The sequence below is a fragment of the Chroococcidiopsis sp. TS-821 genome, from assembly GCF_002939305.1.
Classification (GTDB): domain Bacteria; phylum Cyanobacteriota; class Cyanobacteriia; order Cyanobacteriales; family Chroococcidiopsidaceae; genus Chroogloeocystis.
This window is the reverse complement of the sequence record NZ_MVDI01000001.1, coordinates 1-230686: the sequence shown is the minus strand read 5'-3', so window position 1 is coordinate 230686 and position 230686 is coordinate 1. Positions and strand designations below refer to the sequence as shown.

General features: G+C 43.0%; 211 protein-coding genes, 5 tRNA genes and 5 pseudogenes (1 of these 221 cut by a window edge). 89 read left to right on the top strand and 132 right to left on the bottom strand.

Features of this window, described 5'->3' with window-relative positions; all coding sequences use genetic code 11:
* The 4 genes from B1A85_RS01070 to B1A85_RS01055 form a co-directional block, all read right to left on the bottom strand.
* On the bottom strand, nt 1–560 hold the beginning of the coding sequence (locus B1A85_RS01070; protein WP_104545092.1) for a GTPase family protein. Its footprint begins 745 nt before the window's first position; 560 of the gene's 1305 nt are visible here — the first part of the coding sequence; the start codon lies at nt 558–560; its stop codon lies off the left edge, out of view.
* A 148-nt stretch (nt 561–708) separates the two neighbouring features.
* On the bottom strand, nt 709–1104 hold the full coding sequence (locus B1A85_RS01065; protein WP_104545091.1) for a hypothetical protein: 396 nt from the start codon (nt 1102–1104) through the stop codon (nt 709–711).
* Nucleotides 1105–1108: 4 nt separating this feature from the next.
* On the bottom strand, nt 1109–1822 hold the full coding sequence (locus B1A85_RS01060; protein ID WP_104545090.1) for a hypothetical protein: 714 nt from the start codon (nt 1820–1822) through the stop codon (nt 1109–1111).
* Between the two features lie 139 nt (nt 1823–1961).
* A tRNA-Thr gene (locus B1A85_RS01055) sits at nt 1962–2033 on the bottom strand.
* A gap of 251 nt (nt 2034–2284) precedes the next feature.
* Between B1A85_RS01055 and argF the strand changes: the two genes are divergently transcribed.
* The 4 genes from argF to dxr all read left to right on the top strand — a co-directional run bounded on the left by argF (nt 2285) and on the right by dxr (nt 7133).
* On the top strand, nt 2285–3202 hold the full coding sequence (gene argF, locus B1A85_RS01050; protein ID WP_104545089.1) for an ornithine carbamoyltransferase: 918 nt from the start codon (nt 2285–2287) through the stop codon (nt 3200–3202).
* 154 nt (nt 3203–3356) lie between these two features.
* Nucleotides 3357–3962: a transcriptional repressor LexA gene (lexA, locus tag B1A85_RS01045; protein WP_104545088.1), complete on the top strand. Its 606-nt coding sequence runs from the start codon at nt 3357–3359 to the stop codon at nt 3960–3962.
* 192 nt (nt 3963–4154) lie between these two features.
* On the top strand, nt 4155–5654 hold the full coding sequence (locus tag B1A85_RS01040; RefSeq protein ID WP_104545087.1) for a DNA phosphorothioation system restriction enzyme: 1500 nt from the start codon (nt 4155–4157) through the stop codon (nt 5652–5654).
* Between the two features lie 285 nt (nt 5655–5939).
* Nucleotides 5940–7133: a 1-deoxy-D-xylulose-5-phosphate reductoisomerase gene (gene dxr, locus B1A85_RS01035; protein WP_104545086.1), complete on the top strand. Its 1194-nt coding sequence runs from the start codon at nt 5940–5942 to the stop codon at nt 7131–7133.
* A gap of 289 nt (nt 7134–7422) precedes the next feature.
* Here the strand turns inward: dxr and B1A85_RS01030 are convergent, their stop codons facing one another.
* Together B1A85_RS01030 and B1A85_RS01025 are read right to left on the bottom strand one after the other, a co-directional pair.
* On the bottom strand, nt 7423–7992 hold the full coding sequence (locus B1A85_RS01030) for a Uma2 family endonuclease (RefSeq protein ID WP_104545085.1): 570 nt from the start codon (nt 7990–7992) through the stop codon (nt 7423–7425).
* Between the two features lie 202 nt (nt 7993–8194).
* On the bottom strand, nt 8195–8407 hold the full coding sequence (locus B1A85_RS01025) for a hypothetical protein (protein WP_104545084.1): 213 nt from the start codon (nt 8405–8407) through the stop codon (nt 8195–8197).
* Between the two features lie 267 nt (nt 8408–8674).
* Here B1A85_RS01025 and B1A85_RS01020 point away from each other — a divergent pair, with 267 nt between their 5' ends.
* Nucleotides 8675–9550 (top strand): tetratricopeptide repeat protein, encoded by an 876-nt coding sequence (locus B1A85_RS01020; RefSeq protein WP_104545083.1) that lies wholly within the window; start codon nt 8675–8677, stop codon nt 9548–9550.
* 143 nt (nt 9551–9693) lie between these two features.
* Here B1A85_RS01020 and B1A85_RS01015 read toward each other — a convergent pair whose 3' ends face one another.
* Nucleotides 9694–11028 (bottom strand): deoxyguanosinetriphosphate triphosphohydrolase, encoded by a 1335-nt coding sequence (locus tag B1A85_RS01015; RefSeq protein ID WP_168192363.1) that lies wholly within the window; start codon nt 11026–11028, stop codon nt 9694–9696.
* A gap of 129 nt (nt 11029–11157) precedes the next feature.
* On the opposite strand from B1A85_RS01015, the gene B1A85_RS01010 reads away from it, so the two are divergent.
* Complete coding sequence (locus tag B1A85_RS01010; RefSeq protein WP_210404112.1) at nt 11158–11400, top strand: hypothetical protein; 243 nt, start codon at nt 11158–11160, stop codon at nt 11398–11400.
* Here B1A85_RS01010 and B1A85_RS01005 read toward each other — a convergent pair.
* From B1A85_RS01005 to B1A85_RS00990, 4 genes are all read right to left on the bottom strand, one after another.
* A complete protein-coding gene (locus B1A85_RS01005) occupies nt 11397–12140 on the bottom strand; it encodes an energy-coupling factor ABC transporter ATP-binding protein (RefSeq protein ID WP_104545081.1) in 744 nt (247 codons plus the stop codon). The genes B1A85_RS01010 and B1A85_RS01005 overlap by 4 nt on opposite strands.
* A gap of 30 nt (nt 12141–12170) precedes the next feature.
* Entirely contained in the window at nt 12171–12668 is a 498-nt protein-coding gene (locus B1A85_RS01000; RefSeq protein WP_371681629.1) for a hypothetical protein, read from the bottom strand.
* Between the two features lie 310 nt (nt 12669–12978).
* The gene (locus B1A85_RS00995) at nt 12979–13959 is read right to left on the bottom strand and encodes a DUF362 domain-containing protein (RefSeq protein ID WP_104545079.1); all 981 of its coding nucleotides are present in this window, start codon (nt 13957–13959) and stop codon (nt 12979–12981) included.
* Complete coding sequence (locus tag B1A85_RS00990) at nt 13956–14945, bottom strand: GAF domain-containing protein (RefSeq protein WP_168192324.1); 990 nt, start codon at nt 14943–14945, stop codon at nt 13956–13958. Before B1A85_RS00990 ends, B1A85_RS00995 begins: the two co-directional genes overlap by 4 nt.
* Nucleotides 14946–15100: 155 nt before the next feature.
* Between B1A85_RS00990 and B1A85_RS00985 the strand changes: the two genes are divergently transcribed.
* Nucleotides 15101–16915, top strand: coding sequence for a PstS family phosphate ABC transporter substrate-binding protein (locus tag B1A85_RS00985; RefSeq protein WP_104545077.1), 1815 nt, complete (start codon nt 15101–15103; stop codon nt 16913–16915).
* 106 nt (nt 16916–17021) lie between these two features.
* Here B1A85_RS00985 and B1A85_RS00980 read toward each other — a convergent pair whose 3' ends face one another.
* Entirely contained in the window at nt 17022–17228 is a 207-nt protein-coding gene (locus B1A85_RS00980) for a hypothetical protein (RefSeq protein WP_104545076.1), read from the bottom strand.
* A gap of 95 nt (nt 17229–17323) precedes the next feature.
* Entirely contained in the window at nt 17324–18739 is a 1416-nt protein-coding gene (locus B1A85_RS00975; RefSeq protein WP_104545075.1) for an aspartate ammonia-lyase, read from the bottom strand.
* A 244-nt stretch (nt 18740–18983) separates the two neighbouring features.
* On the opposite strand from B1A85_RS00975, the gene B1A85_RS00970 reads away from it, so the two are divergent.
* Complete coding sequence (locus B1A85_RS00970) at nt 18984–19574, top strand: MarC family protein (protein ID WP_104545074.1); 591 nt, start codon at nt 18984–18986, stop codon at nt 19572–19574.
* Nucleotides 19575–19719: 145 nt separating this feature from the next.
* Here the strand turns inward: B1A85_RS00970 and cutA are convergent, their stop codons facing one another.
* The 3 genes from cutA to B1A85_RS00955 form a co-directional block, all read right to left on the bottom strand.
* On the bottom strand, nt 19720–20064 hold the full coding sequence (gene cutA / locus B1A85_RS00965) for a divalent-cation tolerance protein CutA (RefSeq protein ID WP_104545073.1): 345 nt from the start codon (nt 20062–20064) through the stop codon (nt 19720–19722).
* 23 nt (nt 20065–20087) lie between these two features.
* Nucleotides 20088–21668, bottom strand: coding sequence for an NAD(P)/FAD-dependent oxidoreductase (locus B1A85_RS00960; RefSeq protein WP_104545072.1), 1581 nt, complete (start codon nt 21666–21668; stop codon nt 20088–20090).
* A 251-nt stretch (nt 21669–21919) separates the two neighbouring features.
* Complete coding sequence (locus B1A85_RS00955; RefSeq protein WP_104545071.1) at nt 21920–22882, bottom strand: transposase; 963 nt, start codon at nt 22880–22882, stop codon at nt 21920–21922.
* A 469-nt stretch (nt 22883–23351) separates the two neighbouring features.
* Here B1A85_RS00955 and B1A85_RS00950 point away from each other — a divergent pair.
* Nucleotides 23352–23424, top strand: a tRNA-Arg gene (locus B1A85_RS00950).
* A 194-nt stretch (nt 23425–23618) separates the two neighbouring features.
* On the opposite strand, the gene B1A85_RS00945 is transcribed toward B1A85_RS00950, so the two are convergent.
* A complete protein-coding gene (locus tag B1A85_RS00945) occupies nt 23619–25211 on the bottom strand; it encodes a helix-turn-helix domain-containing protein (protein WP_104545070.1) in 1593 nt (530 codons plus the stop codon).
* 778 nt (nt 25212–25989) lie between these two features.
* On the opposite strand from B1A85_RS00945, the gene B1A85_RS24215 reads away from it, so the two are divergent.
* From B1A85_RS24215 to pflB, 10 genes are all read left to right on the top strand, one after another.
* A complete protein-coding gene (locus tag B1A85_RS24215; protein ID WP_104545069.1) occupies nt 25990–26322 on the top strand; it encodes a hypothetical protein in 333 nt (110 codons plus the stop codon).
* A complete protein-coding gene (coxB, locus tag B1A85_RS00935; protein WP_104545068.1) occupies nt 26319–27113 on the top strand; it encodes a cytochrome c oxidase subunit II in 795 nt (264 codons plus the stop codon). The genes B1A85_RS24215 and coxB overlap by 4 nt, the downstream gene beginning before the upstream one ends.
* A 56-nt stretch (nt 27114–27169) precedes the next feature.
* Nucleotides 27170–28822, top strand: a complete 1653-nt coding sequence (gene ctaD / locus B1A85_RS00930; RefSeq protein ID WP_104545067.1) for a cytochrome c oxidase subunit I — start codon at nt 27170–27172, stop codon at nt 28820–28822.
* Between the two features lie 11 nt (nt 28823–28833).
* Complete coding sequence (locus B1A85_RS00925; protein WP_256387433.1) at nt 28834–29478, top strand: heme-copper oxidase subunit III; 645 nt, start codon at nt 28834–28836, stop codon at nt 29476–29478.
* A 27-nt stretch (nt 29479–29505) separates the two neighbouring features.
* Entirely contained in the window at nt 29506–29778 is a 273-nt protein-coding gene (locus tag B1A85_RS00920; RefSeq protein ID WP_104545065.1) for a hypothetical protein, read from the top strand.
* Nucleotides 29759–30064: a hypothetical protein gene (locus tag B1A85_RS00915; RefSeq protein WP_104545064.1), complete on the top strand. Its 306-nt coding sequence runs from the start codon at nt 29759–29761 to the stop codon at nt 30062–30064. The genes B1A85_RS00920 and B1A85_RS00915 overlap by 20 nt, the downstream gene beginning before the upstream one ends.
* Nucleotides 30061–30405 carry a hypothetical protein gene (locus B1A85_RS00910; RefSeq protein WP_104545063.1) on the top strand — a complete coding sequence of 115 codons (345 nt, stop codon included), beginning with the start codon at nt 30061–30063 and terminating at the stop codon, nt 30403–30405. Before B1A85_RS00915 ends, B1A85_RS00910 begins: the two co-directional genes overlap by 4 nt.
* A 987-nt stretch (nt 30406–31392) precedes the next feature.
* On the top strand, nt 31393–33873 hold the full coding sequence (locus B1A85_RS00905) for a phosphoketolase (RefSeq protein ID WP_104545062.1): 2481 nt from the start codon (nt 31393–31395) through the stop codon (nt 33871–33873).
* Between the two features lie 307 nt (nt 33874–34180).
* The gene (locus tag B1A85_RS00900; protein ID WP_104545061.1) at nt 34181–36757 is read left to right on the top strand and encodes a glycogen/starch/alpha-glucan phosphorylase; all 2577 of its coding nucleotides are present in this window, start codon (nt 34181–34183) and stop codon (nt 36755–36757) included.
* Between the two features lie 565 nt (nt 36758–37322).
* Nucleotides 37323–39548 (top strand): formate C-acetyltransferase, encoded by a 2226-nt coding sequence (pflB, locus tag B1A85_RS00895; protein WP_104545060.1) that lies wholly within the window; start codon nt 37323–37325, stop codon nt 39546–39548.
* A 179-nt stretch (nt 39549–39727) separates the two neighbouring features.
* Here pflB and B1A85_RS00890 read toward each other — a convergent pair whose 3' ends face one another.
* The gene (locus B1A85_RS00890; protein WP_104546262.1) at nt 39728–40096 is read right to left on the bottom strand and encodes an endonuclease domain-containing protein; all 369 of its coding nucleotides are present in this window, start codon (nt 40094–40096) and stop codon (nt 39728–39730) included.
* Nucleotides 40097–40311: 215 nt separating this feature from the next.
* Here B1A85_RS00890 and pflA point away from each other — a divergent pair, with 215 nt between their 5' ends.
* The 3 genes from pflA to B1A85_RS00875 all read left to right on the top strand — a co-directional run bounded on the left by pflA (nt 40312) and on the right by B1A85_RS00875 (nt 46570).
* The gene (gene pflA / locus B1A85_RS00885) at nt 40312–41043 is read left to right on the top strand and encodes a pyruvate formate-lyase-activating protein (protein ID WP_104545059.1); all 732 of its coding nucleotides are present in this window, start codon (nt 40312–40314) and stop codon (nt 41041–41043) included.
* Nucleotides 41044–41061: 18 nt separating this feature from the next.
* Nucleotides 41062–43680: a bifunctional acetaldehyde-CoA/alcohol dehydrogenase gene (adhE, locus tag B1A85_RS00880; RefSeq protein ID WP_246841288.1), complete on the top strand. Its 2619-nt coding sequence runs from the start codon at nt 41062–41064 to the stop codon at nt 43678–43680.
* 115 nt (nt 43681–43795) lie between these two features.
* Nucleotides 43796–46570, top strand: coding sequence for a bifunctional acetate--CoA ligase family protein/GNAT family N-acetyltransferase (locus tag B1A85_RS00875; RefSeq protein ID WP_104545058.1), 2775 nt, complete (start codon nt 43796–43798; stop codon nt 46568–46570).
* Nucleotides 46571–46686: 116 nt separating this feature from the next.
* Here B1A85_RS00875 and B1A85_RS25875 read toward each other — a convergent pair.
* From B1A85_RS25875 to B1A85_RS00865, 3 genes and pseudogenes are all read right to left on the bottom strand, one after another.
* A pseudogene (locus B1A85_RS25875) lies at nt 46687–46791 on the bottom strand (toxin-antitoxin system HicB family antitoxin); the annotation flags it as partial.
* Nucleotides 46783–47178, bottom strand: a pseudogene (locus B1A85_RS00870) (putative toxin-antitoxin system toxin component, PIN family); the annotation flags it as partial. The pseudogenes B1A85_RS00870 and B1A85_RS25875, both read right to left, overlap by 9 nt.
* 370 nt (nt 47179–47548) lie before the next feature.
* Complete coding sequence (locus B1A85_RS00865) at nt 47549–48475, bottom strand: GIY-YIG nuclease family protein (protein ID WP_104545057.1); 927 nt, start codon at nt 48473–48475, stop codon at nt 47549–47551.
* A gap of 1036 nt (nt 48476–49511) precedes the next feature.
* Between B1A85_RS00865 and B1A85_RS00855 the strand changes: the two genes are divergently transcribed.
* Nucleotides 49512–49721, top strand: coding sequence for a molybdopterin-binding protein (locus tag B1A85_RS00855; protein WP_104545055.1), 210 nt, complete (start codon nt 49512–49514; stop codon nt 49719–49721).
* Here B1A85_RS00855 and B1A85_RS00850 read toward each other — a convergent pair.
* The 11 genes from B1A85_RS00850 to B1A85_RS00800 all read right to left on the bottom strand — a co-directional run bounded on the left by B1A85_RS00850 (nt 49695) and on the right by B1A85_RS00800 (nt 57121).
* Entirely contained in the window at nt 49695–50309 is a 615-nt protein-coding gene (locus B1A85_RS00850) for a class I SAM-dependent methyltransferase (protein ID WP_104545054.1), read from the bottom strand. The two genes, B1A85_RS00855 and B1A85_RS00850, sit on opposite strands and share 27 nt — an antisense overlap.
* 90 nt (nt 50310–50399) lie before the next feature.
* Entirely contained in the window at nt 50400–50696 is a 297-nt protein-coding gene (fdxB, locus tag B1A85_RS00845; protein WP_104545053.1) for a ferredoxin III, nif-specific, read from the bottom strand.
* Nucleotides 50697–50714: 18 nt separating this feature from the next.
* Nucleotides 50715–50966 (bottom strand): FeoA family protein, encoded by a 252-nt coding sequence (locus B1A85_RS00840; protein ID WP_104545052.1) that lies wholly within the window; start codon nt 50964–50966, stop codon nt 50715–50717.
* An 82-nt stretch (nt 50967–51048) separates the two neighbouring features.
* Entirely contained in the window at nt 51049–51348 is a 300-nt protein-coding gene (gene fdxH / locus B1A85_RS00835) for a ferredoxin FdxH (protein ID WP_104546260.1), read from the bottom strand.
* A 17-nt stretch (nt 51349–51365) separates the two neighbouring features.
* Nucleotides 51366–51731, bottom strand: a complete 366-nt coding sequence (locus B1A85_RS00830) for an iron-sulfur cluster assembly accessory protein (RefSeq protein WP_104545051.1) — start codon at nt 51729–51731, stop codon at nt 51366–51368.
* Between the two features lie 130 nt (nt 51732–51861).
* Nucleotides 51862–52650 (bottom strand): HesA/MoeB/ThiF family protein, encoded by a 789-nt coding sequence (locus B1A85_RS00825; protein ID WP_104545050.1) that lies wholly within the window; start codon nt 52648–52650, stop codon nt 51862–51864.
* A gap of 9 nt (nt 52651–52659) precedes the next feature.
* Nucleotides 52660–52977, bottom strand: a complete 318-nt coding sequence (nifW, locus tag B1A85_RS00820) for a nitrogenase-stabilizing/protective protein NifW (protein ID WP_104545049.1) — start codon at nt 52975–52977, stop codon at nt 52660–52662.
* Nucleotides 52974–53207: a CCE_0567 family metalloprotein gene (locus B1A85_RS00815; protein WP_104545048.1), complete on the bottom strand. Its 234-nt coding sequence runs from the start codon at nt 53205–53207 to the stop codon at nt 52974–52976. The genes nifW and B1A85_RS00815 overlap by 4 nt, the downstream gene beginning before the upstream one ends.
* A gap of 38 nt (nt 53208–53245) precedes the next feature.
* Nucleotides 53246–53710 (bottom strand): NifX-associated nitrogen fixation protein, encoded by a 465-nt coding sequence (locus B1A85_RS00810; RefSeq protein WP_104545047.1) that lies wholly within the window; start codon nt 53708–53710, stop codon nt 53246–53248.
* Complete coding sequence (nifX, locus tag B1A85_RS00805; protein WP_104545046.1) at nt 53707–54111, bottom strand: nitrogen fixation protein NifX; 405 nt, start codon at nt 54109–54111, stop codon at nt 53707–53709. Before nifX ends, B1A85_RS00810 begins: the two co-directional genes overlap by 4 nt.
* Before the next feature lie 271 nt (nt 54112–54382).
* A complete protein-coding gene (locus tag B1A85_RS00800; RefSeq protein WP_104545045.1) occupies nt 54383–57121 on the bottom strand; it encodes a bifunctional nitrogenase iron-molybdenum cofactor biosynthesis protein NifEN in 2739 nt (912 codons plus the stop codon).
* Nucleotides 57122–57193: 72 nt separating this feature from the next.
* Here B1A85_RS00800 and B1A85_RS00795 point away from each other — a divergent pair, with 72 nt between their 5' ends.
* Complete coding sequence (locus B1A85_RS00795) at nt 57194–57580, top strand: four helix bundle protein (RefSeq protein WP_104545044.1); 387 nt, start codon at nt 57194–57196, stop codon at nt 57578–57580.
* A 64-nt stretch (nt 57581–57644) separates the two neighbouring features.
* Here the strand turns inward: B1A85_RS00795 and nifK are convergent, their stop codons facing one another.
* The 7 genes from nifK to nifB form a co-directional block, all read right to left on the bottom strand.
* Nucleotides 57645–59183 (bottom strand): nitrogenase molybdenum-iron protein subunit beta, encoded by a 1539-nt coding sequence (nifK, locus tag B1A85_RS00790; RefSeq protein ID WP_104545043.1) that lies wholly within the window; start codon nt 59181–59183, stop codon nt 57645–57647.
* Nucleotides 59184–59345: 162 nt separating this feature from the next.
* On the bottom strand, nt 59346–60821 hold the full coding sequence (gene nifD / locus B1A85_RS00785; RefSeq protein WP_104545042.1) for a nitrogenase molybdenum-iron protein alpha chain: 1476 nt from the start codon (nt 60819–60821) through the stop codon (nt 59346–59348).
* Between the two features lie 143 nt (nt 60822–60964).
* Nucleotides 60965–61843 (bottom strand): nitrogenase iron protein, encoded by an 879-nt coding sequence (gene nifH / locus B1A85_RS00780; RefSeq protein WP_371681628.1) that lies wholly within the window; start codon nt 61841–61843, stop codon nt 60965–60967.
* A gap of 162 nt (nt 61844–62005) precedes the next feature.
* Nucleotides 62006–62887, bottom strand: a complete 882-nt coding sequence (gene nifU / locus B1A85_RS00775) for a Fe-S cluster assembly protein NifU (protein ID WP_104545040.1) — start codon at nt 62885–62887, stop codon at nt 62006–62008.
* A 53-nt stretch (nt 62888–62940) separates the two neighbouring features.
* Entirely contained in the window at nt 62941–64149 is a 1209-nt protein-coding gene (gene nifS, locus B1A85_RS00770) for a cysteine desulfurase NifS (RefSeq protein ID WP_104545039.1), read from the bottom strand.
* A 129-nt stretch (nt 64150–64278) separates the two neighbouring features.
* Entirely contained in the window at nt 64279–64644 is a 366-nt protein-coding gene (locus tag B1A85_RS00765) for a DUF362 domain-containing protein (RefSeq protein ID WP_104545038.1), read from the bottom strand.
* Nucleotides 64645–64646: 2 nt separating this feature from the next.
* Nucleotides 64647–66080: a nitrogenase cofactor biosynthesis protein NifB gene (nifB, locus tag B1A85_RS00760; RefSeq protein ID WP_104545037.1), complete on the bottom strand. Its 1434-nt coding sequence runs from the start codon at nt 66078–66080 to the stop codon at nt 64647–64649.
* Nucleotides 66081–67226: 1146 nt separating this feature from the next.
* On the opposite strand from nifB, the gene cysE reads away from it, so the two are divergent.
* The 8 genes from cysE (at nt 67227) to B1A85_RS00720 (ending at nt 71705) form a co-directional block, all read left to right on the top strand.
* On the top strand, nt 67227–67925 hold the full coding sequence (gene cysE / locus B1A85_RS00755; protein ID WP_104545036.1) for a serine O-acetyltransferase: 699 nt from the start codon (nt 67227–67229) through the stop codon (nt 67923–67925).
* A 175-nt stretch (nt 67926–68100) separates the two neighbouring features.
* Nucleotides 68101–68355, top strand: coding sequence for an Asr1405/Asl0597 family protein (locus tag B1A85_RS00750; protein WP_104545035.1), 255 nt, complete (start codon nt 68101–68103; stop codon nt 68353–68355).
* A 61-nt stretch (nt 68356–68416) separates the two neighbouring features.
* Nucleotides 68417–68980: a Dps family protein gene (locus B1A85_RS00745; protein ID WP_104545034.1), complete on the top strand. Its 564-nt coding sequence runs from the start codon at nt 68417–68419 to the stop codon at nt 68978–68980.
* A 36-nt stretch (nt 68981–69016) separates the two neighbouring features.
* Nucleotides 69017–69256 (top strand): DUF2949 domain-containing protein, encoded by a 240-nt coding sequence (locus tag B1A85_RS00740; protein WP_104545033.1) that lies wholly within the window; start codon nt 69017–69019, stop codon nt 69254–69256.
* A 229-nt stretch (nt 69257–69485) separates the two neighbouring features.
* Entirely contained in the window at nt 69486–70601 is a 1116-nt protein-coding gene (gene nifV / locus B1A85_RS00735) for a homocitrate synthase (RefSeq protein WP_104545032.1), read from the top strand.
* A 53-nt stretch (nt 70602–70654) separates the two neighbouring features.
* Nucleotides 70655–70921 (top strand): nitrogen fixation protein NifZ, encoded by a 267-nt coding sequence (locus tag B1A85_RS00730; RefSeq protein WP_104545031.1) that lies wholly within the window; start codon nt 70655–70657, stop codon nt 70919–70921.
* Entirely contained in the window at nt 70918–71121 is a 204-nt protein-coding gene (nifT, locus tag B1A85_RS00725) for a putative nitrogen fixation protein NifT (RefSeq protein WP_104545030.1), read from the top strand. Before B1A85_RS00730 ends, nifT begins: the two co-directional genes overlap by 4 nt.
* 14 nt (nt 71122–71135) lie before the next feature.
* Nucleotides 71136–71705: a (2Fe-2S) ferredoxin domain-containing protein gene (locus B1A85_RS00720; protein ID WP_104545029.1), complete on the top strand. Its 570-nt coding sequence runs from the start codon at nt 71136–71138 to the stop codon at nt 71703–71705.
* Nucleotides 71706–71752: 47 nt separating this feature from the next.
* On the opposite strand, the gene B1A85_RS00715 is transcribed toward B1A85_RS00720, so the two are convergent.
* From B1A85_RS00715 to rpsP, 9 genes are all read right to left on the bottom strand, one after another.
* Complete coding sequence (locus B1A85_RS00715) at nt 71753–72742, bottom strand: methyltransferase domain-containing protein (RefSeq protein ID WP_104545028.1); 990 nt, start codon at nt 72740–72742, stop codon at nt 71753–71755.
* 41 nt (nt 72743–72783) lie between these two features.
* Nucleotides 72784–72855 (bottom strand) — tRNA-Thr (locus tag B1A85_RS00710).
* 11 nt (nt 72856–72866) lie between these two features.
* Nucleotides 72867–72949, bottom strand: a tRNA-Tyr gene (locus B1A85_RS00705).
* Between the two features lie 158 nt (nt 72950–73107).
* A complete protein-coding gene (locus tag B1A85_RS00700) occupies nt 73108–74925 on the bottom strand; it encodes an ABC transporter ATP-binding protein (protein WP_104545027.1) in 1818 nt (605 codons plus the stop codon).
* A 76-nt stretch (nt 74926–75001) separates the two neighbouring features.
* The gene (locus tag B1A85_RS00695; RefSeq protein ID WP_246841286.1) at nt 75002–75790 is read right to left on the bottom strand and encodes a DUF6816 family protein; all 789 of its coding nucleotides are present in this window, start codon (nt 75788–75790) and stop codon (nt 75002–75004) included.
* Nucleotides 75791–75857: 67 nt separating this feature from the next.
* Nucleotides 75858–76286, bottom strand: coding sequence for a ChuX/HutX family heme-like substrate-binding protein (locus B1A85_RS00690; protein WP_339376909.1), 429 nt, complete (start codon nt 76284–76286; stop codon nt 75858–75860).
* A 20-nt stretch (nt 76287–76306) separates the two neighbouring features.
* Complete coding sequence (locus tag B1A85_RS00685; RefSeq protein ID WP_104545025.1) at nt 76307–77260, bottom strand: PhoH family protein; 954 nt, start codon at nt 77258–77260, stop codon at nt 76307–76309.
* A 96-nt stretch (nt 77261–77356) separates the two neighbouring features.
* The gene (locus B1A85_RS00680; RefSeq protein ID WP_104545024.1) at nt 77357–77764 is read right to left on the bottom strand and encodes a KH domain-containing protein; all 408 of its coding nucleotides are present in this window, start codon (nt 77762–77764) and stop codon (nt 77357–77359) included.
* Nucleotides 77727–77987: a 30S ribosomal protein S16 gene (rpsP, locus tag B1A85_RS00675; RefSeq protein WP_104545023.1), complete on the bottom strand. Its 261-nt coding sequence runs from the start codon at nt 77985–77987 to the stop codon at nt 77727–77729. The genes B1A85_RS00680 and rpsP overlap by 38 nt, the downstream gene beginning before the upstream one ends.
* A gap of 225 nt (nt 77988–78212) precedes the next feature.
* Between rpsP and B1A85_RS00670 the strand changes: the two genes are divergently transcribed.
* Entirely contained in the window at nt 78213–78830 is a 618-nt protein-coding gene (locus tag B1A85_RS00670) for a chorismate lyase (protein WP_104545022.1), read from the top strand.
* 73 nt (nt 78831–78903) lie between these two features.
* On the opposite strand, the gene purF is transcribed toward B1A85_RS00670, so the two are convergent.
* The 3 genes from purF to B1A85_RS00655 all read right to left on the bottom strand — a co-directional run bounded on the left by purF (nt 78904) and on the right by B1A85_RS00655 (nt 83588).
* Nucleotides 78904–80391: an amidophosphoribosyltransferase gene (gene purF, locus B1A85_RS00665; RefSeq protein ID WP_104545021.1), complete on the bottom strand. Its 1488-nt coding sequence runs from the start codon at nt 80389–80391 to the stop codon at nt 78904–78906.
* Nucleotides 80392–80557: 166 nt separating this feature from the next.
* Nucleotides 80558–82876, bottom strand: coding sequence for a phosphoribosylformylglycinamidine synthase subunit PurL (gene purL / locus B1A85_RS00660; protein ID WP_104545020.1), 2319 nt, complete (start codon nt 82874–82876; stop codon nt 80558–80560).
* Nucleotides 82877–82937: 61 nt separating this feature from the next.
* Nucleotides 82938–83588, bottom strand: coding sequence for a hypothetical protein (locus B1A85_RS00655; RefSeq protein ID WP_104545019.1), 651 nt, complete (start codon nt 83586–83588; stop codon nt 82938–82940).
* A 659-nt stretch (nt 83589–84247) separates the two neighbouring features.
* On the opposite strand from B1A85_RS00655, the gene B1A85_RS00650 reads away from it, so the two are divergent.
* The 3 genes from B1A85_RS00650 (at nt 84248) to B1A85_RS00640 (ending at nt 85370) form a co-directional block, all read left to right on the top strand.
* The gene (locus tag B1A85_RS00650) at nt 84248–84508 is read left to right on the top strand and encodes a hypothetical protein (protein ID WP_104545018.1); all 261 of its coding nucleotides are present in this window, start codon (nt 84248–84250) and stop codon (nt 84506–84508) included.
* Nucleotides 84509–84751: 243 nt separating this feature from the next.
* Nucleotides 84752–84892, top strand: a complete 141-nt coding sequence (locus B1A85_RS25050; protein ID WP_246841284.1) for a hypothetical protein — start codon at nt 84752–84754, stop codon at nt 84890–84892.
* A 133-nt stretch (nt 84893–85025) separates the two neighbouring features.
* Complete coding sequence (locus tag B1A85_RS00640) at nt 85026–85370, top strand: S-layer protein (RefSeq protein ID WP_104545017.1); 345 nt, start codon at nt 85026–85028, stop codon at nt 85368–85370.
* Here B1A85_RS00640 and B1A85_RS00635 read toward each other — a convergent pair.
* A complete protein-coding gene (locus B1A85_RS00635) occupies nt 85367–86110 on the bottom strand; it encodes a ferritin-like domain-containing protein (protein WP_104545016.1) in 744 nt (247 codons plus the stop codon). The genes B1A85_RS00640 and B1A85_RS00635 overlap by 4 nt on opposite strands.
* 189 nt (nt 86111–86299) lie before the next feature.
* Between B1A85_RS00635 and B1A85_RS00630 the strand changes: the two genes are divergently transcribed.
* Nucleotides 86300–86650 carry a hypothetical protein gene (locus B1A85_RS00630; protein WP_104545015.1) on the top strand — a complete coding sequence of 117 codons (351 nt, stop codon included), beginning with the start codon at nt 86300–86302 and terminating at the stop codon, nt 86648–86650.
* A gap of 131 nt (nt 86651–86781) precedes the next feature.
* Nucleotides 86782–87339, top strand: coding sequence for a thermonuclease family protein (locus tag B1A85_RS00625; RefSeq protein WP_210404111.1), 558 nt, complete (start codon nt 86782–86784; stop codon nt 87337–87339).
* Between the two features lie 248 nt (nt 87340–87587).
* Here B1A85_RS00625 and B1A85_RS00620 read toward each other — a convergent pair whose 3' ends face one another.
* The gene (locus B1A85_RS00620; RefSeq protein ID WP_104545014.1) at nt 87588–89123 is read right to left on the bottom strand and encodes an ABC transporter permease subunit; all 1536 of its coding nucleotides are present in this window, start codon (nt 89121–89123) and stop codon (nt 87588–87590) included.
* 144 nt (nt 89124–89267) lie between these two features.
* On the opposite strand from B1A85_RS00620, the gene B1A85_RS00615 reads away from it, so the two are divergent.
* Complete coding sequence (locus B1A85_RS00615) at nt 89268–90038, top strand: amino acid ABC transporter ATP-binding protein (protein WP_104545013.1); 771 nt, start codon at nt 89268–89270, stop codon at nt 90036–90038.
* Here B1A85_RS00615 and lipB read toward each other — a convergent pair.
* Nucleotides 90000–90722, bottom strand: coding sequence for a lipoyl(octanoyl) transferase LipB (lipB, locus tag B1A85_RS00610; RefSeq protein ID WP_104546257.1), 723 nt, complete (start codon nt 90720–90722; stop codon nt 90000–90002). The genes B1A85_RS00615 and lipB overlap by 39 nt on opposite strands.
* Before the next feature lie 561 nt (nt 90723–91283).
* On the opposite strand from lipB, the gene hpf reads away from it, so the two are divergent.
* A complete protein-coding gene (gene hpf / locus B1A85_RS00605) occupies nt 91284–91922 on the top strand; it encodes a ribosome hibernation-promoting factor, HPF/YfiA family (RefSeq protein WP_104545012.1) in 639 nt (212 codons plus the stop codon).
* 95 nt (nt 91923–92017) lie between these two features.
* Here hpf and B1A85_RS00600 read toward each other — a convergent pair whose 3' ends face one another.
* Nucleotides 92018–92485 (bottom strand): peroxiredoxin, encoded by a 468-nt coding sequence (locus tag B1A85_RS00600; protein WP_104545011.1) that lies wholly within the window; start codon nt 92483–92485, stop codon nt 92018–92020.
* Between the two features lie 157 nt (nt 92486–92642).
* On the opposite strand from B1A85_RS00600, the gene B1A85_RS00595 reads away from it, so the two are divergent.
* The gene (locus B1A85_RS00595; protein WP_104545010.1) at nt 92643–93248 is read left to right on the top strand and encodes a tetratricopeptide repeat protein; all 606 of its coding nucleotides are present in this window, start codon (nt 92643–92645) and stop codon (nt 93246–93248) included.
* A 40-nt stretch (nt 93249–93288) separates the two neighbouring features.
* Here the strand turns inward: B1A85_RS00595 and B1A85_RS00590 are convergent, their stop codons facing one another.
* Together B1A85_RS00590 and B1A85_RS00585 are read right to left on the bottom strand one after the other, a co-directional pair.
* Nucleotides 93289–94185: a metal ABC transporter permease gene (locus tag B1A85_RS00590; protein WP_104545009.1), complete on the bottom strand. Its 897-nt coding sequence runs from the start codon at nt 94183–94185 to the stop codon at nt 93289–93291.
* A gap of 198 nt (nt 94186–94383) precedes the next feature.
* Nucleotides 94384–95124, bottom strand: a complete 741-nt coding sequence (locus B1A85_RS00585) for a metal ABC transporter ATP-binding protein (RefSeq protein WP_104545008.1) — start codon at nt 95122–95124, stop codon at nt 94384–94386.
* 190 nt (nt 95125–95314) lie between these two features.
* On the opposite strand from B1A85_RS00585, the gene B1A85_RS00580 reads away from it, so the two are divergent.
* The gene (locus B1A85_RS00580; RefSeq protein ID WP_104545007.1) at nt 95315–96286 is read left to right on the top strand and encodes a metal ABC transporter substrate-binding protein; all 972 of its coding nucleotides are present in this window, start codon (nt 95315–95317) and stop codon (nt 96284–96286) included.
* Between the two features lies 1 nt (nt 96287).
* Here B1A85_RS00580 and B1A85_RS00575 read toward each other — a convergent pair whose 3' ends face one another.
* The 4 genes from B1A85_RS00575 to B1A85_RS00560 form a co-directional block, all read right to left on the bottom strand.
* A complete protein-coding gene (locus B1A85_RS00575; RefSeq protein ID WP_104545006.1) occupies nt 96288–97475 on the bottom strand; it encodes an LL-diaminopimelate aminotransferase in 1188 nt (395 codons plus the stop codon).
* Nucleotides 97476–97536: 61 nt separating this feature from the next.
* Nucleotides 97537–97863, bottom strand: a complete 327-nt coding sequence (trxA, locus tag B1A85_RS00570) for a thioredoxin (protein WP_104545005.1) — start codon at nt 97861–97863, stop codon at nt 97537–97539.
* Nucleotides 97864–98026: 163 nt separating this feature from the next.
* Nucleotides 98027–98803, bottom strand: a complete 777-nt coding sequence (locus B1A85_RS00565) for a PspA/IM30 family protein (RefSeq protein ID WP_104545004.1) — start codon at nt 98801–98803, stop codon at nt 98027–98029.
* Between the two features lie 151 nt (nt 98804–98954).
* Complete coding sequence (locus B1A85_RS00560) at nt 98955–99683, bottom strand: PspA/IM30 family protein (protein ID WP_104545003.1); 729 nt, start codon at nt 99681–99683, stop codon at nt 98955–98957.
* Between the two features lie 218 nt (nt 99684–99901).
* Between B1A85_RS00560 and B1A85_RS00555 the strand changes: the two genes are divergently transcribed.
* Nucleotides 99902–100450, top strand: a complete 549-nt coding sequence (locus B1A85_RS00555) for a DciA family protein (RefSeq protein ID WP_104545002.1) — start codon at nt 99902–99904, stop codon at nt 100448–100450.
* Nucleotides 100451–100892: 442 nt separating this feature from the next.
* Entirely contained in the window at nt 100893–101210 is a 318-nt protein-coding gene (locus B1A85_RS24210) for a hypothetical protein (protein ID WP_210404108.1), read from the top strand.
* Nucleotides 101211–101232: 22 nt separating this feature from the next.
* Here B1A85_RS24210 and menB read toward each other — a convergent pair whose 3' ends face one another.
* The gene (gene menB, locus B1A85_RS00545; protein ID WP_104545001.1) at nt 101233–102063 is read right to left on the bottom strand and encodes a 1,4-dihydroxy-2-naphthoyl-CoA synthase; all 831 of its coding nucleotides are present in this window, start codon (nt 102061–102063) and stop codon (nt 101233–101235) included.
* Between the two features lie 210 nt (nt 102064–102273).
* On the opposite strand from menB, the gene B1A85_RS00540 reads away from it, so the two are divergent.
* Together B1A85_RS00540 and B1A85_RS00535 are read left to right on the top strand one after the other, a co-directional pair.
* Complete coding sequence (locus tag B1A85_RS00540) at nt 102274–102723, top strand: CAP domain-containing protein (RefSeq protein WP_371681627.1); 450 nt, start codon at nt 102274–102276, stop codon at nt 102721–102723.
* 49 nt (nt 102724–102772) lie between these two features.
* A complete protein-coding gene (locus tag B1A85_RS00535) occupies nt 102773–103402 on the top strand; it encodes a ribonuclease H-like domain-containing protein (RefSeq protein ID WP_104545000.1) in 630 nt (209 codons plus the stop codon).
* A gap of 581 nt (nt 103403–103983) precedes the next feature.
* Here B1A85_RS00535 and B1A85_RS00530 read toward each other — a convergent pair.
* Complete coding sequence (locus B1A85_RS00530) at nt 103984–104943, bottom strand: FTR1 family protein (protein ID WP_104544999.1); 960 nt, start codon at nt 104941–104943, stop codon at nt 103984–103986.
* A 9-nt stretch (nt 104944–104952) separates the two neighbouring features.
* The gene (locus B1A85_RS00525) at nt 104953–105399 is read right to left on the bottom strand and encodes a bacterioferritin (protein WP_104544998.1); all 447 of its coding nucleotides are present in this window, start codon (nt 105397–105399) and stop codon (nt 104953–104955) included.
* A 247-nt stretch (nt 105400–105646) separates the two neighbouring features.
* Here B1A85_RS00525 and B1A85_RS00520 point away from each other — a divergent pair, with 247 nt between their 5' ends.
* Both B1A85_RS00520 and B1A85_RS00515 read left to right on the top strand, forming a co-directional pair.
* Entirely contained in the window at nt 105647–106765 is a 1119-nt protein-coding gene (locus tag B1A85_RS00520) for an imelysin family protein (RefSeq protein WP_104544997.1), read from the top strand.
* Nucleotides 106766–106780: 15 nt separating this feature from the next.
* A complete protein-coding gene (locus tag B1A85_RS00515) occupies nt 106781–108187 on the top strand; it encodes a di-heme oxidoredictase family protein (RefSeq protein WP_104544996.1) in 1407 nt (468 codons plus the stop codon).
* 140 nt (nt 108188–108327) lie between these two features.
* On the opposite strand, the gene dnaB is transcribed toward B1A85_RS00515, so the two are convergent.
* The 8 genes and pseudogenes from dnaB to B1A85_RS00475 all read right to left on the bottom strand — a co-directional run bounded on the left by dnaB (nt 108328) and on the right by B1A85_RS00475 (nt 116336).
* Nucleotides 108328–109683 carry a replicative DNA helicase gene (dnaB, locus tag B1A85_RS00510; protein WP_104544995.1) on the bottom strand — a complete coding sequence of 452 codons (1356 nt, stop codon included), beginning with the start codon at nt 109681–109683 and terminating at the stop codon, nt 108328–108330.
* A 305-nt stretch (nt 109684–109988) separates the two neighbouring features.
* Nucleotides 109989–110447 (bottom strand): 50S ribosomal protein L9, encoded by a 459-nt coding sequence (gene rplI, locus B1A85_RS00505; RefSeq protein WP_104544994.1) that lies wholly within the window; start codon nt 110445–110447, stop codon nt 109989–109991.
* Between the two features lie 192 nt (nt 110448–110639).
* Nucleotides 110640–111417 (bottom strand): annotated as a pseudogene (gloB, locus tag B1A85_RS00500) (hydroxyacylglutathione hydrolase).
* 344 nt (nt 111418–111761) lie between these two features.
* Nucleotides 111762–112577 carry a TlyA family RNA methyltransferase gene (locus B1A85_RS00495; RefSeq protein WP_104544993.1) on the bottom strand — a complete coding sequence of 272 codons (816 nt, stop codon included), beginning with the start codon at nt 112575–112577 and terminating at the stop codon, nt 111762–111764.
* Nucleotides 112578–112831: 254 nt separating this feature from the next.
* Nucleotides 112832–113038 (bottom strand): hypothetical protein, encoded by a 207-nt coding sequence (locus B1A85_RS00490; protein ID WP_146087121.1) that lies wholly within the window; start codon nt 113036–113038, stop codon nt 112832–112834.
* 202 nt (nt 113039–113240) lie between these two features.
* Nucleotides 113241–115079 carry an ABC transporter ATP-binding protein gene (locus B1A85_RS00485; RefSeq protein WP_104544991.1) on the bottom strand — a complete coding sequence of 613 codons (1839 nt, stop codon included), beginning with the start codon at nt 115077–115079 and terminating at the stop codon, nt 113241–113243.
* Nucleotides 115080–115126: 47 nt separating this feature from the next.
* Nucleotides 115127–115510 (bottom strand): hypothetical protein, encoded by a 384-nt coding sequence (locus B1A85_RS00480; RefSeq protein WP_104544990.1) that lies wholly within the window; start codon nt 115508–115510, stop codon nt 115127–115129.
* A gap of 169 nt (nt 115511–115679) precedes the next feature.
* On the bottom strand, nt 115680–116336 hold the full coding sequence (locus B1A85_RS00475; RefSeq protein ID WP_104544989.1) for a hypothetical protein: 657 nt from the start codon (nt 116334–116336) through the stop codon (nt 115680–115682).
* A gap of 110 nt (nt 116337–116446) precedes the next feature.
* On the opposite strand from B1A85_RS00475, the gene B1A85_RS00470 reads away from it, so the two are divergent.
* The 3 genes from B1A85_RS00470 (at nt 116447) to B1A85_RS23780 (ending at nt 117505) form a co-directional block, all read left to right on the top strand.
* Nucleotides 116447–117118 (top strand): SDR family oxidoreductase, encoded by a 672-nt coding sequence (locus B1A85_RS00470; protein WP_104546255.1) that lies wholly within the window; start codon nt 116447–116449, stop codon nt 117116–117118.
* Between the two features lie 118 nt (nt 117119–117236).
* Entirely contained in the window at nt 117237–117326 is a 90-nt protein-coding gene (petN, locus tag B1A85_RS00465) for a cytochrome b6-f complex subunit PetN (protein WP_104544988.1), read from the top strand.
* Between the two features lie 8 nt (nt 117327–117334).
* Nucleotides 117335–117505 carry a hypothetical protein gene (locus B1A85_RS23780; protein WP_168192323.1) on the top strand — a complete coding sequence of 57 codons (171 nt, stop codon included), beginning with the start codon at nt 117335–117337 and terminating at the stop codon, nt 117503–117505.
* Between the two features lie 175 nt (nt 117506–117680).
* Here the strand turns inward: B1A85_RS23780 and B1A85_RS00460 are convergent, their stop codons facing one another.
* The 5 genes from B1A85_RS00460 to B1A85_RS23775 all read right to left on the bottom strand — a co-directional run bounded on the left by B1A85_RS00460 (nt 117681) and on the right by B1A85_RS23775 (nt 123104).
* Nucleotides 117681–119255, bottom strand: coding sequence for an alkaline phosphatase (locus B1A85_RS00460; protein ID WP_104544987.1), 1575 nt, complete (start codon nt 119253–119255; stop codon nt 117681–117683).
* A gap of 269 nt (nt 119256–119524) precedes the next feature.
* Nucleotides 119525–120919 carry an NAD(P)(+) transhydrogenase (Re/Si-specific) subunit beta gene (locus tag B1A85_RS00455; RefSeq protein WP_104544986.1) on the bottom strand — a complete coding sequence of 465 codons (1395 nt, stop codon included), beginning with the start codon at nt 120917–120919 and terminating at the stop codon, nt 119525–119527.
* Nucleotides 120916–121209 (bottom strand): NAD(P) transhydrogenase subunit alpha, encoded by a 294-nt coding sequence (locus tag B1A85_RS00450; protein ID WP_104544985.1) that lies wholly within the window; start codon nt 121207–121209, stop codon nt 120916–120918. The genes B1A85_RS00455 and B1A85_RS00450 overlap by 4 nt, the downstream gene beginning before the upstream one ends.
* 52 nt (nt 121210–121261) lie before the next feature.
* A complete protein-coding gene (locus B1A85_RS00445; RefSeq protein ID WP_104544984.1) occupies nt 121262–122428 on the bottom strand; it encodes a Re/Si-specific NAD(P)(+) transhydrogenase subunit alpha in 1167 nt (388 codons plus the stop codon).
* A gap of 499 nt (nt 122429–122927) precedes the next feature.
* On the bottom strand, nt 122928–123104 hold the full coding sequence (locus B1A85_RS23775; RefSeq protein ID WP_168192322.1) for a hypothetical protein: 177 nt from the start codon (nt 123102–123104) through the stop codon (nt 122928–122930).
* A gap of 135 nt (nt 123105–123239) precedes the next feature.
* On the opposite strand from B1A85_RS23775, the gene B1A85_RS00440 reads away from it, so the two are divergent.
* The 8 genes from B1A85_RS00440 to B1A85_RS00405 all read left to right on the top strand — a co-directional run bounded on the left by B1A85_RS00440 (nt 123240) and on the right by B1A85_RS00405 (nt 129074).
* A complete protein-coding gene (locus tag B1A85_RS00440; RefSeq protein WP_104546254.1) occupies nt 123240–123752 on the top strand; it encodes a DUF2808 domain-containing protein in 513 nt (170 codons plus the stop codon).
* Nucleotides 123753–123886: 134 nt separating this feature from the next.
* Nucleotides 123887–124024 carry a 50S ribosomal protein L34 gene (gene rpmH / locus B1A85_RS00435; protein ID WP_210404230.1) on the top strand — a complete coding sequence of 46 codons (138 nt, stop codon included), beginning with the start codon at nt 123887–123889 and terminating at the stop codon, nt 124022–124024.
* 52 nt (nt 124025–124076) lie between these two features.
* A complete protein-coding gene (gene rnpA, locus B1A85_RS00430; RefSeq protein WP_104544982.1) occupies nt 124077–124490 on the top strand; it encodes a ribonuclease P protein component in 414 nt (137 codons plus the stop codon).
* Nucleotides 124477–124854 (top strand): PH domain-containing protein, encoded by a 378-nt coding sequence (locus B1A85_RS00425; protein WP_104544981.1) that lies wholly within the window; start codon nt 124477–124479, stop codon nt 124852–124854. Before rnpA ends, B1A85_RS00425 begins: the two co-directional genes overlap by 14 nt.
* Before the next feature lie 353 nt (nt 124855–125207).
* Nucleotides 125208–126353 carry a membrane protein insertase YidC gene (yidC, locus tag B1A85_RS00420; RefSeq protein WP_104544980.1) on the top strand — a complete coding sequence of 382 codons (1146 nt, stop codon included), beginning with the start codon at nt 125208–125210 and terminating at the stop codon, nt 126351–126353.
* Between the two features lie 2 nt (nt 126354–126355).
* Nucleotides 126356–126862, top strand: coding sequence for a R3H domain-containing nucleic acid-binding protein (locus B1A85_RS00415; protein ID WP_104544979.1), 507 nt, complete (start codon nt 126356–126358; stop codon nt 126860–126862).
* A gap of 147 nt (nt 126863–127009) precedes the next feature.
* A complete protein-coding gene (locus tag B1A85_RS00410) occupies nt 127010–127510 on the top strand; it encodes a DUF177 domain-containing protein (protein ID WP_104544978.1) in 501 nt (166 codons plus the stop codon).
* A 49-nt stretch (nt 127511–127559) separates the two neighbouring features.
* On the top strand, nt 127560–129074 hold the full coding sequence (locus B1A85_RS00405; RefSeq protein WP_104544977.1) for an AAA family ATPase: 1515 nt from the start codon (nt 127560–127562) through the stop codon (nt 129072–129074).
* A gap of 16 nt (nt 129075–129090) precedes the next feature.
* Here B1A85_RS00405 and B1A85_RS00400 read toward each other — a convergent pair whose 3' ends face one another.
* The 3 genes from B1A85_RS00400 to B1A85_RS00390 are packed head-to-tail and all read right to left on the bottom strand — an operon-like array spanning nt 129091 to nt 131700.
* A complete protein-coding gene (locus B1A85_RS00400) occupies nt 129091–129795 on the bottom strand; it encodes a hypothetical protein (protein ID WP_104544976.1) in 705 nt (234 codons plus the stop codon).
* Nucleotides 129792–130253, bottom strand: a complete 462-nt coding sequence (locus B1A85_RS00395; RefSeq protein ID WP_104544975.1) for a hypothetical protein — start codon at nt 130251–130253, stop codon at nt 129792–129794. Before B1A85_RS00395 ends, B1A85_RS00400 begins: the two co-directional genes overlap by 4 nt.
* Nucleotides 130246–131700 carry a MotA/TolQ/ExbB proton channel family protein gene (locus tag B1A85_RS00390; protein WP_104544974.1) on the bottom strand — a complete coding sequence of 485 codons (1455 nt, stop codon included), beginning with the start codon at nt 131698–131700 and terminating at the stop codon, nt 130246–130248. Before B1A85_RS00390 ends, B1A85_RS00395 begins: the two co-directional genes overlap by 8 nt.
* A 536-nt stretch (nt 131701–132236) precedes the next feature.
* Between B1A85_RS00390 and B1A85_RS00385 the strand changes: the two genes are divergently transcribed.
* Nucleotides 132237–132310, top strand: a tRNA-Pro gene (locus tag B1A85_RS00385).
* Between the two features lie 21 nt (nt 132311–132331).
* Here the strand turns inward: B1A85_RS00385 and B1A85_RS25465 are convergent.
* The 4 genes from B1A85_RS25465 to B1A85_RS00370 form a co-directional block, all read right to left on the bottom strand.
* Entirely contained in the window at nt 132332–132466 is a 135-nt protein-coding gene (locus B1A85_RS25465; protein WP_256387424.1) for a hypothetical protein, read from the bottom strand.
* Nucleotides 132467–132539: 73 nt separating this feature from the next.
* Nucleotides 132540–134234 (bottom strand): beta-carotene ketolase CrtO, encoded by a 1695-nt coding sequence (gene crtO / locus B1A85_RS00380; protein ID WP_104544973.1) that lies wholly within the window; start codon nt 134232–134234, stop codon nt 132540–132542.
* Between the two features lie 217 nt (nt 134235–134451).
* Complete coding sequence (locus tag B1A85_RS00375) at nt 134452–134988, bottom strand: DUF4383 domain-containing protein (RefSeq protein ID WP_104544972.1); 537 nt, start codon at nt 134986–134988, stop codon at nt 134452–134454.
* Between the two features lie 500 nt (nt 134989–135488).
* Nucleotides 135489–136583: an iron-containing redox enzyme family protein gene (locus B1A85_RS00370; RefSeq protein ID WP_104544971.1), complete on the bottom strand. Its 1095-nt coding sequence runs from the start codon at nt 136581–136583 to the stop codon at nt 135489–135491.
* Between the two features lie 1022 nt (nt 136584–137605).
* Between B1A85_RS00370 and B1A85_RS00365 the strand changes: the two genes are divergently transcribed.
* The 3 genes from B1A85_RS00365 (at nt 137606) to B1A85_RS00355 (ending at nt 143609) form a co-directional block, all read left to right on the top strand.
* Nucleotides 137606–138736: a helix-turn-helix domain-containing protein gene (locus B1A85_RS00365; protein WP_168192321.1), complete on the top strand. Its 1131-nt coding sequence runs from the start codon at nt 137606–137608 to the stop codon at nt 138734–138736.
* A gap of 712 nt (nt 138737–139448) precedes the next feature.
* Nucleotides 139449–143075, top strand: a complete 3627-nt coding sequence (locus tag B1A85_RS25045) for a PAS domain S-box protein (RefSeq protein ID WP_104544969.1) — start codon at nt 139449–139451, stop codon at nt 143073–143075.
* A 159-nt stretch (nt 143076–143234) separates the two neighbouring features.
* A complete protein-coding gene (locus B1A85_RS00355; protein ID WP_104546253.1) occupies nt 143235–143609 on the top strand; it encodes a PleD family two-component system response regulator in 375 nt (124 codons plus the stop codon).
* A gap of 309 nt (nt 143610–143918) precedes the next feature.
* Here the strand turns inward: B1A85_RS00355 and B1A85_RS00350 are convergent, their stop codons facing one another.
* Entirely contained in the window at nt 143919–145955 is a 2037-nt protein-coding gene (locus B1A85_RS00350) for a di-heme oxidoredictase family protein (RefSeq protein ID WP_104546252.1), read from the bottom strand.
* Between the two features lie 884 nt (nt 145956–146839).
* Here B1A85_RS00350 and B1A85_RS00345 point away from each other — a divergent pair.
* Nucleotides 146840–147718 carry an SGNH/GDSL hydrolase family protein gene (locus tag B1A85_RS00345; RefSeq protein ID WP_104544968.1) on the top strand — a complete coding sequence of 293 codons (879 nt, stop codon included), beginning with the start codon at nt 146840–146842 and terminating at the stop codon, nt 147716–147718.
* A gap of 171 nt (nt 147719–147889) precedes the next feature.
* Here B1A85_RS00345 and B1A85_RS00340 read toward each other — a convergent pair whose 3' ends face one another.
* Nucleotides 147890–148837, bottom strand: coding sequence for a DMT family transporter (locus B1A85_RS00340; protein WP_104544967.1), 948 nt, complete (start codon nt 148835–148837; stop codon nt 147890–147892).
* A gap of 181 nt (nt 148838–149018) precedes the next feature.
* On the opposite strand from B1A85_RS00340, the gene B1A85_RS23770 reads away from it, so the two are divergent.
* The gene (locus B1A85_RS23770; RefSeq protein WP_168192320.1) at nt 149019–149174 is read left to right on the top strand and encodes a hypothetical protein; all 156 of its coding nucleotides are present in this window, start codon (nt 149019–149021) and stop codon (nt 149172–149174) included.
* A 15-nt stretch (nt 149175–149189) separates the two neighbouring features.
* Here B1A85_RS23770 and B1A85_RS00335 read toward each other — a convergent pair whose 3' ends face one another.
* The 6 genes from B1A85_RS00335 to B1A85_RS00310 all read right to left on the bottom strand — a co-directional run bounded on the left by B1A85_RS00335 (nt 149190) and on the right by B1A85_RS00310 (nt 154002).
* Nucleotides 149190–149969, bottom strand: coding sequence for an ABC transporter permease (locus B1A85_RS00335; RefSeq protein ID WP_104544966.1), 780 nt, complete (start codon nt 149967–149969; stop codon nt 149190–149192).
* Between the two features lie 11 nt (nt 149970–149980).
* Entirely contained in the window at nt 149981–150808 is an 828-nt protein-coding gene (locus tag B1A85_RS00330) for an ABC transporter ATP-binding protein (protein WP_104544965.1), read from the bottom strand.
* A gap of 380 nt (nt 150809–151188) precedes the next feature.
* Complete coding sequence (locus tag B1A85_RS00325) at nt 151189–151527, bottom strand: nitrile hydratase accessory protein (RefSeq protein WP_104544964.1); 339 nt, start codon at nt 151525–151527, stop codon at nt 151189–151191.
* Nucleotides 151528–151548: 21 nt separating this feature from the next.
* Entirely contained in the window at nt 151549–152160 is a 612-nt protein-coding gene (gene nthA / locus B1A85_RS00320) for a nitrile hydratase subunit alpha (RefSeq protein WP_104544963.1), read from the bottom strand.
* A 30-nt stretch (nt 152161–152190) separates the two neighbouring features.
* Entirely contained in the window at nt 152191–152913 is a 723-nt protein-coding gene (gene nthB / locus B1A85_RS00315; RefSeq protein ID WP_104544962.1) for a nitrile hydratase subunit beta, read from the bottom strand.
* 120 nt (nt 152914–153033) lie between these two features.
* On the bottom strand, nt 153034–154002 hold the full coding sequence (locus B1A85_RS00310; protein ID WP_104544961.1) for a GTP-binding protein: 969 nt from the start codon (nt 154000–154002) through the stop codon (nt 153034–153036).
* A gap of 268 nt (nt 154003–154270) precedes the next feature.
* Here B1A85_RS00310 and B1A85_RS00305 point away from each other — a divergent pair, with 268 nt between their 5' ends.
* From B1A85_RS00305 to B1A85_RS00290, 4 genes are all read left to right on the top strand, one after another.
* Nucleotides 154271–155776: an amidase gene (locus B1A85_RS00305; RefSeq protein ID WP_104544960.1), complete on the top strand. Its 1506-nt coding sequence runs from the start codon at nt 154271–154273 to the stop codon at nt 155774–155776.
* A 14-nt stretch (nt 155777–155790) separates the two neighbouring features.
* A complete protein-coding gene (locus B1A85_RS00300) occupies nt 155791–156957 on the top strand; it encodes an acetamidase/formamidase family protein (RefSeq protein WP_104544959.1) in 1167 nt (388 codons plus the stop codon).
* A gap of 462 nt (nt 156958–157419) precedes the next feature.
* The gene (locus tag B1A85_RS00295; RefSeq protein ID WP_104546251.1) at nt 157420–157983 is read left to right on the top strand and encodes a 5-formyltetrahydrofolate cyclo-ligase; all 564 of its coding nucleotides are present in this window, start codon (nt 157420–157422) and stop codon (nt 157981–157983) included.
* Between the two features lie 411 nt (nt 157984–158394).
* Nucleotides 158395–159258: a carbohydrate ABC transporter permease gene (locus tag B1A85_RS00290; protein ID WP_104544958.1), complete on the top strand. Its 864-nt coding sequence runs from the start codon at nt 158395–158397 to the stop codon at nt 159256–159258.
* Here B1A85_RS00290 and B1A85_RS00285 read toward each other — a convergent pair whose 3' ends face one another.
* The 6 genes from B1A85_RS00285 to glyA all read right to left on the bottom strand — a co-directional run bounded on the left by B1A85_RS00285 (nt 159259) and on the right by glyA (nt 164878).
* Nucleotides 159259–160131: an ADP-ribosylglycohydrolase family protein gene (locus tag B1A85_RS00285; protein WP_104544957.1), complete on the bottom strand. Its 873-nt coding sequence runs from the start codon at nt 160129–160131 to the stop codon at nt 159259–159261.
* A complete protein-coding gene (aroQ, locus tag B1A85_RS00280; RefSeq protein ID WP_104544956.1) occupies nt 160132–160572 on the bottom strand; it encodes a type II 3-dehydroquinate dehydratase in 441 nt (146 codons plus the stop codon).
* Nucleotides 160573–160595: 23 nt separating this feature from the next.
* Nucleotides 160596–160730 carry a hypothetical protein gene (locus tag B1A85_RS25460; protein ID WP_015189307.1) on the bottom strand — a complete coding sequence of 45 codons (135 nt, stop codon included), beginning with the start codon at nt 160728–160730 and terminating at the stop codon, nt 160596–160598.
* Between the two features lie 279 nt (nt 160731–161009).
* On the bottom strand, nt 161010–162266 hold the full coding sequence (locus tag B1A85_RS00275; protein ID WP_104544955.1) for a competence/damage-inducible protein A: 1257 nt from the start codon (nt 162264–162266) through the stop codon (nt 161010–161012).
* Between the two features lie 55 nt (nt 162267–162321).
* Nucleotides 162322–163365, bottom strand: a complete 1044-nt coding sequence (locus B1A85_RS00270; protein ID WP_104544954.1) for a glycosyltransferase family 4 protein — start codon at nt 163363–163365, stop codon at nt 162322–162324.
* A gap of 229 nt (nt 163366–163594) precedes the next feature.
* Nucleotides 163595–164878 carry a serine hydroxymethyltransferase gene (glyA, locus tag B1A85_RS00265; protein ID WP_104544953.1) on the bottom strand — a complete coding sequence of 428 codons (1284 nt, stop codon included), beginning with the start codon at nt 164876–164878 and terminating at the stop codon, nt 163595–163597.
* Nucleotides 164879–165193: 315 nt separating this feature from the next.
* On the opposite strand from glyA, the gene B1A85_RS00260 reads away from it, so the two are divergent.
* Nucleotides 165194–165391, top strand: coding sequence for a hypothetical protein (locus B1A85_RS00260; protein WP_104544952.1), 198 nt, complete (start codon nt 165194–165196; stop codon nt 165389–165391).
* A 94-nt stretch (nt 165392–165485) separates the two neighbouring features.
* Nucleotides 165486–165980, top strand: a complete 495-nt coding sequence (locus B1A85_RS00255; RefSeq protein ID WP_104544951.1) for a Tic20 family protein — start codon at nt 165486–165488, stop codon at nt 165978–165980.
* On the opposite strand, the gene B1A85_RS00250 is transcribed toward B1A85_RS00255, so the two are convergent.
* The gene (locus B1A85_RS00250; protein WP_104544950.1) at nt 165977–166783 is read right to left on the bottom strand and encodes a fumarylacetoacetate hydrolase family protein; all 807 of its coding nucleotides are present in this window, start codon (nt 166781–166783) and stop codon (nt 165977–165979) included. The two genes, B1A85_RS00255 and B1A85_RS00250, sit on opposite strands and share 4 nt — an antisense overlap.
* A 283-nt stretch (nt 166784–167066) precedes the next feature.
* Between B1A85_RS00250 and rpsF the strand changes: the two genes are divergently transcribed.
* On the top strand, nt 167067–167411 hold the full coding sequence (gene rpsF / locus B1A85_RS00245; RefSeq protein ID WP_104544949.1) for a 30S ribosomal protein S6: 345 nt from the start codon (nt 167067–167069) through the stop codon (nt 167409–167411).
* A gap of 432 nt (nt 167412–167843) precedes the next feature.
* Here the strand turns inward: rpsF and B1A85_RS00240 are convergent, their stop codons facing one another.
* Nucleotides 167844–168194, bottom strand: coding sequence for an STAS domain-containing protein (locus B1A85_RS00240; protein ID WP_104544948.1), 351 nt, complete (start codon nt 168192–168194; stop codon nt 167844–167846).
* A 622-nt stretch (nt 168195–168816) separates the two neighbouring features.
* Here B1A85_RS00240 and B1A85_RS00230 point away from each other — a divergent pair.
* Nucleotides 168817–169449, top strand: a complete 633-nt coding sequence (locus tag B1A85_RS00230) for a DedA family protein (protein WP_104544946.1) — start codon at nt 168817–168819, stop codon at nt 169447–169449.
* Nucleotides 169450–169519: 70 nt separating this feature from the next.
* Here B1A85_RS00230 and B1A85_RS00225 read toward each other — a convergent pair whose 3' ends face one another.
* On the bottom strand, nt 169520–170722 hold the full coding sequence (locus B1A85_RS00225; protein WP_104544945.1) for an argininosuccinate synthase: 1203 nt from the start codon (nt 170720–170722) through the stop codon (nt 169520–169522).
* A 203-nt stretch (nt 170723–170925) separates the two neighbouring features.
* Here B1A85_RS00225 and B1A85_RS00220 point away from each other — a divergent pair, with 203 nt between their 5' ends.
* The 6 genes from B1A85_RS00220 (at nt 170926) to B1A85_RS00195 (ending at nt 177854) form a co-directional block, all read left to right on the top strand.
* Nucleotides 170926–171876, top strand: a complete 951-nt coding sequence (locus tag B1A85_RS00220) for a glycosyltransferase family 2 protein (protein ID WP_371681604.1) — start codon at nt 170926–170928, stop codon at nt 171874–171876.
* A gap of 116 nt (nt 171877–171992) precedes the next feature.
* Nucleotides 171993–172805 (top strand): 30S ribosomal protein S2, encoded by an 813-nt coding sequence (gene rpsB, locus B1A85_RS00215; RefSeq protein WP_104544943.1) that lies wholly within the window; start codon nt 171993–171995, stop codon nt 172803–172805.
* Nucleotides 172806–172866: 61 nt separating this feature from the next.
* Complete coding sequence (gene tsf / locus B1A85_RS00210) at nt 172867–173526, top strand: translation elongation factor Ts (protein ID WP_104544942.1); 660 nt, start codon at nt 172867–172869, stop codon at nt 173524–173526.
* A gap of 144 nt (nt 173527–173670) precedes the next feature.
* Nucleotides 173671–174519 (top strand): hypothetical protein, encoded by an 849-nt coding sequence (locus tag B1A85_RS00205; RefSeq protein ID WP_104544941.1) that lies wholly within the window; start codon nt 173671–173673, stop codon nt 174517–174519.
* Nucleotides 174520–174697: 178 nt separating this feature from the next.
* Nucleotides 174698–177199, top strand: a complete 2502-nt coding sequence (recG, locus tag B1A85_RS00200) for an ATP-dependent DNA helicase RecG (protein WP_104544940.1) — start codon at nt 174698–174700, stop codon at nt 177197–177199.
* Between the two features lie 238 nt (nt 177200–177437).
* Nucleotides 177438–177854: a hypothetical protein gene (locus tag B1A85_RS00195; protein ID WP_146087120.1), complete on the top strand. Its 417-nt coding sequence runs from the start codon at nt 177438–177440 to the stop codon at nt 177852–177854.
* Between the two features lie 86 nt (nt 177855–177940).
* Here B1A85_RS00195 and argB read toward each other — a convergent pair whose 3' ends face one another.
* A complete protein-coding gene (argB, locus tag B1A85_RS00190) occupies nt 177941–178834 on the bottom strand; it encodes an acetylglutamate kinase (protein WP_104544938.1) in 894 nt (297 codons plus the stop codon).
* Nucleotides 178835–178926: 92 nt separating this feature from the next.
* The gene (locus B1A85_RS00185; RefSeq protein ID WP_104544937.1) at nt 178927–179502 is read right to left on the bottom strand and encodes a shikimate kinase; all 576 of its coding nucleotides are present in this window, start codon (nt 179500–179502) and stop codon (nt 178927–178929) included.
* Nucleotides 179503–180697: 1195 nt separating this feature from the next.
* Between B1A85_RS00185 and B1A85_RS00180 the strand changes: the two genes are divergently transcribed.
* Entirely contained in the window at nt 180698–180910 is a 213-nt protein-coding gene (locus tag B1A85_RS00180; RefSeq protein ID WP_104546250.1) for a hypothetical protein, read from the top strand.
* Nucleotides 180911–181017: 107 nt separating this feature from the next.
* Here the strand turns inward: B1A85_RS00180 and B1A85_RS00175 are convergent, their stop codons facing one another.
* The 3 genes from B1A85_RS00175 to B1A85_RS00165 all read right to left on the bottom strand — a co-directional run bounded on the left by B1A85_RS00175 (nt 181018) and on the right by B1A85_RS00165 (nt 184961).
* Nucleotides 181018–181713, bottom strand: coding sequence for a LapA family protein (locus tag B1A85_RS00175; RefSeq protein ID WP_104544936.1), 696 nt, complete (start codon nt 181711–181713; stop codon nt 181018–181020).
* Nucleotides 181714–181936: 223 nt separating this feature from the next.
* Nucleotides 181937–182578, bottom strand: coding sequence for a flavin prenyltransferase UbiX (locus B1A85_RS00170; protein ID WP_371681626.1), 642 nt, complete (start codon nt 182576–182578; stop codon nt 181937–181939).
* Nucleotides 182568–184961: a ribonuclease R family protein gene (locus tag B1A85_RS00165; RefSeq protein ID WP_104544935.1), complete on the bottom strand. Its 2394-nt coding sequence runs from the start codon at nt 184959–184961 to the stop codon at nt 182568–182570. Before B1A85_RS00165 ends, B1A85_RS00170 begins: the two co-directional genes overlap by 11 nt.
* A gap of 657 nt (nt 184962–185618) precedes the next feature.
* On the opposite strand from B1A85_RS00165, the gene B1A85_RS00160 reads away from it, so the two are divergent.
* The gene (locus B1A85_RS00160; protein ID WP_104544934.1) at nt 185619–186431 is read left to right on the top strand and encodes a hypothetical protein; all 813 of its coding nucleotides are present in this window, start codon (nt 185619–185621) and stop codon (nt 186429–186431) included.
* Between the two features lies 1 nt (nt 186432).
* Here B1A85_RS00160 and clpP read toward each other — a convergent pair whose 3' ends face one another.
* The 4 genes from clpP to B1A85_RS00140 form a co-directional block, all read right to left on the bottom strand.
* A complete protein-coding gene (gene clpP, locus B1A85_RS00155) occupies nt 186433–187059 on the bottom strand; it encodes an ATP-dependent Clp endopeptidase proteolytic subunit ClpP (protein WP_256387432.1) in 627 nt (208 codons plus the stop codon).
* A 121-nt stretch (nt 187060–187180) separates the two neighbouring features.
* Nucleotides 187181–189247, bottom strand: a complete 2067-nt coding sequence (locus B1A85_RS00150) for a thioredoxin domain-containing protein (RefSeq protein ID WP_104544932.1) — start codon at nt 189245–189247, stop codon at nt 187181–187183.
* Nucleotides 189248–189368: 121 nt separating this feature from the next.
* On the bottom strand, nt 189369–191243 hold the full coding sequence (locus B1A85_RS00145; RefSeq protein ID WP_104544931.1) for a penicillin-binding protein 2: 1875 nt from the start codon (nt 191241–191243) through the stop codon (nt 189369–189371).
* Nucleotides 191244–191473: 230 nt separating this feature from the next.
* A complete protein-coding gene (locus tag B1A85_RS00140) occupies nt 191474–192019 on the bottom strand; it encodes a hypothetical protein (RefSeq protein ID WP_104544930.1) in 546 nt (181 codons plus the stop codon).
* Nucleotides 192020–192369: 350 nt separating this feature from the next.
* Between B1A85_RS00140 and B1A85_RS23765 the strand changes: the two genes are divergently transcribed.
* The 3 genes from B1A85_RS23765 (at nt 192370) to glgB (ending at nt 195669) form a co-directional block, all read left to right on the top strand.
* A complete protein-coding gene (locus B1A85_RS23765) occupies nt 192370–192540 on the top strand; it encodes a hypothetical protein (RefSeq protein WP_168192319.1) in 171 nt (56 codons plus the stop codon).
* Between the two features lie 360 nt (nt 192541–192900).
* Nucleotides 192901–193212: a hypothetical protein gene (locus tag B1A85_RS00135; RefSeq protein WP_104544929.1), complete on the top strand. Its 312-nt coding sequence runs from the start codon at nt 192901–192903 to the stop codon at nt 193210–193212.
* A 165-nt stretch (nt 193213–193377) separates the two neighbouring features.
* The gene (glgB, locus tag B1A85_RS00130; protein WP_104544928.1) at nt 193378–195669 is read left to right on the top strand and encodes a 1,4-alpha-glucan branching enzyme; all 2292 of its coding nucleotides are present in this window, start codon (nt 193378–193380) and stop codon (nt 195667–195669) included.
* Between the two features lie 211 nt (nt 195670–195880).
* Here the strand turns inward: glgB and B1A85_RS00125 are convergent, their stop codons facing one another.
* From B1A85_RS00125 to hpsA (B1A85_RS00100), 6 genes are all read right to left on the bottom strand, one after another.
* Nucleotides 195881–197068 (bottom strand): virulence factor, encoded by a 1188-nt coding sequence (locus tag B1A85_RS00125; protein WP_104544927.1) that lies wholly within the window; start codon nt 197066–197068, stop codon nt 195881–195883.
* A gap of 226 nt (nt 197069–197294) precedes the next feature.
* Nucleotides 197295–197552, bottom strand: a complete 258-nt coding sequence (locus tag B1A85_RS00120) for a TIGR03643 family protein (RefSeq protein WP_104544926.1) — start codon at nt 197550–197552, stop codon at nt 197295–197297.
* Nucleotides 197553–197689: 137 nt separating this feature from the next.
* A complete protein-coding gene (locus tag B1A85_RS00115; protein WP_104544925.1) occupies nt 197690–198283 on the bottom strand; it encodes a Tfp pilus assembly protein FimT/FimU in 594 nt (197 codons plus the stop codon).
* Between the two features lie 79 nt (nt 198284–198362).
* Nucleotides 198363–199325 (bottom strand): hormogonium polysaccharide secretion pseudopilin HpsC, encoded by a 963-nt coding sequence (gene hpsC / locus B1A85_RS00110; protein WP_210404103.1) that lies wholly within the window; start codon nt 199323–199325, stop codon nt 198363–198365.
* Nucleotides 199326–199361: 36 nt separating this feature from the next.
* A complete protein-coding gene (hpsB, locus tag B1A85_RS00105; RefSeq protein WP_104544923.1) occupies nt 199362–200051 on the bottom strand; it encodes a hormogonium polysaccharide secretion pseudopilin HpsB in 690 nt (229 codons plus the stop codon).
* Complete coding sequence (gene hpsA, locus B1A85_RS00100) at nt 200048–205252, bottom strand: hormogonium polysaccharide biosynthesis protein HpsA (RefSeq protein ID WP_104544922.1); 5205 nt, start codon at nt 205250–205252, stop codon at nt 200048–200050. Before hpsA (B1A85_RS00100) ends, hpsB begins: the two co-directional genes overlap by 4 nt.
* Nucleotides 205253–205595: 343 nt before the next feature.
* On the opposite strand from hpsA (B1A85_RS00100), the gene B1A85_RS24180 reads away from it, so the two are divergent.
* Nucleotides 205596–205748, top strand: a complete 153-nt coding sequence (locus B1A85_RS24180) for a hypothetical protein (protein ID WP_210404102.1) — start codon at nt 205596–205598, stop codon at nt 205746–205748.
* 12 nt (nt 205749–205760) lie between these two features.
* Nucleotides 205761–206243, top strand: a pseudogene (locus B1A85_RS00095) (Uma2 family endonuclease); the annotation flags it as partial.
* A 168-nt stretch (nt 206244–206411) separates the two neighbouring features.
* On the opposite strand, the gene B1A85_RS00090 reads toward B1A85_RS00095, so the two are convergent.
* The 5 genes from B1A85_RS00090 to B1A85_RS00070 all read right to left on the bottom strand — a co-directional run bounded on the left by B1A85_RS00090 (nt 206412) and on the right by B1A85_RS00070 (nt 214322).
* The gene (locus tag B1A85_RS00090) at nt 206412–206963 is read right to left on the bottom strand and encodes a Tfp pilus assembly protein FimT/FimU (RefSeq protein WP_104544921.1); all 552 of its coding nucleotides are present in this window, start codon (nt 206961–206963) and stop codon (nt 206412–206414) included.
* Between the two features lie 27 nt (nt 206964–206990).
* Nucleotides 206991–207995: a prepilin-type N-terminal cleavage/methylation domain-containing protein gene (locus B1A85_RS00085; protein ID WP_104544920.1), complete on the bottom strand. Its 1005-nt coding sequence runs from the start codon at nt 207993–207995 to the stop codon at nt 206991–206993.
* 32 nt (nt 207996–208027) lie between these two features.
* Nucleotides 208028–208747, bottom strand: coding sequence for a prepilin-type N-terminal cleavage/methylation domain-containing protein (locus B1A85_RS00080; protein WP_104544919.1), 720 nt, complete (start codon nt 208745–208747; stop codon nt 208028–208030).
* A gap of 38 nt (nt 208748–208785) precedes the next feature.
* Complete coding sequence (gene hpsA / locus B1A85_RS00075; RefSeq protein WP_104544918.1) at nt 208786–213393, bottom strand: hormogonium polysaccharide biosynthesis protein HpsA; 4608 nt, start codon at nt 213391–213393, stop codon at nt 208786–208788.
* Between the two features lie 371 nt (nt 213394–213764).
* The gene (locus B1A85_RS00070) at nt 213765–214322 is read right to left on the bottom strand and encodes a Uma2 family endonuclease (protein WP_104544917.1); all 558 of its coding nucleotides are present in this window, start codon (nt 214320–214322) and stop codon (nt 213765–213767) included.
* A gap of 117 nt (nt 214323–214439) precedes the next feature.
* Between B1A85_RS00070 and B1A85_RS00065 the strand changes: the two genes are divergently transcribed.
* Nucleotides 214440–215264: an Rpn family recombination-promoting nuclease/putative transposase gene (locus B1A85_RS00065; RefSeq protein WP_104544916.1), complete on the top strand. Its 825-nt coding sequence runs from the start codon at nt 214440–214442 to the stop codon at nt 215262–215264.
* 49 nt (nt 215265–215313) lie between these two features.
* Here B1A85_RS00065 and rpmB read toward each other — a convergent pair whose 3' ends face one another.
* Nucleotides 215314–215550, bottom strand: a complete 237-nt coding sequence (gene rpmB / locus B1A85_RS00060) for a 50S ribosomal protein L28 (protein WP_015189261.1) — start codon at nt 215548–215550, stop codon at nt 215314–215316.
* Nucleotides 215551–215575: 25 nt separating this feature from the next.
* On the opposite strand from rpmB, the gene B1A85_RS23760 reads away from it, so the two are divergent.
* A complete protein-coding gene (locus B1A85_RS23760) occupies nt 215576–215713 on the top strand; it encodes a hypothetical protein (protein ID WP_168192318.1) in 138 nt (45 codons plus the stop codon).
* 43 nt (nt 215714–215756) lie between these two features.
* Here B1A85_RS23760 and htpG read toward each other — a convergent pair whose 3' ends face one another.
* Complete coding sequence (gene htpG, locus B1A85_RS00055) at nt 215757–217730, bottom strand: molecular chaperone HtpG (RefSeq protein WP_104544915.1); 1974 nt, start codon at nt 217728–217730, stop codon at nt 215757–215759.
* A gap of 554 nt (nt 217731–218284) precedes the next feature.
* Between htpG and B1A85_RS00050 the strand changes: the two genes are divergently transcribed.
* Nucleotides 218285–219043 (top strand): WecB/TagA/CpsF family glycosyltransferase, encoded by a 759-nt coding sequence (locus B1A85_RS00050; RefSeq protein ID WP_104546248.1) that lies wholly within the window; start codon nt 218285–218287, stop codon nt 219041–219043.
* Nucleotides 219044–219170: 127 nt separating this feature from the next.
* Here B1A85_RS00050 and B1A85_RS25780 read toward each other — a convergent pair whose 3' ends face one another.
* From B1A85_RS25780 to B1A85_RS25870, 9 genes and pseudogenes are all read right to left on the bottom strand, one after another.
* Nucleotides 219171–219917: a DapH/DapD/GlmU-related protein gene (locus B1A85_RS25780; protein ID WP_305763997.1), complete on the bottom strand. Its 747-nt coding sequence runs from the start codon at nt 219915–219917 to the stop codon at nt 219171–219173.
* Nucleotides 219918–221014: 1097 nt separating this feature from the next.
* Nucleotides 221015–221860, bottom strand: a complete 846-nt coding sequence (locus B1A85_RS00040) for a glycosyltransferase family 2 protein (RefSeq protein ID WP_104544914.1) — start codon at nt 221858–221860, stop codon at nt 221015–221017.
* A 78-nt stretch (nt 221861–221938) separates the two neighbouring features.
* Nucleotides 221939–222871, bottom strand: coding sequence for a glycosyltransferase (locus B1A85_RS00035; protein WP_246841275.1), 933 nt, complete (start codon nt 222869–222871; stop codon nt 221939–221941).
* Nucleotides 222872–223037: 166 nt separating this feature from the next.
* Nucleotides 223038–224330, bottom strand: coding sequence for a lipopolysaccharide biosynthesis protein (locus B1A85_RS00030; RefSeq protein WP_104544912.1), 1293 nt, complete (start codon nt 224328–224330; stop codon nt 223038–223040).
* Nucleotides 224331–224694: 364 nt separating this feature from the next.
* Nucleotides 224695–225735 (bottom strand): glycosyltransferase family 2 protein, encoded by a 1041-nt coding sequence (locus tag B1A85_RS00025; RefSeq protein ID WP_104544911.1) that lies wholly within the window; start codon nt 225733–225735, stop codon nt 224695–224697.
* 41 nt (nt 225736–225776) lie between these two features.
* Complete coding sequence (locus B1A85_RS00020) at nt 225777–227075, bottom strand: O-antigen ligase (RefSeq protein WP_104544910.1); 1299 nt, start codon at nt 227073–227075, stop codon at nt 225777–225779.
* A gap of 58 nt (nt 227076–227133) precedes the next feature.
* Nucleotides 227134–228135, bottom strand: a complete 1002-nt coding sequence (locus B1A85_RS00015; RefSeq protein ID WP_104544909.1) for a glycoside hydrolase family 5 protein — start codon at nt 228133–228135, stop codon at nt 227134–227136.
* A gap of 153 nt (nt 228136–228288) precedes the next feature.
* Nucleotides 228289–229683: a hypothetical protein gene (locus tag B1A85_RS00010; RefSeq protein ID WP_210404100.1), complete on the bottom strand. Its 1395-nt coding sequence runs from the start codon at nt 229681–229683 to the stop codon at nt 228289–228291.
* Nucleotides 229684–230544: 861 nt separating this feature from the next.
* Nucleotides 230545–230686: pseudogene (locus B1A85_RS25870) on the bottom strand (NAD(P)-dependent oxidoreductase); the annotation flags it as partial.

Genomic DNA, 230686 nt, shown 5'->3' with positions numbered 1-230686 from the left:
TGACGCAGTTGTGTCGCAATTTCTCGCAACGTATTCGTGGCAAAGTCGTTAATTTTGACGGTGAGGATTAAAACTCGCGCGCGGTTACTTTCTTGCTGTAGGTTGATTAATTCTTCTACAATAGCTGGCGCATCTCGATTGACATCTCCTAATCCAACGGTATCGGTAAAAATCAGCAATGGTAAATCGTTTGAAGGATACGCATAGCGTTCGGTGTGTTGCGTATGCGGGCGAAATCCTTGACCGATAATTTCTGCTGAGACGCCGGTAAGTCCCCGCACAATTGAACTTTTTCCCGCTTGCGGTTTACCGATTAACAGCGCTTCCGTTGTTGGTAATTCAGCGCGGACTGTCGCTAGAATTTCTGCAATTTGCTCGTCACTAATACTAAACCATTTCGTTACAGTTTGTGCGGCTTGCTCGACGGGTAGAACTTGCTTGAAACGTGATGTTGTTCCACTCCAAAAATCCGAAATTCTATTTTTCCAGTCATGCTGCGTTGATTCACTAGGAGGTTGAGAATCTGCGGGTGGCAATTCGGTGTCGCGTTGTTCAGTCATTCGCGTTGCAACAGCAAATATAGAATAAACACTGTGAGGCTGTTACTTTAATTTTAATTTATTGGAATTGACGAATGAATTTGCCGCTAGATCGACAAAGTCCAGCTGCGCGGACTTGTTCATAAATATCGAAAGGTATCTATAATTTTTAGTTTAAATCGGCTTGCTGGGCAATTTTTCTGGCTCGTTCAACTTCGTCTTGTAAGCGATCGCCTTCATCTTGCATTTCCGCAGCCAAAGTTTCGAGATCGTCAGCAATTGATGTCATTGCTTGCTGCTTTTGTTTGAAAGTTGCTAACTCATTGTCATAGTCTCCCGCCACTTGGTCAATTTCTGCAAAGAGTTCTTTGTATTCGTCAGGTGGATTTTCTAACCAATGCTTAAATTCTTGCTGATGTTGCTGTACGATTACTAGCGCCTGTTTCCATGAAGCTTTACGGCGCATATCTAGCGATTTGAGAACCTCGTATTTTGTCTTGAGTTGCTTAATTGTCCTAACTGCGGCAATCTCATAGACTGTGGCTTTGAGTTTTTGCAGGTTCATATTTTTATCCGATTGTAGGTTCGGCTGCTAAGCTTTTTAATTTACGGAGAAATTGCTCGTTGGTTGCTCGCAGTTGCTCATTTTCTGCGGTTAAGCTCAAAATTTGGCGCTCTTTTTCGGCTAATAACGCTCTTGCTTCATCGCGTTCTCTCTTGTATCGTTGCGCGTGTGCAACTCTTCCTCCTAGACTTTGATTGTTTTTAGCAAGTTCGCGTCTGCGCTTTTCAACCGCATCGTACTGCTTTTTGAGTTGCTCTAATTCTTGATGTAGTTCTTCTGCGGCTTTTGTGCTTTCAAGTTCAGATCGTAGCGCCTCATTCTCGGCTGACAACGAAGTTATGCGTGTTTCCAGCTGTTGCAATTTTTGATCTTTACCGAAAAGTTTTTCTTGCAGGACTTTGATAAGACGTAGTAGCTGCGATCTGTGTTTACTTATTTCTTGATAAGAGTCTTCAATCTCTTGAGCGCGATCGCGCAGACAACCAGCCCGATATTGCAGAACTTGGGCGGTACACTCATATTTAATGATCGCAATCACGCGACTGCGTTCTGGTTCGTTTAGCTGTTGCACCTCGGCGCTTTGCCGTAGCAGGTCATAGTTAGTATGTTCGTGACGCAGTACTTGCGTTGGTATGTGTTGGGCTGCTGCGATTTTTTCGTGGTTTTTTAACTGAACTCTGTCGTGCCAATAATCGAATAACGCTTTATTATCTGACATAAAATAACTTTTGTGCTGTTGCCTCTAATGCCACAGTACAAAAAAGCTATGTACAAGCGTTTTATCTTGAAGCAGCTTCAAGAAATCTTTATCGAGTCATGCGAGTTTCCCCGAATATTTTTTATATTTGAGCTTTGAAAGCTGGTGACAAGATTTGAACTTGCGACCGGCTGATTACAAATCAGCTGCTCTACCACTGAGCTACACCAGCACAACCACTAAGTATAGCAAAAATGTGGCGATCGCATCAAGGCTTTTGTGAAAGCAAAGTAGGTGACCTTGCTAAGGTTGGTAATCGGTAATGGGTAATGGGAAGTTACTCAATGCTCTTACCAATTACCAACTTTATTTTTACCCACTTACTAATTGTTACAAAACGACTATCGATGCACTGGGCTAACTGAAAAAAATCTGGTACGGTTTATCTTTATCAGGTAAACGCAGGCAATATCCAGGATCGGCATGGCAGCATTCACAGGACGCGATTTATTAAGCTTGGCTGACTTAGACGCAGATGAAGTGAAACAATTGTTGCAACTTGCAGCAGAATTAAAAGCGGGAAAGCAGCTGCACTGTAACAAAGTCTTGGGATTGCTGTTTTATAAAGCTTCGACGCGCACGCGGGTAAGTTTTTCTGTGGCGATGTATCAACTCGGCGGACAAGTGATTGATTTAAATCCTGATGTCACGCAAGTCAGTCGTGGCGAACCTGTAGAAGATACTGCGCGGGTTTTAGATCGGTATTTGGATATTCTGGCAATTCGCACGTTTGAACAGCAGCAACTCGAAACTTTTGCACGCTATGCCAAAATTCCGGTCATTAATGCGTTAAGTGACTTAGAGCATCCTTGTCAAATATTAGCGGATTTATTGACCGTTCAAGAGTGTTTTGGTCATTTAGAGGGATTGACGTTGACGTATGTCGGTGATGGTAATAACGTAGCGCATTCGCTGATGTTGGGTTGTGCGTTAGTGGGAATGAATGTCCGCGTTGCAACGCCTGCGGAATTTGCACCCGATGCTAAAGTTGTAGAACAAGCAAAAGCGATCGCCCAAAATAAAACCGAAGTCACTGTCACGCAAGATCCGGAAGCGGCAGCAAAAGGGGCGGAGGTATTATATACTGACGTGTGGGCAAGTATGGGGCAAGAATCGCAAGCAACTTCTAGAATTCCTGTGTTTCAACCGTATCAGATTAACGAACAATTATTGAGTCTTGCTGATTCTAATGCGATCGTTTTGCACTGCTTACCCGCGCATCGCGGTGAAGAAATTACCGATGGTGTGATGGAAGGTTCTCAATCACGCGTGTGGGATCAAGCAGAAAATCGACTTCATGCCCAAAAGGCGCTACTTGCAAGTTTGCTAGGAGTGGCATGAGCAGCGAGTAATATTAAACTCAGTTACCTATTACCGACTACCAAATCATCATCTCAACAAAAAATTACTTTATTTGTAGTTTTTTTTGCTATTCGGGGCAATAATGTAGTACGAATGTTCTTATAGACCTTTGTATTTTGGCTTCCGAATTATGATGGAACCTCTCACCGAAGCGCAACAAGAATTATATGACTGGTTAGCCGAGTATATTCGCCAGCACCAGCATTCACCATCGATTCGCCAGATGATGCAGGCGATGAATTTGAAGTCTCCCGCGCCGATTCAAAGCCGTTTGGAACATTTACGCTTTAAAGGCTATATTGAATGGACAGAAGGTAAAGCAAGAACAATTCGCATACTTAACCGCGCGCAACAAAGTGTTCCTGTTTTGGGTGCGATCGCCGCCGGTGGTTTACTCGAACCTTTCACGGATACTGTCGAACAATTGGATTTTTCGCACTTATTTTTACCGCCGCATACGTATGCTTTGCGCGTAGTGGGTGACAGTATGATTGAAGATCTTATTACTGAGGGTGATTTGGTGATTATGCGCCCAGTATCCGAACCAGAAAAACTGCGAAATGGTACGATTGTCGCAGCGCGAGTAGATGGGTACGGTACAACTTTAAAACGATTTTACCGTCGCGGCGACCGCGTCACGCTTAAACCCGCCAATGCTAAGTATAAACCAATTGAAGTGGCGGCAGCACAAGTACAGGTACAAGGTCTTTTGGTTGGCGTTTGGCGCGATTATAACTAAGTAGAGGTCAGGGGTTGGGGGTCGGAAGTCAGGGTTGAAAACCCATTGCGGCAATAACTCTGTGCTTCCGCTCGACTGCTATGGCTGAATGCAGCATCTATATATTTGTGTTAATGAATACATTTTAATTAAGTGATATTGCTGTATGATTAGGAGAAAGTTGGAAGTCGCTGAGAGTTGGGGTTGCATCAGATGTATTTACAACAATCTCCTGAGAAAACCTATGCAAAGCGATATTTCGACTTTCTGCGCGATCGCAACCGACTGCGATTAGTCGTTGCAGAAAACAAAGACGAATATCAAATCAGTAAAGCACCGCGTGGGTGTCCAAGAGTACCAGCAACAATCCAGCTACGCCCGTATCAGCGTCAAGCTGTCGCAAGTTGGTTTGCGAATAATGGTCGAGGAACGCTGAAAATGGCAACAGGTAGCGGTAAGACGATTACAGCACTGTTTATCGCGGCGGAACTTTATCAAAAAATTGGGTTGCAAGTGTTGCTCGTTGTCTGTCCGTATCAGCATTTAGTGACACAATGGGCAAAAGAATGCGAGAAGTTTAACCTACAGCCAGTGTTAGCTTTTGAAAACTTACGTAGCTGGCATTCTACACTATCAACACAGTTATATAACGTGCGTTCTGGTAATCAACGGTTTTTGACTGCGATCGCAACAAATTCAACGCTCATCAGTGATGGTTTTCAATCGCAACTGCGCTATTTTCCTGAGAAAACATTAATTGTGGGAGACGAAGCGCATAACTTAGGCGCACCACGATTAGAAGAATGTTTACCGCGCAACATCGGTTTACGCCTAGCACTTTCTGCAACGCCGGAAAGGTACTTTGATGATGCGGGAACGCAGTCTTTATTTGATTATTTTGGTGCAGTTTTACAACCAGAGTTTACTTTAAAAGAGGCGATCGCCCGAGGTGCTTTGGTGCATTATCTCTACTATCCGATTTTGGTAGAACTAACTCATGCAGAAAGTCTAGCTTACGCGAAGTTAACGAAAAAGATTGGACGCGCATTATTATGGCAACAACGCGACAACGTTGCGCTAGAGAACTTCGATTACGAAGACTTAACACCATTACTCATGCAGCGCGCGAGGTTAATTGGTGCGGCGGAAAATAAGTTAAATGCTTTGCGCGATTTGATGAAGAGTCGGCGCGAAACGACGCATACGCTATTTTATTGCAGCGATGGTACGCAGGGTAGTCGGCGATCGGCGAACGATCAACTCGAAGCTGTCGTGCGAATCTTAGGCTTAGAACTTGGTTATCGAGTCAGTACCTACACCGCCCAAACACCCTTATCAGAACGCGAAAAGTTACGTCATCAGTTTGAGACTGGGGAGTTGCAAGGTTTAGTGGCGATTCGCTGCTTAGATGAAGGTGTGGATATTCCAGCAATTCAAACGGCGGTGATTTTGGCAAGTTCGGGAAATCCTCGACAGTTTATTCAGCGCCGAGGGCGAGTTTTGCGCCCGCATCCAGGCAAAGAACGTGCCACAATTTTTGACACGATCGTTTTACCGCCAGAGTTAGACCGCGAAACTTTAGAAGTTGAACGCAATCTCTTACGCAAAGAATTACGGCGGTTTGTCGAGTTTGCTGATTTGGCGGATAATGCAGGGGAAGCTCGGATGAAATTGTTAGGCTTGCAAAAAAGATATGGTTTGTTGGATTTTTAATTCATGAAGGCAGGAGGCTGAAGGAACTCAGGTTTAGAAACATGACATTGAAGCAAGGACAGCGTGTATTTCTGGCTGGTAGCGTGCATCTCAGGCAAAATTTTTTACTTTACTGCGCATGATACCCACAACGCACATTTTTGATGAAGCTCTTGAACCTTCTGCCTATTACCCTTTGCCTTCAGCCTTTCTTCGCAAAAAACAGACTACCGTAATTTTCAAGTTAATAGAACGCGTGTCCCCTTAGAATCTTATATTGGAGTTACTGCTGATTCTTAAATTGTTGTGAAAGCGATTACTCTTCTTGGCTCTACTGGCTCTATCGGTACGCAAACCCTTGATATTGTGGCGCAGTATCCCGATCAATTTCGAATTGTCGGTTTGGCGGCTGGGCGCAATGTAGAAATGCTTGCGGCTCAAATTCGACAGTTTCGACCAAGTATAGTGGCAATTTGTGTAGAAGACAAACTTCCTGAACTCAAAGAAGCGATCGCCGATCTCGATCCACAACCAATTTTGCTGGCGGGTGAAGCTGGAATCGTCGAAGTGGCGCGTTATGGCGATGCGGAAACAGTTGTGACAGGGATTGTTGGTTGTGCTGGCTTATTACCGACGATCGCAGCGATTGAAGCGGGTAAAGATATCGCTTTAGCTAACAAAGAAACGCTGATTGCTGGTGGTCCGGTTGTATTGCCGTTAATCGAGAAATACAATGTAAAACTATTACCAGCAGACTCCGAACATTCCGCAATTTTTCAATGTCTCCAAGGTGTACCGGATAAAGGATTGCGGCGGATTTTACTTACAGCTTCTGGTGGTGCTTTCCGCGATCTTCCTGTGGAAAAGTTAGCGCAAGTTAAAGTCGCAGATGCCTTAAAACATCCTAACTGGTCAATGGGTAAAAAAATCACGATTGACTCGGCGACGTTGATGAATAAGGGCTTGGAAGTTATTGAAGCGCATTTTCTCTTTGGGCTTGACTACGATCGCATCGATATTGTCATTCATCCGCAAAGCATTATTCACTCGTTGATTGAACTGCAAGATACTTCAGTGTTAGCGCAGTTGGGTTGGGCAGATATGCGTTTACCGTTGTTGTATGCTCTATCGTATCCCGAACGCCTTTATACCGATTGGGAACCTCTCGACTTGGTAAAAGCAGGAAATTTGACATTTAAAGCCCCCGATCATCAGAAATATCCTTGCATGCAACTTGCTTACGCAGCAGGTAAAGCCGGCGGATCAATGCCCGCAGTATTGAACGCAGCTAACGAACAAGCGGTAGCATTATTTTTAGAAGAGAAGATTCGCTTTTTAGATATTCCTCGGTGTATTGAACAAGTGTGCGATCGCCATACTGCAGATAATTGCGCCAATCCATCGTTAGAAGACATTGTGAACGCGGATCGTTGGGCGAGACAAGAAGCGATCGCTGTTTGTGAAGCGTTGGATAGTAAGATGGTTAGCCAGCTGCAATAGGCATTTTGCTTCATTAAATCTACGCTAGTTGCTACAAAGGGAGAAAGCCCCCTAAATTCACGCTGTAGCGGTCAGAGGCTAAGAAGGCGGTATGGATTATACTGTATGTGTTTTGTAGTATGAGTACACTATTAATATCACTTACACCAAGAGACAGCAGAATTATGCCTTGTTTTTGCTGCTTTTGACTGGGGATGGAATATATGCAATTGTGCATAAGACTTGTGAAAAGCTTGAGTTTAAAAATAAAATACGGATAGACTACCCATAAGCATAGGTATCTGGGGATTTACGCAAAACGCAACCAACCAAACAATTCAGCTGCGGGGAGTTGCCAATCTTTTAGCACATCCAAAACTGGTAAGATGTCTTGTGCTTCTTTCAATTCTGGTAGCTGGTTAGGTTGAAATACGGTGACAGATTCATCCTCAGGATCGATAAGCCAAGCTAACTTAGTTCCCTGCTTAAGACAAAGGCTGATTTTACGAATGACGCGATTGGGAGGTTGTTGAGGAGAAAGAATTTCGATTGTCCAATCTGGGTGAATTTCAAACTTATTCGCAATTCTGCCATTAGGAAGTAACGGTATGTGTTGCCATTCAAAAACGGCGATATCTGGTACGATTGAACCACCGCCAAAGGTGCAGCGTAATTCAGTAAAGGCGTAAGCTAGCTTCTGCGGTTTACCAACTCGATTAATTGCAGAGGTTAACTCGGTTTGAATTGTACTGTGTTCTCCTTGGGGCATAGGTTTTTGGTAAACTTGACCGTCGATATATTCACTTGCAGGTTTGGTCTCTGGTAATTGGAGAAACTCTTCTAAAGAAATTGTTGGTGTCGATTGAGTTGAAGTTACCATCGGTCATCCTCCAAGAAATAATCCCAAAGAACTAATTTTTCGGCTTCTTCACTTACGATACATAAGCGATCGCCCATGCGCAAAGCGACGACTCGTTCCGCTTCGCAGTTGACGACTTAGCGTATCAATCGCCGATTGTCGCAATGGGTAATGGTAAATATCATTAATTATGTTGGGTCACGCTCGACGTACGAGATATAACTTAGTTTGTAAAGCATGAGCCAAAAAAACTTAATCGTTTATTGTTTATTGAGGCGATCGCGACAACGCTTGGTAAACTTTGCATCTCAATCAGCAAACGATAAGCATTTTCACCACCCGCATACTGTTCAATTAAATAGCTAGCGCGGAAATCAGCCCGATAGGAAAGTTGTAGCGTTTCGCGCAGCGTTGGTAGCAGCAATAAATTGCGCACTGGCTATCCACGTGTGGGAGACTTTTAGTGATTGAGAACTTTTTTATCTCTTTTCACTCTTCCTCAAGTTTGGGACACAAGATTTGGTTTATGCAGGAGGTTTATCGGTCTCGGCGATCGCCCTTTTTAAAGATATTCCCTTTCTCTATCTATAAATTCACCAATGTTCTGGGAAATTTGATAAGTTATCACTGGGATTAGTTGTCTGTAGTGCCAGTGCAAAATAGCACCACAAATAAACAATAAACCTCATAATTACGTAAAGCTATGAACCGCCTGAAAACCAGTATTGCTATCTTAGGAATTGTCTACGTTTTGGTGAATACGCCAACGGTTGTTGAAGCAGAAACAACACAACCAGCAATCGAAACAAGTATCCAAAACTATTACAAACAAGGTATTAATCAGTACAATAAGGGTGATGTTCAAGGCGCGATCGCAAGTTTTACTGAAGTGATTCGTCTCGATCCTGCTAACGCAGCAGCTTACGAAAATCGTGGTAACGCTCGCGACGATTTGGGAGATCATCAAGGCGCGATCGCCGATTACAATCAAGCAATCAGCATCAATCCCAACAATGCAACAACTTACTACAATCGGGGAATTGCTTACGATAGGTTAGGAAACAATGAAGCCGCGATCGCTGATTACAATCGCGCGATCGCACTCAATCCGAAGTTTGCTTCAGCTTACAACAGTCGGGGAATTCTGCGGTTTGCGCTGGGTGACGAACTCAACGCAATGGCTGATTTTAACCAAGCGATTCAACTCGAACCAAATCGACCTGGATTTTATTACAATCGTGGCAATGCACGGCGACGTCGCGGTGACAATCGCGGTGCAATTCTCGACTACACTCAAGTCTTACAGTTAAATCCTAAAGATGCAGATGCGTATTTTAATCGCGGTATTGCGCGGTACAACGCAGGCGAACACCAAAGTGCGATCGCTGACTTTAACCAAGCCCTACAAATCAAGCCCAATTACGCAGAAGCATACTACAACCGCGCACTTTCCTACAGCGCTTTAGGGAACACTCAGCAAGCGTTGCAAGACTTCCAACAAGCAGCTAACCTCTATGAGCAACAACAAAAACCAGAGTATTATCAAGATGCTCAAGAACGCATTAGAGAACTGCAATGATAAGCAGAGGAAGCAGAGGTGCAGAGGAAGCAGAGGTGCAGAGGAAGCAGAGGTGCAGAGGAAGCAGAGGTGCAGAGGAAGCAGAGGTGCAGAGGAGAAATAGTGTTTGTTTACGTAACTCATCACTCACCACTCAACACTAACTACCTTCCACCACGCGGTAACGAAATTCCTTTAATTTTCTTAAACAGGGAAACTGCGTAGGAATCGGTCATTCCCGAAATATAATCGGTCACTTGTAAAACTTTGCTATACAGTTGTTCAGTATCTTTAAAATTAGGCAATAGTTTTTTTGTTAAATAACTTTTCGATAAGTTATTGTTAGTCACAGCGCTAACAAACTCTTCTAACAATCCTCCAAGCACTTGATAACCAGCAACTTTTACTTCGACAACTTCACAAGCTTCATAAACATTCTTACGTGTTAATTCGATAATCTCCTTTAATTTTAATCCTGATGCAATTTGCGAAGTTAATGGACTGTCAAAAGTACCAGATAAAAGTTGTTCTTCGCAGTCGAGAAAAACTTGTTTTACTTCAGTAATTAATTTATGAATTGCTTTAGCTCGTAGGTACTTAATCTGTTCTTTTTTATCATCAAATTGCTCAATTTTTTCTCCCTCTAGAATATCAATCAACCACATTTTAGCTTCTGCATAGTCAATGTATCCCATCGAGAAGCCATCTTCTAAATCTACGATGTGATAGCAAATATCATCAGCAGCTTCAACGAGAAAAACTAAAGGATGTCTGCACCACCAAGCAATATCTTTTTGGCGACGAATTAAACCAACTTCTTGGGCTATTTGCGCAAATAGTTCTTTTTCTTCTTGAAAAAAACCATGTTTTTTGGTACTCTTGTTATCAGAATTACTATTATATTTATTAAATGAGTTACTGTTAATCCCAGCTTCTCTAGGATATTTAGTAAATGTTGCTAAAGTTGCACAAGTAAACTGTAAACCTTGGCGATGTTGTGGTTTATCAAGTTTTGTGAGAATTCTAAAGCCTTGAGCGTTACCTTCAAAACACTTGAAATCGGCTTGTTGTCCAGGGGTTAATAGCGATAATACTGCTGCTGCGTTGGGCGATTTAAACCACTCTTGAATTGCGTCTTCTCCGGCATGACCAAAAGGTGGATTACCGATATCATGGGATAGACAAGCTGCCGCGACAATATCGCCAAAATCGCGTGCTGTATAGTCGTATAATTCTTTGGCGTGGCGTTTAACAATTTCTTGCCCGACAAGCGTTCCTAAAGTTCTTCCTACACAAGAAGCTTCTAAACTATGACTTAGACGGCTGCGAATATAATCATTATCTACTAAAGAAAAGACTTGTGTTTTATCTTTTAATCTTCTAAAATAAGAAGAGAAAATAATTTTATCGAAATCTTTCTCAAAAGCTGTTCTTCCAGAATCTTCAACATTCAGATTGTGAAATAATCGACTGCGAGATAGCAGTTTTCGCCATTGCATTGATGACATAGTTAATATCCTATCATTTGGAAACAATCAGCAGTTAAGAAATCAACATGCACTCCTCTTCCACTAAATGAGAACGAAAACTTAAGTTTTCTCCTGCTGATGATATGTATCACAGTTAAAATGAAACGATATGAGGCAATGCTTGTGCCAATAGATTTAATTATTTTAATTGCAGCTTTAATTGTAGCTTGGTTGGTATTCACTGCATTAATTAGAGTCGTCAAGACAACACTTAGCACCGCGCTGACAATTGCAGCGATCGTGCTGATTTTACAAATTGGTTTTGGGGTTCAACCACAACAACTTTGGCAGCAGCTCGTGCAGCTTCCGCAAATCATTCGAGAAGTGTTGAATAGAATTTAGCCCCATTCAGCAACTGTTTCTGCTTCAGCTTGTATGAGAGTTTGTTGTAGGTTAATCCAATCGACTTGAGTACTAGGTCGATCTTGAATTAGCTTACCCTGTTGTAAGTGTAAAACGCGCGTACAGAATAACTCTGCAATCTCTAATTGATGATTCACCATCAAAATGGTCGTTTGATGCGTTGTAGCTAAATCAGTTAAAACTTGTACTAGGTGTGACGATTTACCTGCATCTAATGCAGATGTAGGTTCATCGAATAGTAAAATTTTAGGTTGAATGACTAAAGCCCGCGCGATCGCAACTAACTGTCTTTGCCCTACCGAAAGTTGCAATTCATTGCGATCTAACCACTCTGCGGGAATATGCAAGGCTTCCAGACATTGGGAAACGCGTTGTTGAATTTGTCGTTTTGACAATTTGCGCAACACAAGAGGATAAGCGATCGCCTCTTGTACTGTCATTCCCAACAACTTTGACTCTTGGGGTACTAGTACGATTTGTTGACGTAGCTGCAACACAGGAATTTGGCGATAGTCTTGATTTTCAAACCAAATCATACCTGCTGTTGGTTCGCTTAAGCGATTCAATAGTCGTAACAGCGACGTTTTCCCTGCACCAGATGAACCGACAATCGCAATGCGATCGCCCTTTGAAACATCAAAAGAGATATCTTGTAGTAAAGACTGCGAACCAATCGCAGCCGATAAACTCACCTGCTGTAAGCGCAGTTGTGTTGGCACTCCACACCTATTCCTCGAATACAACTGTAATTAAGTTAAACTACCTTGCGATAGTGCAGTGATAATCGTCCAAGCATCTACTAAGAGTAGTAGCACCGTAAACGCTAGCAAAATTAAATACATCCACGGCTGTGCTAGAGGTTTGACATCTGTTGTATCAATACCTGTCTTCGCTTGTACGTACTCAACCAACCTCGCAAAACCTGCTACGCGCATCGGTAACAAGTAGCCTTTTCCTTCTTTACTTAAAAAATAGTATACTAAACCGCCTTGACCTGTCGTGCGTGGCTTTAAATCCTTGACCTCCGTCCAAGGTAACGCCCACCCTTTACGAAAAAACTTGGGTACCCAGCGCGGATAAGTTACTTGAATTTGTTGTTCATCGACAATAACTCGTTCGCACAACGCCGCGTATAACGCTACAGCGCCAATACTAATCCCTATCCACAACAACACTGGCGGTACAGGTGCTGCTGTCATACTTGATAAAAAAGGCAAAGGTACTGTTAAAGCCATGTATAAACTCATCAACGTCACCCGAATAATGGGCGAGATGCGAAACGTCGTATTTTGTTGAGTAGGCGCGTTAACAACCACGATTTAACCACAAGAGTATTTATCTTTTATTATTACCTTGCTGTTACTATTCTTATCGAATGTTGCTCAGCTTGCCTCATGCGTAAAAGCAGCTGGCGTGGATATAGAATGCCAAATTCACAATAAAAAACCGCCACTAGCTAGCTTGATGGCGGTTGCTTGAGCAATCGGAGGGTGTTAACAGCTTAATCTAAACTGATAGTGGCTCATCGTAGCATAGTTTACACTTAAGTAAATACGCTTACTTTCCCACAGCATTGGTATAAGCTCGCATTGGTTCTTGAATCCAGCGGATATAGAGATGTTTAAACGTAGACTGAATGATCCGCGGCATGCCAAAATCAATTGGCACAAGCGCATCGGGTAATTTCCAATCGTCTACCTGCAACGTGGTAGGTTGTAAAAGCGGAAAGTGAATTTGAGTTGTATCTGCACACAATCCAAGACGTGCTTGAGCCGCAATTGTAGGTACGCTTTGAGGTGTCACTTGCAATATATCGACGATCGCGCGATCGAGTGCAAAGACGTTTGTCGCTGCACCAAGTACGCCTAATTGTCGTGGTTCGCCTCCACTAGGACCATTGCCTTCATGACCGATAATGCCATCAATAATTGTTAAATCTGGGTTAATTGTCCGCGCAGTTTCGACAAGCATTTGGGCAAAGCGGTTAAGATCTTTTCCAGCTTCCATATGCCACCAAGCTTTCATCTTTCCTGGAACGCAGCCAAAGAGATTTTTCACGCCGAGGGTTAACGTAAGTTGGCTGTGCGATTTCACCTTGGGTAGATTAATGACGACATCCGCTTCCATTGCTTCTTTACACAGCAGCAAGTGGTTAAACTCTTGACTGACTGTTTGATAGCGTTGCCCGTGAAAGTCTACAATAGGCAAATTCAGTTCAGAAATTAACGGTTGATAGCCGTTGGCGATCGCCACACCTTTAGCACTCCCAAATGCAGGGCTATCGCCTAAAAATGGCTTACCCCCAAGATCCATCACCATCTGCGCTATGGTGTAAACTAACTCAGCACGCGTTGTGCATTCTTTATCAGGGCGCGAACCTGTGAGTAAATTCGGTTTGAGTAACACGCGATCGCCAGGTTTGATAAAACCCTTTAGCCCTCCCCAAGGCTGTAATAATTCTTCTACAGCAGCACGTAACAAGGTTCGCTCGTAAGACTGAGCTTGAATTAAACTAACGATTGGTTGCGAATTCTTCATGTTAGATCAATTTGATTAATAGCAAAACCGACTTGCGTTGCTAGACGCGAAAATAAGCTAATCTCATTTTGCTGCCAAATTCGCGGGCGATCGCACTGATGCGCAATCAGTAACCCAAATAACACGTCATTTTGCACGATGGGCGCGACTAAGTTTGCTTTGACGGCGAATTGTTCGAGTAGCTTGATGTAACAGTCGGTTAATTCGGGTTCGTGGTAGATATCGTTAATCGCGCGCACGTGCCCTTGTTGATACAATTCCACATGGCGATCGTGCAGGCACGGATCGCTGATTTTGACGTGTAAAGTTTGTGGCAATCCTGGGGCGACCGATTCGGCGACAATGTTTCCTTGCCACGTGTTGGTGTCGAGTTGATAAATCACCACGCGATCGCTGCGGATCGCGCGACGAATTGCTTTGACTGCGGTTTTGTATAAATCTTCCGCATCAAAGGCTTTTTGTAACTGTAATGTTACTTCTTTTATGAGTTCTGCTTGCGCGATCTCGTCTTGTATTGGCTCAGTCGTATTGGGAAGTAGCGGTGTTGTGGATCTTGGCGCTAAGGCTAGATTGTTTGTTTTGGATGATGTCGTGTTTTGAGGTTTGGTTGCCGTTGTTAGTGGCATTTGCGTGCGATTTGCTAAGTAAGCTGCGATCAGTCCGCACAACAGCAATATTCCTGCCCCAGTTTCTAGGACAAGATTTAATGGTACCTGTCTTCTTGGGACAAAAGCCATTTCTGGCGGATGCGTGATTCCTGCTTGTTCAGGTGTATTATTCTGGAAGGCGATCGCTTGACGATTTGAATTTTCAGCCCTTGCGCTTGTTGCTAATATTGGCAAGATAAAAAATGTAGTGAATAACACAATAATTTTTTGTGTACGCGGAAGTTGCTGTCTCCACATTTGGCGACGGGACGCGTGCATCGTAAATTTATGCCGCGCTTTTGCAGCATTACTGAAATTTTTAGTATTAATGACAAACATAAAATTTTTATAAATTGAAATTTTAGTAGTGTATTGCACAAAATTACAAAATTTTTCGTTATCTTTTTGCATATCTACTAAGTTTCATAGAATGGTTGCTTAAAGATCTTCCTCAAGATAGTATTGTTTAAATTTTTTTTTTTGCAAGTACGCTGATGGATTTACTCTTAAGACAACTCCACTACACTTATTTTGCTGGTAGAGGATTTCAACAGCTTGCAAGTCAGCAAGTACCACTAGCAGTACAGCAAGTCTTTAGCGATCGCATTATTTCCTACTACTGGGATATATTGAATCCTCCGAGTTTAGGATACCGTGCGGTTTACTTACACCAAATAACTTCATCCCAGACGTTATTTGGCTGGCTATATCATGAAGGAATCGACGAAAAATCGCAAAATGCTATTCCTTATTTCATCTGCTACTACTTAGAAGAAACACTCCTTAGCTTTCATTTAGAAACTATATTTACTTATCTACAAAAAGGACCATTAGTCGTCATTGACCGACACAATCCATCAATAATAGAAAAAAAAGTTATCCCTAATTTGTGGAATTATAAACCTGCACGCCCTGGAGTGCTGATATCGCCAGAAGTTTGTCAGCAGTGTCATACAGCCTTAAGTAAAGGAGAATTAATCAATTTATTTGTTCCACTCTCTGCACAAGAAACAGTTATCGTACCTAGCGAACAAACCTATGAGCAGCAAATTGCCAATCTATCAGTTTATCAACATTACATTATCGAGGGAATTATAGACGATTTAGAAAAGCTATCTCATTCCAATCATCAACAGCCGCAGCAATTGTCTTTAAGCAAAAGCAATACACAAACAAATTCAGTTTTATTAACTAAATTCAGCGAGAATTTAGCGATCGCCCTTGCGCCAAATAATGGTGTTGCTCCATCAGAAAAAAACTCTACACAAGATGAGCCACTTACACTAAATAGTATGCCTCTCGAGCGTAATAATATTCAATTTCTACTACGCATTGGAATTATTGCTACAGCACTAGCGGTCACACTTTCAATTTATAGATTAATTCAATTTAGCATTTCTAACCCAACCACTTCCGAAGTTAGTAGTAATAGTAGTATTTCTGTTTCATACAGAACCTTCGCCGAGGTTCCCAATGTTCCTAAAGGCATATTTAACTATGGTGGTTCGCCGACGTTTGCACCGTTACGTTCTCCAGCTATCCTATCTGCAATTAGTCAGTCGCAAAGACAGTTTCAGCTACGTTTTGTTGAACCTGTTGGTGTTCCTCAAAGTTCTAGCGAGGGCATACAAATGTTGCTTGATGGCGAATTAAGTTTCGCACTTTCATCGCGCCCTTTAAAAGAAAATGAATTAAACCAAGCAAAACTGCGTGGCTTTGCGCTTGAGCAAATCCCTGTTGCTATTGATGGTATTACTTTTTTTGTTAATCCTCGCAATCTTATTGTTGGTCTAAATCTATCGCAACTCCAAGATATTTTTTCAGGAGAAATCAATAACTGGAAAACTGTAGGAGGATCGGATCTTCCGATCGCCGCGTTTAGTTTTGATCCGCAAGTGAGTGGTACTGCTGATGTTGTGCAACAACGAGTTTTAGCTGGAAGAGAATTTGGTAATAATGTGCAAATTGTACGCACAGCTAGTGAAGCTATTCTGAAAGTCGCTGCTACTCCTGGCGGTATTAGTTATGCTTCTGCATCTGTTGTCGTCGGACAAAAAACTATCTACCCTCTACCGCTATCTAGAGCACCAGGAGAAATGTTTATTACTCCTTTTGTTGGTGTCAATGAAACCGTTTTGAATAAAACCGCGCTTGCTAACGCTTCATATCCATTAACTCGCCGACTGTTTGTGATTGTCAAGCGTGATGGTAGTCTTGATGAGCAAGCCGGAGTTGCTTATGCGAATTTGTTAGCAACTGATGAGGGGGAAAAATTAATAGACGAAGCTGGTTTTGTACCCATTCGTTGAATAGATATCTTGGTATTACTTGAAGGTAAGTTAAACGAACCGCAGAGGATGCAGGGAACACTGAGGAAAGGGCTAGAGAGGGACTGTATTACTAAAATATAAATACCTAGAACCAAGAACCGCAGATTGACTGTAAAACTGCCTCAGGTTGATTGCGGTTTTTCTCACGACAAATTAAAACCTCTGCTAAGCGACGTTCGGCATAAAATTGGTGAACAAACCAACCTAAAGGCGCGCCGACTAGCACGCCAATGATTAAACCTGTCAGCAAACTTTGAACAAGATTTTTTCGAGTGATCGCAGTAGTAGCCAACTCAAACTTTCTCCTATTTGTTAGTTTTTCAATGCATTATGTATTGTAAGAAAAAGTAGTTTTTCTTGGGTCTTACTTAATGCATAAAATAGTACCTATCTTTGAGTAGAACGCATTGCACTCATTTGCTCTAGGTCGAGTACTTTGGCTAACTCTTCTGCTGTCATTAATCCGCGTTCGAGAACAATTTGTCGCAGCGATTTACCTGTTTCTAAGGACTCTTTAGCAACAGCGGCGGCATTTAAGTAACCGATATATGGATTTAAGGCTGTAACTAGTGCTAAGCTACCTTCTGCGTATGCTAAACAGCGATCGCGATTTGCAGATATACCTTTAATACATTTTTCGGTTAACGCGGCTAAAGTGTTACCTAAAATTTCGATGCTATGAATCAGGTTGTAGGCAATAAGCGGCATCATGACGTTAAGTTCAAGTTGTCCGGCTTGTGCAGCAAGGGCGATCGCATTATCGTAACCCATGACTTGAAAACACACCATTGAAGTCATTTCTGCCATGACGGGGTTGTATTTTCCTGGCATAATCGAAGATCCAGGCTGTACGGGTGGTAGCTGAATTTCTTTCAAACCTGTTTTTGGTCCTGAATCCATTAATCGCAGATCGTGGGAGATTTTAACGCAATCTTGTGCTAAGTTGCGTAAAGCACCCGAAACATTGACAAATGGTGCCATACTTTGCATTGCTGCCATTAAATGCGGTGCAGGGCGTAACGGTTGGTCGATGAGTTCGGATAAAATTTGCGCAACGCGATCGCAATACTGCGGATGCGTGTTTAATCCTGTTCCCGCCGCGCTTCCTCCTAAACCAAGAATGGTAAGATCTTGGGCAGCCGTTTTGATTCTAGTTTCGTGATCGTGGAGAATTTGCGCCCAAGCGCGAAAATTTTCACCTAATCTTACCGGAACCGCATCTTGTAAATGCGTTCTCCCCGAACGGACAATATCTTGAAATTCTATAGCTTTGTTTTCTAAAGCAGCGATCGCACTTGTTAACGCTGGATAAAGCGTTCTTTTGAGTGCTAATAAACCTCCAATGCGAATTGCTGTCGGAATGACATCATTAGTAGATTGTCCGTAATTGACATGATCGTTTGGATTAACGCGCTTGTAGTTTCCCTTGGCGTCGCCTAAAATTTCCAAGGCTCGATTTGCCAAGACTTCGTTGACGTTCATGTGGTGCGAAGTTCCCGCGCCTGCTTGATAAATATCGACAACAAACTGATCGCGCAGTTTCCCCGATAACACCTCATCGGCTGCTGTCACAATTGCTTGACTAATTTCTTGCGATATGCATTCAAGTTCGCCGTTCGCGATCGCGGTGGCTTTTTTAATCAATACACACGCATCAACATACGTTGGTAAAGGCTTAATTCCACTGATCGGAAAATTCTCTGTTGCTCGTAAGGTTTGGATACCATAATAAACATGGTGGGGAATTTGTCGTTCTCCCATCGAGTCGCGTTCAATTCGTACTTGTGCGTCGTGTTGAGTCATGTTGATAATAAAAATAATTCACTCTCAGGTATGATGCCAGATTTATTGATTTGCTAAAACCTAGCAGTGAATAGCATTTTGCAGTTGGGGCGTTGTGCTCGATAGTTTATATCATCCCTAGCTAACGACTGAAAAATTGTTGATAGTAGATAATTGCTAATTTCCCATTACCGCGTTCCCCATTACCGACGCCCACAGATATCATAGGTGTTTAGACAGAATTAATTATTTAAGGATTGTCATTGTGGATATCTCTGTCCTAGTCAGAACCTTCGTTGCTGTATTTGTGCTTGCGGATGCTTTGGGTAATGCACCGATATTTTTAGTTTTGACGAAAGGGATGGAACCACAGCAGCGTGACCGAGTTGTTGATAAAGCTAGTATAGTTGCGATCGCCGTATTATTAAGCTTTGCCTTTGGCGGTCGATTTATTCTCGATTACTTGCACATCAGTATTGCATCCTTACGCGTAGCCGGAGGGTTGTTACTGCTATTAACTGCGTTAAAAATGCTTGAAGGTGAGTTAGATACACCAATTATTGAACAAGGGCGCGATATTGCAATTACTCCTTTAGCGTTGCCTTTACTCGCTGGACCTGCAACGATTACTACCGTGATGCTGTTGATGTCCGAGTCGCCTAATGCGCATTTCAGTGTTGTTGTAGGTACGATTGCCGCAATGGTGGTGACGTGGTTTATTGTGCGCCAGGCAGGGCGGATTGACAAGTGGATTGGTGCCGAAGGCGCAGTAATTGTCACCCAACTTTTAGGATTTTTGCTTGCAGCATTAGCAATTGAAATTGGTAGTGAAGGAATCAAGGAATTGTTTTTTTAACGTCGCTACACGATTTTGGCATACGCGCGCTGCACTCATTACAGCAAGTTGTACGCTCAATGGAAATCAATCCAATTACCCATTACCCATTACCAACCTTAACGTTCGCAATAATGCAACAACATAATCTATTAAAGCCCACCATCTAATCTTTAACTCTTTGTAATTGCCCAGACATCCAATTGAGATAAGTTGTCGAACCAGCAACAATTGGTAGTGCAATAATTTCTGGAACTTCGTAAGAGTGTAGTTCTTGGATTTTTGCGGATAAAGCCGAAAACTGATTTAAATCTGTTTTAATCAGCAATTGCCATTCGGGTTCTTGACAAAGTTCGCCTTGCCAAGTGTATACCGAAGTAATTGGTACGATGTTAACGCAAGCAGCTAACTGCGATTTGACCAACGAAATGGCGATCGCCTCTGCTTCTTGCTGCGAAGCGGCAGTTACCAGTACCACACCGTATTGAGTTACATCAGAAGCACTGTCCATATTGATTCTATGTCACTCCTGACTTATTGTAAGCCGACACGACTTGTTGTGTGAGGTTTTAAATCTCTCAAAATTTCCCGCGCCGCAGCTTCACCTGTTTCACAGCCTCCTTCCATATATCCTTGATAGTTTAAAGAGCAATGTTCGCCAGCAAACAAGAGGTTTCCGACGCGTTCTCCTTCTCTACCATAAAACTGCGACCACTGTCCTACTAAATACGTAGCATAAGAACCTGCACTGTATTGCTCTCCAGTCCAGTATGCTCGAATAGGTTCGCCTGTACGTTGACTTTCAAGCCCAGGAAAAATTTTTTCTATCTGTGCGTGAAATTTCTGTGCTTGGGCTTCTACAGTTCCTCTTCCGATTTCAAAGCCATAACGTCCGCCGCTATAGTTAGTAAGCAATCCACTTTTTCCTGTAGCGTAGCGCGTTGCTTCCCAAGTGTTTTGAAAACCTAAATCGGTAAAAACTGAGCCAGCTGAGTTATAGCGATCGCGCCAAATTCTTTCCTGATATGCAACGATTAGTTTTGAATTTGTACCATAACACAATTGATTAATCACTTGACGTTTAGCGGGTGGTAAATCAACGGCAAGGCGTACGGTGCGTAATACACTAAAAGGAATTGTCAACAAAACACGTTCGTAGTTACGCTCAAAAGTACTTGTTCCAGCGCGGAAACTAGCACGATAACGACCATCGGGTAGACTATGGAGGGCTTCTAACTCTGTTCCAGTTTCAATAAAATTTGCTAGCGGCTGTGCTAAGCGCTCGATGAGTTGTTGATTACCGCCAATAATCTGATAGCGCTCGTCACTGTAGCCATATATTCTAAAATTTTGAGGATCTGTACCAATCAGATAAATCAAATTCAAACTGGATTGTTCGGCGGCTTCGCGTCCGTATTCAGAAGTGTAAGCGATCGCGATTAGTTCGCGTAAAGTTGGGCTGATGGGTTTATCTGCTAAGTACTGTGTAATGGAAGTTCGGTCTAATTGAATTGCAGCAGGAGAGTTTAGATTGGTGGCGATCGCTGCGTCTTTTTCAATGATGGGCGCTAGCGGTATGAAATCTTGTGCAATTTGTTCTAAAGCAATTTTTCTGCCATCAAAGTACCATACGTCCGGTTCTAATCCGCGATCTGCTGCGCGTAAATCAGCTAAGGTTAAGCCAAGTTCAGCGATCAGCGTTTGAATATTCTTATGTCCTGAATCAATAAACTCGCCGCCTATTTCTACGGTTGTTGAGGTTCCAGCGGCGTTAGCCAGACTGCGGATTCTACCACCAAGATGATTTCTAGCTTCAACGATTTCAACGCCTACTCCAGCTTGATGCAATCGATAAGCAGCAGTTAATCCTGCAATACCTGCACCAACAATTAAAACTTTAGCGTTTGCAGCGACGGCAACGCTACGCCGTGCTTGACTTAAAGAAACTCCAGCGAGCGCACCTGTAGTAAATAATCCTGCTTGTAACAAGCGGCGGCGTGAAGTCTTTGTTTGTAAGATTTCAATCAATTCATCAGTTGGAATTGTACTTTTACGCGACAATTGGGCAATCTGGTAAGCACGCTGCAATGCATTGATTAAGGCAAATCTAGCCATCGGTTTGATGTCATTTCAAGTACGATTGATAGCCTTGCCATTGAGGTTTCAGAAAGTCGTCTCAAGTGCGATCGCTGCACTTTGTTATCTGCAACACAATCGCTGTTGATGTATTCACCTCAAGTTAGCTATACACAATGCAGAATTACAAACATCAAACTACCGCTACCTTAGCGTATGTGTCTATTCGAGAATTTACTGAGACTTTCCTCGAACAACGCCAGTACAGTCTTTAAAATGAATGATAAATACTAAGTTGGGGACAGCGAATAAACTTGACCGTCAACAAGGAGTCGGGTAATTCCCTTTGCTTGAAGATGCGATCGCGTTTTTTGTAACAACCGGCTATCTGGAATTTTGATAACTTTGTCGCGTTTTGTCGAAAAACGACGGGCGACGCGATGATTGTCAAAGACAGGTAAAGTTCTTTGCTGAGTTTCGCCAGTGGGAATTTGTCCTAAATCGCCAAAGTCGCGTAGTGGGCGCGTAATTAGCTCTGATGCGCGATCGATGACTAAATAGCAAGTTTTCGGCAAAGATGCTTCGGATAGTGGTAAAACTTGGACAGCAACTCGACTACCTTTGATTGCTCGCGTAATGGGGAAGGGTTCTTCATCTTCTAAGTCGAGATCGTCGATATCCTCATCATCTAAATCTTCTTCCAAGTCCTCTAGATCGTCTTCTTCATCAATTAAATCTTCCCCAAGTATTTCAGTGATCGTGTCGGTGTCGTCTTCGACATCTTCTACGATCGCTTGTGGAGTAGTTTCATCAGTAAACTGAGGTACTTCGCGTTCTTCTAACGGCGTTGGCGTCGCAGTGCGATCGTCTGTATCTGTACTTAATGTGTCGAGGAGTTGCAGTTGTTGCGCCGCGGGTCTCACTAATTTTGGTTGTTCCTTTGCTGCTGTACGTCGTCTTCTAAGGCTAGGAACAGGACTTGATTCTGGTTCGACTTGCTCTAACTGTGGCTGTGCTAATTCCTCTGGCGTACTTGGCACGTTTTTAGCATCTGAGTGCAAAGTCCGCGCCGCGCGTTTTAAAGCAATCAGCGATTCGTACTCGTCTTCTGGTAAGGTAACTTTGAGTAGACGGCTAATTGTCGAATTACTGACTCCATAGCGCTCCGCCAACGTGGAGGTTGTTTCTCCAGTTTCCCGATATAGTTTGAGAATTTCGTCCTTGTCAGTACTCGATAGTTTTTTCACGGTCATACCACAGTTTTTTCCTTAGCCCGCTGTTGCTTACCATATGTTCGCAGCAAAGTCGGATTAGTACTTTATGTTATATAGCAGCGCTCAGCAACAGACAATACTGTATCAGAAATAGAAACAACTTCATCAAACTGCGCTTGTAACTTGCAATTTTACTGGTGTATTTAGATTAGCCTAGTTACAAAGTCATGCTAGATCGCTGCTATCAATATTCTTTGCCAAAGCTAGGCACAACCTCCACCATTCAACACCACTAATTACTATTATTGTAGCGATTATTTTGACGGTTGCAGAGGTCGCGGACGATTCGCGGGTGGAGTTACTGTCTGTGCTGTTATTCCGTTTTCTCTTCCTCGCCGACTGTCTGATAGACACAGCTAAAATTTTGATACTATGAGTAAGGCTTGTAAAAATTAAGAAAACACCACACTAGGGTGTCTTGCTGCTAAGATAGCAAAGTAGTTTTCATCCTGCCGTGGCCGAGTGGATGAGGCAACAACCTTCTAAGTTGTATCACGGGGGTTCGAATCCCTCCGGCAGGGCTTAATAAATAGAGTAAATGAGACGGTAAAGTCACGGAATGAGTCCGAAAAACTGAACAACACTGTTTCAGCGATCGCACTCAAGCTAAACTCGACAAGCGCCGGACACAATAAAGGCAATATATCCAAATTTTTATGTTAAACAGCCTCCGCAAAGGGGGCTTCCTATTTTCCAAGGAAGTTTGCATCAAAGACTAATTCATCCCTAAAACTCTTCGCAACAGCAGCTGGTCTTCTAACTTAGCTTGAAAACGCCCATTTTCAATATCGCGAATCCAACTTTGACTTTTACCGGTTAGCTGTGCCAAATCTCTTTGGCTTAATCCGAGTTTTTTTCTTGCCTCAAGAATGTATTCTGTAGACAGCGTGGTAGCAGGTTTTAACTGTGTTTTGCGATTCGTACTGCGCGGCTTTTTCTTCGACTGGGCGAGTGATTCCCAAGCAGGTGGTAGTTCAAAATATAAGATGCGGGCATTCATTAATCGATTCCACTTGCCACGTGGAGCTGCATCGGTTAAACGCGTATTGTTACTGCCATCATCGATCCAAAATTCTAACGCGGCGTCTGCATCTTCGGGAATATCACTCAGTTTCGCCCACAACGGTTGAATTTCTGGTGGATAGGTAACTGGATCGAATACTGGTTTAAGTCCATAGTGATTGAGTACCTCTAAATCGCTTTCAAATATTCTCAGCAGGCGTTGGCGATTTTCTGGTTGTAAAGCTGCTTGATTGAGTTTGCGATCGCCGTAGGCGACTCGCATGAGTGTGGGAACTGTCACGCGCTGTTCTCTACCCATTTTGGTTTTAAACAACAACCACAGCATCATTCGCGCCGCCCCCTCATGTTGCTGCCAAATACTCATGACGTTGCTCAGTAAAGCTTTAGGTAGAGTACCATATTGATAAAATGCAGTTCGTTCTTTGCAACCTTGCCGGTTTAGAAAATATTTTGCCCATTGACCTGCTTTAATTTTGAAAGTTAGCCCGACAAGATGTTTGCATCCAAGTTCGTCTTCTTGAAAGTGGTGTTCGATATCCAACAAATGCCATAAGCGGCTTTTTTCAAGGTTAACTGGTTTAATTTTTCCTTGTTGGGGTAACCTCAGACACGCAATGAATTTACAAGGTTGTTGTGCAAGTTCTTTAATTAAAGATAGCTTAGTTAATTTGCCCAAATCTTTGCGCTTATCTAGTCCTAGATATTCCTCTATTTGGCGATCGCTAATGATAAACTCTTCTTCCCAAGGTTTGTCTAGATTGGTAACATAAGCAGCATAGATCAAGTGCAGACATGCCGCTCTAATATCAAACGTTTCCATTACTGATAAAGCCTGTTCGCCTTTGAGGGCGACTGATGATTCGGATGCGATCGTGTCTGTTACGCGGAAAGCGATCGCTCCCTTACCGCCGTTAATTTGCCGTTGATAGTACAGTTCACCCGCAGCATCCGTTTCCCAACGCAGCGATTGTCGCTGTGCAAGAATGTTGCATAATTCCCAAATTGCGATCGCAGAAGCAAAAGGATGGCTCTTCCCGTCAGGAAATAGATTTGGACTAGGAACCGTTCTTGCATCTACCTTGCATCTACCTTTTTTTGCTTGCCAAGGTACTGGCGAATCAACCGGACAAGATACTACACATTGTGGTGCAACGTAACCTTGACAATTGTTGCATAAACTAGGGTCGATCCAGTAGTCGCCTTCCATAACTTTGATCGCACCTGTCGGACACTGAGGAAGACAGTTGTCGCACTGAATACAGCGCTTAGTAATGGCGTAGGGCATAGGCTTGGTTGGTGTTCAAATTGAAATACTAACCTCAGCTGCATAGATGTATGATGTTCAGCTAAAGATGGATTCCTCACACTACTTGTAGCGCTTCTGAAATAACTCGATACTGCCAAGTGACGCGATCGCAAGAGAGTATAGAAAAAGCGCGATCGCTACAGATTTCCTAGTTGCAATTTGATCTTAGTTCTAACCGAGAAAATCTAAAATTTTTGTTCACCTTGAGCCATTCAAGAAAATCTTAATATTTCCATAACCTGCTTGGCTTAAATAACAAATTTTTCTTCAATTTATCGACTTTTAAGTCATGAGATTTTGATACTTTGGCAAGCATTGCAGCTTGATATTGTAAAACGCTGAGCTATCTAAAAACTAAAAATCCAATAATTCGGCTGAGCTGATATACTGCCGGATTACTGAGCTTTTGTTGGATTGCAAAACTATTATTTTTCTGTGCGCAAATATACAAAGCTCCCTAAAAATATTAAGGATATCTGACAAAAATGCTATTGAACATAGGGTTTAGTCGCGAGTACAAAAACACTAGTTCCCCTATCGATAAATACTCATACCCTAGTTGATAAATACTAGAACCCCCACCCTCAAAAAAAAGTTAATTTCTTAGGCTGCAGGACTTTAAGTAGCTGAGTACAAGCTTAATTAATTTAATTAATTTGAGCGTTAATCAAGCAACTACTAGAGACGCAGTAGCTGATATAAAACTGTTTAGACAAAAGTCAATATTTTCAATAAAGCTGAACTAATTATTCCCAAGATGAAACACAAGCAGAACACTCTATCAGTTTGTTTACTAGCATTATTAGTAACTTTACCCTCATTAATAGTAATAAGTATTGTTTGGCAGAAACATCTTGATTTTGTTGAGACTCAGTATTTGCTATCTAGTCATCAATCAAATCAGAATGAGGTGAATTACATCATTAATTTGTTTTTATCATTAATAGTTTTGACTCCTCTTATTCTTGGTTTAGGAATTTATTTATACGAAAGGTATGTTATGTATCGTGCGGCTGTGTTGCAAAGAAAAATTGAAATGTTGGAAAGATTGTGGCAGCAAAAAGCCTATTCGGAGGAAATTATTTTATGAAACAAATTCCAATTAGTATTTTAACTTTAATCGCTGGGATCTTAGTAACTTTGATTAGCTTATGGGTAGGGCAAAATAACTCTCTTTTACCCGAACAGGCTTCTATCCAAGCACCTTTAGTAGATAATTTCTTCAATGTTATGGTAGCAATTGGTACTGCTTTGTTTTTAGTAGTCCAAGGGGCGATCCTTGTTTCTATTATTCAGTTTCGCCATCGTCGCGGAGATAGCGGTGATGGACAGTGGATAGAAGGTAACTTTCCGCTAGAGATTTTGTGGACAGTTATTCCAGGAATTATTGTCATTGGTTTAGGAATTTACAGCGTAGACGTTTACACCGAAATGGGAGGAATTGCCACAACGCATCACGCAGTTCAAGCAATGCCCGTACAACGCGATAGTTCAATTGGAATTAATTCTTTACCCACAAATGCGGGCGAACCAGCATCACTTGTTGTGGATGTGAGTGGAATGCAGTATGCATGGTTGTTCAACTATCGCGATCGCAATATTGTTGCAGGCGAATTGCACGTTGCTGTAGGTCAAGATGTACTCCTCAACATCTCTGCCAACGATGTGATTCACTCGTTTTGGGTTCCGCAGTTTCGATTAAAGCAAGACGCGATTCCAGGACAAACAACGCATTTGCGGTTCGTCGCGACAAAAACTGGCACTTATCCGATCATTTGCACCGAACTTTGTGGCGGCTATCACGGTAGTATGCGTTCTTCAGTAGTAGTGCACGCTCCCGAAGAGTTCGATCGCTGGCTGGAAGAAAACCAGGTTGCATAGCAGGAAATAATTCGTAGTTCAGAATTTTACGTCATAGTCCTTAACTTTTAACTCTTATGACACAGTTAGAAACTCCGCAAGTCACCGATAGTGCGACTGATCGCAACTTACCAAAAGTATGGAAATGGTACGACTACTTCACCTTCAATACCGATCACAAAGTTATTGGTATTCAATATCTGGTAACAGCGTTTGCGTTTTATCTCATTGGCGGATTGATGGCGGTCGCCATGCGCGCCGAGTTATATACACCTGATGCAGATTTGCTCGATCCTAATTTTTATAACGCTTTGATGACCAATCACGGTACGTTGATGATCTTTTTATGGATTGTACCAGCTGCGATCGGTGGATTTGGCAACTTTCTTGTGCCGTTACTAATTGGGGCGCGCGATATGGCGTTTCCCAAGTTAAATGCGATCGCTTTTTGGCTCAATCCGCCGGCGGGTGCATTGTTGCTAGCTAGTTTCTTGTTTGGTGGTGCGCAAAGCGGTTGGACTGCCTATCCACCTTTGAGTTTAACGACAGCAAATACAGCCCAGTCAATGTGGATTCTCAGCATTGTTTTGGTGGGAACTTCCTCAATTTTAGGAGCGCTTAACTTTGTTGTCACCATCTTAAAGATGAAAGTTCCGAGCATGAAGTGGACGCAATTGCCGTTATTTTGCTGGGCAATTTTAGCAACATCAGTGCTAGCGCTACTTTCTACCCCAGTCCTTGCAGCAGGATTGGTACTGTTGTTATTTGATATCAACTTTGGCACTTCTTTCTTTAAACCCGATGCAGGGGGAAATGTCGTCCTTTATCAGCATCTATTCTGGTTTTATTCGCATCCTGCAGTTTATCTCATGATTTTGCCAATTTTTGGCATTATGTCTGAAGTGATTCCGGTGCACGCCCGCAAGCCAATTTTTGGCTATAAAGCGATCGCCTACTCTAGCTTGGCAATCTGCATTGTTGGTTTATTTGTCTGGGTACATCATATGTTTACTAGCGGTACGCCAGCTTGGATGCGGATGTTCTTTACCATTTCTACGCTGATTGTTGCGGTTCCTACCGGAGTCAAGATTTTTGGTTGGGTTGCGACGCTTTGGGGAGGAAAAATCCGCTTTACAAGTGCCATGCTGTTTGCCATTGGTTTGCTGTCGATGTTTGTCGTTGGCGGTTTAGGTGGCGTGACGTTGGGCACAGCGCCTTTTGATTTGCACGTCCACGATACTTATTATGTTGTAGGTCACTTCCACTACGTCTTGTTTGGTGGTTCGGTCTTCGGGATCTATGCCGGAATTTATCACTGGTTTCCCAAAATCACCGGACGAATGATGAGTGAAATGTGGGGAAAAATTCACTTTGCGCTGACTTTTATCGGTACGCACCTCACTTTCCTACCGATGCATCTGCTGGGATTGCAAGGAATGCCGCGACGAGTTGCGATGTATGACCCGCAGTTTGCTCCTATTAATCATCTTTGCACCTTTGGTGCCATTGTTTTAGGAATATCTGCGATCCCGTTTTTCCTCAATGCTGTTTGGAGTTGGCACTACGGTGTTAAAGCTTCTGATAACCCCTGGGATGCGTTGACTTTAGAGTGGACGACGAGTTCTCCACCTCCAATTGAAAACTGGGTAGAATTACCCGTCGTGACTTGTGGTCCCTATGATTACGGCAGTCGCGATCGCAATATTGCAGAAATCCCGCAAACCGCGTAGCAGTATTACCTATTCTCCTCTGCTTTGGTTTTATATCAACTCTACTCTCAAACTGCCATATGCAAGAAGATTCAACTTTTAATTCATCCGAGGTTATATCTCACGCAGAACATCCAGACTTTCGCGTATTTGGGCTGTTGACGTTTCTGGTTTCTGAATCGTTGATGTTTGCTGGTTTTTTTGCAACTTACTTATTTTTGCGCGAGACTGCCAAAATTTGGCCTCCTGAAGGGACAGAAGTCGAGTTACTCGTACCTACAATCAACACGGTGATTCTTGTCTCTAGCAGTTTTGTGATTCACTGGGGCGATACTGCGATTAAAAAGAACAATGTTGCTGCAATGCGGTTGTGGTACGCCATAACTGCTGTGATGGGAACTATTTTCCTTGCTGGTCAAATTTATGAGTATCTAACGTTGGGATACGGGTTAACAACGAACGTCTTTGCCAACTGTTTTTACTTAATGACAGGCTTTCACGGTTTGCATGTATTTGTAGGATTGTTATTGATTTTGGGTGTTTTGTGGCGATCGCGTCGTTTAGGTCATTACTCTGCGACTAAACATACAGGCATTACCATGGCGGAAATCTATTGGCACTTTGTAGACATTATCTGGATCGTTTTATTTACCCTGCTGTACGTCCTAACTCGATAGTTAAATCCTCATTCCTCAAAAACAACTATGACAGGACAACACCAAGACTATCTTCATCTCATCGATCAGCTACTTCGCTGTCCCAACGGTGCGGAACCTGAAATTTTAGACGCCCAGCCAAACTTACTCGATGCAGATTTGGTAAAAACAATGATGCAGGTAGCAACACTCATGGCACACGAAGGCAATCAAGATGCTGCCAAATTTTTAATTCATATTGCGCGTGAATTAGCTAAGTATTTAGGACTTTATCCTCAATTCGATACATCAGGAGCTTGCGATGGCAATCACACTAACTGAAGCAGAACAACAAGCCTTTGCTTTTCTTATGCAAGATCTAGAAATCTTCCCTGATTGCCAACAATGGTTTGCGATTCTATCTTCTCGCTTCATCAAAGATTGGTATGTTGTCGAAATCGGCGTTGTCGGATTACCCGATAAGTGGATCGTTCAAGTTTACGACTCTGGAGAGTGCGATCCTAATTATACCTTTAGCTCTCCTCTATTTGTTGAAGATACTGTCGCCTTACCGCAGCAGATTGCGGATCTATTAACATTAGAGCGCCGCACTGGAGGGTTGCGATGATTTCTGACGAATACTTAGCGAGAGAATTTACAACTGTCGTCAGTCGCGTTTACCCAAAAACTGGAGAATTACTCCGCCACTGCTATGTGAAAGTTATCAACTCGTATTGGGGAAAACCTCCTCGGCGTTTGCAATACGTGGGGATTTATTGCTCTGAGAGGATGATTAAGGCTGTACAAACCCAAAAAGACGTACTTACAGAAGTCGCAAAAGACATGGGACTTGTTGAAGTTGTTTGTTTGAATGCTACGCGGCTACTGCGCGATCCCATGTCAAAGCTGAAGCGCACTGCACCGCGCTTTTGGTTGGAATTGTACTGGGTTGCTACGCAAGATCCGTAATTCTGTCTTGTTGGATCGTTTTTACTAAACAGAAATTAAATTGTTGTAATTACTACCATCGTTTGGAAATTTAATATTCTGCTGCTTAAAGTATTTGTTATATAAATTTACTTTCTCCATGTTTTTAAAAACTAAAATACAGTTTCTACAAAAAAAAACTTATCGCTACCATAAGTAAAAGTTTATTCACAAGCAGAAAACAAAGTGATTTGATATACAATTGCTCGCAGCGAACGCGAGAAATATTAAAATAAACTTAAAAACTTACGGCATTTATTGAAAATAAGTTTCCCTAAGAGAGGAGTTGTCCAACAAACTCAAGTTCTGAGTCGAAGTAGTTAACGATACAAAAGAGTGAAAAAGGTAGATATTATATAAGCTTTAGTAAACACAACTACTTTTTCGCAAGTCATCATATGACAAAGTAACGAAAGAAAGCCTAAACAATTAATTAAACAACCGAAAGCTTAACAGCAGATGAAAATCTTAAAAACCTGAGAAAGTCTCTACAAAAGTTAACATCTTACAGCTATAGTTGATGACCAATTTAAAACTCTGCTAAACTGCAAAGACTGAGCAGTCTCTGAAGAGAAAGTAATATTGATAAATAGATTGCTAAAGTAACTTAACTTAAATAGTCAATTAAATTGCTAGAGAAAAAATAGGCAGAAAGTTAAAAGACTAGCGATTTATAATAAATTATTGGTTGTCAACTTAGAATCAGATTTTTTATAAAAGGATTCTATCTTTAGAGCATCTCGGTCATCAACTTAAGTGAGGTGATACGTTAATCCAGAGTTAGAAAAATAAATAGCAATCCGTCGAGTTTATCTAGATTCAGTAATGAGAAAACATGCTTTTCCATGCGTTCCCTACTTATATATCTACCTTAGAGTCAGTTTTTTCAGCTCAGCGTTTTGTTAAGCATGAAATAAAAGGCAATTGATGTAAATTCGTAAAACTTGAAAGGAAGGAAGGCATATCAGTATGGTTCAAGCGATCGCTTCTACACTTCAAGCAGGTCCTTTGTCCGCCGAGGAACTCCGCAAGATGAATGCCTACTGGCGGGCAGCAAATTATCTGTCGGTGGGTCAAATTTATTTACTCGATAATCCGCTGCTGCGCGAACCACTGAAAATAGAACACGTCAAGCCAAGACTCTTAGGGCACTGGGGGACAACACCAGGACTCAATTTTATTTACGTTCATCTCAATCGCGTTATCAAGAAATACGACCTAAACACCATATATATTACAGGACCTGGTCATGGCGGTCCTGGGTTAGTCGCCAATACTTATTTAGAAGGAACGTATAGCGAATATTACCCAAACATTACCCAAGATGCTGAAGGAATGAAGAAACTCTTCAAGCAGTTTTCCTTTCCTGGAGGTGTTCCTAGTCACGTTGCCCCAGAAACGCCTGGTTCGATTCATGAAGGCGGTGAGTTAGGGTACGCGCTTTCACACGCCTATGGTGCTGCCTTTGACAACCCCGATCTACTTGTTGCTTGCGTAGTGGGTGATGGCGAAGCAGAGACGGGACCTTTAGCAACAAGTTGGCACAGCAACAAATTTCTCAATCCAGTTCGCGATGGCGCCGTGTTACCGATATTGCACCTCAACGGCTACAAAATTGCAAATCCGACAGTATTAGCGCGGCTTTCGCACGAAGAGTTGCAAAGCTTATTTGTTGGCTATGGCTACAAGCCTTATTTTGTGGAAGGGTCTGAGCCAGAAACGATGCATCAGCTCATGGCGGCGACGTTGGATACCGCGATCGCAGAAATTCAAGAAATTCAGAACGAGGCGCGCACTCATGGATTCACAAAACGTCCGCAATGGCCCATGATTATTCTGCGATCCCCAAAAGGCTGGACAGGACCTAAAGAAGTTGATGGCAAGAAAACTGAAGATTACTGGCGATCGCACCAAGTTCCCTTGGCAAACATGGCAAGCCAGCCAGAACACGTCAAACTGCTAGAAGCGTGGATGAAGAGCTATAAACCCGAAGAACTCTTCGACGAGAACGGTAAGTTTGTCTCTGAATTAGCAGAACTAGCACCGCAAGGACAGCGACGCATGGGTGATAATCCGCATGCTAACGGTGGCATTTTGCTCAAAGATTTAAAAATGCCCGATTTTCGCGACTATGCGGTAGAAGTGCCCCAACCAGCAATAGTAGAAGCAGAAGCAACGCGCGTTATGGGAACATTCCTGCGCGACGTGATGAAATTGAACTTAGAAAAGCGCAACTTTCGTCTTTTCGGTCCTGATGAAACCGCATCAAATCGACTCAACAATGTATTTGAGGCAACAGATAGAACTTGGGTAGCCGAAGTCTTGCCAGAAGACGAGCAACTCTCTCCAGATGGTCGCGTGATGGAAATTCTTAGCGAACATACTTGCCAAGGTTGGTTAGAAGGATATCTCCTAACAGGTCGTCACGGCTTATTCTCGTGTTATGAAGCGTTTATTCACATCATCGATTCAATGTTCAACCAACACGCCAAATGGTTGAAGACAACGCGTCATATTCCTTGGCGCAGACCAATTGCTTCACTTAACTACTTGCTCACTTCGCACGTTTGGCGACAAGATCATAATGGCTTCTCGCACCAAGATCCTGGTTTTCTCGACCATGTCGTCAATAAAAAAGCCGAGATCATCCGCGTTTATCTACCCCCTGATGCAAATACACTCCTTTCAGTCACCGACCACTGCTTAAGAAGTCGCCACTATGTCAACGTGATTGTTGCAGGGAAACAACCCGCGTTGCAATACCTCGATATGAATGCAGCGATCGCGCATTGCACTAAAGGGATCGGTATCTGGGAATGGGCAAGTAACGATCGCGGCGGCGAACCTGATGTCGTCATGGCGTGTGCTGGTGACATCCCCACTCTTGAAACTTTAGCCGCAACAGACCTTTTACGGCATCACTTCCCCGATCTCAAAGTCCGCGTTGTCAATATTGTTGATTTGATGACATTGCAGCCAGAAACCGAACATCCGCACGGTTTAAGCGATAAAGATTTCGACAGTATCTTCACCACCGACAAACCAATTATCTTTGCGTTTCATGGCTATCCTTGGTTAATTCACCGCCTAACGTATCGCCGGACAAATCATAAAAACTTGCACGTGCGCGGTTACAAAGAAGAAGGAACCACAACTACACCGTTTGATATGGTTGTCCTCAACGATCTCGACCGCTTCCATCTAGCAATCGATGTCATCGATCGCGTACCGAAACTCGGCTATACCGCAGCCTATGTTAAACAAATGCTCTACGACAAATTAATCGAACACAAGCATTACGTCCATAAGCACGGCGAAGATATGCCAGAAATTCGCGACTGGAAGTGGCGATACTACGGTGCTGATGGCGATCAAACACCGCCGCAACGCATTGATAGTGGTACTAATCCATCTCAGGAAGGCGCTGAAGGTGCAGCAACGCGGGCTTAATAGAAGCAGAGGAAGCAGTATCTGTTTCCTCTACCCACAACTTTAGGGGGGCTTATGAATCAACTACTTAAAGTCCCCTACTTGTGGGGGATTTAGCTGAGGTCTTGTACCGTTCTCAATTAACCCGACAGTCCACCTGGGAATTAATTCCCACGCTCATAGCTCAAGCTTACTCTAAGTGGGCTAAAAGGCTGATTTAGTCTGATTCATCAGATGGTTGTTAGCGGTGAGAGAGTGGGTAATAGATGAAATTGGTGCAAGGTATCAGTTTAGGAAACTTCTAGACAATAATCTATACGCTAAAGCTATGAGTGAATCGTTCGAGCATGATTACCGCAGATTGGCAAGCGAAGATATGCAACTCAAAACAGAAAGCACCAATCTGAGTAAGGAAGCGCTTAAACGTGCTTTTGCAGAAAATCTGTATCGCGTTCAAGGTAAAGATGAATATTTCGCGACACTCCACGATTACTATATGGCTGTGGCGCATAGTATCCGCGATCGCTTGACGCAACGCCGCATTCAAACCGCAAAAACTTACGTTCAACAAGATGCTAAAACTGTCTATTACCTCTCAGCAGAATTTTTGATGGGTCGCCACTTAGGTAATAGCCTAATCAACTTGGGTCTTTACGAACAAGTCCGCCAGATTTTACACGAGTCTGGGCTAGAGTTGGACGATCTATTAGAACGCGAACGCGAACCAGGGTTAGGAAATGGTGGCTTAGGGCGGCTAGCCGCTTGTTTTCTCGATTCCTTAGCAACACTAGAAATTCCCGCAGTCGGCTATGGCATTCGCTACGAGTTTGGTATTTTTGAGCAAGCCATTCAAAATGGTTGGCAACGAGAAATTCCTGATAAATGGCTAAATTTTGGCAATCCTTGGGAAATTCCCCGCCCTGATTATCGCGTTGCTGTTAAACTCGGCGGTTATACCGAACACTATACCGACGAACACGGTCATTATCGCGTGCGCTGGATTAATGAGCAAACTGTTTTAGGAATTCCTTACGATACGCCTGTTCCTGGTTACGACACTAATACGGTTAATACCCTACGTCTGTGGAAAGCTGAGGCGAGTGAAGAGTTTAACTTTCAAGCGTTTGATGCGGGAGACTATTTCGGCGCAGTCGCCAATAAGATGTTTTCCGAAAATATCTCGAAGGTTCTTTACCCTAACGACAATACCATCCAAGGACGCGAACTACGCCTAGAACAGCAATATTTCTTTGTGTCTTGTTCGTTGCAAGATATCATCCGCTTGCATTTACGCACGCACGATAGTTTAGAGAACCTACACGAAAAAGCCGCACTGCAACTTAACGACACTCACCCGGCGATCGCAATTGCGGAATTGATGCGCTTGTTAATCGACGAACATCAAATGACTTGGGAGCAAGCTTGGCATATTACGCAAAATGCTTTTGCTTACACCAATCATACTTTGTTACCAGAAGCTTTAGAGCGGTGGTCTGTGAGTCTCTTTGGTCGCATCTTACCGCGACATCTCGAAATCATTTATGAAATTAACTACCGCTTTCTTAATTACGTCTATACCCGTTATCCTGGTGAGTTCGATCGGATCGCGCGTTTATCGCTCATTGAAGAAGGTCAAGAAAAGCAAGTCCGCATGGCACATCTGGCGTGTGTGGGAAGTCATGCAATCAATGGTGTTGCTGCGTTGCATACCGAATTACTGAAAAACGAACTATTACGGGATTTCTACGAACTATTTCCCGAAAAGTTTAGTAACAAAACGAATGGCGTGACACCGCGTCGTTGGCTATTGCTAGCTAACCCTCGACTAGCTAACTTGATTACCGAAAAGATTGGTAAAAACTGGGTTAAAAACCTGGAAGACCTCCAGCAACTCGAAGCGTTTGTCGATGATATCGATTTTCGCGATCGCTGGTGGCAAATTAAACTTGCTAACAAGCAAGATTTAGCCAATTATATTCAACAGCATTACGGTATCGCCGTCGATATCAACTCGCTGTTTGATATTCAAGTCAAGCGCATGCACGAATACAAGCGGCAGTTATTAAACGTATTACACATCATTACACTCTACAACCGCATCAAACGCCATCCGCAAATCGAGATTTTTCCCCGAACTTTCATCTTTGGAGGTAAAGCCGCGCCTGGTTATTACATGGCAAAGCTAATTATTAAATTGATTAATTCTGTCGCCGATGTCGTCAACCGCGATCCCGATGTCGCAGGTCGTTTGAAGGTTATCTTTTTGGCAAACTACAGCGTATCGCTCGGTCAACGAGTTTACGCTGCTGCGGATCTTTCCGAACAAATCTCAACTGCGGGGAAAGAAGCTTCTGGCACTGGTAATATGAAATTTGCCATGAACGGTGCACTCACAATTGGTACTCTTGACGGTGCGAATGTCGAAATTCGTCAGGAAGTCGGCGCAGACAATTTCTTTCTCTTTGGTTTAACTGTTGATGAAGTTTCTGCATTAAAAGCATCAGGATATCACCCACAGCACTACTACAAAACGAATCGCGAACTGCAGGAAGTATTGCAATACATTGCACGCGGCTACTTTTCGCCTGAAGATCCTAATTTATTTAGACCAATTGTCAACTCACTGCTGCATCACGACGAATATCTGCTGATGGCAGATTATCAATCTTACATCGACTGTCAAGAACAAGTTAGTCAAGCTTACCGCGATCGCGATCGTTGGATACGAATGTCTATTCTCAATACCGCACGCACGGGAAAATTTTCGTCAGATCGCACAATTAAGGAATACTGTGAAGAAATTTGGCGAGTCAAATCCGTCAAGGTCGATATGGATGCTTATGAACGTGCAGATTTACAAGTACAACCATCTGCATTTCTATTGAGCGATCGTATGTATAGATGAGCAGAGGAAGCTTCAGGTGCAGAGGAGATGTAAACTTATGTCATTATCTATTGCCAAAGTCTTATTGTTTCTCAATTCTAATTTTAATCTTTTTTGGTGTTGATGCTAATAAAAAAAATAAACTCATTTTTTACTTAATTCTTCACACTTTTCTAATTAAGTTAGAATATTTATATAAGATGGCACATCATAATTATACTTGATTATTCAGATATCCATTTGTTGAGTCATGCTCGAACTAATGTAAGATTGATTGCCAAGATGCAGTATATTAAAATTTATCGCAAGCTAGTGAAAATAGCTTGGTAACTGGCTTTCAGGTTTTGCTTCTAGGTTAATTTCTTACTTGCAACTTTCTTGTGACAGTAGATAAAGCGAAGAGCAAATTTAGTTAAAAAATAATAAATTAATTGTTTTATAAAAATATATAAATTTATATTTACAAATTATCAAATGAGTCTTTTATTAGCGAAAACAGCCATAAAATAGAGGTGGCTATAAAGAATAGAGAGTTAACCGAAGAAACGACTGATTTACTGTTAGTAAATTGAGGATGGTTAAGTCTATGACGCAATGGCAAGGTTTTATACCAGGCGAATGGATGGAAACAATTAATGTTCGCGATTTCATCCAAAAAAACTACAAACCCTATGAAGGTGACGAAGCTTTTTTAGCATCTGCTACAGATCGAACTCAAGCGCTGTGGAATAAAGTAAAAGCGCTGATGAGTGAAGAAAGAAAACAGGGAATTTTAGATACAGATACCAAAGTTGTATCTAGCATCACTTCGCACAGTCCTGGTTACATCGATCGCAATTTAGAACAAATTGTTGGTTTGCAAACGGATAAACCTTTAAAACGAGCAATTATGCCGTTTGGTGGGATTAGAACAGTCAAAGCATCGCTAGAAGCTTATGGCTACAAGTTAGATCCGCAAACCGAAGAAATCTTCAAAAAGTATCGCAAAACGCATAACGATGGTGTGTTCGACGCATATACTAAAGAAATGCGCTTAGCACGCCACTCTGGCATTATTACAGGTTTACCCGATGCTTACGGTCGCGGTCGGATTATTGGCGACTATCGACGCGTTCCACTTTACGGAGTTGATTTTTTAATTAGCGACAAAAAGCAACAACTCGAATCTTTAGACGTCGATTGCATCGATGCGTGTATCATCCGACGTCGCGAAGAAATTTCCGAGCAAATTCGCGCCTTGTTTGAACTCAAAGAGATGGCGGCTAGCTACGGATTTGATATCAGTCAACCAGCAGCTAATGCACAAGAAGCAGTACAGTGGCTGTATTTTGCGTATCTCGGTGCAGTCAAAGAACAAAACGGCGCGGCGATGTCTTTAGGGCGAGTTTCGACGTTTTTAGACATCTATTTTGAGCGCGACTTGCAAAATGGTACGGCAACTGAAACGCAACTGCAAGAATTAATCGATCATTTCGTAATGAAGTTGCGAATGGTGCGTTTCTTACGAACTCCTGATTACAACGAACTATTCTCTGGCGATCCGACTTGGGTAACAGAAGCGATCGCAGGTATGGGCGAAGATGGCAGAACTTTGGTAACAAAAACAAGTTTCCGCTTTTTGCACACGCTGTACAACTTAGAAGCAGCACCCGAACCTAATTTAACCGTTTTGTGGTCAGAACAACTACCAGCGAACTTCAAGCGCTTCTGTGCCAAGGTTTCTGTAGATACTAGCTCAATTCAATACGAAAACGACGATTTGATGCGTCCGTACTACGGCGACGATTATGCGATCGCTTGCTGTGTTAGCGCCATGCGTGTTGGTAAACAAATGCAATTTTTTGGGGCGCGGGCGAATCTTGCTAAGGCACTACTTTACGCCATTAACGGCGGTAAAGACGAGAAAACTGGCGAACAAATTGCACCGCAATTCGAGCCGATAACTGCTGATTACTTAGATTACGACGAAGTGATGGCGAAGTTCAACCAGATGATGGACTGGTTAGCCAAGCTATACATCAACACTTTAAACGTCATTCACTACATGCACGATAAATATTGCTACGAACGCCTAGAAATGGCGTTACACGATCGCGATGTTTATCGCACAATGGCGTGTGGAGTCGCAGGGTTATCGGTAGTAGCTGATGCATTATCTGCAATTAAATACGCCAAAGTTAAAGTGTTGCGCAATGAAAGTGGTTTAGCGGTTGATTACGAAATTGAAGGCGATTATCCTAAGTTTGGTAACAACGACGATCGCGTCGATCGAATTGCCACAGATTTAGTCACAACGTTCATGAATAAACTGCGGGCGTGTAAAACGTACCGCGATGCTGTACCCACGCAATCAATTTTGACGATTACCTCAAACGTTGTGTATGGCAAGAAAACGGGAAATACCCCCGATGGGCGTAAAGCAGGAGAACCCTTTGCACCAGGCGCAAACCCCATGCACGGAAGAGATACCAAAGGTGCGATCGCAAGCCTCGCTTCTGTTGCCAAACTTCCCTACGAACACGCACAAGATGGCATTTCTTACACCTTCTCAATTGTGCCACAGGCGTTAGGAAAAACTTCCGAAGCTCAAGTTAACAATTTAGTCGGAATGTTAGATGGTTACTTCCACGATGGCGGTCATCATGTTAACATCAACGTGCTGCAACGCGAAACCTTGCTAGAAGCAATGGAGCATCCTGAAAAGTATCCGCAATTAACAATTAGGGTATCAGGATATGCAGTCAATTTTATCAAGTTAACTCGCGAACAGCAGCTAGATGTGATTAAGCGAACCTTCCACAATTGCCTTTGAGTTTGCGCCCTCGCCTTCTAAACTTCCTATATGTGGGGGACTTTGAGAGTAGAATCGTTAGTTTTTTCATCAAAGGCTATGGTATACAAAAGTGCTGAGGTTGGTGTTTGAGGTTTTCGCGCCCCCTAAAGTCTCCAATTCTAGGGAACTTTGAGAGTAGAGAACTGTGTGTGGAATCGCTAAATTTGTTCGCGACTGGCTTTAAGAATCTGTTGGAGAACTTTATCTAAGTTGGTCATAACTTCTTGATTGCGAAATCTTATGACTCGTAAGCCAAATTGCTGAAGTTTTGTAGTACGGGCAGTATCATAGTCAACACGTTGCTCGTGAATCTCGCCATCAACTTCAACAGCTAACCGACACTCAGCACAGTAGAAATCAACAACAAATGAACCAACAGCGTGTTGACAGCGAAACCTTAAGCCATCCAGTTGTCGATTTCTCAAAGCTTCCCACAAAATCTTTTCCGCAGATGTAAGGTTCTGTCGCAGTCGTCTTGCCGCAGCAATAATACCAGGAGTAGTGCCTCGAATGCGCTTAGATTTCATCGCTAAAAGTTCGTCATATCCCCTTATTAAAGTACCCAAAACGCTCACTAATACTTCTTCAAAGTCCCCCAAACTTGGGGATTTAGGGGGCAAAAACCTCGGTATCTACCAGCAATACTTCAAAGTCTCCCACACATGGGTGAGCCTCTCCCCGTTGTAGCAACTGGCGTGGACTTAGGCGACGCAAATCTCAACCTTAAACACAACGTACTCGTATGACTACCATCGGCAAAATTCATTCCATCGAAAGCTGCGGTACAACTGATGGACCTGGTATTCGCTTTGTTATTTTCACCCAAGGTTGTCCGCTGCGCTGTCTTTATTGCCACAATCCTGATTGTCGAAGTATCACAGATGGCAAGCCAGTTAGTGTTGATGAATTAATTGCCGAAATCAAAAAATACACTTCCTATATTCGCTTTTCTGGTGGAGGTGTCACTATAAGTGGCGGCGAACCATTAATGCAGCCGCAATTTGTTAAAGAAATCTGTAAACGCTGTCAAGAAATTGGGCTTCATACCGCGCTAGATACTTCCGGTTTTGTTGATTTGGATACTGCAAAAGATGTATTAAAATTTGTAGACTTAGTTTTATTAGATATCAAGTCTTTCGATCCCGAAATTTATCGAAAGGTAACGAGTGTTTCTCTGGAACCTACTTTAAAATTAGCCCGTTATCTGAGCGAAATTCATAAACCTACATGGATTCGCTTTGTCTTAGTTCCTAATCTAACTGATGCTCGTCATAACGTTACAGAATTAGCTCATTTTGTCTCAAGCTTAAGTAACGTAGAAAAAGTAGAAGTCCTCCCCTTTCATAAAATGGGAGAATACAAATGGGAACAATTAGGGTATGAATACCAACTCAAAGATACGCCACCACCATCACCAGAGTTAGTACGAAATACAATCGACATTTTCAGAAGCTACGGTCTTAACGTCAACTGAAGAATGAGGAAGAGTATAATGGCTACAAATTTTCAAGAACTAGAAGAACTCATTCAAAGAGTAAAAGCAGCACAGATAGAATACGCACATTTTACTCAAGAACAAGTTGACAATATATTTAAAAAAGCTGCGCTTGCTGCCAACGCAGAACGAATTCCTTTAGCAAAAATGGCAGTAGCCGAAACAGGTATGGGAATTGTGGAAGATAAGGTGATTAAAAATCACTTTGCTTCTGAATACATTTACAACAAATACAAGCACGAACGAACTTGCGGCATTATCGAAGAAGATCGGACTTTTGGCATTCAAAAAATTGCCGAACCAGTCGGAATCTTAGCAGGAATTGTTCCAACAACAAACCCTACATCGACGGTCATTTTTAAAGCTTTACTAGCACTGAAAACACGTAATGCAATTGTCTTTTCTCCGCATCCCCGTGCAAAAAAATGTACGATTGAAGCCGCACAAATTATCTTAGATGCTGCTATGGCTGCTGGTGCTCCTGCGGATATTATCGGTTGGATTGATGAGCCGACAGTACCACTATCACAAGCTTTGATGCAGCATCCAGATATTAAGCTGATTTTGGCGACAGGTGGTCCAGGAATGGTGAAAGCCGCCTATTCGTCAGGTCATCCTTCATTAGGCGTGGGTGCGGGTAATACTCCGGCGGTGATTGATGAAACTGCGGATATTAAAACAGCAGTCAGTTCAATTTTAATTAGTAAAACTTTCGACAACGGAATGATTTGTGCGTCTGAACAATCCGTTATTGTTGTTGATGAAGTTTATGAAAGCGTCAAACAAGAATTTCGCGATCGCGGCGCGTATTTCCTCACTCCAGAAGATAAAGAAAAACTAGGAAATAAAATTCTTATTGACGGTCGTATTAATCCAGAAATTGTTGGGCAATCAGTTGAAAAAATTGCGCAAATTGCTGATTTAAAAATTCCAAAAGCAAAAGTTTTAATTGGCGAAGTAGAAGACATAAGTAAAAATGAGCCGTTTGCCTATGAAAAGCTATCGCCAATTTTAGCAATGTACCGTGCTGAAAGTTTTCAAAAAGCAGTAGATAAAGCTGTTCAATTAATTGACTTTGGCGGACGCGGTCATACTTCGGTTCTCTACACAGATCCAGCAAATAAAGAACATATTGACTACTTTGAGTCAATGGTAGAGACCGCCCGCGTTTTGATTAATACGCCTTCTTCCCAAGGTGCAATTGGTGACTTGTACAACTTTAAACTCGACCCCTCGCTGACTTTAGGATGTGGTTCTTGGGGAGATAACTCAGTATCAGGAAACGTCGGCGTACACCATTTATTAAATATTAAAACTGTGTCAGAAAGACGCGAAAATATGCTATGGTTTCGCGTTCCGCCAAAGATCTATTTCAAATATGGTTGTTTGCCGATTGCCTTACGCGAATTAGAAAGTAAAAAACGCGCGTTCATTATTACTGATAAACCTCTATTCGACTTAGGAATTACAAAAAAAATTACCAACATTCTAGATGAAATTGGGGTAGATTATTCAATGTTCTACGAAGTTGAACCTGACCCCACACTTTCAAATGTCAACAAAGGTTTATCACTACTGCGGAACTATCAACCGGATGTGATTATCGCCGTTGGTGGTGGTTCGCCAATGGATGCGGCTAAAGTAATGTGGTTAATGTACGAACAGCCAGAAATTGAATTCGAAGGTTTGGCAATGCGGTTTATGGATATCCGCAAGCGCGTTTATGAACTGCCAGCGTTAGGTAAAAAAGCGACGATGGTTGCGATTCCTACAACTTCAGGAACGGGATCGGAAGTGACACCATTTGCAGTCGTTACTGACGACTCAGTAGGCATTAAGTATCCACTAGCAGATTATGCACTCACACCAAACATGGCAATCGTTGACCCCGAATTAGTGTTAACAATGCCTAAAAAACTCACAGCTTATGGAGGAATTGACGCTTTAACTCATGCACTCGAAGCTTATGTTTCAGTTCTAGCGACAGAATTTACTGAAGGACTAGCATTAGAAGCGATCGCACTCTTATTTAAATACCTACCGCGTTCTTACAAAAATGGCGCAAACGATCCCGAAGCCCGCGAAAAAGTCCACTATGCCGCAACGATCGCTGGAATGGCTTTTGCCAATGCCTTTTTAGGAATTTGTCACTCGATGGCACATAAACTCGGTTCAACGTTCCACGTACCGCACGGTTTAGCCAACGCGCTGCTGATTTCGCACGTCATTCGTTACAATGCTACCGATGTTCCCTTCAAGCAAGCAATATTTCCCCAATATAAATATCCTAATGCAAAAGAACGATACGCACAAATTGCCGATCATTTGCGCTTAGGCGGTAATACACCTGATGAAAAAGTAGAGAAACTCGTCGAAGCCGTAGAAGACTTAAAACGCTCCTTAGACATCCCCGCTACAATCAAAGAAGCCTTACCAGAAGACGAGCAAGAATTCTACGCACATCTTGAAGAATTAGCAGATCGCGCCTTCGACGATCAATGCACAGGTGCAAACCCCCGCTATCCCCTCATCCGCGACTTAAAAGAACTCTACGTTTTAGCTTACCGAGGATGTCGAGTCGATGCTGCTTTATATCATCCAGAAGTGGTGGGATAAAGTGCAGAGGAAGCAGAGGAAGCAGAGGAAGCAGAGGAAGCAGAGGAAGCAGAGGAAGCAGAGGTGCAGAGGTGCAGAGGAGAGAATGGTTGTGTTGCTTATTTAGTGAAACATTATGCAAAAATTTATGTCATCCACGATCGCAGTAGGTACGGATCTTAGGCAACGCCATCCTCTTGATGCCATCTTTGCACCAAAAACCGTTGCTGTCATCGGTGCGACGGAAAAACCAGACAGCGTTGGACGAACGGTTTTATGGAACTTAATTAGCAATCCCTTCGGAGGAACAGTATTCCCAGTTAATCCCAAACGAGCTAGCGTTCTGGGAATTAAAGCTTATCCTCATATCGCCGCCGTTCCCGAACCTGTCGACCTTGCTATTGTTGTCACTCCTGCGGCAACTGTACCTGGTATCATTCGTGAATGTGCAGCGACGGGAGTTAAAGGTGCAATTATCATCTCCGCTGGGTTCAAAGAAACGGGTGCAACAGGAATTGAACTCGAACAGCAAATTTTAGCAGCACAAGCATCATCAGGGATGCGCATTATAGGTCCTAACTGCTTGGGTGTGATGAGTCCCATAACCGGATTAAATGCTACTTTTGCCCCACACGCGGCGCTTCCTGGTAGTGTAGGATTCATCAGCCAAAGTGGTGCTTTATGTACATCCATTCTTGATTGGAGTCGTCGCGAAAATGTCGGGTTTAGCGCTTTCATTTCGATTGGTTCGATGCTGGATGTGAATTGGGGCGACCTAATTGATTACCTCGGTGACGACCCTCACACTAAAAGTATTGTGATTTACATGGAATCGATTGGCGATGCGCGTTCTTTCCTCTCAGCAGCAAGAGAAGTCGCGTTGACTAAACCCATTATCGTGATTAAAGCAGGTCGAACAACCGCAGCAGCTCAAGCAGCAGCCTCGCACACTGGTGCTTTAAGTAGTAGTGACGAAGTTTTTGATGCAGCATTCCGTCGTTGTGGTGTCTTGCGCGTTAATAGCATCGATGATTTATTCAGCATGGCAGAAGTTCTTGCCAAACAACCACGTCCCAAAGGAAAACGACTGACAATTCTCACCAATGCTGGCGGTCCTGGCGTGATCGCCACTGATGCTTTAATTACCCAAGGTGGCGAACTTGCAGAACTCGCACCAGACACGATCGCCGCACTCGATCGAATACTACCACCGCAATGGAGCCATCATAACCCCATTGATATCTTAGGCGATGCTGACCCCGATCGCTATGCCAAAGCCATAGAAATCGCGGCACAAAACCCCAACAGTGATGGATTATTGGTTATCTTAACACCTCAAGCGATGACCGATCCCACGCAAACCGCCGAGCGATTAAAGTCTTATATTGAAAACAATCAGCAGGCGATCGCATCTAAAATTGGAATGCCGATTCTTGCTAGCTGGATGGGCGGTGCAGATGTAGCAACGGGAGAAAAAATTCTCAATTGCGCCCGCGTTTCGACTTTTGCTTTTCCTGATACGGCTGCGCGTGTATTTAACTATATGTGGCAGTACAGCTACAACTTACGCGGATTATACGAAACACCAACCTTACTCACAGGCGATTCAGGAATTTTACACCGCGCTGGTGCGGAAGAGATTATTCATAAAGCACGTCAACAAAATCGGACTATCTTAACAGAATGGGAATCGAAACAACTGCTTGCTACTTACGGTATCCCAACGGTAGAAACTTATGTCGCAACCACCGTAGAAGAAGCTGTTAGTCTTGCAGAGGCGATCGCGTATCCTGTTGTACTTAAGTTATTTAGTGAGACGATTACGCACAAAACTGATGTCGGTGGCGTGCAGTTAAATTTACAAAATGCAGACGCGGTACGAGTTGCTTATCAAAAGATTCAATCATCTGTGCGAGAAAAAGTCGGTATTGAGCATTTTATGGGCGTTACCGTTCAACCCATGATTACCCTTGATGGTTACGAACTCATCATTGGTAGCAGCATCGACCCGCAATTTGGTCCAGTATTACTATTTGGTACTGGCGGACAACTTGTCGAAGTCTTTCAAGATCGAGCGCTAGCATTACCACCGCTGAATAGCACTTTAGCACGGCGGATGATGGAACAAACGCAAATTTATCGAGCACTCCAAGGCGTACGCGGTCTTCCAAGTGTTGATTTAGCTGGTTTAGAGCAACTTTTAGTTCGCTTTAGTCAACTCGTAATAGAACAGCGTTGGATCAAAGAAATTGACATTAACCCGTTGTTAGCTAAGCCAGGACAAAATAATGGTTTAATCGCCCTTGATGCGCGAGTAGTTCTACACGAACCAACAATCGCAGAAGACAAACTACCAAAACTCGCGATTCGCCCTTATCCGACGCAATACGTTTCAACTTGGCAACTTAGAGATGGAACAAACGTTACCATCCGCCCGATTCGTCCAGAAGATGAACCGTTGATGATTCAGTTTCATCAATCACTTTCCGAAGAAAGCGTTTACTTACGCTATGCTCACGTGACAAAGTTAAGTTATCGCACTTCGCACGAACGATTAACGCGCATTTGCTTTATCGACTACGATCGCGAAATTGCTTTAGTCGCCGAATACGAAGATCCGCAAACACAAGTCCGACAAATTATCGGCGTGGGACGATTAAGTAAACTACACCAATCGAACGAAGCCGAGTTTGCTTTAGTCGTAAGCGATCGCTACCAAAATCAAGGATTAGGTACGCATTTACTGCAACAGTTATTACAAATTGGTCGAGATGAAAAACTTAGCCGCATGACTGCTGATATTCTCCCCGACAATCTAGCAATGCAGCATTTGTGTAAAAAACTCGGTTTGCACGTCTTTCGCGACTCGCAAGCAGCAATGATCAAAGCAGAAATTGAACTTCTTGGTTAAATTGTTACCCCGATCGTAAACTTAAGAGATTAATTATCTGTTGGTCTTCAAAGTACTGCAAGGTTTAAAATGTACATTTCTCTACCTAGCTATTTGTGTAACTGATTTCACTACCATAGCTCGAAAGTCGAGAGTTCTTCGACTAGCTTGTTAACACTAATATTTCTTCTTTTTGCCAATTCTTTTAATCGTTCGTGTTTCTCGTCAGGTAAGCGAATCATCTCTTCAGGTTTGAGAATTGACAATTCGGGAAAAGAAAGTTCTGCTTGCTTAAAGTCCTGAGTATTGTGAGTAACAATAATGCTTGCATTACCAGCAATCAAATTAGGTCGCCACAAGTAGTAAATGTGCATCCACTCACAGATATTCATAAATGAAGCCAAAAGCATTTCTATTTCTTCAACTGATAAAGGACACAAGCGTAGAATCTCATCTCTACTCGTAACTTGTTCGTACTCAGCAAATAACGCATTGCCCATTAATGGTTGATACTTCAATAACAAGCATTGCCTTAAAAGCTCTCGGCTTGCTCCTTGCGAACTAATCAACGCGCTAATAAACACGCTTGTATCGACCACTACGTCCCATAAAAAATAGTAATAGCATATGTGCTATCAATTAAACCTAGATATGCGAAAAAGTTCCTTGAGTTATGGCAACTGTAAGTTGGCGCGATCGCCTTTCAACTAAGTTGTGAGTAATAGACAAGTATCTCGCGACTCACTATCAATCAACCGAAATTGATCTAGGAACGCGAATTCTGGTGGATTTAGCAGCGGAATGGGCATTTAAACTATAAAAAATCAATATCAATCAGTGTTTCAAAATTGAGTTGTTTGCTAATGATGCGACAGCCTCAGAGAAAGACACTAGGTAAACAGTTATACTTAGTTAATAAATACACTTATTTAGTAACCGAATTAGATACTTTAGATGCCACTATCAAGGACGTAACAACCAGGAAATAACACAAAAGACTCACCAAATAATTTTCTCATCCAGAGCGAAGTCAGCAGGTAAAGGCTGCAAGTTGGTACAAACGTTACGAAGATAATCTTGTGCTGATTGATTCTCGTCTGTTTGTAGGGTTTGCACAACTGCCTCTAGGTAACTCTTGTGAGACAACTTCCTCATTTTTACACTGGCAATTTGGCACTCTATAAGATGGGGATAAACTTGCTCAAATAAATGACTCCCTAGAGTAAAAAACTCTACAAATTCAAAAACTACTTGTCTAGCATCGAATTGCCATATTGGTCCGTGCAGCCAAGCATAACGCGCTGCACCAGGAATTTTCCAAACCTCTTGATCCTGAATGTAAAAGCGCCTTTTGGTTTTATGAGTAGAACTGTTGTATAAGATCTCACCCATATTTTGTTGACAGACAATGACGATATAGCAAAGATTGTCAGCAGTATAAGTACCCGCAACAAAACCACGAAACAAATGCCAAGGGGGTCTTGGTATGGTATTTCCTTGTAGGTCGGTTGTGAACTTGCAAGAAGGGAAAAGTGGGCTATTTGCTAGCTTCAGTAAGCGTTGCAGTTCGCTAAGACGCGGACTCTTTTTCGGCAGATACTTTTTAACCTTGCCATTGTTGAGTAATGGTTTAAGTACTTCAATGTACTGACGCTCTAAACTATCTAGTTCTGTAACTGGAGCTAAAACATAACTGATGATAATCTTATCTAATCCTTTCCTAGCAAGCTGCTTATAGCGATGATGTCCGTTTCCCGCCCAACGATTCTGTAAGTTTGTCGCTTTACCAATATAAAGTAAGTAATTGCGTTCGTTAGTGACAAAATAAATGCCAGGAGCACTAGGAAGCAAAGCGCGTTGGCGTAACGTATATTGTCCTGCTAAAACTCTTAAAGCAAGAATATCGTCAAAACTATTTATTACCATTAATTTAGTATTAAATAATACTGTTGAAATACTTTTGTACTGAGCTGGGAGATATTTCCTAACTGCTCGAATATAACCATCCACTAGACTGAGTTACTTTTTGAACGCACTCAGTAACTGTTGCTGTAACCGTCACAGGTAGCAGCCTTTACTAATGGGAAACACTGTCACCTTCTTGCACAGAAACTTGTTTTGCGTACAGTCTTACTGTGAAAGTCTCGATTAGCCTGTCCTGCCTGTCATTATCTATTTGAGCTAGTTCACCACTGATAAGCTTAGCCAACTCTATTGGAAGTCCCCGCATTTGAAGTAGTGCTGCAAAGGTGTTGTAGTGCTGAGCGTTGTATGACATTGTTTTTAGGTTTGAAGATAAAATGCTGTGTAAAAATTATAACCTATGGTTTTCGTACAATCCACATGAATTACTTCTTGCTATCACGTCTTAGCTAGTTGAGTATAAATCTTAACGGCTGTAAGAGCGATCGCGTTTGTCCCAATCTGGGTTTGGGTTCAAAAGTAACTCAGAAACCTGTAAAACTAATTCATACCAGTTTCATCACAAGCGGCTAAAGCTTCAAATACTTAATGCACAAAAATTCAACAGTTGCGCGTGACTTTCAAGTCAGTTGAATTGATAAAACCGATATCCGTCAAAATTCACAACAATGCTTCAAACAATCACGCATCGGTATCAATGTTGACGATATCTATAAGGGTAAATCTTTGATAATTCGTAATGAACTAGGGCAGGGATCAGAGTTAAATGCTATATAAAGCAATGGTTGGTGTTATGTGCAAAAGTTTCATTGTACATCAAAATTAACTGTAAGGGATCTAGAAAGACGTCCTAGAGAAAGGGACACTCTTAGATGTTTTCCCATTTTTTAAATCTTTCGTTTTCTGAAAAAGAATTGTATTTCAAAATTGAAATTACTAAACAATTCTTAATTTTTAAAAAGTATCTTGATTAACACTTAGAAAAATATTTTTGTGCAATGATTTAAATACTAAAAAAGTAACAAATAAGGATTAAAGTATGAAAATTAGCGCGCGTAATACTCTAAAAGCAACTGTGAAAAAAATTGTACCAGGAGTTGTTAATACTGAAGTGACGTTAGAAATTGCACCTGGAGTAGAAGTTGTTGCAGTTATTACAAAATCCTCGGCTGAAAATCTAGGACTTGCAGAAGGTAAAGAAGCTTACGCAGTTGTGAAATCATCAGATGTCATGGTTGCTGTTGATTGATTCTTTGCAAGCAACAATGTGAAAGATATGCCAGTACTTCTGTTCGCCTAAAGCTGTTGTCCCAGGGTGTTCTTCTTCTTGCAGTACTTCAACAGTAAATGGTTGCAATAATTCTTCGACTTGCGATCGCGTGTGATGACTCATATTTGGATACGTCGCCCACGAATCGCGATCGCCAAAAAGTTGACCGCAAAATCGCCCCCCGACTCGTAACGCTGCAACAATCTTATTCCACAACTCAGAAAAATGCTCTGGCGGACAGAAGGGTAGACAAAAGCTAGCATTAACTAAATCCACCGTTGGTAATACCAAGTTTTCAAAGCGCATCACGCGAGTTTCTAGGCGATTGAAATCGATATTCGGGCGACTTTGGAGGCGGGCGATCGCTTCAGCTTCACCATCAATTCCAAGAACCCGCCAACCTCGCTTTAGTAGTTCTACTGTATCTCTTCCATCTCCACAACCTAAGTCTATTGCAAATTGAGGGACTTCAAACTTTGCTAGCGCCATCAATAGCGTTTCACGCGGCGGACGCCCTTCTACTGCTTGATAGTAGTCAGACCACTTGCGTTCAAAAATCTGGTTCATTAGTTGTTTATAGGGCTGAACAATTCAAGCTTAGTGACTAAAGTCGCAGCTAATCAAACGATACGACATGAATTGTAATGGTTTTCCAGTTTAGTTTTGTTCAAACGGGCTATGAGTGTAACAATTTTTGGGACAAACTCTAGCGCAAGCTTGACAACCAATACAGTATTCTGGATGGATAATTGACATAACTTTACGCTCGATTTCTTCTGCTTCCTCATCTTCGACAAACTCCCCATCTTCATTGAGTGCTTGCAGTAGTAGTACATTACGACCACACGCCTTAAAGCATCTACCACAGCCAATGCATTTATCTTGGTTAATGTCTTGCACAAACTGGGGTGTCCAAACATTACCCCCTAAAGTTAAACCAGTTAGCGTTGCCATAGTGTTATCCTCGATCGACTAATTGCACAAACGAACATAAATTGCGTTAGCGGTTTTTTGGCAAAGATTCCAGCGATCGCCACTCAGTACGATGGTGTAAACAGGCGATCGCTGTTCTAGAGTCACAGTTGCGCCACACACAACGCCCATTGCATGGAGGTTTTGTACTGTAGTTGCATCTACGCTCTCGATTCTCGTCACTACGCCGCGTTCTCCAGGTTGGAGTAAACTGAGAGAAGAGCCAAACACCGTAAACTTTTCTATAAACATTGCAACCGCAACCTTTACAAGTAATTCCTAATTCCTCTCCCTCTGCACCTGAAGCTTCCTCTGCCCCGCTACACTTTTACTATTAAACTAAATAAGCCTCCTGATGCGTGCGAATCGTACAATCAGAACGGGGATAAGCGACACAAAGAAGTACAAAGCCTTTAGCAACTTGATCCTCATCCAGAAATACTTGATCCGATTGATCGATGTCACCTTCAACAACTTTACCGACGCAACTCGAACAAGAACCAGAATGACAGGAAAAAGGTAAATCGAGTCCTTCGTTTTCTGCTGCATCAAGAATCGTGGTATTTTCGTCAACAGGAATTGTGACGTCAAGCGATCGCTTTTTATTAATTAAATGAACTTGATAAGTTGTCATTGTCATATCCTCTAAAATCAGCTACAAGGTACGCCAGCAGGAGTGCAATCACCTGCTTGAAACGATTTCCCACAGCCACAAGTATCAGTAGCATTAGGATTGCTAAACTTAAAGCCACTCTCCAGCAAGCCATCGACAAAATCGATTACAACACCTTCGAGTAATGGGGCGCTTTGCGCGTCGATGTAAATCTGTAACTTTCCTTGCTGCATCACAATGTCATCTGCCTGCGGCGCACTGGTAATATTTAAGGAATACTGGTAGCCACTGCAACCACCATCATTAACCGCAACACGAATACCCCATTGACTAGCATCTTTGCTAGAAGCTTGAAGAAAGGTACGAAGCCGAAATTCTGCTGCTTCGGTTAAGGTTAAAGTCATAAGATCTCCTTTTTGGGAACTTTATTAAGCCCTGGTGTAATACTGTTTCACTTTGAAGTTGCTACAAATCGGTAGCAGAGGGGCTTCAGGAGAAATTAGTAGTTCTTACTCAGTAAAATCGTGTAAATATCTAATGAGTAGCGATCGCAACACGATCTACTGGTAACGAGGTAGAATAATGCGAACCACCACAAACTGGACAATTAGGATCGCGATAAGAACGACGTTTTGCAAACATCAGTTGGTTCAAATCCATCGTCAATAGTTGCGATAAAAGCGGCTGACTAAATCCAGTAATCAGCTTAATAGCTTCTAACGCCGTCAGACACCCCAGCGTACCAGAAACCGCACCTAGTACCGAAAAGCCACGTCGATCCCATTCTGGTTTTTCGGGAAATAGGCAAGATAAACATGGTGTCACGCCAGGGATAATTGTCGTTAGGTAAGCTTCCATTCCATCCATTGCGGCTTCTACCATTGGTTTATGCCAACGCACGCAAGCTGCATTCAACAAGTCACGTTCCAAAAAGTTGTGCGCGCAGTCGAGAGCAATATCCGCAGATTGAACTAACAAGTCTGCATTATCAGAAGTAACATAATCAAATACAGCGTCAACTTCAACATCAGGGTTGATACTCTGTAGCGTTTCTTTCGCTTTAAATACGCGCGGCTTACCCACCCAATCGTCACTCATCAGAATCTGTCGATTCATATCATCTCGCCGCAACTCACCACCACGAACCAGAATCAGCCGCCCCACACCAGCTACCGCTAAATACAGCGCTGCTGTACCGCCTAATCCTCCTACACCTGTCACGAGTACTGTTGCTGATTTGAGTTGCTGCTGCGCCTCCTCACCAAAACCAGGGAGCATAATTTGGCGACGGTAGCGTTCTAATTCGATCGCTGTGAGTACCATTGTTTTCTCCTAATTTGTCGCAATTTCTGTTAACATGACAATGTTTTTAGGCTTCTCGTTAAATACTTTGAACAACTTTTGTTCGAGAGGTGTTGACTTGAGGAAAACTTCATAAGCTTGTTCGAGGGCTTGACGATACAAACTCAGTTTTTCTGTTTGATTCAGTTCTGGATTATTTGCATCAATTTCACGAATATATTGCGAAAATAACTTCAAAATATGGAGGCGATTTACTTGCACAACTCGAGCATCATAAGGTAGTCGAAAAAACTCAAAATACTCTTCTGTATTGACAAGTGAATTAAACGTATCAACATCCCATTTCATCGTCTTTTCTCCCAATCTTTTAACTGAGACTTTAGCTCGTGTAACTGACGATAAATTTCATATGTTTGGGCTGCTAACGTCGTCAGTTTTTGGTAATCTTTGGGCAAACCTTCAGCTAAATCGTGAAGATCCATCTTCATTTGTCCAGCTTTACTATTAAGTCGCTTGATTTGCAGTTTGAGCTCTTCAATCGTTTGCTCAGTAAGCTCAGTTTCTGTTGCTTGTACCATAAACGAGTAGATAGTAGTTAGCGATCAGTGAAAATTGGTTATGCTTTAGCAACTTCAGTGTATTTCTGTGCTAATTCAATGCCTTTTTGGGTCATCTTTTCTCCCTCAGCTAACAGTTTTTCTAAGGAATCAAAGCCAAAACGTTGAGCATCGCGTAAAGTTCTCGCAACGAGTAACAGACGACCAGAAAAAATCAGCGCCCAGCCAAAACCTTCATGACTCAGGTCAATTACAACTTGCGAAATTAAGCCTGTTTCTTGCTCAATTTGGGCAGCGATCGCCCGATAAAACGACATAATTCGAGCTTTTGTAACAGGATCGACATCGCCCTCGACAGAAATTTTGCGTTTAGCTTCTTTACTGACAACATAAGGTTTGAGCATCAATTCATTCGACCAATTGCGATAAAATCCATACGAATCTTGAGCGCGAATTTGTCTGATTAACTCTTGCAAAAATGGAGAGTTGAGAGTTTCTTTAGAATTAATAGTTTCCGTGCTCATACAGTTACTTCCTCTTCTAAAAAGTTTGATGATTTTTGTTGCAAAGCTTTTCTTAACCAAGGCGGAGGACTACCTTTCAATGTTTGAACTAATCTTTCCAAAACATCAGTAATTTCGTCATCCTCAGACCTTGCCTTAATTGGTGTAATGCGTTTTTTAATTAATCGAGCTGCTGCACTTCCACCAATAGCTGATACATAAACAATCGTACAATCAGCTAATGCTTCAATTTTTGGTACTAATTTATCTTCATTACCATCTTCTTTCAGATCGCCATCAAATCGCAGAGTTTTGACAAACTTATATTCATCCGGCGATACTTCATAAATATCAATCTTTCTCGCCCAACCAAAATGAGCATTAATATGAACTTGGTCATTTGTTGTGAAGGCAATCTTCATAATTATCCTCCAGTAAATAAGTAATTGGTAATTGGTAACTGGTAATTGGTAATTGGTAATTGCTCCTCTGCTTCCTCTGCTCCTCTACTCCCTTGCTTCTTCTGCTTCCTCTACCCCTCTGCCCCTCTGCTTCTTCTGCTTCCTCTACCCCTCTGCCCCTCTGCTTCCTCTGCTTCCTCTACCCCTCTGCCCCTCTGCTTCCTCTGCTTCCTCTGCTTCCTCTGCTTCCTCTGCCCCTCTACTCCCCTGCTTCCTCTGCACCTCTGCACCTCTACTCCCTTGCTTCTTCTACTTCCAAAAACAAGTTGCCGATATCAAACAACAGTTGCATAGTTCCTCGATAGCCGACAGTACAACGCTGTCCGTTACCTAATCGATCAAAGATAGGAAAACCAAGGCGATAGAAAGGAGTATGCAAACGATGGGCGATCGCTTTTCCATGAGAATTCGCAATCAACAAGTCAGAACCGACTGCAAGTTGCTCAAAATCTTCCAAATCGCCAACTGTGACGCTTTCAACAGGAAGTTGCTCTAAAAGCGGTGATTTTGTCGTTGTCACAGCCGCGTGAATTTCAGCACCCATCGACTGCAAAAACCAAGATATCGACCACAGTAAATCGGGTTCAAGGGCTAACGATACTCGCTTGCGCCCGAAGTAAAAGTGAGTATCAAGCATCGCATCTTGCAGCTGGCGGCGTTGGTGACAGTACTTTTCTGGTACTGAATTACCACTGAGATCGATTAATCCTTGCAAAAAGTCATCGACTGCGGCTAATCCTGTTAGTTGCCCAAACACCTCATAAGGTATGCCAAACTGTTTTTGCAAGCTTTCTGCTGCACCACGCATGCTTTCACCGAGTGCAAGGGTAAACACCGAACTACCCATTTGTCGTAGTTCTGCCAAAGTTGTTCCACCACCTGTCACTGCACTGTAAGAATCATCCAAGTGACCGTCAAGTGAGGTAGATAAATCCGGTACAACAATCGGCTTTAGTCCAAACGCAGACACGATCTCTTTAATCTCGTGTATATCCCCTGGAGTAAACGCCGAACTCGCTAAAACGTTGATTTGGTCTAACTTAATTTCTCCAGGCTGCGGCAACTCTTTAACAATACTTTCAATCGCGGCGGCAAAACCATCTTGCAATGCACCTTTAAAATCAGGCGTAGCCGCAAAGACAATTGGTAAATCGTATAATTCAGGGTGACGGTTGCGGATACTTCTGAGGATACCCTCCATATCATCACCTCTAGTTTCTGTAAGTCCAGTCGTACACAAACCAAGAATTTCTGGCTTTGATTTCTCCATTAGCGTAAGAATTGCTTGTTCAATGTTGTCCTCACCACCCAAGATTGTGCTCACTTCAGTCATTGCTGTAGTTGATAGGGGAATCGCTTCGCGAAAATGCCGCACTAACATCACTTTGGCGAAAGCAGTACACCCTTGAGAACCATGAAACAGCGGCATCACGCCTTTTAATCCTAGAAATGCTAGGGCTGCACCCAAAGGTTGGCTTTGTTTTAAAGGGTTAACCGCAACTGATTTTTTAGAATTTTGGACTTTGGATTGGTAGTTGGTAACAGGTAATTGGTCATTGCTCCCCTGCCCCTCTGCGCCTCTGCTCCCCTGCTCCTCTGCTTCCTCTTCCCAAGGTGCAGATTTACGTATTTGTGCCCAAACAGGGCTATAAAGGGCTTCATCGAGTTCTCGTGCCATTTCAATCATGCCTACATATCCGGCGTAAGGATGGTGGCGTTCTTGATTGATATCTAAAAACGGGATACGAGCTTTGAGTGCGGTGTATTGATTGCGACCGCCAGCGATTAACATATCGGCTTTGGTGTGGGCGATCGTCCGCAGAAGTTCTTGGGCATTGCCTTTTTCAAGCATGATGCCATCTTTACCGAGTAACTCTTTAATGCGGGCTTTGTCTTCCTCGGTGCTTTTTTTCGTGCTAGTGGCGACGACTTCCATCCCCAAGTCTTTAGCCGCAGAAATAATTGACCAACTTTTCACGCCTCCGGTATAAAGGACAACACGCTTACCTTTGAGTCGAGCGCGATAGGGAGCTAAAGCAATATCTAAAGCTGCGGTTTCTTCAGCAATTAATTGTTCTACTCGCGAATTAATCGTAGCATCGCCCAGTTTTGCTGCAATATTTCGCAAACAGCGATTCATATCATCTACGCCATAGAAAGATTCTTCGATATACGGAATGCCGTAATTTTCCTCCATCTTTCTTGCCACATTAATTAGGGCTTTGGAGCAGATCATCACATTCAGCTTGGCGCGGTGAGCATAGCAAACTTCGTTGTATTTGGCATCACCTGTAATCTTGGCAAGAACGCGAATCCCGACTTTTTCGAGTAAGGGTAAAACTCCCCACAATTCTCCGGCGATGTTGTACTCGCCAATTAGGTTGATGTCATAAGGAGTTGTATATTCCGGTTCAGCGCTGCCAATAACATATTCGAGTAAAGCTTCCCCACCCACGCGATTGCCCAGATTTTTACTGCCAATAAACCCTGGAGAATTGACAGGAATCACAGGTATACCTGTTTTCTGAGCAGCGGCTTCACAGACTGCGTTTAAATCATCGCCAATCAAGGCTGTAACGCAGGTAGAGTACACAAACACTGCCGCAGGTTGATAGCGTCGCTGCACTTCTAAAATGGCATTGTACAGCTTTTTCTCGCCGCCGAAAATGATATCGTTCTCACTCAAGTCAGTCGTAAAACCCATTTTGTAGAGCTGAGAACCAGACGAGAGACTACCACGACTTCCCCAAGAGTTTCCCGCACAAGCGATCGGTCCGTGGACTAAATGCGCTGCATCAGTAATCGGGACAAGAGCGATCGATGCTCCATCAAAAGCACAACCTCCTTGAGCCGCCCCTGGCTGTGCTTGTTGTTGACAAGACTTATTTTTCTTTTGCCCGTGCTTGTGGTGATTGTGCTCGCAACCTGGCTCGCTGAGCAGTTCGTTAATTTTGCCTTGGGTGATTTTCATGACTCGACGGGTGATATTGTGTAGTGTTGGAAACTCAGGTGAAGTCAGCAGAGGGGCAGAGGGGCAGAGGGGATGGAGAAGGAGCCAATTAAAAGCCATAAAGACTTGAAGGTTTATCAAATGGCATTCGATGCTGCCATGCAAATCTTTGAATTTTCTAAAAAGTTTCCCGTTGAAGAGCGTTATTCATTAACCGATCAGATTCGTCGTTCGTCACGCTCTGTTTGTGCAAATCTCGCAGAGGCTTGGAGAAAGCGTCGCTATGAAGCAGCATTTGTCGCTAAACTCAATGATTGTGAGGCTGAAGCAGCAGAAACTCAAACTTGGATTGAATTTGCTGTTAAGTGCAACTATCTAAACATTGAATCAGGTAGAGAAATATATGGAATCTACAACCAAATTTTAGGTGGTTTAGTAAGTATGATTGCTAACCCTTCGCCTTGGTTAATGAAACGCTAATATTATCTCCTCTGCACCTGAAGCTTCCTCTGCGCCCTCTGCGCCCTCTGCCCCTCTACTATATCTACCGAATCAAGTCGTACGAAATATCTGTCTTCGCTGGAACAATTGTGTTGCGATCGAGTTCGTCAAGCAGCGTGTTGACAATCCAGTTGAGGAGATTGATTGCACCTTGATAGCCAAATGTCGCGTAACGATGCAAGTGATGGCGGTCAAAAATTGGATAGCCGATGCGTACGAGGGGAGTGTGCGTGTCGCGCCACAAGTACTTACCGTATGAGTTACCGATGAGCAAGTCTACAGGTTCGGTAAACAGAAGCGATCGCATATGCCACAAATCCCTACCACCCCAAATCTTGGCAGTACTACCAAAGGGACTCGCATCTAAAATCGCCTGCAACTCTTGCTCAAATATCTCATTACTGTTCGTTACAACTATATGTACAGGTTCCGCGCCAACTTCGAGTAAGAATTGCACCAGTCCAATTACTAGATCGGGATCGCCATACAGTGCGACGCGCTTGCCATGCAACCATGCTTGTGAATCTGTGAATGCATCCACCGCCCGTCCGCGTTCGTCTTCGAGTTCTTTAGGAATCGGCTGTCCGGTGAGTTCTGAGAGTTTCATCAAAAACTCATCTGTACCTCGGATACCGACAGGGCGACAGACAAAGGTTTTTTGTTTCCACTCTGCTGCAATATACTCCCGTGTCTTGGTCGTAGAGTAGGCTTGAAAGGCGATCGTTGCTTCAGCGTTAATTGAATCAGCTGCATCTTCTAAAGTTGTCCCGCCCTGATACATCCGAAACTCACCATCATTAGGCGAATCGAGGTAATCAGAGTTATCTGCAAGTAGCGTGTAATTCACACCCATCAACGAGGCTAACCGCTTTACTTCCCGCAAGTTGCCAATATAAGTTTCAAAACCAGGGATAAAATTAATCTTGCCGTTGGTTGTTGCTTGCTTCTTGCCTTCAGTCAAATTCGATAGAATCCCCTTCATCATATTGTCGTAGCCCGTAATATGCGAGCCGACAAAGCTAGGAGTATGGGCGTATGGTACAGGAAAATCTTCAGGCACCGAACCTTTCTCTTTAGATGTCTTGATAAAAGCACCCAAATCATCACCAATAACCTCCGCCATGCAAGTAGTACATAGCGCAATCATTTTGGGCTTGTAGAGGTTGTAGCTATTCGCCAAGCCATCGATCATGTTATTGAGTCCGCCAAACACTGCTGCATCCTCAGTCATCGAAGAAGAAACCGCCGAGAATGGTTCTTTAAAATGACGGGTAAAGTGCGTGCGGAAGTAAGCAACGCAGCCTTGCGAACCGTGAACAAAAGGCAAAGTCCCTTCAAACCCAACAGCAGCAAGAATTGCACCCAAAGGTTGACAAGCCTTAGCAGGATTAACCGTTAAAGCTTCACGGGCAAAATTCTTTTCGCGGTACTCCCAAGTTTTCGTCCACTCAGCAATGCGAGCAACCTCTTCGGGGCTATGCCCGCCTTCAAACTCTTTCTTCGCCTGAAATAACTCTTGATACTCGTCTTGATGGAATAGCGTCGCGTGGTCTTGAATATTGTCTACGTTATTTTGAGCCATGACTGTTCTCCAATATTAAAAGTTGAGAATAAGGAATTAGAGATCAATACTTTTCAGTTAGGAGCAGATCGAGTTTTCAAATGATAGGGGCTTCAGGAGAAGATTACTTTTAATTTCTCCTCTGCTCCCTCTGCACCTCTGCTCCCCTGCCCCCTCTGCTTTCTAGCTCTTCTTCCACGGTGCGCCAATTAAACTCCAAGTAGGGCTATTCAGTGCTAAATCCATATCTCTAGCAAAGATGGCAAAACCGTCATAGCCGTGGTAAGGACCAGAGTAATCCCAGGAGTGCATCTGACGGAAAGGCAATGCCATTTTCTGGAAGACGTATTTTTCTTTGATCCCAGAAGCAATCAAATCCGGCTTTAATTCTTTCACAAACTGCTCAAATTCATAAGCAGAAACGTCATCATAAATCAACGTACCGTTTTCGATGTAGTGAGTAGTACGCTTGTAGTCATCATTGTGACCAAATTCATAGCCTGTACTGACCAACTTCATACCCAAATCGTGGAAAGCAGGAACAACGTGGCGCGGACGCAAACCACCAACCATGAGGGCTACAGTTTTACCTTCTAAGCGCGGGCGATATTTTTCAATAACGGCATCGCATTGTGCCTGATATTTGGCAATAACTGCTTCTGCCTTTTGTTGAATTGTTTCGTCAAATCTAGATGCAATCTCCCGTAAGGATTCAGCAATCTTCGTTGGACCAAAGAAGTTATACTCCAACCAAGGAATACCATATGCTTCTTCCATATGGCGGCTGATGTAGTTCATCGAGCGATAGCAGTGAACTAAATTCAGCTTCACGGTCGGAGTCAGCATCATCTCGTTGAGAGTACCGTCTCCAGACCATTGAGCAACTACGCGCAAGCCAATTTCTTCTAATAAGATGCGGCTAGACCAAGCATCACCGCCAATGTTGTAGTCTCCAATAATTGCGACATCGTAAGGTGAGCCTTCAATACCCAATTCTTTTTTCTTCTTGTCAGCTTGCGGAAAAACCCAGTCACGGATCGAGTCATTAGCGATGTGGTGTCCGAGCGATTGCGACACACCTCGAAAGCCTTCGCAGCGTACAGGTACAACAGTTTTACCAATTTCTTTTGTTGCTTTCTTGGCCACGGCTTCAATATCATCACCGATTAAACCAATAGGACATTCAGACTGAATCGAAATGCCTCGGTTGAGTGGAAAGAGTTCTTCGAGTTCGGCAATCAGCTTGGCGAGTTTTTTATCACCGCCAAAAACGATATCGCGTTCTTGGAAGTCGGAAGTAAACTGCATTGTCCCGAAGGTGTCAATTCCTGTCGTACCAATGTAGTAGTTGCGACGACCAGACCACGAGTAATAACCGCAACCTACAGGACCGTGACTAATGTGGATCATGTCTTTAATCGGACCCCAGACCACACCCTTAGAACCTGCATAGGCACAGCCACGAGTCGTCATGGAACCAGGAACGGACTTAATATTTGATTTAACGCCGCAGTCAGATTTGCCTTCTTCGTAGACGTTGAGGTGTTTTTCCCGTTTTTTCTTCGCTTTGTCTGGGTAAACTTCTAAGACTTCTTTGATGAGTGCTTTCTTGTCAACAGTGGTCGTTGTTTGTTCTAAAGTGTCTTCTGGAGGTGTCATATTCTGCCTCTCTTTGTTAAGAATGGGGAATCGGAGGAAAAGAGCAGAGGAAGCAAGGGAGCAGAGGGGCTTCAGGAGCGAATAATTCAAAACTAACCACTAGTCACTAGCTACTCTCTGACTCACCCCTCACCCCTGTTGAATTACACAACGGCAACTTCTTCCGCTGTCTTGCCGATGAGATGTTCGTATTCTTTGTCGTCGCCGAGGATACCGAATTCAACGAGTAGCTCTTCTAATTCGTCCATTGAAATTGGGGTAGGAATCGTGAGCTTTTCGTTTTCCTTGATTTTCTTGGCAAGGGCGCGATACTCGTCGGCTTGACTGCAGTTCGGTGCATACTCAATGACGGTCATGCGGCGGAGTTCTGCGTGTTGCACGACGTTGTCGCGTGGTACGAAGTGAATCATCTGGGTGTTGAGCTTCTCTGCTAATGCCTCGATCAATTCGACTTCGCGGTCAACTTTACGGCTATTGCAAATTAGCCCTCCCAAGCGTACGCCACCCGAGTGAGCATACTTGAGAATGCCTCGTGCAATATTATTGGCAGCATACATCGCCATCATTTCACCAGAGCATACGATGTAGATTTCTTGAGCTTTACCTTCACGGATGGGCATGGCGAAACCACCGCAAACGACGTCACCTAATACGTCGTAGGAAACAAAGTCAATATCTTCGTAAGCACCATTTTCTTCTAGGAAGTTGATCGCGGTGATGATTCCCCGTCCTGCACAACCTACTCCAGGTTCGGGACCGCCTGACTCAACACACTTGACACCTTTGTAGCCTGTGAGTAGAACTTCTTCTAACTCTAGATCTTCAACTGCACCGCGTTCGGCAGCTAAGTGTAGAATAGTTGTTTGGGCTTTGCTGTGCAGCATCAAGCGGGTGGAGTCAGCTTTGGGGTCGCAGCCTACGATCATGATGCGTTCGCCCATTTCTGCCAAACCGGCAATTGTATTTTGGGAAGTGGTGGATTTACCGATACCACCTTTACCGTAAAATGCAATCTGTCTAATATCGTCACTCATGGTTGTTTCTCCTGAAATTAATGAATCGTTTGGGTGTTATCGATGCGATCGCTCAACAGCAAACTTACGGGTGGCGATCGCTCAACGGCTAATACATGAGGTCGGAAAGAAAAATTATGCATATTGCTTATTACCTGTAGTGCCCAAAGGCTAAACTGCTTCTACTAGCAACTTTTGGCTAACACGTGCTTGCAACTTGGCTTCGATTGCAACTTTGAGCGTTGCTGTACTGCTAGAACACGAACCGCAAGCACCTTGCAATGTCACCTGGACGAGATCGCCTGCTACGTCGTACAATTCAACATCTCCCCCATCAGCAATCAGTAGCGGTCTCACTTCTTCATCTAAAACTTTTTGAATCAAGGCAATTTTCTGTACAGTAGTCAGCGGACGTTGCGATTGTTCCTGCGCTGTTGCAATATTTGTGGCGATGTTTAAGGCAGATTCCTTAGTCACCGCAGCAATTAAGTCATCAATATCTGCAAGACACGAACCGCACCCACCACCCGCCTTTACATAGTTTGTTACTTGTTCAGCAGTTGTGAGGTTGTTTTCTTGAATGACACGGCGAATCTTGGACTCGCTGATTCCAAAGCAACTACAGATTAATGCTCCTTCATCTTCTTCATGCGCGTCTATTGGAATACCTCGGTACTTGAAAATTGCGGCTTCTAGCGCTTCTTGTCCCATGACTGAACAGTGCATCTTGGCTTCTGGTAGTCCGCCAAGGTATTCTGCAATATCTTTATTGGTGACTTTGAGTGCTTCATCTAAAGTCAAACCTTTGATTAACTCAGTTAATGCTGAAGAAGAAGCGATCGCACTCGTGCAACCAAAAGTTTGAAACCGCGCATCTAGAATTTGATCTTTAGCTATGTCTATTTTGAGGTGCAGTCTTAGGGCATCTCCGCAAGCGATACTACCGACTTCACCAAAGACAACTGCGATTCCTGGTTCTTGATTGTCTTCTATCAATCCCTGGTTTTTCGGATTGTAGAAGAGTTCCATGACTTTATCTGTATAGTCCCACATAATACTTCTTAGTAATTGGTAATTGGTGATTGGCAATTTTAATGACTTACCTGTTACACATTTCCCACTGCTAGTGACTCTTCCCGTCCTTGTAGCCAGTCGGCTCGATCGTTGTTGAAGGGAGAAAGGGCGCGGAGGCGTTCGACAATTAAAGGCATAACTTCTATAACGCGATCGATCTCGGTGGCGGTTGTGTAACGCGACAAACTAAACCGAATTGAACCGTGCAAAGTCGTGTAAGGTAAGCCCATTGCCCGTAGAACATGAGAGGGTTCTAAAGAACCAGAAGTGCAAGCAGAACCCGATGACGCACAAATACCGTATTGATTGAGGGATAGTAAAATCGCTTCGCCTTCGATGTATTTAAAACCGATGTTGGTGGTGTTTGGCAATCTGTTTTTGCGATCGCCGTTAACTTCACAATCTGGAATTGTCTCTAGTAAAGTTTTTTCTAAGCGATCGCGCAGTTGTTTTTCGTGTTTGACATCTTTGATATATGTCTGCGCTAATTCTGCGGCTTTGCCCAAGGCAATAATACCAGGAACATTCTCTGTGCCCGCCCTGCGCCCTCGTTCTTGATGTCCTCCTACTAAGAGAGGACGGAACCTCACACCACGCCGCACATACAAAGCACCAATTCCCTTGGGTGCGTGTAACTTGTGACCTGACAACGTTAATAAATCAACGGTGCTAGTCTTCATATTTAAAGGTACTTTCCCTACTGCTTGTACCGCATCGACGTGGAAGAGCGCGCCAAACTCTTTTACTCGCAACCCAATTTGTTCGATAGGAAATACCACGCCTGTTTCGTTGTTGGCATACATAATCGTCACTAACGCCGTGTTACCTGTCATTGATGCTTCTAGTTCATCAAGATCGATTTGTCCTTGGCGATTGACTGAAAGATAGGTAACGCTATACCCCTGCGTTTCCAACTGCTTGCAGACATTCAACACTGCGGGGTGTTCTACTTGCGTTGTCACAATGTGTCGCTTTTCTGGCTGAGCTTGCAATGCGGCGCGAATTGCGGCGTTGTCTCCTTCTGTACCGCAACTTGTGAAGACAATTTCCGAATCATCTGCACCAATTAAGGCTGCAACTTGTTGTCGTGCTTGTTTTACTGCTTTGCCGACTTGCCCACCAAAGGTATGCATACTCGAAGGATTACCGTAATATTGAGTTAGGTAAGGCAGCATTGCCTCTACAACTTCGGGGTCTACTTTTGTGGTGGCATTGTTGTCGAGATAAATGCAAGTTTGCATGGTGAGTTCCTACAAATTTAGTGCAAGGACTTGTCGTTAGGGGAGCAGAGGAAGCAGAGGGGCAGAGGAAGCAGAGGGGTAGGGGAGAAAGAGGTTTTAAGGTTGTCTGCACGGATTTGGGGAGGGGATTTAATTAGCCGGAGTTGATGTTAAGGTTAAGTTGCGATCGCGTTGAGATTGCAACACTCCAGCGAATTTTTGCGAGTAAGTATCAAACCAACGTTCCCAGTAATCTTGTTTTTTAGTTAACTTGCCAACTAAGCGGTTGTAGGTCATAAACCACGACTCCCAGTAATCGCTAGGTTGTTCGATACATCCGTCATAAGTGGGACAACCTGCAACACATTGAGGAACGCTGTAAGTGCTACCAACACAGTTTGTACAAAGCGTAGAATCAATCCAGTGTTTGCCGTCGGTTACTTTAATCGCGTTGGTAGGACAAACTGAAAGACAGCGATCGCAGGAAATACATTGGCTAGTAATTGTGTAAGCCATGACTATTCTCCTTGCTGAGTTTGCAAATACTGTGCGTAAAATTCACTGGCAACTTTTTCAATCACGTCGTAAGCTTCAACTGTTTGAATTCCAGCTTTGTGCAATTCTTCTTGCGGACAGTGACCAATCTTAGAAACTAAAACTGCTTTGCAATCGGCGATCGCTTTGATAATGTGTTCTAGCGTTGCTGCTTCGCCGTATCCGCTTTGGCAATAGTGGTCAATTTTACGATGTCCGACAAATTTAGCTTCGTTCGCATCAACTTCAAATACTTGAAATTCCTTCGCGTGACCAAAGTGCTGGTTCACCAACCCACCGCCTTTGGTAGCGACTGCAACTAAGATTTTTGGACTGTTAGCAGTTTTCTTAGCGGTTTTTGTTTGTTCTTTGACAGCTTTGATTCGTTCCTTCGACTTTTCTATCTCTGCATGAACTTCTTGACGTTGCTCTAAGTTGTATTCTGGAGTCATTTCCATGAATTTCTCTTTGGTAAATTCTTGACTCCGGTCTTCGCCTAACAATCCCACCGCATCGGCGCGACACTGACGACAATGGCGCATCATTTTCATGTTGCCAGAACACTTATCTTGCAGCGCTTTAAGTTCTTTGGGTGTAGGACCGCGTTGACCTGTTAAACCAAAATGCGTACCGTGTTCGGGTGCAGAAATCAGCGGCATAATATTGTGCAGAAATGCACCTTTAGCGCGAATGACTTCGTCTACTTCGACTAAGTGTTCGTCATTAATTCCTGGAATCATTACCGAGTTGACTTTGCACAAAATGTCAGCTTCTTTAAGGGCTTGTAATCCCTCCATCTGCTTTTCGTGCAAAATTTTTACTCCTTCAATACCTCTGTAGCGCTTGCGGCGATAGTGAACCCAAGGATAAATCTTTGCTCCAATTTCAGGGTCTACCATATTAATCGTGATCGTGACGTGATCGACGTTGAGTTGTTTAATGCGGTCGACGTAATCGGGAAGCATCAATCCGTTGGTAGATAGGCAAAGTTTAATATCGGGGGCTTTTTCTGCAATCAACTCAAACGTGCGAAAAGTCTTTTCTGGATTCGCTAAAGGATCTCCAGGTCCCGCAATTCCCAATACTGTCATTTGGGGAATTTTGCCTGCAATCACTAACACTTTGTGTGCTGCTTCTTCTGGTGTTAACAATTCGCTGACAACACCAGGACGACTTTCGTTTGCACAGTCATACTTGCGGTTGCAATAGTTGCATTGAATATTGCAAGCTGGTGCTACGGCAACGTGCATTCTTGCATAGTGATGATGTGCTTCTTCGCTATAACAAGGATGTTTCTCAATCCGCGCTTTGGTTTTTTCGTCTAAATCAGTTGCGGTGTTGGTACTGCTGCAACCACAACTGTTGGATTTAGTAGTTTTTGCCGTAGGGGCAGTTAAAAGTCCTGTAGGTGGTGTCATTGAATTTCGCTACTAAGGTTGAGGGCTAGTATTTGAGAAGATACTCTAGTACATCAAAAAGAATTAAAATGGCGTTGTCTTTGCTGAACCTGCCTGCGCTGGTTATGTAACCCTTTTGGGTGAGTGTGCTGACAACTGCGACTTCGTTTCCTTTAAGAGTAGGAGGGGTACTGTCGCATCTTTAACCGTTTATCGCTTCGACCTTTGATTACCTACTAAGCTTTTTGTTAGTGCATTAGGTGTTTAGCGATATGTGTTTTATATCAGGTGTCTCGAGAGCGAATGGTGCAAGTGTTTAGGATAGAATTTATTGAATTGATTAAACTTGCACTCAAAAACTGAAGCGTAGAGCAATCGAAGTTTGAGTAGCTTCTGAAAAAAGTTTTTGGGTAGGGGTGCTAGTATTTTTTTGACAGGGGACGAGTATTTATGATGAAGGGGTTCAAGTATTTCTGTACTCGCCTTGAACTGTATCCTAGTAAAGGTTTGAAGTAATTTAAGGTGTTTTTTGAGTTTTTCTATTCTGTACTCAAATTACGTTAAATAGTTGCCCAAAGTTGTGTAGTACTTGAGCTTTTGAGAGATAAGAACTGGAGTAGCTAACTAAGAACTACCCCAGTTGCTTAGCGAAATTCAATTCTGTATCTAAAATATCACTTTTTTGCTGAAATAGCTAACTTAATTTTATTTTAATTATTTAGAGGGGGTTAAAGTTAGGCGACAGAAGTTGCTACTTCATAAACGTAGTTCGCCTATGCGAACTTGAAAAATAAAATAATAAACTGTACTTTGATATACAGAAATATTTTTTATAAAATTGCTATGTGAGGGCAAACGAGTACAAATTAATATAGCTAAGGAACTACCATAAAAATACTTGGAAGTCCTTACAGAATAAAAGTTTAGGCGTGAGTACATAAATACTCGCTCCCTTCTGAATAAATGCTAGTACCCTGAGTTGAAAAATACTAGTACCCTATCCTGAAAAAAGTTTTTTCAAGTTGTAAATTGTAATTAATATCGTAGTTTAGAAGAATTGAGTACACATTTAATCAATTCAATAAATCCAACAAACATTGGCGGTATGAGTGTCGTTAGAGTTGCCTGATATAAGCAGATAGTACACAGATTCAGTCATCTACTCCGATGCAACACTCCAACGTCTTTACTGCACAAAAAACTGATAAGCAATTTAGCTTATCATTTTTACAACCATTATTGACAGATTTTCAGATTATTTTTGAACGCGATCCAGCAGCACGTAATTGGTTAGAAGTGCTTTGTTGTTATCCTGGGTTTCATGCGATCGCACTACATCGCTTTGCGCATTGGTTGCATTGTCGTAAAGTTGCATTCATTCCCCGTTTGATTTCTCACCTGGGGCGATTTTTGACAGGAGTGGAAATTCATCCAGGGGCGCAGATCGGGAAAGGTGTATTTATCGATCACGGTATGGGTGTTGTGATTGGTGAAACTGCGATCGTTGGAGATTACGCGCTGATTTATCAAGGTGTTACGCTTGGCGGAACAGGAAAAGAAAGTGGTAAACGCCATCCTACGTTAGGTAAAAACGTTGTTGTCGGTGCGGGTGCGAAAGTCTTGGGGAATATTCAAGTTGGCGATCGCGTTCGTATTGGTGCAGGTTCAATTATTTTACGCGATGTCCCTGCCGATTGCACTGCTGTAGGAGTTCCTGGGCGCAATATTTGCCATAAAGGAGTACGCGACTGTCCTTTAGATCACGGAAAACTCCCTGATGTAGAAGCAAAAATTATTCGTTCCTTAATCGAACGCATCGAGAAACTCGAACAACAATTGCAACTACACAATATAGAAATTCATTAGCGGTTCTTAAATTTTCACTTATCAAAATCACAGATTATCCAATCTATATTTTTCATTTATAAACTACACAAAAACTCTCTATATTTCTTTGTGACCTTTGTGTTCTTTGTGGTTCATTATTCAGATTTTTTTAACACTTAATAATTGACAAAAACTTTCAAAAGGATTGCAACCCATGTCTCAACACACCAACTCCAAATTTAAGACTCAAATTGTCGAGATACCGACAAGCGATCGCTGGCGAATTCATCACCGCTTACAAGAATTAATGATTCCTTCTTGGTGTCCTGCGGATGGTTCTTTAGTCGTCGAAATTGATAGTGCGATCGCCGCAATTCTCGTACGCAGTACCGTACAACAATTTGTCGCCACTCGTCAAGAATTACTCAATTGGTTAGAACGCTGTTGGACAGCAGAAGTTATTTCTTAATAGGTCATTTGTAAGTTACCTATTACCAATTACCCATCACCCAAATAAAAGGAGAAAAGTAATGACACAAGCAACTATATTACGTAACTTTGGGGAAGTTTTAGATAACCCCATCGGTTTAGGACAAGAAGTTACTGTTCCCGTTTGTGAAGGATTAAATATTGTTCTCGCAAGTTTTCAAGCGCTTTATTTGCAATATCAAAAACATCACTTTGTTGTGGAAGGTGCAGAATTTTATATGTTGCACCAGTATTTCAACGAAAGCTACGAACAAGTTCAAGAACACGTTCATGAAGTAGGCGAACGCTTAGATGGATTAGGTGGGGTTCCTGTCGCTAGCTTCAGTAAACTTGCAGAATTGTGTTGTTTTACGCCAGAAGCAGACGGAGTTTTTTCATGTCGCCAAATGGTAGAAAATGATTTGCAAGCCGAACAAGCAGTAGTTGATTTGATTCGACGTCAAGCATCGCAAGCAGAAAGTTTAGGCGATCGCGCTACTCGTTATTTGTACGAGCAGATTTTATTAAAGACTGAAGAACGCGCGTTTCATCTAGCGCACTTTTTAGCAGAAGATAGCCTAACTTTGGCTTTTGTTCCATCTTTTAATGGCAGGAGTAATGCATAATTCAATCGAATAATTCATAGGAAGGGAGCTAGAAGAATGAACAAGCGATACAGTCACACAGAATTTATCAATTTTTTGCAAACTGAGTTAGCAATTTCACCAGCGGATATTGGTGTTATGTTGCGCCATCGCGAGTCAGAGTCTGCTCCCTTACCTATGATTCTTTGGCAGTACGGGCTAGTTTCCTTAGAGCAACTCACGCAAATCTTTGATTGGATAGAGAACAAAAACTATGTTGGTCTTTATTCATGGGTAATCGAAAAAGAGATTCCTTAGTCAACTGCTATTTTGTATAAGCTATTCATCACAAAAAAGAAGGAAAATATCATGTTCGCAGTAGTTATTGCCGGAATTAGTTTGCTAGTTATTCCCGCGGTTATCAATGTCTATTTTGCTTATTTCTTACTACGAGCCAAAAGATAAATTGCTTGCCTGACTTTGGGCAACATACTCAACAACAAAACTAACTCAAAAAGACTAAAGTGTGACAAAAGGTGTTGTGGATATGAGCGGAATTACGATCAATGACACTACGCTACGGGATGGAGAACAAGCAGCAGGTGTTGCCTTTAATATTGAGGAGAAAGTTGCGATCGCCCAATTTTTAGACGCAATTGGTGTCGATGAATTAGAAGTCGGTATTCCTGCTATGGGTGAAGTGGAAACCCGCGCGATCGCCGCAATTTCTAACTTAAATTTGCAAGCGCAACTTTTAGGCTGGAACCGCGCAAACATCTTTGATATTCAAGCTTCGATTGATTGTGGTTTGCAGCGCGTACATATCTCCGTTCCTGTTTCTGAGGTTCAAATTGCTGCTAAATATCACGGACAATGGCGCGTGATGTTGCAAAAACTCAAAGAAACGATGAGCTTTGCGCGCGATCGCGGACTTTGGGTAGCAGTGGGTGGCGAAGACTCTTCTAGAGCCGATGCAAACTTCCTTATCGATGTCGCGCTTTATGCTCAAGAGTGGGGCGCGTCAAGATTTCGATTTTGCGACACGGTAGGAATTCTCGATCCGTTTACGACATACACCAGAGTTAAACAATTGGTGATGTATTTAGCGATTCCCGTAGAAATGCACACGCACAATGACTTTGGTTTAGCAACCGCAAATGCTTTAGCAGGATTGCAAGCTGGTGCTTTATCAGTAAATACCACCGTTAATGGATTAGGGGAAAGGGCGGGTAACGCTGCTTTAGAAGAAGTAGTGATGGCGCTCAAACGCCTGCATGGAATTGACTTAGGAATTGATACAACGCGGTTATTAGAACTATCGCGACTCGTAGCAGCTGCATCCGGTTGCAAAGTTCCGCCTTGGAAGGCGATCGTTGGTGAAAATACGTTTGCGCACGAGTCTGGTATTCACGCGCATGGCGTTTTGCAAAATCCTGTAACTTACGAACCGTTTGCACCCGAAGAAGTCGGTTGGGAAAGGCGCTTCGTTGCGGGTAAGCACTCAGGGCGACACTTAGTAGCGAATCTATTACAGCAACAAGGAATTAATGTCAATTTCGATGAAACTCAATCGCTCTTAGATGCAGTACGACAACAGTCGATCCAGAATAAGCGCAGTCTTGATATGCAAGAACTTTTGAGTTTATACCATTGCACTAAATAATCTCTCGTCTGCTTTCTGTAAATACAAACCTTTAAGTAAAACGATAGGATTCTATGCAATCAGATGAATTAGAACTTGATTTACCTCCAGCGTTTGACATTGGTACAAAAGTTAGAACGCGCAAATTGATCCGTAATGATGGTACTTATCCTGGGCAAGAAATTGGTGCAACTCTCGCGAAAAAAGGAGAAATTGGCTACGTCATCAGTATTGGTACGTTTTTGCAAAATTCCTATATCTATGCAGTGCATTTTATCGAGAAAGGTTTCATTGTTGGTTGTCGTAAAAAAGAACTCGAAGCTGTTGAGGAAATCAAATGAAAGTCATGCTACGTCAGAATGCTGCGGGACATTTAGTTGTTTATGTTGCTAAAAAAGACCTTGAAGAAGAAGTCGTCAATCAAGTTGATGGCGACCAAGGTAAAATTTTCACCTTAGCAAACGGTTGGGAACTCGCAATTCCAGATTTACCTGAACCTTTACGATTACCACAGACGATTGAAGCTAAAAGACTAGCTTAAAGGAAGTAGAACATATGAGTGACGGTCAGCGCGACCTGCGATCGCCCTTTCGCCTCGAAGGAAAATTTTCAGGCTTTATCACTGATGGATATGGGATACCTAAATACTTGCAACTCGAAATTGCAACAGGAAACCTGACTATTAAACTAGCAAAACGGTCGCGTCTTCAGCTTGGTTTAAGTTTACAACCCAACGACTGGATTGAAGTTTTTGGCGAAAAGAAGCTGAAATACAAAACAGGTGAATTACGTTGGAAAGCCGACTGCGTTAACAAGCTGACAGCATCAAATAGTCATAACGTAGAAAATAAAATCAAAATTGTTGCTTGTTATAAATCAGGTTGTCTGAAAAAAGGTGGTAGCAAGTTGTTGTCAGATTTAGAAAGGACATTGCACGAGCGGGGTTTGAGCGATCGCGTTGTCATTCAAACAACCGGCTGTTTAAAACGCTGTTCCCAAGCGCCCAATCTCCTCCTCAAGCCAGGAAACGTTCGCTTAAATGGCATGACACCTGATGCGATCGCCGTTATGTTACTCGATAAGATGAGGACAACAATAACATATGTCGGAGGCAGTAATGGGTAAGCAACAATGACCAATTACCAGCCCTACAGCGCGATCGCATTCACATTTTAATGAGTAACTGCCTTCATATCGACCGCCGCTTGCAACTCATTCGCTGTCACCTGATGGTTGCGCACAGCGCGAAACATTCCAAATCGGCAAAGTCCTGTGCCAAATGCTAACCGCATCAGAAGTAGAGTCGGAACTTCGCGCAGCGACTTGAGGATTCCTGGTAAACCAAACCGCACCAAACCTTCAGGTCGAACCACACCTTGCCAAATCGAATCTAGCCAAGATGGTAGCGTTGGTTCTGTCCAATCAGCAGTAACAACCTCGCCTTCCACAAATCCCGTTGCTGCCAAAAGTTCAGCAAATTCTTCAATGCTGGCAAATTCAGGATGCGACCACTGATCTAAAAGTTGCCGCATCACGGGTTTTTCCCAAAAATTGAGCGGCTTTTGACGCGCATCGCGCTGATTCCAATCCGCAACAACTAGCACGCCCCCTGGCTTGAGTACTCGCATCAATTCTTTAGCAAAGATGGCTTTATCAGGCATATGCGGACCTGCCTCAATTGACCAAACAACATCAAAACTCGCATCAGGAAACGACATCGCCATCGCATCATCTACCTGAAATTGCACATTCAGTTCTGCGGGCGTAAGTTGCTTGGCGCGGAGTACTTGTTGAGGGCTAATCGTAATTCCAGTGACCGCAAATCCGTAATCTCGTGCCAAAATGCGGCTGCTTCCGCCAATTCCACAGCCAACGTCTAAGACAGTCGTACCAGGGGGAAACTTGTCTAACCCGCCCCAGCGTACCATTTCATGAACAAAGTCAGATTTCGCAACGAGAAAATCCTTGCGTCGCGGTGGCGAACCATAATGCCCTAAGTGAATGTGTTCGCCCCAATAAAACTCTAAAATTCCGTCTTCCGTCCATTGGTCGTACGAGTTAGCAACCGACTCAGACGATTGATAGCGACGAGCGGTAAGTAGGTATGCGATCGCTGCTATCAATAAAACAGAAAAGATTGCCAAAACAATTAATAAACGCATGGAGATGAAGTTTGATTCAATGCTTCTATCATGCTAACTAAAGCCCGTGACGAGGATTGAACTCGTGACCTCACCCTTACCAAGGGTGTGCTCTACCACTGAGCTACACGGGCAAAAATTGAGGTGGGCCGAGCTGGATTTGAACCAGCGTAGGTATAAACCAGCGGATTTACAGTCCGCCCCCATTAACCACTCGGGCATCGACCCTTTTTATCCACGATTTATTATAATAGCGCAAGCTTTGGAAAAGTGGAAGTAGTGTTTGACAATTATTTGCTTTCACAGTGAAATGTTTAGTGATGAGTCATTGGTAACTTGAAAGAAAACCCATTACCTAAAAAAGTAGTACTTCTAAACGCAGTGACTTAGTTCAAAAGTTCTCCCGTTTCTTGTAGTGAGTGTAGACGGCGGTAAATACCTTGTTGGCGAAGTAATTCATCATGACTTCCGACTTCGACGATTCTACCTTGGTCGAGAACGACAATTTTATCAGCTTCGCGGACAGTACTGAGACGGTGCGCAATGACGATCGTAGTCCGCGTCCCTAAAATTGAGCGCATAGCAAGTTGAATCGAACGTTCCGATTCGTAATCAAGACTTGACGTTGCTTCATCAAAGATCAAAACATCAGGATCGACTAACAGCGATCGCGCGATTCCGAGTCTTTGTCTTTGTCCGCCAGATAACCGCAAGCCTCTTTCACCAACTACGGTATTGTACCCTTGCGGCATTTGTTGAATCACTTCATCTAACCTGGCAATGCGGCAAGCTTCCTCAACTTGTGCAAAACTCACGTGCGGATTACCATAGGTCAAATTATCAAGCAAAGTGCCATTAAAAACATCAACTTCTTGATGCACAATCGCCAAGCGGCGACGATATCCAGCAATGTCTAAATCGCGAATATCTTGACCGTCGATGAGAATTTGACCTTGATTCGGTTCAAAATAGCGAAACAGTAGCTTCACCAAAGTCGATTTACCCGAACCCGATCGCCCGACAAGTGCGACAGTTTGATACGGTTCGATTAATAAATTAATATCCTTTAAAACCGGACGATTCGGGTCGTAACCAAAAGATACGCGAGAAAACTCAACTTTACCTGTAAAGTCATACATCGCGGTATTTGCGGATGTATTCACTAAACTTGCCGCATCTTTGCCAGTGGGTTGCTGCATAAATTCATGAAAGCGCAGCATCGACGCATAACGACGCGCAAAAATCTCTGCTAAGGTGCTGATTGGTTCAAGTTCAGCATATGCCATGCTAGAAATCGTTAAGGTTGTAACAAAGTGTCCCAGCGAGATTTGTCCGCCCAAGGTAGCTGCAAGTGCTAAACCTAATACACCAAAAACACAAAACTGAACGACAGTTCTTTGCCAAGTCGATAACTTGATGTAACCCAAGTGAATGCGATAAATGACGACGCGTAGTTCGCGATCTAAGCGTTGTCGTTGGCGTTTTAACTCAACAGCTTCAGTTGCAAAAGCTTTGACGGTTTTGATATTGGTAATAATCTCTGACGTGCGGCTTTGCGTATTTTCCATATACTTATCTAACCGTCGTTCTTGATCCATCAACCGCTTTAAGTCTTTGAGACTAAAGCTGAGAATGAATATGAAAGAGACAAGAAACAACAACGCAATCCGCCACTCAATAAACCAAATAATCAGGAATATTCCCAAAACGCGGAACAACTTCGGAATTAATTGTCCGGCAATTTCTGGATAAGTCCAAGTATGGTTTTCGAGTCCTCGCGCGACGCGTCCTGCAATTCGCCCAGGATTATTTTCGTCATAAAATTCTAGTGGTAGCGTGAGGATTTTCTCTAGCGTTTTTTGCGCGTGATCGCGACGGGTACGTAAAGCAATATCCCAGTGAAACCACCAGCTTAACCAAACTTGTAGTGGTGCGCGAATCACAGTCACTACGAACACTAAACCTAGTAGAACCGCCAGCGAAAACGATCGATTGACAGGCGATCGCGTTAGCTGAGATAGTGCAACTACCATGCTTTGTACTATCCCGTCTACAGGTTGATTCGATAGGACATTCAAAATTTGTCCGATCGCATACGGCACAACCAGATCGATAATTTCAAATACGCTCGCCGCCGCAATACTAAAAATTGCGATCGCTCTGTAGTTTTTGTAGTAATTGAGGATATCGCGCAAATCTGCCATATTGCTGTCCCGATTTCTGCATCGCTGCGATCGCAGCTAGTAATACATCATAATACAAATACTACAAAAAGAGAGGTCAGAGTTCCGAGGAAGATCTTGAACCCCGATCTTCAGTAGAGGTAAATTCTAATCGATAGCGATACAGCGCGACAGGTCGAGAAGCCGCCGCAAAGTAATCGGGATCTTGGGGAGATAAATAGACCGCAGTCACCTGGTCAGCTGTAATTGTCGGTTGAGATTGGGGAAAATAGTGATAAGCAGTCGTCGATTCCACTTCGTTGAAATAAGGACGCGAATCTTGAGTGCGAAAGAACTGCTGAAATACTTCAGTTGTGATAAATTGATTTTCTCCTGGCGTTTCTGTAGCGCGACCTGAGACAATCGAAACCAGCTGGCGATCGCCTTTGAGTAAAGTAATCTGACGATTCGGAGACTGAGGATCGACTTTTACCGCAATGACTGCATCACCTAAATAAGCTTTTGCCAAACTCAACCCATTAAAAGCGCGATCGGCAACTACCCCAGACTGTATTGTAGTTGGAGTAAAAGACCGAGATTGAAACAATTTCTTTTCCTCAAACCGGACAGGAAAACTAATTGGCTGCTGTAAAGTTTGACGATTACTCTCAAACCCAGGAGACACAATCTCAGGCGCTAACGGTGCAACCGCATCAACCAGCGTACTTGTCACGTTCCAACTACCAGCCATCCAATCAGGATAAACTAAATCCCCCTGCGCCACCTGCACGACAAGTTTATGCCAATGCGGAAAACTTGCCAATCGTTCAGCTAATTGCCCAGCTACAGCCTCGCTACCGCCCAAGAACAAAGCAATAACAAGACACAAACCCCAAAAAACTCTCACTACTCTAATCTTTGTGTTCTTTGTGTCTACCCTGCAAGAAGGCGACGCCAATGTGGTTCAATTCTTACTACAAACTATCCACCAAAGCCGGTTCCCAAACTTCCCCGTATTGCGCGCGCAAAGCTTGCCAAGCCTCAACTTGTCCTGGTTCATACTCTCCAGGTTTACCCCATTGCAAAAACGCACTCAGCGCCGGTTTTCCCTCTTTATCCAAAAATCGAATAGCGTACGTTGTAAAATTACCGCGTTTCGCTTCACCCGTTTCAAACTTCACTTGCTGAATTTCATCCATATTGAGATGAAACTCAAAACCCTCGGCGTGCATATTCGCATATTTGCCCTTCGGCAACTCGGCATAAAATATCTTCTCCAGTTTGCCACGCACTTCTAAAACCGCTGCACTACTCGTTACAATCAAGCGCAGGGTAGATAAGGACTCACAAGCTTCCAGAAATTCTTTTAATGTCGCACTCATAAGAGATCGGTAATTGGTAATGGGTAACTGGTAATAGGGACTTATTTTTCGTATTGTTCGTAAGCTTCGACGATTCTTTGAACGAGAGGATGGCGCACAACGTCTTTTTGCGAAAATTCGCAGAAGCCAATACCTTCAACATGGCGTAAGATATTGAGCGCAACGGCTAGTCCTGATTCTTGGTGTCCAGGTAAGTCAGTTTGCGTCATATCTCCAGTTACGACCATACGCGAACGAAAACCAAGGCGCGTTAGCACCATTTTCATCTGCGCTGGTGTCGTATTTTGAGCTTCGTCAACAATCACAAAAGCTTTATTTAAGGTACGCCCGCGCATGTAAGCTAAAGGAGCAACTTCAATCACGCCGCGTTCCATCAAGCTGGGCATTTTTTCAGGGTCGATGAATTCATGCAACGCATCGTAAAGCGGGCGCAGGAAAGGATTGACTTTTTGCTGCAAGTCTCCTGGTAAAAAGCCGAGTTTTTCGCCTGCTTCAACGGCTGGGCGCGTGAGAATGAGCCTTTCGTACTGATTCGCTAAAAGTGCTTGCGCCGCAATCACAACGGCAAGAAAGGTTTTGCCTGTACCAGCAGGTCCTGTGCAAAAAGTCAAGTCATTTTTATAGATTGCTTGGACGTACTGACGCTGTTTAAATGTCTTCGCTCGAATTTCTTCGCCTTGACGGGTTCGTGCTAGAACACTGCGCTGTAAGTCTTGCAGATCGTTTTCGCGGTGCGTATCTAAGGCTTGACGGGCGGTGAGAATATCGGCGACCGCAATACTGTTACCTTTGAGCCACAGATCCGATAGCGATCGCACGAGTTTTTGCGCGAGTTCGATTTGCTTTTCAGTTCCTGAAATATGGAGCTCTTGCCCGCGCAGTACAATATTTGCGCCAGTTTGTCGCGATAGAGTTTTTAAGTTTTCTTCATGCTCTCCAGAAAGCGCGATCGCACTTTCTCTACTCGGCAGCTGAATCGTTGATGCCTCTGCCATAAAATTTGATTCTTAATTAAGATTTAATGATTAAATTTCAGGGGTTAGTTCTAGCAACTGAACCAACCCCTAACTTGTAACTTCGTGCTGCTGTCATCAATTAACGCTCGATCGCGATCGCTGTCTAACGTTAGGCTTAGTTGTTTTGCGCTTTTCTAAAGATGAGGTCACGTCGACTCGTTCTCTAGTTACAACAGTTGGTTCATCCCGTTCTTGAGCTTCTCCACCATAGATATCTAGGTAAACTGATTGCTCTGCTATTGCCCCTGCTGCTGCAATTACAGTTCTAATTGCCTGAATATTCCGCCCGCCTCGACCGTAAACTCTACCTTTATCATCACCTTCAAAAGCTACGCGTATCCAAACTTTCTTGGTACTACGAGACACTTCACAGTCTACGCTTAAGGAATTGGGATTTTCTAAAAATGGCTGAATTAGAAATTTGACTAATTCAGTATATTGGGGGCTACTGGTTTGCTGAGGCACTGACTTGTTCAAAGACATTTGCTTTTTCAAGGATGCGACGCACGGTATCGGTGGGTTGAGCACCCTGTTGAAGTCTTCTCACGATTCCTGGAACATCCAACCGTGTTTCATCAGTTCTTGGATTATAAAATCCCAATTCTTCTAAGGGGCGACCGTCACGACGAGAGCGGCTGTTAATGACAACAATCCGGTAACTCGCTTCCCGTTTTTTACCGAATCTCTTTAATCGCAGTTTGATCATGTTAGAAATTAATTTCTCCTGTTCCTAGAAATCAGCTACCAGTTTGTACTTTGTGATTGACTGAATAAATTATAATACCACTTCCTCAGCTTTAGCTTCAAGCAAATGATCGCGATCGGGGTTAGGTAGTGCCTTATCTCTGACCTCTGACCTTTGATCCCTATCGATAGCGCAGCAGAATTGTTTATAATCTGATGCATAAGGTATGAAGTTTTGTAAAAAACATTGACTGCAACTTATAGATCAGCCGACAACGTAAGAGCGACAACTTGGCACCGTCTAACACCACTGTGGCAAGGAGGAGAAGAATTTGTACAGCAAGGCTTACCACATACTCAGCTAGCGCCTGCTTGGCAGTTGCTGTTGTTGGGGGATGGTTCTCCGACAAGACACCTGCAACTGTTGACAGGGGAACCGACTGAAGTTGACGTAATCGATATGTCTGCGATCGGCATGAACTTGGATGGCGCGCCAGCGCAAATTCAAGCTGTTCCTGGACCTCGTTTGCGGCGTCAAGTTTGGCTGCGGACTGCTTCGGGACAAAGACTCGCGTATGCGACTTCTTGGTGGGAAGCAAGTCACGTAGATGAGTACTTACAAAACCGCAATCTACCCATCTGGGCTAGTTTAACTCGCTTGCGTACCGAATTGTATCGCGATGTCCAAGGGCTTTACTACGGTCACTCAGAAGCTTTAGAGTCGGCTTTTTCTGAGTCGGGTCCATTTTGGGGTCGCCATTACCTATTTTGGCATCACGGACAGCCGCTAACGCTCATCTATGAGGTTTTCTCGCCTTACCTGACGAAGTACCTCGGCGCAACGCGTATAGATTGTGGCAACTAGAGTCACAGCTTAATCAACGAGTACCACATCAACTGATCTATTCTATCTACAACCAGCAGCCAAAGGAATTAAGTTAAACGACGACTTTCTCGAGCATAAGTTTAGAACGCTTCACGTTCTCAGGTACGGGAATGGGGTATTCGCCGTTGAAGCAAGCTGTACAGAAAGTATTTGTATCTTCCTGAGTGACTTTGAGCATTCCTTCTTGAGTGAGGTATGCAAGCGAATCGACTTCGATTTGTGCGGCAATTTCGGCAACAGATTTAGTTGCGGCAATTAATTGATCTTGACTGTCTGTGTCAATACCATAGAAACAAGGATGCGTAACTGGGGGTGAAGAAACGCGCATATGCACTTCTATTGCCCCTGCATCGCGGAGTGTGCGGACGAGTTTGCGACTGGTTGTCCCGCGTACAATCGAGTCGTCTACAATCACAATTTTTTTGCCTGCGAGGACATCTTTGAGGGGATTGAGTTTCATTCGCAAACCTGATTCGCGCATTGTTTGCGTTGGTTGAATAAAGGTGCGTCCGACATAACGGTTTTTAATTAGCCCCTCAGCATAAGGAATTCCCGATGCTTGCGCAAAACCAATCGCCGCCGGAATCCCTGAATCAGGAACACCAATGACAATATCTGCTTGAGCAGGAGATTCTTCTGCTAGTTGTCTTCCTAAACGCAGGCGATAGGTATACAAACTCTCATCGTGCATGACGCTATCAGGTCGCGCAAAGTAGATCATTTCAAAGATACACAGCTTGCGTTGTGGCTGTTGTGCCCAGTGAAAGGAAGCAAGTCCTGCTTCGGTAATCCAAACGAGTTCTCCTGGTTCAACATCGCGGAGATAATCTGCACCAATAATGTCTAAACCACAAGTTTCAGAGGCTAGCACGTAGCGTTGCGGACGATCGCCCAGAGTGCCAATCACGAGAGGACGAATTCCATTAGGATCGCGAGCACCTATCACGCCCGCTGGAGTACCGATGACTAAGCTAAATGCGCCTTGACAGCGTTGAAAAGCCGCGATCGCACCCTCTAACCAAGCTTTACCGCTGTTGACTTCATCGGCGATCGCTAAGGCAATTAGTTCTGAATCGGTCGTGGTTACTAAGTTACAGTGCGCTTTTTGTAGTTCTTCACGCAATTGAACCGTATTGACTAAATTGCCGTTATGTGCTAAAGCAAGCGAACCTAAACGCGTGGGGACGACCGCAGGCTGGGCGTTAACAACGCGGCTCGAGCCTGTAGTGGAATAGCGGGTATGTCCTACGGCAATATCACCTGGTAATTCTTGTAAAATTGATTCGTTAAAGACTTGGGAAACAAGCCCCATTTCTTTATGTAAGTAGACTCGATCCCCGACAAAGGTCGCAATTCCTGCTGATTCTTGACCGCGATGCTGTAGCGCATACAATCCGAAGTAAGCAAGTTTGGCAACATCTTCCCCTGGTGCATAAACACCAAAAACGCCACAGGCTTCTTCAGGTTTATCAGGACGCGCGATGCGATCGCTATCTATTGCTTCAGTGTCAGCCAATAAATGGGAATGGTTGGGAATCATGCTGCTGCTTTGCTCCTGAGCGGGGTGTTGATTCAGTAGAGTCGATCTATAACCGAAATTTCAGAATGTTTAACTGAGCTTAATAAATCGTTAACTATTCCTCTTACCACAGTAGCGTAAGAATGCTCATTGTAGAAGAGGTCAGGGTTATTGTCTCGGACTTGAGCTAGACATTTAGACGTCTAGGAATCGCATTGCAGTAGCGATCGCGCATCAGTTCGATTGTAACTTCGATTAATAGCCGATCGGATGTAGAAATCCGTAAGAATGTATCGGATTCGACCAAGCCAATTTTTTGCCAATGCGCAACCGAGTGCTGTTGTAAATAAGATTCCCATTGCGTTTGTTGTTCTGGCGAGATAGACACGAGTATTCGTGCACCACCTTCACCAAACAGAATCTCATCCCAGCGCAATTCGGTGTCGGGAACGAGTGTTATGTTTGCGCCTAAGTTACCGCTAATACAACCTTCAGCAAGGGCGATCGCTATTCCACCTTCTGCACAATCATGCGCTGAATTGATCCAACCTTGACGAATTCCTTCGCGACAAGCCGCTTGTACTTGACGTTCTAAATCAAAATCAACTTGCGGTGGTATTCCAGCAACCATGTCGTGAATTGTGGCAAGATACTCAGAACCACCCAAAGTAATGTGCGATTTTGAAGATGAGCCGAGAAGATAAATAATATCGCCTGGTGTTTTCCAGCCTTGAGAGCAAATTTTTGTCAAATCAGGAATTAACCCTACCATTCCTACAACAGGAGTCGGGTAAATTGGTTGTGGATTACCAAAAGAATCGAGCGTTTCATTGTAAAGTGACACATTACCACCTGTAACAGGTGTTTGCAATTCTCGGCAAGCGTCTGCTAACCCGCGACAAGCTTCTGCTAATTGCCAGTAACCTATAGGTTTTTCTGGACTACCAAAATTTAAATTGTCCGTGACGGCTAAAGGTTCTGCACCGACACAGCTAAGATTTCGCGCGGCTTCAGCAACAACGGCTTTTGCTCCTTCATAAGGATGAAGATATACGTAACGCGGGTTACAATCGACTGTAGCGGCTACTGCTGAGTTTGCAGGCGTCGATTGTTCTTGAGGGCGCAAGCGGATAACCGCTGCATCAGCCCCCCCAGGAAGTATGACAGTATTATTTTGGACTTGATGGTCGTACTGGCGATATACCCAACGTTTTGAGGCGATGGTTGGCGTATCTAGTAGTGCAAGTAAAATCTCACTCCAAGCGTGATTGTCTTGAATTTCAATACCCGATGCACTACATGGCGGGAGGCGATCGCTTGTCCATTCCCACGCTTGACGCGCATATTCTGGCGGTTCTTTGAGTAATTCGCGGTGATAAATCGGTGTATTTTCAGCTAAAGCCGTTGCGGGAATTTCGGCGGCGACTTTACCTTGAAAGAGAATGCGCACGATTGGTTCGCTAATCACTGTACCAGCAACAACTGCGTGTAGTCCCCAACGGTGGAAAATATTTATTAATTCTTGTTCTCTACCTTTTTCGGCAACAAATAGCATTCTCTCTTGCGATTCGGAAAGTAGATATTCATAAGGAACCATTCCAGTTTCGCGTACCGGAATTTTATCTAAATCAAGTTCAATTCCTACTCCACCTTTCGCCGCCATTTCTGACGTCGAACACGTAATTCCCGCTGCGCCCATATCCTGCGCTGCTACGACTGCACCTGTTTTAAACGCTTCTAAACAAGCTTCAATCAACGATTTTTCTAAAAAAGGATCGCCAACTTGCACTGCGGGACGATCTTTTTCCGATTCATCGCTGAGTTCTGCACTTGCAAAACTTGCACCGCCCATCCCATCGCGTCCTGTGGTAGAACCAACATACAGCACTGGATTTCCTAAACCTGACGCACCAGACTTGACGATTTCCTCAGTTTCCATGAGTCCTAATGCCATGACGTTGACTAAGGGATTTCCTGAGTACGCCGGATCGAAATAAACTTCGCCGCCAACGGTGGGAACACCTACGCAATTACCATAGTGGCTAATACCTGCAACGACACCTGTGAATAAACGTCGTGTTTTAGCGTCTTCTAGCGAACCGAACCGCAACGAGTTAAGTAAGGCGATCGGACGCGCCCCCATTGTAAAAATATCGCGGAGAATACCGCCAACGCCTGTCGCCGCCCCTTGAAATGGCTCAACCGCTGAAGGATGATTGTGCGATTCAATTTTGAACGCAAGTTGCAGTCCGCCACCCAAATCTACGACACCCGCATTTTCTCCAGGACCCACGAGAATACGCGAGCCTGTTGTGGGAAACTGTTTGAGGAGCGATCGCGAATTTTTATAGCAGCAATGTTCTGACCACATGACGCCAAACATCCCTAACTCAGCTTTGTTCGGATGGCGTCCTAGTCGTCGCACAATTTCTTCGTATTCTTCAGGCTTTAAACCTTCGTTGGCGATTTCTTCAAGCGAAAAAGGTGCAGAAGAGAGGACGGACATAACTATTAATTAGGAGACGGCATAAAAAATTATTCTATCGATTTGAGTATATCCCTTAATGTCAGTTTCGCCTTGAGTTTGATGGGTTGATGTTTGCGTTTTGCAGAATGATGTTAGCTCTGGGTACAAATCCATCTCCGTATTCTACTGGGTAATGTGTTACAACATAGAACGCGTTTCCAGCAAGTTCTCCAAGATATACGCTACCTGTTATATTTTTTTCAGGTTGCTGAAAAACAATTTCTTCTCTAGCCCAGGGATACGTAGCTTCTGGCAAAACCTCGATGATGCGCCAGCCATTCGAGGCAAGTAAACCGTTTTCTCCTTCAATCCAACTTTGTTTCAACTGGTTGAGCGTATTAGCATAGCCAGGAAAGAAAAATTGAACATATGCGGTTTCGTTTTTTGTACCACCAAAGTTACTATCAAATCGAATTGCAGTGCCTTCACCAGAACTAACCGATTCAGGAATAAAATCTTGGTTGGGGAAGTAGGTCGTTAAAAGTGGGTGACTGTACTCTTGTAAAGAAACGGTTGTTTTTTCTCCTTCAATATTAATAGTGGCTGTCTTTGTCAATGGATTTTGCGTAGGCTCAACTTGATTCCAATTTTTTGAGTTGTTGTCTACGCTTTCTGTACTAGCAAGAGAACAAGCTGTTGCGATTAATAAAAATAAGCAACTTGTTAAAGAAGTAATTCGATGCAGATTCATGAAATTTTTGGATATTCTTAGCTGAAAGAAATAAATAGTTTGGTATTTGTATCAATATAAGCGATCGCCTAATTCAGTAAATTGTTCCCTCCCTCAATTGTTCGGGATAAGAAATTGAACACTTTATCATATCTCATTGATTTAATTTGTGAATTGTATTGCGCATATTAAGTATCTGACAAAAGTATTATTTATGTCTATATCAATATTTTTTGAAAATATAAATTAGTATTCCTAATAAAATTGTTATTTTCATAACTTGAAGGAGAAAATACTCATCTAAATTACAGAATTGTTAACAACACGCGCTTGAATTGTGCATAATTTATTCAATAAAAGTGCTGAGTGTCTCAAATCTATGATTTTGACCTCCCAGAAAACCCCGAAGATAAATTGTCCATCAACAAAAAAACCGTGATTATACGGGAGATTATCTGAGAACACAGGACTTACAATCAATTTAGTTAACGCGATTCCTCTCCTGCTTCTAGACTCACCGCCAGCTATCCTGCACTGGCGGATTTTTCGTTGATAAAGTAGTTTTGAATTTATTGTAAGTTATCGAGTAAGGTAAAGGGTAATAAAGTGAGAGTGACTGAATGTTATGAAAGCTCTCGTTAGTAGTGGTAGAAGTTAAATTTGTTAGTAGTTAATCAAAATTGCGTTCGTTTATAGTTGGGTATCTGACTTTACCTGCGGCTTTTTGCAATTCAATTACAGGCGGTGCTTTACTCGTTGCAGCATATAAACTTTTTCGCACGCATCACACAATTACTGCAAAGTCTCAAGCAATTGGGCTACTTGCTGCACTGATCTGCGGGAGTATCCCCTGCATTTATCCTTGTCAACTCAGCTGCTGGATGACTCAGACAGCTGTCACACGCCGCACTATTACCTGCAAGCACAACAGTGCAAATTGACAACAGCTCCTATCGATATTATGAGTGATTGCCAGACTAAAACTGCTGTTTTCACGGTAGCGATCGCGCTTTATTTAATGTAGAAAGGATATACACTAGACTAAAAAAAGCAACTGATCAAAGATTGAATTTTGATTAAGCGTTAAGTAGATGACAGTAACAATTGAAAAAGATTTAAAAGAAATTCTAACTAAAATTCACTAGCAACTAGATAACTTACAAAAAGATATTGTTGATTTGAAAGTGGGTCAAAGAGAACTCAAAGGAGAAATTAAAACTTTAAGTGAAAAAATTAATAACTTAGATGAACGAGTGAAAAACCGATTAATTTTAGCTATCCTTGGTAGTTTAGCTAAGTTGTTTGGTTTTGTTGGTAATACGTAAGACCGCATAAGCGCAGAAATTTTAGCGTGCTACGCACACTTTGTCTATGTAGCCGCAACTTCAGTTGCAGGCAATCTGCAATTCATGCAGGAGGTTTACTAGACTAGAAGAAAGCCGCGTATGAAAAGTCTTTATGAACTTACGAATTTTAGCAACAACGGTATTCTTATCTACGGCTAGCCTTGTTGCTCCCGTAAAAGCCCAAACACCAGCAACTCAATCGCCAACTGCACCGACAACAAACCCAGTTGCGAATGCTTGTATTCAAAACCAAGCTGAGACCTTACCCATACCTTTTAGCGATGTCTCGCCAGATCACTGGGCTTTCAAAGCTGTAATGACGATGTATTATTGTGGTGCCTTCCGTCAAGCTGCACCACCGTCTTTGTTTCAGCAAGCAATACCGACACAAAGTCAGCAGTCTAGCCCCACAGAAGGTACCATTGAGTTTACTGCACCAGTTACACCTAACAGTTAAGCCGCAGTTAGTTCTTCAGATACGTCTGCGGGTGCAGCATCTTGTACCAGTGATGGCATTTGTCCGCTACGTTGTAGAAAACTATTAGCCATTGCTAATAACGCGTTAACTTTGCGGGTGCGCCATTCATCTACGAGTTGTTGCACTTCAATCATTGACATTCTACGGGTCATTGCTTCATATAAGTATGCGGCATGACCTGTTTCATCTTGGGCAATACTCAGCATTCCTTTTTTGAGGTTTCGCGCTGTTGCGTCATCGTCTGGTAACACTTTTGCCATCCGCGCAAAATCTTTGCTGGCGTCTAGCTCTAAAGTGTAGGTGCTAGCCATGAAGACTTTCCAGTCGATATTGTCTGGTTTAAGTTGTTCGGGAGAATATCCTTCAAAGTAAGCTGCGAAGAAAGGACTCCGCTGCTCATTCGGCTTATCATCAGACGGTTTGGGTAAATTTTTGAAGTCAATGACTTGTTTGTCGAGTTGTTTTAAGGCGTGAGCAAAAATATGCCCGTGTCGGTTTTCGTCAGCAGCGTGTTTTGTGAGTTTTTCTGCAAGCCAAGTATCGCCTTCTGCTGCTGCGCGTTTACTCAGTGCTTCTAAAAAGGGAACGGAACCTGATTCTGCAAGTTGGAATCCAGCTAGAACGTTAGGACGTGTTAAAGGATCGCGAATTTGCCGCGCTGTCATATAGGCTATAGCACTTGAACCAGCTAAGTGTAGAACGTATGTGAGAAAGTTCATGATCTACTTGCTGTATGAGGAGGTTACATCATTGATCCTAATCGCTAATTTCTGATTAGGGTGGCTAGCTCTGATACATCAGTAAATTATATTTGGCAGTATTTTAAATATTGTGCAAAATTAAGAACAATCTGGCTATTTACACAACGCTAGATTAATTCAACAGTTGTCTTTCTACCGCAGAACACCATGAAACCAAGTTACCTTTTTACTCTTGTCTCGGTTGCGGCGATCGCACTTCCTACTTTCGTTACTTCTCATCCGGTTCAAGCATGTCCCTTTAGTTCTAAACTGACTTCGGCTAATTCTGCAACTCAGTCACCACCAAGCATGAATCCGACAACAACGAATAATTCCAACTTAGCAGGATTCGCGCTCCTTTCAGGTTTACTCGCAGTCGGTGGTGTTTATTGGTCGCGCCGTTCGCGTCAATCCGATCCTGCTATCGATCGCGCTGAGTACGAAGCACTAGAAATGGTTGATACTCCGGTGGTTGAGCAAGTAGTAGAAGAACGCGAATTAGTTGGTAGCCGGAAGTAAGCAGAGGAAGCAGGGGAGTTAAGAAAATTCTCTTAACTCATTACTCCTTACTCAATGCTCAACACTAGCCACTAGCTCCTTGCTTCTCGCATTTGCTAATATCGCACGGGTAGCAATTTGGGTATGAGTTTGTGAAACTACCTGTGCGATCGCTTCTTTTGATCTGCGCGATTATTCTTTTATTAGGGTTGAGTGCGTGGCAATTTCTAATTCCACACGCAAAGTATACGGTACTAAAAGTCAGTGATGGCGATACGATTACTGTGACCAATAATCAAGGAGCTAAAATTCACGTCCGCTTCGCCTGTATCGATGCTCCAGAAATCCCGCATTCTAACCAGGAAAAGTATACGAAAAGTAGAATTGCGCGTAACCAATTTCACTGGGGAATGAAAGCGCAACAACGCGTGCAGCAACTGATCGATCGAGGTGGCGATCGCGTTAGTTTAAAGATTACAGATAGCGATCGCTACGGTCGTCAAATTGCTGAAGTACGTCTTGCTGATGGAACTTTGATTCAGGAAGTTCTAGCCCGTGAAGGACTTGCGCTCGTGTATCGTCCTTATCTCAAAAATTGTCCGAGTGCTACTGCTGTTGAACGTGCCGAAGCTAGTGCTAAAAGTCAACGGATAGGTGTATGGAGTGATTCGCACTTTGTTGAGCCTTGGCAGTACCGCAGTCGAAAATGATAGATATATGCAGGGGTCAGGGTTAATAAACTTCCTTCTGGGAAGACTACGAGCTTCTATGAAGAAGAAGATAGGTAGCGATGCTACTTGCTTTTCAACGTTTTTTTCGATATTATATTCTTTATAATGGAAATATTAAAGCAAAAATATTTTTGTGACAGATTTCTATTATGAAATAAATCGTATCATGAATTTGGACAAAAGTGCAAGGCAACTGAAAAATCTTTGATGCTTCTGCCTTAATAATATTAAGCACGAGCTTTGTGACGCGATCGCATTGTAGGATTCATCCAGCGTTCGAAGTAGCTGAAGACTTGCGACGATAGTAGAGTGAGACACAGATAAATGATAGCGACAGTCGCATAAATTTCAAACGAGCGATAATTTTCGGCAACAATCAGTTGACCTTGGCGGAACAGTTCTTCAAAGCCAATTACCGCAACCAAACTGGTATCTTTTAGTAAACTAATAAACTCATTGCCCAAAGCGGGTAGCATTCGGCGGAAAGCTTGGGGAAAGATGATATAACGCATTGTTTGCACCGAACTCATCCCCAGTGATTGCGAAGCTTCCGATTGTCCAGACTCAATCGATTGAATGCCACCACGAACGATTTCTGCAATGTATGCGGCGCTGTTGAGACTTAACGCGAGAACTGCGGCGGCGAGGCGATTGAGATTAAAAGTAAAACCGAGTTCTTGGGCGATCGCAGGAATACCAAAGTAGATCATAAAAATCTGTACGAGTAAAGGCGTACCGCGAAAGAAATCGATATATGCTCTAGCAGCCCAACGAATTGGCAAAATTTTAGAAAGGCGGATAATTCCAATTAGCGAACCTGCAATCATGCCTAAAACGACAGAAAAAGCGGTTAGTTGCAGTGTGATTAAAGCACCACGAAGTAAAGAAGGTAATGCACGCACAATGACATTAACTGCGGTTAAGATCAACGGTGCGCCGCCTGTTGCGGTTTCTTCTTGGAAAGGCAGTCTTTCGGGTAAGGGAGGCGGTTCTACACCAAACCATTTTTGATAAATTTGGTTATACGTGCCGTTTTCGAGGAGAGTTGTTAATCCTCGGTTGATTACCGCTAAGTTTGGCGAACCTTTTGGGGTAGGAATACCAAAATATTCTTCAGTTAAAAGATCGCCAACAACTCGGACTCCTTGGACGTTTCCGGTTTGGATGGCGTACAAGATGACAGGTTGGTCGTGGAGTACTGCGTCAACATTCCCGTTGAGTAATTCGCGTAAAGTTGTCGGCGCGTCATCAAAGCTGCGTATTTGTGCGCCAGGAACTTTTGCGGCTTCTAGCGCCCCAGTTGTCCCAATTTGAACGGCAATGCGTCGATTTTGCAGCGACTCAAAACTGGTAATATCTTGATTGTTTGCACTAGTTGCGATCGCCAGACCTGATTTGAAATAAGGACGCGAGAAAGAAACGGTTTTGGCACGTTCTTCGGTAATCGTCATCGCCGCGATCGCCGCATCGATTGTTCGCGCTTGTAGTGCTGGAATCATCCCTGCAAATGGTAGATTTTGATAGCGAATTGTAAAGCCTTCTTCTTGGGCGATCGCATTCATCAAGTCAACATCAAAACCTTGTAACTCGCCATCAGGCGACTGAAACTCAAATGGCGGGTACGTTCCTTCCACAGCAACAGTGAGGGTTCTACCAGCAGCAGGGGAATCAGAATTGTTTTGACAACCTGCAAATAGCAGTAAACAACACAATCCCACCACCACACTCAGACGCAGCCAGTGCTTCGCCAATCCCGCTATCATTGCCTTGCTCCTCGATATTCTCTGCGCCTGATACTCAATCTAAATTCAATCCCAAGTTAGTTGACTCGGATGTAGACAAGATTACAATCAACTGAGGTGCATCTGAAAGAATTTCTACAAAACTTCGCCTTGTGAGACAGGGATATGGTTAACTCCACCGCTGCAATTGCGTTTGAGAATATCGAAAAAAACTTTGGTTCGCTGCGGGTTCTGCGCGGAATCAGCGGCGAAATTCATCGTGGAGAAGTTGTGGCAATCATCGGTTCATCAGGTTGTGGCAAAAGTACGCTATTGCGTTGCTTTAATCGCCTAGAGTCGATTGATAGCGGACGTTTGGTTGTCAATGGAGTGGATTTATCCAAACCCAAGTTAAATTATCGCCAACTGCGCCAATTGCGATCGCAAGTGGGAATGGTCTTTCAGCAATTTAATTTGTTTCCACACCTGAGTGTATTAGAGAATCTCACGATCGCGCAGCGTAAGGTATTAGGTAGATCGCCCAAAGAAAGCGCGCAACTGGCGGGATTTTATTTAGAAAAAGTCGGGTTGTTTGACAAAGCCAGCGCTTACCCCGAACAACTTTCCGGAGGACAAAAGCAACGGGTGGCGATCGCGCGGAGTTTATGTATGAATCCGCAGGTCATGCTATTTGACGAACCTACTAGCGCGTTAGATCCTGAACTAGTTTCGGAAGTGTTGCAAGTCATGCAACAACTGGCTGCGGATGGAATGACAATGGTTGTTGTGACTCATGAAATGCAGTTCGCACGAGAAGTTGCTAATCGGGTCATGTTTTTAAATCAAGGTCAAGTTGAGGAACAAGGTCCAGCGCGAGAAGTGTTGACGTATCCAAAAAGCGATCGCTTGCGGGCGTTTTTAAGTCGGTTGAATGAAGGGGTGAGGAGCGAAGGATGAGGAACGAGGGGCACGAAGATCTACATTAGAATAGACTTCAATCGGGTTGAGGTGAAAGACTGTGGCGAAAGCTTGAGTAACGTGCGGGATGACTTGCTCTACGGTAATATTAGGAATCCATTGCGCGAGACTGCTAACCGGCTTATCGGCGATACCACAAGGAATAATGCGTTCAAAGCCTGTCATGTCAGGACATACATTTAGCGCAAAACCGTGCATTGTCACCCAGCGACTCACCTTAATTCCAATCGCTGCAACTTTGTAGCCTTCTAACCACACACCTGTTAACCCTGGAAAACGTTCTCCCTGCAATCCGTAAACGGCTAAGACGCGAATTAATACTTCTTCTAATTGGCGCAGATACCAATGCAAGTCTTTACAATGATATTGCAGATTTAAAATCGGGTAGCCAACAAGTTGACCGGGACAATGATACGTCACTTCGCCGCCGCGCTCGACGCGATGCACGTCATATATACTATTGTCAATATCAAATTTAATAAAGTTAGGGTCAGCACCTTGTCCTAAAGTATACACTGGCGGGTGTTCGAGCAAAATTAAGACATCGGCGAGCGAAAAATCCTCAATTCGCTGTTGCACAAGCGATCGCTGCCATTCCCACGCTGTTTTATAGGACACGGTTCCTGGCTTATATAGCAAACATTGGCGACTTGGGCTCACAATGGAAGTATCAAATAATGACTTTTTTCTCAAGCAACATAGCAGAATTTAAGCTGAACGATCAACACAGTTCATTTCATTTTCAAACTGTGAAATCAAGAAATGTCAAAAGTTGCAAAGGTTCTTAAAGAGAGCATCCAAGGGTTATGTTGGGCAGAATACAAAGTGTTAAGGTAAATATATAACCTCAACTAGATATGGAGGAAACAGCTTCTGACAAAACCACGCCTGCGAGAAATGATATGCAAACCATTGACATTGATAGTGGAAGTTAATGCATAATAGAAAACCTTCTAATAAGATGGTTTATGCATGAGACAACAAAGCAAGCAAATCCTTACAGGGAGAATATCATTCTCGTCACGACCGTAAGATTTGATCGTCTTATGTAGTCAAAAGTGTGGTAGAAGTAGCAACGAATTTTGAGTTTATGCTTGAAGACAAAGAAGTGAAACTTGCGCTTTAATACTAAGTAATTCAAGTCGCAATTTGTTGTCACAAAAAGAGTTGTTTCCTCTTACATTTTGTTTCATTTTAGACAGTACGTCAGCCGGAGAATTGAATATGAAGCTAGTCATCCACGGCAAAAACATTGAAATTACTGATGGAATTCGCGAATACGTACATCAGAAAATTGAAAAGGCAGTAAATCACTTTCAAAATTTAACGAATGAAGTGGACGTGCATTTATCAGTTGCACGCAATCCGCGAATTAATGACAAGCAAGCCGCAGAAGTGACGATTTACGCCAACGGAAGTGTGATTCGTGCCGAGGAGAGTAGTGAGAACTTATACGCTAGTATCGACATGGTAGCGGATAAAATTGCACGCAAACTCCGGAAATACAAAGAGAAACGCCACGACAAGAAAACACAAGTTCCTGAAAAAACGAGTATTGCAGTACAATCGCCACCGGTAGTCGAAGATTTGATTGGCGATCGCACGCCAGAACTTCCAGAAGAAGTTGTGCGAACCAAATACTTTGCTATGCCACCGATGACAATTAATGAAGCGTTGGAACAGTTACAATTAGTTGACCACGACTTTTATATGTTCCGCAACGCCGAAACCGGAGAAATTAACGTCATCTACGAACGCAATCATGGTGGTTATGGCGTGATTCAACCGCGCAATAGTAATGGCAATACCAAAAACGGTAACAACGCTGAAAGTGCATCCTCAGCGGAGAAAGCACATCATTAGCTGTAGCTTTAGAGAATTTTAGTGCAGATGGGCAGAGGAAGCAGAAAAGCAGAGGTGCAGAAAAGTTAAGAAAATTATATTAACTCAATAACCACTCACCCCTCACTCCTCGCCCCGATCTGTTGCAAAGTCTTCAAAGCTTCGTCTACATGACCTTGAAAGTTAAACTGGGAGTTGAAAATATGCTGTACAACTCCCTGTCGATCGATTACATATGTCACTCTTCCTGGTAGAAAACCAAGAGTAGCGGGAACACCGTATAATTTTCTGACTTGATTGCCAGTATCACTTAAAAGCGTAAAAGGTAATTGGTATTTAGCCGCAAACCGTTGATGCGATTCGGGAGAGTCAGCACTAACACCAATGACTTCTGCGCCAGCCTTTTGAAAAACTTCGTATTGATCGCGAAAAGCACACGATTCTTTAGTGCATCCTGGCGTGTCGTCTTTGGGGTAAAAGAACAAAACAACCGATTTTCCCCGAAAATCGCTGAGTTTAACCGATGTACCCGATTGCGAAGGAAGCGTAAAATCAGGAGCGATATCTCCAACTTTAACTGCCATAGATAGCACCCTCAAATGTGAACTTTTGTTATCTTAACGCGATCGCACCTTCAAGGCGAACGTGTTATGAGAAGCAACGCCGATCAAACCAGTTAAGCTAGAAGAATAAAAAAGCTCGTTTCATACCAACATTTATCATCTTTAGGCAAAGTTGTTTATGAAAAAGCGTTGGGTTCGATCGGCACTGATCGCGACGGGATTGACAAGTGTTCTTCTGGCACAACCAAGCTTGTCGCAAGCAGCACCTATGAGATTGGCAGATTTGCAATCGAGCGAAAATCTCCAACAAGCAGAAGTTTACAATAACCAGGGAGTAGAATTAGCTGAACAAGGAAGGCTAGCTGAAGCGATTGCCGCATTTCATCGGGCGATTTCAATTTATCCAGAATACGAAAACGCTCATAATAACCTGGGGTTAGCATTAGGCAATCAAAACAAATTTGCTGAGGCGGTTGCTGCATTTAATCGGGCGATTGAAATTAATCCAAGGAATTTTGAAACCTACAACAATTTGGGAATTGCGCTGGGTAGCCAAGGGAAATTTGCTGAGGCGATCGCCGCCTTCAATCGGGCAATTCAAATTAATCCCAACGATCCAGTGGCGCGACAAAATTTAGGCGTTGCGTTTTGGAGTCAAGGCAAAGTTTCGCAAGCGGTAGCGTCGCTACAGAAAGCCAGAGAACTTTACGCGATGCAAAATAACCCTACTGGTATGCAGGAAGTGGAAGTGATTCTCAATCAGATATCATTACCGCCAAATTAAGCACTTTTAGTGGAGGCAGGGGTCAGAGTTTAGATTACTATTAAGAACGCGATCGCAGTAAATTTTTGATCTCTTTCCAAAAAGCCCATTCTTGTGAACTTGACTGTGGATAAGTTAAGATGCCTTGACTGGGACTAAATAATAGTGCTAGCGTAAAAAAGCCTGAGGCAACTAAGACAATGGCGGGACCTGAAGGTAAATTATAAAAGTAACTGAGATACATTCCAGTGATACTTGCAATAATACCAATAATCGCCCCTAAAATCATCATTTGATTGAGGCGCTTTACGAGCAAGTACGCGGTAGCTCCTGGGGTAATCAGTAGTGCTAAAACTAAAATGACGCCAACAGCAGTTAGACTGGCAACAATGGTTAATGCAATCAATACCATCAAACCAAAATTTAAAAGATTGACAGGTAATCCTGCGGCTTGCGCGCCTACTGGGTCAAACGTGTAAAATAATAATTCTTTGTACAGCAAGAAAACAACGGCGATTACGAATAAAGAAATAATGGCAGTATTCCAAACATCTTGCGCAGTCACGCCTAAAATATTGCCAAACAAAAAATGGTTGAGGTCGATTTTATTTGTTTTCTGAACAACAGTAATTAACGTAATTCCCAAGGCAAAAAAAGCCGAAAAAACAATTCCCATCGCCGCATCTTCTTTAATTGGCGATCGCGTGCGAATCAAGGCGATTGCCAATGTACTTACAACACCTGCGATAAAGGCGCCAACAAAAATGTCTGCACCAATAATAAATGCAATCGCGAGTCCTGGTAATACTGAATGGCTAATCGCATCTCCGAGTAGTGCCAAGCGTTGTACCATCAAGTAGCTACCGACAATCGCACAAATTATGCCGACTAAAACCGCGATCGTCAGCGATCGCTGCATAAAACTATACTGCAACGGTTCAAGAATAGCTTCTAGCATAAAGCAGGGGTTAGAGGTCAGAGGTCAGGGGTCAGGATAATTAAGAATATGATTGCTGAGTATTAAAATCCTAACCTTTGCTTCTAATGCAATATGTTCAAGTATAAGGTTAATTAGCAATATGTAAGGCTCTTTTACTAGAAAACAGAATTAGTAGTTTTTGCCAATTACCAATTGCTAAACTAGCCAATAGCTTTTTTATGCTGCTTCTCCACTGAAAAATACAACTTGACCCCGATAAGCACGACTCATATTTTCTGGTTGCAATACAGTCTGACGCGAACCGCTGGCAATAACTTCTTTATTCAATAAAATGAGGTCGTCAAAATTAGTAATTGCTTCACCCAAGTCGTGATTGACAACGATTACAGTTTTGCCGGCTGCGGCTAATTCGTGAAAGATGTCAAAAATGACGGCTTCGGTTTTTTTGTCAATACCTGCTAACGGTTCGTCAAAACAAAAGACCTCGGCTTCTTCTGCCAACGCGCGGGCGATAAATACGCGTTGTTGCTGTCCGCCAGAAAGTTGCCCAATCGAGCGATCGCGATATTCACTCATCCCTACACGTTCCAACGCTGCTGCTGCAACTTGACGGCTAACGTGCGAAAAACGACGAAACCATCCAGCTTTACGAACTCGCCCCATGAGAACAACATCCCACACTGTAGCAGGATAACTCCAATCGATCGCCGAGCGCTGTGGAACATAAGCGACTTTGTCTAATTGCGACTTCAGCGGCTTTCCTTGATATAAAACTGTGCCACTTGCTGGTATCAGCCCTAACATCGCCTTGATTAAAGTACTCTTACCCGCGCCGTTTGGACCGATAATTCCCGTAATTCTTCCAGGATAAATCGCTAAATTGACATCATGCAGCGCTTCTACGTTGCGATACTGCACTCCTAAATGGCTGACAGTAATTGCTGCATCGTCTGGCATGCGAGTGTCCTTTTGTACGGCTGGACTAGAGTGGGCGTTCTGAGGAAAGGGCAGAATTGTCATAATCTGGCTCGATGGTGGTGTAGTACGAAATCACAGTAGGGATGCAATTTAAGGTAAAAATGAAAAGATTATGAAAAAAGTATAGGATGAAAAATGAAAAGAATATGAAAACTAATGTATCAATTTCATGAAAGTGAGGACTCGGTCGCAAGGCAGAAAATATAGATCGCTCGTTGTTGGATTCTTACTAGGGTTATTCCTGAGTGCGTGTGGTGCAGCAATTACTAATCAGGCTGGTTCAGAAGTTAACGATCGACCAAACGTTGTTGCTACCAGCACAATTATTACCGACTGGGCTGCGAAAGTAGGAAACGAGCAAATTCAACTCACGGGAATTTTGCAACCAGGGGACGATCCCCACGTGTACGAACCTGTACCGCGCGATAATATCGCGTTTGAAAAAGCCGATTTGATTCTCTACAATGGTTATAACTTAGAGCCAGCGTTGATTAGATTGATGAATGCGGCGGGCGTCAATGCACGCAAACTCGCCGTTGGGGAAGTCGTACCACCGCTACAGCTAGAAGAACAAGGAACAACAGTCCCCGACCCGCACGTTTGGGGCGATGTGAAAAATGCGATCGCCATGGTGAATGCGATTCGCGATGCATTTATCGAGTTATTACCCACCGAACGCGAAACTTTTACGCAAAACGCGGCGCAATATACTGCGCAATTACAGCAACTTGATGCTTGGGTGCGCGAGCAAATTCAAACGATTCCGCCAGAAAATCGCCGACTGGTTACTACGCACGATGCGTTTCAATACTACGCTAACGCTTATGGGTTAGAAATTTTTGGGACTTTAATCGGGATTAGTACTGAAGAACAACCCAGCGCCCAGACGGTGCGACAATTATCAGATGCGATTCGAGCAGCAAACGTCCCCACAATTTTTGCGGAAACAACGATTAATCCTGCTTTAATTCAAACCGTAGCCGCAGAAGCCGGAGTGGAACTTGCGACGCGACCTTTATACTCTGATTCAATTGGTTCTCCAGGAAGCGACGCCGATTCTTACATCAATATGATTGTCGCTAATACGCGCACAATTGTCGAAGCCCTCGGAGGCAACTACACGCCGTTTCCTCAAAGTTAAATCAACGCGAATGTAAAAACGTCGCCATGCGCTCAACCGCGGTTTCTAAAATAGCGGGATCGCGAACCAATGCAAACCGTACATAGCCTTCGCCAAACTTACCAAAACCCGCTCCAGGCGAAGCCGCGACGCCTGTCGTTTCAACGAGTTCGGTACAAAACTGAATCGAATCGTCCCAAGGTTCGGGTAGTTTTGCCCAGATGTACATTGTGGCGTCGGGTGTAGGTACTTGCCAGTTGATTTGGTGTAACGCATTAATAAATGCATCGCGGCGTTGCCGAAAAGTCTTGACAACTGTTGAAACTTGTGCTTGCGAACCAGTCAGTGCCGCGATCGCACCGTTTAAAATTCCGCGATATTGATTAAAATCTACCGCTGCTTTAACTTGACGCAAGGCTCGAATCAACTTTGCATTGCCGATCGCATACCCTACGCGGAACCCGCCCATATTGTACGACTTCGAGAGCGTGAAAAACTCAATCGCTACAGACTTTTCCGGATCGGCTTGCAGAATAGAAGGCGCGAGCGATTGGGGGTCTTGGCTTTCTTGTGTAAAGACAAGATCGACATAGGGAAAGTCGTGAACTAACACGAGATTGTGTTGTTGGCAAAACGCAACCGCTTCTTGAAAGAATGCCAAAGGCGCGATCGCACTTGTGGGATTATGCGGATAACTTAATACCATCATCCGCGACTGCGCGAGTACAGGTGCGGGAATATCTGCTAATACAGGCAAAAACCCATTTTCTGCGCGTAATGGCATCGGGTAAACTTGACCGCTTGCTAAATATACGCCACCCGCGTGCGAAGGATAGCCAGGATCGAGTAACAAAGCAAAATCGCCAGGATTTAAGACTGCAAGGGGTAAATGCGCTGTCCCTTCTTGCGAACCAATGAGCGGTAAAACTTCGGTTTCGGGATCGACAGGAATGCCAAACTTTTGAGTGTACCAACTCGCTGCGGCTTCTCGAAACGCCCGCGTACCGTGAAATAGTAAGTAACCGTGCGTGCTGCGATCTGGTAAAGATTGAGCGATCGCCTCTAGCACGTGGGGTGCGGCTGGCAGATCCGAAGACCCGAGCGACAAGTCAATCAAATCTTTTCCTGCAGCGAGCGCTCGTGCCTTTGCTTGATCCATATCTGCAAAGACATTAGCTTGAAGATATTCTAAACGCTTGGCAAACTCCATAGTTTTTAGTGGTGAGTGGCTAATAGTACCGATTTGTAATTTCCGCTTTAGTTTAATATCCTTATTGGCAATGGGTATCCAAGATCTCAATCAGTTTTTGTTTCGGAATCACGCCTTCGGTAGCTTCTAGCACTTGTTGGTCTTGAATTAGCCGCAGCGCCGGTACACCTTCGACTTGATACTGCTTGACAGTTTCGGGGTTAGGGTCAACTTCCATTTTGACAACTTTCAGGCGATCGTTATATGTTGCTGCTGCCCAGTCAATCATAGGTGACATCAAACGACAAGGACCGCACCAGGAAGCCCAAAAGTAGACTAACACTGGTTGGTTTGCTTGCAAAACTTCGCTTTCAAATTCTTTATCTGATATTGCAGTGACGCTGCTCATGGCGTTATTGTTCAAACAAGATTGGACAAAATTACTGACCTTTCAGTATTTTGACTTGTTTTGTCGTACAAACCTCTCTTTTTGGAAAAAGCTAAGCCCTGATTAACCTGGTACGCCGAGGTACGCGATCAAGGCTTGCACCGCATCCTACTCACTTTTAGGACTACAATTGGTCTAGCTGTTTTTTCAGTTGCTCTAATTCAGCGTCAACTGGCTCAGATTGAGATGTCGATGATTGTTCTGAGGGAGGGAGCGATGCTTGTTGCGGAGAGCCTCCTGGAAGTGACATCTGTGCTTTGAGTGCGGCAAGTTCGTCGTCGATATTATTACTACTAGCTTCTAGGGCGGCGAACTGACTTTCGAGGTTGTCAGTTGCTAATTCAGCCGCAGATTGCGCGCGCGCTTCTTGCAACATTACTTTTTCTTCCATCCGCTCAAAGGCTGCCATTGCACTACTGGTGTTCATTTTGCCAACCATACCTTGTAGTTGCTCTTGCGCTTTAGCTGCAGTAATCCGCGCCTTGAGCATATCTTTTTTCGTTTTGGCTTCGGAGATTTTGCTTTCTAGAGCAATGAGGTTTTTCTTGAGTGTCGCAATTTGGCTTGTTTGTTGGTCGAGGGTAATACGCAAGGCATTCGCCGTTTCGGCAAACGTTTTCTTGCGTTCGAGGGCTTGGCGGGCTAAATTTTCTTCGCCTTTTTGCAGTGCGAGTTGGGCATTGCGCTGCCACTTATTCACTTCGTTTTCCGCTTGATTGTACTGTTGTTCGGTGCGTCGTTGCGCGGCGATCGCTTGTGCTACACTCTGACGTAGTTGCACCAAGTCTTCCTGCATCTCTAGCAGCGACTGTTCGAGCATTTTTTCTGGGTCTTCGGCTTTACTAACCATGTCGTTGAGGTTAGCTTTGACTACCCGACTGATTCGATCAAATAATCCCATAACTTTGTTCTCTTAGCGTGTATAAAACTAGGTTGAGGATATAACGTGTCTCTTCTATGTTAAGTAATCGGTAACGGTTTCAATTCCTAATTACCAATGACCAGCCTGTAATTTATCCTTACTTTCACTCCCTATAATTTACCCAATAATGTTATTCTCTACGTTTTTCTACATTTCTATCTTGAGTAGTAGAAGTTCCAGGGAGTTGGGGCGAGTTAGGCGTACTAGGTAGCTTTGCTTTCATTTGCGCTAGTTCGGCATCAATATCATCGCCTGCTGCTAGCGAGTCAAATTGTTTTTGGAGATCGTCGGTTCCCATATCGGCGATTAATTCGGATTGCGCTTCGAGTTGCATGACTCGTTCTTCCATGCGCTCAAAAGCGCCTAAGGATTTACTCGTATTGACGCCACCTAGCATTTCATTAAGCCTTGCGGTTGCTTCGGCTGAACGCGCCCGCGCGATATACATATCTTTTTTGGCTTTGGCTTCAGATATTTTGCTTTCTAGCGCCTGCATATCCTTTTTCATGCGAGCTACGATTCCATTTTGTTGCTCGATTTGCGATTGCATCGCGTTAGCTGTTTCTTGGTAAGATTTGCGCTTTGTTAGGGCTTCGCGGGCTAAGGTTTCATTTCCTTGTTGTAAGGCTAGTTGCGCGCGGCGATACCATTCTTCGGCGGTAAATTGAGCTTGTTGTGCTTGGCGTTCAGTACGTTTTTGTGTGGCGATCGCACTTGCTACGGCTTGTCGCAGTTGCACGAGATCGTCCTGCATTTGTGCGACTGTTTGCTCTAAAATTTTTTCTGGATCTTCCGCATTACTAACTAAAGAATTGACATTCGCTCTAAATACCCGCCCGATGCGGTCAATCAATCCCATGATCGCTCTCCATTTGGTTACTAAAGCTGCACCTTGCCCATTCCGATGAATCGGAGTATAAAATCATGGTATCGTACCTTCTCTTTTCCTAACCTCCATTTCTTAGCACTGATTGCATTCAGAGGTCAGAAGTTAGGGATTAAGCTTAAAAGCTAGTTGGGTAATAGCTTTGAGCTTCTGTCACGATCTAACCAGATTGACGTGCTATAGACTCAAAAATGTCTTTTAATTCGCTTGAGCAACTCGTGGGTGCTTTCATCGAGCAGAATGCTTTGCACGAGCGACCACTGCTACGTGTTGTTAAGTGTTGGGCAGAGGTTGTCGGTGCTGCGGTGGCTGCACACACGCGCCCGCTTGCGATTCAACGTAATATTTTATGGGTGGCAACATCGAGCGCGGCTTGGGCGCAAAATCTGACTTTTGAACGCCAGCGCATTTTAACAAAACTCAACCCTTATTTACCACCGAATAATTTGTTAGTTGATATTCGCTTTTCGACCGCAGGTTGGCAGCGATCGCCAAATACCAAGCAAGAGCAGACACCAATAAAAAACGATCACCCAAGCTACATTGTCACAGCGGTAACGCGTAAAAATCATCTCCATGCTGTGCCAGAGAACCCGCGTGCTGCGTTCCAACATTGGCAGGAGACAATGCGATCGCGAGCGCAGGGATTACCACTTTGTCCGCAATGTCAGTGCCCTACTCCACCTGGAGAACTACAGCGATGGACCGTCTGCTCGTTTTGTGCTGCTAAAAAATGGTAAGTGTTGGTTGCACCTCTTAATTTTGTAGTCACGAACAACAGACAATAGCGTTAAACCATTTCTTATTAATAATTAATTAAGAATCAAGCCTTGTTAGCAATTAAATTTGAAAACGTCAATGTTGTTCTTACTGAACAGAACATTTAAAAAGACAAAATTTTTCTAAATTTATCCATATTTATACTGATTTTGCTGAAATTGTCTTTGCACCGCAAAAGAAATTATTCTGTTTTTTGCTGATCCCTTGTTCGTTTTAGTCAAAAGCTTTCGACTTTCACTCTGAATTTTGTATCGCAATATAACAAGATTCTAAAGAAAAGATAAACTTTTTATTTAATAAAAATAGTTGAAAGCCTTACCAGTTAATTATTAGGCTTGCTTTAAGTATTTTTTACAAAGCGGCACAATAACAGGCGATGGACAATTGCTACGCAGCATTCCTATGAAAAATGTCAACTTTCCAACTTCCGCCTGTCGCTACTGTCGTTATTATCAACCGGAAGGACGGCGCGGTGGGTGTTGTCAAATGTTGGGAGTACTAGTTCAAGGAAATTGGAAAGCTTGTGAATTATCGCTTCCAGCTTTTGCCCCGTCGTGGGATCTCAAGAAAGTTATGATTGTGCCAGATGAACCAGCCCTTGTACCTACACCATCTATGGTAGAGGTCGGGGTATTGAAAGCAGAGGAGCCAGTGCGGTGCGGAGCCAGTCGCGTGCGGGGGTGTCTCCCATTGAGCGAACTGGCGCAAGCAGAGGAGTAGAGGAGAAATCTTACATAAACTCTTAAGGTAGCCAAGGGTATCGACGAAAATCAGGTTTGCGCTTTTCAAGGAAAGCTTGTTTTCCTTCAGCTCCTTCTTCAGTCATGTAGTAAAGTAGAGTTGCGTTTCCTGCAAGTTCTTGTAAACCAGCTTGCCCGTCACAGTCGGCATTGAATGCAGCTTTCAGACAGCGAATTGCGATTGGGCTTTTTTCTAAAATTTCGTTTGCCCATTGAATGCCTTCAGCTTCTAATTGTTCTACAGGCACGACGCAATTAACTAAACCCATTTCTAGCGCTTCGGCTGCGGTATATTGGCGACAGAGAAACCAAATTTCTCTCGCTTTTTTTTGCCCAACAATGCGAGCGAGGTAACTTGCCCCAAATCCACCATCAAAGCTACCAACTTTGGGACCTGTCTGACCAAAAATTGCATTATCAGCTGCGATCGTTAAGTCACAAATTAGATGCAGTACGTGTCCGCCACCGATCGCATACCCAGCAACAAGTGCGATCACTACTTTCGGCATGGAGCGAATTAACCGCTGTAAATCTAATACATTCAACCGCGGAACGCCATCTTCATCAACATATCCCGCATTTCCTCTCACGCTTTGGTCGCCACCTGCACAGAATGCATATTTTCCATCAGTATGCGGTCCTGCACCTGTAAATAAAACAACACCAATGCTCGTATCTTCACGTGCATCGACAAAAGCATCGTAAAGTTCAAACACCGTTTTGGGACGAAACGCATTCCGCTTGTGCGGACGATTAATTGTAATTTTGGCGATACCGTCGGTTTTATGGTAAAGGATATCTTCGTAGGTTTTAGCCGTTTGCCAGTTTTGCATAAAGTGTGCGATCGCGCTTCAGTTTGAGAATTTTAGCGCAGGTTCGTTGAGGATTACGCATTCTGCCGAAATAGTATAGACTTACGCTATCGCCTAATAAATTTATCTTGCGGCAGTCACCAATAAACTAGAGTGCTCAAAGATGTAAAGATTGCGATCGCTTATATTACTAAGGTAAGTCACAACTACACTGTTAGATTTACGATATCGATTGCTCAAAGAATTGTCCCCGAACAAATGTTACGTAAACCAATACCTGCTGCAAGTTCTTATACGGCTTTAGAACAATCGATTCATCGACAAATCAACGAGTATCGGCGATCGCGCAATTTACCACCACTCACTCTTGATTCTCGCATTAGCGCCCAAGCCTTAGCTCACAGCCAAGTAATGGCAAGTGGTAAGGTTTCTTTTAGCCATGATGGTTTCGAGCAGCGCGTTCAAGTCATTCGCCGGACAATACCCTATCGTGCAGCTGCTGAAAACATTGCTTGTAACCAAGGCTATAGCAATCCAGACGTGCAAGCTGTCCAAGGTTGGATTAACAGCCCTGGTCATCGCGTTAACATTGAAGGTCAATATGACTTAACTGGTATTGGGATTAGTCGCAACGCTAAAGGCGAGTATTACTTTACCCAAATCTTCATCCGCAGCCGCTAATACTCAAAATCAATTATTCTGAGTATACTCTGACCTCTGACTCCTCCCTATGGAATTAACCGATTTTCAAGTTTGCGATCGCGATATTGATGACGAAATCTTAGCGCAGTATATGAATGCGGAGACGATCGCCGTCGATACCGAAACAATGGGTTTATTACCCTGGCGCGATCGCTTGTGTCTCGTGCAATTATGCGATCCGCAAGGGCGCGTTACTGCGATTCGGATCGCCAAAGGACAAGAATCTGCCCTAAACTTACAAACCTTAATGGAAGCAAGTCACGTCCTCAAAGTGTTTCACTTTGCACGGTTTGACATTGCAACTTTAAGCTATCATCTTGATATTCAAGTATCACCTATCTTCTGCACTAAGATTGCCAGTAAACTCGCTCGCACCTACACAAATCGACACGGGCTAAAAGATTTAATTCAAGAACTGGAACAAGTTGAACTTGATAAAAGCGCCCAAAGTTCCGATTGGGGAAACGCAGCATCGTTAAGCGAACAACAACTCCGCTACGCAGCCAACGACGTCCGCTATTTGCTTTCCGCACAGCAGAAACTTGTTGCTATGCTTGAGCGCGAAGATCGATTAGAGTTAGCACAAGCTTGTTTTGAGTGTTTGCCGACAATTGTCACGCTTGATTTATTGCAATTCAAAGATATTTTTGAACACTAATAACTAGGTGGGTAGCGGTAATAGGTAATGGGTAATGGGTAATAGATATTCTATCGGCTTGACCAATTACCAGTTACCACTTACCTAACGTAGAGGAACTATTTTAAGTTTTCTCAATTTTTTGATGAAAATCGTTAGCTTTACGCTAAGCGTCGAAGTTAATTGATACTCTAAGCGTGCAAAATCTTCTTCACGATAGAATTAAAACTTCTACTGACGTTCCTCTTAAGTCCCACAATACTCAGTTCTGCATTATCTTTTCTGCTGAGCGCCAATGTTGCTCGCGCGGCTGAACCAGTTCCAGTAACAAGTGTAGAATGTCAACGCACTTCTTACACTCGTTCTTTAACTTGCCAGCATGTTTCGCAGTCGGCGGAGAGTTCTAAATTTATTACAATCCAGACTGCTGAACCAGCTCGGCAATCTGATGAAACTCCAATGCTAGAATTTACTGACGAAGAAAGTGATGCAGCTGTTAGGTTATTTGGTTGTGATTGCTTAGTGTGTATTAATGCTGTTCGTCAGTCGCGTGGTTTACCTTCGGTTTCCTGATAATTAAATTGAGCGAGTGTTACTGTAAGTTAATCTGGCTGCGAACTCGCAGGTTTTTGCGCTGTAGCACTCATTTTTTGAGTTCCCTCACCTAAACTGCGGAAGTAAACGCTACCAATCGTTACTAAAAAGCCAATATACGCGATCGCTTGCACCAAGAAGAGATTTTGACGGTAGCCAAAGAGTGCTTTGAGAACGATTCCAGGAAATTGGTTGTCGGGTAAAATGTGCGAAGTATCCCACACTCTTGGTCCTAAAATACAAGAAGGATTTTGCGCAAACTGAGCGTGATAGAAGCATAGCGATGCTAGAGTGCGATCCATATTTGCCAGCGTTGCAGCAGCAGCATCAAAATGCTTTAATGCGGAAACGACTAAGCCAGCCACAATCAAAAGTAATAAAACCCCCATTACCTGGAAAAAGCGGCGAATATTAATCTTGACACCCCACTTAAACAGCATCACGCCGATCAATACCGCCCCTACTAAACCTAAAACTGCACCAAAAGCGGGAAATAAGCCTTGTTGAAAATTAGCCGCGATAAAGATGACGGTTTCAAAACCCTCGCGCAAAACCGCAATAAAGATTAAGCTAAAGACCCCCCATCCCGCTGCTTGATTTTGTTGCAAAGTCTTCTGAAGAGAATCTTCAATCTCGGCTTTGAGATGCTTTGCTTGTTGCGTCATCCAAATGAGCATCCAACTCAGCATGACAATAGCAATAACGCTGAATATTCCTTCGATTAAAGGTTTAATAACAGGCGTATACTGAGGATTTGCAGCACTAATCGCCGGAATTACTAAGCTAAAGAGCAAACCAACTAATGCACTTGCGCCTATTCCCGCGCCCACACCTGCAAAAACCCAAGAGTTCAATTGAGTTTGCTGTGCTTTTTTGAGACACGCCAGAACAATTCCTACAACCAAAGCAGCTTCTACTCCCTCGCGGAGAGTAATGACAAAAGTTGGTACAGCAGCACTAATACTCATATAATTTCTTTACGCAGCATTACCACTAAAGTCGCGCAACATCTTTTTAATTTCAATGTTGTGTAACTCTTCTTGTCCAATCATAGTGCGAGCAAATTCTTCTAGATAGATACTTGCATCGCTTACTGTTTCTAAAAGGCTTTTGTATAATTCCAACGCTTTTCTTTCGTGATTTAAGCTTTCTTCTAAGATATCTCGCACTGTATGTTTATATGTTTCTTCCATCGGTGCAATGCGTAGGCTGGGGTGTCCTTCTAAGCCTGTGAGAATTTCGCCTACCTGTTGTGCGTGGAGGAGTGATTCGTTTGCCTGTGCTTTAAAAAATTCTACAATCGGAATTCGATTTGGTCCTGTCACCATTAGCGAATAGTGTGTATAACGCACTACGCCTGCAAGTTCAAACTCCATGATGGTATTTAGCAAGTGAATTGTTTTCTCCTGGTCAAGCTCTTTCATTGATGTATTAAATGTCCTAATGATAAAAATAAATATTTAGCAACAGTTAATTGCGAACTAGTATGAATCACTAAGCTCTGTTGCTGAAACTTACTTTTCTACAGTAGCTCAGTTGTCGCCGCTTGTTTAACTTGCAAAACTTTCTCATTCTATCCTAAAAAATTTCAAGATTTACTTAAAACGAAAAGCAAGTAAGTCGATCAATAATAATGGCAGTTGAGTTTTAGTTGCAATAAGTAGGTGAGCAATGCGTTTTCAGAATTGGCAGCAAAAAATGTGGGTAGTGGTCTGTGCTGGGATACTATTAGGTACAAGCGCTTGTAACCAGCAAACTGCGACAACAGCAAACACAACTTCTCCGGCGACTAGCAATGCTCATAGCGATCGCCAAGTTGTCAGTGACTTCGCAGATCGAGTTGTCATTCCGACTTATCAAGTATTTGCGCAAAAAGCCGCACAACTCGCAACAGCAATCGAGACTTTTGTGCAAAATCCCAACGAAGAAACACTAGCAGCTGCACAAAATGCTTGGCGCGATGCGCGATCGCCCTGGGAGCAGAGTGAAAGCTTTACCTTTGGACCTGCTGACTCACTAGGATACGATGCAGCTATAGATTCGTGGCCCGTTAATGAAACCGACTTAACAGCGGTTTTGCAAAGTAACGATCCATTAACTGTAGAAACAATTCAAAAGCGTCAAGATACAGAAAAAGGATTTCACGCCATAGAGTTTTTGCTATTTGGTACAGACAACAACAAACAAGTCAGCGACTTCAACCAACGAGAACTAGAATACTTACAAGCCTTAGGTAAAGACTTCAGCCGCGTAGCCAATGAATTAGTTGCTAGTTGGACGAAAGGAGTTGCAGGACAGCCTGCTTATCGAGAAGTTCTCGCAAGCGCAGGGGCGAGTAACAATAGCAGCTATCCTACCCTATCCTCTGGCGCAGCAGAAATTGTGCAAGGAATGATTGACAGCTTAGATGAAGTTGCGAATGAGAAAATTGGCGAACCTTTAGCGCAACAGGATACTAAATTACTCGAAAGTCGATTTAGCTTTCATACCCTTGAAGACCTAAAAAGTAACGTCAAAGGTGCAGAAAACGTCTATCTCGGTCGTTTTCCAGCGATGAACACCAATGGCAAAGGAATAAGTACCGCTGTTGCTCAAGTAAATCCGGACTTAGACGCCAGAATTAAAAGTCAATTTCAGCGATCGATGACCGCATTAGAAAGCATTCCTGCACCTCTAGAAACAGCAATTGCTAATCCACAAGCAGTACCGCAAATTCAAACCGCACAAACGACGATTGATAGTCTCCAACAAACGCTAAGACAAGAAGTTTTGCCATTAGTACAGAACTAAGCGGTAACAGTAAGTATGAACTTTTCACTGCATATTCACAGAAAACAACGCAAATTTCTCGCGATTTTTGCTGTAGCGATCGCCGCAGGAATTGCTTTATCGATTTTCTGGGGTCAAGATTGGTCTTTACCGCCGCCAATGGCAGGAGGTGCTACAACAGTTATTAACCGGACTTCGCGTGGTTTTGAACAGCCTGCACCTAATTTAAGCGCGACAGAGTTGCAAGATCATCTAGAAGGCGATCGCGCATTTGAAGCCGTTTTTGTCACGCCGCCAGCCCCCGTTAACGCTGGATTAGGACCGTTATTTAATAATGCTTCTTGTGCAGGTTGTCACATTCGTGATGGACGCGGAATGCCTGTTAAAGGACAAATGCTCGTACGCGTCAGTTTACCATTCGGACACTCTACACCTCACGAGGAACAAGAGACGATCTTCGAGTCGCATCCTGAAGCATCAGTTACGTTAGGAAATGCACCGCCTGTACCAGGAATTGGTACGCAAATTCAAGATCAAGCAATTTACGGTCATCAACCTGAGGCGGAGGTAGAAATTTCATGGCAAATGTCTTCTGGTCAGTACGCAGATGGAACAACTTACGAATTGCGATCGCCTGTTGCGCAAATTACGCTGGCAAATGGAAATCCTTTACCTCCAGAAGTGTTAACCTCACTGCGAATTCCGACACCTGTATTTGGTCGCGGTTTACTCGAAGCGATCGCGGACGAAACTATCTTGGCTTTAGCCGATCCAGAAGATAGCAACAAAGATGGAATTTCTGGTCGTCCGAACATGGTATGGGATACAACGGCGCAAAAAGTTGTCTTAGGACGTTTTGGACACAAAGCAAATATTCCTAACCTTCTCCAACAAGCGGCTTCTGCCTATGTCAATGATATGGGCGTGACTAATCCTTTGTTTCCAGAAAAAGATGGATCGGGTGATATTGACGATCGCACGCTAAAAACAGCAACCTTTTATACGCAAACGCTAGCTGTTCCAGCGCGGACAATGGTCGAAGACCCCACAGTCAAACGGGGTGAAAAGTTATTTCAGCAAGCAAATTGTGCTGCGTGTCATGTAGCAGAGTTACGCACCGCCAACCACGCAATTCCGGCTTTAGCACATCAAACAATTCATCCTTACAGCGATTTATTACTACACGACATGGGACCAGAATTAGCCGATCGTAGACCCGACTTTATGGCAACCGGAACAGAATGGCGAACACCACCTTTGTGGGGTTTGGGGTTGACTCAAACTGTATTACCTTACTCTGGCTATTTACACGACGGTCGGGCGCGAACACTTGCAGAAGCTATTTTATGGCACGGTGGAGAAGCTGCCCAAGCAAGAGAAAACTTCAAAAAGATGCCACAAAGCGATCGCGATGCTTTAGTGCGATTTCTAAATTCTTTGTAAGAAATACCATTTCTCTGAATAAGAACTACAATTATTCTCTCTTCTGCCCACGCCAGTCGCCTCAACGGGGGAAACCCCCGCACGGCGCAGGCTCCTCTGCGGTCTGTTTGTAGAAACTTTAAAGCGAAACGGTATAAGTGCTAATAACTAGGCGGCTTGGCTAAATTCTTGAATTTCGTATACTGCGGGTCAAATAATAGTTTTACCGTACCCGTAGGACCATTACGGTGCTTTGCGGCAATGACTTCAGCAATTCCGCGATCGGGAGTATCGCTGTTGTAGTAATCATCGCGATAAATCATTAAAACAAGGTCGGCGTCTTGTTCTAACGAGCCAGATTCGCGCAAGTCGGAGAGTAAGGGGCGTTTATTCGTACGTGCTTCTACTTGGCGACTCAACTGCGATAGCGCAATTACAGGAACTTTGAGTTCTCGTGCCATACCTTTGAGCGATCGCGTAATTCGCGATAATTCTTGAACGCGGTTGTCGCTGCTACTACCTTCCATCAGTTGTAAGTAGTCGATCAAAATCAGCGCTAAATCGGTGCCTTTTTCGGCTTGCAACCGTCGGGCTTGCGATCGCATTTCCATCACCGTCATATTTGCGGTATCGTCGATATAAATTGGTAATTCGGATAAATTGCCAAACGCACGGCTTAATTGTTCCCACTCGTTTTGGCTAATTCGCCCCGCGCGCATCCGATGACTTTCGATTCCGGCTTCGCTGGCTAAGAGTCGCTGCACTAATTGTTCTTTAGACATTTCCAAGCTAAAAACGGCGACAGATTGCGCGTAGCGTGCTGCGATATTCTTGGCAATGTTAAGTGCGAGTGCCGTTTTCCCCATTGCTGGGCGTCCTGCAAGGATGATTAAATCAGAACGTTGGAAACCACCTGTAAGCGCGTCGAGGTCGTAAAAATCGCACAATAGTCCTGGTAGCGTTTGTCCTTGGTCGCGGCTTTCAAGTTCTTGAAAAGTATCAATCAGCGTATCTGAAATCGAGACAAGACCTTTTTGCGGGCGTTCTTGCGTAATACTGAAAACTTTTTGCTCCGCGCGGTCTAAAACTGTTGCTAACTCAACATCGGTTTGATAACCTAATTGAACGATTTCATTGCCCGATTCGATCAACTTGCGCCGCAGGTATTTATCCATGACTAGCATTGCTAGGACATCAATATTGACGGCTGAGACAGTGCGGTCTACAAGTTGAGTAAGTTTGCTTCTCCCGCCAATACGAGTTAGGAGATCGCGATCGGCTAGCCATGCAGATACATTGAGTAGATCCGTTGGCTTTCCCTGATTATGAAGTTTGAGGGCGGCTTCGTAGATTTCCCTGTGGGCGCTAATGTAAAAGGCTTCTTTGACAAGGCGATCGCTAACACGGCTAATTGCTTCAGGGTCGAGTAAAATTCCTCCCAAAATTGCTTCTTCGGCATCAATATTCTGTGGAGGTAAGCTGCCAATATTATCTTGAAAACTCAGTTGTTGAGTCATGGCGCAGAGGTCAGAGGTCGGGGGTTAGGGTTACGACTAGAAGAATTAAATCCTACATTTATTATCACTTTTTCCGTTAGCCTTGATTGTCTTGGGTAGGGTTACACAACATACGACGTTTATGAAGAAGCCTGGCGACTGAAGTCGCTGCTTGATAAACTAAGCCCACCTGCGTGGGCTAATCCCGTTTTAAGTTGCAGTTGATTTAGTCAGGTAGCAAGCAGAGACACTTCAAGTGCAAAAGAAAAATTGCGTGTCTTTCTCATTTACAGGCGCAAACACCACCCTGACCCCTGACCTCTTTCTTACTCTGGTACAACTTGAATTTGAATTTCTGCGGTTACTTCCGGATGAAGCTTGATTTCAGCGGTGTAAGTCCCTGTTTTTTTGATGTCGGGTAAGGTAATCCCGCGCCGATCTACCTCTTGACCGATTGCTTGTTGAACTAAAGCTGCGACTTCGGGAGCAGTTACAGTACCAAAAATTGCGTCTTTTTCACCGACTTGTTTCGCAATTGTGAATTGCCCTACTTTATCTAATGCTGCTTTTTGGGTTAAAGCTTGTTGGCGTAGTTCTTCTTGACGCTGGCGTTCTTTTTCGCGTCGGCGTTCGACTTGTTTGAGAATACCTGGAGTTGCATGCACTGCGAGATTTTGGGGAAGCAAATAATTGCGAGCGTAACCTGGTGCAACTTCAACTAAGTCTCCAGATTTTCCTAGCTTGCTGACATCTTGATTGAGAACTAATTGCACGCGTTTTGCCATGGTCTTTCCTGTAGTAGTTCAATGATGTTGGTATCGTTGCCAAGGTTTAAATTTGAAATTTGGTCGCAATCTCTAATCGTAACGAAATGTAGCAAGCGATCGCAACCGTTCATCATACTGCGTTAGGTTCGTCTACAGCAATAGCTCGTATTCGCGCACAATGTTTGTTACTAAAACGGTAGGCGTCATCAATCAGAACTGATCTTTCATACCGCGCAAGCGTGTAAAAGTTTGCAATGCATCGTTGCTGTGTACTGCGGACTGTAACTCAGGTTGATGACAACGCAAAAAAGGATTCGTCCGCTTTTCGACGTTCAACATCGAGGGGATTGTAGCTTCAGATCGATTGCGTGCTGCTTTGACTATTTCATAACGAGCTTGTAATTCGGGATTTCCACCGTCTACTGTGAGTGCAAATTGCAAGTTCTTTAAAGTATATTCGTGGGCGCACCATACGCGCGTATTGTCTGGTAAAGCTCTTAATTTTGTCAAAGAATCGAGCATTTGTGCGGGAGTTCCTTCAAATAAGCGACCACAACCTCCAGCAAATAATGTATCGCCACAGAATAAATCTCCGTTTATGTCTGGTGCTTCTGGCGGGAAGTAGTAAGCAATGTGTGCGCGAGTGTGTCCTGGGACAAAAATAACTTCAGCACTGCGATCGCCAAAGTTAACGCGATCGCCTTCTTTCAAGAAAACTTGCTGTCCTGCCTGGTATTCTGCCGCGATCTTTCTCACCACCATACACTGTGACACTTGCAAAACGCTGAATTAACTTACGATTACCACCTACGTGATCGTTGTGATGATGCGTATTAAAAATTGCAATTAATTCTGCACCTAGTTGCTCTAGCTGTTCTAGTACTGGTTCTGCCTCCGCTGGGTCGACAACCGCAGCTATATTTTGCATGGGTTCATGCAGTAAAAAAATGTAATTATCATAAAGTGCCGAAATTCTGATGACTTCCATTGCTTGTGTTCTACCGCTCTTTAAATTAATAACTTACTTTGAATAATTTTTGTTGAATAAAAATACTTAATTTATAATTTAATTATCAGGAAATTTATACCTGCTTTTAATGACTAAACATTATAATAAGCGAGGATTATAGCTGCGCCAAAAGTATTACTGTCATTTCCTGCATCTTACGGACATTCAAGTATTACCAGAAGATTAAAATTTACTGAAAATTTTGTTTGAATCTTCAAGTTTTACGAGGATATTAATCGTAGTAAGTAGATGGGCAACGACACTTTTTTGATTTGTGTATAAAATTTAGAAATAAATTGGTATTTGTGCGATAAAAAGTAGATTTACTTCGTGGCATGTGCGCGGACTGTTTGGGTAAACTGAATAATTTGAGGAAAATCAGGGGTTGGTACGGGACTACTCATTCCTAACCATAATAAGTATTCAACATTACCAGCAGGACCTAGCAACGGCGAAACAGTCAAGCCACGATATTGCCAACTCAATTGTTGTGCGGCTTGTAATACTTGAAATATCGCCTCAGCTTGCGCTTCTGGGTCGCGTACCACGCCTTTTTTCCCAACGCGCGATCGCCCTGCTTCAAATTGCGGTTTGACGAGTAAAACTGCTTCGCGTGGAGGCTGTAATAAGTCCCATAAAGCAGGTAAAATTTTGGTCAAAGAAATAAAAGATACATCAACTACCGCAAAATCAGCCTTAGTGTCACCTTCTTGATATAGTTGCTCTGGTTGCAAATAGCGTAAATTGGTGCGTTCTTTCAGAACAACACGCGGATCGTTGCGTAAACCCCAGTCAACTTGTCCGTAGCCAACGTCGATTCCGTAAACGCGTTTTGCCCCAGCTTGTAAGAGACAATCGGTAAAACCACCAGTCGATATTCCGCCATCGATGCAAACGCGCCCAGTGACTGAAATGTCAAATTCAGTTAAGGCTTTCGCTAACTTTTCGCCGCCGCGTGAAACGTAAGGCGATCGCGCTTTAATATGAACTACTGCTGTTGTCTCAACCTCGGTACCAGGCTTATCAATGACTTGTTGATTGACAAAAACTTCACCAGCGCGAATTAAGCGTTGGGCTTGTTGTCTAGAAGTGCAAAGTTCTAAATCTACAAGTAGCGTGTCGAGTCGTTGTTTAGCCAAGACGAGATTACATACAAAAGAAAGGCAGAAGGGAGAAGGCAGAAGGCAGGAGGCAGAAGTTTTATTTTAAGCAATACGCTTTGTGGTTATGAAGCCCACTTAAGTAGAAATTTTGGATTAAGACACACAAGCTAAAGATACAAGACGTTCTTGCTGTCATCCCAAATTTTCACGTGTAAGTTCTTTCTACCTTCTGCCTTCTAGCCTCATTCTTATGCCCTTATCTTAATATCTATTGTAATGCTTATAAAGTGCTACCAAAGGTTACGGTAGATTTCTCCTTCCCAAGTACTACTCCAGTTCGTCCCAAACGGAAATTGCTGCCAATCCATCGTTTCATCAGAAGTAACGCGCGTCAACGATATCAACTCCGATTGCATTTGCTCAATAAGATTTTGTTCCGCCTCTGTTAGCAGTACTTCCGCTGATTGATCCGAGTTTTGCGCAGAATTGACCATCATGGCAACATCAAAATACTTGCCATTGATTTTGACGCTAGTTTTGTTAAAATGTCAGTCTTCTTAGAAATTCTTTACTTTACTTTTTTTGCTCGTGGATAGGGATGAGTGGCTAGTGGCTAGTTGCTAATGGTTATTTATGAGTTGAAGACGTAGGAGTTTTGAGTCAACCCTCATGTGTCATTATTTGTTCTTCTCTACTTCCTCACCGATATCCCGCCGCTTGTAGTGAGAAAAGTCGGGCATAACGTCCTTGGGCTTGAAGTAATTCTTCGTGCGTTCCTTGTTCAATTAATTCTCCACCTGAGAGGACAATAATTTTATCTGCCATGCGGACTGTTGAGAAGCGGTGCGAAATTAAAATCGCCATCTTATCTTTGCTAAGCGTGCGAAATCGTTGGAAGATTAATACTTCAGCTTCTGCGTCCATGGCTGCGGTGGGTTCATCCAAAACAAGAATATCGGCTTTTGTCCGCATAAAAGCCCGCGACAGTGCAATTTTTTGCCATTGTCCGCCAGAAAGTTCTTGACCGCCTTTGAACCAACGTCCTAACTGCGTGTAAAATCTATCTGCCATTTGCTCGATAAAAGGTTGCGCCATGCCTTTTTCTGCGGCAATATGCCAGTGTGGTTCTTCAGCTAAGTGTTGAACATCTCCGACACCAATATTCTCGCCAACAGTGAATTGATAGCGGACAAAATTCTGGAAAATCACGCCAATCCGCTGATGCAAGACCTCGATATTCCATTGTTGTAAATCTAAGCCATCAAGCAAAATTCGTCCTGAATCTGGCGAGTAAAGGCGCGTTAGTAATTTAATTAAAGTCGTTTTTCCCGAACCATTTTCACCGACGATCGCCAGTTTCTCGCCTGGCTTAAGATGCAACGACAAGTTTTTTACAGCAGGTTGCAAGCTTCCTGGATACGTAAACGTCACGTTTTCAAAGCGAATACCGTCTTGTGGCGCGATTCCTTGAGTAGCGTTACCGCCTGGCTTGGGAATATCTTGTTCGAGAAACTCATAAAGATTAGATAGATACAACTGATCTTCGTACATTCCTCCTAGCGAAGTGAGTGCAGACGAAAACGTTGTTTGTCCTTGGCGAAATACAACGAGATACATCGTCATATCACCCAGCGAAATGCGTCCGGCGATCGCTTCTACAACAATCCAAGCATACGCTGCATAAAACGCCGCGCTACTGAGTAAACCCAATGCATAACCCCACACGCCTCGGCGTAAAGTTAAATCGCGGTCTTCACGGTATAAGCGATTAAAAATATTGTGGTAGCGTTGTAGCAACATTGGTCCAAGTTGATATAACTGCACCTCCATTGCAAAATCTTCCCGCGCAATTAATGTTTCTAAATAATGCTGTTCTCGCGTTTCTGGTGCGCGCCAGCGAAATAAGCGAAATGCTTCTCCCGCAAATTTTGTTTCGGCGATAAATGCAGGAATTGCAGTTAAAACGAGTGCTAACAACGCCCACAGCGAAAATTGCAGCAGCAATCCACCGTAGGTAACGAGTGCCAGACTATCTTGAACAATACCAAACGTGCGACTAACAAGCGACAACGGACGACTTGATGCTTCGCGCCGCGCCCGCGTCATCTTATCGTAAAATTCCGAATCTTCAAAATGAGCAAGATCGAGCGTTAAAGCCTTTTCTAAAATTAAGACATTAACGCGTTGCCCTAGTAATACGCGTAAAAGCGATTGACAGATACTTAGTCCCCGTTGACTACCTGCGAGTAAGGCGACTAGAACAGCTTCTAGTGTGAGATACCCTAATGCGATCGCTTGATTATTTTCCAATCCTGACTGCGAGGCGACGACAACCGCATCAACAATCAACTTACCAATGTATGCGATCGCGGCAGGAAGTAAACCTGCTGTTAAAGTAAATACGGCAAGAACAATCGTGAGAACGCGGCTAGTCGTCCACACAAGTTCGATAGCCCGTCCGCTATAACGAAGTATTGCGAGTATTTGTCGCAAGCTTTGCTGCAACGGGAGTGCGATTCCCTGCGGATAACTTTTCATCTACGATTCAATACGGGAAACTCACTCTTTTTACTTACCCCAGCTACTCAATTCCTCTTCTGCTCGTGATACTCTGATATGTGTTCGTAAACTTCTTCAGGAAACTGCAAATCTTTGTAAACGTTACAAGCGTCAGGATTGTCAGGATTGGGGCAAATCGGAAAATCTTGTTGTTGCTGCCATTCCAATACTCTTTCGCGGCGTGGAGGATTATAATCTTTACCTTGCACTTGTTGATAAAGCGATCGCGCGTCTTCTTCACTAAAATCGCGGTCTTTTTGGAGATATTCAATTAACTCTTTTTCGCTTAAAAAGTGCCGCGCTACCATCGCAAACACTAATCTACCGTAATGACCTATATCTTTACCCGCGTCTAAAGCATCAAGTAGATGCGCCATCATGTCGCTTTTGCGTAAATCTGCAACTGCCATATGCGATGTTCTCCCTGAATAATAAAGGGGTCATCAGAGGTCAGGGATCAGAGTTTTTCAGATAGAACTTAAACTAATGAGTCATTTCTACCAAAATAGATTTTTCTATGAATCCTGACTTCTGGCTACCTCGCCCTTCTTCATTCTACTTGAAGATAGTACACGAGTACTAAATTGATGAAACAGTGTCGCGTAAAGGCGGACGCCAGCAGAGGTATAGCAGAGGACCAAATAAAGGCACAAGTGCAAATACCCAGAAAAGTTGTGAATTGCTAGAATAACCGCGACGCGCCATATCGTCACCGAGTACGGTAGGAAACAACGCAGCAAATATGCAAAACGCCAAACTCATACCGTGAATAAAGCGATCGCCCAAAAATTGTTGAACGAAATCTCCCCAATCGCCTGCGAATAAACCAAAAGCAACTAAACCAAGCGTAAATATCGTCACAGCAATACCAGTACTGCGCGAGTCTAGCAACTGTAACCAAGGATCTTTAGCACCAGTAAATTCTTGATTTGCTTCGCGTAAGGCTAAGTAAGGAATTAATCCGATAACACCTGTACCAAGTGACGCGAGTGCAAAAGCCCAAAACGGAATCTTCTGCATTCTGCCATCAAAAAATAACACGCAGCTATAAATGAATACCCAAACACCAATAAGCGAAAACAACGATAAAATGACTGGATTCACCTTCGTCCACTGCAACGTCAGAATCTCGATCAACAGTGTTAAGGTTTCTTGTAGATGCAACGGTGGTGCAAAAAACAGCACATAAATGATAAATGCTGCCCAAAGCACCCATAAAATAATTTTTCTACTCATACAGTAAGCAGGTGAAAGAATGTAACGAAAATGGTAATTGGTAATTGGTCATAATTTTGATTCCTTACCTATTACCTGTTACCCATGAAAATGGAGCGAATGAATTGAGCATGACAAATCCATCCTACATTTTTCTGGCGGGAGCCAGCCGTGGCGTCGGTCGAGAAATTGCGCACTGCTTGACACAACAACAATTAAAAGTAAAAGCTTTACTGCGCAGCGAGGCGACTCGTGGAGAATTAGAAGCAATGGGAATTGAGGTTGTTTTAGGCGACGCGTTGCGTGTCAGTGATGTCGAAAATGCAATGACACAAGGAATCACCGCTGTTATTAGTACGATCGGTGGTTTACCCAAAGATGGCGATCGCGCCGACTATTTAGGCAATAAAAACCTCATTGATGCAGCCGTCAAAGCTGGAGTACAGAAATTTATATTAGTTTCTTCAATTGGTAGTGGCGATAGCGCGCAAGCTTTACCACCGCAAGCTTTAGCGACATTAGGTTCTGTATTAGCCGAAAAGGAAAAAGCTGAACAGCATTTGATTCACAGTGGGCTAACGTATACAATTATTCGCCCAGGTGGTTTAAAATCAGAGCCTGCAACAGGTAACGGCGTGCTTACCGAAGATCCGCGAGTTGCAGGGACAATTCACCGCGCTGATGTCGCCCAACTTGTTTGTCGCTGTCTTAATTCGGAAAAAGCAAATAACAAAATTCTCTCAGCCGTCGATCGCCAAATGACATACGGTCAAACTAATTTTGTCGAATTTAACCTAGAGTAGCAATTTTCCCGATCGACAGCCTATTCCCGTTTACCCATGACCAAAAATAAGATGGGAATGTTAATTTTAAAGTATGATAAATTTTGAAATTGTTTTACAGAATGTTTGATACACGGCTATGGAAATTCTGACACTCGGTTGGGTTATGCTGCTTGTTACCTTTACGTGGTCGATTGCAATGGTCGTTTGGGGTCGTAACGGACTGTAAAAGCTCAAGTGGAAACGACGACAGCACTTAATGTTCTGGTTTTAATCGCCTTTGGGTTACTAGTTGCAGTAACCGGAGGTGTTTTGTACTTAACAGCTGCTGATTGGCGCGATCGCCGTCGTCAAGATAAAGAAAAACGCGAAAATCGCATCCAAGGTAGATATAAACGCAAGAAGTAATTTACCGCTGTGCAAAGTTATGATTTGCGAGCCTTGAGACGCGGATTTCACTCAAAACTTGGAATTTTAGACCTCCTGCACGAAAAAAAGATTGGGTAGACCCCAGAGAAAGTCGCAAGGCATTTATAATTCATGCAGGAAGGATATTGCGTATCCTATTGACAAAATCGTAATTTTATGCCTTCTGAGCGCCTGGTTGTCCATTTTCTACGATGAAGGAAGCCAGGGTACTTGCTGGGGCTTGCGGATCGAGAATTGATGAAACGACTCGATAATCGCTACGCCATTGTTGGGGCGTAAGTTGACAACGAACGTAGCCGCGAAAAGCTCCATCAAAAAACTTTGTATGTGGGTTATTGGCTAAAGCTGCAGTGACTGGGGCGATAAAGATGGCTGGAAAATCAGAGGAAATAGAAGTTCCCACAAATTCTGTACCAATGGTAGGTGAGGCAGGATTGTTGAAGTCGGCTTTAAGATCGTGTACCCAGCTAGAGTGAATATCACCTGTAATCACGACAGGGTTATTAGGTTTGCGTTGTTGGATGAAATTAAACAAGCGATCGCGTGCAGCAACGTAACCATCCCACTGATCGAGATTAAACAACTCGCTATCCAAACGCGCATCAAAGTCAAATTGTGCCATCATTGTTTGTTGCGCGATGACATTCCAACGCGCCTGCGATCGTCCCAACCCTCTATATAACCAGCGTTCTTGTTCTCTACCCATCATTGTTGCCTCTTGAGCAAAAGCTTCTGCACATCTTGGTTTTAATCCATCGTCACACGGTTGATTGGTGCGGTATTGACGGGTATCTAAGACAAAGAACTCTGCTAAATCTCCAAAAGTCAAACGCCGATAAAGCTGCATATTAGGACCTTTGGGCAAGGAAAATAAACGCAATGGCATATGCTCGTAATAAGCTTGATAAGCATTTGCCCGGCGCTTGACAAATTCTTTCCGCGTTTGCTCGTCTTCAGGAATTAAGTTGGCGTAGTTGTTCTCAACTTCATGATCGTCCCAAGTGACAATCCAGGGAAACTGTGCGTGAACTGCTTGCAAGTGAAATGCCGTTTTGTACAAAGCATGACGGTTGCGGTAGTCGGCAAGACTGATAGTTTCAGGACTGTTGTGTTGGCGTGGTTTACTAAAATCAGGTCCGTACTCGTAGATATAATCGCCAAGATGAACGACAAAATCGAGTTCTTCCTGCGCCATGTTGTAGTAGGCAGAATAAAAGCCATTTTGCCAGTCTTGGCACGAAGCAAACGCAAAAGTCAGTTGTTGTAAGCGATCGCCGCGTGCAGGTGCAGTGCGCGTTCTCCCGATGCGACTTGTCTCATTACCTGCTTTGAATTGATACCAATACCAGCGATTTGGTTCTAATCCTTGCACTTCGACATGAACCGAATGCGCAAGTTCAGGAGTGGCGATCGCCGTTCCTTTTTGCACAACTTGCTGCATTTTCGGATCTCTTGCGACTTGCCAGCGAACTTCAACGTTTTGGGTTGGCATTCCCCCACCGTTAAGTGGTTGCGGTGCTAGCCGCGTCCAAATGACAAAACCATCGGGTAACGGTTCTCCTGAAGCAACACCGAGTTTAAAAGGATAATCAGAAAACTTTGGTTGAGCAACGACTCGCCGCGAAAATTGGCTAGCGATCGCTAAACTTGTTAATACACTCACACCCATCAGCAAGCGCCGCCGCTGCATCCCCGTCAACAGCAAACGCTCTACATCCCAACGAGTCATGTGTTTACTCCTCTTGTATTTTCTTCAGCCTTGAGAAGCTCAACTTACAGCGCCAAGCTCTATCTGCTGCAACAAGAAACTAGCAAGTGTGTATTAACTGCTCGTCAAGGTAGTGTTAAAGTTGACTTAACTTTGATTGATATATCAGTGGCTTTTGTAGTAAGGTTCAGAGGTTTGAGCTTTGCATTGCTATACATAAAAAAACTTGCCTCAAGAGGATTGATCTCTTAAAGCAAGCTCATAAATTTATGAGTTGTGATTAGGATAGTTTATAGCTGCTTCACTTCAGAAACTAACTTCGAGACGACATCTTTCGCACTACCAAAGAGCATCATCGTTTTATCTTTGTAAAACAGATCGTTATCCACCCCAGCAAAGCCGGTACTCATTCCCCGCTTAATCACAATTGTGTGCTTAGCGCGATCGACTTCTAAAATGGGCATTCCATAAATTGGGCTAGAGGAGTCGCTACGCGCTGCGGGATTGACGACATCGTTTGCCCCAATGACCAACGCAACATCGGTTTGCTCAAATTGAGGATTGATATCATCCATGTCGTACAGCTGCGGATACGGTACATTCGCTTCGGCAAGTAACACATTCATATGCCCTGGCATTCTTCCAGCAACGGGGTGAATCGCATACTTAACATCAACCCCCATTTTTTCGAGTTGATCTGCCAATTCACGAACGCTGTGCTGTGCTTGCGCAACTGCCATACCGTAACCAGGAACGATCACCACCGATCGCGCATAACCCAACATCATTGCGCCTTCTTCAGGATCGATGCTGCGGACAGTTTTCTCTTGCGTACTACTACCACCGGAGGCTCCTGCCTTACCAAACGAGCCAAACAAGACGCTTCCCAGCGAGCGGTTCATTGCCTTGCACATGATCTGCGTCAAAATCAGCCCTGATGCACCGACTAAAGCACCCGCGATGATCAGCATATTGTTCATCACGACAAAACCAGCAGCACTTGCTGCTAAACCGGATAACGAGTTCAACAGCGAAATCACAACTGGCATATCGCCACCACCGATTGGTAGAACGAATAATACGCCAAGGAGTAGGGAAATACCTGATACTGCTAAGAATATGGGTAAATTTTCCGGAGAAACTAATAAATATCCGCTACCAACAACAAAACCAACTAAAAGTAAGGCATTGAGTGGTTGCTGTAAGGGAAATGTTATAGGCGAGCCGCTGATTAAACCTTGCAATTTGGCAAAGGCGATCGTACTACCGGTAAACGTGACACCACCGATGAATACATCCAACAGCATCGATATATTGGCATCGAGGGGAATAGCTTGCGACGTTCCCATCAATCGCCAAAACTCAGCGACAGCAACAAGCGCAGAAGCCGCCCCACCAAGTCCGTTTAACAAGCCTACCATTTGTGGCATTGCCGTCATCGCGACTTTTTGTGCGGCGATCGCCCCAATTAATGAACCAACTGCCAAGCCGACTAAAATCATTTCATAGCTTAGTACCTGCCGATCGAGCAGCGTTGCCACAACAGCAAGCAACATCCCAACGGCGGCTAAGAAATTGCCTTGACGTGCGGTAGCAGGCGAGCCTAATTTTTTTAAACCGATGATAAATAAAGAAGCCGCGACTAAATAACTTAACTGAATTCCTGTTGGTAGAAAGTCACTCACGCTTTCACCTCTTTTTTCTTAAACATTTGCAACATCCGATCTGTTACGAGAAAACCGCCGACGACGTTGATGGTTGCTAGCACGACGGCGATTAAGCCTAAAATGACCGATACGCTTCCCTCATTAGCACCTGCAACTAGAATCGCGCCAATGACTGCAATGCCTGAAATCGCATTCGCGCCAGACATCAAAGGCGTATGTAGCGTTGGCGGGACTTTATTAATAACTTCAAATCCCGTAAAAGATGCCAAAACAAATACAAATAAAGCAGCAAGTAATGCTTCTGTCATTGAAAAATCTCCTGATTGGTAATTGGTAATTGCCTTGATTACCTGTCACCACTTACCCAGCTGTGGCACTACTCAACGTTGCCAAAGCTTCTTTTACGCGTTGATTGCGAATTTCACCCGCGTGTGTAATGCAAGCAGCGTTGATAATATCGTCTGCAAAATTTACCTCTAGATTGCCATCTTTGATCAGCAGTTGCACGAGCGAAAACAGGTTTTTAGAATACAGCTGACTGGCGTGAACAGGCATCGATGAAGGTAGATTGATAGGACCAATAATTGTCACGCCATTGCGTTGCACGTCTTTACCTGGTTCTGTACACGCACAGTTTCCACCTTGTTCAGCTGCCAGATCGACAATTACTGAACCTGGCTTCATTTGAGCTACCATCTCTTCTGTCACGAGTAGCGGCGCTTTTTTGCCAGGGACTTGTGCGGTTGTAATCACGACGTCCGATTGCTTGACGTGTTCGGCGACAACTTCTTGCGTACGCTGCTTGGCGGCTTCTGAGACTTCTTTGGCGTATCCACCATCGGCAACGGTGTCTTCGTTAAGTTGTACTTCAACAAATTTAGCGCCTAAGCTTTGAACTTCTTCTTTGACAGCAGGGCGAATATCAAAAGCTTCTACTACAGCGCCCAAGCGTCTGGCGGTGGCGATCGCTTGTAACCCTGCAACCCCCGCACCCATGATAAATACTTTAGCTGGTGCGATGGTACCTGCCGCTGTTGTCAGCATCGGAAAATATTTTGGCAGTGCTGCTGCAGCAATTAACACGGCTTTGTATCCCGCAATCGATGCCTGTGATGATAGCGCATCCATGCTTTGCGCTCTAGTTGTGCGCGGGATCATTTCCATACTCAGCGCGGTAATTTGTTTTTGTGCCAAACGCTGAGCGATCGCCGGTTCTCCTAACGGATTTAGGAAGCTAACTAAAACTGCGCCTTCACGCAATAAATCTATTTCTAAGCGTCCGTCTTCGCGCTCTTTAGGTATTCCTACTTTGAGGAGAATATCAGCTTCTCGCCACAAAGTATCGGTGTCGTGAATAATTTTGGCACCTGCGGTTTCGTAATCTGCATCAGTAAAAAACGAGCTTTCGCCTGCACCTGCTTCTACCCATACTTCAATTCCTTTTTTCAGCAATCGGGTGACAGTATCCGGTACTAAAGCAACGCGACGCTCGCCAACTTCAATTTCTTTTGCAACTGCTAATTTCATGCAATCTCCTTCCTGACCATCTCTCAAATAAGCAACTCAAAATACGCTTTTTGCTAGCTCCTCCAGCCAAAGGAAAACCTCCCCGCGAGTGTTTAAATTAGACATTGCAAAGTAGAGGTGGTGTTTCTACTTTGCAACTACGTGGAGGTTTTATCGGTTTGGCAATTGCAATTTAATATTTTTCAAAACTTAACTTGTACTTAACTTTGCCCATCTTATTGCGATCCCCAAGTGTCAAATTCCAATCTTTAGCTTCTTTTATAAATTGAGCTGCCAAAGCATTTTCTCTGTTACTTTTTGTAACTATAATGCTGAGTCATCAAGATTTTCTTGAACAAATTGGGAGTCTTGATGAATTTAGCGTATCCGATCGGCATTTGTGTGGCAAAATGTTTCAATTTTTATAACGAAAATCAAAAATATAGACACACTGGTACACATTTATCAATAAATAACTGCGAGTTCGGCAATAAAATAATTTCGACTTCGCTTGTTCTTGCTACTTTTCAGCAGGAACACCCGCAATAAAAAATTGCAAAGCATTGGCACTTTTTTCGACTACAGCCAGTCCAACATTATGGGAGCGAGCGATGAAGCGAGGGGGAAGGAAACGTTGTAACACGCATTTGCTAAATTGAATCGTAATGCTTTGCGTGTCGGACTGCTTCTTCTCCATGCTGTTCCTGCTGGAGTATTAGACCTGATTCACAGGATGAAATTCTGGTTTTTTTGCCTTCGCCCCTTTCTGGTAAAGTTTAGTAAAAACACCTACTATTTAGGTATCAAACCGATGGTAGCCACAAAAGTATCTATGCGTCGTGTAATTTCTGCTTTAGCCGTTACTAGTTGTTTAATTGTTGGGTTTCCTGTTGTTTCGCTTGCCCAGTCCTTGCCTGGATTTACAATATTTAGCGGCGTCAGACGCGAAAACCAGTTGCCTTTTCGCTTAGATTTTGGCGGAAAAGCTAACGGCTGGGATCGCTACCGTTTGCGTATTCCAGGCAATAGACTGAATGTGGCTGTTGCTCAATTTACAGTTTCCTATCCTGAAAACTATAAAGGTAGGTTTGACACTGACAGAATCGAAGTTCGTGTTAGAGGAAAGAGCATACCACTACAAGAAGTGCGATGGGATCAAGAAAACCGCGTTGTGGAAATCTTTCCTGTGGAACCTGTGCCCGCTAATACGCGTACTGAAATTGTCTTTTCTAATGTGAGAAATCCCACATTTGGCGGGATGTACTATTTTAACTGCCAGGTTCAAACGCCTGGGGATGTGCCACTGCTGCGCTATGTAGGTACGTGGATTCTGAGTATCACATAAGAAGGACTCAGGGGTCAGAGGTCAGGAGTGCCGAATGTACTGTATCTTCCTCGCGGCTGGGGTTACATAGTTGGCGATATTTGGTGATACAATAAGAGATTGTGACTTTTTCATAAACAGCTAAGCAAGGAAGAATTATGAAGCGCACTTTAGAAGGGACAAACCGCAAGCGAAAAAGAACCTCTGGCTTCCGTGCTCGGATGCGGACTCCAGATGGACAAAATGTTATAAAAGCCCGTAGAAAAAAAGGACGTCATCGGTTAGCGGTTTAGTTGAGTACAAATTGCAAAAATCTAACGTTGATACGTTCGAGATCGACTACGCGTGGCTTTACGTAAAGCAAATCGACTGCAAAGTCGGCATGATTTTCGAGCAGTATTTCGAGAAGGAATCCGCCGTAGCGGTTCGCACATAACGTTGAGAGCCTTACAGCGGAAAGCCCAGTATAGCGTAAACCCGGCTAGTCAAGATCTGCAACAATCTGAGTTAGCAGAAGTCCCAACGCGTTTTGGAATTTCAGTAAGCACAAAAGTTAGTAAACGCGCTGTGATTCGCAATCGAATCAAGCGTCAGATTCGAGCAGCTTGCCGTAATTTATTGCCGCGCATCGCGCCCGGATGGTTACTGGTGGTAATTGTACATCCGTCAGCGGTACAAGCTCAGTGCGATTACGATCAATTTCTGCAAGAATTAGAGCAGTTGTTGACCGAAGCTGAGGTGATAGATGGGCATTCGTGAGGACGTATTTTTTGAAGGCGGACCGCATATTGGAGATCTCATTATTAATCTACTTATTGGACTAACAATAATTGGTCTACCGTTGACCATTGGAGCGATTGTACGCGCCTTGTGGCTGCGCTATCGCATTACGAATCGTCGTATTTCAGTAACAGGAGGTTGGCAAGGACGCGATCGCACCGACGTGATCTATGCGGAAATAGTTAAAATTGTGAAAGTTCCTAGAGGTGTCGGCTTGTGGGGAGATATGGTACTGACGCTCAGAGATGGTAGTCGTTTGGAATTACGGGCAGTGCCCAAGTTTCGCGAAATTTACGACTATATCAACGAGCAAGTGGCTGCTAAGAAAGTAGGTGCAGCTTAGTCTGAACTCGATTCACCAAGGTCAGGTCTGGAGCTTGGCTCTTAAAGCGAGAGCCCATGCCTGTTATCATGCTTGATAAATAGAACGATATAGCAATCGAAGGATTGATCAAGACATCATAAAAGCTTAGAACTATTGACTTGTAAAGTTTGCTCGACGGAAGAGACCTCCGCACGCAACGCAAACGACCACCAGTAGGTAGCTTTTATCCCTGACCCCCGACCCCTGCTACAACAGATCGGTATTATTGATCGGGAAAATCGATGCTTCGTTCTCTCATCCCAACGCCTGACCCTTAGTTCGGATACATTAGATTCAGACAAATTAGAGTAGTTCAGGTTGACTTAACGCCAATGGATTTTGGTATCGGGTTTCTTTCTAACAACGTAATGCTGCCGATCCTAGATTTCTTCTACGGGATCGTGCCAAGCTATGGATTAGCGATCGTGGCGTTAACACTCGTCATTCGCTTTGCACTCTACCCTCTTAGTGCTGGCTCGATTCGTAATATGCGGCGCACGCGAATCACGCAGCCGCTCATGCAAAAGCGGGTAAAAGAAATTCAGGAGCGCCACAAAGACAATCCTGCCAAGTTGCAGGAAGAAATGAGTGCGGTATACAAAGAATTTGGTAATCCGCTGTCCGGGTGTTTACCCGTGCTGCTGCAAATGCCAGTATTATTTGCCTTATTCGCCACGTTACGCGGTTCGCCGTTTTCGGATGTCAACTATACTGTCAACCTGCAAATTCTGCCTCAGGAACAAATCGAACGGATTCAACCAAAAGCCTTTGCGACTTCACCGCAAAACATTTACATAGCAGATGGAGAGCATTACCGCATTAGTGCGATTCTTCCTAGCGGTACGAGTTTAGCTGTTGGTGAAAAAACAAAAGTTGAATTTCAAACTGTGGAAGGTAAGCCACTTCAAGAGTTGGTTGCTCAACATCCAGAGTCTAATATTACACCCCACTGGAAGATTACAAAAGGTCAAGAGCGGGTACAAATCGACGAAGCAGGCAATATAACAGCACTACAACCAGGCGATGCGACGATTCAAGGAACAATTCCAGGAATTGCTGCTGATAAGGGGTTTTTGTTCATCGACGCATTGGGTCGGGTAGGGGCTTTTGATGCTGATGGCACAATCCACTGGGACATTGTGGCGATGGTGATTGGCTTTGGTTTAAGCTTGTACCTCAACCAAGTGCTTTCTGGTCAAGGTGCCTCAGGTAATCCACAACAGGATACAGTTAACAAAATCACTCCGGTCATTTTTTCGGGGATGTTTTTGTTTTTCCCTCTACCTGCGGGAGTCTTGATGTATATGCTCATTGCAAACATCTTCCAAACGTTGCAGACGTTTATTGTTTCCCGCGAACCTCTGCCGGAAAACCTGCAAAAGATTGTAGCAGCATCTGAAAAAAAAGAATCAGACGCTAAAGGACGTGAAACACTTCCTTTTGAACCAGGACGTTCTAAGAAAAAAGCTTCAGGGTAAGTATGACCGAGGATACACGCATGCAGCGGGGTCGAGTGTGGCTGGAAAAGCTGCTTCAGCTGATGGGTGTGTCTCCGAGTGTGGAGGCTCACTTAGAAGCAACTCAAATCGAAGGTAAGAAAGAGCCAGACAACTATTGGTTGACGATTGATGCTACCAAACTCACTCCAGAACAGATAGACATTTTGATTGGCTCAGAAGGTAGCGTGCTGGATGCAATTCAATACTTGGCAAATGCGACGCTGAACTTGAATCAGTCACCAACTGACCAAGCGTCATACACGGTAGAGTTAAACGGTTATCGCGTACGTCGTCAAGCAGAAGTGCAAGCGATCGCCCAAGCAGCTGCTGAACAAGTCCGCGCTTCAGGGCAAGAAGTCGAAATCAAATCGCTATCATCAGCAGAGCGCCGTCAAGTTCATACCTTCTTAAAGACTTTTCCAGATTTAGAAACCTTTAGTAAAGGTAAGGAGCCACACCGACATTTAGTAGTGCGCCAGCTGCAATAAAAATAGCATGGGCGCAGTTGCGCCCATTTCATATAAATCTGAAAAAGTAACATGCCTCTGATCCCTGTAATAACAGCTAGACTGTTATTTGAGTACTAACGCTGTGCTGGAAATACTATTTGTTTGAAGGGGTGGCGCAAAATTATGATGGAAACTATTTATATTCCACAGCTACTGAAAGCGCCAGAGAAAACTGAGACAATCCAAGTTCAGGAGTTTTTGCCAGATTTAGAAACCCTGACACCCGTTCGGGGTTGGCTTAAAGTAAAGCATTGTGGCAACTACTTAGAAGTGTCTGCTACTGCTGAAACCATCATCACGCTAACGTGCCATCGCTGCTTGCAACAATACAACTATCGTTTAGTTGTTGATACTTCAGAAATTATCTGGTTAGACGAAGCTGCCGAACAAACAGATATACTTTTAGTCGAGCGAGAAATCGCCGTGGAAGACTTGGTAGAAACATTGCCACCCCGCGGTTTCTTCGAGCCTAATCAATGGCTTTACGAGCAGTTGTGTCTAGAACTGCCGCAAAGGCAATTATGCGACGCGAAATGCTCAGGAATTCAGCCGGAGAGTAATGAGAATTCAACAGCACTTATTGACAAACGCTGGGCTTCGCTGCAAGCTCTAAAGAAAGACCTTTAACATTAAAATGTCAACGAATTTTCATTAGCCCCTAGCCCCCATCACTGCCATGAGCTTCCACGATGAGTTTGAACTGCTACTGCGCGCCCGTTACTCTTTGATTTATATTCCCACCTTTGAAGAAGAACGTGTCGAACTAGCAGTTCGGGAAGTAGCACAGCGTCAAGGCAATCGGGCGATTTATATTTGGGACTTTGTAGATGGATACACCGCGAATCCCAATGATGCAGGTTTTGGTCGTCGTAACCCGCTACAGGCATTGGAGTTAGTTGAAAAACTCCCCGTATCAGCACCTGCGGTATTTATTTTGCGCGACTTCCATCGCTTTTTAGAAGATGTGTCGATTTGCCGGAAGCTGCGTAATTTAGCAAAACTGTTGAAGTCTCAACCTAAGAACATTGTCATCCTATCGCCAAAAGTAGCGATCCCTGAAGATTTAAGCGAAGTTTTAACTGTTTTAGAGTTTCCGCTACCCGCAGCACCCGAAATTAAAGCAGAAATCGAGCGGTTGTTCGCAGCCACAGGACAATCACTCACTGGGAAAGTACTTGATGAATTAGTGCGTTCGTGTCAAGGGCTATCGATGGAACGCATTCGGCGCGTTCTAGCACGGGCGATCGCCACGCATGGGCAAATTCAGCCGGAAGATGTCGAACTTGTATTGCAAGAAAAGCGACAAACGATTCGGCAAACTCAAATTCTCGACTTTTACCCTGCTACTGAAAAAATTTCAGATATAGGAGGATTAGATAATCTTAAAGACTGGTTGTTACGGCGGGGTGGAGCATTTACCGAACGCGCGAGAACTTATGGCTTACCGCACCCACGCGGCTTATTATTAGTGGGAATTCAAGGAACAGGAAAGTCGCTTACCGCCAAAGCGATCGCGCATCACTGGCATTTACCGCTGCTACGGTTAGACGTTGGACGTTTGTTTGGCGGCTTAGTCGGTGAATCGGAATCGCGCACGCGACAAATGATTCAAGTTGCAGAAGCCCTATCGCCCTGTATTTTGTGGATTGATGAAATTGATAAAGCGTTTGCAGGTATTGGTGGGAAAGGCGACGCTGGTACGACGAGCCGCGTATTTGGGACATTCATCACCTGGCTTGCGGAAAAAACATCGCCAGTGTTTGTTGTCGCTACCGCTAATGATATTCAATCGCTGCCACCCGAAATGCTCCGCAAAGGACGTTTTGATGAAATTTTCTTTGTCGGTTTACCAACTCAAGAAGAACGCAAAGCAATTTTTACCGTTCATTTATCGCGACTGCGCCCTCACAACATTAAAAATTACGACATCGAACGCTTAGCTTACGAAACACCCGACTTTTCTGGTGCAGAAATTGAGCAAACGCTGATCGAAGCAATGCATATTGGCTTTAGTCAAAACCGCGACTTTACAACAGACGATATTCTAGAAGCTGCTAGCCAAATTATTCCGCTAGCACGCACCGCGCAAGAACAAATTGAGTTTCTCCAAGAATGGGCGGCGGCGGGTAAAGCGCGTTTAGCATCAAAACACAGCACTTTGAGCAACCGGATTCAGCGACAGTTGCAATAAGTTATTGCTATCATGTTTACTGCACGCCTACTGCTCGTCCCTGCGAACTAAACTCAATAGGTACATCCTGCTGCATTGGTTCCCAACCTACGTCAAAGCCTTTTTGCCAAGCAATCTCGCGAGCGCGACGAAACGCCGCAAAGCTGTCAGGTCGTACAATAAATGCTAAATAATCAGTTTGGGGATTCCATGTTTTCAGAAGACTGTGAAATTCTGAACTCACTTGCGCCAATTCTTGAATAGATTCACCGCTTTCATTACTTAAGGGTTCATAGATTAATCCTAAGGAAGAATTTAGATTAATACGCACCTGGTAATGTGAAGTTTGTACTCTAAAATTCTTTACTTGAGCTATTTTGTGGGCAAGGCAATTGCGATACTCTTGTAGTTGTTGTTGATAATATTGATAGCTGTAAATATCTAAATCTAGCGGTAATTCTGGTTCGTTACACGAAGGTAACGAGTTACTAAAATCTGTAAACTCACGATTAACTGTAGCGTGGTCGAGAGGTATAACTTTGTTGCCTCGTACCTCAAAAAACTGCGGAGATTTATCCGAATCTGAAACTAAAGGAGTGCGAACAATAGTAGCAGATTGCACAGCAACTACGCTGACAAACAACCCCACAAACATCAACACGCCAACAGTATTAGTGAGAATATCTAAAAAAGAATCTAAATTTTGTGTAGGAATTGACTGTTTATAAGTTCGTCTTCTCACTTTATCCTCCGTGTTGCAGCATCTTGGACTTTGAGTTGCCAACCTGCGTCGATTGGCTCAAACCCAATATCAATATTTTGCTGCTCAACAAGAGCGCGTACTTCCTGAAAAACATCAATACCATCAGGACGAACTGCTACGATTAAATACTCTTTATCTTTGTTGAGACTGACTTCTGCTAATAAGTTTTGCAATGCTGAATGAGCATGATTAATTTCTTCTCTACTAACAAAACTCTGCTCAGGATGAATAATAATGCCATCACTGCGACACTCTATGTATCGCGGAACTTTAGCTTGATTTTGTCCATCCTCGCGGGCAACAATTGTAACCTGGCGTTGATTACTTGCAATCTGTGCCGTGACAACAACAATAAGTAAAATCAAACTGCCAATTACACAAACTAAAACAGATAAAAACGGAAAGAGTTCAACTTCAATTGTTCGGCGACTACGCATGAACGTCTAAACTCCTATCATCCCGCTCTACTAAAGTGATGCGACGCGGACGATTTAATTGCTCTAAAATCGGAGTTAGTTGCGTTAACCTTTCTCTAACACCAACTAGAACGTGTTCTAATTGCGCGGTTTGTTCTAGTGAATGTACTGTCTGCTCTAAACTTTGCTGAAGTTTAGCTATTTCTGAAACTTGAGTTGCACATTGTTCTAAAGCAGCAATTCGCTTATCAAGGGCTTTCGCTGCTTGCTCCAAACGCATACTCAGTTGATTAGCTTGTTGAGTTAAGCTATCAGCTACTGCTGAATTACTCGCTTTAACTTCGGTTAATAGTTGTGAATTTACCTCTTGAAATTCGCTAATTAAATCTGTAAAAGTTGTATGACTTATCTGACGTTGTTGCTCAAAAAAAGTAAGAAACTCTTGTCGATCTTGTAGAGCGACTTGACTTACTTCACCCATTTTTTCTATTAACTGAGTACTCACACCTTGAACTTTACCAATTTCAACCAGAAATCCTTTCGCTAATGCTGTCGCTGCTTGTTTAGCATATGTATGTGCTGGTTGAACTAAAGCTTCTGGACTAGGGAGACTATCTTGAAGTGCATTTTTAACTGTTTTATAAATAGCACGTTCATCCCAATTAGCAGCAGTATCGCGGAGTTTAGATAAGACTTTATCGTTAATATAAATATCAATTGCCAACAGTAGCCGCGATTCAAGCCTTTCAGCAAAAACTAAAGGAATCATAACCAAAACGCTCAAACAAAGAGCAAGTAAGGTTGTGTCAAAACCAATAGCAAGCCCATTAGTTACTGTTCCTATTCCCTGCTTAATCTGTTCAATATCCGCTGCTTCTGACAAAAATCCAGAGAAACCACTAACAGCATTACTAATACCGATAACTGTGCCAATAAATCCTAAGATAGGAATAGCCCAAACTAGAATTCGCGGAACTGAATAAGACGCTTCTAATGCAGCCATGTAGAAGGTTGAATCGTCTAAAGCAAACTCAGTTACGGTTTTGCGATCGCCTGATTGTAAATAAACTGCTAGTACCCGACTGCAACGCGTAGCAATTAAGCTTTTTGTGTAAGCTAGATTTTGCTGTAGCTTCGCTACTTGTGGTGCTTGAGGATCTTCTAATGAAATATGTGTTGGAACGCAATCTTGGTTAAGTGCTAGAAATTCTTTTTTTAGTTTAATGAATTTGAGCGTTGTGAAGGCTGCAACTATACACGCTAAAAAGATAGTAAAAGGTTGAGTTAGTCCTCTATTATAAAGGAGATTTCCTAAATAAGAAGTACGTAGAGGAAGTAAAAATATATAAATTAAAATTGTAACAGCGAAAGCAGCAGCTATGGCTAGAGGTAATTGTATTGTTAATTCTTGTCGCTCTCTGGTACGGGGTGTTGATAAAAGTTTAGGATTAAATAAGGTTTTTGCCATTCCAATTTCTGTAGTAGACTATCTTATAATTTAAAATTTTGAATAGCTGAAGATACGTTTTTAAAAATTAGAATTGAAGTGCTTAGAAGCAATTGTCAAATTCACTAGGCAAGCGATAAAAAAACGTTAGATTAATTTGGAATGTCAAAATTGTCGAAAACATTAAAAAATAGTTCTACAATGTTAAACAGTAAAAACATCAAATTAATCCGCAATTCCACCTATTTTTCGCGAATTCTTTATTTCATCTTCCGTGCATTTATCTAGACTAGATAGTTGAGGAGAGTCTTGTGTCGCAATCTTTTGCACTGCTTTGAGATTAATGCTGTTGTGCGCTAAACCGAGAGATAAGCAATATTGTTTACCCCGTTCATGCTATCTATGGCGCGTGCGATCGCGAAGCGCGTGCGATTATAGTGCCTTTCAAAGCTTTGATCGCCATACCCAAATCTGACCCAAAAAACAAAAAAATCAGTGGGCGAATGAGTATGTTAGAATGCTCTAAAGCTAATGAATATAAATGCTTTAAGTAGTAACGGGATGTAGCGCAGCTTGGTAGCGCACTTCGTTCGGGACGAAGGGGCCGCTGGTTCGAATCCAGTCATCCCGATTGCACTTCCTTACGAAAGTATTAATTGACTGCGATCGCTGTAACTCGCACGCAAAGCGATAAACTGTAATTGTTGCAGGGGACGGGCAATAACACATCCGAAGGGATTTTGAGCGTTTGATTAACGGTTAAGACGGTTTCTGCACACAACAGCATCGCCGAGTGTCAAGTCGCAGCTGATCTGCTCTAGAACTACGACTCAACGATAATTTAGCTATTTAAGATCAATTCAAGAAAGTCTGAACAAAGATTTGACTCTTGATTTGAGCGCATCCGCCGCATCGGTGAATGTTTGTCTTATTGGTTGTTGTGTCTGCAAAAAGACACGCGCGCAATTACGTCCAGGAATACCAGAAATGGCACCGCCAGGATGCGTACCTGCACCTGTGAGGAATAAGCCTTCAATGGGAGTTTTGTAGTTAGCAAGTTCTGGAATCGGGCGGAAAAACATCATTTGGTCGAACGTCATGTCGAGGTGATAGTAATTTCCTTCTAAGACTCCGAGACGCTTTGCCAATTCCGCAGGACTTTCTACGTGTCGGGCGATCGTTGCTTTCTTCAAGTTGGGTGTATAGTCGGCGAGTTTATCAAGAACGCGATCGGCGACTTTATGTTTAAGTTCGTCTGTCCAACCTGTACCGTCTAAGCCTGTACCTTCTGATCCGGCAATTTGATACGGGGCGAAAAACTCGATCCACAACGTATGTTTACCAGGTGGTGCCATTGAAGGATCGAGGACAGTAGGAACAACTAGATACATTGAAGGATCGGCATCAGGAATTTTGCCTACAGTACAGTCGCTGTGTGCAACTTCGACGTGATTCACTGAATCTGCAATAAGTACCGAACCAACTAAATAGTCGTCCGTGTGGTGATGCGCGCGAAAGCGCGGCGGTTCTGCAAGCGCACAGTCAATTTTCAGAATTGATTCGTTGTTGTGGACGATGCGACGCGATATGGTAGAACGCAACTGCGGATCGGCAGCATCAGCATCACTTTTGTCGATCAGTTGCAAAAATAAGCGCTTGGCGTCAATACTCGAAATGACACCGCGATTTGCGCGAAATTCTTGTTGGTTGGCGACGCGAACGCCGACGGCGCGTCCATTATCAATTAAGACTTGTTCGACGTGTTGATCGGTAAAGATGTCACCGCCAAGGTCTTTTACTGCTGTAACTAAAGCTTGAGTCAGCGCCCCTGTACCACCTTTGGGACGACTCACACCAGGATTGTGGCGCATTGCCATCATTATTGAGCCGATCGCACTCGTTTTTTGCGACGGTGGTGTACTGAGTTCCCCCGCCATTCTGGCTAGCGGTGCTTTGAGAAATTCGGCGTCAAAATATTCTTCGATGATGTCTTTGGCGCTGGTAAAGAGCGATCGCATCAAGTTTAGTGTTTGATCGGGAGGTCCCATCAAAGACAACATCTCTTTGATTTTGCCAGCATCGTAATTGCCTGCCATATCGATAATTGACTTTGGCGGCGCATTAAATATCGGGATAACCATTTGCGTGACCCGCTGCCAAAAATCGATATATTCTGCATATTGTTTAGCATCACGAGGGCTAAACTGTTCGATTTCAGCACAAGTTTTTTCAACTGAACGATGAGCTAGGAAATACTTACCATCCGGATGCGGGCAAAAAGCGATCGGGTCGCAGTATAGATATTCTAAGCCGTATTTATAAAGTTCTAATTCTCTAACAACGGGACCTAAATGAATAAAAATATGGTCAATAGCACAAGGATTAAATTGAAAACCAGGAGCCGATTCGGGCATAATTTCTTGTGTTGTTGCTGCGCCTCCTGGAATTGAATTTTTCTCTAATAAAACAACGCTGTATCCTGCTTTTAATAGATACGCTGCACAGACTAAAGCATTATGTCCTGCACCAATAATAATAACATCGTAAACTTGCATTTGAAAGGTTTTTAGCAAACTACAATAAGAGAAATTGCCCCAGTTATCCTGAGGCAATGATGTAAGCACTCTTGCTTGCCGTGGGTGTGTTTTTTCACTCTTGAATCTTAAAACAATGAATTCTTAAATCACAGCTACCCAAGGATAGATAACTTATTTTTGTTTGTAATTAATGTTACTTGATAGCTGCAATAAAAGCTGTCATCGATTAGTAATTCTAATTGTTGGATTGCACAGTTGATGAACCAGAATCTACATTAGTAGAGGTAGATGAAACACTTGTCTCGGATGGTTTACTAAATCCAAGATAAGCAGCGATCGCCGCAGTAATTCCGTTCAACCACACGTTATTTCCATAGATAGGCATTAAACCAAATGTTGTGTTGGAAAAGGGAAACAAGCCCATCAACGCGATTAGCGCGTAGGCGATCGCATAACCGCGCGTGAATGTCAGCGCACCGCTAGCACTGGTGTATGCTGCAATTCCTAATAACCCTACAACAATGTGAACCACGTTGTGTAAGGAATTGGTAGGAAATAAACCGAGAACATAGCCGTATCCACTATCAAGAGATAATCTCGGTGCATCAACAGCAACGTTAGGCGCACCTGCTGGTAGCGAAACAAGCCCTGGCACAAAGCCCGCTATTCCTAATAGTAGAAAAAGAATTCCTGTAATCAACGCGAAATAACGGATTTTTGTACTATCGACTTGATTTTGCAGTCCACTCCAAAAATTTTGTTTGTTAGCCATAGATTCACCTGAAGTCGGGAGAGCAGAATTGAATATCGAAATTTTGTTACTTTTAAATGGTTGATAGATCCACTTTAAATAAACTCTGCCAAAAGTGATAATTCGACCTTACGCAGTTTTGTGTTTATTGATATACTGTGTTTTAACAAAATTAGGCTAATAAAACTAGGAATAGCTTAGATATTAGGTCACTGGTAATCGGTAACTGGCGATCAAATAGCGATTAGCACTTTTCGTACTTTAGTAAGCATTTGTATAGCTCCTACACGAATCAAAAAATTATGAATGTCATTCTGAATGAAACCCTTGACTCATGGGTAAACTCCGTGAAGATCTCAATATGATAATTTCAGTATTCACGCAGGAGGTCTTGTGTAGCTATAGCAGGGGTCAGAGTTACACTCCCCGCAGGGAAATCATTATGAGCTTATACAATGTCCTAACTCTATTGACTAGAGCTATAGATGCTTAGTACTAAGTGCTAAAAGCTTTTTTGTTACCTAATATACGACATCATTGCTGGATTCTCGACAGAACTTTATTGTCGCCGCACTCGCACGCTGGTGAATTTGCTTCTGTTGCGCATACCCCAGTAGCAACTCCCACGCGCTTGCAGGATATTTTTCTACTAACGGTAAAGCCACTTCTTCTAGCATCCGGTGTTTGTAGCATTCATCTTCTGTAACGTACTGTTCCCAATAACTCTTGGTAGCTGATAGCCCTAGTTGTTGTGCTGCGACTAAGTAATGTTTGTACATTGTCGATTTAGCAATTTCTGAATAAACCAAACCGCCGATGCAGCGGAGAAACAAACGCTTGCAGTCGGTTAGGAGAAAGTTGTAATTGGCACATACAAGCACTTCATAGGGGATAATCTTGAAGTAGGCTTCGGGGAGACTGTCTAGCTGTAACTCATTTAACATTTGCGCCAACAATGTCGAATGCTGAGTGCTGAAGTAACTGCGGCTATAATCTTTGAGCAAGAGTTGTGTTAACGTTGACTCAACCTCGTTAACAGCATTCGTAAGCGTGCGAAAAACCTTGTTTCTTGCTTGCACCGTCTCGAAAGATGCGATCGCCAGCAATTTATAATATTCAGCATCAGTCATCTTTTGCTGTAGGTAGCGTGCTTGTGCAGTTTCACACAAGTCGCGATCGCTATTAGCCCACACGAGTAGGCTTTTTTGAACGTCTAGCGTTTGCAGTTCTAACACATCAATGTTGGCAAGTTCCCACTGTTGCCAAGCCGTTTCTATTTTTTCACGGCACAAATGCAGGTAAATTGACCGCTCGTTTGCGTAATGCCGTAAATTATCATACCAAAACAGCTTTAATCGATTAATACGATATAGCAAACGCTGTAAGAAATGTTGAGCTAATGCGCAACTCGTTGTTGATTGATACGCTGCGGCGATCGCGTGTTCCAAAACTTGCTCAAACTCACTCACCATCCAAGGTTGTGCCTGGATTCGCTCATCTAATTCTTCTAATTTGATAAGTGCATTGAGTTGCTGCTCAGTCTGATTATATTTTCTTGCGAGTATTTGTTTTTTGATTCTAGCTTTTGATTTATAGCCGTTTTTACGAGAAATCATGATTTAACTCACTAGAGTAATCAAAGCTTTATTAACCTTGCAATGTCATGCTCAAATTCTCCTGAAAGTTAATGCAATTTGATTGAATTGCCTAGACTAAGTAAACCGTCTATAGAGCGAGTCTATTTCAGTTGTGATTCGCGCTTGGAAGTTTATTCTCGATTAACAGCCTTGACAAGATATTTGCACAAATAGCAACACTATTAAGTAAGCAAAAGTCGTAGATGCACGCAGGGAATTAGGATCTAGTTTGTCGCAGCTATTGCTTCAAGTGGTATAACCTTGCGAACATAACATTGCACAATGCCTAAATCATACTTACGGCTTAATGACGTTGACCTAAATTAGTTCGAGTTTTCTAATTTTGTAAAAATCTAATTTTTTATCTTTTTAAATTAATAGCGGTGTCTTCTTCGGCATCTCTAACTTTTGAGATATCTTTTTGTTAAACTATTTTGTATTGGCGGATACAAGTATATTTATTGTTTTACTTTCTTCTATTAGTAATTACGTTAAAACAGTGCCTTTAAAAGGAGATCTTTCTATAGTTGGATGTGAAAGAATAGCTTTTTTAAGAAGCTAAAAGAAAAGAATCTTACCAATTTTACTTTCGAGAAAGCTAAATTCAGTTAACGCAATATGTAGCTGTAACACTGGCTGCAGATACTCAAGTTTATCAAGTTTATTACGAGTGACAGCCATTTTGATTAACTTGCGTTCTATTTTTGTTTCTTTATTGAAGCGAGAAAAGACCACGTACAGTTAAGTCTACGGGCTAAAAAAGAGTTTATAAAACAAATAAAAATGCTAGCTTAATTAAAAGAATGGCGAAAGATTTTGGTTCATTAACTAATGACGTTCTCTTTTGAATTCTTCAAAATGCAACGCAAAAATAACTAATAGCTAAAGTTGCGCTTAATTACTCAACTAAAACTAATAAAAAGCCTGATAGCTGTTACACCCCATACCACAAATCAACCGATTGTATGAACATTGATAGATTTGTTCACCGAGTCAACAAGATGTCTTCTCGACTAGAAGCATTGTCCAAAGATGCTAATGACCCTTTTGTTTCTCATTTGGACTTACTACCAGCAGCGTTTAAGGAACTTGGGATAGCAGCACAAGAACTGCAAGTTGCTGCCCAAGAACTACACAAACAGCAGCAAGAATTAATGGCAGCACAAGCGATCATAACTGCGGAACGCCAGCGTTACTATGATTTATTCGATTTTGGGTTTGAATGTTACATTGTAACCGATACCAAAGGCACAATTCGAGAAGTTAATCGCGCGGTGACGTTACTGTTTGAACTTTCTTCAGAAGAACTGATTGGAAAGCTTTTAACTGATTTACTTACCGAAGAAAGTCGTCAACATTTTAACTATAATCTAGCAAGAAAGTACCAAAATAAATTAACTCCACCATTTAAAGTAAGCTTTCAACTACCCAGTGGCAAGCGCTTGTATGATGTAGATATCAGTTACATGGCAATTCGTGATGAACGCGAACAAATAGTAGGTTTGCGTTGGCTGCTGCGCGAAAATACATTACAGCGACAATCGACATTATCTTCAAACGGTAATGATGAGGTGGTGAGCGATCGCCTCAAGGATCGGTATTACAAAGGGGAAATTATTCCTATTAATCATCAAGAAATTTATCAAGTTTGCCAAGGAGTCGTTAAATTAAGTACGATGAGCGATACTGGTGAAGAAGTCCTTGTCGGATTAGCCAGTTCATCAATGCCGTTTGGGGGAAGCATTACTTCGCTCAATATTTATCAAGCAACAGCGCTCACAAACAACGTTGAGTTGATACGCTTTCCTTTAACAAAGTGGCTTGATTGTCCATCTAGAGTGCAAAAATTAATTCCTCAATTGACTTCTCGCCTTCGTCAAACAGAGTTATTATTACACATTTCTGGTCAACGACGGGTAAAACATCGCTTGCATTATCTTTTACAGTTTCTCAAACAAGAAATCGGTCAAACTGTGCCGCAAGGAACGCGTTTAAGTGTGCGTTTTACACATGAAGAACTGGCGAGTGCGTGTTGTGCAACCCGCGTGACGACGACTCGCCAACTCAACAAACTGCGAGAGCAAGGAATAATCTCGGTTGATGACGAGCATCATATTATTTTATTGAATTAATGTCGTGAAGCTGCTGCGCGTCTATTATGTTTGGTGAGGTGCAAATTTATTCGCGACGATCTTCACGTAGGAAGTCTAAAGTATACCTTTATTAATCAAGTAGTGAATTGATTGGCTACCTTGGGGACTATCAAAACGAAATGTGCAAGGCAGCACACTCATACTGTTTTATTTTAAGGCTGATACCAATAGGTAGCAGCAAAGAAGTTATTTTTAGCTCTCATTTAGTGAAATGGTATAGAGATTTTTATGAAGTCCACGCAGGTGGAATTTGTTTATTTAGCAGCAAATTCGTTCGCTCAGATTTAGGACGTTCGCGATAATAGGAATCGCTGCAATGACGACAACTGTATCTTTAGGAAGAGGTAGTCTTTAAGTTTAATTGTTTTTTTAATTACAAAAAACACGCTAATTGTATAACGTTAAAATATTCAAATCTTGCGTGGTATTGCAAATTTACCGTAAATTGTGAATGATAATGATACGGCTTGGTTGTAGCTACCGTAAAAAGAAGGATTTGGCGATCGCATTCGTTATCCTTCGATTTTAGGGTGCTTGTCGATTTGTCTGAGGGATTTGCGCGATCGAGCCGAGAATGACATCGATTTACTTACTGAGCGTATAGACAAAGAAAACTATGACAATAGCCATTTGATAATGCTGAATAAGCTGAAATCAGTCTGACCTTAATACACAACTGCTTCGCAACTTAATGTCACGTATTCTTGTCATTGATGATTCTTTGCACGATCGCCTACAAGCGATCGCCGAACTTGAACGCGAAATTCCGCATATTGATGTCGTACAAATTACTTGTGCTGAAGATTTTGACCAAGCATTATCAGTAGGGCAATTTGACTTAGTCATCTGCGATTATCAACTGAGTTGGAGTGATGGGCTAAGCGTCTTACAAACAATTAAGAATCGTTATCCCGATTGCCGAGTGGTGATGTTTACAAATAGCGGTAGTGAAGAAATTGCAGTTGCAGCAATGAAAGCAGGATTAGACGATTACATTATCAAGTCACCACAAAACTATCGTTTTCTAAGCGCAGCCGCGCGCGCCGCACTTGCACAAAAACATACCACACTAGACCACCTGCAAACGCTACTCAACGCTTTGAATATTGGCGTTTATCGGTTGCGTGAAGATGGAGTGTTACTTGCAGGTAATCGAGCATTTCTCCAGCTATTAGGAATTGAAGACTACGCACCTGTTACGCAAACACTAAAGCCTAATTTCCAGCTTGAAGAATACTCACAATTTTTCCAGTTGCAGCAAGAACAAATTGGCGATCGCGAAGTGCAACTACGCCGCGTTGATGGCAGTACAATTTGGGTGCGGATAAGTCAAACGATCAATACAATCGACGGCGTGACGGTTATTGATGGGTTAATCGAAGACATTAGTCTCGTCAAGCAGCGAGAAATCGAACGTCAAGAAGCTTTAGAAGAACTCGCCATCGTTGAGGAGGAATTAAAAGCGCAAAACGAAAAGCTAGCGCAACAAAATCAAGATCTCATCGCTGTTCGTCAAACACTAGAAAGAGAACGCCAACGCTATCAAGAGTTGTTTGAATTTGCGCCCGACGGTTACTTGGTGACAGATACCGCCGCAACAATCTTAGAAGCTAACCGCGCGGCTGCAAGTCTGCTGGGAGTTCAAGCACAGTTCTTGATTGGGGTATCATTCCTCAATTTTGTCGCGGAAGGCGATCGCGACGACTTAACGGCTAAAATCAACGAGCCACGTTCAGGCGATTGGGTACGCGAGTGGGAAGTTTGCGTGATTCGCCAAAAAGACCTTCCCGCGATTGATATTGTTGTCACCGTAGCGGCGGTACGCGATCGCGCGGGACAATTAGTCGCGCTGCGTTGGTTACTCCGCGACATTACCGAACGCAAACAAGCATTAACCGCGTTGCAAGCGAGTGAAACTCGATTTCGTCAGCTAGCCGAAAGCATTGAAGATGTCTTTTGGATGTCCGATCCGCAGCAAGCGCGATCGCTTTATGTGAGTCCCGCGTACGAACAAATTTGGGGGCGTAGTTGTGCGAGTCTCAAAGCAAATTGGTACGAGTGGATCGATGCGATTCACCCTGACGATCGCGATCGCGTCCGCGAGGCGTTCTTTACCAATATCCTCCGCGGAAAATACGACGAAGAGTATCGCATTGTGCGTCCTGATGGTACGGTACGGTGGGTGCGCGATCGCGGCTATCCGGTGAAAAACGATGCGGGAGAAATACTGTGTGTCAATGGCATTGCTGAAGATATTACCCAGCGCAAGTACATAGAAGCCGAACTACATCGCCGCGAACAAGAATTTCGCGCCTTGGTAGAAAACTCTCCTGATATCATTGCCCGATTCGATACCGAACTGCGTCACCTTTACGTTAATCCTGCGGTTGAGCCAGCAACCGGTATTTCCCGCGCCAACATTATTGGTAAAACTAAAGCTGAACTGGGATTTGCAACCGAAATCGTTACCGTATGGGAAAATGCCCTACGCGAAGTTTTCGCAGCGCGACAGTGCCGTTTTTTTGAATTCGAGTTTCCCTCACCCAATGGGATGCGCGCGTATCAATCGCGAATTGCACCTGAATTTGCGCAAGATGGTTCAGTGCAGTCGCTACTCGTAATTAGCCGCGATATTACCGAGTATAAACAAGCAGAAAAAGCGCTACGCGATCGCAGCGAACGACTTAAGCTACTCTCGGAAACAGCAAATACCCTGCTTTCTACGCAGCAACCACTCACACTCCTCAACGACTTGTTTGAGAAACTCGCCGCGCAGCTAGACTTGCATTTTTACTTTAACTTCTTAGTCGAGGAACGCGACGATCAACAGGTGTTACGTTTAGCGGCTTATGGCGGTATTTCTGAAGAAGTTGCGCAAGCAATTCAATGGCTCGAACTAGGTCAAGGAATGTGCGGTATGGTAGCACAGCAACGCCGTCAACTGCTCGTTAGCGATGTCCAAGCATCGCAGCTGCCAAATACCGAAGCAATCCGCGCCCTAGGAATTACAGCTTATTCAGGTCAACCGTTGATTGTGCAAGGACGACTTCTAGGTACGCTATGCTTTGCGAGTCGAACGCGGACTAGCTTCGCGCCTGAGGAAATCGAGTTAATGCAAGCTGCCTCGGATCAAGTCGCCGCCGCGATGGAACGCGCAGAATTACTCGCTTCGTTGCAGCAACAAACCGAACAGTTGACGCACGCTAACCGCATCAAAGACGAATTTTTGGCAATCTTATCGCACGAATTGCGATCGCCGCTAAACTCGATTTTGGGCTGGGCAAAACTTTTGCGGACGCGCAAATTGAATGAAGCCACGACGACACGCGCGCTAGAAACGATCGAACGCAATGCTGAACTGCAAACGCAACTGATTGAAGACCTCCTCGACGTATCGCGTATCCTCAGAGGTAAACTCAGTTTAAATACGACTGTGGTGAACTTGGCGTCAGTCGTTGAAGCTGCGATGGAAACAATGCGCCTCGCCGCGAATGCAAAGTCGATTCAAATCGAACTGCGGCTTGATTCTACCGCCGGACAAGTTTCGGGCGATGCAACGCGCTTACAGCAAGTTATCTGGAATTTACTTTCCAATGCGATTAAATTTACGCCGAGTGGTGGGCGCGTAAGCGTTTCCTTGACACGCAACGACACTTATGCACAGATTCAAGTCAGCGATACAGGAAAAGGCATTAGCGCCGATTTTCTACCGTACGTGTTCGACTACTTTCGGCAAGCGGATGGCTCAATTACCCGTACTCAAGGCGGGTTAGGATTAGGACTTGCGATCGTGCGTCATCTTGTTGAGTTGCATGGTGGTACAATTACCGCCGATAGCCCAGGGGAAGGACAAGGTGCAACATTTACGTTGAAGTTACCACTTTTACCACTTCAATCGGAAGTTTCGGCGAGTGCGCCAAATAGCGATGCGATCGCCCTTGATGGCGCGCGCATTCTGGTTGTGGATGATGAAGCGGATACGCGCGAATTTTTAACTTTTATGCTGGCGCAATACGGCGCAGAAGCGATCGCGGTTAACTCCGCCGCCGCCGCGATTGAGAGATTGCAAAGTTTTTACCCTGATGTGGTTCTTAGTGATATTGGTATGCCCAACGAAGACGGTTATTCGCTTATTCGCCGCATTCAAGTTTTAGCCGCCAGCCAAGGTAGACAAATTCCGGCGATCGCCTTAACCGCGTATGCTAGAGAAGAAGATCGGCAAGCTGCCCAAAGCGCTGGTTTTCAACTACATATGTCGAAGCCGATTAACCCTAGTGAATTGGTAAGTGCGATCGCGCGTTTAATTGGGCGTGGTTGACGTGGGGAAAAGGAATTTGTATCAGAACCTATCTGCGACTCATACTCCCAAGGGATGATACCGATCTCTCTCAAAAGTAGGACGTGAAGCGCTCAGTCGAAAGGATAAGTATAAAGCGGAATTGAAACATCTATACTACCTTTTGAAGGTTTCGTGTTTGTGCCATCTTCTCGTAACTACCGCATCTTAGTTGTAGACGACATAGCAGATAATCTGTTTTTACTGCAAACTTTTTTAGAAGCAGAGGGGTTTGAGGTTGAAACTGCTGATAATGGTAGCCAAGCCCTCAGCCGAATATCAACTAATTTACCCGACTTAGTTTTGCTCGATGTGATGCTACCAGACATAAGTGGATATGAAGTCACTCGACAGATTCGTCAAAATTACAACTTACCTTCGCTTCCTATCCTACTAGTGACAGCCCACGAGCAAGCTCACGCCAAATTAGGATTTGAGGCAGGAGCAAACGATTTTATCCGCAAACCCGTTGATTTTGAGGATCTCTTGGCAAGAATTGCCGTATTTTTACACTAAGGATAACTATAACATCATGTAAAAAAAAGTAAGTCAGCGCTCAAGTAAATTGATCGGGACTTACGCAAAAACTCTGTGAAACTCTTACTCTCTACATGCCTTCGGGACACACTGCGCAAACGTATCCTTTGTGCCCTTTGTGGTTTGTTTTTTCATGTTGCCAAGACTATTCCCATGAAATTACTTATATGTCTTGTTTTAGTGTAGAAAAATATACTTATAGTAGGTAGTCTCAACGGGAGTCGGAGGGCATCTTTTATAGAGGGGGTCAGGAGTCGAAAAATAATAATTATCCTGACCCTCGTTTTTTTATTCTTGCTCTGTCCCTGTTGCCAACTGTGAAGTAGAATCGGGCAACACAGCGGGATCGTCATCAATCGAAAGCAAGAATTGAATCAAGTCAGTTTGCTCTTGTGCAGTAAATCCGGCACGGGCATCGACCCAATGATTGTGACCACTGCCATCGCCGTTTGTTATCTGCAAGTCACGATTAGCGCGATTTTGGTTAATGGCGACTTCACGCAGATTGCGATCGAGCAACACGCGCAAACTTGCTTCCGGATCGGGCTCAATTCCTTGCATCAAAGTGCCTGCTAATCCCATTTGGTCAGGGTTTGCCACTGTGTAAAAACCATCAGTATCTTGCTTGAGCGCTTCGGAACTGGCAGCAACACCTCCATCATGGAGATAAGGCGCAGTCAAGTACAGTCCAATTAAATTCTGTACTTTGTAGCCGCCAGCCGGATTACCGACAGCATAAGCTAAATCGCGGACGCGCTGCGGTGTAATATCTAAAGGCACCGATATCACCGGCGGATCGGCTGGGGGTGGTACAGCAATATTGCCAGGATAAGTTTCTGGGGGAACAAACATTTGTGGAAACTTCGCCAGCGCCGCTGCGCGGGAGGGATGTGCTTGCACTTCTTGTTCTGGAATTACGTCATGATTTGTAAAATAGCGCCCGCTGTGGCAACTCACACAATTGGCTTTCTCAAATACCGCAGCCCCACGTCGGAGTACTTCGGTGTCCGATGTCGGTTCATGCGGTGGCGGAGCGAGCGTATTTTGATACGCAGACAACCCGTTGAGTTGCTCTCCAGCCAAGTATCCAGGCGAACTCGCCAGCAGTCCATCTAACATAAAGATCGAGCCTTTGGGATGCCCTGGCATCTTAATGACTTCGTTGATTCCTGGTTGACCTGGTGTGGGGTCGTGTTTTTCAAAAAATTCTGACGGTTTCGCACCTTGTGGTAAGCGGAATTTGGGATTGGCAGCGTTCTGCAGCATGACTCCTAAATATGTCTCCTTGTCAATCCCCAGCAGATATTTACTACCGTAGGAATCAGAGGTAGGGTCAGAGTTGGCAGCATGAACGTTATTGTTGAGCGTTGTCAATCCATGAAACCAGCCGACTGAAGCAAATCCACTCCAGCCGTAGGGGTATGTCTCGAAGGTATAAGACGAGGGAATTTGTGAAGGATTGTTGTTGTTGTCTGGGGTGGAATCAAAATTACCAGGTGCCCACGCCAGAAATTGTTCATCTACAGCATCTTCCAACGCTTGCGGATCGGGTAGTTGTGCTGTTTGACCATCGGCGTTGATGTAAGTGTTTTCCCCTGGTGGTAGTGTTGTGGGGTTGACTCCTGTTTGCCGAAACATTGCCGCCGAGTTAGTTGCAAAGGCTTGCAATAGCCCAGAATCGAGGTCATTGTTTGGCGGACCTTCGATGATGCGTCCTGTTTCTTTATCGACTGTTGCATGACACAGCGCACAGGTTAAACCCATACGGAGTTTAGTACCCGATTTTACAAGTTTCATCCCTAAAGGTACGAGTGAACCTGCTGGCACGTCTAATCCGGTATTTAATTTCGTCCCAGCTTTGAAAGTTCGTCCACCAACGGTGACATCGCGATCGAGTGGAATCTGCAAGTTGGTAGTGTGCTTTCCTCCGAGGGCGGCGATCGCCTTACTCACACTCACCAAATTAATTGGTCCATCAAGTACACCCATAACATCGGTGAAAAAGTACTCGTTGCCGAAAGTTTCGCGGTAAAATGCATCGCGTCCTAGATCGATGAGGTCTTGGGTAATTGCGATCGCGCCATTATCGGGTGCAAGTAAAACTTTTCCTGCTTCGGTTTGCAGTAGTTGTTCTGCTTCTGCTTTACTCACAGAAGTACCAAGCACATCGTAGGAACCAATTTCTTGCGGTGCAGGCTTGGTTATCGGTGTATAGGTGCTATCTAGTGTAGGCGGTCGAATTGGAAAGGACAGTTCGAGTAAGTAGCCCAGAATCCCAACCACAACCACAATTAGCAGCACCACAATCAGTGAGCGTCGTTGCATCAAAGCTTTCATAACTTAACGTCATACCATCAAGGTTTACTAATCTATGAAACAAAACTCGATTAATTTTCTAGCTTTTGCACAAATCGCCTACGCGTACCAGGAAACGATTGATTAAATATTGATAGCCGTCATAAGTCCCAATATGAATAAGCTAATTTCTATGGCGATCGCTGTAACAGTCATGGGAAATTCCAAGTTTGGTATATCTTTACGAGTAATGACGCTATCTGCTTGAACTTACGTTATTGGCTTTGATTATCAGCGAAATTATAGTCAGTTTTTGGTGTTTGACTTTCAGCAGATTTCATAAGCTTACGTTATTTCAATTGGCAATGCTTATGCTGACATCGTTTCAAACTAGGAGTAAGTGTCACATCTTTCTTACGAGGAATTTTAGTTTGAAGTCTTTTCTGTTAAAAGAGTTATTCTAATGTAACTTCATCTTGTAGCTATCAATACATTCAATAAAAAAGGCGTATTTAGTCGTATATTTAATTGTGTTTTTAACTATTATCAGCGCTATTAAAAGTTTGTCTTTTAGTTAATACAATGATTCATTGAAGTGAAGAATATCTTCTTTTATGGAACAGGTTACGCGATCGCAACAAACAAGAATATTTGAATGACTCAGAGGTGGATGTGGATATCGAATTGCAGCTCTGAGTGCGATCGCGACGATTGAGCAATCGCCCTTGGGATAATTGGCAAAATCCACACCTAAAAAGATTCGGTTATGTTATCCACAGCTTAATTCAGCTTGTTACGCTAGAGAAGCAATCAATTGCAGGCTCAATTCCTACTCAGAACTTAACTATCGCGGATTTATTCTGTTTGAAAATCTGAGTAAAAATAGTACTCTTGGGAGTTTGCAGCAGAATTTCATGCAAGCAAAAAGTTTTCTATTAGCAGGACTTGCGTTCCTAACTTTTGTCATGGTTGTATTGACAACATCGATTCAGGCAAATCAACCGATTACAGAACTTTATGTGTTTGGCGACAGTCTTTCGGATACAGGTATGGTGTTCCAAGCCACAGGAGGGATGTATCCACCTCCACCTTATTTTCAAGGACGTTATTCAAATGGTCGGGTTTGGGTAGAATATCTAGCCGATCGCCTAAATCTCTCGTCAAATCAAGTCAACAATTTTGCGTATGGAGGAGCTACGACTGATGGCGATCGCAATAGTCTTGTACCTGGCTTGCTGACACAAATTCAATCGTTTCATAAAACGCAGCCAAAGACTCGACCAGATGCATTGTATGTTATATGGGCAGGGGCGAATGATTACTTGCAGGGAGCGAGCAATACAATACCTGTCGAAAATATCACCAGCGCGATCGCTTCTTTAACTAATGTCGGTGCTAAAAAGATCCTAGTAGCAAATTTACCAGATTTAGGACAGTTACCAACGACACGCACCACGGCGAATTCTGCAAGGCTCAGTGCATTAACACAAGCGCATAATCAAAGTTTGCGGCGATCGCTGAAGGTATTGCAGCAGCATTCTGATGTTCAAATCGCCACGCTAGATGCAAATACACTTTATCGAGAAGCGATCGCAAGTCCAGCTACTTTTGGCTTTAACAATGTCATCAATCCGTGTTTAACCAACTCGAACGCCTGTCACAATCCAGACACCTTTTTATTCTGGGATGGTATTCATCCGACAACAAGGGCGCACCAAATTCTAGGGGAAACTGCCTTTACAGCAATTCAAGATGCAGGAATTGTGAATTCCCGTGCGAGCAAGCTACCATAAACGGGTTACTATGTAACATTAGTACCATAGGTTTTATGTCAAATTCGATTGATTAGTGTTAACAAAAGGCGATTAGTAACTGGTCACTAACCACTCATAACAGCATAACAATACCGATATTCTAGTTATTTAGCTTGCTTCTAACCCTGACTTCTGCTATCGTGCTATAAACTAGCCGCTTTTTGTGTTGCGTGCATCTTGACTGAGTAATCCTACCCCTAGCGTTACCAAAGCTACTCCCAAAACTTGCCTACCTTGTAAAGCTTCTTGAATAATCAACCAAGCTAAGATTGCGGTAGAAGTAGGATTACTAATCGCCACGATGGAAGCGATCGCGGCGTTGGCTAAATGGATGCCAAAATTGTACAAAAGTTGTCCAGCGAGTGTGAGTAATGCGGCAATTAAGCTGACAATCCCTAGAATTGACCAAACATCGCCTACCTCGATATTGACGAATAACAAACTGAGGCTAGAAAACACCAAAATCACTGTACAGCTGACAACGGTAAAAGGCACAGGATGAATCGCGCGAAAACAAATTTGTGCCAGAATTCCTTGAATAGCATAAGCGACTCCGGCTCCTAATGCGGCGCTAATACCAATTAAAGTATCGCTATCGGTTGTTGTCGTGAAACTCGGCACAACAAGAAAACTACCACTGAAGACAATAACTAGCACTCCCCAACGCAACCATGTTGGGCGATCGCCAAAAATCCGCCAAGCGAGGATAACTGTAATTGCTGGATGAATAAAAAATAAAACGGTCGCAACCCCAGCGGGAATCTTGGCAATGGCAATGAATAGAAGTGCCAGTGATAAAAATAAAGAAAAACTACTGATCGAAGCTTTAATCAATAGTGGGCGGTCTTGGGGGTAGAGCAACTGTTTTAAGTTTAGCCATGTCGTGGCATAAAGCTTGGGTGCTAGCAGAACTATCAACGGTAGCATAAAGACTGCACGCAACTGCAATAGCAACAATGAGTTAGCAAGACTTGGAACAACAAATCCACCAAAGGGTAGTATCCCAAAAATGAGACTGTTGACGAAAATCACCCGCAGCAGCACGTTTTGAGCAGCCAGACAGAGAGAACCAAAGAGAACTAGCGTAAAGCCAAGCATGAATAAGAGGGGGCGGAGGTTGGGGTTTTGCGATCAATCACTCTAGATGCAGCGAAATTAGTCTTGGGGAAGAGCAGAAATTGATTTCAAGAAATTGAGATAATGGTAAAATAGAATACAGAAATTTAAAAAGAGTTATACATCACCGCAGAGTTTTAACGGTGTGAAGAGGAGGCTTTTGATGAATCGCTTGTTACGTCAGTTTGTCAAGCATCGCAATACGCAATCGGGAGAAGTTGAGTTTCAACATCAACCCGAAGGACACCTTCATCCAAATTATCGCCACATGGGTTGGTTTCGTCCCACAGAGACGAATGGTGCTTCCATACGAAGATAACTCTATCTGCACTGATTAGCGTGCCCAGTAGATTGCATACTTTTCCAAGATGACGAAAAAGCCGTAGAGGAGTATTCCTAAAATAGATAGCGCCAAAAGTCCAGCAAAAGCTAGTGGTACGTCAAAATTAGAGCTAGCCGCAACGATGAGATAACCCATTCCACCATTCGAGGCTACCGACTCAGCGATTACGGAACCAACAAATGCAAAAGATGCGGCAACTTTCAGCGATGCAAATAGGTAGGGTAGAGTGTGGGGCCATCCAACTTTTTGGAAAACTTCAAGCTGGGATGCGCCAAGCGATCGCAGCACGTCTTTCATCTCTGGCTCTACCGTATCTAATCCTAAAGCAACGTTAACGGCGATCGGGAAGAAGGCTAGTAAGAAAGCAGTAAGTGTTGCAGGAATTTCATTTGCACCAAACCAAACTGCAAGGAGGGGAACGAGCGCGACTTTCGGGATCGTGTTAAAACCTACCAATATCGGATAAAGCGTTAGGTAAGCAATGCGCGAGTAACCAATCAAGAATCCCAAAAAGACACCAGTTGCGATCGCCAAAAGAAATCCAATCGTTGTTGTCACTAATGTTCGCCAAGCATTTGTCCAAAGTTGCGAACTATATGTAATAGCAGCTTGATAGATACTACTAGGTGAAGGTAAATTAAACTGCGGAATTTGAAAAATATGAACGCCTAGTTCCCAAATGATTAACAATAGAATAGTTGCCAGAAATGGTAATATAAAACTAGCTACCTTCGAGTGAAAAAAACGATCTAATTTAAATTGTTTGCTCATGGCTTTCTTACTTAGCTCCGACGAATGTGCCTGCGAATATCAGAAAAGAGATGATTAAAATCATCGGTTAAACACATTTCCAAAGTGCGCGGTCTAGGTAAGTCAATTTTTAATTGATAAATAATTGAACTAGGGCGTGGACTCATGACGTAAACTGTATCTGATAGAAACACAGCTTCGCGCAGATCGTGAGTAATCAAAATTCCCACACACTTAACTCGCATCCAGAGATTTTGCAACATTACCCACATTTCCTCGCGAGTGAAAGCATCTAACGCCCCAAAAGGTTCATCTAGTAAAAGAATTTCTGGTTGATGAATCAAAGCGCGACACAGTGAAGCACGTTGGCGCATTCCTCCAGAAAGTTGCCAAGGAAGTTGTTGTTGAAAATCTTGCAAGCCAACAGTTGCTAAAAGTTCTTGTGCCATGCGTTTGTATTCTGGCAATCGCCGTTTATACTCGCGCTTGTATGGTTGAACAACTTCTAGAGGTAGCAATACATTTTTTAATGTATTTCGCCAAGGTAGCAACACAGGATTTTGGAAGGCAATTCCTACATTTTTGAGGGGTTTAGTAATCTTTTTTCCTTGGAGTCTTATTTCTCCAATCGCAGTAGGATTTAAGCCAGAAACCATTTTCAGGATTGATGTTTTACCACAACCACTAGGTCCAACTATAGAAACAAACTCACCTTCGTTAATTGATAAAGAAACATCTTCAATAATTCGTTTTGGTCTATTATCAACAATGTATTCGAGACCAACGCGGTCAAATTCTAAGAGTGTCTGACTTGCGGTATTAGTTGCAGTCGTCTCTGCAAAATGTTTGGCAGGCAGCATAAGCTTATAATACTAATAGGATTTTTGCTGAATTTCTATGATTTCAAAACCAAAATTTTCAACTTATGTCTGTTGGTATACAGCATAAACATTAAATACCAATTTAGACTGGAACTTCGTATATATAACTACAGTCTTTTAATATGCAATAGAATACGGCATCCGAGTTTGTATGTCTTTGGGGCAAATGCAGCAAGCGCGGTACATTTGAGAACAAAACAGACACGCACTTGATACCTCAGTTAAGGGTTGCAAGTTTTCTACAGCGATCGCAACTAAACATCTGTAGCAATTGAAGCGGTGCTGAGGACGTGATAAAAAGTTCGTTCTATTGTCTTGTCAAGTTTGCGTTCTAACACGAACCACTACCCTGACCCCTACTATCGCTCAAGTAGCTGCTGAGTTCTTGTCTCTAGTTCTTGCGTGTCAATGAGGTCGAGTTCTAGTACTAAGCGTTCCAAAGCAAGAAGCCAACGTTGGTAATAATCCCAATTTGGATCGTCTAAATAGTGGCTTGCTTCCCATTCGGCGATCGCCGCGATTAATTCCTGACGAAAATCCTCCCACTCGTAGTGTCCTTTTTTAGAAAGCGCGATCGCTATTCCAAAGGCACGACTTTCCCAATCGCTTTGAAATAATAACTCCCCATTACTGCGAGGTGGTGCATCTTGGCTTCCCAGCATACTTGCAGTCACAAACTGCTCAAACTTAATCTGCATTTGGCACTCCACTTGCTGATTCTAACTACTCTGAGAAATTTGGACTTTCGCTGCACCTTGCATGGCTTCTGGGGTAACTATCGTAGCTAATTGTTCTTCTGTCCATCCTTCTGTACCTGCGGGGCGTTCTGGAATGACGAACCAGCGAATTTGCGCACTTGTATCCCACACGCGTACTTCAGTTGATTCAGGAATGTCTAATCCGAACTCTTGTAAGACTTTTCTGGGTTCTCTAATTGCTCTGGCGCGAAATGTGGGATCTTTGAACCAGTAGGGAGGTAAGCCGAGAACGGGCCAAGGATAGCAGGAACACAGAGTACATACAATTAAGTTGTGTACTTCTGGAGTATTTTCGACTGCTTTCATATGTTCGCCCTCAGCACCCGCCATGCCACGTGGTAAATTCATTTGTGCGATCGCCGCAGGTGTATCTTCGAGTAAGCGTTGCTTGAATTCAGGATCTACCCATGCTTTGGCGACAATCTTAGCACCGTTAAACGGTCCCATATCCTTTTCAAAGAAGTCGATGACTTTATCAACCGTTTCACTGGTAATAATTCCTTTTTCAATCAGCAGAGATTCTAAAGCTTTTACACGAGCTGCATTATAGGCTTCTCTGCTACTGTCGCTCATGACTTTAAGTTCCTCACAAAATGAACACCTTCAATTTGGGTTTTCGATATATGCTTCGTAGATATCTGCGTAAATCCAGGTTTTTGGTTCTGTCAAGTTACCCCAAATTGCATGCGAATCAAACTTGATACTGTAAATAGGCATTGGATCTCCCACACCATCTCCTGTCTGTAAAGGATAATTGTAAGCATCTTCGTAAACTGTTTCGATGACTCCCTGTTTATTTCGCAAGTATCCTGGTAATTTGCAATGTTCAGTTGGTAAGGGATTTTTGATCGTTACTGTATCACCTACGCTGAACTTAGGTTTTAGATCTTCTACCTTGCACTTGGGCGAATCTCCCACACGCAGATACTCAATCACTTGATTATCAATTGCAGGCTCGGTGTTATGGGGTAGAGGTGTATCAGATTTTTCTAAAAAAACTTCAGTTTTCGTTTCAAGTTCTGCTGTAGAAATGTATCCTGATTCAATAAAAAAACTGGAAATACCTCCAAGCCATTTTTCGTAGTAACGGTACTTGAAGTAGTCAAAAGGGTTCATTCCTTCAGCAAGTTTGCGCAAATTTGCCCACGTCCAGATGCTTTTGAATTGAGTAGGTGTTACCTTAGCAGCTTCTAAGTGTTGACTAAGCGCCATCATCGCCACATGGATACCAAAAATTCGCTTTTCCCAAGGTTGGACAAAAACGCGCTTCTCGAAGTTGATGCGTCCTAATCCCTCAAGTCCACCAAGATAATGCTGAAGTTTCATTCAATTGTGCGGGTAAGAGTCGCATTGCATATTGAGTTAAAGCGATTACAACTTACCAAAAGTTCTTGCAGCATTTTGTAAGAAAAATTACGGTTCGTACAAATAAATGGTGAAAAATTTTTAAGCTAAGCAGTTACGAAATTCTTGTCTTAGCTGATTTTCATCTAAGTTGCGACCAATGAACACCAATTCATTTTTACGAACCTCTCCTGGTTTCCAAGGGCGACCTGGTCTACCATCGAGTAGCATATGAATGCCTTGAAAGACAAAGCGTCGATCTTCTGAATCAACATTTAGGATACCTTTGAGCCGAAAAATGTTTTGACCTTGAGTTTGCGTTAATTGATTTAACCAGTTGGTGAACTTATCGCTGTCAACGATTCCCACTTGGGCGATCGCAACTGAACTAATAGAGCGATCGTGTTCGTGAGCATCTTCCTCCAAAAAATTGGAATCAATTGACAAAGCATTCTTCAAATCAAAGGCTTTAACTCCTAAAATGTTCTCAATGTTCAAGTTGCAGTTTTGAGTATGATACAACTTAGCGAATGCATTGATTTCTCGAACTCGTTTTTCTAGTTCTTGCAATTGTGGTTGTGAAACAAGGTCGATTTTATTTATCAAAACCACATCGGCAAAAGCAATTTGCTCTTGTGCTTCGTTACTATCCCAATGATGGCAGATATGTTTGGCGTCAACAACAGTAACAACAGCATCAAGTTCGGCGTGCGATCGCATCACTTCATCAACAAAAAAAGATTGAATTACAGGTGCAGGGTCAGCTAATCCTGTTGTTTCAATGACTAAGTAGTCAAATTTCTCTCGTTTTTGCATCAAGTTGTTAACAATCCGAATCAGGTCGCCGCGTACTGTACAGCAGATGCAACCATTGTTCATCTCTAAAATTTCTTCATCCGTATCGATAACTAACTGAGCGTCAATACCTACTTCTCCAAATTCATTGACAATTACTGCTACTTTTTTCCCATGTTTATGAGTAAGAATACGATTTAAAAGCGTAGTTTTTCCAGCACCCAAATAGCCTGTAATAACGGTAACTGGTGTAGGTTTTACTTTTAGATAAGCCATAATCCTAGCTTGTTCATTCCTCAAAATAATAAGCGCTTTTCATTGTTATTGATAGTAACTTTAACAAAGTTATTCCATCGTATTAGTTATTACAAAGCCATAAATGCTGTATTTAGATATACAGTATCTTCAAAGAAAATCAGTAATTCTTACTTCAGAAGATTACTTTTGTGTTGCTATTTTCGTCAGCGTGTCAGCAATAAATTCCTGAAGAAATAAGAACAAAAGTAGTTAAATCGACATTCACAAAATTTTGCGGGAGGATCTGATGGTCGTGAAGAAACCTACACTCGGCGAACTAGATCGGATTTCTCAACAATACCACCTTGAATTAACACCAGACGACCTTGCTTCTTTTCAATCACTCATGAGTGGCACATTAGCGTCGTACAGTAGATTAGACGAGCTAACCGAGCCGACATTACCTGTCAAATATCCTCGTACTCCAGGCTATCGACCGCTACCACACGAGAATCCATATAATGCATGGTACTGGAAGACTTCTATTAAAGGTGCTGCGTCAGGAATATTAACAGGGAAGGCGATCGCCATTAAAGATAATGTTTGCGTAGCTGGCGTGCCAATGATGAATGGTACTGCCGTGCTAGAAGGTTACGTACCAGAGGTTGACGCCACAATTGTGACGCGGATATTAGATGCTGGCGGCGAAATTGCAGGTAAAGCTGTCTGTGAAAGTTTGTGTTTTTCCGGTAGTAGCTTTACTTCGGATACAGGTGCTGTCCGCAATCCACATGACGAAAGCCGCACAGCTGGTGGTTCTTCGAGTGGTAGTGCTGCACTCGTCGCGGGTGGAGTTGTTGATATGGCAATCGGCGGCGATCAGGGAGGTTCGATTAGAATTCCTGCGAGTTGGTGTGGCATTGTCGGTTTAAAGCCAACGTACGGATTAGTACCTTATACGGGGATTTTTCCGATTGAGCTAACCCTCGATCATACAGGACCGATGGCACGAACAGTGCAAGATGTCGCGCTACTATTAGAAGCGATCGCCGGTGCAGATGGTTTAGATCCTCGACAATACAACGTGCAAACAGCGCCATACACTGCATCTTTAACGGGAGAAGCGAACAATATTCGGGTAGGAATTGTGAAAGAAGGTTTTGGCATTCCAGGATTATCCGAAGCTGACGTTGATGAAATCGTCATGGAAGCTGCTTATCGTTTAGAAAAAGTAGGGTGCAAAGTCAGTGAGATTTCAATTCCCATGCACCGCGATGGTTTGCATATTTGGACTCCTATTGCTACCGAAGGTGCAACGATGCTTATGGTTAAGGGCAATAGCATGGGAACCAATTGGAAAGGACACTATACAACAAGCTTGTTAGACGTCTACGCGCGCGGTTGGCAAAGTCGGGCTGATGATTTGTCTGAAACAACAAAGTTAGTGTTGCTTGCGGGTCAATATATGCAAGATAAATATCACGGTCGTTATTATGCGAAAGCCCAAAACTTAGGAAGGTTGCTGAAAAATACTTACGATGCTGCCCTACAAGAGTGCGATGTCTTAGTTATGCCGACATTACCGCTAAAAGCAACTAAATTACCTGCAAGTGATGCTTCGCGCGAAGAACGCATTGCTAGAGCTTTAGAAATGTTGCCCAACACTGCACCATTTGACGTTACCGGACATCCAGCACTTTCAATCAATGCGGGAATGTCAGCAGGATTACCTGTGGGAATGATGCTTGTTGGTCGCTACTGGGATGAAACCACTGTGTTACGGGTAGCTCATGCTTTTGAGCAGCTAAACTAAATGCAATTCAAATTATGAGTAATGTTACTTTTATTTCGCGAACTGGTTTTCAAGCTAAAGACGATCCAAATTGTTTTAATCGACTGCATCCAGCCCTAAAACCTGTAGCTCATGCTAAACCTGGTGAGTTAATTGTCTTTGAAACTCGCGATGCTTTTGATAATCAATTCTCACCGCAATCGACTCCAGCGCAAGTTGCTTGTGCGGATCTCAACTTAGTTCACCCCATGACTGGACCTGTATATATCGAAGGTGCCGAACGGGGAGACGTGTTAGCTGTGACTTTAGTTGATATTGAGCCAGATGAGTACGGCTACACTGTCATAGTACCTGGGTTTGGATTTTTACGCGACCAATTTAGCGAACCATTTATTGCTAATTGGCAATTAGACCGTTTGAGTGCTACCTCCGAGCAAATTCCTGGCGTAAAAATTCCTATGTGTGCCTTTCCTGGTTCGATTGGTGTTTTGCCAGGAGAAGTGGAACTTGAAAAAGCTTTGGCACGCGAGCAGCAGCTTGCGCAAGCAGGAGGTTTTGTCTTGTTACCAAATGCCGCAGGGGCAATTCCTGCGGATTTGTTTGGCGAACAGGGACTTTACAAAGACAAGGCATTACGCACGATTCCTCCCCGCGAGTTTGGCGGCAATATGGATATCAAGCAAATGCAAGTAGGTACAACCTTGCTGTTTCCCTGTTTTGTCGAAGGTGGTGGGTTGTGGTGTGGAGACGTTCACTATGCTCAAGGCGATGGTGAAGTATCAGGAACCGCAATTGAAATGGCTGCTCGCGTTACAGTTCGTACTGAAATTCGTAAAGGATTGGGTGAATATGTCAAGTTCCCTCAGTTTGAAGGCGGGATACAATTGCAACGAACGGAACCTACCAAGTTTTATGCAACGACAGGAATTCCACTCAAAGCACGAGGAGAAGTACCGCCACATCTTGCCTATCTCGATAGCCCGAAAGCCGCAGCATTAGAAAATTTATCTGAAGATTTGACACTAGCAACGCGCAATGCCTTATTGCAAATGATTGATTATTTAGTGCAACAACACAGTTACACTAGACAACAAGCTTTAGTTATTGCCGCCGTCGCCGTCGATTTGCGAATTGGGCAGTTAGTGGACGTGCCAAACTATGTTGTTTCTGCGGTGCTTCCGCTCAATATTTTTAGTGATTAAACTGGATGAAAAGTGAGAGGACAGTACTTACGGTGTTTCAAGCGATCGCCCGCTCAGGTTATTCGTAGTAATTGCAAATTTTGCTAGTTTAACCATTGCTTTAAATGTGAGGAAGTGTGGGTGAATGAGAAAATTCTACGCTGCTCTTTTCTAACTGCATCGCTAGTACTGATGAGTTGCGGTACATAAGGTGCAGATGGCAACCCCAAACGCTTGCGAAGAGATTAACGCGAACGATTGACTATACTATGAATCCTTTATTAGCACTTGCCCACCCGCGATTTTTACCGGACATTCTGGAGCAATGTAGTGATGGGCTTGCACTGGGAATGTTTTGAAAGGCATGCGTTATAGCGATCGATCGCTATATTTGTGTTGAACGCTGAAATTGCAGTTCTAACTTTATTTTCAAGTAACTTAATCGGTCAAACTGAAATTCCATCTATACAAGAGTCAAGAGTGATGAGTCAAGCGGCACATAAAACAAAGTTACGCCGTTTGCTACTGCAAAAGCGGCAATCGATGACGCAGCAGGAGTGGCAAGAAAAAAGCGATCGCATTTGTTTTCACCTGCAATCATCATCCTTATTTTTTCAAGCAAAAACTGTTCTTAGCTATTTCAGTGTTCGTCAGGAACCAGAGCTTAGCAGGCTATTTACTATTAACAAAAGTTGGGGCTTACCGCGCTGTGTTGATAAATCGCTGACTTGGCATTTGTGGAATGCAGGAGATGATGTTCAAATAGGAGCTTACAACATTCCTGAACCTCACGCGCGCGCGCCGCTTATTAGTGTTAGCGAAGTTGATTTAATTCTCGTTCCGGCGATCGCTTGCGATACTCAAGGATATCGCTTAGGTTACGGCGGTGGTTTCTACGATCGCTTACTTAGTTGTCCTGAATGGATGTCAAAGCCTGCGATTGGAATTACGTTTGACTTCGCCTATTTAGAGCAATTACCTGTTGAAGCTTGGGATAAACCGTTAGATGGTGTTTGTACAGAAACTGGTCTAAAAATGATGCGATGACATTTGTTGGATTTGGTTTTGTCCAGCGCAGAGGACTATTGTCCCCTGCGCTCCAACTACATACCTTTAAGCAAGTATTTAGTTAGAAAAATACAATTACTATAATATGATATTACTATTACAAAGTCAATAGTTTTTATTAGCTAAAGATTAAAATTCTAAGTCAGTAAATGAGGAATTATTGCTAAAAAATTAAAGCATAAAGATTAAAATTTTCAAAATTTCAAAAAGAAGTGCTATGCCGCCCCATATCTGTGAAGGAATTAGTAAATCCTAAATAAGCCATAAACAGAAGATTTTATAAAAATTTCAGGTTCGCCAGTAGTAAAAAAACGACATCTTGCAGAGTCTACTTCTCTTTCCTAGCATAAATGGTGGTATTTTTATTTCCATACATCAGTGAAAGAGTAAATGAGTACAATCAAAGCCCAACCACCACTAAATCAAAATCAACGCACGTTGGCGAGATATGTGTTGATGTATGGGTTATTGGGGGCGATCGCAATTGTCATGTTGTTTCCTCTACTCTGGCTCCTTAGCACTGCCTTCAAATCGTCAAGCGAAAATATATTTCAATTTCCACCGCAATTGCTACCGAGTCAGCCAACGGTAGAGAATTTTGTTCGGGTTTGGCAAACAAATCCTTTTGGACGATATTTGTTTAACAGTACGCTTGTTGCGATGTTGACAGTGACGCTCAATTTACTTTTCTGTGCGTTAGCTGCGTATCCGCTAGCAAGATTAGATTTTCGGGGTAGAGATTGGATTTTTACAGCAATTGTCGCAACAATTATGATTCCTTTTCAGATAGTGATGATTCCTTTGTATATTCTTACCGTTCAGCTAGGAATGCGAAATAGCTATTTAGGAATCATTTTTCCGGCGCTGGCTTCGGCGTTTGGTATTTTTCTGTTACGACAAGCCTTTCAAGGCGTTCCTAAAGAAATGGAAGAGGCGGCGAGAATTGACGGCTGTTCAGAATTAGGGTTATGGTGGTTTGTGATGTTACCCGCAATTCGTCCAGCGTTAGTAACGTTAGCTATTTTTGTGTTTATTGGTTCTTGGAGTGACTTTTTGTGGCCTTTAATTGTCATTGATCGACCAGAATTTTATACTTTACCGTTGGGAGTAGCAACGTTAGCAGGGACGTTTTCTCTCGATTGGCGATTAATTGCTGCAGGTTCTGTAATCTCAATTGCGCCTGTAATTTTGGTATTCTTACTCTTGCAACGCTACATTGTACCTACTGAAACTGCTAGCGGTGTTAAGGGCTAGTTAGCGCGGACGAATTACTCGAGGCGCCGCGATCGCTGCTATTTGTATCGAGTCATCAATAGTTGTATTGTATGCTCCTGACCACGCTGCAACTAGAGCATCACATAGTCGTAACAACTCAGCTTCACTTTGCACGCCCCACGTTCCAAGTAATTGACGGTCGCGCGACAATGCTAGCCGCCAAGGAAGGGGAATGTTAGCGCTACCGTTGTGGGCTCCTGATAGCGCACCAACAATTGAACTGAAAGGCGATTGCTGACTGACGAGGGTAGCGCGCTTGACAGACAGCGAAAAGTCTTCTGGAGTACTCAAGTAACAGAAGAGTGACAACGCGATCGCGCTACTGAGATCTTCTTGCCCCAAAACAGAAATCGCCTTTGCTAAACTCGCTCGTTGTTTTAATAAACTTTGTATCTGTATAAGCTGTTGAGTTAGTTGTAGTTGCGGTGCAGCAACTAATTGAATAATTCGTCCAATCAAGTTTGCTATTGAAGTTTCTCTTAAAGATGATGCAATCGTGTAACCAACGGCTAGAACTCCCGCGACGAGTTCTGGATCGTTTTGCCATGCAACAAATTGCTGCAAATGAGCTTGCAATCGAGCTTCATTTTCATGATAAAAAAGCGCGATCGGCAGTGTTGCGATGATAACTTTAACCGAGTGACTCGTTCTAATTTGGTTTGCGGGGTAAGACAACTTACCTTGCTCGATCAAGCTTTGCGCGACTTGTGTTGCTAGACGTTCCCATGTAAAATCTGCTGCATTCGGCTGCGTGTCTTTGGTAGAAGCTGGATTATTGGTTTGGGCAAGCATTCCTCCAACAGCTGCGCCCAGCAGAGTACCGCGAAATCGACTGCAGAGCGAGTACCGCATTCACGAGCTACTCAGGTAACGAACGAGTGCTTGCAACCCCAAACGATAACTTTCAGCCCCAAAACCACTGATTTGCCCGATCGCAACTGGTGCAATGTAAGAATAGTGGCGAAAAGCTTCGCGTTGATAAATGTTACTGAGATGAACTTCGACTGTTGGTAACTTAACACCAGCGATCGCATCGCGGATTGCTACACTCGTGTGCGTGTACGCGCCAGCATTTATTAATATTCCTTGGTGTTTCTCTCTAGCTGCGTGAATTGCATCTACTAAACTACCCTCGTGATTTGATTGAAGCGTTGCCACAACTACACCAAGGTTTTTTGCTTCTGCTTGTAAGAGGTTATTGATATCGTCTAGCGTAGTAGAGCCATAAACCTCTGGTTCGCGTTGCCCTAAGAGATTAAGGTTTGGTCCGTGGAGTACAAGGATACTGTGCAATGGCGACGACTCTCAATGGACTACTAATAGCGGCGTCGGTCGTCAACTGGAATAGGAATTGGTTCTGGTTCTGGTTCCGCTTCTGGACCTAACAAAGTTTCTATTAATCGACGCGCCCATTCCTTTAGCTTTTCCAGTACTTTTTCTAAGTAGTCCATTGAATCGAGTGCTCCTAAAATACGACCTAGTGTTGTTTCGCTGACTTATATGAAAAAGTGATGTCTCTCCTCAAGTGTTCAGCCTGTAAGTGTTACCTATTATTAAACTTATCATATCAGCTGAAACTCGACTCATGACACCATAGACAGATATCTGGCTTGAGATACCAAGCACTCAGGATATATAGAGATTTTAATTATAATGGCAAGTTGTGGGAATTTGTGGTAGCAAGTAGCGATTCTTAACTTTTTCTTTGTCAGTAGTGCTAGTTACTTTTTCTAAAATTGACTGTCAAGTAGCTTGCGGCGTAAAGCGTCAAGCGCGCTACAAGCACTCAAGTGGCGAATTAAGGAGCGCGAGCGGTCTTGACCGTAGCGATGTTCAAAAGTTTGTACTGTGCCGTTTGATTGCGCTAACCCGATATAGACTAAACCTACAGGCTTAGTCAGACTACCGCCGTCAGGTCCAGCAATACCAGTAATACTTAATCCCCAAGTTGTTCCTAGACGCGATCGCACTCCTCGTGCCATTTGGGCTGCGACAGTTGAACTGACGGCTCCTTCTTGAATTAAGGCTTCTGGAGCAACATCTAACAAAGATACTTTAACTTGGTTGTCGTAGGAGATAATTCCGCCCATAAAATAGCGCGAACTTCCTGGAACATCAGTCAACATGTGTCCCAATCCGCCACCTGTACAAGATTCAGCAACACTGAGTGTTGCGTTTGCCCGTTGCAATAATTGCCCTACCACAGATGCTAACGAATCATCATCTTGACCGTAGTAATCTATTCCGCCAATAGTTTGCAGCTGCTGTGCGATCGGCGCAATCAATTCTTCCGCAGCGGTAGACGAAGCGGCTTTAGCCGAGATGCGTAATTTCACTTCGCCACGACTAGCATAGGGAGCCACTGTCGGATTAGGTAAGTTCAAAAATGCCGAGACTTTTTCTGCTAAAGCTGACTCTGCAATTCCCCAAAACTTTAATGTGCGACTCAAGATAACTTCTTGACCAAATCCCAAGGATTTGAGATACGGTACAGCGGTTTCTTGCCACATTCGCTGCATTTCTGATGGCACGCCAGGAAAAGTCAAGATATGCAAATGAGAAGTTGGAGACCAAATAATCCCTGGTGCTGTGCCAGCCGGATTGGGTAGAACTGTGGCTCCTTGCGGAATCAGGGCTTGCTTGCGGTTACTGGGAGTCATCACCCGACCGCGAATAGCATATTTTTGGGCAATATCTTCTAGAATATCTGGATTTTCTACTAAAGGGACGCCAAAAAAATCGGCGAGAGTTTCAGTTGTCAAATCATCAGGTGTTGGACCAAGCCCGCCAGTGAAAATGAGGATATTAGAGCGCGCGATCGCAATTTCAATTACGTGCTTAATTCGCGCTACATTATCTCCCACAACCGTTTGATAGTAGTGAGGAATTCCTAGGCTCGCGAGTTGCTGTGCTAGGTATTGGGCATTTTTGTTCAAAATATCCCCTAGCAGTAACTCGGTGCCAACACAAATAATTTCAGCAGTCATAGAGTAGTCAGAGGTCGGGGGTCAGAGATTAGGGTTAAAAACCTACAGTTTTTGCTCACGAGCGAGCGTGCTTCCAAACTTGCCAGCTGGTGTAACTCAAAAGCGAGGTTCCCGCACAAGCATAAGCAATCCCACTTGGTATTCCTGCGAAAGCAAGTGCCAACGTCCCCACCCATAACGTTAACGAGTAAATGAATAAAACAGTAAATCGATGCGATAGCCCAGCGCGTAAGAGTCGGTGATGCAAATGGCGTTTATCTGCGCTAAAAGGCGATTTTCCTTGGCAAAGGCGTGCCAGAATAACTGCAGACATATCAACTATTGGCACTGCCAAAATCAAGTAAGGTAGCAACACCGCTGTTACCGCCGCAGTTTTGACGAGTCCAATTGTACCGACACCAGCCAAGGTGAAGCCGATAAAATAAGCTCCGCCATCTCCCATGAAGATTTGAGCAGGATTAAAGTTGTAACGAAGAAACCCTAAAGTACCACCAGCTAGTGCCGCCGCAATCAAAGCTGCTGCTGGTTGTTGCATCGAGAGGGCGACAAATAGCATCACAGTGGCAGCAATTCCTGAAACTCCAGCTGCTAAGCCATCAAGACCATCAATCCAGTTGATCGCATTTGCCATTCCTACTAACCAGATGACTGTAAAGGGCAAACTTAGCCAGCCCAGTTGAATGAGTCCGACAAAAGGAATACTTAAAAAATCAATATGTACTCCCATCTGCCAAACAATACCGGCAACGATAACTTGGATAAAAAGGCGCAAGAAGGGAGATAGACTAAACAAGTCATCGGCTAAACCAATCAGAAAAAAGGCGATTCCGCCGAGCGTGACACCCCACACTTCCCACTCTTTCGTCGATGGTAAGATGCCAAAGCCACCAAGCGACCAAACTATTAATAAAGCCACGATTGTCCCCGTGAAAATCGCAACTCCTCCGAGGCGTACCATCGGGCGTTGATGCACTTTCCGCTCGTTGGGTCGATCGACTCGTCCGCTTTTGATGCCAATGGTTTTAACGATGGGAGTTGTCCAGAGGACGACGCAGGCAGCGACAAAAAAGGCAATCAGATGGTATAGCTGAATAGGCATCGGTAGTTACTCAGTCACTAAAGCAACGTCTCAGCCAAAGTTTACCCGCATTTGCACAATTTGTATCTATATTCAACACGCAAAAAGTCAAAAAGGGGTGAGGGGTGAGTGGCTAGTGACTAGTGGTAGTGTAGGAGGGCAGGAGAGATTTAATGGCGATTTTCCTCCTGTGCAACCAGCCCCCTACCCAACTACCTCTACTTTGCTACTTCCTCTAACTGATCCTTAATTAAGCTAGCGCTGGTACTGGAATATTCAGATGTGGATACAACGGGAAGCGATCGCATAAATCTGCGACGCGTTGGCGACAAGCTTGGGCGATGCTTTCATCTTCTGGACGAAGTAAGCGATCGGCGATAATGTTGCCAATTTCGGTAAACTCCGCAGTTCCCATACCACGTGTTGTCATCGCTGGCGATCCAAGGCGCAAACCACTCGTCACAAAGGGTGATTCGGGATCGAACGGAACGGTATTTTTATTCGCAGTAATATTTACACCACTTACTAGCTGATCTGCTTGCTTACCTGTCATGCCAATGCTGCGCAAATCAACAAGCATTAAGTGATTATCGGTACCCCCAGAAACAATCTTAAAGCCTCTTGCTTGCAGCTGCGTTGCCAAAGCACGGGCATTTTCAATCACTTGAGCGCTGTAAGTTTTAAACTCTGGTTTGAGGGCTTCGCCAAAGGCAACAGCTTTCCCTGCAATGACGTGTTCTAAAGGACCTCCTTGACTACCAGGAAACACTGATTTATCTAACTTTTTGCCTAATTCGGCATCGCGGGTAAGAATCAACCCACCGCGAGGTCCTCGCAGCGTTTTGTGTGTCGTAGTTGTTACAACATCACAGTAAGGAATCGGGCTAGGATGTAAACCGCTGGCAACTAAGCCAGCAATATGCGCAATATCAGCTAGCAAGTAAGCTCCGATTTCATCGGCAATACTTCTAAATTTCTCGAAGTCAATAATTCGCGGGTATGCCGAGTAGCCACAGATTAACAACTTAGGACGGTGCTGACGCGCTAACTCGCGGATTTGGTCGTAATCGAGTTGTTCGGTTTGTTGACTAACACCGTAATGGCAAACTTTAAACCACTTACCAGAGACATTAACGGGTGAACCATGCGTTAAATGCCCGCCATGAGATAAATCCATTCCCATGATCGTGTCTCCAGGTTCGAGCAGCGTTAGAAATACTGCAAAATTAGCTTGTGCTCCCGAATGCGGTTGCACATTGGCATGTGCTGCACCAAAAAGCTGCTTGGCGCGGTCGATGGCAAGTTGTTCAACGCCATCGATATACTCGCAACCACCGTAGTAACGTTTCCCTGGCAAGCCTTCGGCGTATTTGTTGGTGAGTACAGAGCCTTGCGCGGCTAAAACTGCTGCGGAAGTAAAGTTTTCGCTAGCAATTAACTCTAGATGGTCGCGTTGGCGCTGAAGTTCTGAGTTAATTAACTCGGCAACAGCGGGATCGGTTTGGGCGAGAAAGTCTAAGTTATTACGAGTCACTTGCTGATATCCCTACAAATAATTGAGAACAGTTGTTATGCCATCATCAATAGATTTTGCTAGCTAATTTTAGCGTCGATTGCACTGACACGGTTTTTTCACGCGCGATCGCGTTTTCTGCCTTTTAGGCTCGACGACTGTACGCTGCCGCCTAGTCGCAGTTAGTATATTAAGCTGTGTATGCATTCTTACAGTATTTCTAGTTACTTAGCATAAAATAGAATTAAGTAAATGCTACGCTGCCGATCGACGGCAGTGTCTGCGTTTGCCGCCTAGCTGCGGTTAATTGGGGGTTTTGTTATTAGGAGGCAGTGGATGTTAGTGGTTTTGATAGAAGATCAAATCCTTGCCCCGCATCAGGTGTGTCAAAGCTGTTTGCTGGCAGATCAAAGCGGTCAACCCCGTTGGCGTCAAGGTCAACTTCGCTGCGGTCAAGCATTGCATAAGATAGCAGCAAGCCAACCAGAGCAGTATCAATGTATGATGGGCTTTCGGATTGCCAACATTGAATAATAACCTGTCAACATTGATATGAGTAGTTCCAAGAGAACAATAGACCTGCGCTATCCTGTAGCTTAGTGACAGCAAAAAAATTAGGAGGAAAAGAATGGCTTGGCGCGGGTCAACGACAGTTTGGGACAGAATTTTTGCAAGCCTTGCTTATTTGTTACCGCTAGTTGATGTTGTGGGGCTGCTACTGCGTGTAGGAATACAAAATACGATTTTTGGTGAATTTCCGGCGCTCAGGATCGTTTTAGTGCCTTTGTTACCTCTAGTACAAATTTATTTTGGGATACCATTTGTCGGACTCATTATTTTCTTTGTTTTATTCTTACTTGTGGTGAGAAATGAACGGGTGAGCCACTTTATCCGCTTTAACACGATGCAGGCAATTTTAATTACAATTGCGTTATTTTTGTGCGGTATTCTCGTGCAGATATTGGCACCGATTCCAGGCACGACGTTTGCGATCGCCACAATCGCCAACACGATTTTCCTCGGCGTATTTATTGCCGCTGCTTACGCGGTAATTCAGTCTTTGCTTGGTCGTTATGCTGAAATTCCGGCAATCTCGGACGCAGTCTATATGCAAGTCCGCTAAGTTTTCTCATACGGTTGTACCACAGTGTATTCTCTAGAGATCACGGTGTTTTCCAATCGACCAATTCCCTCAATTTCGACGACAACAAAATCTCCTAAGTGTAATGGTCCTACACCGACTGGTGTTCCTGTGAGGATAACATCACCAGGCAGAAGGGTCATAATTTGACTGATGTAGGACACCAAAACATCTGGGGGAAACACCATCTGATCGACACTTGCCGATTGTACAGGTGCTTGTTCTTCATTGATAAATGTCTGTAACCGCGCCCCAGGACTGAGTTCTCGGACGATCCAAGGACCCAAGGGGCAAAACGTATCAAATCCTTTGGCACGCGTCCATTGACCGTCGCGTTGTTGGAGATCGCGCGCTGTCACGTCATTCGCAATTGTGTAGCCCCAGATTTTGTTTTGCGCTTGCGCGGGCGTACAGCCAAAAGTGCGATCGCCGATAATCAACGCTAATTCACCTTCATAATCTACCCGCTGTGCTTGCGCCGGATAAATGATTTCACCACCAGTGGGAATAATTGCAGTTGACGGTTTCAGAAATAATAACGGCTCTCTAGGTACATCTGTCCCCATTTCAGCCGCGTGATCGGCATAGTTTTTCCCAACTGCAACAATTTTAGAGGGGGCACACGGAGCTAAAATTTGGTAGCGGTCTGGTTCTAAATGTAAATCCGTGGGCTGACCTTGCAACCACGGTGGAGCATCAAGAACCTGAACGCTTTGGCTAGGTTTGAGCAACCCATAGTAAATCCGTCCCTCTTGATTTTGAACTCGGACGTAGCGCTGCGCCATAAAGTGCTGTTAATCTAGGTTTTGAGCTTAACTGCTGCCAAGGATAGGCGGCGATCGGTCGATCGCACTTCAGCATACACTGCATCTGTCGATCAACTTTGTAAGATATCATCTCATCTATGATTAACTTCGTTTTTTTTGCTAGCTGCGATTGCAAGATCAAAACTTAAAGTTATAGCATAGGTTATTAACTTTGCTAAAATTGTAATTCCTTGCTGCTATGGTTGTAGCTCGCAAGCTTACAAGCCCATGCAGCCGCTTTGTCCATAAGGAAGCTAATCACATGACAAATAATTACGAAACGATGTATATTTTGCGCCCCGATCTGACAGAAGAGCAGGTCGAACAAGCGGTTACAAGATACCAAAATCTGCTCCAAGAGCAAGGAGCAACGCAAGTTGAAATTCAAAATCGGGGCAAACGTCGCCTGGCGTACGAAATCGCTAAGCACCGTGAAGGTATTTACATTCAAATGAACTATCAAGCCCCTGGAACGGTTATTGCCCAACTTGAACGTGCAATGCGCTTGAGTGATGAAGTGATTCGTTACCTAACTATTAAGCAAGAAACTCCAGAAATCCAAGAGTCCCAAGCCTCCTCGCCTGAAGAAGCCGCAGCCATGAGTTGACAGGGGTACCTACAACAACATCATTATTCCCGCTGCTTAAACTACACAAAGAGGTAGAAAGCTAAAAGCGGGATTTTGTCTTAATGCTCCTCATAAGGTATAAAAAATCTTTATGTCAACAGCCGATGCTTAGCATAAAATATTGAGACGCGCGATCGCCAAGAACTTCTATTTCTTAGTTGTGAAATAATTTGGTGCGACAAACTAGTAAAAAAGTTTACGCGTTCGATTGAGAGCGGACTGTGCAGTTATCATTAACTGCCAGCGTTCTTATTGTACAGTACTAGCAAGTTGATTAAGTTAACGTCCTCTCCTGCTATAAAACTAGCCGTACTGTAAGTGGTCAGCGTTACTGATATCTTTGGTTACATTTACTTGAATGACTACTGCGTGTAGAGCAAAATTCTCAACATCTATAAGTACATCAAGCAATTAAGCAGCCAAAGCGGGAGTTTTAGTTAAATTCAAAACGGCATTGTAGTCTTCACAAATTTCAAACACTGAATCCAGCTGAGTAAGCTCTAAAATGAGTTTGACAGGTTCTGGCAAATGACATAGTATTAACCGACAACTGCTTTCACGTGCTGCTTTCAATCCTGTTATCAAAGCAACTAAACCCGCACTATCCATAAAATCAACTTGCGATAAGTTGATTACCCACAGTAAATTGCGCTGTCCCATCAAACGCGTAAATTGAGCTTCTAATTGCTTACTTCCATCACAATCCAATCGTCCTTGGGGATGAAGTACAATCACGCGACCATTTTTGTGTGTAATACTCATATACTTTGTTGTTACTTGATTAAGAAGTTAATAGCAGAATTCAAAAAAATAAAAAATTTCATCCTCGGAAAAAGCAACTTGTAAAAATACCCACACCGATGGGCTTCTTTATACGGATGCAGTCTTCAGATGAAACTAATGCTTGCGCCTATTTGTATAGAAGCAACGAATGGTTTTTAGCTAAACGATATGAAATGAAGTATGCCACTGAAAATACTAAACAAATTGTTATTTTTGTAACATTACTTCAACTACTGTTCTACTATCAGAAGTATTGGTTAATAGTTATCATCAATAGCTCGCACCTTTTAACTGAAACAATTCTACAGACATAGGTTTTAATCACCCTACTATAAACACTGGTACAAAATGATTTCAGTAGTTTTGAGGAGCTTTACGGAATCTTTATGAGGTAGCGGTACTTTTTTAAAGTTTTTGTGAAGTCGTTGCGGGATAAAAAGTATTCAAGGACAATACTAAGGACTGTGCCTTCTCCTCACTCTTTACGAGCAACTCAATAAAAGTTAAACTTTGCTGCTGTTAGTGCGAATTACTTTATTGACACCCCATGTAAAACCGCGTCAAGATGGAGAGAGTGTAAAACTTTGTAAAGGCTGCAGGAATGTCTCTGGAGTTTGTATCACTGGAGAAGATTCAGGAGTTCGCGCATCATTACGGCTACTGGGCAATATTTATTGGGATCTTGTTAGAAAACTTAGGGATTCCGATTCCAGGAGAGACCGTAACGTTAATTGGAGGTTTTCTAGCTGGTAGCAAGGAACTGAACTATTGGTTTGTACTTGGTAGTGCCATCTTTGGTGCGGTTCTTGGTGGCATTTTTGGGTATTGGATTGGCAGAACCACTGGTTGGGAATTTATTCTGCGCGTTGCTGGCTTTTTTCGCATCCCCGCAGTGCGGTTAGAAGAACTGAAAGACAAATTCAGTCAAAATGCAGCCCAAGCGGTCTTTTTTGGTCGATTTATTGCTTTATTGCGCATTTTTTCAGGGTTGTTAGCTGGAATAGCTGGTATGTCTTTTGCTCAGTTTTTCGTCTACAACTTAGCGGGAGCAGCTGTATGGGCATCAGTAATGGTGACTTTAGCTTTCTTTGTTGGACAGATTGTGTCTTTAGAACAATTAGTTTCTTGGGTTGGTGAATTTGCGATTTTCGCTTTAGTTATTGCGATCGCTTGGATTGTTGTTCCTATATGGTGGGAATCGCGCCAAGTCAAGAAAATTGCTAGCGAGGATTAACTAAAGAGTTGGGGATCGGGGGTCGGAGAGCGGGGAGGACAGATCGCTCCTCACCCCTAACCTCTCACCTCTAGCCTCGCACTTGTTTTGACCAAATTCGAGTTGGCAGTCCCCAAACGTAAATAAAACCTTCTGCGGCTTTGTGATCGAATTGATCGTCAGCGCCGTAAGTTGCTAAATCTGGCGTATAGAGAGAATTATCCGACCAGCGTCCCACAATTGTTGCGTTTCCTTTAAAGAATTTAACGCGTACAGTACCTGATACGCGCTCTTGAGTTTTTTGCACAAACGCATCAAGCGCGCTTTTCAGCGGACTGTACCACAACCCGTTATAAATCATTTGGCTGTAAGTTTCTTCAATACCGCGCTTGTAGTGCGTCACATCTGCCGTGAGTGTGAGACTTTCTAAATCGCGGTGCGCTTGAATTAAAACTAATAATGCTGGTGTTTCGTAGATTTCCCGTGATTTGATTCCAACTAAACGATTTTCTATCATGTCAATGCGCCCAACACCGTGATTACCTGCGATTTGGTTGAGTTGAGCAATAAGTTTTACAGGTGCGATCGCTTCTCCATTGAGTTGGGTAGGAATACCTTGCTCAAAGCTGATTTCAACATACTCTGGCGTATCAGGAGTATCAGCGATCGCCTTTGTCATCAAATAAATTTCTTCGAGGGGTTCGGTGCGGGGATCTTCTAGGGGTCCCGCTTCAATGCTGCGACCGAGTAAGTTACGGTCGATACTATAAGGCGAAGATTTTTTGACGGGCGCAGGAATACCAAAACGCTCTCCATATGCGATCGTTTCCTCACGACTCATTCCCCATTCACGCGCTGGAGCAAGCACTTTTAAATTTGGATTGAGTGCAGCAATAGAGACATCAAAGCGGACTTGATCGTTACCTTTACCCGTGCAACCATGCGCGACGGCGTCTGCACCGTACTTTTCTGCGGCTTCTACCAATAGCTTCGCGATCAAGGGACGCGCTAAAGCTGTCGAAAGCGGATAGCGATTTTCATACAAGGCATTTGCCTGAATTGCCGGAAAAGCATAATCTTTGACAAAGCTTTCTTGCGCATCAACAACGAGTGATTCACTAGCTCCTGATTGCAGTGCTTTTTGTTTAATTGGCTCTAATTCATCTCCCTGTCCTAAATCTGCGGCTAAAGTAATCACTTCGGCAACGCCCCATTCATGTTTAAGATAGGGAATGCAGACGGAAGTATCTACTCCACCAGAGTATGCCAGGACAACTTTATTAGCACGACCCATTGATTCCTCGATTTGGCAAAACAACGAGTGATTATTATCTAACTAATTTATGCGCATTCTTGTCAGCCATGGCACAGATTTATTTGTTATTCCGTCATAAGCCGTAGTGGTTATGGATTGATAATCTGCTACAAGTCCAGCTAATCGCCAATTGCTAACAGCCAATCGTATGATGACTTTTGTAGGTGGTGCTAGGGGGGAGCGTGTTTTTTAGTGTTGTGATTCCAACTTACAATCGTCAGCCAATCTTAGCGAAGTGCTTAAAAGCTCTCGAACGCCAGAATTTAGCTACTGATACCGCCATTGAGGGTTATGAAGTTGTTGTCGTCGACGATGGTTCGACAGACGGCACGTTAGAGTGGTTGCAAGACAATGCTGCAAAGTTTCCGCACGTGCGATCGCTTTTACAAGACCACCAAGGACCAGCAGCCGCGCGTAATTTAGGCGTAGAACACGCGCAAGGCGATACGATTATTTTTATTGATAGCGACCTCGTAGTTACAGAAAATTTTCTGCAAGCGCACGCTGACGGACTACAACAAGGACAAAAAACCTATGGTAGCGATCGTATCTTTACCTATGGTCTTGTAATTAACACGTGCAATTTTGCCGATCCTACGGCAGAACCATACAAAATTACTGACTTTTCCGCAGCTTATTTTGCAACGGGAAATGTTGCGATCGCGCGTCACTGGTTAGAAAAAGCAGGGTTATTTGATACGCGATTTCAACTCTATGGCTGGGAAGATTTGGAATTAGGAGTCCGCTTGAAACAATTAGGCTTAAAACTAATTAAATGCCCTGCTGCTGTTGGTTATCACTGGCATCCTCCATTTAACCTTAAGCAGATTCCCAACTTAATCGAAAAGGAAATTCAACGCGGGCGCATGGGCGTGTTGTTTTATCAAAAACATCCGATTTGGGAAGTGCGGATGATGATTCAAATGACGTGGTTGCACCGTCTGCTTTGGGGATTACTTTCACTGGGTGGTCATCTTAACGAACGTAGCTTAGCTCCACTACTTCAGTGGTTGATTGACCAAGGTAAACCGCAATTAGCGCTGGAAATTGCGCGGATTTTTTTAAATTGGTACAACGTTCAAGGAGTTTATTCGGCTTACGCTCAAATGCAGTCTGCTTCCCGTGCCAAGTAGTGCTTTTGATGTGATATGCTAGTAGAGTTGACCAAAATCACACATCCAGTTTTTTCGGGTGTTTCTGGTAAAGAAATACACCTGGATGGAGGATTAACCCGAAATTAGGAGAAAATATGCCAGTTGTCTCATTGGCGCAAATGATGGAGGCAGGAGTTCACTTTGGACATCAAACCCGGCGGTGGAATCCAAAGATGGCTCCCTATATCTATACTTCCCGTAACGGAGTACACATCATTGACTTGGTGCAAACGGCTCAGTTAATGGATGAAGCGTACCAATATACGCGCACTGCGGCTGAACAGGGTAAAAAGTTTCTGTTCGTTGGTACAAAGCGACAAGCAGCAGGAATCATCGCGCAAGAAGCAACGCGCTGTGGTTCGTATTACGTCAACCAAAGATGGTTAGGCGGAATGCTAACGAATTGGGCAACAATCAAAACGCGCGCAGAGCGGTTAAAAGAATTAGAGCGCCGTGAAGAAAGCGGAGCGCTAGATTTGTTACCTAAAAAAGAAGCTTCGGTACTGCGCCGCGAGATGGCAAAGCTACAGAAGTATTTGGGCGGAATCAAAACGATGCGCAAAATCCCTGACGTGGTTATCATTGTAGACCAGCGTCGGGAATATAACGCCGTGCAAGAATGTCAAAAACTAGGAATTCAAATTGTATCAATGTTAGATACAAACTGCGATCCTGATGTTGTCGATGTTCCGATTCCAGCCAACGATGACGCAATTCGTTCAATCAAGCTGATTGTTGGTAAGTTAGCAGACGCAATATATGAAGGGCGTCACGGTCAGCTAGACGTAGAAGAGGAATACGACTACGAAGGTGCGGAGGAAGACCTCGATTACGACGAAAGCGAAGCTGAATACACTGACTCGCTGTTACCAGATGAGGAAGAATCAGCCGACGACGAAGAAGAATAAAATAGCTGTCGGGAATGTGACCCAAAAGCTTGAATTTAGTTAAGTAGGAAATTGAGGCAAGATGGCGGAAATATCTGCACAAGTCGTCAAAGAGCTACGCGAAAGAACCGGCGCTGGCATGATGGATTGCAAAAAAGCGCTGAAAGAAAATAATGGTGATATGGACAAAGCCATTGAATGGCTGCGGCAAAAAGGTATCACCTCTGCTGATAAAAAAGCTGGACGCGTAGCAGCAGAAGGACTCGTAGGAAGCTACATCCACACTGGCGGTAGAGTTGGTGTGTTAGTAGAAGTTAACTGCGAAACAGACTTCGTGGCTCGTCGTGAAGAATTTCAAACGCTGGTGCGGAATATCGCCATGCAGATTGCGGCTTGCCCGAATGTTGAGTATGTCAAAGTAGAAGACATCCCAGCTGATATCGTCCAGAAAGAAAAAGAAATCGAAATGGGGCGAGACGATCTGGCGAAAAAGCCAGATAACATCAAAGAGAAGATCGTTCAAGGTCGAATTGAAAAACGCTTGAAAGAAATGACTTTGATGGATCAACCCTATATTCGCGACCAAAACATTTCGGTGGAAGATTTAGTGAAACAGGCGATCGCGCAATTAGGAGAAAATATCCAAGTGCGTCGTTTTGTCCGCTTTGTCTTGGGCGAAGGTATCGAAAAGCAAGAAAGCAACTTTGCCGAAGAAGTTGCTGCGCAAATGGGTAGTAAGTAGAATAGGGGTCAGGGTTTAGAGGTTAGAGGTCAGGTTGAAGTGCAAAGTTTCTGGTGGTTAGTTTTGAGTTGATTTTTCTAATTCAAAACTTAGCACTCAAAACTTCCCCTCACTCCTCGCCCCTCACCCCTTGTTTTTGAGGTAATGGCAACAATCGAACAAATCAAACGGGAGATTGCAGCTTTAGAACAAGCGTGTCGAGTTCTCGCGGAAGAGCTTCACGCGGCTTACAATAGTTACTTTACAGCCCTAGCGCAAGCTGTACAACAGCAAGCAATTTTGGCAACTTATCACTTGTGTACGCAGGGTTACCCAGAAGCTTTTTTGCGTTTATCTTTTAATCAGCGGCAACAATTGCAGCAAGATGTACGTAAGGTTATACAAGCAGCTACTGAGCAGTTATTGACCATAGCGCAGGTTGAAGAGAAAGAAAACGTAGCAGAAGAAATTAAAGAAGAGACTCACCTAGAAGCCACTGAAGCGGCGTTATTGGAATCAGTTAGTCCGCAAACCTCAAGTCCTAGCACAGTACTCAGACAGCCTGCAAATCCAGTTGCGCTTGTTAAGTGGCAGCAAAATATAGAGCAGGCGATCGCGCTGCAACTCAAAACAATTTCGCGGGAAATTAACTATCTACTTCAGCAATCAAAGATTTTACCAGAAAATCTTCCACTTCCATTACTCGATGCAGCGTTAAACGCTCCCGATCTTCCAGCAGAAGCGACGGCAGGACCGCCGAACTTATTAAACTTATTAGTAGAAGCAGAAGGCAACAGCGATCGCGACGAATCTAGCGTGACAACGCTTGTTGCAATTTATCTACGGCTAGGCGAGATTGAGTTTGCGGATGCAACAGTCAGAGTTAAGCGCAATCAGATTCGCCAGCTAGAGACCCGAAGTCGTGCTTTATTAAAAGAGTATTACAAAAAACAACGCGAGCAAGCCGTTGCTGAAGCTGAAGCCGCGTGGCGGGCAAGCTGGTTTGAAGATTAGTAGTACGTACTATAAAGTTATAAAGGGGATTAGGCGATTCCGGCGCAGCCAATTACTTATAGTAATAGAAGTAAATTTAAAACACCATTAAAGTTTTGAGTTTTAAATTTACTTTTTATCTCAACACATTCAACATCAAGAACTTATAATCCGACCTCTGATCCCTGACCCCTGCAATATGACAGAATCACTAGATTTAGGGCGATTGCAAAAAGCTTTGGCAGTAGAAGCCGAACGCGGCTTTGCTGATTTAGTAGGCAAGCAATATCGCTTTAGTGAGTTTCTCTGTCTCAGTTTTGGTAAGCCTCCAGTGACTTTGCCTTTGGAAGAGCGTCGGCGATGGCAAGAAATTGCAGCACAATTTGCCAAATATCCCGAATTGCCACTAGAAGAACGACAACACCTAGTTGCTGAAGCACGAAGATGTATCTATCATACACAACGATATCAGCGCGGGGAAAATGTCGCAACCGAGTCAACTCAAAAAGAGCGATCGCTATACTCAACAAAAACAAAACTCCCGCCGACAACACCTGTAACGCGATCGCTACCAACAGAAGCCGCAATCCACATCGCACCAAGTTTAGAGCAGCCACTCAAAAGCTTACCCGAAGTAGGAGTAAGAAGAGGTAGTTACTTAGCAAGACTTGGTTTGTATACAGTACGCGACATTTTATTTTATTATCCCCGCGACCACATCGATTACGCGCGACAAGTCAACATCAAAGAACTGCAAGCAGGTGAAACAGTCACGATACTAGGCGCAGTCAAGCGCTGTACTTGCTTTAATAGCCCGCGAAACCCTAAATTAACGATCTTAGAACTTGTTTTAAAAGATAGCACTGGTCAAATTCGGATTAGTCGTTTTTTTGCAGGGGCGCGATATAGTCATCGCGGTTGGCAAGAACAGCAAAAACGCCGCTACCCTGTGGGTGCAGTCGTAGCTGCTTCTGGGCTAGTTAAAGAAAGCAAATACGGTTTAACCTTAGAAGATCCTGAAATCGAAGTTTTAGCACATCCAGGAGATACCATCGATTCGTTAACAATCGGTCGAGTCGTACCAGTTTATGCTTTAACGGAAGGCGTAGGTGCAGATATGGTACGCAAAGCGGTGACTGCGGCTTTACCTGCGTGCGTCCATCTTAAAGATCCACTACCCTTTCGCCTGCGCGATAAGTATGGTTTGATGGAATTAAAAGCAGCGATCGCCAATATTCACTTTCCCGCAGATAGTACATCGTTAGAAGTTGCACGGCGTCGCTTAGTTTTTGATGAATTTTTCTACTTACAACTTGGTTTACTCCAACGCCAGCACAAAGCACGGCAAATTCAAAATGGTGCTGTTTTAACGCGTACAGGGCAACTTATTGATAGTTTTTATCAACTTCTCCCTTTTCAACTCACTAACGCTCAATTACGAGTCATTAACGATATCCTCGATGATTTACAAAAACCAGTACCGATGAATCGCTTGGTACAAGGTGATGTGGGGTCAGGGAAAACTGTTGTTGCTGTTGTCGCCATCCTAGCGGCGATTCAATCAGGCTATCAAGCAGCGTTAATGGCTCCTACCGAAGTACTCGCAGAACAACACTATCGCAAGTTAGTCAGTTGGTTTAATTTATTACATTTACCTGTAGAACTGTTGACAGGTTCAACAAAAACTGCTAAGCGCCGCCAAATTCACGCGCAACTCGAAACCGGCGAATTACCGCTTTTAGTTGGTACTCATGCGTTGATTCAAGAAAAAGTCAACTTTCAGCGCTTAGGTTTAGTGGTCATTGACGAACAACATCGCTTTGGTGTGGGACAGCGGGCGCAGTTACAGCAAAAAGGCGAATCACCCCACGTCTTGACAATGACCGCAACTCCCATTCCCCGTACCCTCGCGCTGACACTGCATGGCGATTTAGACGTGAGTCAAATTGACGAACTTCCACCAGGAAGACAACAAATTCAAACAACAGTTTTATCAGCAAAAGAGCGCACTCACGCTTATGATTTAATTAACCGCGAGATTGCGCAAGGGCGCCAAGCTTATATTGTTTTACCTTTAGTAGAAGAATCGGAAAAACTCGATGTACGCGCTGCGGTAGAAGAACATCAACGACTACAAGGAAGCATTTTTCCGCAATATCAAGTAGGCTTACTTCATGGTCGGATGAGTTCAGCGGATAAAGACGCCGCTATCAATCAATTTCGTGACAATCAAACACAAATTTTAGTTTCAACAACTGTCATTGAAGTAGGAGTTGATGTACCCAATGCAACAGTAATGATGATTGAAAATGCTGAACGTTTTGGTTTATCACAACTGCATCAATTACGCGGGCGTGTTGGTCGGGGTGCAGCAAAATCTTACTGTATTTTGATGAGTAATTCTAAAGCAGAGACTGCAATATCTCGCTTAAAAGTGTTAGAACAATCGCAGGACGGCTTTTTTATCTCAGAGATGGATATGCGTTTTCGCGGTCCTGGAGAGGTTTTAGGAACGCGACAATCAGGTTTACCAGATTTTACTTTAGCAAGTCTTGTAGAAGATCAAGAAGTTTTAGAATTAGCAAGAGCAGCTGCAGAGAAAGTCATCGAAATTGATGCGACTTTAGAACGCTGGCGTTTGATGAAAGCTGAATTGGAATATCGCTATCAAAAATTAATGGGTGGCGCTATTTTGACGTAGTTTATATAGGCTAATGGGCGTTCGGACGCATGATTTGCAGTGGTAATAGGTAACAGGTAATAAATATTCTTGCTAATGACCAATTACTAGTTACCAGTCTTGATGATATGTTATTTTTGCTTACTTATTTATATCTCTCGTTAGTAAAACCGATAGAATTGTAACAGAGGTATATAGTTAAACATTGCTACAAGTTGGCTATACCTAAAACTTAGTGACACTTACTGGCAATAAACTTATGATTCATCAAAAAACATTGAGGGCAGGTAGTGCCATAACATCTATATTGTTTGGTGCAGCGTTAATGACACTACCACCAACACCAGTTGCGGCGCAGTCAGTATTTATTGGTCAAGGGGTGCCTTCTTACAGTGTTAGTCAACCGCAGAATGTCAGTTCCTTCATCTATGGTAGCCCGATTCCAACTCCTATGCCTGTAGATCCTGTCACTGGAATTTCTGTGCGTCGTGCGCCAATAAATTCTTGGAGTTCTACGCCGACAAGGAGAAGTGGTACAGTAGTTAACTCTACGTTGATCAATCCTGTTTTAGTAAATCCCCAAATTCAAGATTCAACGTTAATTAATCCAGTCATTCTCAATTCAGGATATCGGCGTTTCAACCGAGTACCATCAGGCGTTATTATTTTCCCTTAAAGGCAGAGTAGGAAAATTGTAAATGATATTTGCATGTTGAGTTGAAACAAGTCTTTATAATTCACAACTCAAAACTAATTCTTCGTTTACCCCATAAACTCTGACGCGACAATCATTGAACCAATACCACTGTCGGTAAAGATTTCTAGTAGCAAAGCGTGGGGAATTCGACCATCAATGATATGCGCAGCATGGACGCCTTGCGCAAGCGATCGCACGCAACAATTCACTTTTGGAATCATCCCACCGCTAACAACACCTTGCGCAATAAGTTGTCGCGCTTGTTGAATATCTAACTTGTGCAGTAGGCTCGAAGGATCTTTGTAATCTTTCAAAATTCCTGGTGTATCGGTCAGCAAAATTAACTTTTCTGCACCTAATGCAGCAGCAAGCTCGCCTGCAACAGTATCAGCATTAATATTGTAAGCTTGACCTGTTTCATCGGCTGCAACGCTTGACACAACGGGAATGTAGCCATTTTTAACTAACGCCTCCAAAATATTCACGTCCATGTTAGTGACTTCTCCGACAAAGCCAATTCCTTCTTGACCTTGGGGACGTGCTTTAATCAAATTACCGTCTTTACCGCACAATCCCACCGCCGAACCACCAGCACGGTTGATTAGGGAAACAATTTCTTTATTGACGCGACCAACCAACACCATTTCCACGACATCCATTGTCGCTGCATCGGTGACGCGCAAGCCATTTCTAAATTGCGGCTCAATTCCTAACTTATCTAGCCAGCTATTAATTTCTGGTCCACCACCGTGAACAACAACGGGTCTTAGTCCTACATAAGATAAAAATACAATATCGCGAATAACTTTATTTTTAAGTGAACTATCTTTCATTGCTGCACCACCGTATTTAACGACAACAGTTCTTCCGGCAAACTGTTGAATATAAGGTAGTGCTTCGCTCAGCACTCGGACGCGGGTAGCTTCGGTTTCTCCAATGTATTCGCTATCGTTAAACATGAGTAGCTTTTATAAAGCAAAAAGTATGCACAGCAGTTTAAAAGAATTTGTGTCTCGCAACAATCTCAATTGCAACAATTTGAAATCTAAAATTATGGTTGTGGCATTGTGCGGGGCGGTTTCAAAACTTGCGGAATCTCTTGTAGTATCCTTGTAGCAAGTTGTTCTGGTGTTTCTTCAGAAGTCACGATAACTCGGAGATCGGCTTGTGAATAAAGCGGCTGTCGCTGTTGCAAGATAGTTTCTAACTGCGATCGCAAGTCACCTGTACCTTGAAGTAAAGGTCGAGTTTCATCAGCACTTAAGCGGGTGTAGAGTAATTCTGTTGGCGCATCCAGCCAGACAATTAAACCGTGGTGCAAATAACTCCAATTTTCGCGTTGCAGAACAATACCACCACCTGTCGCGATCGCTAAATGCGTATATGCACAAACTTTGGCTAACACTTGAGTTTCTATTTGCCTAAATGCTGCTTCTCCACTCGTTGCAAACACTTGACTAATCGATTGCTGCGTGACTTGGGTAATAATTTCATCCGTATCAACAAATCTATAGCCAAGCTTATTTGCTAAGGCACGTCCTACGGTTGTTTTACCCGTACCCATCATGCCAATCAAGTATAAGTTGACGCCCTTCAATACACTGCTTTGCCTATTTGATTTGTTCACAATACTATTGTTCAGTCACTTACTAAAAATAACACTAAAACTGTAATATAATTTTTTTTCTTTTTTCTATGCTCTCTATGGTTTGTTACTTAGCCAACTGCGCTATAGAAATATCTTGGTAATTTCTCTGACCTTGATAAATGCGATCGCTTAATTATTTAGCGTTTTAAGGCACAAAACCCTTTCGGTGCGCGGGTTATAGTAGTTACTAGCGTTGCCTCATTGCCAACCAGCGATCGCTTCCCAGAGTTCTAATATTGAAGCGTCGAAGACAAGAGCGGATTGTAAGTTTGATGTTGTATAGACTTTCACTACTAGCAAATGAATCTTGAATTACAGTTGTAGCAATTTCAACAAATAGAGGGTTAGCAGGGTAGCAATCAACTAGAAAATGACATTCAGTTCTTTAACCGCTTTTATCCAGCGGACGCTGTTCCACCGAAGCTCAACAAAGCGCCCACTGTTCACTTCTCCTCAATCTCGTTTGGGTATTGTGACGATAGATAGTACCTAGTTGCGTAGAGACCTAAGTTATCGATATCCAGCTTTTTCTCGCAGTTGAGCTACACGACTCGAATTTTGGATTTTAACGAAGTCCCTAATTTGAAGATTCGACGTTGCTGTGATGTACTTAAAGATTGATAGATGAATTCTCCCCTTGCTGCTACTACGTTTTTGATAAAAAATGCTGAGAATTTCTGCCTAATTATAACAGCAAAGTAATCATCTAAACAAAGATTTGTCTATAGCAGTTCGGTAGCTTTCCTTTGTTAAACCTCAATCCGAGTACAGTTGCTCTCAATTTCAGAGTTTTTCCGCCGTTGTAAATTTTGACACTACTTGCTTTGTTTTCAAGAGTAGTTTTTCATTAACTCTTAATTTCTATTGCTAGATAATAACAGTGTGTTTTATTTTTATAAATGCTAAAAAGCGCTACTACAATGATTTACATAACGATGGCAAGGTGATAGATTACAGATAACTAACTTCTCATTGACTTAATTGATATTGAAACTTTCTTAAGTGTTGTACGTCACAACGATAGTAAAGCTTACCGTACTGTCAAAATATCAACCTTTGATGACTCAAGCTGTCAACGCTACTATGCCTAAATTGAATAGCAATGAATGACTTGGATTCGTCACTAGCTTGTAGGTAGTTCTACCCTTCAGATATTATGGATGAGGTTAATCGTATGGCTTTAATTCGCGAACTAGTGCAAAAAACGCTGAAAACAGGGTATTTAACGATTGAAACAGAGGAACAACTGCGACAATTACTCACAACCCGCTACGACTTAGAGGATCTTAATGCTTTTATGGCATTGCAAGAAGCTGCAATGGCTGGTAAGGTTAAGCAAGAATCGCGCGAGCGGTTCGGGTACGCGGCAATTGAACAATGTACCTAGGGCGATCGCCTAAGTAATGTTAAAAAAATTTTGCTTACTTAAAGAAAATTAAAAGTCTCTAGGATCGCGATGGCGATTTGACGAGTTTCATTATTAACAGACAAGCTTTATCGTAGAGGCGAATTACTGTCATCTTCGTCATCGAACTCGTCATCCTCAAATCCCCAATCTTCGTCATCCTCATCAGTTGTATTACGACTGCCATAAGGTGGTGTAATAACGCGATAGTCAGCGTCGTAAATTGACTCAGTTTTACCAACACTGGTATTGCGTGGTTCGCTAGAACTGTAGGAGTATACAGAACTTGATGGATTAGTTTTAGAAGAATCAGGACTGAATTCGTAGGTTTTAGAGTCATTGATTGTTGATTCTGGACGAAAGTTCCCTGGCGGTGTTGGGTTTTCTTCAAAGTCCCAATCTTCATCTTTGGTATTATCGCTACTCCAATCATCAATTGGATCGCTTGTTGTCGATGCCGCTGCTGATGAATAAGTAGCACTTGCTGCTGTTGTATATTCTTGCTTGACAGTGCGTTGATTTGGACGTGGTGGAGTGCGATCGCCAATGCTGCGGCGTTTAACTTGACTTTGGGCAAAATAGTTTGACATTTTGAATAATCCCGCGATAAGTAACGCGGAAAGCGCCCCAGCAGCAATGCTGAGCAAAATCCAAACAGCTAATGGTAGCGCTAGCGATCGCCCGCCCAAAAAGACAAGTGGTAGGACGGGGGACCAGTTTTGCAACAGTAACAAACTTAGTCCTCCCAGCACCACCAGCAACAGAAGTAGTCGCAAAACAGGCATAGTTTTGGCGTGTTTAAGGGGTCAGGGGTCAGAGGTCAGGAATGCTACCTGAACTTAGAGCAGCAAATAGATGCGTATCTGAGGTTTCCATCATTAAACAAACTTTACAAGACAATGATTTTAAGCCTCGATGATGTTTTAATTATATTGACGATTAGCCATACCATTCTATTTTCACCTCAGAAGATCGACTTTCTCCTCCGAGCTTCGACCCTGACCCTTCTCAATCACGTCCTTGCCATCGTTGAATCGGAATACAATCAATGTTGAGTTGATCCAACGCACGCGCGACGACAAAATCGACTAAATCTTCAATTGTCTGTGGTTTATGATACCAAGCTGGAATCGCTGGCACAATTCTGGCACCAGCCTCAGCAAGTGCTGTTAAGTTTCGTAAGTGAATCAAACTGAAAGGCGTTTCACGCGGCACAAGGACTAACTTGCGTCCTTCTTTTAATTGCACGTCAGAGGCTCGTTCTAGCAAGTCTGAACTTAGACCCGCTGCAAGTTTGGCGACAGTACTCATACTACAAGGGATCACTACCATACCGAGAGTACGAAACGAGCCGCTGGCAATACTAGCTCCCACATTGCCCCAATGGTGACAGTGGAGTTTTCCTTGCGTTTCTACACCAGCTTGCTGTCGCCAGAATTGCTCTTGCTGTAAAGTTTCCACAGGCATTCGGATATTTTGCTCGGCTTGCCAAACCATGTATGTTGATTTAGAAGCCACAAGTTCGACGGTGTATTCAGCTGCCAAGAGAAACTTGAGCGCGCGAACGGCATAAATTAATCCAGACGCTCCAGAAACTCCTAAGATCAGGGGTGAGTGGTTAGACACAAGATTATTGGGGTTACTCCTCATCATCAAGGTAAAAATCTGAATCGGAATTGAGATCCTCCGTATCAGAATTAAACTCGTCGTCGTTATCTTCTAGTAAACTCTCATCTGGAAGCAAATCGCCTTCAACATCACCATTGACATCACCATTGACTGTGACTAAATCAATCTGTTGACGGTAGTAATCGACATTTTTCACTTGTACAGCGACGCGATCGCCTAAGCGATAAGCAGTACGGCTTTTGCGACCAAACAGCGCTTGTTGCCGTGCGCGATACTCATACCAGTCATCTTTGAGCGAACTTACGTGAACTAAACCTTCGACGCGCAGTTGTTTACCGCTAGCATCTGGAACGGTAATTTCGACAAAAAAGCCGTAGGATTGCACCCCGGTGATCAGCCCTTGAAAAACTTCTCCCGTACGCTGTTTCATTAACTGTGCTTTTTGTAGCCCGGCGAGATCGGCTTCGGCTTCTTGCACTTCTTTTTCGCGCTCGTTGAGCTGCACGACAAGTCGAGCGAGTTCGGTTTCTAACTCTTGCTGAATGTCTGGCGGTAAGACATTCCAAGTAATATTACCGTGCGCTGAACTATGGCGCAGGTTTACCCGTTCTTTCGCGCGAGTCGTGCGGCGATCGCGTCCTTGCTCGAACAATAAATGTAACACGCGCTGTAGCAGTAAATCAGCATACCGCCATAAAGGAGAATTGCCCCGCGCGTAAACAGGAAGTGCTAAACCAAAATGCGGTTGGGGTGTAACACTGTAAACACTTTGCTTGAGCGTAGCTTGCAAAAGATACGTGAGGACTTGCTCTGATGGGACTTGCGCAAACTGCTCGGTAAACGCTTGAAAGTCCGCCGGTGAAATTGTATCTTCTTGTTCAAGTTGCAATTCTACGCCTAAGTTGCTTGCTAACTTGATCGTCTCCTGCACGTCTTCTGCATCCGGAGCTGGTTGACTGCGATAAATTGCGGGAACTTCTAGGATTTGTAGGTGTTGCGCGATCGCTTGATTTCCTAACAGCAGTAGCTCGGTTAACAACGATTTGACTGGTGAATTTTCGGCTTTGACAACTCCGAGCATTCCCTCATCGTAGTGCGGATAATCGTCTTGAGGTAGTTTGAGTTCAAAGCTACCGCGCTGGTGTCTTTGAGTTTGGGCTGCTTGACTAATTGCCAATAGCTGGTGGATCAATTCCACAATATTCGTTGGTAACTCATCTGCCGTCTGGCTAGTTTCTTGTTGACCGTTCAATGCTGTTTGCTGTGCGTTGATAATTGCTTGTACTTGTTGTTCGCTGAGCTGTTGGTCGACCGCAATCACCGTAGGTTGAATCTCGTACTCGACGATTTGTCCTGTATTCGAGTCGAGAGTGAGCAGTACAGATATCGCTAAGCGATCGCTACCTGCTACGAGCGAACACCGTTGTTGGACAGCTTCGGGAAACAGTGGTAGTACGGTATCGCGCAAGTAAACGCTGCTACCCCGCTTGAGGGCTTCTTTATCTAACGGGGACTCTGGCAGGATGTAATGCGCGACATCGGTTGTATGAATCCCTAGGCGCCACCTACCTTCAGAAGTTTTTTCTAATGTCAGCGCATTTTCGATACACCCGGCATCAGCGCGCTCTTGAGTTTCGATGACAATTGTAAGTAGCGATCGCAGATCGAGCCTCTGTTTAATCTCTGTCTTGACGATCTGACTTGGCAAGTTCGCAGCTGCAGCGAGTACGCTTTCGCTAAACCCGCGTGGTAAATCGTGCTTACAGCAAACCAAGTCAATATCCGCAGCTGCTTCTGCACTACCGCCGAGAACTTGTACTACCCTACCGAGTGGCGGTGACTGTCCTAACGGATAGCGTAAAATTTCGACATGAATCAAGTGTTCGATTGCTTCTGCCAAGTTGAGTTCGCTAGGTACTAAGTCAATTTCAAATAATAATCGGTCATCTAAAGGCACTGCGCGAAAGCCTTTTTCAGTTTGCTTTAGCCGCGCGAGTAAGCTGTGATTTGCCCGTTCTAGAATTAAGCGTACTTCCCCTTCAGGGCTGCGACGGCGGCTACCTTCTTTTGTGAGTCGTACTAAAACGCGATCGCCATTCCACGCTGTACTCAGATGACTTTCGCGGATGTAAATATCTTCTGCACCTTCTTCGTCTTGAATCGCAAAGCAAAATCCTTTGCTCGAACAGCGGAGTTTCGCTTCGATAACGCCTTCTTCGGGTATCCGGCGATACTTGCCGCGTTCTTTAGCTAAGATGCCAATTTTTTCGAGGACTTCCAAGGCAATATGTAACTTTGTTAGACACGTTTCTTCGAGACAATCTAATTTTTTCTCTAGTACCTTGGCTGCGACTAATTTATCATCATGAAAATTCGCAAGTAGTGTAGCGATTGAAAATTCCATTGAAAAAACCGACCTTTGGTCAAAAAATTATTTGTGTTGTCTTTGGTGTCATGTATTTTTGCCTACATAACTGTAGTAGCATTCAGGGAACTCAAGAACAAACTACAGTCGTTCTATCTTAAATTGATAAATACAGTGTCCTTACCACCTTCAGCCCAATTGCCTGTGTGGTTTTACAATTCCTCTTAATGAGGAACTGCAGGTACAGTCGCGACTTAAAGTAGGTATTTCACGTGTTGGATGCTACAACAATGTACTTGTTATTCGCATCCGCAATACCTACAGAGAACCGATCGACAGATAGCAAGCAACCCTAACTGCAACGTGAGTTGGCGGTACTTGATTAGAGACAAGTCACTGTTCGTTAGGCTGTAATTACGAATTTAGTGAGACTACCACTGAAAATCATTACCTTATTTGTAGAATTGGTAACGCGAACTTCAGCAGTAAGCGGACACCAAGCGAGTGAACCCTACTATATTTTAAATAAGAAGCGTACTTAGGCAAAGGGTTTTTCGCGCGATCGCCCAAATACAATAGTAAATAGGGTAATGCTTGCAAGCAGTGGACGCGGGTAAAAAAGTTAATTGAATCCGTTTCACTGCATGAATTTACCTGCAATTCAATCCTACCTCAAGCAGTAGGTTAATTATCGTTATGTTGGCACAATTATTTTTTGCTCGCTATCCAACGGGCAATCTTTTATCCGAGTTAATCGAAATTCACCAAGGGAAATTTGTCGTACGAGTAGCCGCGCACGTCGATGGCATAACCAAAGTTACAGGCATGGCAGCAGCCGAAACCATTGAACTTGCGGAAGATCGAGCCCGCGAGCGCGCGTTGCGAGTGTTGATGTTACCTGCGGCGGCGGATACCACCCCCTCTCAACAATCTGAAGCGATATTATCCAATTTATCACCTGCACCACAATCAGGATCGGCAACAGTTAATTCTGAAGGCGATCGCGTCGCTTTAAACCCGCCTGCAAAAGTGACGAACTCCGAGTTAAACCTCGACATAAATTCAGACAGCGACAATCAACATCGCTGGAATAATGTGACACCGCTTAATCGCTCGCAAAGCCAAGAGTTTCAGCTAGAAACCGCAGCCGATATGATAATGGGCGGTTCGCCGATAGATTTATCAGACGCGCTGCTCAAAATTGATGTTTTGCTCAAGCGGTTAGGTTGGAGTGCTGAGCACGAAAGCGAGTATTTAGAACGAACGTATAAAAAGCGATCGCGCCAATTTTTAACCGAAACCGAAGTTGTCGAATTCCAAGACTATTTAGAATTGCTGGCGAAAACGGGAGATGAGATGAAGCGTCTCAAATGGAGCATGCAAAAAGGAAGAGATTATCTCCTCCAAACCTACAATAAACGAAAACGGACTTCGCTCACGCATCAAGAACTGCTGGAATTCCTGCAATATTTGGAATCCCAGCCTTCTCCACAAGACGATCTCACCTAAACTAGCTTAAAACTGCTACAGGGCGATTTCCAACAGCGCTACGGTTAATGACTTGATCGATTAATCCGTAGTCTTTAGCTTCGTCTGGAGACATAAAAAAGTCGCGTTCTGTATCCTGCTCGATTCGTTCGATTGGTTGTCCGGTATGGGCAGCTAAATACTCGTTGAGACGCCGCTTGTGATACAAAATTTCTCTAGCTTGAATTTCGATATCTGTTGCTTGTCCTTGCGCGCCTCCTAATGGCTGGTGAATCATAATCCGAGCATTTGGCAAACTCATTCGCTTACCTTTAGCTCCAGCACTCAGCAGGAACGCGCCCATACTCGCCGCGAGTCCTGTACAAATCGTACAAACATCAGGGCGAATGTGGTTCATTGTATCAAAAATTCCCATTCCTGCTGTCACCGAACCTCCAGGAGAGTTGATGTACAGGTAGATATCTTTTTCAGAGTCCTCAGCATCGAGAAATAAAAGTTGGGCAACGATTAAGTTTGCCAAGTTGGAATCGATTTGCTGTCCTAAAAAAATAATCCGCTCGCGCAACAATCGAGAGTAAATATCGAAAGCACGTTCGCCGCGACCTGATTGTTCAATAACAATAGGAATCATTCTAGATTTGCTCGTGATCTTAGCTTTTCTTAATTTTATCGAGAAGATGAATGAGTTAGGGTATGAGGTGCGCGGGAGAAAATTTTTCTAAGAGTGCTTCCCGGCGCAGCTACTAGTACGAGTTAAGGCACGACCTTACCTATAAACTCCGCACTTGACTTTGCTCGACTTGCTCAAATAACTCAGCTGCAGTACGGGCAGGGGAAAGACAAGTTAAGCCCTGACAAACTAAGCCGACTGCTGATGCAGGTAAATCAGTTGCTACATTGAGAACACTTGCGGGTAAGTACTTGGTGAGAGCAATTTCTAACGTCGTTGGCGTTGTCCGCAATAGCGTGCAGTTACGATACCAGTCTAAAGCGGTAAACAAACTTGGGCAAGCTTGAGGCGCAGAATCCATGGCGCTAGTAAAAGCTTGTAACGCTTGTTCGGCTCGGTCGAGATAACTCAGCTTTTCGGTAAGGAGGGCTAGCCGTACTAAATTGGCGATCGCGACTCCATTGGCTGCGGGAGTTGCGTTATCTGCATAACCTCGTTCGCGGACGATGAGATCGCGACTGGCATCACTTGCAGTGTTGTAGTATCCGCCTAACTCGCTACTCCACAAGTATTCATCAAATTCTGCTTGCAGGGCGATCGCTTGTTCTAACCAAAATTGTTGCGCATTTGCGTCTTGTGGCATCACTTGATGCAAATCTAACAACGCTTTGATAAACAAAGCATAATCTTCTGACTGCGCAATGACACTCGTTTGACCTTCATAGTTGAGCCGATGAAAGCGTCCATTTTCGCGCTGGCGATTCAAAATAAAACGTGCTGCTGCTAGTGCAATGTCTAAGTACTCGGATTTTTTGAAGACAGCATGCGCCCGTGCTAGCCCAGAAATCATCAAACTATTCCAAGCTACTATCATTTTGGTGTCGGTAACTGGGGGAATCCGTCCTGACCAATTTTGTGTTTTTGCTTCTTGGTTATTTCTAGCAGGTGGAAAGGCGTCTAACGATTCGGGTGTGGTACCGTAGCGAACAGCAAATAGCTTTGACAAGGCTTGTTCTACAAGGTCACTTAACCGACCTGAGTGTTGCCGCTGCAAGACATTTTGCCCTTCAAAATTGCCCTGTGGGGTAATGGTAAATTGTTGCTCGAGTGCCGATAATTCATCTGATGAGAGAATTTGCTGCAAATCGCGGTAACTCCAGACATAGAAAGCGCCTTCTTCTGGCTCAGCTGCGTTGGGGTTGGTAAAACTATCAGCATCTTGGGCAGCATAGAAGTAACCTTCAGGCGCTGTCATTTCGCGTTTGAGCCATTGAACTGTGAAAGCGATCGCGCGTTCGATTGCTGGTTCTTGGACGCCACGACTCCACAAATTCGCGAGATACTCAACGATTTGACCGTTGTCGTAAAGCATCTTTTCAAAATGCGGCACAGTCCACGTCGGGTCAACGGTATAGCGATGAAATCCTCCCGCGACATGATCGTAAATACCGCCTAATGCTAAATCTAAGCCTCGCTGCTGACACACTTGCGGAATATCGTAGCGCCAAGTGGAGGTGTTAAACCGAGTGCCGCGTAGCGCTAAGTCAGCATAAGGAATCATGGGAAATTGCGTACCGTAATCGTGCGGTGTAATCACACCAGCGTTGGTTTCAATTCCCTTTTTGAGTAGGTCTTCGCCCGCCTGCTGCGTTTTAGGTAATACCGCACTTTGCTGAATTGCTTCTAAAATTGCGGCTTTACGCGCGAGTAAGTCTTGCTTTTCGGTGTCGTAGTAGCGGCGTATCGCTTGTAAGACTTGTAAAAATCCTGGACGTCCGTAGCGTGGTTCAACCGGGAAATAAGTCCCGCCGTAAAATGGGACGAGATCGTCAGGCGCAATAAAAACGTTCAAAGGCCAGCCGCCTTGACCTACCATCATCTGCAACGCTTGCATATAGATACTATCGAGGTCGGGGCGTTCTTCGCGGTCTACCTTGATCGGGAGAAAGTAAGCATTCATATATTCGGCGATCGCTGGGTCTGAAAATGCTTCTCCTTCCATGACCGTACACCAGTGGCAACTCGAATAGCCAATCGAGAGAAATATCGGTTTATTTTGTGCTTTTGCTGTTGCCAAGGCTTCATCACACCAAGTCCACCAATCAATTGGATTTTCTGCGTGTTTGCGCAAGTAAAGGCTTTGAGCTTGGGCAAGGCGGTTAGACATAGCGAGCTACCATATTTGCTACCTACTGCTTAGTCTAGCGGACAACATTAAAGGAGTTGGTTTTGAGTGATGCGTGATGAGTGGTGAGTTATATAAAAACCACTATTCTTCCTTTGCTCCTCTACTCCTCTGCTTGTCTGCTCTCTTGCGCAGGTATAGGTTGACTGGGGGGAATTCGTTCAATTGAAATGAGCGATTCCATGACGGATCGCACAATAGGTGCTGCGACGGTTGAGCCGTAGGCAATTCCTTTGGGTTCATCAACGATAGCTAAAACAACGTAACGAGGTGCTTCTATAGGCATCATGCCGACAAAACTTGTAATCACGGCACCGCGCCGATAGCCACGTCCGCCGATGTTTGCTTTTTGTGCTGTACCTGTTTTCCCACCAATGCGGTACCCTGGCACTTGTGAGGCTTTGCCGCTACCCTCAAGAACGACGGCTTCTAGCATTTTGACGACAGTCTGCGTTGTTTGTGGCGAAAAAATTGCTCTGGGCTGTGGCAACTTAGGCTGCCATTGCAATTGACCTTGATTATCTATTAACCCGCGTACAACATGAGGCGTGATGAGTTTGCCGCCATTCGCTAAAGCGGCATGAAGTTGCACTAGCTGAATAGGTGTTAGTGAAAATCCTTGACCAAACGAAGCGGTTGCAGGTTCAATCGGGGAAGTAACAAACTTGGCTTGATTTTTCAGTTGACCTCGAGCTTCGAAGGGGAGGTCGATACCGACAGCTTTTCCTAAGCCTAGCTTTTGCAGCCAGCTATAGAACACGTCGGGTTTGAGGCGTTGCATCACTTGTACCATGCCGACATTGCTGGAGTGTTGCAAAATTCCGGTAATTGATAGGGCAACATTACTCTCTTTCTCAGCGTTGCGAATCGACCAACCACCCACTTTAATGACTTCGGGGTCGGGGAAGACATCGTTGGGTTTAATAACTTGCTCTTCGAGTGCGATCGCGATATTTATCGGCTTAAAGGTCGAGCCTGGTTCGTAAAGATCTGCCAGTAACCAGTTTCTAAAAAACTGAGGCTCAAAGTTGAAATACTCATTGGGATTGTAAGAAGGCTCAGAAACCAAACTTAGAATAGAACCATCCTGTGCGTCCATCACAATTACGCCACCGCGCTTGGCGTTGAACTTTTGCATTTGTTCGCGCAAGGCGATGCGCGCAGCGCGTTGCAGTCGGGTATCGATCGTGAGTTGCAGTTTTGTTTCATCGCGGTGGACAAAGCCTTCAGGAACGTAAGCGCTCAATAATTCTCCATGACGAGCTTTGCGCAACCTGACTGGTTCTGCTGAGCGTTCGAGTAACTGTTGTTGACTATACTCTACCCCTGCTTGACCGCGATGGTCTCGATCGACGTAGCCAACAACGTCAGCAGCAACCGTTTCTTGAGGATACAACCGCGAGGACTCTTGAACCAAGTCTAAACCGTTTGCTTTGAGGTTTTTGAGCTTATCTGCAATTTCTTCTGATAAAGCTGACGCGACTCGAATACCTCGATTGCGATTATTGTTGTACCCATTTACGAATGAAGTAACAACGTCGATGGTCGGACGACTGATAATTTCAGCTACTTTCTGAGCAACCTCTTCAGCTTCTGCGACACTCTTAAATAACCTAGGATGTACGTACAGCGTGTACACCTGACGATCAATTGCTAACACATTATTGTTGCGGTCAACGACTTGACGGCGAGGCACAAAAGGACGTACATAGGTCGTCTGTTGCTGTTGCGCTCTTTTTAGTAAAGCTGAAGAATGCACAACTTGGAGATGATACAAGTTCCCCGCTAGCACTAAACCACCAGCCAGCAATACACCCCACACTAAAAGCAACCGAAAATACGGTACTGAAGAACGTTTTAACGGTTGACTCAGTCGTTTCTTAGTTTTTTGCCGAGTTGATTGGCGTGGTGCGTCCATAGTTGTGACTCTACGACGCTTGCGGTCAAAGCTAGAGCCAGGAGGAACTGAAGTAGGCATAGGGCAAGTTTTAAGTTGTTAACTATACTCAAGTCGAAAAGACGAGGGTAAGCAGAATCAATGATACAGAACTTACGCAGTTTGTAAAAAATTGATCGCACTAGCATAGCGCTAGTGCTGCGTTAAATGTTATCCGCATATGTCCGATCGCTAAGGAAGCGAGTTTTCACGTAAGTTCTAAATTGAGACAAACATTCTTGATGTACTGTGCACTCGTCGTTTACCTGTGCTTAATAACCTATAGGAGCTGAAGTATGAGGACTTTTACGAGTCGTCACTGAAGTTGCAGATACAATTGTTTCTGCGGAGCGTGCGGGGCGTTGGGGTGCTGATTTCAAGAAAATCGCCTGCGTGGGATCGGCAGGAAGTAAACCTGTTTCAGGTTGCTCAGCTTGCTGCGCCATTTTATTTTTCAACACTTCAATTGCTGTTGTGAACTGCCGTTCTTGACGTTGTAAATTTTCTCGCTTTTGGTATGATTGATACCATTTTCGCTGTGAATAAATTGTTCCGCTATAGAGTGCGAGTACTGTCGCGAGCAAGAAAAAAAGCACTACAGTAGAACTGCGTTGCAAAATGCTGAGGCGAATTAACCAGTGAGGTTTTCTGGCACTGGGTAAAATCGGCACGCTTTGATGGCGAATTGTCGTTTTTTGGGAGAAGTTTTCTGTAGGTCGCACTCGGCGATGAGAATCGCTTGTATGTGCAGCAGATGTCGATTTCAAAGCGTTTGTTCGCTGATTGTTGGTTACACTCGATTGATAAGCAGCACGCATAAATTTATTACTGAATTGAAAGCTAGTTGGGTATTGAGAGCGCTAGCTACTAAAAGCTGCGAGTCGCTCTCATCGTATCATTTAGATAACTTTCTTTCGTTCTCAAACGATCAGAGCATCTACGATGTGATTGCTACCGTATTGGTTTAAAGCTTGTACTGAATAGACTTGAATAGAGTTAGATAAGCACCGCTTGAAAAGCTCTGTCTTAAGAAAGAAGACGACGTATCACCAAAGTGATAAGTTATCAAGCTAATGCAGTCAAAATTGCACTTCTGTAAAAAAAATCAACAAATGCGGTATTGTAATCAACGAGCAGATTATTTGCTGTCATTGGTGAAAGAGGAGTTATGAACAAAAAAATCCTTGGTTTTGCTTTATTTTTAGGCTTGCTCGCCACTACCTTGGGAGCATGCGAGCCAGGTGGTCCTGGAGGCACGGGCGATACAGCACCTGGTGCTGCCCCAGAAGCTCCTGCTACAGATCCGGCTGCAACTCCATCTCCATCTCCATCTCCCTAGTCATCTAGAGTAGTTAAAAACTCACTTTTCGTCGATTCAAGCTATGCTCTCTCCTACAAAGGCAAACGTCTATTTTCGGTAGCAGCATTTATCCCTTGTGCCGATAATTATGACTTCTTTGCAGGAGAGTGCTTTTTTATTTTGTCAGCTAACTAACTGCGGAAAAGTTATTTGATTTAAAAAACAAACAATTTAAATAATTCTCAATAGAATAAAGTTATAAATCTTGAATTTGACTTGGTGCTGAGAAGACTCGACAAGATAAGAATTGAAATTTGACAAGGATCGTAACATCGTGCTGATAAGTTGAGAAAGTTAAATTTCCTCGAGCGACTGTAAGCACGAAAACAGTCAATAGTTATGCTGAAAGCGATTAATAAATTCAGTGTGGGTGCTAGTGTAAGTCTTTTCTTCGGATGGAACGCTTCTACGGCGTTGGCTTTACCACCTCCAGAGGATATACCAGAAGAGATTTTACGAACAGAGATTATTACAGAAGCGCGATCGCCCATTGATGGCAAACGACTGAGTGCGGCAGAATATGCAGAATTACAAGCTCAATTACAAAGTCGTCAAGTGACTCCGCCGCTTTCTGCGCAGGTGAGAGAAGCTGTACAACTTTTGCGCCTGCGACGTATCATTCGCACGTTGCTGCCATTTTTACCAATTTAAATTTCCAAAAATACTATGCTGCAATCATTATTAATACAGCTTCCTGATGCTGCTACTTATGCAATTGCAGGTTGTTTGGCTCGAGCAAATGATTGCAAATAAATGTAAAGAATATGTATAAATATGACGTAGAAATAAAAAATTTGTTTTAGGTAAGGTATTTTCATGTCTATGACCATCGCCCCAGAACAGGTTGAGCGCATTGTCTGGAATCAGCATGACGATCCGTTTGAAGTGCTTGGTTCTCATCCCATAGAACAAGATGGCAAAACCGTGTGGGTGGTGCGAGCTTATTTACCAAACGCGAGTGCAGCATGGGTAATTCGTCCAGAAGCACGAATTGAATATCCAATGCATCCGGTGCATCATCCTCATTTCTTTGAATGTACGATTGACGTTTCTGAATTAACAAACTACCAATTAAAAATTAAAGAAGGCGATCGCGAACGGGTAATTTACGACCCTTATGCTTTTCGTTCGCCAAAATTAACCGATTTTGATTTACATTTATTTTCAGAAGGCAACCACCACCGAATTTATGAAAAACTAGGGGCACATCTTACCGAAGTTGATGGCATCAAAGGCGTTTATTTTGCAGTTTGGGCACCGAATGCGCGCAATGTCTCAGTTTTGGGAGATTTCAATTACTGGGATGGCAGAAAGCATCAAATGCGTAAAGGCGTGACAGGCATTTGGGAGTTGTTTATTCCAGAAATTGGTGTTGGCGATCGCTACAAATACGAAATTAAAAACTCTGACGGGCACATCTACGAAAAATCCGATCCTTACGGGTTTCAACAAGAAGTGCGCCCCAAAACTGCGTCTATTGTTGCCGATCTCGATGCTTACGTTTGGAATGACGCACAATGGATGGAGCAGCGGCGTCATACAGATATCTTAACACAGCCTATTTCGGTTTATGAAGTCCACCTAGGTTCTTGGCTACACGCTGCCTCCGCAGAACCAGCTAAACTGCCTAACGGAGAAACAGAACCAGTTGTTGTGGTGTCTGAACTTCAACCAGGGGCGCGATTTTTAACTTATCGGGAACTTGCAGCAAAATTGATTCCCTACGTTAAAGATATGGGCTACACCCATATCGAACTGCTACCGATTGCCGAACATCCGTTTGATGGTTCGTGGGGTTATCAAGTCACAGGTTACTATGCTTGTACCTCGCGCTACGGCAGCCCAGAAGATTTCATGTACTTCATCGACCAATGTCATCAAAACGGTATTGGCGTGATTGTCGATTGGGTTCCAGGTCACTTTCCGAAAGATGGTCACGGTTTAGCTTTTTTTGACGGTACGCATCTTTACGAACACGCCGATCCCCGCAAAGGCGAACACAAAGAATGGGGAACGTTAGTTTTTAACTATAGCCGCCACGAAGTCAGAAATTTCTTAGTTGCCAACGCTTTATTCTGGTTTGACAAGTATCACATCGACGGCATTCGAGTTGATGCAGTTGCTTCGATGCTGTACCTCGATTATTGCCGCAAAGAAGGCGAATGGCTGCCTAATCAGTACGGTGGACGAGAAAATATAGAAGCCGCTGAGTTTCTGCGGCAAACAAATCATGTCATTTTCAGCTACTTCCCTGGAATTCTTTCAATTGCAGAAGAGTCTACAGATTGGCCGATGGTGTCATGGCCCACATATACGGGTGGATTGGGCTTTAATTTAAAGTGGAACATGGGTTGGATGCATGATATGCTGGACTATTTCAGCATGGATCCTTGGTTCCGCCAGTTTCATCAAAACAACGTGACGTTTAGTATGTGGTATCACCACAGCGAAAACTTCATGCTAGCGCTGTCACACGATGAAGTGGTGCATGGCAAAAGCAATATCATTGGAAAAATGCCAGGCGATCGCTGGCAGAAGTTTGCAAGCGTGCGCTGTTTGTTTACGTATATGTTCGCGCACCCTGGCAAGAAAACGCTGTTTATGGGGATGGAATTTGGACAGTGGAGCGAGTGGAACGTTTGGGGCGATCTGGAGTGGCACTTGTTGCAGTATGAACCACACCAACAGCTAAAGCGATTCATGAAGGAGCTCAACCATCTCTACCGCGCTGAGCCAGCATTATACACGCAAGATTTCGGGCAAGCAGGATTTGAATGGATCGATTGTAGCGACAACCGTCATAGTGTTGTTTCGTTCATTCGTCGCGGAAAAGATCCTGAAGACTTTGCGATTGTAGTTTGTAATTTCACTCCACAGCCGCATTCGCATTATCGAATTGGCGTACCTGAGTTTGGATTCTACACTGAACTGTTCAATAGTGATGCTCGCGAGTACGGTGGTAGCAATATGGGTAACTTAGGTGGTAAATGGGCTGAAGAGTGGTCTTATCACAATCGTCCCTACTCAATTGATTTATGTCTGCCGCCTTTGGGAGTACTCATTTTGAAACTCGATCGCGAGAAAACTGCGCAAGCATTGCGTCAATAGTTGAATGAGTTTAAAGCCCATAGACTAAAGTCTGGGGCTCGATCAACAAAGTGTAGCTGCACGCACTAGATCTTACGAAGAATTTCGCAGCTAAACAAAAAAGATTAACTCCGTGGATTTACTGATAAAAATTTAGTTTTAGTAGAGGAAGGTACGCTTTGCTATAGTAGTCTGATTTCAATCAGAGGGCGTCTAAGATTCATGCAGAAAGTTACTCCGTTAGCTCGCCTTGAGTAATTCGCTGCCACATTGGTAGTTGAGTTTCACCACCGCCCTCTATGCGCTCTAGCGCTGCCAGCATTTCGATTCGAACGTCAAATTCAGCTTCGCGCTCGACAGCACGGCGTAAGGCTGCAATAGCGCTTTGGTCGCCCATTTCATTCAAGAAGCGAGCGGCTCGCCAACGAACTAACTTGGAGGGATCTGCTAAAGCTTGACACATTGTGGCGATCGCACTTTTTTCCCCCAAATCGTTTAAGGCATCACCCGCAGTGCGACGAACAATCGCCGATGGGTCTGTGAGAATAACGCGACAAAGCGGCTCAACAGCAATTGCCACACTACTCGTACCCAAAAGCGCCGCTGCCCAGCGCCGAATCGTACTTTGTTCGTCATCGAGTAAAGCTACAACTTGAGAAAATGTTTCAGGAGTGACTTCAATTTGTTGCAGCGCCTTGAGTCGCTGTTTCCAGTTCGGATGCTGCAAATCAGCTAAAAGCTCTTGCTGTGAGGTTTGGTTTGTTAGCCCTGGTTGGCGGTCGTTAGCAATGGCAGCTGCTGCGATGCGAGCTAACTCATCTTCGTCGATGAGACTAGCAATTTCGTCTGCAACAAGTTGCGCCACTTCATTCAAAGCACCAGCAGGAGACTGATAAGGTTCCCAACGCCGCTCGGCGATATAATTTGCTTTTGTCGCACTAATTACCCGTTGGAGTGCTTCGTTAAATCGCTCTGGTAATGCGACTCGTGCTTGTTGACCATCAGAAGCGATCGCGCGAACTTGCACAGGAATACCGCGAAACATTTGAACGGCTACCTCAACATGACCTAGCGACGTCTGCTGTAAGTTCGTTGAATGAGATGCCGCGATCTCCTGCGGTTGTTCAACATTGGCGAGTAGCTTGTTGGCATCAGCATCCTTGGCAACTCCAATAATACGCACAGCTTGATTGAGAATCGGTTGCCAATCCGCATTTCCCTTCCGCGTCAGCGTGATGAAATCCTTAAACAGAAAGACCGATTGAATATTCTCAATAGCAAGTAACTGCTGGGCTAATGCTGGAGTATCTTTTTGCTCTACTCCCTGCTGTAGCGTCAAGGCTTTGGTACTGATAGACTCATTCAAATTGAGCTTGATGCAGCTAGGGCTAGGAGTGGTTTCAATCGAGAGAAGTTGCATAGCTTAGTCCTTAAGCTCAAAGCAAACAACCACAGCGTAGTCAGCTTGATTTCAGCAATGTGGTATTTAATTTGATCGTAGCTTGCTGCCACTTGGCTGTAGGTCGCTATGTAAGGAGATATAATAAGCCCTACTATTGACAATTCGTTTGTATGACAATCAACACGAGCATTTGCAATAAGTTCTTTCAAAAATTTTTAGCGATCGCCTGAGTTGAATTTGCTATCTAACTTCCTTTCTGATTTTGAGAACGAAAACGTCCTTGAACAAAGTCGCGTTTTTTAAGGTGTTTTGTTTTGCGCCCACTTACACGTTCGCGCCACATCTTAAAGCTAGATTCTTTCATCTCGCGCCTCATTAAGGCAATTACCTGTTTTTCCGTTAGCCCAAATTGTAGGGCGATCGCTTCAAACGGAGTCCGGTCTTCCCATGCCATTTCGACGATCCGGTCAATCGTTTCAGAATCTAGATTAGGGATGTTCATAGATAGTTCGTCAGTTTTGGAGTTGCAGCCGTGTAACTTTTTAGGGATACACTGTTTAAGTTTAACTTTTGTAACAAAATATCAAGGTAGCGAATCCCGTCTAGCATCCATCGAGATGACTCTATATACCCTTGGTGTTAGCCACTAGGATTGCATTGCTCTTCACTACCTGTTTGCATTGCACCAAGAAGAGTTCTGACGGCAACACATCGCCTTGTTCCCTCAACGGGAGTTGTGGAATTGTTACGACGTTGAGCTACTGTTACAATTAAACCTTTGTCGTTTGCAAATTTTGCTTCTTCGGTTAAATTGCCTTTAAAATTAAAGCTAATTGTTTGTGTTGTATTAGCTGTATAAGCGATCGCCGTAGTGGCAACACTTTGATCGTTAAAATTAGTTCCTAACAAAATTTGTTGTGGGTTAATTCCTAAATCTTCACCTAGGGTTTTCCAATCTGTATTACTAGGTGTCGTTCCTTTAGGATGGATGGCAATTTGAGGAATTTGATTGTTAGTTCTAAAACTGACGCTGTAGCTAATTTTTTGCTTTCTAGCTTCTTGCTGCGCGGTTTGTAAAGCACGGAGAATCGATTCGTTTACTGTATTTATCCGTTGACGATTCACAAAGCCTAACCAAGAAGGTACGGCGATCGCTGATAAAATTCCGATGACTAAGGTAACAACAATAACTTCGATTAATGTAAATCCAGAATCTAATTGTTCATTTGACATATGTTAATTGTAGAAAGGTAATAGGTAATTGGTAATCGGTTGTATCTAGTTACCAATAAGTAGTAAGCTTTATATATGATTAGTTACGGCTGAGTAATCCGCTTCCTTGAACTTGAACGCTGACACTAGGGCAATATACAGAAGTAGGATCGCACGTTGCATCATTTCTAATTCGCGCGATCGCATTTCCTCTTAAATAAACTTGTGCTGTTGTATTAATTGAGTCTACGCAAGCGTAAAAACCACTGGCGACAGCAGGAATTTGTTGCATATTGGCTGGACAATTTTGCTGTTTTGTGCTAGCGCTTGTATCAATAAAATCTACAAGTGTAGTAACGCTATTTGTGTAGTTTTCGTTAGCTTTTTGCCAGCGATTCATCTTATCTTTAATCGTTAATCCAGGGGTTCTTAAACTAAAAGATTGAAAACCATCATCTGGCGGCTCAATATAATTATCAGGATTTCTTGAATCTTTGATGCCATCATTAATTTGAAATCTGGCGATCCGCGCCGTATTAGATTCAGTTGTATTTGCTGGATTTTCAATTAAGTAATATGCAACTAACGAATAAACAAAAGTATCATCTAGTTTAGTATCAGCTAAACAATTGATTGAATCGCTTGTACAGGGAGATAAAATTTCGGGTTTAAACTCGCGTTTCCAAAACACAAGGATAGGAGTACAATTTGTACTAGCATCGCATCCTGGAACAGGTGCTAACGGTGGAATTTGATCTTTAATTCCTGGCTGAGTATGGGTTGAAGTATTATTTAAACCATCAGCATCATAAATATAAATTGCCTGCCTTAAATCTTGCGTAATATAATTAATCGTTGATTGCAATTCTTGATCGGTATTAGCTTTGGCTTCCTCTTGTCGCTGTGTTGTTAAAATATTGAGCATAAAATTCATTAAGGGCGTGATGACTAATCCTGCTAGGACAATACCTACTAGCAGTTCAATTAAGGTAAAGCCACCTTTTGATTGCGAGTCAAAACGGTTTGTGTAGATGTACCGAAGCAGTTGAAGTGAGTTCATCATGGCATAGCTATCCTCTTGTTGCCATTCGTATTACTACTACAGTTGACAACCACCGAGGCGATCGCACAAATCTTGCAATCGGGTTTCTGTCGTACTAATTTCGGTAGTAATTTCGAGTAATGGGGCTTTGCGATCGCCTAACCCGCTGGTAAAAGTGGCTTGCGTTCGTCTGGTATCCGCATCACTTTTAACGAGGGGTAAACTATCGCTAAAAGCATCAGCGCGATAAACTCTCACACCTAATAAATAACCTTTTGTGGCATCGGTAGACGTAGGTGTAACACTACGAAATGCTTGAACAACAAGATCGCGAACGCTGTTACTGCTACAACCTGCTTCTGCATCAAAGTCAATGCAGTACAAACTCAGATTTGCAGAATTTTGACAGTACGGATAATCAGGTGTTGTGGGGGTGCAATTTGTTAAACCACTCGCAGGTGGAACCGCAGCATTTGCGAAAGTAACGCGCTGGGCGTTGAATTGGCGAGTTGCGCTAGTATCAACTTCGTTAAGGACTACGGTATGATTCGGTGGTGGAATTGTGCCGTTTCGGATACCATCAAGATAAGTTTTTGCGGCTTGGGTTGCAAGTTCGACTCGGCGGGCTTGTACGCGGTTGCCGACAGAAAGTACCATGACAGGTGCGATCGCACTCATCAAAATGCCAACAACGACGATCGCGACTAGAGCATCAACAATAGTAAAGCCTTGTGAACGAGAAATCATGGCGTGACGTTAGTTTGGATATCTTGGTAAGCATTTAACGCGGGACAACTCTGGGGGCGATCGCTTGCATCAACCGCATAGGTATAATTATTGTCAGAACCTTCTACTGCACATAGCAACGTTTCAATCCAAGGATCGTCGCGATTGACTTCGCGAACAAATTCGTTAGTCGCATTTGCCAAAGGTTGCGTAAACTTTTGTGCAAATAAATCTGGTGACTGCGCTAAAAGCGCAACATCGAAACTCCATTGTCGGTTTGGCGTCGCAAAGTAAGGTAGCGTACCCGTAAATTGACCGTTGTTCGTTCTATACTGTGTAAAACTGTAGTCAAAAATGCTCAAACTACCGTCATTTGCACTCGATTTACTGCCTAAGATTGGTGCAAATGGTGCTGTCGCATAAGCACTGCGGTGTAGTTGAATAAAACTACCTTTAATATTTAATGTTCTATTTCGCCAATTTTCGAGTAATCGGACAAAATTTGGTAAACCTGCGGGTTCTTCTCCTGGACGACTAGGGCTATTTCCTGAAACAAAGACAGCATTGACAGTCGTATCATCTTCTGGGGTTTGCAGCCACGCATCTTGCAAATCTACACTTCCGCGATCTAAAGTATTTCCGCCAGGAGAACCATTAGGGCTATGAATTTGGAGAACGGGAATTAATAGAGGTTGTTCGTCAGATGTTATTGCTGTAATTTTGCTTCCTTCGGTAAAATTTCCTCCTTTCTGCGGTAAATCTTGAAATCCGAGTAAACGACCATTGATTTCTACATTTTTTAATACAGGAATACCAAGACCATTATTTAAGAAAGTTCCTGCTAAGGAATGACGTTTATCATCAGCAACTTGATTTGTAGTGAGATTTCCATTAATTACCCAAAAAATATTATTAGGACTCACTCCAACTAACTCAATATTAACTCCGTAGTGATCCTTGCCTTCTGAACCAAATTGTAATTGACCTGTTGTGTTTCTAATAATAAATATTGACTCTTCAGAACCAACAAATCTAATTGTTGTTGCAGCTACATTATTAGTAGGTATTCTCTCAGTGTCTAAGTCAACAATATTGATAGGTTTACTATCGTTAGCAGTGATAACTGTCTCCTGTCCGGGTTGATAATTTCCCTGTTGCGTCGCCTTAACAAGATCGTCATTGGTATCAGCACTTGGGTTCAAATTTCTTAAAGCTTCGTATACAGTTTGAATTTGGTTTCGCACATCTGTTCCGCATTCATTAGGTAATGCTTGCAGCGTTTCTCCACTTTCAAACTTATACTGCTTAGAGTATTTACCTGATGTTGTACAAATTGTGTAGCCAGAAATCGGATTATCTTCTGGTAAATTCAAACTAATAGTACCAATATCAGGCGTTGATGGCGAGACAAGTTGCGTATTTGGCGTGTATGCTAAAGGTTGTTCGCTGTTATAACTAGGCGCACTATCAGGTTGCTCAGCATTACTTGTTGTTCTAAACCATAAAGCATTACTTACTGACTTCGGACGCTTAGTGTTGTAAGTATCATATGGAAACATATCAACTTCATTTGCTGCATTAACTCCTATAGGTATGGGAGTCAAGCTATTTTGAAATTCTGAGAGTTCCAGCGTCCCTAATTCATTACGTTGAAACGCAACTCGCCGAGGATAACGTCTATCTTCAGGATTGAGTGCAGGTCTTGCTGTTGTTCCTGCCATTAACCTATCAGCTTTTGCGTTTTCAGGTAAATCAGGTAAACTTGCAGCTTTGACATCTTTGTTACCTTCATACCCAACTACCCAATCGTTAGGCTTACATTCTGATACTGGAATTTTACGGCAAATTTCCATAACGTACTCAGGAAAGTTAGTTCGCCGCTGCACCGGAGTGACACCATTATTTAAATAAGAATTTCTATCAGTACTTCTTTGTGAGTCAACACTGGTAGCAAAGCTATTATCAACAAATCCGTTTTTCTTGCGTTGTGTAGCAACTGAATTACCGATATGATTATTTAAATCGTAATCTCCATCACTGCGAAACCCATCAACAAAACTATTAGATAATACTGTAACAGCATCAGACATGATTGTTGCCGGACGCCATTGATCGCCGTTATTACCACAGCCTGGCTGTCCTTTTCTACAGCCAAAGTTTCTATCAAAATTTGTATTGCGAGTGTAAAAATTAGTCCAATTTGCCGTTAATCGTTCTAAAAATTCCTCGGTGGGAGTTCGCGTAAGTGGCTGTTGATGTAAATTGAAGTCACCTCGGATATACAGAGGTAAATTAGTAACAAAAGTCAGACCTTTTTCCACTTCTCGGTAGTTTTCATCGCGCGATAAGTTACTACCATTAATTAACCGAATTCCATTTGGACGACGCGTTGAATCGAGGATAAAATCATTCGGGCTAAGAAGTTTAGTTTCAATGCTGGTATCGCTTCTATCGGCTAATGCATCGTCACGACTTGCATAAATAATGCCACTATTGGGTAATAAATATTCTTGCGGATTTCTTTCGTTACCAATTTCTGTTTTTGCAAGTAAGCCTAAATCAATATCAGTAACGCGAATTTCTAAAGGTTGGCGTTTTTCTAGTTCTAAGTCGTAGTTACTCGGTGAATTATCTTTATCAATAGCTTTGATTTCTCTAGCGTCTAGAAAAGTAGCTTCTTTGATTGCGCCATGCGGAATAATCGGATTACTAACAGGAGAAAGACTATTATCTAAAATTCTGATTGCACAAATTGCTGTATCTATAGCTGAATTATCCGCTAGCGATCGCGTTTGATTCGCATCGATTTTCGCTAAAGCATCGCGCAATGGTTGATTGACAACGCGCCCATTCGGAAAAATGAGGCTTGCTTGAAAATTAAGTTGTTCGCGAAATTGATTAACCGCTGCTTCTCGACCGCCGATATCATTATACGGAGACGGATAAACGACACCATTATTCGATCTGCCATTTGCAGGCTGCGCGCCACTGATAACACCACTAACATCGGGTAAATCTTCTTGATTCCTGGCAGTCGTTGCCGTTGTAGGATCGTAGTAACTACTAATACACGCTGTCGGAGTTCTTTCGACATAGTCTGTGCCAGTGTAGCTTGAATCTATGTAATGATAGACAGCGGTAGCGCGCATCTGAAGATCGCCTTTTTTACTTTCTTGGGCATCCCCCGTCATCGGTAGCGCATCAGACCACACCACAATGTTACGATTAGCACTAAACGAACGCGTTCTAAAAAGCGGTGGTTCGGTGACTCCTTCTTCTAATTTTGGTTCCGGTAAAAAAGAAGCGGCGCGATCGTAAATTCCTGCACCTGTGATAATTCGCAAACCACCTGCGCCTGTTAATGTTGTAGAAAGTTGCTGTGCAGCTGCATTTTCCCAAAATCCATTGCGTTCAATGATTCTGCGGTCAGGAAGTGGTAAGGTTTGACTTGTGCGATAACGCGGTTGAGTATTGGGGTTATTCCAGTTGACGCCGTTATCAAATAATTGCTTTTCGTTAAAGCCTAAAAAGAAATTCCCTGTCTTTTTCCAGAAAGTTGGCAGATTATTACCAACCGCAATGCGATCGCCTACGTAGCTTTCTTTTCCTTCTTGCTGCTGTTTTTCTGGTTGCGTCTGGGGTAAGTTATACGGATTCAGCGTTAATCGGGTATTTATCGGTGTCGGTTCGCGCCACGCTAGCGGTGGTTCAATTGTATCAGAAGGAAATACACTTGTATCTATACCATTACCATCGAAATCGTATCGCTCTAAAGCAGCACGGCGATCGCTTGTCGCCACTTCTGCATAAGGTACGCGCCGCGTTAAGTTTCTCAAATACGTCTCGATTTGTTCGCCTAAGACATCCCACGCATTCAAACTACTCCCGCGCTGATTATTCGTATCTGCGATCGCTGCTGCAAATCCTGCTTTGACTTCTGGTGGATACTGTCTCACAGCTGCAACACTTTCTACGGTAGGGGGTATCTCATCAATCGTGTTGCGGCGCTCAAAATTTGGGTGGTAAGACAACGCTGTTTGCTTCATTAAAGCAAGGCGATGATTGTAAGCTGTATCGTTATAACTAACTTGCGCACCACCTGTTGTTGTTGTCGATTTAATGTTGCGATCGAGTGCAGCTGTTATCGGATTGTTGCCAAATCCATTGAATAAGTCGATATTTACGGCTGTGCGATCGCTTGTATCTGCTGCGTTACCTAATCCAACATTTCCCCCGACGGTTATTTTGCCGTTTTCTTCGTTATAAAAACACGAATATTGACTACTAACTTGATAAAACTGCGTCGTTGCGTTATTTTGACTGCCAACTAATAAATTACCATTTGTCGCAATTCTGCCATTTATCCGAAACGTCGAATCAGGAGTAATTTCTAAGTCGTTTTGAAACAGCGCTGCATAATTTCTGATTGGCGTGCGACTGCGATCTTGCTGGAATTCTAATGCATAAAAGCTGCGATTTCCGCGATAAGCTTCATAATTATTATCAATAGGTGGATTTGTAATGGGGACAGTTACAGTGTAAACAAAGAAACTCTTACTCAATTTTCCGCCAGATTGATACCATCCAGAGTCACCTAACGCGCGATCGCTATTTCTCAAGATATTTTCGCATTCTCTCCCCAAAGCTTCACCTTGCATTGGTGGCGTTCGTGCTTGCAAAGGATTTCGCGCTTCTTCTGCGGTATTACTACGAAAATAAATGCCATAAAGCGTATAGCTATCAAACTTACCGTTACCGTCGGTATCAACCGGAAATTTCCAAGCGGTTGTTAAGGTATCATTGTTGCCAGAACTATTATCCTGCGCAAGCTTCAACCGAGTTTCATCGCCGAGAGTATACTTGTTGCGGTTAAGGGCGTTTTCGAGTTCGGCATCCGTTGGCGTAAGTTGTGGTAAAGTTTGGTCGAGCAGTAAAGCATCAATTTTTGCTCTAGCGCGATCGAGTGCAGGAGTTGCAGCATTGAGTGCAGCTTCACTCACTCTTAGGTTACTTGCAGTACGCGATCGATCGAAGGAGCGCACCAAAATCGCAGTTGTCAGCAGCACAATCACCAACGATACCATCGCCACAGTTGGCAAGACGAATCCTGATGTAGAAGAATTCTGCCGTAGAACAATCAGATTCCGTAGCAGCCATTGTCTTTGCGGTTGCCTGTGCTTTAATTGATTTAAGATGGTATTGCTGTGCTTACCCGTTGACATAACTGCTTCCTTGCCACAAACTGAAATATTCTACCGCTGAATCTAAAAACAAGTTTGTTGAGAAGGCGACTTAGGACGTTGAGCTTTACATCGAACAGTATAAATTCTTGCTTGAAAAAACACAGTTATTGTAGCGTCGATCGAAGAACTGCTGTGAGCGCGATCGCATTTATACAAAATCTTTAAATAGTATTTTTACTCAAGCAACTTCGCTATGCGAGTGTGTTTTTAACTACAATGCTCATCAGAACTCCAGCATAAATTGCAGATGCCTTTCGGGACTATCCAACCAAAGTAGACCTTCGTACACTAAAATAAGAGCTTTACCAGTAAGTCCACCTTTGTGGGTATTGTTTATTTAGCCTGCGAATTTATTCGCGAACGCATTCTTTGGATTAGTATCAATAATGACACGAACCAAACTATGAGTCGCACTGCAAATCAACTCAGCCTTCAAGAGTTTCTGAATTTGCCAGAAAGTGACGAGCGGTTTTAACTTGTTGATGGAGAACTTGTTGCTACAATGGCTCCAACGACTCCTCATAGCCGCGTTCAAAAACGACTGCTGAGGTTGATTGATGATTGGTGCGAACAAAGTCATTTGGGTGAAGTTAACCCAGAATGGACTGCTGTCCTCAAACGTCGTGGGGTTGACTGGGCGCCCGTACTAGAGTTGGTATATATTTCATGGGGTCGAATTTCAGCTGATTGGAATGCAGGGGGTTCTTGTCCAGGAATTCCAGAGTTAGTTGTGGAGATTATTTCTCCTGGTCAAGCGTTTGGAGAAATGATACAAAAGGCAACTGATTATTTACTTGCTGGGGTAGATCAAATTTGGATCGTAGATACTAAGGCGCAAGCAGTTACAGTTTTTGAGCGCGATCGCTTACCACAGACTTTTTGGGTTGATAGTACAATCAGTACTCATGCGCTGCCAAATTTTCTTTTAAAGGTTGCTGATTTATTTCCAAGCGCAACGCCAAGAACTTGATGAGTGTGCTAGATGAAGTTCACACTTAGTTTTAATTTAATTGGAATGTGCAATCTTGAGCCGCAGCTTGCATACCTGAGTTTACTATTGCAACGTCGATATTTTGAGAAGATGATTTTCAAATGTATATTTGCGATCGCACTCTATACGCGCAAATAACAACTTAGTTTACGAACAACTAGCGTCTTTTGCTGTACGTAAAGCACCTAGTAATGTAGAGACAAATACACAGCGTTTCATATTACTGTTTTCCGTGCTTACTGTTATGCGTCTTAGCAAACCATTGACGTGACCTTTATGATTAAATTGTATAAATCTTACATTATTTTTAGATTGCAAGCTTGTTACAGTGCCAAAACGAATATTTGGATCGAAGCTATTCCAACTCACTAAATCATTACTATCGTTATTATCATTATCGACATCGATGTCAGCAGGATGAACTGCCCATTCTAAATTAATGACACCATTTCTGTTTCTTTCGCGAAAGCTAGCTTGCCAAATTTGTCTTTCTTGTTTAGCTCTATTTTGCGCAGTACGGATGGTTTGATAGATTTGGTCTTGTGCTATGTTGAGGCGACGGGCATTCACAAATTCTAACCAAGTTGGACCGGCGATCGCTGCTAAAACTCCAAGAATAAAAACAACAATTAATATTTCTATAAGCGTAAAACCTGTATTTGAGCTTATTTGTGTTTTGAAGATTATTTTATTCTTCATACTTTATTATTTAAATTCATCTCGATACTAGCGAGGAGGGTTTTTATCTACAACTCCTCTACCTAGAACATGGGTTTGTAAACCAGCAAGTGCCGCTTTACCGTATCCTCCTTGTCGTCTGTGAGTATTACCTCTGAGGTAAACAATGACATCGGGATATTGATTTTGCTGCTCTCGCACACAAGCATAAAAACTTCTAACTCTTGCTATTCCCTTATCTTCCAGCGTTTTATTATTAGGTGTTAAATCATAACCAGTAGGGCATTCGGTTGTGTTATTTTCAGCATCAGGCGTGTCATCTACAAAGTCTACTAAAGCAAGATTGTTACCACCATTAGCTAAAGGAAAATTATCTGAATTCTGTTGATTTTCTAGTTGACCTCCAGTATTTTGAGCATAGGGCCAAAAGCGAAAACTGGTACCAGCTTGTATTGGGTTGAAGTATCCCTTGTTTGGCTTGGGAGGAGAATCTGAGTTTAGTTGACTTAAAGTGTAACGAGTAATTCGTGCTTTTCCTTGCCAAATAGTATCGCTTGCTTGATTTTGTCTGAGGTAATAAACTACTAAACTAAAAGTTCGATTAGCTATGCGGAAATCTTTACAAGGATCGTTGACTTGTCCTCTAGTATCTTTGCATCCTTCAGGTAAATCTTCTACTTTCCAAAAAGCTAGTACAGGAACGCTCTTATCAAACATAGGAATATGGTTAACAAGACCTGGACAAAAAGTAGCTGGATCGCTAGTACTACCTTTACCTTGAATACATTCCCCAGAGTAAACGTATACAGCTTCTCTAAGGTCTTCACTAATGTAGTCTAAAGCCCCTTGCATTTCCTGCTGAATTTGACTTTTGACTAAATCTTGTTGTTCGGTTTCTAGTATGTTAACAACTAAGCCTAACAGTGCTGAAACAACAATACTACCAACAACCGAAGATACTAACAGTTCTATTAATGTAAAACCATTAGTTTTGGTTCTACGAAAAAAATATTGTAAAAAATTAACTCGATATTTATCAAAAAATGAAAACATAGGATTAAATTAATAGGCAAAATATAAAAATATTAATTTTTATCCAAAAGTTGTCTGTATTGCTCTAAAGAAAGACCAGATTGGCTGCGTGCCACTGTGGTATATACAACAGCTAGAGGATGTTGCAAATTATTTTGTGAGGTTAAGTTTAAAGGATTTCGTTGAGTACTTAGGGGAGAGTTACCACTCAGAAAAGCTTGATATTCGTAAACTCGCACTCCCATTCGAAAAGCATTAGGAGGTGGAGAACTATTACTAGGATTTTCTACTCCTTCTGCTGTTATTCCTGGTTGGCGGAAGAGTTGCACGACAAAATCAGGAATACATTCATTTTTGACATTGCGTCTGCAATCAAGAGGATTACCTTTCGCATCGCGATTAACATAAATGGCTAAACCTTTGGTTGAAGTTAACTGCTTGCGATCGCTTGTAAATCCGGTTGTATCTCTCTTGGGTGCTGGCGTATCCTGAAGTGAACTAGCAGTGCTTATGGGTGGTAGATCTCCTGCTTGATAGAGTTCTTGTTCTCCTCTGCGTTCGACGATGAGTCTTATTCTGTTAATTTCACCGTGAGCAATCTGCATTGCTTGTTCGGTTCTTTGATTTTGCACGCGTGTAGCTGCGGCGATGAGAAGAGGAGGGGCGATCGCCGCCAAGACAATACCAATAATGGCGATCGCAACTAACGATTCAATGAGGGTGAGTCCTTCATCTGAAGAACGACGCATGAACTGAGACAATCTCAATCGCATTTTTCTTTCCTATGCTCACTTTTGATTAACTCGAATGGTTATTTTTTCACGGCGTTGCGGAGTTGTTGAATATAAGGATCGTCGATTTTCAACTCGCGGTAAAATTCACTCCGCGTACCACTTGCAGTTACAAACCGCCGCGATACAGGACCCGCAGGCGCATATTGCAAACCAACGTCATAACCCCAACGACGATTAGGTGCGTTGTAGTATTGAATAAGTTCAGCAGCTTGAGGATTTTGATTAGTTTCCCACGCATCTTGGTCAAAGGGACCTGTTGCATAGGTGCTAAAGTTTAGCTGCAAGAAAGCACCGGAAATATAAAGGTTTCTTCCGTTCCAGTTTTCTAAAAATCGCGGGAAGTTATGCAATCCACCGTAAGATTGTTGTGCTTGGGAAGGGACAATGCCACTGATGATAATGGCATTCACGCGCATATTGTTACTAGAGTCGTTGCGAGACTTAGCCTCAGAAAATGGGTAATATCTTGTGCTGTTGTACTCTCTACGATTAGAACTGGGACAAGGTGAAGTATTAACCTCGCAGTACTCTGGGTTACCGTTAGGAGAAACTCTAATAGGAGATGTTGAATCGTCGTTCTCTCTCAGCCAATACTGAGTTGAAGTAAGACTATCTCTAGGACGGTTTTGGTTGAGATAAGAAGTACGTCCGTTACCAGTACCACAACCATACTGCGCCAGTGGAACCGTAGCACCACTACTAGTACCAGCGGTAACAAAGCCATCTTCGATACTGCCATCACAGAAGTTGTTGGAAAGAATTGTAACTGCATCTGCCAAAATTTCAGTAGGACGCCAAGTATCTGTATTCGGTCTGGCAAATCGAGCATCTAGCGTGCTGCGGGAATAGAAATTACTATAGTTGTCCTGTAGCAGTTGGCTAAACTCTTCTAATCTTGTGTTTGTATTAACAAGTTGATGTAAGTTAAAGTCACCTTGAATATAAACAGGGTTGTCGGAGATGAAGGATATACCGCGAATATTTTCATCATCAGGAATAGTAAAACTGTTGTTAGAGGAATTCACTCGCCGCAGATCAGTTCCGTTACGCAGACGGAAACCATGAGGACGACGATCCGGATCGGCATAGTAATCTACTGGTTTGGTAGTAATACCATTTGCAGAAGTAATTGGTGGATCTTGCGGTGTATTAGCATTCATTAAGCTATTAGCAGGTCCTGCGGGTCTAGCGATACCATCTTCTCTTACAGCATCTTCGCGGAAGGCATAAACAATTCCACCCTTAGGTAGCCAAGCATCATCGGTCACTCCTCTAATGGTATTCCTACGTAATTGATCCAAATCAATATCTAAAACCCGCACGCTTATCATTTCCCGACCGTTGAACATTCCTTTGTCGAGGAAGGGAATTCCTACAGAGGTACCGTTATCTCTAATGATGTTGATGCGACCTGAAGTCGTCGTTGTGTTGGGAAGTAGCCAATTAGTTCGGGCTTTTGGCTGAAGCGCGATCGCAGCAATACTATCTTCCGTACCATTCTCAATACCATTACCGTTTGTATCACCAATGACTTTGTAGAAGCGGTTATGATTTACGTCGTCAGTCACAAGAGGATTGGGATTAAAGATATACGCATTGGCAACGTAAGGTTCGCTTGTGGGTTGAATTACAGTCGCCCTAGGATTAGCAGCTAGTGCAGTAGGTGAAGCAACACCAAGATGATCGTGTTCTGATACGGGAAACAGGTAAAACAAAGAAGGATACTTCGGCTGCTCGGCTTGCGAACAAAAAGCCATTGTTAAACCCAGCCTTGCCCGTTCTAATCCATTAGCGTTGCCGCTACCATTGACAAGGAACGAGTTCGGATCGCAGCTTACTCTAAATTGCTGACCTGGAGAGAATTGACCAGCGTTTATATGTTGTATTGTATATATACCAGTCTGAGCATTATAACCATTGCCTACTCCTATCCCTCCAAGAAAAGCGTTGGAACTCAATTGAAAGCCAAAAGTGCGATCGCGCAATATTTGTTGTCGGGCAAATATTATGCGTGCTTTGCGAAGTAGTTCCGCTTTATTTGCACCTAATCCAGGAGAGTTATCTAAGGCATTAATCCATTCCTCTGCTGTAAAGTTGGCATAGTAGCTAGGATTGTATGTATTACTTGGGCAATTTGCTCCTCCTGTACTCGTGCAAATATTTGTACCATCAGCTGGTCTACCTATTTCTGGATTTCCAGGACTCGCAACACCATCCATTAGTTGAGATAACTGCACGCCCAAAGCATTCGTGCTAGTAGCCCCAGATGTATCATCCGCAATTTCTCTGTAAGCATCTTCGATATTTTGCAAGTTATACGCCAGCATTCCCATCATGCAGGAAGCGGTATGCAATGTAGTTTTATCAGCAAGGCTAAGATTGGCATAGGTCGTACCGCTATCTAGCAAAGCGACGACGCGTCGTAATTCAGAAAAATTACCCCACTGAGTTAGAACAGGATGCGGATGAATTTGTCGCCCAGCCGAAGGGACTGCTGGACTGGCTGTTGTATCTTGTCTAGCAGGAAAAGCACCAAAAGGGTCGCCAGCAAAATAGGCAAGATTAGTTAATGCTTTTCTCAGAGGTTGTCCTGCTGCAATAGCATTTGCAAACGCCGCATCTGTCGTCACTCCTGCTGGTGGATTGAACTCCCAGCCATTAGTGCCATTACCTGTGAGAAAATCTGTATTAATTCTAGAATTACCGTTAATAGTAACTGTGTTAAACGTTGTACTGTTATTAATCGTTGTAGCAGTACCAGGATGAGCCGTAGTTGCTAGACAAGCTACAGGTAAGTATCCAGAACTATGTGGGGTTGGACTATTAGCATTTATATTCCTATCAGGATATTTGTAGTGATAAATAGCCGACGCTTGTACTGCTGCTAAATTATCTCTTAAAGCCCGACGCTGACGCGCTTCATGGGTAATGTTTGTAGTAGGTTGACCTAAAGGATTTGCTAACTCTAACCGTTGCCCAACAATTATCCTTAACCCTTCCCGACGGGCGCGGCGTTCCCAGTATCCATCTAAGCCTAAATCTTCTGGATTGTTACTTTTCGGATTGTCTTTGGTAAGATCGTCAAAAGCCTCAGCACCTATTGTATTATCAATTGCATCGCCTATTTTTTTACCAACAGGAATCGTCAACCTTGTATCTCGACCATAGTTAGGTCTTGGTCCATAACGATTATCCGCGCGGTATGTATCATCAACATAAGGTTTAGGTTCTTGTTGATTAAAAATTCTTCTATGCTCCACAAAACTACTTGTATTCCATGCACTGCGCCTTACAGAAGTATTAGTAGGATCTGTGGTGTTTCTAGCTTTTGACTCATCTTGTGTATATAAAGCAATAGGATCGAGTGAAATTTGAATTGGGGTACGATTACCACCAGTTACTACTGAGTGTGTAGTCCCATTTAAAGTAACGTTTGGATTGCTGCCACTCGTAATGGGTGCAGTACCAGCACCGTTAAACAAGTGAAAAACTGAAGACCCATTGAAGTTATTGTCTCGGATTGTACCGTTAACAATTTGTCCCTGAAATGTTGTTGCGTTGTTTTCTGGATTTACAACCTGAGTAACTGTAATTTCCGAAGCATCGCGAGTATACAAGCAAGAACTCGGCGAACTGATAAGATAAGCAGTAACTTGATTACCACCGACAAACAAACTACCTTCGGTGTGCAAAGCGCCATTCCAGTTGAACGATGGTCCTGGAAAAATTTCTAAATCGCCGCGAAACCATCCACCCCACTTATTACCGCGATCGAGTTGTCGATCTTGCTGAAATTCTAAAGCCGCAGTTGCACGTTGATTTTCTCCTGGGATAACAACCGCGTTAACTTGAAAGTTCTTCCGCAAAGTAGCAGCATTAACATTAAACCAGCCTTGCTCTACCGCTGTACTACCACTATTCGCTTCTAGTTGACGACAAGCTTGGTTAGCTTGTGTAGCACTAAATGGACCATTGCGTGTTTTAAGATTTTTCGCTTTATCTTTAATGGCAGTGTCGCTTTGATCTTCAAGCTTATCTTGCTCTGGAGATTCTAAAATTATCGAATAAGCAATTGTGGAATCTTTACCGTCAAGTTTACCGTCTCCATTACTATCTATTTGGTAAGACCAAGCATTATCAAGTTTTTTATCACCATTAATATCTAAACGCTTCTCGCCTGGCAAAGTATATTTATCATTTACCTTACCGTTGCTATCTGTTTGTACGGCAACTCCATTACTACCATCGTTGAGCATCATACTCTGTAAAACTGCTTGCCCTGGAACTCCATTTGGTAAGCGCGTATCAGCAAATAATGCTTCTAACTTCGCCTTGGCACGATCTATCGCAGGAGAAGCCGCATTATATATTTCTTTTGCTTGATAGTTTCCTACTACTTGTGTCGTGCGATTTAAGCTACGAGTCAATATAGCGCCTGTAACTAAGGTAACAACCAACAAAAGCATTGCTGTCGTTGGTAACACAAATCCACTCTGCAAATTTCGTCGGCGACGGCTTGAAGAACGACGCAACAGCCAATACAGCTTTCGTTTTGTCAAGAGTATAAAATTGACGAATTTCTGCAAAATGCGAATAGGCATTTTAATAAATTTGCGCTTAACCATAATAGTTAGAGGCAATTAAAGCAAATATAATAAATTCAATATTTCTGTAATAACATTGCGTTTCTAGCCCCAACATCAGTGATTTTCCTTACTTATTTATAAATAAGTAAATCTACGGAAAACAATACTTTGCTTTGTTGAAAATCAAATAAAAATAGATAAATATTTGACAAAGACGTAGGTTTTAACAAGCATTTTCTAGAATTGATTACTAAATTTTGACAAAAATCACGACCGAGCATTAACTTGTGATACTAAACCTACAAAACGATGTGCTGCGCGTGTTGAAACGAATCAGTAAAATAATAGTTGTTTAGAATGCGATCGCTTAAATTCTCATTCTTAAAAAACGAACAATTCCAAACATAAAATCAATAAATTGCTTGCAAGTCTAATACAAACCCTGGTAATACATCTTCACCAAAAAGCGTTGTTGGGTTTTCTAAAACCTCTTTATTTTTACCTATACGATAAACTTCTACTCGTCGTGCTTTTGGGTCAATTAACCAACCTAATAATGCGCCATTCTCAAGATATTCCTGCATCTTTTGCTGTAAGTCTTCAATGTTATCTGAAGGAGAACAAAGTTCAATAACAAAATCTGGGCAAAGTGGGGGAAATTTATCTTGTTGTTCTAGGGTAAGTGCGTTCCAGCGATCGCGTCTAATCCAAGCTGCATCGGGAGAACGTCGCGCGCCATTTGGTAAGACAAACATAGTAGAAGAATCAAACGCTTCACCTAAATTGCTAGCACTATTCCAAAGCTCCAACTGAGTTGTTATTTTACTGTTACGGCGTCCAGTATTTCCCCCAGTCGGCGGCATAATAACTAATTCTCCATCCTTTGTGCTTTCAAAGCGCCACTCCTCATTTTCAGATGCAATACGCATAAACTCTTCATCAGTTAGCGGAAGTTTGAGAGTAATCATAATATCTCCTGGCGATTCTGATGATTGCAGGGCAATACAGATACAGCGCTAGAATTTTTGTGGCGATCGCACTTAGTTTACAATGGTGTTTACTTTGACTATATCAGCTAATAACTCTTGCGTACTGATAGCCTGTTTTACCAGCTTTTTCAGATTTATCCCGCGATTCTGTTTGAATTGATTGGTGACTCATCACCTCGAATATCCACTTATAGCTTTTTGTCTCAAGAAGTGAAGCAAACTAGCTTTCGTATTGATGGCATTTTACTTCCACCTCCTTATGCTACAAATTTGCCCATATACTTTGTTGAGTTTCAAGGCTATCGCGATTTAAACGGCGATCTTTATCCTAGTTTCTTTAGCGAGATTTTTCTTTATCTCAACGACTACCGACCTGCAAATGATTGGCGAGGTCTTCTAGTTTTTACAAAACGTCGTCTAGATCCAGGATTACCATTACACTACCAAGATTTTGCCAGTAGCTCGCGTCTGCAACGCATATACCTAGATCAACTTACAGGAGAAGTCACTGACATCTCGATTGGGTTAGGCTTACTCCAACTTATCGGTGCCAAAGAAGCCACTGCACCAGAAACAGCAAGACAGATAATTGAGAAAGCGCAGCGCGAACTTACTGATGTTACCGAGCGGCAAAAAATTTTAGAATTAATAGAAACAGTCATTATTTACAAGTTCCCAGAATTGAGTAGAGAGGAGATTGAACAAATGCTGGGATTAAGCGAACTAAAGCAAACTAGAGTTTATCAAGAAGCTTTAGAAGAAGGACTTGAACAAGGGCTTGAGCAAGGTCGCCAAGAGGGTCGCCAAGAAGGTAAACTAACCGCAGTGCCAATACTGCTGGAATTAGGCATGAGTATAGAGCAAATTGCAGAGCGGCTTGGTGTTGATTTAGAAGCAGTTAGGCGCGTAGCACAGCAGTAAGATTGAGCCTCGTGTCATACTGGGGCAATAATGCCCCCAAAAGTACGCATTAGTAGCGATTTAAATTGATTCCTGCTTCTTTTGCCATTGCTTCTAAACCTTTGTGTTCTAAAGTCTTGATTGCTTTAGTCGAAAGTAGCAGTCTTACCCAGCGATTTCCTTGCGCCCACCATACGCGTTTCCACTGCAAGTTTGCTTCTTGTAGCTTTTTGGTGCGACGGTGCGAGTGCGAAATTGCGTAAGCATTGTTGGCTTTTTTGCCTGTTAGCTGACATTTGCGCGACATAATCTATCTCCATGTATGAATTAACGTGCAATCTCTTATTGTATCCGCATTACATAATGACTGTGCGAGAAGTGCGATCGCATCTCCTAATTTATTAGTCCACGAAGGTGGACTTAGTTGTTTAAGCCGCGAAGGGAGTCGCCAGGCGATTATCCAACCATAAAAAAAGCCCGTCGATGCGGGCTACCATCCATAATTAGACGTATCTAACTCTTAGCAGCACGTTCAGTCAGTTTTGTCAAGACCTGATTAGACCGTTCGACAAAAGCTTTCATTCCTTCAGCATCAAATCCTTTTTGTGCCATCAGCGCTAAGTCGTAGACGTGGTGACAAATCATATTCGCTAACTCGGCTGAAGGAGACGACGTATCTCCTTGCACGATACTACCTTGATTTAAACTCACAAGGTTTTGAATCAGTGGGTGCGCGGTATTCACAAGCAGAATGTGTTCCTCAGGAAACTGCGCGGCTTGCTGTTGCATAAATGCGTTCATCTCTTGGATGCGGCGCATGAATTCAGGTAACAACACCATTGCTGGCGGTGTACCTTGCGGATCGTCTGATTTAAGTGCTTCAGTGCGAATATTGAGTTTAGGCTTGTTGAGCGCTTTTTGGAAAAGTTCTTTAACCAATTCGCTGCGAGTTTTATTAGTTTTAGGATCGACAATCTCCCCAGTTTTATCTCGATCGAGTAACGTTTCATCCAAATCTGAGTCTACCCGCGAGAACTTCACATCAGGATATTCGCGTTCGAGGAATGTAATAAAGTGGGTATCAATGAACGAGTCCATAAATAGGACTTCTAAACCCTGATTTTTATGTAGTTCTACATATGTAGCTTGGGAAACCTGATCGGTGCAGTAATAAACTCGATTTTCATGGCGTTGTTTATTACGTTCGAGGTATTCTTTCAGCGTTGTGTAGGGAAGTGTCGTTGCTGCTGATTCTTGTGGAGTAACATCTTGCCAAACATCACCTTCTTGCGACTGTACCTCAACGTTTGGGGTGTCACTGGCTTTTGTTTCGCGTGTCGTGCGATAGATGATGATGTCTTCAATTTGTTTTTTGAATTTCTCGTCGTTGAGCGCGCCAAATTTGACAAAAGTACCGATATCTTGCCAAGCTTTGATGTATTCTTCTTTGTTATCGCGGTAGAGTTCCTTGAGGCGATCGCCAACTTTGCGTGAAATATAATCTGCGATTCGGCGTACGGTGCGGTCCATTTGCAGTGCACTCCGCGACACATTCAGCGGAATATCCGTGCTATCAATCACACCGCGCATTGGTAATAAAAACTTGGGAATAATTTCCTCGCAATGATCGCTGACAAACACTTGGTTGCAGAATAGCTTAATCTGCCCTTGCGTGACATCGACATCCGGCTTCAATTTGGGGAAATACAATATTCCGTTGAGAATAAAGGGGTAATCGGTGTTGAGGTGTACCCACAGGAGTGGTTCTTCTTGAAAAGGATACAGGTAGCGGTAGAACTCCAGATAATCTTCCTTCGTTAAGCTACTCGGAGATTCGCGCCACGGTGCTTTTTGCCGATTGAGTACCTCGCCATCGAGTTTAATCGGGACTGGCATAAAATCGCAGTAAGTTTTCACCAACTGCTTGATCCGCGCTGGTTCTAGATATTCTTGTTCTTCTTCTTGCAGAGTCAGCGTAACAGTTGTACCGCGTTGCGTACGGGGTGAATCTTCTAAACGAAACTCTGGCGAACCATTGCACGACCAGTGTACAGCAGTTGCACCTTCTTTATAAGAGAGTGTATCAATCTCGACTTTTTGCGCCACCATGAACGAGGAATAAAATCCCAATCCAAAGTGACCAATAATCGGTTGATCGGATTTACCTTGATACTTTTGGATAAATTCTTCGGCGCTTGAGAAGGCGACTTGATTGATATATTTCTTGACTTCCTCGGCAGTCATGCCGATACCATTGTCGCTGATCGAGAGGGTTTTTTTGTCTTTGTCGATCGCAATTTGAATTTCTGGGTTCCCGACGTCGCCGGTGTACTCTCCTGCGCGGGATACCATTTTTAGCTTCTGGATGGCATCTACAGCGTTGGATACGAGTTCCCGCAAGAATATTTCGTGGTCGGAGTAGAGTGATTTTTTAATAATCGGGAAGATATTTTCTGTATGAATACTGATCGTGCCTTGTTCCAGCATGGTGATTTAGTTCATCGGTTCTTCATTCAGGATCATAAAGGCAGATCAAGTGCGATCGCTGTAATCTTACACAGAGAAATTGCCCCCCTGCAACAATTCGGTTTACCCTACCTCTATTTTCTCTGAACAAACACCATTTACGGTTGAGAAAACAATACACTCACTTATCATTATTTACGTAATTTTACTATAACTTTTTGACTATCAACTCGACGTTTTTTATGTAAATTTCATTGAACTTTCTCATATCTTAAAGATCGTATAAACCTTAACTGCATATCTCCGCATATCCCGAAAATACCAATTAATCTATTTAGTATCTATTTCACCAATAGATATCAAAATACGTAAATTTACTGTATCTACAGTAAAGCAGAAAAGTTTGTGCTTTAAGAAGCACAGGCATTGTATTCGCAGACATAGAAAATCTACGCCGCTCTCTAAAAAAGATGTACTGAATGCAGAGCTCAGGTAACTATCTTGTGCCTTTTTTGGAAAGCCAAAGTTCAGCCTGCGACGAACTTGCTATTGATTATTTTCCTACATGTAGAACAATGAAATTTGTCAAAATCCTTAATATTTCACTTGATAACTTATCTAAAGTAGAGTTACTCAAACAACTCCAATCAGGCGTTGTCTTTACACCAAATGTAGATCACATGGTTAAGCTGCAATATGACCGCGAGTTTCTGCAAACTTATTTGCAGGCTGACTATAAAGTTTGTGACAGTCAAATTCTGGTCTATGCCTCAAGGTTCTTGGGAACTCCTATTAAAGAGAAAATTTCAGGTTCAGACTTATTTCCAGCTTTCTACACCTACCATAAAAATAATCCAAACATCAAAATCTTTCTTTTAGGAGGTAAACAAGGAGTAGCACAGCGAGCCGCCAAGCGCATTAATAATAAGGTTGGTAGAAATATAGTGATAGGTGCTCATTCTCCTTCTTTTGGGTTTGAAAAGGACGAGCAAGAGTGTGCAGAAATTATTGAAATAATCAATCAATCTGGTGCATCAGTTTTAGCAGTAGGAGTGGGCGCGCCAAAGCAAGAAAAATGGATTATAAAATATAAAGATCGCTTGCCGAATATCAAGATATTTCTTGCTGTAGGAGCAACAATTGACTTTGAAGCTGGTACCGTGAAAAGATCGCCAAAGTGGATGAGTGATGCTGGACTTGAATGGCTCTATAGACTATTAGTTGAGCCCCAAAGGCTTTGGAAGCGATATCTACTCGAAGATTTACCATTTTTCTGGCTAATTTTAAAACAAAAACTAAGGTTATATAATATGCCTAACCAAAGTATAGATTAAGATAAAACGCTGAATAGCCAAAGAAAGCCTATCTATTGACAATTAAAATTCTCCTTCGTTATGAAGGAGAATTCATTTTATATATTTTTAAGATGATGAAAAACATTCAGTTGTTTTACTGAATCATTTAAATAACTCGTTGTCGAACATCTTTAAGTGATTTTTGCTCTCCTCTACGCGCAATTACTTTTGCAGGAACACCGACAGCAATTGAATACGGAGGAATATTTTTAGTAACAACAGCGCCTGCACCAATAACGCTACCTCGACCAATAGTAACGCCATCAAGAACTGTGACACCGTTACCTAACCAACAATCGTCTTCAATAGTAATCCCTTGGCGTGTTATACCTTGATCCCAGATATAACGATCTGGATTGGCAAAAATATGGTTGTTGGCGTAAATTCCGACGTGCGAAGCAATCAAACAGTGTTTACCGATACTAATATTACCAGGACCTGCAATACAACTATATGCACCAATGACTGTACGCTCGCCAATTTCTATGTGGCAGTTACCTTCAGTGGGGACAACGCTAATGTTAACACCGCGCTCAATGCATACGCGATCGCCCAAAACAATATGACTATTTTGCTCTCTAGCAGTTAAACGAACGTCACGGAGAATTTTAACTTGATTGCCAATTTCTAAATGATTAGCACCTGCAATTTCTACTCCAGATTCAATATAAACCGCTCTTCCAATTCGTTTGATTATAGTACGGTATATCAACTGCCTTAATAGAGAACCTGGAAGTTTTGGAATCCAACCTATCAGTACAATTATTGCAGTTTCTTTTGCGCGTAACCAAAAGGATGCTTCTCGACGCTTAGCTAAAAACTGTTGCTGTACGCTACTTGTATTGATATTCATAACTACCTATTATCAAGTTATACAAAAACCTTCAAGCACCTCTAACAAAAAACAAAAATGAATTTGTTTAAAGGCATCTAAAATAAAAGTTGTGCGGTCGCAATTAAAATAGCAAAAATCTTCAAACCTAAAAACTGAAGCTCAAATTTCAGATTTGATTTTGTTGCTATTCTTAAAGACTATCGATATACCCCAATTAATAAACTGAGGTTTGTCAACGACTGCATAAATTATTTTTAAGTGACTTTGTCTAACTTATGGTGGAGTGTCACCTACTTCAGACATGACATTGAAGTCCACCATTGGAGCAAACAAATAGATACTTCCCCGATTTCGGCATCGGATTTCTTGCAACCAGTTTCTAGTGTCTAGTGCTTTATTCACGACGGGAAGCCATCCTAAAACTTAACAGTTTAATGTTTAGGCTATTAGCTAAACATTTTATAGTTAAACGCATTGCATACTCCAGCAAAGTTAAGAATAAAAAGTCACTATAATCTTATCTTTGCTCGATGATATAACTATTTTTTATAACCATCTACATAATAATACTTACATTTCAGTTAAGCAACCGTTTAAAATATAAAACTATATGTTTTTTTTAAGGCTTATGTTAAGATTGAATGAAGTTATGCTTAAGTGGCTGTAGCTAACAATGTAAGAAAATGAAGCAGTCACAATAGAAATACATACTATGTATGATAGGTAGTCTTTATAAAGACAATATCAACTTATTGTAAAGCTAAGTTAATGCAGCATTTAGCTTTGAGGAAAAAGTGATAAATAAAAATATTGACTCTAGCTGATTGCAACGAAGTTTTTTGACTTAAATAATCAAAATTAGGTTGGTTTGATAAAACTGAATTAGTAAATTGAATGATTATCTGTCTTCTATTTCTCAGAAAATATCCAATAAATTATTATGTATAATTTATTACTTATCATACGGAAGATTTTTTAAGCTATAACTCAAGTCCAAGATTTTTGTTGCAGACATAACTTTATTCAGATGTGGTGTTCTATATCTGCGTGCAATAGTAAAAGCGATCGCCTAATAGCCCCACAAATGTAACCTTGAGAACACGGCGCCTAGCAAATCACATCATGCTCATGGCTCCCTGTAATTCTCCCATTTTCCATCCAAGTTGCCATACGAATTCTGCCAAGTCACCGCGATTACGGACTTGTAGAATATTGAAGGTCAAGTATCTCCAACCACCGAAATACAACTTTAATTTAGAAAATGTACTCAATGAGCCACCGTATTTTTGGCGAAGCAACAAATAGGCTTTTGACCATTTCAACGCTTGGCGATAGTTACTGCGCAACGAATTACGAAAGCGGTAATAGACGAGCGCGCTTGGTTCTAAATGAATTTTGGCTCCTGCTAGCTGTGCTTTCCAGCAGTACTCAGCATCTTCTACGTAAAGAAAAGACTCATCGAAACCGCCGATAGCATCATACAGCGAGCGTTTAAAGCCAAGATTGCAACTACCCGCAAACGGAAGATAAGGAGGATGTTTTGGATAAATAAGTCCTGATGGTCGTTGATGATTTCTCCTTTGTGCCGCAGTATTGAGTTTTGTATAATCCAGAACACCAGCCACAAGTTCATAACGAGTCAATGCTTCTCCCATCGCTGCTACCCAACCAGGAGCAACTTCGTCGTCGGCATCACAGAAAGCAAAAGCATCTCCCGTTGCTGCTAATATACCCATATTACGTGCGTAGGATGGTCCTTTTCGCGCTAGTGCATGGATGAGACGGAGATTTGCAATCTGCTTTGTATATTCTTTTACAATCGCTACAGTGTTATCTGTTGAGCCGTTATTGCTGACAATAATTTCCCAAGGCTCGTGCCAAGATTGATGAGAAAGGGCTTCAAGTTGAACAGCTATGGTATCAGCTGCGTTGAAACAAGGAATAATGACACTCAGCTTCATTGCTTTTCTATGTAAAAATGATACTTAGTTGTCAGTAAGAGCAACAGTGCGTTTTGTTCTGAGTGCGATCGCGCGTCACTAGTAAGCTCGTTTAAATTTGTACTGCTTCATGCGCTCTATTGCTGCTAAAATCGGAATAAGTGTCAGTATTCCGACAATTTTCGGCGAAGAACTACATTTAAGAGCTTCTTTAATTTGAACCAACGTAGTAGCAGTATCACCTCTACTAAGTGCGCGACGTGCAACACCTAATGTATTGATTGCAGATACTTCTTCAGCTTTGTGCGACAACTGCTCCGCCAGTGGGGGGGGTAAATACGCGCGTGAAATTTCGATGGCTTTGCGTCGATCTGCAACATTTGCGCCAGACTTAATAACGTCTGATGTTGTAGATGCAGAATGTACTCGATAGTGTGCTAGGATTTGGGGTTCGTACCATACTGGGTAGTATGCGGCGATTCGCTTGCACATTTCCCAATCGCAGGTGTAACGTAGTTCTGGATGAAACCCACCTATTTTTTCATAAACACTACGTCTAACAACTAGTGCTGGAGGTTGGATACGAGGTTTCACCGCGATTCTCTCTATCCAATTAAGAATAATACCAGCGTTAGCTTGCTCTAACTGAGGTATATAAACAGGACGATCGTTCTCATCAACATTGATGTATCGACAAAATGCTGCTCCAATTGTTGGTTCTCTCTCAAACGCTTCCTGTAAGCGTTGATAAAATCCAGGTAATACTACGTCATCATCGTGTAAGATGTGCACTAAATGACCGCGCGATCGCTGAATACAAGCTGTTAAGTTAGCTGTTAAGCCAACATTATAAGGCTGGCGATAAAACAAAATTCTACCCTGACCAATATCTTGGACGACTGCTTCCATATCAACTTCTGTAGAGCAGTTATCTACCACTTCAATCTGCATCACCTCGGGAGCAGGTGCTTGGTTTAATAGACTTTTTAGAGTTCGTTCAAGATACTTTGTGCGATTATAAGTTGGAATCATAACAGACCAAATTGGTCTATTTTTTTCCTCTTTAACTAATTCAATCACAGGGCATTGATTTGTTATAAGCTCCAGAGAATTTAATAATACATCTGCGCTATTCATACCCAATATCCGATTTTTTAAGTTCTAGAAAAATAGCTAATTTAACTGTATAAACGTAAGCTTATAACGAATTTCTCATAGGTAAATCTTTGTCAAAAATATATTTACCAGTCCACCATGTAAACAAAGGTAATAATACAACGTGAGTAATTAAAACTGCTGCTGCTACTCCCAAAACTCCCCACTGTACAGCTACAATCAAACTGAGCGCAAACAATAAAGTAAAAATTAAATTCCAAATAAGTGCAATCCGACTTCTATCAACAGTTAAGAGTAAAAGTTTCGCGGCTTCTGCAAAAGGGCGTGATAGTGCTGAAAGACAAATAAGTATTAAAATAGGAATTGCAGGAACCCACTTCTGACCAAAAACAATTGGCACGTAAAAAGGAGCTAAGCTAGATTGTAGGAGAACTAAAGGAATAACAATCAAAGCAATAGTTTTTAAGCTACTCGAATACCTTGCTTTGAGTTGATTTAAATTACTTCGCGCAGCACATAAATGTGGAAACAAAGAGGAGACGATGACATTCAGCACATTCATGCTAATTCCTAAGCCAGCATTGAAAGCAAAGTAATACAATCCTAATTCTTGAAAACCTAAAAACTTTCCTACTATTAAATAGTCTAAGTTTGCTCTTAATTTATTCAAAAATTCAACTACGATGACATTAATGGAATAGCCTGCAACTTCCTGCCATCGATAAAGAGTAAAAGGAACTTTTGGTCTCCAGGAGTGGTTTTTAAGGTTAATCACTAGCCAAATAGGATTGACTAATCCAAAGGGTAATATAACTGACCAAATTCCAAAACCTAATAAAGCTAATACAACAGTTGCTACATTCAGCGTGATTCCCTGAAGAACATTAATCAAAGCTATTATGTTAAGTCTGTTTTCTCTCCTAATCAATGAAGATTGTATAGCTCCTATTGGTAATAAAAGATAGTTTAAGGCTATAAAGCAAATGGGTAAAATTATATTGTTATCTTTATAAAACCACGCTAAAGGAAAAGCAGCAGCACATTGAAGTATGAAGATAACTATAAATAGTATCCAATTCATCCAATAAGCTGTGTTACATAAATCTTTAATGTCTTTATCTGATGTTTGAATAATTTTTGCATCAATAGCAGAGCAGAAGAGTGCTGCGAAATCATGTGTAATTAAAATTATTGCAATAAGCCCATAATCATAAGAGTTCAGTAAACGAGCTAAAGTAACAGTTGTAGCTAAACGAAAAACACGATTGACTAATTCTGCACCACCAAGCCAACCCATGTTACGTACAAATTGACCGGATAGCTTCCATTTCAATTTATTAGCTACTGACCTTGCTTTTCTGATACTAATTGTCATTATTTCCTTTAGCCTAAATATTATAAGATTAGGGAGTAGATGCTATTTTTTGATAACACTATAACTTTTCAGCTTAGAAGTAGTACTTAAAACAAAAGCAACTTGATTAAATCTTAAGAGATATTTACTGAAAATCTATTTTGATTTGCTCTTCTTCAAAGTTTCTTTATTAAACTCAGATAAAAATAAAAATATTGATAGTTTAGTTTACAGATAATATGGTTTTGGATTATGTCTTCTTTTAAAGACTTGTTTCTCTTAAAGGCGTGAAAGAGAATGAAGTAAAAGAGAAAGTTAACCCTTAATACATTCTGATAACTCTGATTAGGGTTAACTCAAATAATATAATGTTAGTCAGCAATACTTATACGGATTGCTGATACTCTTCTGTTATCAGAGTATGGTTCTGGATTCGTCCTACGATTTTTATTGCTGCGTCTTTAAGTCGAGAGTGTAAGGATTTTGGTAACAAAAATAATGAGTAAGCAGCGGCTAAAGTCATAAGCGTGCGATGCGGCTCCTCAATTAAAATTTGCCAGTGTGTAAGTAAAGCTCTATGTATCAATTCTATTGCTGTTGATTTTGCTTCTAAAGTTACTGCTCTTCTAGTCAAATGTCGTAGTTGGTACGCCATTGCTGGAGCTTTCCATTGATGCATATGTTCTATGGGTGTATATGCTTGAGCTTTCTCCAACAATGTTTCCCACGATCTCAGTTTTTTGAAAATTTGTGCCGAAAATCCGTGAGGATTGACTCGATAGAGTGTTAGTGGTGCTGCAACTCCTTCTATTTGCCATTTAGTCTGAATAGCGATTCGTAGCCAGCATTCAACATCTTCTGAAGGATGCAAGTTTCTATCTTCATTAAAGTAAACATCTTCTGTCGTACCTTCAAAATTATCTTGAAACTTGATTTCTGCAAAAACTTCTTTTCTAAACACTGCTGCCGAACCGTTACCAATTGGCGTACGACATAGTAAATCTAATGGAGTAATATCTTTAAGCTTGGACATTTGATACAGCTTTAAGGGCTTTCCTTCTTCATCAATAAAAGCAGAGCGGCTAAAGCTGACGCCAACAGTTGGTGAATTTTCTAAATGTTCAATGTGTTTTTCTAATTTTTGCGGCAACCATAAGTCGTCTGCATCTAAAAAAGCTAAATAATCTCCCTGACTATGACGAATACCTGTATTTCTGGCAGCTGCTACTCCTCGATTTTTTTGACGGATAATCTTGATTCTCGGATCGTTAAACTTTTGACAAATCTCTATACTTTTATCAGGAGAACCATCATCAATAAGAAGTAATTCAAAATTTGTATAGGTTTGCTGAAGAACTGAATTTACAGTTTCAGCTATATATTGTTCTACATTATATACTGGAATAATTACAGAAACTTTTTTCATTTTAAATTTTACCTCAAAATAATATTTTGGTTAACTATAAATTAGCCTTCTAATAAAGGTTTTCTTATGCTGACAGGAGTTAATTGAACTTCTGCTCTAAAAGCTAGACCTAACATTAATAAACCAGGCCAGTAAAGATAAGCTAAAAGGTCGAGTTCTTCAGTAAATGAGAAAAAGAAGAAAACTAATATAATACTCAATCCTGTTTTAGCGATCGCACTTCTATGCGCTTGAGTCACTAAATAAATAAGGCTCCACAAAAATGGCACAGCAAATGCCATAAAACCCACTATCCCTTTAGTGTAAAGTAAGTTTACCCAAGTACCACATCCCGAAGTTCCTATTGGTAAAAAGTATACAATTGCTGGACCAATAGGCTCAGTATATCCATGTCCCCAAATAGGTGCGTCGTTCCACCATTTATTCAAAGATAGTTTAACTAAGTTCATTCGAGCTTCAGAGGAAGTTGCTCTAGCACCATGCACTTGCTCAGTAAAACTACTAACAAAATTAGTTATTTGAGTTGAAAAAATACTTAGGAAAAAGCTACCTATCCCTGTAGCAAAATATATTCCAGGTCGAGTAAAGTTTGTCAAAAGCCAAGTAAGCAATAAAATCACTGGAAAGGATAAGACTGCTGCGCGCGATACCGAAACTAATACCATGACAAGCGCGCCTATCATACCAATTCTACGCCATGTTTTATTTGTTTCTTGCCGAGCAATGAAAAAATAAATGAGTGATATTAAAGCTAAATTAGGTGCCCAAGGAGCAAACAAAGTTAAGCGAACTTGATTGCTGTCGTAGTCTAAAAAATAAAAAACTACACTATAAAGATCTGGGGAATTTCCTCCGACTTTAGCTAAAGGAGAAACATACAAACTACTACTAGGGAGACGTAGTAAGTATGCCAAGTAACAAAATGGAATGACAATTAAACTTTGAGCACAAAGAATACAGACTGCTCTGTAAAGCAATTTAGGTCTAATATTAAGACAAGCAACTAAGGGCAGCAGACCCCATAAAGCGTGTTCTCTAGTCCATTTAAAAACAGACTTCATTAATCTAACATTATCAACATTAGCGTCAAGATTACCCATGACTATAGCTACTACGATTATGCACATTGAAATGAGCCATAACCATGCTGTAAAAGGAATCGTTATTTGTCGATTGTCAGGAACATCTTTTGATTGCTGCCAAATTTTCTTGCCAAGATAGCCTACTAATATCCAAGCTACTATAGGTATGACTATAGGCTGTGCTCCAAAAAGATATAAGCCATAGGTACCAATAATCGTGTACCAAACTAATTTTTCTTCGAAATTGAGTGGTTTCATTTGAATTTTTCAGCAAAAATGAACTTCTAAATCTTAAGAAGTAATAGCTTTTTTCTACTTACTTCTTGCTCAAAAGGTAATCTTTAACAAATCCACCCATATAGTTTTCACCGACCAACAGATTCCAGTTCTTATCAAACATTTCTGGCTGCCAAGTATGGTCAGCAACCCAACAAGTCCAACTTAAGTTATATTCTTCTAACTTCTTCTTCAGGGGAATGCCAAAATTAGTTATAGTTCCACTGGTAGGGTAATCAGCACCGTTACGAAATCCCCATTCGGTAATAAATAGAGGAATTTTATCTGCTACATTAAAAATCCATTGATCCCATAATTTTCGCTCTAATCCAGGATAAATATGACCCACATAAACAATGTTTTTACCTTTAATTGGATTGTTGGGAGCATCATAAAGATGTTGAGCATAATGCGGTGCTCCTACCAAAATTAAATTATTAGGGGCATAAGAACGGATCAGATCTACCCACGGTTGAACAATGTTTTTCCATGTTGCCCAACTCATGTCAGTTGAGTTTTCATTAAAAACCTCAAATAGAACATTAGGATAATTCTTATATTTTGGTGCGATATCAGTCCAAAAAGCACGTGTTTCGGCATCTAAATTAGCAGGATTATCTATGTAATGCCAATCTATGATGCAGTAAATTTTTCGTTCCACACACTTTTCTACAGCAGGCTTAATGTAGTTTTCATAATATCGTTGAGGATTAGAATTATAACCTAACTTCCAGATTGGATATACAGGCAATCTAACTACTGTAGAGTACCATCCTTGTTGACGATCCGTTAACAACTCGATTAGTTCCACAGGAGATTTCCCTGTTCTTCCCCTAAAGTCATAGTGAGCTAAATCAGGAACTGAGACACCCCGTAAAACAACTTTATTGTTATGTATATCCTTGATATGTATACCATCTACATGAAGCCAAAGATTAGATGATACTGCGGAAGATTTGGTGTCAAACCATATAAATATCGTCCCTATAATAAAAAGATAGCTTAATAAGAAGATTGTCAGGTACTTTTTAAGTTTCTTCATTTTCTTCAAACTAAACTTAAAAGCAGGGCAGGTTTTAGCATTACTACTAAAACATAGTAAAATTAGCTAATTGCTTTTTCCTATTTACCTGCCTCAACCTGCTTTTTTCTACATAAAATCTGCTGTCGTCGAAAAGCGGTAGAATTACTTTTTCTATAGAAAAGGACTGCTGATATTACTCTCATTGAAACCTAGAGCAGGTTGTTGTAATTCAAGTGTTTCTAACTCTTTTCTAGATGCCTTAGATTTAGGTTTACGCAGATATAGTAGTGTTATGCCAGTATTAACAAATAAAGAGCACAGTGCTGCACCTAACAAAATTAACTCAGGTCTTGGTCCACTTGGACTTTCTGCTAGCGTAGGTTCTGAGAGTATTTGAATGAGAGGATAGGAACCAAATGCATTGGCGCGGCTAATATCGAGCTTAGTTAGAGTAGAAGAGAACACTGCTTCTGCAATTTGTACATCTCGCTTGAGGGCATCTAAAATAGACTCATTCTGTGCTAAGTTTTTTAGCCTATTTTCAAGGATTGCAATTTGTCTATCTATTTCTTGCGCTTGAGCTTGTAGTCCTCGCTGTTCGGCTTGTGATGCAACTAACCCTTGAAACAGCGCTTCCCGTGCCGATTGTGAATTTGCTTGATTGAGTGCGTATTGTCGTACTGCTCGTTCATCTACCGATCGCCCTAATAACTCTTGACTGCGAGATAAGAAAGCTTCTCGCGCTGCATCTCGTTTTGCTTGTTGTTCAATTACACTCGGATGATCGGGTAAAAATCTCGCATTGAGTAAAGTTAAAGAAGCACTAGCATCACTATAATCTTTTAAATTCTGCTGAAATATTTGGTCAGATTGCAATGCAAAAGCGTCGGCAGCTTGTTGAGAAGATATGTTTAAATTAGCTGATAACTGTCCTACACGAGAACTCATCTGCTGTTGTTGCGCCGAAACTTCTGCTTTTTGTCTTCTTAACTGTTCGATGTTAGCAGAAAGATCTCTTAGTTGCTCATTAGATACTAGTCCTGAGTTAGCTTTAAATGCTGATAGTTTTTGTTGTGCCTCTTGTAGCTTTTGCTTTGCTGAATCGAGTGTGCTTTGGAAGCCTATCTCCTGTTGGGCAATTTCTTTTGCTCTTAGCTGATTGAGTCGATTTTGAAACGCTTGGTGAAATGCTAAAGATTTATTTCTAGCTTCTTCTGGTGTATTTCCTTTAAAGTCAAACGTCATCAGAGTTGTATTCAGGACAATTTTAACTCTGGGTTTGCCAAAATCCTCCAAAGGCATATTGACCTGACTTGCTGCTGCTCTTAATACTGGTTCGCTTTCAGCAATGATTTTGTAAGTTTCTCTTGGGTCTTGTATGGAGCTATTTGCATAAGGTGAAGAGTTTTCATAATAAGCTTGCCCAATATTAGGCAGATTAACATTAGCAGCTGATTTTGTTTCCGGTAAGGTAGCTATAGAAGTGCTAGTATATGCAGGTTTTTTCAATTTAACGACTAACAATGCAGAACCCCAAATAGCTGCATTTGCTATTAATGCTATCAATAAATAATAGGACCAACGATTATTTTTGTGCGTTGTTTTTGAGAGGGAGTATGAGGATATAGCTTTAGTCATTGAAAAATCCTTTACTGTTTTTAGACAGCCTTATATCATCTAACATCAAGTATTGGAGCTAAGCTTCAACATTTTTTCGGACTATAGCTCGCAGTACTTTGTGTATGTGGAAGTTATATTTCTAGCTGGGGATAGATATGTTTTGTATGGTCTTTCAGGAAATGAATCTGTTGATATTGAAATGTAAGTTGATCTTCTTGTACTTATATTAGACGAATGTTGAAAATACGGATGTTTTTTCACCCGTTCTCTATATTTTCTTTTTAAAAGGTGGTTTTTTGTAATGAAATTGTAAAGCGAATTATAAAAAAATACAGTCTGAGCTGAATTTGTAACTTGGTATTATTTATTATTAGTGACCTAGGTCTTCATATGACTGAGACTGATTTTCAATAAATCTGAATGCGAAATGTTCCTATTTCGTATGTCAAGCTACTAATTTTCTAGAGGTCAGGATTAAATGCTAGCTAAGCTGATGATTCTGAGCTTTGAGGGTTTTTAAGCATCCACTCAATAGCTATTTACTGATTATCTCTTAAAGTAAATAGGATTGTCCTAAAAGTTATTCAAAACTTTAATAACTGATAAAAAAACCCTCGCTTTAGCATCGAGGGATGTAATTATTAATAATACTCCACAAAGTCCTTCTTGTCACTGATAGAAATTGAAATTTAAATAAACCTATGTAATCCTTGTACAGTTTACACAGAAGTTTCAGCGATCAAACTAGAAATTGTGATATGAGTTTGTTATTTATAACTTTAATCGCTAATCGCCTTATGCAATAAATTAGGCACAAGCAGAAAGAGGAACGCGAGAAGCAAAGTGAGCATCCTGCTGGGCACGCAACTCGTCACAAAGACGACCGGGAGGCAATTCCACATCATCATAAGTCAGAACCGCATCCTTGGGTAAATCGCGCTTCAAGCGA

Excerpts from the sequence above, each read along its gene's own strand:
- B1A85_RS01065 (WP_104545091.1), bottom strand. The coding sequence starts at position 1,104 with ATGAACCTGCAAAAACTCAAAGCCACAGTCTATGAGATTGCCGCAGTT.
- B1A85_RS01060 (WP_104545090.1), bottom strand. The coding sequence starts at position 1,822 with ATGTCAGATAATAAAGCGTTATTCGATTATTGGCACGACAGAGTTCAG.
- argF (WP_104545089.1), top strand. The coding sequence starts at position 2,285 with ATGGCAGCATTCACAGGACGCGATTTATTAAGCTTGGCTGACTTAGAC.
- lexA (WP_104545088.1), top strand. The coding sequence starts at position 3,357 with ATGGAACCTCTCACCGAAGCGCAACAAGAATTATATGACTGGTTAGCC.
- B1A85_RS01040 (WP_104545087.1), top strand. The coding sequence starts at position 4,155 with ATGTATTTACAACAATCTCCTGAGAAAACCTATGCAAAGCGATATTTC.
- B1A85_RS01030 (WP_104545085.1), bottom strand. The coding sequence starts at position 7,992 with ATGGTAACTTCAACTCAATCGACACCAACAATTTCTTTAGAAGAGTTT.
- B1A85_RS01020 (WP_104545083.1), top strand. The coding sequence starts at position 8,675 with ATGAACCGCCTGAAAACCAGTATTGCTATCTTAGGAATTGTCTACGTT.
- B1A85_RS01015 (WP_168192363.1), bottom strand. The coding sequence starts at position 11,028 with ATGCAATGGCGAAAACTGCTATCTCGCAGTCGATTATTTCACAATCTG.
- B1A85_RS01010 (WP_210404112.1), top strand. The coding sequence starts at position 11,158 with ATGAAACGATATGAGGCAATGCTTGTGCCAATAGATTTAATTATTTTA.
- B1A85_RS01000 (WP_371681629.1), bottom strand. The coding sequence starts at position 12,668 with ATGAGTTTATACATGGCTTTAACAGTACCTTTGCCTTTTTTATCAAGT.
- B1A85_RS00995 (WP_104545079.1), bottom strand. The coding sequence starts at position 13,959 with ATGAAGAATTCGCAACCAATCGTTAGTTTAATTCAAGCTCAGTCTTAC.
- B1A85_RS00990 (WP_168192324.1), bottom strand. The coding sequence starts at position 14,945 with ATGTTTGTCATTAATACTAAAAATTTCAGTAATGCTGCAAAAGCGCGG.
- B1A85_RS00985 (WP_104545077.1), top strand. The coding sequence starts at position 15,101 with ATGGATTTACTCTTAAGACAACTCCACTACACTTATTTTGCTGGTAGA.
- B1A85_RS00975 (WP_104545075.1), bottom strand. The coding sequence starts at position 18,739 with ATGACTCAACACGACGCACAAGTACGAATTGAACGCGACTCGATGGGA.
- cutA (WP_104545073.1), bottom strand. The coding sequence starts at position 20,064 with ATGGACAGTGCTTCTGATGTAACTCAATACGGTGTGGTACTGGTAACT.
- B1A85_RS00960 (WP_104545072.1), bottom strand. The coding sequence starts at position 21,668 with ATGGCTAGATTTGCCTTAATCAATGCATTGCAGCGTGCTTACCAGATT.
- B1A85_RS00955 (WP_104545071.1), bottom strand. The coding sequence starts at position 22,882 with ATGACCGTGAAAAAACTATCGAGTACTGACAAGGACGAAATTCTCAAA.
- B1A85_RS00945 (WP_104545070.1), bottom strand. The coding sequence starts at position 25,211 with ATGCCCTACGCCATTACTAAGCGCTGTATTCAGTGCGACAACTGTCTT.
- B1A85_RS24215 (WP_104545069.1), top strand. The coding sequence starts at position 25,990 with ATGAAACACAAGCAGAACACTCTATCAGTTTGTTTACTAGCATTATTA.
- coxB (WP_104545068.1), top strand. The coding sequence starts at position 26,319 with ATGAAACAAATTCCAATTAGTATTTTAACTTTAATCGCTGGGATCTTA.
- ctaD (WP_104545067.1), top strand. The coding sequence starts at position 27,170 with ATGACACAGTTAGAAACTCCGCAAGTCACCGATAGTGCGACTGATCGC.
- B1A85_RS00920 (WP_104545065.1), top strand. The coding sequence starts at position 29,506 with ATGACAGGACAACACCAAGACTATCTTCATCTCATCGATCAGCTACTT.
- B1A85_RS00915 (WP_104545064.1), top strand. The coding sequence starts at position 29,759 with ATGGCAATCACACTAACTGAAGCAGAACAACAAGCCTTTGCTTTTCTT.
- B1A85_RS00910 (WP_104545063.1), top strand. The coding sequence starts at position 30,061 with ATGATTTCTGACGAATACTTAGCGAGAGAATTTACAACTGTCGTCAGT.
- B1A85_RS00905 (WP_104545062.1), top strand. The coding sequence starts at position 31,393 with ATGGTTCAAGCGATCGCTTCTACACTTCAAGCAGGTCCTTTGTCCGCC.
- B1A85_RS00900 (WP_104545061.1), top strand. The coding sequence starts at position 34,181 with ATGAGTGAATCGTTCGAGCATGATTACCGCAGATTGGCAAGCGAAGAT.
- pflB (WP_104545060.1), top strand. The coding sequence starts at position 37,323 with ATGACGCAATGGCAAGGTTTTATACCAGGCGAATGGATGGAAACAATT.
- B1A85_RS00890 (WP_104546262.1), bottom strand. The coding sequence starts at position 40,096 with ATGAAATCTAAGCGCATTCGAGGCACTACTCCTGGTATTATTGCTGCG.
- pflA (WP_104545059.1), top strand. The coding sequence starts at position 40,312 with ATGACTACCATCGGCAAAATTCATTCCATCGAAAGCTGCGGTACAACT.
- adhE (WP_246841288.1), top strand. The coding sequence starts at position 41,062 with ATGGCTACAAATTTTCAAGAACTAGAAGAACTCATTCAAAGAGTAAAA.
- B1A85_RS00875 (WP_104545058.1), top strand. The coding sequence starts at position 43,796 with ATGCAAAAATTTATGTCATCCACGATCGCAGTAGGTACGGATCTTAGG.
- B1A85_RS00865 (WP_104545057.1), bottom strand. The coding sequence starts at position 48,475 with ATGGTAATAAATAGTTTTGACGATATTCTTGCTTTAAGAGTTTTAGCA.
- B1A85_RS00855 (WP_104545055.1), top strand. The coding sequence starts at position 49,512 with ATGAAAATTAGCGCGCGTAATACTCTAAAAGCAACTGTGAAAAAAATT.
- B1A85_RS00850 (WP_104545054.1), bottom strand. The coding sequence starts at position 50,309 with ATGAACCAGATTTTTGAACGCAAGTGGTCTGACTACTATCAAGCAGTA.
- fdxB (WP_104545053.1), bottom strand. The coding sequence starts at position 50,696 with ATGGCAACGCTAACTGGTTTAACTTTAGGGGGTAATGTTTGGACACCC.
- B1A85_RS00840 (WP_104545052.1), bottom strand. The coding sequence starts at position 50,966 with ATGTTTATAGAAAAGTTTACGGTGTTTGGCTCTTCTCTCAGTTTACTC.
- fdxH (WP_104546260.1), bottom strand. The coding sequence starts at position 51,348 with ATGACAACTTATCAAGTTCATTTAATTAATAAAAAGCGATCGCTTGAC.
- B1A85_RS00830 (WP_104545051.1), bottom strand. The coding sequence starts at position 51,731 with ATGACTTTAACCTTAACCGAAGCAGCAGAATTTCGGCTTCGTACCTTT.
- B1A85_RS00825 (WP_104545050.1), bottom strand. The coding sequence starts at position 52,650 with ATGGTACTCACAGCGATCGAATTAGAACGCTACCGTCGCCAAATTATG.
- nifW (WP_104545049.1), bottom strand. The coding sequence starts at position 52,977 with ATGAAATGGGATGTTGATACGTTTAATTCACTTGTCAATACAGAAGAG.
- B1A85_RS00815 (WP_104545048.1), bottom strand. The coding sequence starts at position 53,207 with ATGGTACAAGCAACAGAAACTGAGCTTACTGAGCAAACGATTGAAGAG.
- B1A85_RS00810 (WP_104545047.1), bottom strand. The coding sequence starts at position 53,710 with ATGAGCACGGAAACTATTAATTCTAAAGAAACTCTCAACTCTCCATTT.
- nifX (WP_104545046.1), bottom strand. The coding sequence starts at position 54,111 with ATGAAGATTGCCTTCACAACAAATGACCAAGTTCATATTAATGCTCAT.
- B1A85_RS00800 (WP_104545045.1), bottom strand. The coding sequence starts at position 57,121 with ATGAAAATCACCCAAGGCAAAATTAACGAACTGCTCAGCGAGCCAGGT.
- B1A85_RS00795 (WP_104545044.1), top strand. The coding sequence starts at position 57,194 with ATGGAGAAGGAGCCAATTAAAAGCCATAAAGACTTGAAGGTTTATCAA.
- nifK (WP_104545043.1), bottom strand. The coding sequence starts at position 59,183 with ATGGCTCAAAATAACGTAGACAATATTCAAGACCACGCGACGCTATTC.
- nifD (WP_104545042.1), bottom strand. The coding sequence starts at position 60,821 with ATGACACCTCCAGAAGACACTTTAGAACAAACAACGACCACTGTTGAC.
- nifU (WP_104545040.1), bottom strand. The coding sequence starts at position 62,887 with ATGTGGGACTATACAGATAAAGTCATGGAACTCTTCTACAATCCGAAA.
- nifS (WP_104545039.1), bottom strand. The coding sequence starts at position 64,149 with ATGCAAACTTGCATTTATCTCGACAACAATGCCACCACAAAAGTAGAC.
- B1A85_RS00765 (WP_104545038.1), bottom strand. The coding sequence starts at position 64,644 with ATGGCTTACACAATTACTAGCCAATGTATTTCCTGCGATCGCTGTCTT.
- nifB (WP_104545037.1), bottom strand. The coding sequence starts at position 66,080 with ATGACACCACCTACAGGACTTTTAACTGCCCCTACGGCAAAAACTACT.
- cysE (WP_104545036.1), top strand. The coding sequence starts at position 67,227 with ATGCAACACTCCAACGTCTTTACTGCACAAAAAACTGATAAGCAATTT.
- B1A85_RS00750 (WP_104545035.1), top strand. The coding sequence starts at position 68,101 with ATGTCTCAACACACCAACTCCAAATTTAAGACTCAAATTGTCGAGATA.
- B1A85_RS00745 (WP_104545034.1), top strand. The coding sequence starts at position 68,417 with ATGACACAAGCAACTATATTACGTAACTTTGGGGAAGTTTTAGATAAC.
- B1A85_RS00740 (WP_104545033.1), top strand. The coding sequence starts at position 69,017 with ATGAACAAGCGATACAGTCACACAGAATTTATCAATTTTTTGCAAACT.
- nifV (WP_104545032.1), top strand. The coding sequence starts at position 69,486 with ATGAGCGGAATTACGATCAATGACACTACGCTACGGGATGGAGAACAA.
- B1A85_RS00730 (WP_104545031.1), top strand. The coding sequence starts at position 70,655 with ATGCAATCAGATGAATTAGAACTTGATTTACCTCCAGCGTTTGACATT.
- nifT (WP_104545030.1), top strand. The coding sequence starts at position 70,918 with ATGAAAGTCATGCTACGTCAGAATGCTGCGGGACATTTAGTTGTTTAT.
- B1A85_RS00720 (WP_104545029.1), top strand. The coding sequence starts at position 71,136 with ATGAGTGACGGTCAGCGCGACCTGCGATCGCCCTTTCGCCTCGAAGGA.
- B1A85_RS00715 (WP_104545028.1), bottom strand. The coding sequence starts at position 72,742 with ATGCGTTTATTAATTGTTTTGGCAATCTTTTCTGTTTTATTGATAGCA.
- B1A85_RS00700 (WP_104545027.1), bottom strand. The coding sequence starts at position 74,925 with ATGGCAGATTTGCGCGATATCCTCAATTACTACAAAAACTACAGAGCG.
- B1A85_RS00685 (WP_104545025.1), bottom strand. The coding sequence starts at position 77,260 with ATGGCAGAGGCATCAACGATTCAGCTGCCGAGTAGAGAAAGTGCGATC.
- B1A85_RS00680 (WP_104545024.1), bottom strand. The coding sequence starts at position 77,764 with ATGTCTTTGAACAAGTCAGTGCCTCAGCAAACCAGTAGCCCCCAATAT.
- rpsP (WP_104545023.1), bottom strand. The coding sequence starts at position 77,987 with ATGATCAAACTGCGATTAAAGAGATTCGGTAAAAAACGGGAAGCGAGT.
- purF (WP_104545021.1), bottom strand. The coding sequence starts at position 80,391 with ATGATTCCCAACCATTCCCATTTATTGGCTGACACTGAAGCAATAGAT.
- purL (WP_104545020.1), bottom strand. The coding sequence starts at position 82,876 with ATGTCCGTCCTCTCTTCTGCACCTTTTTCGCTTGAAGAAATCGCCAAC.
- B1A85_RS00655 (WP_104545019.1), bottom strand. The coding sequence starts at position 83,588 with ATGAATCTGCATCGAATTACTTCTTTAACAAGTTGCTTATTTTTATTA.
- B1A85_RS00640 (WP_104545017.1), top strand. The coding sequence starts at position 85,026 with ATGAACTTACGAATTTTAGCAACAACGGTATTCTTATCTACGGCTAGC.
- B1A85_RS00635 (WP_104545016.1), bottom strand. The coding sequence starts at position 86,110 with ATGAACTTTCTCACATACGTTCTACACTTAGCTGGTTCAAGTGCTATA.
- B1A85_RS00630 (WP_104545015.1), top strand. The coding sequence starts at position 86,300 with ATGAAACCAAGTTACCTTTTTACTCTTGTCTCGGTTGCGGCGATCGCA.
- B1A85_RS00620 (WP_104545014.1), bottom strand. The coding sequence starts at position 89,123 with ATGATAGCGGGATTGGCGAAGCACTGGCTGCGTCTGAGTGTGGTGGTG.
- B1A85_RS00615 (WP_104545013.1), top strand. The coding sequence starts at position 89,268 with ATGGTTAACTCCACCGCTGCAATTGCGTTTGAGAATATCGAAAAAAAC.
- hpf (WP_104545012.1), top strand. The coding sequence starts at position 91,284 with ATGAAGCTAGTCATCCACGGCAAAAACATTGAAATTACTGATGGAATT.
- B1A85_RS00600 (WP_104545011.1), bottom strand. The coding sequence starts at position 92,485 with ATGGCAGTTAAAGTTGGAGATATCGCTCCTGATTTTACGCTTCCTTCG.
- B1A85_RS00595 (WP_104545010.1), top strand. The coding sequence starts at position 92,643 with ATGAAAAAGCGTTGGGTTCGATCGGCACTGATCGCGACGGGATTGACA.
- B1A85_RS00590 (WP_104545009.1), bottom strand. The coding sequence starts at position 94,185 with ATGCTAGAAGCTATTCTTGAACCGTTGCAGTATAGTTTTATGCAGCGA.
- B1A85_RS00585 (WP_104545008.1), bottom strand. The coding sequence starts at position 95,124 with ATGCCAGACGATGCAGCAATTACTGTCAGCCATTTAGGAGTGCAGTAT.
- B1A85_RS00580 (WP_104545007.1), top strand. The coding sequence starts at position 95,315 with ATGAAAGTGAGGACTCGGTCGCAAGGCAGAAAATATAGATCGCTCGTT.
- B1A85_RS00575 (WP_104545006.1), bottom strand. The coding sequence starts at position 97,475 with ATGGAGTTTGCCAAGCGTTTAGAATATCTTCAAGCTAATGTCTTTGCA.
- trxA (WP_104545005.1), bottom strand. The coding sequence starts at position 97,863 with ATGAGCAGCGTCACTGCAATATCAGATAAAGAATTTGAAAGCGAAGTT.
- B1A85_RS00565 (WP_104545004.1), bottom strand. The coding sequence starts at position 98,803 with ATGGGATTATTTGATCGAATCAGTCGGGTAGTCAAAGCTAACCTCAAC.
- B1A85_RS00560 (WP_104545003.1), bottom strand. The coding sequence starts at position 99,683 with ATGGGATTGATTGACCGCATCGGGCGGGTATTTAGAGCGAATGTCAAT.
- B1A85_RS00555 (WP_104545002.1), top strand. The coding sequence starts at position 99,902 with ATGTCTTTTAATTCGCTTGAGCAACTCGTGGGTGCTTTCATCGAGCAG.
- B1A85_RS24210 (WP_210404108.1), top strand. The coding sequence starts at position 100,893 with ATGAAAAATGTCAACTTTCCAACTTCCGCCTGTCGCTACTGTCGTTAT.
- menB (WP_104545001.1), bottom strand. The coding sequence starts at position 102,063 with ATGCAAAACTGGCAAACGGCTAAAACCTACGAAGATATCCTTTACCAT.
- B1A85_RS00535 (WP_104545000.1), top strand. The coding sequence starts at position 102,773 with ATGGAATTAACCGATTTTCAAGTTTGCGATCGCGATATTGATGACGAA.
- B1A85_RS00530 (WP_104544999.1), bottom strand. The coding sequence starts at position 104,943 with ATGAGTATTAGTGCTGCTGTACCAACTTTTGTCATTACTCTCCGCGAG.
- B1A85_RS00525 (WP_104544998.1), bottom strand. The coding sequence starts at position 105,399 with ATGAAAGAGCTTGACCAGGAGAAAACAATTCACTTGCTAAATACCATC.
- B1A85_RS00520 (WP_104544997.1), top strand. The coding sequence starts at position 105,647 with ATGCGTTTTCAGAATTGGCAGCAAAAAATGTGGGTAGTGGTCTGTGCT.
- B1A85_RS00515 (WP_104544996.1), top strand. The coding sequence starts at position 106,781 with ATGAACTTTTCACTGCATATTCACAGAAAACAACGCAAATTTCTCGCG.
- dnaB (WP_104544995.1), bottom strand. The coding sequence starts at position 109,683 with ATGACTCAACAACTGAGTTTTCAAGATAATATTGGCAGCTTACCTCCA.
- rplI (WP_104544994.1), bottom strand. The coding sequence starts at position 110,447 with ATGGCAAAACGCGTGCAATTAGTTCTCAATCAAGATGTCAGCAAGCTA.
- B1A85_RS00490 (WP_146087121.1), bottom strand. The coding sequence starts at position 113,038 with ATGATGGTCAATTCTGCGCAAAACTCGGATCAATCAGCGGAAGTACTG.
- B1A85_RS00485 (WP_104544991.1), bottom strand. The coding sequence starts at position 115,079 with ATGAAAAGTTATCCGCAGGGAATCGCACTCCCGTTGCAGCAAAGCTTG.
- B1A85_RS00480 (WP_104544990.1), bottom strand. The coding sequence starts at position 115,510 with ATGGCAGTTGCAGATTTACGCAAAAGCGACATGATGGCGCATCTACTT.
- B1A85_RS00475 (WP_104544989.1), bottom strand. The coding sequence starts at position 116,336 with ATGAGTAGAAAAATTATTTTATGGGTGCTTTGGGCAGCATTTATCATT.
- B1A85_RS00470 (WP_104546255.1), top strand. The coding sequence starts at position 116,447 with ATGACAAATCCATCCTACATTTTTCTGGCGGGAGCCAGCCGTGGCGTC.
- petN (WP_104544988.1), top strand. The coding sequence starts at position 117,237 with ATGGAAATTCTGACACTCGGTTGGGTTATGCTGCTTGTTACCTTTACG.
- B1A85_RS00460 (WP_104544987.1), bottom strand. The coding sequence starts at position 119,255 with ATGACTCGTTGGGATGTAGAGCGTTTGCTGTTGACGGGGATGCAGCGG.
- B1A85_RS00450 (WP_104544985.1), bottom strand. The coding sequence starts at position 121,209 with ATGACAGAAGCATTACTTGCTGCTTTATTTGTATTTGTTTTGGCATCT.
- B1A85_RS00445 (WP_104544984.1), bottom strand. The coding sequence starts at position 122,428 with ATGAAATTAGCAGTTGCAAAAGAAATTGAAGTTGGCGAGCGTCGCGTT.
- B1A85_RS23775 (WP_168192322.1), bottom strand. The coding sequence starts at position 123,104 with ATGGAGAAGAAGCAGTCCGACACGCAAAGCATTACGATTCAATTTAGC.
- B1A85_RS00440 (WP_104546254.1), top strand. The coding sequence starts at position 123,240 with ATGCGTCGTGTAATTTCTGCTTTAGCCGTTACTAGTTGTTTAATTGTT.
- B1A85_RS00425 (WP_104544981.1), top strand. The coding sequence starts at position 124,477 with ATGGGCATTCGTGAGGACGTATTTTTTGAAGGCGGACCGCATATTGGA.
- yidC (WP_104544980.1), top strand. The coding sequence starts at position 125,208 with ATGGATTTTGGTATCGGGTTTCTTTCTAACAACGTAATGCTGCCGATC.
- B1A85_RS00415 (WP_104544979.1), top strand. The coding sequence starts at position 126,356 with ATGACCGAGGATACACGCATGCAGCGGGGTCGAGTGTGGCTGGAAAAG.
- B1A85_RS00410 (WP_104544978.1), top strand. The coding sequence starts at position 127,010 with ATGGAAACTATTTATATTCCACAGCTACTGAAAGCGCCAGAGAAAACT.
- B1A85_RS00405 (WP_104544977.1), top strand. The coding sequence starts at position 127,560 with ATGAGCTTCCACGATGAGTTTGAACTGCTACTGCGCGCCCGTTACTCT.
- B1A85_RS00395 (WP_104544975.1), bottom strand. The coding sequence starts at position 130,253 with ATGCGTAGTCGCCGAACAATTGAAGTTGAACTCTTTCCGTTTTTATCT.
- B1A85_RS00390 (WP_104544974.1), bottom strand. The coding sequence starts at position 131,700 with ATGGCAAAAACCTTATTTAATCCTAAACTTTTATCAACACCCCGTACC.
- B1A85_RS25465 (WP_256387424.1), bottom strand. The coding sequence starts at position 132,466 with ATGCTGTTGTGTGCAGAAACCGTCTTAACCGTTAATCAAACGCTCAAA.
- crtO (WP_104544973.1), bottom strand. The coding sequence starts at position 134,234 with ATGCAAGTTTACGATGTTATTATTATTGGTGCAGGACATAATGCTTTA.
- B1A85_RS00375 (WP_104544972.1), bottom strand. The coding sequence starts at position 134,988 with ATGGCTAACAAACAAAATTTTTGGAGTGGACTGCAAAATCAAGTCGAT.
- B1A85_RS00370 (WP_104544971.1), bottom strand. The coding sequence starts at position 136,583 with ATGATTTCTCGTAAAAACGGCTATAAATCAAAAGCTAGAATCAAAAAA.
- B1A85_RS00365 (WP_168192321.1), top strand. The coding sequence starts at position 137,606 with ATGTCTTCTCGACTAGAAGCATTGTCCAAAGATGCTAATGACCCTTTT.
- B1A85_RS25045 (WP_104544969.1), top strand. The coding sequence starts at position 139,449 with ATGTCACGTATTCTTGTCATTGATGATTCTTTGCACGATCGCCTACAA.
- B1A85_RS00350 (WP_104546252.1), bottom strand. The coding sequence starts at position 145,955 with ATGCAACGACGCTCACTGATTGTGGTGCTGCTAATTGTGGTTGTGGTT.
- B1A85_RS00345 (WP_104544968.1), top strand. The coding sequence starts at position 146,840 with ATGCAAGCAAAAAGTTTTCTATTAGCAGGACTTGCGTTCCTAACTTTT.
- B1A85_RS00340 (WP_104544967.1), bottom strand. The coding sequence starts at position 148,837 with ATGCTTGGCTTTACGCTAGTTCTCTTTGGTTCTCTCTGTCTGGCTGCT.
- B1A85_RS23770 (WP_168192320.1), top strand. The coding sequence starts at position 149,019 with ATGAATCGCTTGTTACGTCAGTTTGTCAAGCATCGCAATACGCAATCG.
- B1A85_RS00335 (WP_104544966.1), bottom strand. The coding sequence starts at position 149,969 with ATGAGCAAACAATTTAAATTAGATCGTTTTTTTCACTCGAAGGTAGCT.
- B1A85_RS00330 (WP_104544965.1), bottom strand. The coding sequence starts at position 150,808 with ATGCTGCCTGCCAAACATTTTGCAGAGACGACTGCAACTAATACCGCA.
- B1A85_RS00325 (WP_104544964.1), bottom strand. The coding sequence starts at position 151,527 with ATGCAGATTAAGTTTGAGCAGTTTGTGACTGCAAGTATGCTGGGAAGC.
- nthA (WP_104544963.1), bottom strand. The coding sequence starts at position 152,160 with ATGAGCGACAGTAGCAGAGAAGCCTATAATGCAGCTCGTGTAAAAGCT.
- nthB (WP_104544962.1), bottom strand. The coding sequence starts at position 152,913 with ATGAAACTTCAGCATTATCTTGGTGGACTTGAGGGATTAGGACGCATC.
- B1A85_RS00310 (WP_104544961.1), bottom strand. The coding sequence starts at position 154,002 with ATGGCTTATCTAAAAGTAAAACCTACACCAGTTACCGTTATTACAGGC.
- B1A85_RS00305 (WP_104544960.1), top strand. The coding sequence starts at position 154,271 with ATGGTCGTGAAGAAACCTACACTCGGCGAACTAGATCGGATTTCTCAA.
- B1A85_RS00300 (WP_104544959.1), top strand. The coding sequence starts at position 155,791 with ATGAGTAATGTTACTTTTATTTCGCGAACTGGTTTTCAAGCTAAAGAC.
- B1A85_RS00295 (WP_104546251.1), top strand. The coding sequence starts at position 157,420 with ATGAGTCAAGCGGCACATAAAACAAAGTTACGCCGTTTGCTACTGCAA.
- B1A85_RS00290 (WP_104544958.1), top strand. The coding sequence starts at position 158,395 with ATGAGTACAATCAAAGCCCAACCACCACTAAATCAAAATCAACGCACG.
- B1A85_RS00285 (WP_104544957.1), bottom strand. The coding sequence starts at position 160,131 with ATGCGGTACTCGCTCTGCAGTCGATTTCGCGGTACTCTGCTGGGCGCA.
- B1A85_RS25460 (WP_015189307.1), bottom strand. The coding sequence starts at position 160,730 with ATGGACTACTTAGAAAAAGTACTGGAAAAGCTAAAGGAATGGGCGCGT.
- B1A85_RS00275 (WP_104544955.1), bottom strand. The coding sequence starts at position 162,266 with ATGACTGCTGAAATTATTTGTGTTGGCACCGAGTTACTGCTAGGGGAT.
- B1A85_RS00270 (WP_104544954.1), bottom strand. The coding sequence starts at position 163,365 with ATGCCTATTCAGCTATACCATCTGATTGCCTTTTTTGTCGCTGCCTGC.
- B1A85_RS00260 (WP_104544952.1), top strand. The coding sequence starts at position 165,194 with ATGTTAGTGGTTTTGATAGAAGATCAAATCCTTGCCCCGCATCAGGTG.
- B1A85_RS00255 (WP_104544951.1), top strand. The coding sequence starts at position 165,486 with ATGGCTTGGCGCGGGTCAACGACAGTTTGGGACAGAATTTTTGCAAGC.
- B1A85_RS00250 (WP_104544950.1), bottom strand. The coding sequence starts at position 166,783 with ATGGCGCAGCGCTACGTCCGAGTTCAAAATCAAGAGGGACGGATTTAC.
- rpsF (WP_104544949.1), top strand. The coding sequence starts at position 167,067 with ATGACAAATAATTACGAAACGATGTATATTTTGCGCCCCGATCTGACA.
- B1A85_RS00240 (WP_104544948.1), bottom strand. The coding sequence starts at position 168,194 with ATGAGTATTACACACAAAAATGGTCGCGTGATTGTACTTCATCCCCAA.
- B1A85_RS00230 (WP_104544946.1), top strand. The coding sequence starts at position 168,817 with ATGTCTCTGGAGTTTGTATCACTGGAGAAGATTCAGGAGTTCGCGCAT.
- B1A85_RS00225 (WP_104544945.1), bottom strand. The coding sequence starts at position 170,722 with ATGGGTCGTGCTAATAAAGTTGTCCTGGCATACTCTGGTGGAGTAGAT.
- rpsB (WP_104544943.1), top strand. The coding sequence starts at position 171,993 with ATGCCAGTTGTCTCATTGGCGCAAATGATGGAGGCAGGAGTTCACTTT.
- tsf (WP_104544942.1), top strand. The coding sequence starts at position 172,867 with ATGGCGGAAATATCTGCACAAGTCGTCAAAGAGCTACGCGAAAGAACC.
- B1A85_RS00205 (WP_104544941.1), top strand. The coding sequence starts at position 173,671 with ATGGCAACAATCGAACAAATCAAACGGGAGATTGCAGCTTTAGAACAA.
- recG (WP_104544940.1), top strand. The coding sequence starts at position 174,698 with ATGACAGAATCACTAGATTTAGGGCGATTGCAAAAAGCTTTGGCAGTA.
- B1A85_RS00195 (WP_146087120.1), top strand. The coding sequence starts at position 177,438 with ATGATTCATCAAAAAACATTGAGGGCAGGTAGTGCCATAACATCTATA.
- argB (WP_104544938.1), bottom strand. The coding sequence starts at position 178,834 with ATGTTTAACGATAGCGAATACATTGGAGAAACCGAAGCTACCCGCGTC.
- B1A85_RS00180 (WP_104546250.1), top strand. The coding sequence starts at position 180,698 with ATGGCTTTAATTCGCGAACTAGTGCAAAAAACGCTGAAAACAGGGTAT.
- B1A85_RS00175 (WP_104544936.1), bottom strand. The coding sequence starts at position 181,713 with ATGCCTGTTTTGCGACTACTTCTGTTGCTGGTGGTGCTGGGAGGACTA.
- B1A85_RS00170 (WP_371681626.1), bottom strand. The coding sequence starts at position 182,578 with ATGAGGAGTAACCCCAATAATCTTGTGTCTAACCACTCACCCCTGATC.
- B1A85_RS00165 (WP_104544935.1), bottom strand. The coding sequence starts at position 184,961 with ATGGAATTTTCAATCGCTACACTACTTGCGAATTTTCATGATGATAAA.
- B1A85_RS00160 (WP_104544934.1), top strand. The coding sequence starts at position 185,619 with ATGTTGGCACAATTATTTTTTGCTCGCTATCCAACGGGCAATCTTTTA.
- B1A85_RS00150 (WP_104544932.1), bottom strand. The coding sequence starts at position 189,247 with ATGTCTAACCGCCTTGCCCAAGCTCAAAGCCTTTACTTGCGCAAACAC.
- B1A85_RS00145 (WP_104544931.1), bottom strand. The coding sequence starts at position 191,243 with ATGCCTACTTCAGTTCCTCCTGGCTCTAGCTTTGACCGCAAGCGTCGT.
- B1A85_RS00140 (WP_104544930.1), bottom strand. The coding sequence starts at position 192,019 with ATGCGTGCTGCTTATCAATCGAGTGTAACCAACAATCAGCGAACAAAC.
- B1A85_RS23765 (WP_168192319.1), top strand. The coding sequence starts at position 192,370 with ATGAACAAAAAAATCCTTGGTTTTGCTTTATTTTTAGGCTTGCTCGCC.
- B1A85_RS00135 (WP_104544929.1), top strand. The coding sequence starts at position 192,901 with ATGCTGAAAGCGATTAATAAATTCAGTGTGGGTGCTAGTGTAAGTCTT.
- glgB (WP_104544928.1), top strand. The coding sequence starts at position 193,378 with ATGTCTATGACCATCGCCCCAGAACAGGTTGAGCGCATTGTCTGGAAT.
- B1A85_RS00125 (WP_104544927.1), bottom strand. The coding sequence starts at position 197,068 with ATGCAACTTCTCTCGATTGAAACCACTCCTAGCCCTAGCTGCATCAAG.
- B1A85_RS00120 (WP_104544926.1), bottom strand. The coding sequence starts at position 197,552 with ATGAACATCCCTAATCTAGATTCTGAAACGATTGACCGGATCGTCGAA.
- B1A85_RS00115 (WP_104544925.1), bottom strand. The coding sequence starts at position 198,283 with ATGTCAAATGAACAATTAGATTCTGGATTTACATTAATCGAAGTTATT.
- hpsC (WP_210404103.1), bottom strand. The coding sequence starts at position 199,325 with ATGATGAACTCACTTCAACTGCTTCGGTACATCTACACAAACCGTTTT.
- hpsB (WP_104544923.1), bottom strand. The coding sequence starts at position 200,051 with ATGATTTCTCGTTCACAAGGCTTTACTATTGTTGATGCTCTAGTCGCG.
- hpsA (WP_104544922.1), bottom strand. The coding sequence starts at position 205,252 with ATGTCAACGGGTAAGCACAGCAATACCATCTTAAATCAATTAAAGCAC.
- B1A85_RS00090 (WP_104544921.1), bottom strand. The coding sequence starts at position 206,963 with ATGAAGAATAAAATAATCTTCAAAACACAAATAAGCTCAAATACAGGT.
- B1A85_RS00085 (WP_104544920.1), bottom strand. The coding sequence starts at position 207,995 with ATGTTTTCATTTTTTGATAAATATCGAGTTAATTTTTTACAATATTTT.
- B1A85_RS00080 (WP_104544919.1), bottom strand. The coding sequence starts at position 208,747 with ATGCGATTGAGATTGTCTCAGTTCATGCGTCGTTCTTCAGATGAAGGA.
- hpsA (WP_104544918.1), bottom strand. The coding sequence starts at position 213,393 with ATGGTTAAGCGCAAATTTATTAAAATGCCTATTCGCATTTTGCAGAAA.
- B1A85_RS00070 (WP_104544917.1), bottom strand. The coding sequence starts at position 214,322 with ATGATTACTCTCAAACTTCCGCTAACTGATGAAGAGTTTATGCGTATT.
- rpmB (WP_015189261.1), bottom strand. The coding sequence starts at position 215,550 with ATGTCGCGCAAATGTCAGCTAACAGGCAAAAAAGCCAACAATGCTTAC.
- htpG (WP_104544915.1), bottom strand. The coding sequence starts at position 217,730 with ATGCTGGAACAAGGCACGATCAGTATTCATACAGAAAATATCTTCCCG.
- B1A85_RS00050 (WP_104546248.1), top strand. The coding sequence starts at position 218,285 with ATGAAATTTGTCAAAATCCTTAATATTTCACTTGATAACTTATCTAAA.
- B1A85_RS25780 (WP_305763997.1), bottom strand. The coding sequence starts at position 219,917 with ATGAATATCAATACAAGTAGCGTACAGCAACAGTTTTTAGCTAAGCGT.
- B1A85_RS00040 (WP_104544914.1), bottom strand. The coding sequence starts at position 221,860 with ATGAAGCTGAGTGTCATTATTCCTTGTTTCAACGCAGCTGATACCATA.
- B1A85_RS00035 (WP_246841275.1), bottom strand. The coding sequence starts at position 222,871 with ATGATTCCAACTTATAATCGCACAAAGTATCTTGAACGAACTCTAAAA.
- B1A85_RS00030 (WP_104544912.1), bottom strand. The coding sequence starts at position 224,330 with ATGACAATTAGTATCAGAAAAGCAAGGTCAGTAGCTAATAAATTGAAA.
- B1A85_RS00025 (WP_104544911.1), bottom strand. The coding sequence starts at position 225,735 with ATGAAAAAAGTTTCTGTAATTATTCCAGTATATAATGTAGAACAATAT.
- B1A85_RS00020 (WP_104544910.1), bottom strand. The coding sequence starts at position 227,075 with ATGAAACCACTCAATTTCGAAGAAAAATTAGTTTGGTACACGATTATT.
- B1A85_RS00015 (WP_104544909.1), bottom strand. The coding sequence starts at position 228,135 with ATGAAGAAACTTAAAAAGTACCTGACAATCTTCTTATTAAGCTATCTT.